Genomic DNA, 189,596 nt, shown 5'->3' with positions numbered 1-189,596 from the left:
CAGCTCGAAACACTTCGACGACCTTTCGTTTGAAGGGAATCGACTTTCTATTTTTCTTATTTCGTTGTAATACGCTAATATACATAAGCTTACTGATTTACTGTACACAGAAATCAGCAGCATACGTCGTGTTGTATAAGTGGCAATATGTTAACCTAGGATATAGACCTTGGATATCCTTCCTTTGAATCTTCAAAACTTTCAAGTGCAATTTTAGCAGATTCTCTAATTCCTGCCTCCTTATCATTCAGTGCTTGTTCAAAGACACTTCTAACTTCGGGTTTGTCTAGGAACATTTCCAGAGTATCTAAAGCCCACATTCGACAGCCTGGCTGTGGAAGAGTGACAGCAATTAGGCAAGGGGCAATTAGCTGTTCTACGTCACCATCTACAGTCTCGATCAGAACATTGCGCAATGTCCTCATTGTTTCGCTTAAATCGCCATAACCAGCTCTTTCTAAAAGTGGAATTATTGCCTCTTTCATATGTCTATCAGCCACTAAAGAGGCATGCGCCATATATAAGTACAAGCGCATACTATCTTGCGGATTAGTACTGTTATCCCATTCTTTTTCACTCATTAAAGGAGCAGTAGAAATTAACTCCGCTATAACATTCTGATCTGACCAGGCCATTCGCTCGTCGATGAACTTATGTATTATCTCATATGGTCTTTTACTATTTACTATCATTTAATTCTCCCACTTTGTTGTTGTATAATCTCTTACATGTTAACCAATGTATTCGAGTGTACTATCCTGTTAACTTAAAGCAGGCTTTTTTATCCCACTACATTATAAATCACAACTGGTGCGGTCTTGTTCTTGAGCGTAACTTCGCCGATGCGTTCGCAGGTGAACGATTCGCCGACTTGCTCGTGGGCCGATTCGGTAATTACAATCTGGCCAGGCCGGGCCACTGACTGCAGCCGTTGCGCCATATTGACGGCATCACCAATGACGGTATAATCTAATCGGCGGAGGGTGGCCGAGCCAATGTTGCCCGATACCATTTCGCCGGTATTGATGCCGATGGCTACTTGTGGGTGATAATTAGGGTGATTAGGTAAACTGTCCTCTAAAACAGCGATGTGGCTGCGGACGGCTAAAGCTGATTCAATAGCGCGGTCAAGGTGATATTCGCCCCGGAAAACGGCCATCACCGCATCGCCCATGAACTTATCAACGTAGCCGCCCTGCGCAATGATCTCCTTGACCATTACGTCGAAGTAGCGGTTCACAAGCTTCACAACCGTATCGGCCGATTCGCGTTCGGAGATGGAAGTAAACCCACAGATGTCGATGAAGAGCACGGTGGCCACTACGGTTTCGCTGGCCGATAAGGCCGTCTCAAACTCGGGCCGGTTCATAAACGTCAGCACCGATTCATCGACGTACATCCGCAGGATGTTGTTTTCTTTGATGGCTTGTAAGGTTTGCCGAAGTTGAGAGACATACTCCATCGTTTTCTGCATGGTCAGCTCCAGGTCCTCGAAATTGACGGGTTTGGTTACGAAGTCGAAAGCCCCCCGGTTCATGGCGGTACGAATGTTGTCCATGTCGCCATAAGCCGATACGATTACGGCCTTGAGCATCGGCTTATTTTCATGTAGTTTAACTAGCAAGGTCAGCCCGTCCATGCCGGGCATGTTGATGTCAGTCAAAACCATGTCAATATCAGGCTCCTGATCTAACACGGCGAGGGCTTCGACGCCATCGTGCGCAAACACAAACTCATACTCTTTCTCCCGAATTTGTCGCCGGAACTTCTGCTTGATGAGTAACTCAAGGTCAGTTTCGTCGTCAACTACCAGCACTTTGGCCTTCATGCGATACTTCGAAGTTTTTGTTTGAGAACCGCAAAGTCGAGCGGCTTGGTTAAGAAGTCGTTTGCGCCTAATTCGACAGCCTGCTGCTGAGAACCGGGATCGCCATAAGCGGTAATCATCATAACAACCGGCGGAGGGGGCGCTGTGAAATCCTGGCGAATGTGACGTAATAACTCAAAGCCGCTCATGCCAGGCATGTTAATATCTGACAAAATCAGAATTACCTCCGAAGAGCGACTGTTCAGATACGTCAACGCTTCTTCGCCCGAGTTGGCAAACTCTAATACAAACTCGCCACTCCGAATTTCACGTCGGAACCGTTGCTCGAAAAGATCTTTTACATCGGTTTCGTCATCAACGACTAAAATTTTCATCATCATACAGGGATTGGTCAAAGATAAGGAATTTGCTAGTGCACACCGGTGGTCTAAGGTGACTACGTTGGTAACCTGATAATAAACTGAGTGCCTGACCCTGCTTCGCTTTCAACGTTTACTGTACCGTTGTGACCTTTGGTAATAATGTCATAACTCAGCGACAGCCCCAGGCCAGTGCCCTGACCGGTAGGCTTAGTAGTAAAGAAAGGCTGAAAAATCTTGTCTTTTACGGAGTCAGACATGCCCGTGCCATTGTCCTGAACGCAGACTTCAACCGTTCCGTTATGCCTTGCCGTACGAACGGTTACCGTAGGACGATAACCACTCGGAGCCGTTTTTTGCCTGTCGCGGACTGCGTAAAAAGCGTTATTGAACAAATTTAGAAGTACTCGTCCAAACTCCTGAGGGGCTACGTTGACTTTGCCCAGACTAGTATCAAAATGCGTAATCAGCTCGGCATTGAAGGTTTTGTCTTTGGCTCTGAGACCATGATAGGCCAGCCGCAGGTACTCATCGGCCAACGCGTTGAGGTCGGTCGGTTCGCGCTGACCACTGCTGGCCCGCGAGTGCTGCAACATGCCCCGCACAATGCTCGATGCCCGCCCACCGTGATGGCTGATCTTCTCCAGGTTCTGTTTGAGGTCGGTCAGCAGCTCGGCTTCCAGGTCAGGATCGCGGGCGGGCTTGGCTTGTTCTTGGGCCAGTTCGTCGAGCAACTCGATGCTGACCTCGGAGAAGTTGTTGACGAAGTTCAGGGGGTTCTGGATCTCGTGGGCGATGCCCGCCGTGAGTTCGCCCAAAGAGGCCATCTTCTCACTTTGAATGAGCTGACTCTGGGCCGCTTTTAGTTCGGCTTGTTGCTGGCGCAGTAAGGCGTTTGCCTGATTTTGCTGGCGATTACTACGCCACAAGGCTACCGCCACCACGCCCAGCAAACCTATACCGATAAGGGCGCTAATCAGCCACTGACGCTGGCGACGGTTCTCTTCGGCTCGCAGGCGAGCCTCTGCCAGCCGTTCTGTTGAACGTGTTTTTTGTTGAAGCACAGCGAGTTGCTGCCTTGTTTGAATGCCTGACAACGTGTCGTTATAAGCCGTATGCGCTAATTGAAATCGGTAGGCCTGTTTGAAATCATTCCCTTCGGCATAGGCCTGTGACAGAATATCACTGGCATCGCGGGAAACTTCTCTATAGCCAATTTGTCGGCTTAGATTCCAGCTGCGCTGGCCATAATAGATGGCGCTATCTGGCCGACCTAGTTTCAGATGAGCCCTGGCAAGAATCGTTTGGGTCCAGGCAATCACTTCGTATTCGCCCCTGGCCAATAGAGTTTTCAAGGCATGGTGGGCCGTAGTAAGCGCTTGTTCATACTCGCCATTTTGCACTTCTACGGCGGCTAAATTGCTTTCGGTTTGAGCTTGTAGCTGAGCGTTGCCAAGCCGCCGGGCGAGCCGTATGGCTTTGTTGTAGTAACGAATAGCCTGACGTCGATTACCGGCGGTTCTATAGATTTCCCCCAACCCATTCAAAACCCGGCAAATACCAGGTTCATCCTGCGTTTTCTCGAATTGCTCCATTGCCAACGAGTAGTAAGAGAAAGCTTCGTCAAAGTCGCCTAATGAAACGTAAAGACTACCCAGGCGGAGTCTTGTTCGTTGGAGTAATTGTTTATTATTAAACTTGTTAGCCTGATTTAATGCCCAGAGACTTAACGAAAGAGCCGGAACATAATCACCGCGTTGCGTATAAACCAAACCCATCTGCCCCGCAACACGGGCACTGCCCAGCGAGTCGGCCAGCACAATGAATCGCTGTCTGGCCTGGATCAGATAGGAAAGCGCTTTGTTGTAGTCATTGCGATCACCATAGGCCGCGCCCAGTGCCAGTAAGGCATTGGCTTCTCCCCGGGGATATCTGAGTTTCTGGGCCAGCGTTAGCGCTTCCTGGCCAAGCTCAAGGGCTTCTGTATAGTCTTCAGACCGGACAGCGTCGGATAACGTGGTAAGTAGATTGACCCTCGTTGTATCAAGCTGCTTATGAGCACTTAGTTGTGTACGAAGGCTGTCAACTACAGAGGTTTGTGCTTGCCCATACAGGTTGGTCGATAGGGTAGCAAGCAGGGTAAAAAATAAAAATCGGATTCCCATGCAGAACAGAGTTATCGAACTATGAGGGCATGATAATGACACTGACCTATTATCCTACCATTAAGCTGGTAGCTGAATGATAAATGTAGTACCCTGACCTTCGGTGCTTTCAACCGCCAGGCTGCCGTTATGCCCTTTTGTAACAATGTCGTAAGCCAACGAAAGACCTAATCCGGTGCCTTGGCCCGTTGGTTTGGTCGTGAAAAAAGGTTGAAATACCTTTTCTTTAACCTCATTGGGAATACCGGTACCATTATCACTGACCACGATACGTACTTGCCCGCTCTCGCAACTGGTCTGCACCGAAACCGTTGGTTGATAGTCGGGCGGACTTTGTTTCTGCCGTTGCTGAACGGCGTAGAAGGCATTGGTGAATAGATTTAACAATACGCGGCCCATGTCTTGTGGCACTAAGCTTACCTGTCCCAACGACACGTCGAAGTCTGTGTTTAGCTTGGCATTAAAGGTTTTGTCTTTGGCTCTGAGACCATGATAGGCCAGCCGCAGGTACTCATCGGCCAACGCGTTGAGGTCGGTCGGTTCGCGCTGACCACTGCTGGCCCGCGAGTGCTGCAACATGCCCCGCACAATGCTCGATGCCCGCCCACCGTGATGGCTGATCTTCTCCAGGTTCTGTTTGAGGTCGGTCAGCAGCTCGGCTTCCAGGTCGGGATCTCGGGCGGGCTTGGCTTGTTCTTGGGCCAGTTCGTCGAGCAACTCGATGCTGACCTCGGAGAAGTTGTTGACGAAGTTCAGGGGGTTCTGGATCTCGTGGGCGATGCCCGCCGTGAGTTCGCCCAAAGAGGCCATCTTCTCACTTTGAATGAGCTGACTCTGAGTGGCTTTTAGTTCAGCAAGGGCTTGCTCAAGTTCTTCTTTCTGATGAGTAATCAGGGCCGTACGTTCGGCGACAAGTTCTTCCAGCTCCGCTTTTCGGGCTTCAATGATGCGTCGCTGCTCGGCTTCATGTTCTCGTTCCTGCTCCCGCTTGACGAGTGCCTTCTTCTGGCGATTTGCGATTACCAGAAATGCAATCAACCACATTGATGCGAAGGCGCTGGCTGATTGAAAATAATCGTCATTACTTTTATGAAACGCCGGTGAAAAGTCTTCAACTAACTCTTCGACAGTGGTAGCAATTAGTATAGGAGCCAGCGCCAGCAAGATCGTCCGTGCCGGAGGGTAGTCTTTTATCTGTAGCAGCAAGTAGGCTACTAATACGCTAACCGCTAGCCAATACCAGCCCGTTGCAAAGGTGTCGATACCTAAAAGTGCTCCAACACCATACAGGACAACTGCAATCAGCCATACCCTTTTCAAATAAGGCTCCCAGGCAGGCAAACGAGTGGGTGTATCTAGAAATCGTCGAAGGAACTGGAATCCCAGGGCAGTGAATGCGAGAACTTCGAAGCCTTCAGGTATTGAGAAGCGCATAAGGTTGTTACGGGTATAGAGGAATGTCTGGCCCGTGCAAGATACAGGTAGCGCATGAATCGAACAATAGTATGAATACAGCTGCTGATTTGCCCCGTATTACCCACTTTTACTCTATCTCGGCCGTCTGGCTGGCTCGGTTTGTGAGCAATTCGTTCTGACGACGAATGCGTGCCGATAAGCTTCTGACAATGCTTCGGAGTACTTCGCTACGTTCTTCCATCAGGTCATAAAAGTCATCCTGGTCGAGTCGCAGCAGTCGTACTTCGGTCACAGCCTCGGCGGTCGCCGAGCGAGCTTCGGTGTCTAATAAAGCCAGCTCCCCGAAGAAGTCGCCCCGGCTAAAGCGAGCCAGCTCTGTATCGCCATCCAAAATGCTGACCTCACCCGTATAGATGACATACATACCCGTGCCGAGATCACCTTTATGGAAAATTGGTTCACCTGCCTGGTGCTGCTCTTCTTTCATGATGGGCGTAATGCTGGCCAGTACGTTCTCGGGCGTTTTGGCAAACAGGCTCGTATTCGCCAGGAGTAGGATGCGGTCGTATTCAGGTATCTGATTCGTTGAGTGGTTCATGAGCAGTGGTGATAAAGTAGGAAAGCGGGATGACAACGATTCGCGTGCTGCAACCGCATCATCAGCCGGTAAGCTTCGGAGAACAACGCTGACGGTCCAGGCGGAAAAAACGGTTTCCCCCGTCCGTAAAATGAACGCCCGGATGGGTTCTGGATCGAGAAAGGGACCAAGCTCCGCATCGAGAATTCGAACTTTCTCGGGGCGGGGTAAATCGTCAATCAGTACCTGCATGGTTTGGTAAATGGCCCGTGGAATCAGATTATCGAGCATTTCGAGGGCATTGGCCCGGCGTTCTCGGGCTGGGTGACTGACGCCTAATCGGGCTCCGGCAATGGTTTCGGAGTCGTAGAGCTGCGTAAGCACATCGAACAGGCGCTGGAGTAGGACCGTTAATTCGTAATCAAGCGTATCAGTTAAATCGGCGTCGGTTAAACTGCCGTGCAAAAGACGCTGTGCCAGCCTCAACTCTTCCTGAAGCAATAATCGGAACTCATTGTCGTCGGCAGGCTCGTTGGGAAACCGACGTAATGCCCGCAAAGCGGCTCCCCGAGTCGTCAGATCAGGCATGGCTGCCAGACGATTCAAAAGTTGTCGGCTTTCGCTGGTTTGAACAGCCCCGCAAATGGCGGCAATTCGTTCGAGCTTTACCCGATCCGAAGGTGATGATAACGCACGGTGCAACACCGGAATGACTTCTGCTCCGCGAGCTTTCAGGGCATGGGTAGCGGCCTGACCGATGAACTTATCCGTGATCCGGTCAACCAGGTAATGAACCAGTTCGCTATCGCTTAACCGGCCTGCTGCCGTTAAAGCAGCTTTTTTCACAGAAGAATGAGCACTTTCTAACTGCTTTTTTACCAGCGGGGCAAAATCATTCAGACGCAGGGTGGCAACCAAGTCCAATGCCATTTGCTGTTGAGCCGGGGACGGGTTGTTAGCCAGTTTGCTGAGCGATTGTCGTGCTGCCGGATTATTGGGGTTTAGTTCTAAAACACCCCGAATGGCCCCTTGCTGAATCGACAAATCTGTGTGATTGATGAGCGGAGCTAACTCAGTAGGTTCAACGTTAATCCGGCGACCGAGTAAATAGGCCGCCTGCTGACGTAATGCCGGTTCAGGGTCTGTCAGAGCAATGTGCGTTAACTGGCGAACGGGCGCAGGCTGGTTCAGCTGAGCAATGACCATTAATACCCGTTGCCGTACGTTTGCGTCGGGATGGGCCAGTAGACCTGGCGTCTGCTGAGCAAATTCTTTTGGGTTATGTGTACCCAGCCAGTTAATCGCCGTTAATACATCTTCAGCTTTCGAGCTTTGTAGTTGATTGATAACGGTCGCCTGAGCCGCTGTTGGCATGGCCAATTGATCTCGCTCCAGAAAACGCCGACCAATGGCGTCGTTTAATTCATGCAAATACAAACGATACGTTTGCCGAAGAAGCCAGACTGCTCCGGCCAGTAAAGCCGCCCACACCAATGGTATCCAGGTTTCAAGGCGAGGGTGGGCGTGAAGGACGTAAATCATGAACCCGGCGAGGCCTAAACCAATGGGTTCGTACAGCCCCTTCGCCAGCGTATGCCCTTTTAAGCGCTGCGGAGGAGATAACGGCTGGAACAACACTAAAAATACCGGATCGAACAACGAACGACGGACCACTTCGAACAAGAGATACAACCCACAGAAGTAGATAACCATGACCGTATCGTTGGTACCAAAACCGTTCAGCACGGCCAGCCCGACTAAGCCCAGCAGTGCCACCCAGGGGAGGATCAACAAGGATCGGTTTATGCCGAAACGATCGAGGGCTTGCCTCGATAACAACAGCTTAGCCAGCATGGCTAGTCCATACGTTAATGTTAACACGTAACTAACGTATCGGATTACGTCCGTCTGGTCGTGAAAACGATGTTTAACATTGATGAAAAAGCTGTATTCAATTTCGGTGGCAACGGCGGCCAGCGCGGCCAGGCTTAGACACATGTAGAACACCAACTCGCTACCACCAAAACGCTGTCCAATCAAACGCGACGTTTCACGACGAACGGCCCTAACCGAACGATGGGGAGCATGCACCTCATGCGACTGAACTGTTAAACGAAGCGTGTAAAGAGCCGCCAGAAACGCCCCAAAGGCAACCAGTAAAAGTCGTAATACGTCGGCGTGGGCGTGAACTAGAGCCGCTAAAACTGCGCCTAGTGCTTTGGCTGGCATATCGCCCGAACTGATCACACCAAACAGCCGCTTACTCTGCCGTGTATCGAATACAACCGCCGACACGCCCCAAAATTCTAAGTTCGTCAGCAGATAAATAATTCGATACCCTGTCATGATGGCTACCGCTGCCCCGACAGAATGGCCAACTATGACAAGGATGCCTACCACGACGGTCATGGCAATGACTGAGAGCAGAACCCGTATGGCCAGACTACGCAGCACCAGGTGGTGTTCATAGTAGGCGTATAATTTACCTACACCAATCATGGCCACCGCCGAAGCTATATAAGCAACAGGAAGGCTAGTTTCCGGATCATTCTCCAGCAGAATTGCATTGGCGGCCACATAGATCAATATGGTACCAATGCCCAGCAGGAAATTATGAATAAAGAAAAGCCCCACCGTTCGGGCCTCATCGGGACGAACGCCTAAGGCGCGTTGCCATCGTTGAGTAGTGGAGGTTTGGGGGGGAGTATGGTCTGCACTGACGTACATAAGAGAAGTCAACGACGCGATTTACCATCAAATATAAGCATCTGACGTTGAGGCTACGATAGTAAGTGCGCAAAAAGCCAGTTGGCGACGCACGGAGCCCTTTGCTGAAGGACTGCCGCCGATGTATTGAACTAGTTCAACTCCTACTGTGTCTTAACTTGGCAAAAATGACTTACGGAGGAAGTTTTGTGGAAGTGAAGAATGCAATTCTTTAATGGAATAAAGAATCGCTCTACCTATTTTCTATATTTTGTTTAAATTTTAATGTGTAATGTTAAACATTATTTGTGCACAGGCAATTATAGCTATCACATTGATTAAATACATTGATAATCATAGTTGTTCAACATCTTTTAATTCAAAAAATGGAAACGTTGCAACTCTCATCAATTCTGCTGGTAGGTGAACTAAAACCGGGCGACGTAGTCGGTTTCACCTTCTTTACGGGCTACATGGCCATGTTTGCCGCTTCTGTGTTTTTCTTCCTGGAACGAGGGCAGGTTCAGGGCCACTGGAAAACATCGCTCACCATCTCGGGGCTTATCACAATGATTGCCTCTGTGCACTATTTCTACATGCGGGATCAGTACCTCGACACAGGTCAATCTCCAACCGAATTTCGGTACATCGACTGGACGTTGACAGTGCCCCTAATGTGTGTTGAGTTCTATCTGCTCATCAAACCGTTTGGTGGTAAGATTGGCACCATGTGGAAACTTATCGTGTTTTCGGTCTGGATGCTAGTTTTCGGATACGTAGGAGAAGCGCTCGATCGACCGAATAGTCCAATCTGGGGCGCTGTTTCAACACTGGGCTACCTCGGGATTTTGTATGAGATCTACCTTGGCGATGTGAAGAAAGTTGCTCAAGACTCTCAAAATCCAGCAACGTTAAGAGCCGTATCGCTACTGCGTTGGTTTGTATTTGTGGGCTGGGCCATCTATCCGATCGGCTACATGTTGATTCCTGGAGGTCTTCTGAGTGGCCTTTCCCTAAATATTGATCTGGTCTACAACATCGGTGACGCTGTCAACAAAATTGGCTTTGGTCTGGTGGTATACTCCGCGGCCGTTGCCAGTTCAAACGCTCATCAGGACATGCCGGTCCAACGGTATGACCGGAGGTTCAGTGGCGAATCCGTAGAGGCATAGCCTACGCTATGTCTGTTCACAAACACACAAAGTCCTGAACTTGACCTTCAGGGCTTTGTGTGTTCGTAAGCGCATTCTGGGGAGGTACGTACTCAACGACGTTCGAATAAGATGGCTAGGTTAATTCACCGACTACGGCGGACGATGCACTCGCCAATAAGCCTGCTCATCGCTTTAGGACTGCTTCTTGTTGGGTGGCAGACCGTGGTAGGCACCATCCCTCTAGTGGGCCAGTGGATCGTATTTGCCACCCTTTTGCTTGGCGCAGGTATTCCGCATGGCGCATTAGATCATTTAATCAGCCGGGAAACGGCCCTACGAAGCGGCAAGCGGTTTTCTTGGACCTGGTTTTTTATTAGGTATCTGGCGCTAATGCTGTTGTATAGTATCGCCTGGTTCATTGTTCCGTCTGCCAGTCTTATTATTTTTTTAGTGGTTTCTGCTTGGCATTTTGGCGAAACAGACATCGAACACGTTCCATCAACTGCATCCTGGATTGTAACACGATTCATGGTGGGTAGCTTTGTGATTGCCTTTATCCTGCTCACACACCCAACGGAGGTGACTCCCATTCTGGAACGTATAACCCACCATCACCCTCAAGTTTTGTCTGTATGGCAACGGGTTACGCAGTACTCGACGTCGGTATGGCAGAGTTGGGCGTTAGTAACAGTATGTCTGTTTGGTGTATCCGTTCAGCTAAAACCAGTTGGTATGAACTGGCCCCGGTTAGGTCGGTTAACCGTTATACTGGCGCTCGGTTACTGGTTACCCTTATTGCTTGCATTTGGTTTATACTTTGGGGGCTGGCACGCCTTAAATTCTTTTCAGTCGATCAGTGCTTATCTCCGGCAGGGCCGACGTATTGCGTCAACCGATCAACAGATTTGGTTGAAGTCTTTACCCTTTACCGGGCTGGCTCTTATTTCGCTGGGAGTATTTGTTTGGTGGTGGCAACGTAGTGCCCATGACTGGGACCCTTTGCCTTTGTTATTTGTCTTTCTCTCGGTTATAACATTACCTCACCTGGATGTTTTCCACGGTATGCATAACCAAATTGACGGTCAGGTGAATGCCACGTAGCAATAATTTAGAGGGCAAGATACGTTTCACTGTCAACTACTTAACGACAATCAGTTGATCAGAGAGCTTTGAAATTGGGCAGAATAATAGTAGTTATTTAGGACCTTTTGATTTTCTACTAAGATCTGGTTTATCTGACTCGTATGAATGCTTAACCAGTAATTCATGGAGTCAACTAAACTGCGATTTCTGCTGTTACAGACTAAGGATGTCGTTATCAGCAATCAGTAGGATAAAAACCCTAAATTTTGCGGCCAAGTGTTTGGCTGATACGCTACCTTTGCGGGTCAAAACAACGACGCGCCCTCGTCATGGATCAGTATTCATATATAGCCAATTCGGATGCGGCTTACGTAGATCAACTCTATCAGTCTTATAAGCAAGACCCTCAATCAGTTGACCAAAGCTGGCAGCAATTTTTTAAAGGATTTGAGTTCTCGCTCACCTATGGCGAGAAAGGTAATGGAACAAACGGCTCCAACGGAGCAGGTAAAGCGAATGGCTCAGCCACAAACGGCCAGCCCGCAACGGCTAATCGCCCAGTTGACGTTAGCCACGCCGAGAAGGAAGTTTCAGTTGCGAGCCTCATCAAGGCATATCGCTCACGGGGGCATTTATTAGCGAAAACCAATCCGCTCAAAGCGCGCAAAGATCGCCAGCCTCGTGTAGACTTGCCCGATTATGCCCTTTCGGAAGCCGATCTCGATACAACGTTTGAGTCAGGTAAACTGCTGGGTATTGGGCCAGCTACGTTGCGGACCATCATGGAATCGCTCCGTAAGATTTACGCGGGCAACATTGGCTTTGAGTATATGTACATTCGTGAGCTGGAAGTTAAAAACTGGCTCCGAAACAAGATAGAGAAAGAAGCGCTCGTATTTACGCCGTCCATCGACGAAAAGAAGCGGATTCTTGAGAAGCTGAACGAAGCCACAGTTTTCGAGAACTTCCTGGCTACAAAATACCTCGGTCAAAAACGTTTCTCGCTCGAAGGCGGGGAGTCTACCATTCCTGCCTTAGATACAATCATTAGCCAGGCCGCCGATATGGGGGTTGAGGAGGTCATGATCGGTATGGCTCACCGAGGGCGCCTGAACGTACTGGCCAATATCTTGGGTAAATCCTACGAATCTATTTTTGATGGCTTTGAAGGAAACGTGCCCGAGCAGGTGCATGGCGATGGCGACGTAAAATATCACCTGGGTTATTCGAGCCTGACAGAAACGAAGTCGGGCAAACAAATTAGTGTAAAACTCGCCCCTAATCCGTCGCACCTCGAAGCCGTTAATCCGGTTGTCGAAGGATTTGTGCGGGCACAGGCCGATGAAGAGTACAACGGTGACTTCACTAAAATTCTGCCCATTCTGATCCATGGCGACGCAGCCGTAGCCGGTCAGGGTATTGTTTATGAAGTAACGCAGATGGCTAAGCTGGCGGGCTACCAAACCGGTGGCACGGTTCACTTCGTTATTAATAACCAGGTTGGTTTTACCACCGATTTTGAAGACGCCCGGTCATCAATCTATTGTTCAGATATTGCTAAGATCATTGATGCACCGATCTTCCACGTTAATGGGGATGATCCGGAAGCCGTAATTTTCTGCGCGAAGTTGGCCGTTGAGTTCCGCGAAAAATTCAAGCGCGACGTGTTTATTGATATGGTCTGCTACCGACGTTATGGACACAATGAGTCCGACGAACCGAAGTTTACGCAGCCAACGATGTATAACATCATCGATAAGCACGCTAACCCGCGTGAACTTTATAACCAGCTGTTGATCCAGCGGGGCGATGTGGATGCTGAGCTGGCAACACGCATGGATACGGAGTTCAAGAAGCAATTGCAGGACCGGCTTGATCGAGTAAAGCAAAAAGCGGAGATCCCGTATAAGCCCTTACGTTTAGACCTTGACTGGGCTGAGCTACGCTTCAGTGAACCACAAGATTTCGAGAAATCTCCTGAAACGGGCGTATCACTCGAAACTTTGCAAACGGTTGGTCAAGCGTTAGTGAAAGTCCCTGAAGGTTTCAAGCCGCTGAAGCAGATTGACAAACTGCTGAAAGATCGGCAGGCGATGCTCAACGATACAAAGATAGTGAACTGGGGTACGGCCGAGTTGCTGGCTTACGGTTCGCTGCTGGTTGAGGGCAAGCCGGTTCGCCTGAGTGGGCAGGACGTACAACGGGGCACATTCTCGCACCGGCACGCGGTTCTGCACGATGCCGAAACCAACCATTCATATTCGTCACTGGATCACATTCGGGAAGGTCAGCAGAAATTTCAGATTTATAACTCGTTATTGTCGGAGTATGGCGTGTTAGGCTTCGAGTATGGTTACGCTATGGCTAACCCTCATGCGCTCGTGATCTGGGAGGCTCAGTTTGGCGACTTCTCAAATGGTGCTCAGCTCATCATTGATCAGTTTATCGCTGCTGCCGAGTCTAAATGGGGTATCCAGAACGGCGTCACTATGCTGCTGCCACACGGGTACGAAGGCCAGGGCCCTGAACACTCCAACGCCCGACCTGAACGCTACCTGCAGCTTTATGCTGAATACAACATGGTAGTCGCCAACATCACAACACCGGCCAATTTCTTTCACCTGATGCGTCGGCAACTGGCGTGGCCGTTCCGTAAGCCGCTCGTTATAATGTCGCCGAAGTCGTTGTTACGTCACCCGAAGTGCGTTTCGCCACTGGAAGAACTGACTAAGGGAACGTTCCGGGAGGTATTGGGTGACACTTATGCCGACCCTAAGAAGGTAAAGCGAGTGCTACTCTGTACGGGTAAGATCTACTATGATCTGCTGGACAAACAGCAGGCCGACCAGCGTACTGATGTGGCTATTGTGCGGTTGGAACAATTAGCTCCGCTGCCGAAAACGCAGTTGGATGCTATACTTGCTCAGTACAAAAAAGCGGACGTATTCTGGGTACAGGAAGAGCCTGAGAATATGGGCTACTGGTCATATTTGCTGCGTGTTGGTTTAAGGCTACCAATTATCTCGCGTGAGGCTGCTGCATCGCCAGCAACCGGATACGCCAAAATACATACTCAGGAACAAGCCGACGTGGTTCGGAGAGCGTTTGAATAAAAGACAGTTTTGGGGTCACGGTTTATAGTTTTCAGTTATCTGACTTTGAGGCTTTAAACCGTGAACCGTAGACTGAACACTGAAAACCATATAAAAAATGGCCGTTGACATGAAAATCCCCGCTGTGGGGGAGAGCATTACCGAGGTAACCGTTGGAACCTGGTACAAAAAAGAAGGTGATCAGGTAAAAATGGATGACGTACTTTGTGGATTAGACTCTGACAAAGCGACGTTTGAACTGACCGCTGAAGCTGATGGCATTTTACACATTCTGGCCCAGGAGGGTGACGTACTGCCCATTGGTGCCAGTATTTGTCTAATTGACGATGGCGGTAGTGCACCGGCCCCAAGTGCGGCACCGGCATCAGAACCAAAAGCGGAAGCTCCTAAAGCCGAAGCGCCAGCTCCTGCCTCCGAGCCAACTCCCGCTGTTCAGCCTGCAGCCGAACCTGCAGCGGCACCAGTAGCCAGTGGTAGCTCAAACGTTATTGAAATGAAGGTTCCGGCCGTTGGTGAATCCGTAACGGAAGTTACTATTGCGTCGTGGAGTAAGAAAGATGGCGATCAGGTTGCTTTGGACGAAGTGCTTTGCGAACTCGAATCGGATAAGGCAACGTTTGAACTGCCTGCTGAAGCTGCCGGAACGTTACGTATTGTAGCGCAGGCTGGTGAGACATTGCCTATTGGCGCGTTGATTGCTAAAATTGAAACGGGTGCATCGGTTGCTCAACCGGCTGCTGCACCCCAGCCTGCGCCAGCCCAACCAGCCCAGACCGCGCCCGTTGCAGAAGGATCTGGCAATGGTCAAAGCAACGGCTATGCGGCTCATTATCCATCGCCAGCAGCGGCCAAAATCCTGGCCGAAAAGGGAGTTGAAGCGCAGCAAGTGCAAGGAACTGGCATTGGTGGTCGTGTAACGAAAGAAGATGCTGTGAAGGCGTCTCCGGCACCCGCACAGCCAGCGACAACGCCACAGGCGGCTCCAGCGCCAACACCGGCTGCCCCAAAACCAGCATCAGCGCCTGCTCCTGCACCAGTTGTAGCTGGCGAGAGAAACCAGCGTCGGGAGAAAATGACCTCGCTACGTCGGACGATTGCCCGCCGATTGGTGGCCGTCAAGAATGAAACGGCCATGTTGACTACCTTCAACGAGGTAGATATGAAACCGATCATGGATCTTCGGAATAAGTACAAAGACAAGTTCAAAGAGAAAAACGGCGTTGGCCTTGGCTTCATGTCGTTCTTCACCAAGGCTGTCTGCATTGCGCTGAAAGATTTCCCGGCAGTCAACGCTCAGATTGATGGCGATACGATGGTGTTCAATGACTTCTGCGACATTTCGATTGCCGTGTCCACGGATCGGGGTTTGGTCGTACCCGTCATTCGGAATGCTGAGCAGATGAGCTTTGCCCAAATCGAGAAAGAGATTGTGCGGCTGGCGGGTCTGGCTCGCGACAATAAGCTGACCATCGAGCAGATGACTGGTGGTACGTTCACGATTACCAATGGCGGAACGTTTGGCTCAATGCTCTCGACGCCAATCATCAACGCCCCTCAATCGGCTATTCTGGGCATGCACAACATTGTTGAGCGGCCGGTTGTCGTTAACGGCGAGATTGTGATTCGGCCTATCATGTACGTGGCGTTATCATACGATCACCGAATCATTGACGGTAAAGAGTCCGTGAGCTTCCTGGTACGTGTGAAGCAAATTCTGGAAGACCCAACCCGGATTTTATTGGATATGTAAGGCATAGAAAATTATAATGTATTAAGAAGCCCCGCCAATGTCTGGCGGGGCTTCTCTTTTTTAGCCAGGTTTGCTTTTATGAAACGGCAAAGCCGGTGTGCTTACGAAGATTCTCAGGATGGAAGGCTAATACGATGTCTTCCTGTCTAACATTCAAATCTATCAGCTCATCGGTTAGTTCACGATCCGTGTTATTAACTTGAAGCCACACTTTGCCATTAATTATATCAAAATGCATCATCAACTACTGTCTGATGGTACAAATCTCGTACTGCCATTATACTGCCCCTTTAATCAAACTCACACCCGTCATTTCCGGTGGCTGAGGAATGCCCATCAACTGTAAAATAGTTGGAGCAATATCGGCGAGTTTGCCATCATTCAGGGGTGGCTGATAGTCATTATCGACCAGGATACAAGGTACTAAATTGGTCGTATGAGCCGTGTTGGGCGAACCATCTTCATTTATCATGTATTCAGCGTTGCCGTGGTCGGCGATAATAATGGTAGCGTAACCATGCTCCAGCGCTGCTTCGGTAACGGCTTGGGCACAGGCATCGGCGGTTTCGGCGGCTTTCATGACGGCCTCAAATACGCCCGTGTGACCGACCATGTCTGTGTTCGCAAAATTGAGACAAATAAAGTCAGCTTCGCCTTTTTCTAACTCCGGAATAATAGCGTCACGAATGTCATAGGCGGCCATTTCGGGCTTCTGATCGTAGGTCTTAACCGGTACGATAGTTGGCACGCCCTGCTCATCATAAATAGTCATCTCTTTAGGCGACGGGCATAGAATCCGCTTCTCGCCGGTAAAGGGTTCCTCGCGACCACCCGAGAAAAAGAACGTAACGTGTGGGTACTTCTCTGTCTCGGCAATTCGGATTTGCTTACGTCCGGCTGCGGCCACTACCTCACCCAGCGTATTCTCCAGATTATCTTTGTCAAAAATGACCTTTACGTTCTCAAACTCGCTGTCGTAATTTGTCATTGTGATATAATTCAACGACAGCTTTTTCATACTTTGCTCGGGAAAGTCTTTCTGCGTCAACGCCTGCGTAATTTCCCGGCCACGATCGGTACGAAAATTAAAGCAAAGCACAACGTCGCCTTCTTCAATGAGACCTACCGGCCGGCTGGAATCGGTATGAGTCAGCACAATTGGTTTTACAAACTCATCGGTTATGCCTTCATCATAAGAGCTCTGAAGAGCGCCAATGGCATCGGTCGTCAAATAACCCGTACCATGTACCATCACATCGTAAGCCACTTTTACGCGTTCCCAGCGGTTGTCGCGGTCCATAGCGTAATAGCGGCCAATAACGCTGGCCAGTTGCCCAGTTGTGGCGTCCATATGCGCCCGCAAGTCGGTCAGATAGCCAATTCCACCTTTAGGGTCAGTATCCCGGCCATCGGTAAACGCATGGACAAATACATCTGATACGTTCTGTGCATGAGCTATCGACAGAAGGCCTTTTAGGTGCTCAATGTGAGCGTGCACCCCGCCATCAGACACTAAGCCGATAAAATGCACTTTTTTACCCTGCGTTTTGGCGTAGTTCAAAGCATCGACCAGTACGGGCTCTGTATCCAGCGTATGCTCTTCAACAGCTTTGTTTACTTTCACCAAATCCTGATACACGACACGACCTGCGCCTAGGTTCATGTGCCCCACTTCTGAATTACCCATTTGTCCGGCTGGTAAACCAACGGCTAATCCGGAAGCTTCCAGTTTGCTGTTGGTGTACTTCGGGTACAGCGAATTCATGAAGGGGGTATTAGCCGCTTCGATGGCCGATACTTCAGGCTTGAGCGGAATGCCCCAGCCGTCGAGGATAATAAGAATGACTTTCTTGTTCATGGATCAAAGAGCGAAAGAGCTAAAGAATGAAAGAGCGAAAGAGCAACTAGCAGTACCCTTTCGCTCTTTCATTCTTTAGCTCTTTCACCAATTTTAAGATTATGTTGTTGAATTAAGTAAGCTAGAAGCTGGCGACAGCAACGTAATACAATTTGGTAAACTTCCTCAAAAACCTCTGGCCCCTCGTAATAAGGATCTGGTACGTTAGGCTCATCACTAACTTTTGGGTCAAATTCGCGCAACAGAAAGATTGTGTCAGAAGTATGCAGGCCAGTGCTGCGGTAGTTGAGCTTCTCAATGGCTTCGAGGTTCATTTCATCCATCGCCACAAAATAGTCGAACTGAGCCAGGTCATCACCGGTCATGCGACGGGCACGGTGGGTTAGGGTAAGGCCATGTTCCAGTGCGTTCTCGCGAGTTCGACGATCGGGCAGCTGACCAAGGTGGTATGAGGCTGTTCCGGCTGAATCGCAGGACAATTTTTTGTCGAGACTTGCTTCAGTAATTAATGTTTTAAAGACTCCTTCCGCTACCGGCGATCGGCATATGTTGCCATAACAAACGAAAAGAACGGAGATCATGGTGTTAAATGATGAATGATAAATGAGGTCTTCTTGCTGATATTAATTCAACACTTTTCATCGCACCGCCGACCCGGTCATAATTCATCATTTTTCTAACGGTTCATTCTGCTCATCGACAATGACAAACACGTCCTCGGTGGGCTTTTTCATCAGGTACTTTTCGCGGGCGAACTTTTCCCGTAACTTATCATTGCCAAGCACCTCACGACGTTCTGTTTGAACCGCCTTGATTTTGGTCTGATAATATTTAACATCGCTCTCTAGCTCCCGCAGCTTCCACCAGTTCTGGGCCTGTGAGGGTAGGTCATTTGCATCAAAGAACGTCATCCACACCAGCAGCACCAAGCCAGTGGCAACGTAGAAATTACGTAAAAAATGGAGAAGTTTCTGGAACATGGGGCATAGGGCATAAAGCGCAGGGCATAGGGCAGTAACTATTCTACGCTATGCCCTGCACTTACTGCTAGAATTTAAGTCCTGGAAAATAAGCGGTTTCGCCTAATTCCTCTTCGATGCGGAGTAACTGATTGTACTTTGCCATCCGGTCAGAACGCGACGCCGAACCTGTTTTGATCTGGCCCGTATTCAACGCCACAGCCAGGTCAGCGATGGTTGAATCTTCGGTCTCGCCCGAGCGGTGCGACATGATGTTTTTGTAAGCGTTACGCTTCGCCAGGTTGACCGTGTCGATCGTTTCGGTTAGCGAACCAATCTGGTTTACTTTCACCAGTACGGCGTTGGCAATACCCTGCTCAATGCCTTGCTGCACCCGCGTTACGTTAGTTACGAACAGGTCATCGCCCACTAGTTGAATACGTTTGCCCAGCAGTTCAGTGTGTAGTTTCCAACCGCTCCAATCGTCTTCTGCCATACCATCTTCAATGGACAGAATTGGGTATTTGTCAACCCATTCTTTCCAATAGGTAGCCATTTCAGATGAGTTTAACTTATCGCCGGTTGACTTCTTAAAGTGATACATGCCTGATTCTGCATCATAGAACTCCGATACGGCAGCATCCATAGCAATCCAAACATCTTCGCCCGGCCGGTAGCCTGCTTTTTCGATGGCTTGCAGAATAGTTTGAATAGCCTCTTCGTTCGATTTGATGTTTGGCGCAAAACCACCTTCATCACCTACGTTTGTGGCTAGGCCCATGCCTTTCAGAACCTTCTTGAGCGTATGGAAAATCTCGGTACCCATCCGTAGCGCTTCGGAGAAGCTTGGCGCATTGGCGGGCATAACCATGAACTCCTGGAAGTCAATTGAGTTGTCGGCGTGAGAACCTCCATTGAGGATGTTCATCATCGGTACGGGCAGGGTGTTGGCATTAACACCGCCTACGTAACGATAGATTGGCATGCCTGCTTCCTGGGCGGCCGCTTTTGCCACGGCCAGGGATACACCCAGAATGGCATTGGCTCCCAAGCGGCCTTTGTTGGGCGTTCCGTCTAATTCAAGCATGATTTTATCGACCAGGCTTTGCTCATAAACCGAAATGCCAACTAACTCAGGAAATATCAATTCGTTGACGTTCGAAACGGCTTTCAAAACTCCTTTGCCAACGTAAACCTTCGGGTCGTCGTCGCGCAGTTCTACGGCTTCGTGAGTGCCGGTTGACGCGCCCGATGGCACGGCTGCTCGTCCCAGGAAACCATTTTCGGTGCGAACATCTACTTCAACAGTTGGGTTACCGCGTGAATCCAGAATCTGACGGGCATGAATGCTTTGGATGGTACTCATTGCAGAGAATTAAGAGGGGTTAACAACGAACTATTTTATCGTTCCGGCGTGCCGGTTTTTCAGACATGACTACCAAGCTATTAACCTGATCGACGTATCGGGGGCAAAGTAACGAAATACGGGGCAAAACTTCAGAAGGCGGATAGGAAAAGACAATCCACTGGTAGGTCACTCTACGAACAATTCAAGTTCAACACTGTTCTAAAACAAGAGTTGTCAGAAATTTTTGTCTATTTGTGCGGTCATATCCGTAATTAAACCAACCAAATCCATGCGAGGGTTACTGTACTTTTTATTATTCCTATTGGTAGTTTTTGGCGTATTGTATGCGTTGACCGGCTGGAGTTACAGCGACGGTGAACGGGCTGGTACCGTTTCTAAGTTCAGCCGTCGAGGGTTTATCTTCAAAACATACGAAGGCGTTCTAAATGTAGGCGGCTTTTCGGGGGAAACCGGCTCGCTGACACCCCAATACTTTGATTTTTCGGTAAAGGACGAGGCCGTTGCCAAACAAATTACAGACGCTGTTAAAACGGGCCAGCGCGTAACACTTCATTACGAGGAGAAGATCCTGAAATTCCCCTGGAATGGCGAGACTAAGTACTACATAACAGGAGTAGAAATAGTTGGGCCACCTGCTCGTCCAAACGGCGATACATCAGCTTACCCGGGTACTCAGCAAGGCCAGAGTCAGCAGCCACAGCCACAGGTTCAGCAACCTGCCCCAACGCAGTCGCAACCGGCCACGGCAGACTCTACGCTATAAGTTTCTAATTCTTAAAAATGATCGCTAATTATCTTATTATCAAGGTGAATAGCGGTCATTTTTCGTTTGGTTATTTTCTGCCAGATATATAGATGAGACGGCCTAACTATTTTCGAAAACCGTTTGGTAATCCGGGCATTTTTGGTTAATTTTATCTGTTTAAAACAACCTCCTAACATGGCAAAATCAGATACGGCGCAAGCCACGGCATCTGCTAATGACAGTAAATTAAAAGCCCTTCAAACCACCATTGAGAAACTTGACAAAGCGTTCGGCAAAGGCACAGTTATGCGCCTGAGCGAAAGCAAAGTCGTAGACGTTCCGGTAATTTCTACTGGCTCGCTCGGGCTGGATTTGGCGTTGGGTATTGGCGGAATGCCTCGTGGTCGTGTGGTCGAAATATATGGCCCGGAATCATCAGGTAAGACTACACTGACAATGCATTGCATTGCCGAAGCGCAAAAGGCGGGTGGTCTGGCTGCCTTCATTGATGCCGAACACGCATTTGACCGCGTTTATGCAGAAAAGCTTGGTATTGATACCAAAAACCTCCTGATTTCGCAACCCGACAACGGTGAGCAGGCCCTTGAAATTGCTGAACACCTGATCAGCTCGGGAGCTATTGACATTTGCGTTATTGACTCCGTAGCAGCCCTTGTGCCGAAGGCCGAGATTGAAGGCGAGATGGGCGAAAGCAAAATGGGTCTGCAGGCCCGTCTGATGTCGCAGGCGTTGCGGAAACTAACCGGTACAATCAACAAGACGGGTTGCTGCTGCATTTTCATCAACCAGTTGCGCGAGAAAATCGGTGTGATGTTCGGTAACCCCGAAACCACGACTGGTGGTAACGCTCTGAAGTTCTATGCATCGGTTCGTCTGGACATTCGGCGTATTGGTCAGATCAAAGAAGGTGCTGACAACGTAGTGGGTAACCGCACGAAAGTGAAGGTCGTTAAGAACAAGCTGGCTGCTCCTTTCAAGGTTGTTGAGTTCGACATTATGTACGGACAAGGCATCTCGAAAGTCGGTGAAGTGCTTGACCTGGCTGTCGAAATGGAAATCGTTAAGAAATCAGGTTCATGGTTCTCGTATGGCACAAGCCGTCTGGCTCAAGGTCGCGATGCGGTGAAGGAACTGCTGCTTGACAACCCTGAATTGATGGCTGAAATAGAAGGTAAGATTCGGGCGAAGATTGCCGAAGATGAAAACGCCTTACTCGACCCTGTTCTGGAAGGAACGGATGCTGACGACGAAGGTGAAATTGAGGACTAAGCCGTAGAAGCATACTTAAATTGAAAAGGTAGGGAGCGATTCCTACCTTTTTTGCGTAAAAAGGGTTGGGCCGTTCCGCCGGTGCGGTAGTCTCAGACTATACTCAACTGGCTAACGCGAAGAGTTTACTGCAAACTCGTATCAACAGTATCTCCGCTAGCTTTTGTAGGTGAAGACGAAGTTAATTCTTTCATCAAGGCACTATTCGCTTCAGCCTGTTGGTCATACTGGGCCAGCGCCAGCATAAATCGCTGTTTCATACTATTTCTGAACCGTTCCGGAGCCAGCACAACCATACCTTCACCAAAGCCCAGAATTTCTTTCTCCAATTCGAAATTGAGTTGCACATTCAGGAGAATGATTATGCCATCATCTCGGCGTTCGAGCACCCGTTGCGATGGATGCAGGGGTTTAGTTTCGACATACGGCGCGTGCAAAGCGCTGACAAACAGCTTTACGTCGGTTGCCCGTAGCCTGTCGCTGACCGTTACGCCGATAACGTGTCGATAGTAGTCTTCAGGATTTAAGTCTTGCCGAGGTATGTACTCAGCATCTGTAACTGGCTCTACGGCCAGAATACGATCCAGCGCCAGATTCATAACCAGCCGACGTTCATCTTTCACGCCTACCGCAAACCAACGATTTTTAAATTCCTTAAGCCACCAGACATGAAACAGAAACGTTTGTGGGTTGCGGGCCCGGAAAGACTGATAACTCAATTCAACGGGTCGCTGCTGCACTACGGCCTGATACAGTACATCCAAATAATGTAATCCTTTCAGGTTGTCATTCTTTTCAAAATCGATGATCGATGCAGTTTTCTGGGCGGTCGAATAAACATGATCTTCGAGCCGCTGCACTACTTCGTTTAGCGTATTGAAATGCGAAAAGCCTCGAAACTGTTTCAATACTTCCACTGCTTCGTTCATGCGCGACAAATCGCTTTCCGACAGGGGCAGGTTGGTGATGCTGTAGGTCGGGTCTTCGTAAGTGTAGTATTTCTTCTCTCGGACCACAATCGGTGCAAAATACCCAAGCTTATCACTCCGCATGAGCTGAATGTCGGCCTGAATCGTCCGTCGGCTGATTCCTTTTGCGATGCCCTCGTATTCGTAAAGCGCATCAGATACTTTCTCGACTAACGCGTCGAGGGTCCATTTTCGCTGTCGGTTACGTAGGCAGGCGTCGATGGTTTTGTAGCGAATCAGGGCATTACGGTTAGCGGGCATAGCGAATAGAGCAATAATTTTTTAGAAAAAACGGAATCTTTTTTTTACTACGCAAAAACACTGCGCAGGTGCTTATCACTTTTGCTTCCGATAAAGGCATCCAACGCCGGACCTGACGTGGGTTTTACATAGCCCCGTAGTGTCGTAGTCCCTGGCCAATGATATGCTGCCGACGCTGTGAAATCTTTATCTCGAAAAGCGGGTTCGACCCCCGCGTCAGCCCACAAAGCTGAACCGTTGGTTGGTGAAGATGACCACTTCTAAAAAGGTCACCAGATTCGTAAAGCCAAGCCGGGTTGTCCTGCTTCTAGTTGCAAAACGCGGCTAGCTGGCAATTCAACCTGTACCAGCAAACGAACGCAACTGTAGCCCAACGCCAGTAATCCGCGCAACGGCATGACGGCGGTAACCGCTCTCGCTTAGGGAGCCAGCACCGACGGAGCCCCGTTGTCACGAGAACCCGGTCGTAGCGTCGGTGCCTTCGTTTCCGTATGGGCTGGATGGGCAACCCCGCCTTGGTTTATTATTGAGTGGCAACACGTAAACCGTTATAATGATGATACAAGTAGTTCGCGTTCAGTCTTTTCAGATCGGATTAGTATTCCGCCACGGTGGTTTCGTTCGGAAGCTGTCCACCGGTACGCACTGGCTCTGGCCGAACGAAACAGTGCACATCTATAACCGGGGTATGCTGTTCGAAAAGCCGCCGGTCGATCTGGCCATACTGCTGGCCGAGCCTGAAGTGGCATTTGAGCTGGACGTAATCGACGTAGCCGATAACGAACTGGTGTTGCAGTACGAAAACGGGCAGTATCAGCGTCTGCTCAACCGCGGTCGGTGGGCATTCTGGAAAGGTGTTCACCAGTTTACGTATGTGCGCGTCGACCTGACTCAACTGGCTGTTCCCGCCGAAGTTGACCTGGCTTCGCTATTGCCACAGCCTTTGTCAGCATATGTCCGCAGTTACACCGTGGAAGCCCACGAAAAAGGCGTGCTGTTCATCGACTGGACGTTTAGCCGAGTACTGGATGCAGGTACCTATCATTGGTGGAAGAATAATATTCCTGTTCACGTGCTGAAAGTAGATATGCGCCAGCAGCAGATGGAAGTATCGGGGCAGGAAATCCTGACCCGTGATAAAGCCAGCTTGCGGGTTAGTTTCTTCGTGCAGTACCGGGTGGTCGACGTGATGAAGGCTCTGGTTGATAACAAAGAGTATGACCGCCAACTGTACGTATTGATGCAGCTGGCCCTGCGCGAATACATTGGTAACCAGACCTTGGATCAGTTGCTGGAGACAAAAAGCGACTTGGCCGAGGTTGTAATTCGTAGCAGTGCGGGTAAAGCCGAGGCTATTGGCGTTGAATTGCGTGGGGGTGGTCTACGAGACATCATCCTGCCAGGCGATATGCGTGATATTCTGAACCAGGTATTGATGGCGGAGAAAAAAGCGCAGGCAAACTCCATCATGCGCCGGGAAGAAACCGCATCGACCCGGAGCTTGCTCAACACCGCCCGGCTCATGGAAGAAAACGAGATGCTTTGGAAACTGAAAGAGATGGAATACGTCGAGAAAATTGCCGAGAAGGTTAGCTCGATTTCGCTGTCGGGTAATGGCCAGCTTCTGGATCAGTTGAAAGGGTTATTTGGTACATCTAAAAATTAATCTCACTCCGCGCCCAGGCTGGGCGCGGAGCCTTAAACAATTATGGAAACGTTATTGACCACTGACGATATTCTGGCGCTGGCCCCTGTTCCGGCTAATTTGCATGCCGCTTTCTTACGTGTAGGCAATGGCTTGATTCAACGGGCCGGTTTGCCTAAAGATAAGGTGTTGAGCCTGATGGCCCAGATGCTTCAGAACCCTAAGAAGTTTGCCTACTCAAAGAATAAGGTGACGAACCTGGCGCAGGCTATTTATGAGCTTAATAAACAGGGAGTCGCCGTTCCGTTAAGTGAAGCAGGAACTACTTACCTGCCCCCTGAGCCACCGCCTTACGTGCTGAACGCTAGCGAGAGCCAGGCGGTGGCCGATTACGAACTACGCGCCAATCCGCTACCGTATGCGATTTTTGGGCGCGAGCATATTGAAGAGGGCGCCCTTCGACAAATGGAAACAGCCGCCAGCTTACCCATATCGGTAGCTGGAGCACTCATGCCTGATGCACACCAGGGGTATGGGCTGCCCATTGGCGGAGTGCTGGCTACCGACATCAACACGATTATTCCCTATGCCGTGGGCGTCGACATTGCCTGTCGGATGTGCTTGTCCGTGTTTGACCTTCCTCCGGCTGTCCTGGAGCGTGATTCGACGTTGCTGACTAAAGCTCTGCTGGACAATACACGCTTTGGCATCGGGGGTGAAACCCGTACAAAGTATGATGAGACAATTATGGACAGGGACGAATGGCGCGCTACGAAGGTCATTCGTGAATTGAAAGACAAGGCGTACCGGCAACTAGGCAGCTCGGGTACGGGAAATCACTTTGTGGAATGGGGTATTTTGTCGGTCAGCGAACGAGACGAGCAGCTTCAGCTTCCAGCTGGATCATATCTGGCCTTGCTGTCGCATTCGGGTTCGCGGGGATTTGGCGCAAACGTCGCGGGCCATTATTCAAAACTGGCCATGCAGAAGACGCGGCTACCTAAGCAGGCGGCTCATCTGGCCTGGCTTGATCTGAATACGGAAGAAGGACAGGAGTACTGGATTGCCATGAATCTGGCAGGTGACTATGCCTCCGCTAACCACCATGAAATTCATAATAAGATTGCTCAGACACTGAATCAGAATCCAATAATCCGGCTCGAAAATCACCACAATTTTGCCTGGAAGGAACAACTGCCCGACGGACAGCCTGTTATGGTGCATCGAAAAGGCGCAACGCCTGCCGGAACTGATGTACTGGGTATTATTCCGGGGTCGATGACCCAGCCTGGCTTTGTTGTGCGGGGACTCGGGCTAGCCGATTCGTTGAACTCCGCTTCTCACGGCGCCGGACGGGTTATGTCGCGCACAAAAGCGTTCGATACCATTACGCGTCCGCAGCTTGACCAAGCCTTGCAGGCCGCCGACGTGCAGTTGATCGGGGGCGACCTCGACGAAGCGCCTATGGTGTACAAAAACATCGAAACGGTGATCGACGCCCAGCGCGATTTGGTAGAGGTATTGGCCCAATTTACGCCCCGTATCGTCCGTATGGCGGATGCGAATCGGAAAGAAGCGAGAGAGGACTAACAGCCCAAAACAGAATTACAAAAGTCAATTAATGCAGAAACCGATAACTGATTTAGAGTTACCGGTTTCTGCATTATGTCATTAAGCTATTCGCGAATCTTACCGTTGCTCGATTGATTTGAACTCACGTAATGTTGCACCGGTGTAAATCTGGCGGGGGCGGCCAATGGGTTCTTTCTGCTCGCGCATTTCTTTCCACTGAGCAATCCAGCCCGGCAGACGGCCAATCGCAAACATCACCGTAAACATATTTGTCGGGATACCCAGTGCCCGGTAGATGATACCCGAATAGAAATCGACATTCGGGTAGAGTTTGCGCTGTACGAAGTATTCATCGTTCAAGGCAGCTTCTTCAAGGCCTTTCGCTATCTCCAGCACAGGGTCGTTAACGCCCAGTTTGGCTAAGACGTCATCAGCCGCTTTCTTAATGATTTTGGCGCGTGGGTCGAAATTTTTATAAACGCGGTGACCAAAGCCAAACAGCCGGAAGCCAGTTGTCTTAGCGTTCTTCGCCATGTCAACATACTTGGCTACGTCGCCACCGTTGGCTTTAATTTCTTCCAGCATCTCAATTACTTCCTGGTTGGCTCCGCCATGCAGAGGACCCCAAAGCGCACTAACACCCGCCGAAATCGACGAGTAGATATTGGCCTGCGACGAACCCACCAACCGAACCGTTGAGGTCGAACAATTTTGTTCATGGTCGGCATGAAGAATCAGCAGCACGTTTAATGCTTCGGCTACAACCGGATCAACTTTATAGTCTTCGACGGGCAGCGCAAACATCATATTCAAGAAGTTTGGGATGTAGTCGAGGTTGTTTTTGGGGTAATTAATGGGGTGACCCATTGCCCGCTTATACGACCAGGTGGCCAGCGTTGGTAATTTGGCTAACAACCGAGTAATGTGTAGGTCGATGTTATTTAATCCAGCGCCTTCATAGGAATCAGGGTAAAAGGCACTCATAGCACTGACAAGCGACGCCAGTACACCCATTGGGTGCGCATTGACCGGAAAACCGTCGAAGATTTTCCGCATGTCTTCGTTCACTAGTGTATGACGACGAATAGAGTTCTCAAACTGAGCATATTGCTCTTGGGTGGGTAGCTCGCCGTAGATGAGTAAATAAGCAACTTCCAGGAATGATGCCTTTGCCGCCAGATCTTCGATGGCATAACCGCGATACTGTAAAATGCCCTGCTCACCGTCGAGGAATGTAACAGCACTTTGGGTTGCACCAGTGTTTTTATAGCCCCGGTCTAAGGTAACGTAGCCGGTTTGGTCACGGAGGTTGGAAATGTCGAAAGCTTTTTCGTGTTCTGTTCCCTCTAGCGTTGGAAACGAATAGGATTTGCCATCGACGGTTAATTCAGCAGTGTTTGCCATACAGAAAATCAGGGTAGAGTATTCACAAATAATGGATTAGCAGCTTGTCGAGCATCGGGGCACGTCCATGCCGGGCGAAATTAGCCCAAAAACATAAACGACGGATGAAAATACATTAAAAAAGCCGTCTAACAGTTGTATTAAGGTGTAACCCCGAGAACATCTAATAAGTTTTATGCTATTGTTTGTAAAGCTGTCCCCCTTTCATAACCAGTTTAATCCGGCGTAGACTGGCTACCGTTTTTACTGGATCACCTTCCACAGCTACCAGATCGGCTAACAATCCGGCCTTAACACGCCCCCGGTCGGTAAGGTGAAACACATCGGCGTTGACCGATGTCGTAGAGCGCAGGACATCCAGCGGTTTCATGCCATAATCTACCATCATCTCCTGCTCACGGGCGTTATCACCGTGACTGAATACGCCCACGTCGCCCCCGGCGCAGATGGTTACGCCCGCGTCTAGTGCCTGTTTGAATGTCACCCGCTTCTCACGAATCCGTGCTGGCTCGGGATCTTGCCCTTTCTTCCAGCCCCGGTACTGGCTTACGGCATCACCCGCGGCCAACGTCGGGCAAAGGGCTGTGCCATGTTCTTTCATGAGCCTGAAGATTTCAGGCGTTCCTGCGTCGCCGTGTTCAACGGTTTCGCAGCCGCCTACAATGGCCCGGCGCATACCCTCGGCTGTACTGGCGTGGGCTACTACGCTACGACCGCTGCTTTTAGCCACCTCCACGATTAGCTTAATTTCGTCAACAGTGTAGGTCGGTCGCGCTTCGGCCATGAGTCCCCATCGGTAGTCAGCATAGATTTTAATGGCATCGGCCCCCTTGCCAATCTGCCGCCGAACGGCTTGAATCAATGCGTCGTGCCCGTCGGCTTCTTCGGCTCCCTGAGGTACGTCAATGTCAGCGCTAAATCCTTTGGGCGCATAGCTACCCGTAGCAATGAGTGCCCGCGTAACAATCATCATCCGTGGACCAGGAATAATACCCTGATTAATGGCTTGTTTTAGACCGACATCATCGTAATCAGCGCCTTCGGTTCCCAAATCCCGAACGGTCGTAAAGCCCGCCAGCAGGGTCTTTTGCGCATGAACCGTTGCCCGGGCTACCCGCAGCGAACGCGCTTCTTTCAGCACCTGATCATCCCAGGGGGTTTCGTTGTAGGGGTGAAGGAACAAATGCGAATGGCCTTCAATCATACCCGGCATGAGTGTAGTGCCTTTTAGGTCAATTACCTCCGCGCCGTTGGCCGACACAGAACTCGCTGGCCCGGCGGTTTCAATCTTATCCCCTTTCACGCGGACGACCCAACCGTCGTGGCTGTTTTCGCCATCGAAGACGCGGTCGGGGCGGAGGAGGTAGGTGGTTTGGGCGGTGGTAAAGGTGACGGACAGAATAGCCCAGATAGTTAACAGGTGTCTCATCAGCGACGTGGCTTTCTTTGTAATGAATCAATTAAGCCCGCTCCAAATACTAGCACTACCAACCCAGGTAGTAAAACCGCTCCTGCCCGAAAGCCTGCGCCCGTCAGTTTGTAAATACCTCCGTTATAATGCGTGAAGCTTTGAAATAAATAGTAACCCGATGCAGCCAGTAGCACAATTAAAAGTATGGTTGACACTGGGCGCCCTAATTGCCACACAACCCACGTAATCAGTAAGGCTGCTATGACTACCCCTGAAACCGTGGCCAGCGCTTTGGGAACCGTTTCGAGAAAGGTGTAATCAAAAAAGAACACCCCAGCCTGACCGATCAGATTGGGGTGCGATAAAAGCCAGCCGTCTAAAACGATTAGCACAAGTAGCAAAATGTAAAAGAAGGGATTACGCATAAACCGATTTTCGCAGGTTGTTTTGAGTCCACGAAGATAGCGTATTTCCCTGCTTCTAGCTTTGTAGCTCCATCTTCAAAAACTTCCCTGTATAGCTCCCCTTTACCTCTGCTACCTTTTCGGGGGGGCCTTCGGCGATGATCTGACCGCCTTTGTTGCCGCCTTCGGGACCTAAGTCAATGAGGTGGTCGGAGACTTTGATGACATCAAGGTTGTGCTCGATAATTAGGACGGTATTTCCCTTGTCAGCGAGTTTGTTCAGCACGTCCAGGAGGTGCGAGATGTCCTGAAAGTGTAGACCGGTGGTTGGCTCGTCGAGAATATACAGCGTCTTGCCGGTGTCTTTTTTAGAAAGTTCTTCTGCCAATTTCACCCGCTGTGCCTCACCACCCGACAAAGTTGTTGCGTGCTGACCAAGCGTGATGTAACCTAAGCCAACGTCGTTCAACGTTGTCACCTTCCGCAGGATCTTTGGCTGGCTGGCGAAGAAGTCCAATGCCTGCTCAACGGTCATATCGAGCACGTCGGCAATGGATTTGCCTTTGAAACGAACCTCCAGGGTTTCGCGGTTGAAGCGCTTACCTTTGCAGGTTTCGCACATGACATGAACGTCGGGCAGAAACTCCATCTCGATCTTCTTCATGCCCGCCCCTTCGCAGTCTTCGCAGCGGCCACCCTTCACGTTAAATGAGAATCGGCCGGGTTTGTACCCCCGGATTTTAGCTTCGGGCAGTTCGGCAAACAGGGTCCGAATCTCCGAAAACATGCCCGTGTACGTCGCTGGGTTTGAACGAGGGGTTCTTCCGATGGGCGACTGATCTACTTCAATAACCTTATCCAGGTGTTCTAAACCGTCCACCGACTTAAATGGCAGTGGCTCACGCTTCGACTTGTAAAAGTGCCGGTTCAACACTGGGAACAGCGTTTCGTGAATTAGTGATGATTTACCACTACCCGACACGCCGGTGATCGTGACCATCTTGCCAAGTGGCAATCTCAGTGTTACGTTCTTTAAGTTATGACCGGTTGCGTTCTTAATAATGAGAAACTTACCGTTGCCTTTGCGCCGTTCGGTCGGGACGTCGATGTTACGTCGGCCACTCAGGTAATCAGCCGTTGTGCTACCGTTTCGTAAGAACTCCTCGGGCGTGCCAATGCCGACAACCTGTCCGCCATGACGTCCGGCACCGGGACCAATATCCAGAATGAAGTCGGATTCGAGCATCATGTCCTTGTCGTGTTCAACGACGAGCACAGTATTGCCTAAATCGCGCAGGTTCTTTAACGAATCTATCAATTTGACGTTGTCGCGCTGGTGTAGACCAATGCTCGGCTCGTCCATAATATACAATACGCCAACCAGTTGGGTGCCAATCTGCGTCGCCAGCCGGATGCGCTGTGCTTCCCCACCCGATAAGGTACGAAGTGGGCGATCTAGCGTAAGGTAGTCCAAACCAATGTCCAGTAGGAATCCAATACGTTTGCGAATCTCTTTTAAGATCTCTTTCGCAATAGTATTCTGCCGATCACTCAGGCGGTCTTCTAAGCCGTCGAACCAAGTAGTTAATTCCGAAATGTCCATCCGGGCTAATTCGGAAATGTTCTTATCGTCAATCTTGAAATAAAGCGACTCTTTCTTCAATCGGGCGCCAGCGCACTCAGGACAGGTCTTGACCACCATGAAGTCCTTGAGCCATTCCTGAATTTTGTCGGTGCTGTTCTCCTGCTGACGTTTCAGAAAGTTGACAATGCCCTCAAACTTAAAACTGTAGTAATCCTCGCCAGGGTATTTCTTCGACGGAACTGTAGCTTCGTCTTCAGTACCGTACATCAGCGCGTGCACCAGGTCATCAGGATACTTGGCAACAGGTGTGCTGAGGTTCAGCTTATACTTCTTAAGAATCGCTTCAATTTCTTTAAATATCCACAACTCACGATACTCGCCCAGAGGTGCAATAGCACCACGGCTGATACTTAATGACTTATCAGGAATAACCGATTCTTCGGTGATTTCTTCAACGACTCCCAAACCGTTACAAACGGGGCAGGCGCCATAAGGTGAGTTAAACGAAAACGAGTTAGGCGACGGCTCATCGTAGCTGATGCCCGACTCGGGGTCCATCAGGTTTTGCGAAAAATACACCAACGTCCCGGCACCGTCGAGCATCTGCATGGCACCTTTACCTTGCTTTAACGCCGTTTGTACGGACTGACTGAGTCGATAGCGGTCATCTGGCTTAGGCACGAGCCGGTCGATCACGATTTCAATGTCGTGTATTTTGTACCGGTCGAGCTGCATCTTCGGGACAATGTCCTGCACAGTGCCGTCGACCCGTACTTTGGTGTAGCCGGTCTTGGCAATTTGCACGAACAGTTCGCGGTAATGCCCCTTTCGTCCTTTAATGACCGGGGCCAATAATGTCAGCTTTTGTCCTTCATATTGACCAAGAATCGTATCAATGATCTGGTCTTGGGATTGACGTTCCATCTTGCGCCCCGTTACGTACGAGAACGCTTCGCCAGCCCGAGCATACAGGAGTCGCAGAAAGTCATAAATCTCCGTGGTGGTGCCGACAGTGGAACGAGGGTTTTTTGAGGTCGTTTTCTGCTCAATGGAGATCACCGGGCTGAGGCCGTTGATCTTGTCAACATCGGGCCGCTCCATATCGCCGATAAACGAGCGCGCATAAGCCGAAAAGCTTTCCATGTAGCGCCGTTGGCCTTCGGCGTAAATGGTATCGAACGCCAGCGACGATTTGCCACTACCGCTGATACCTGTCACGACCACCAGCTTATTGCGGGGGATCGTAACGTCAATATTTTTCAGATTATGTTCGCGGGCACCGAGGACCTCGATCTGGTCGTAACCCGTCAGGTCAATGTCAGTGAGTCCGGCCTGCTGACCGGTGGCTTTTTCTTCCGTCGTCACGTTATATTTGTTGTGGTCGGATCGCCGAAGCGATGGCTTATTCTAAATAGCAACGTAAAACCAGCGGTGTGAGTTTCCGGGGAGACGACCGTTTTGTCCTATTGACCGTCCCCGCAAATTGCCTATATTTGGCTATACTGATCTGTAATTTTTATGGCTATTGCTTATGATGCCCCCCGCCGACCGGCTCCCAAACCCCGGCGTAAAATACCCGATTCCCTGATCTACGAAATTATGGATGGTAAGCCTGTCTATCGAAAAGGCTACCGGGACGTATTGTCAGGCATAAAAACAGTTGAAGAAATTATGGGAGCCAGTACTCTCCAGTCGATTATTATTTCACATTTAATGAAAGTAATCTTTGGGTTTCTTGATGAAGATAAGTATTTCGTGCTCACCGGCGAGTCAGGCGTTCATCTCGACCATCGTAACAATTTGGCGAACGATATTGCCATCTACGATCAGACCGTGCTGACACCCGCCAAAATCTCGAAGAAGTATTCCGACGTGCCGCCCCTGCTTGCCATTGAGATCGACATTGAGGCAGACAGCGAAGGAATGACCGAAAACGGCTATATCTACAAAAAGACCCGTAAGCTGTTCTACTTTGGCGTGCATAAAATTATTTGGGTCCTCACCGACGCACAAGTAGTCCTGATTGCCACGCCCGACCGAACAGAAACCGTCGACTGGAACAAGGATGTAGAAATCATGGACGGACACACGTTTAATATTGGTGCTTATTTAGTTCGAAAAGGGATAACGATTACCGAATTATAGTGAATAGGGTCACACTACGCTGGATGTAACGGAATTGATATAACCTATGAGGTTCTTCTTTCCTGAACTATTTCAAGAACTTACTCAAACTACTCAGGGGCAATTCGCTGATTGTGTACATGTTACTAAAAATCATCATTTGTCTAATACGGTTGGAGTGCTTTTGGTGACTTGCAGAAGCGATGGGAACTCTTAATTTTGTTAGAGCAACTTTGCTCATTGTTGGTCCACTTAGCCAGATTAAATAGCTGGCCGATTCTTATAAAACTCCTTCCGTTATGGTACAAAACGAAGTAATTGAACCGATTCTGCAAGAAGACAAAAACCGCTTTGTGCTGTTCCCAATCAAGCATTGGGACATTTGGGAGTATTATAAAACGCACGAAGCATCGTTCTGGACCGCCGAAGAAATTGACCTAGGCCAGGACATGAAAGACTGGAACAGCCTTAACGACGGCGAACGGCACTTCATTTCGCACGTACTGGCGTTCTTTGCCGCTTCGGACGGAATCGTGAATGAAAATCTCGCCGTAAATTTCCTGTCAGAGGTACAGTACGCTGAAGCCAAGTGCTTTTATGGGTTTCAGGTAATGATGGAGAACATTCACTCTGAAACCTATTCGCTGCTGATCGATACATACATTAAAGATCCCACCGAAAAAGATCGGTTGCTGAACGCCATTGATACCATTCCATGCGTGCAGAAGAAGGCTGAGTGGGCGCTACGCTGGATCGACAATGGTACGTTTGCCGAGCGGCTTATCGCGTTTGCGGCTGTGGAAGGTATTTTCTTCTCGGGCTCGTTTTGTTCCATCTATTGGCTCAAGAAACGTGGTCTGATGCCGGGCCTGACATTCTCGAATGAGCTTATCTCGCGCGATGAAGGTCTGCACCGCGACTTCGCCTGCATGCTGTACACCGACCACATTGTGAACAAGATGCCGGAATCGCAGATTTATGACATCATTCGGAATGCAGTCGAGATTGAGCAGGAGTTTGTGGCAGATGCCCTGCCCGTTTCGCTGATCGGTATGAACGCTGAGCTGATGAAGCAGTACATCGCCTTCGTAGCTGACCACTTGCTCGTAACGCTTGGCCTGCGCAAACTATATGATGTATCGAACCCCTTCGACTTCATGGACATGATTTCGTTGCAGGGTAAGACAAACTTCTTTGAGAAGCGGGTTGGAGAGTATCAGCGGGGTGAAGTGATGGCAAAATTCAAAGCCATGAAAGCCGCTGCGACTCAATCACAGGATGCCGACAACGCTGCGCCTGCACCGGTTGTTGAAGAACCAAAAGGCTTCGTAATGGACGCTGATTTTTAGCCATAAATAGAGTTGATTCGAAAAGAAGAAGCCTCACCGTGACTTTCACGGTGAGGCTTCTTCTTTTTGACTGATTGGACCTACGAGTTAGCCAGAGAGTACTGGCTATCCGGTGATTGTGTCAGCGATAGATAGCTTTACTTTAATTTGTAATTTTCGGCAAAACTCAAGACATGGCAGTACAAGGCATCAGCCGATATTTCAGATTATGGCGGCATATAGCCAACCCGGGCGAATACATGTTTCGTAAAGGAGAGCGACGCACACGCAACCTTTCATTTACGACTAAGCCACTGCCCGTTCGGTTTCAGGTGTCAGATAGCTTGTACCAAGTGTTCAAGGAAATATTCATGGCTGATGTGTATGAGATCGATGCGTTGGCTCTTCAGCTTCCGGCGCAACCGGTAGTCATTGATGTAGGGGCTAATGCTGGCTTCTTTGATATTCAGCTCTTGTCGAAGATCGAGAAAGCAACGATCTATGCCTACGAGCCGATGCCTGCTAATGTGAAAACGCTCCAGCATACATTAGATCAAAATCCGCGGCTTCAGCAAAATATTAAGCTTTTTCAAATGGCCGTGACTGGCTTACCACTCGACAAGCTGGATTTGTTTGCCGAAGCCGAAGAAAATAGTCAGGTTGTAGCCTCTCGGTTTGCCGAATTCAACGAAAACAATACGCACAAGCTTACTGTCTCCTGCGTAACGCTCACCGACATCATTCAGAAAAACGATCTCCAATCAATCGACTTGTTGAAGCTGGATTGCGAAGGCAGTGAGTATGACATCATCTACAATACGGCTCCCGAACTGATTAAACGTATCCGTAAAATGGTGATTGAGGTGCACGACCTGGATAAAGAACAAAACAATATAAACGTCTTCAATCAATACGTTCAGTCGTTAGGTTACACCACCACGCATGAACCCATTAATTCGTTCTGCCACGCGATGGAAGCCATACGGCAATGAGTAACTGAACCCTTAGTTTGTTTTGGCCAGGCTGGCCCGCTGAGACAAAATCGTTTTTTTACCAGCGAATACATCCTGGTAAAGTTGCCAATAATCACCCGCTACTACGTCCCACTGAAACTGCTGTCTGTATTGCTGTAGTCGATTCGGTAAATCAGGGTCTCGCCGGTAGATTTCCATGCCTTGCCGGAAGGTATTGACAACCGTTTCGGCATCGAACGACGGGAAATAGAACGCGTCGGGGCCACCTACCTCGGGTAAACTTGTTAATGGTGAACAAAACACCGGTTTGCCAAATGCCATCGCTTCGACCACAGGTAAGCCGAAGCCTTCCATCAGAGACGGAAACATAAGCGCTTCGCAGTTGGCATAGAGCCACCACTTCGTAGGCTCATCAACGGGTCCCGGCATCAGGAGCCGATCCGCCACACCCATCTGTTGAGCTTGTTGGTATATCTCCTGAGCGTACGGTTTGTCGTTAGGGCCAGCCAATACTAATTGATAATCAGGATGGGCTTCTAGTATAGGCAACAAAGTATGAACGTTTTTATAGGGTTGCAGCATACCTATAAAAAACAGAAAGGGCCTGTCGGGCTGTACTGTTGGCGACGTGGTTGGCGCGGCAGAAGGGGTTTCTACTCCGCAGTAAATTACTTCGAGAGGGGTGGTATTCGGCACAACTAGCTGCTGACGTACGTCCCGCGCTACGTAGTCAGAAATCGTTGTTATGGCAGCTGCCTGATTAATGCACTGCTGATAGTGCTTTTTCTGACGGGCTTTTCGCTGGGCAGAATAGATCGGCAACGAGAGATAATTCAGGTCGAGGATTGTATAAATAAACTTGGTCTTGCGAGTCGGGATGAACCGGGTGTTCTGATACGGGCTATGCCATACGTCAAACGTCCAGGGATGCCACACCCGTCGCCACCGACTGGCTACTATATAGTCTGCCGAAGGGCCAAATAGACCTACCTGCTGCTGGGGTACTAAAAAAGTCAATTCCCAACCGGGTGGTTTTTGCCGAACCAGCTCGCGCCCTAAATGTAAACAAACTTGCCCCAGGCCACTGGTTAAGTTGGCCATACGTTCGGCATCCAGAAAAAGTTGGGGCATGAAGGATAAGTTGAATGATAAAAGACAAAAATCGGTAAAAAAGCCAATCAGTGAAATGTGCGCTAATCATCATTTCCTAAAACCGCGAATATCAACTCCGATTCATAGCCTTTGCTCATGGCATACCGGACTAGCTTCTGCTTTACGACTAGGGGATTATCGTCGCGAATGCTTTGGCGTTTCTTAGCTAACAATTCAGTCAATGTTTCGCGGTAGTCGTTGGGAGCAATCTCGTTCATGGCCTGATCAAGATTGTAACCTGTGATGCCCCGCTGCTGGAGATGTTGTTTAATCTTACGTTTGCCCCAGCCCTTTACCCGAAATTTGCCGCCTGCGAACGACTTCGCGAAGCGTTCTTCGTTCAAGTAGTTCTGCTGAATAAGCTCAGCAATAACTTCTTCGGCATCGTCGCCCCAAACGCCCCACTCTTTCAATCGGTCGCGGACTTCCTGCTGGGTTCGTTCCTGATAAGCGCAGAACATGGCGGCTTTACGAAGGGCATCTTTTAAGTAATCGGTCATGTATAAAAAACACGTTCCACCGGTTAGAGGTTCGGCGAGACGCGGACTTAACCGGTACGTAGTTACACTAGCAGAGTGAGCTGAACGCTTGATAGACAGTAAAGAATCAGAACCTACCACGTTCGCTTGCTCATCATTTTATCTAGCTCAGGTCGGGTCATGGTGCCTAACTCGGGGTGTTGACTAAGCCATTTGAGAAAATCAGCCTTGATTTCGTCGGTCCACTGGCTGTCAATCTGCCCTGTAGTGTAGCGACCCGATTTAACGGTTTCAAAGCCAAACTGATCTTTGCGAGTGACAAATTCGCAGGTACCGACTACCTGTTCGGCCATGTGAGCGGGCACAAACAAAACCCCTTCCCGCTGCGCAATGACCAAATCGCCGGGTAGCACCATGGCGCTGCCGATTCGAATGGGGGTGTTCAATCCCATAAGCACCATTTCTTCCAGAAACGACGGGTGAAAATCGCGGACAAAAGCATTAAACCCTTTGATGTTCTGTAACTCCTGCAAGTCTCGGGCGGCTCCGTTAAAAACGACCCCGTTACCTGTTTTGCTGAAAATGGCATTGCCCAACGTAGCGCCCATTAAGGTACCCCCGCCAATTTTGCCGTAAGCGTCGGCTACATACACATCGCCTTTGGTGAGTACTTCAATTGGCCAGGCGTTGGTGTTTCCTTTTCGCCCTTGTTTGGTTGTTCCCCGCTCCTTAATGTTTTTCTCTACGTCCGGGCGGCTGGGCATGAACATCGCCGTAACGGCACGCCCGATTACTGGTACGTCGTTCTGAATCAACTTCCAATTGCCCTCAAACTGGTTGGTGTAGCCTTCATTTTTCAGGACGGTCCAGGCATCGTCGATTCCTATTTTTTTGGCTCTTTCTAATAGATTATCCGGAATTTTAGGCCGACCATCAGCGAAGCGTTCACCTTTCCACTCGGAAGTTAGAAAGAGCAACTCATCTTTGGGTATTGTTTGGGCAAAGAGAGCGCCCGAAATGCAAAGGCTGAATAGTAGTGAAAAAATAGCGATGTTACCTTTCATTGTACTGATTTTTGAGATTTTTTAAACACGGAGCGAACAGAGATAAACACAGAGAGCACAAGGATTATTAACTCGGTTACCTCTGTGTTCAACTCTGTGCCCTCTGTGTTTAAAAACAAACTTAATGGCCTTCTTTGGCCAGATAGGTGTCAATGTCTTTCTGAGTGATGGCTAGCTTCTTAGGGTATTTGCCAACCCAGGCCCGGAATTCATCTTTGATTTTGGCCGACCAATCGCCGTGGATTTCGCCAGATGGATATTTGCCCTGCTGAAGCAGTACCCGTTCAAACTCGTCGCGCAGGGCAGTCATTTCAGACGCCGACACAAGACCTTCAACCAAGTGAGCCGGAATGAATACCACACCATATTCATTCGCAAACACCACGTCGCCCGGCATTACCGTCACCTCGCCTACACGAATCGGGGCATTAATCGAGGTCGGCGTCATGTCTTTAATGTATGATGGGTCGTGGCCTTTGACCCAGGCATTAAAGCCTTTGGTGTCTTTCAGTTCCTGCATGTCCCGCACGGAGCCGTAAAAAATAACGCCCTTACCGGTTTTTCCGTAGATGGCATTCCCTAGGCTGGAACCAATTAATGTCCCGTCCTTAATCTTACCATAGCCATCAGCTACGTAAATGTCACCCTTCGTTAGAATGTCAATCGGCCAGATGTTGATGCCGCCCTTCTGCGAGCGTCCTTCTGCTTTTCCTTGGGCTCTCACCAAGCTATCGAGGTCTGGACGAGTAGGCATAAACTGGGCCGTAACGACCCGGCCGGTCATGGTTTCGCCGGGTTTAAGAATGATCCAGTTTTTCTCGACCTGGTTCCGATAACCTTTGTTGCCCAGATATCCCCAAACCTGTTCCAGCGTGCAGTTCTGTAACCGTTCAAGAACCAAATCAGGTACGTTAGGACGACCGTCGGGCAGCCGGTCCCCTTTCCAGTTGGCCGTTAACGCTTTAACGTATTCGGGCGATGAACCTATCCGCTGGGCTTGTACTGACAAGCTTGCCGACAAGATGGCCAGTAAGATTAGTTTTTTCATTAGAGACGAAGGGTTTGACGTAACTACGGCTAAAAAGGCAGCTGGATGAGTAAAATACTGCCATTTTATCATTTTATACAGGAATAGCCTTAAACCATGATTAACCTGTTTGCCATGAAGAATTTTTTCACTCGTGCCAACGCTCCCAAGCCCTCGGCGCATACTCCGTCCGATCGTCGAAATTTTTTGCGTAACGCTGGTTTGGGCGGTCTCTCGTTAGGGATGACGTTCGAAAAATTATCCGGACGATTTACGACTGAGCAGGAGCTGGAATTCATAACCCAGAAAGTCCCCCGCGATTCTAAACCAGCTGATCTGAAAATCACCGATATGCGGGTGGCCGTTCTGGCTGGTGTGCCGTTTTCCAGCCCGATCATCCGCATCGACACCAATCAGGGGTTGGTCGGTTGGGGCGAAGTACGCGACGGCGCCAGCGCAAATTACGCATTGATGCTAAAGAGCCGGATACTGGGCAAGAATCCTTGCAACGTAGAGCAGATCTTTAAGCAAATCAAGCAGTTTGGTAATCACAGTCGGGCCGCGGGTGGCGTTTGTGGGGTCGAAATGGCCCTGTGGGACCTGGCTGGCAAGGCCTATAACGTGCCCTGTTATCAAATGTTGGGTGGCAAATACCGCGATTTCATCCGGCTTTATGCGGACACGCCCGAAGGCAAGGATTACGATGACTTTGCCAAGAATATGAAGGTTCGGAAAGATCAGGGCTACACATTTCTGAAGATGGACTTTGGCATTGGTATGCTGGCCGACAAGCCGGGTATGCTGGTTAATGCCAACAACTGGAGTGTGAAAAGACAGTGGGACGAAAAAGAGATGGGCAAATTGGGCAACTATGCTAGCACAAAGCACCCGTTCACCCGGATTCAAATCACCAAGAAAGGCCTTGATGCACTTGTAGATCACGTAGGTAAAGTACGGGATATTGTCGGCTATGACACGCCCTTAGCAGCCGACCACTTCGGCCACTTCGACGTAAATACCGCCATTCAGATTGGCAGGGCGATGGAACCCTTCCGGCTGGCCTGGCTCGAAGACCTTGTGCCCTGGTTCTACACTGATCAGTGGAAGCAAATTACCGACGCCATTGACACGCCAACGCTGACCGGCGAGGACATTTACCTGAAAGAAGATTTCATTAAGCTGATTGACGCCAAAGCGATTGACATGATTCATCCCGATCTGGCTTCATCGGGCGGCCTCCTGGAAACAAAGAAAATCGGCGATTACGCCGAAGAAAAGGGTATCCCAATGGCGATGCACTTTGCCGGGTCGCCTATTTGCATGATGGCCAACGTCCATTGCGCAGCGGCAACCGAAAACTTTGTCGCTCTTGAGCACCATGGCGTTGACGTAACGGGTTGGGAAGACCTGGTGACGGGCATGAAACCGATAACCGATAAAGGATTTGTTAAAGTCCCTGACAAGCCAGGCCTTGGCGTTGAACTTAACGAAGAAGTCGCTAAACGGTTCCTAAAGAAAGGCGGTACGTGGTTCGCGCCCACCGACACGTGGAATACCAAAGACTCCGCCGACCGCGAATGGAGCTAGAAAAGTAGCCTGGCCGGGCTGGCGTCCCAGCGGCTACGTCCGGCCAGGCTACTTTAGCAAATCCTCCAGTGCATTCGTCAGATCGGCGTATTGATATTTAAAGCTTGTTTCGTCGGCGATGCGTTTGTTGAGGACATAGTTGCCCCCCGTCACGGTGATGGCCAGTTCGCCGTACATCAGCTTAATAACGAAGTTTGGTACGTTAGGTAAAATGAGCGGCCGGTTCAAGACTTGAGCAATGGCCCTCGTCAGCGTTTCGTTGGTTACGGGCGTTGGGGCGACGGCATTGTACACCCCCTGCCACGATTCATCGGTTAACGCTTGGATGTACATCCGGCAGAGGTCGTCGAGGTGAATCCACGAAATGTACTGCTGCCCAGTGCCGATCGCGACCCCGGCACCAAGCCGAACGGGTTGAGCTAATTTAGGCAACGCTCCCCCTTCCATGGTCAGCACGACGCCCGTGCGGAGCTTCACCGTCCGGATGCCGAGCGCAGCTACTTTATCCTCCGAACGTTCCCAGGCCCGCACGACCTGCGCCAGGAAATCGCTACCTCCCTCGCTGGTTTCGGTCAGTGGCCGGTCACTGGTGTCGCCCCCGTAATAACCGATGGCCGACGAGCCAACGAATGACTTCACCTTGTGTGTGTTCTTCGCCAATGCCTGCGCTAGTAGTTCGGTGGATTGCGTACGGCTGTTCAGTATCTCCTCTTTTCGGGCATCGGTCCAGCGTTCGTCGGCAATACCCGCACCGGCGAGGTGGATGATGTGATCGGCGTTTATAATCGCCTGCGGGTCAATGTGCCCTTTTTTTACATCCCATTGGTATGTTTTTATGTTCGGTATGGCTTGCGCAGACCGACTTAGCAAGGATACCTGATAACCTTCTTGTTGGAGTAACTGCGTCAGACGGCGGCCGATGGTTCCGGTGCCGCCGGTGACTAATACTGTTTGGGTCATGGCGGGTTAAAAAAGGTTTTAAGGAGTATAACCCGCCAGACGCCTATGAGTTTTAATATTAGAGTTTCTATCGAGCTATCAAACTTAAAAGCTCAGGTAGTAATCAACGTAAACCTGCGCACCAACCAAATTATTAGTTGATTGAATGTCAATGAACTTTAATAGGAATGTTTTGCCGATAAGGCAGTTAATTAGATAATGTGTAAGTGCTGAAGATTTAAGCGCCAGTATTATCATTCCTTTAAATCATTCTAAGTCCGTTTGCCAATTGATGTGTAGGGAGAACTTTGTAGGATTAATCAAAAGATCCTACTATGACTGGTCTCTATTCTTCTCTCTTTCCACGTCTTTTTTATAGACAGTGGCGAATAGTCATTTGTCTTTTGCTGGCTGTCGGGATACTACCTATTCAAAAAGGTAGCGCTGCTTCGGTCGCAAAACCAACTGCCTTCCGCTCCAACGTAACACTACCTGCTGACATCACCATCACCGGACAGGTAAAAGACGCCACTACGAACGAGGCTCTGGCCGGCTGTACGGTTGTGTTGAAAGGTACGCAACGGGGGACAACGACCGATGCCCAGGGTAACTTCCGGATCGGGGTGCCTAACGAAGATGCAGTACTTGTTATTGGCTTCATCGGTTTTGTGTCGCAGGAGGTTCGCGTGGGCAACCGCACGAGCTTAAACGTTACCCTGACTCCATCCGCATCTGAGCTGGCGCAGGTTGTCGTGATCGGGTACGGAACTACGACAAAGAAAGACGCAACGGGTGCCCTAACCACTGTTAAAAGCACTGAATTCAACCGGGGAATTATCAACTCGCCCGAGCAACTGCTGCAGGGTAAAGTGGCTGGGGTCAACGTAACCTCGGCGAGTGGTGAGCCCGGTGGTCGCCAAAATATCACCATTCGCGGACCCGGTGGCGTTCGTACGGGTAGCACCCCGCTGTTTGTACTGGACGGTATTCCACTCGATAATTCCAGTACGAGTGGTACCAACAGTCCGCTAAATCCACTCAACTTTTTGAATCCGCAGGATATCGAATCCATCGACGTTCTGAAAGATGCGTCGGCCACGGCCATTTACGGAGCCCGGGGTGCCAACGGGGTTGTCTTAGTCACCACTAAAAAAGGAAAGGCTGGAGCCTCGAACCTGACTCTTTCATCGAGTGTCGGCATCTCGAATATAGCGCGACCGTTGCCTGTGTTTTCGGCCGATGAGTACCGCAGGCAGGTAGTGGCCGTGGGAGGGACACTGGACGACCAGCGGGCTTCAACCGACTGGCAGCGCCAAATCACCCGGACCGCCATCACTCAGGATTACAACGTAGGCTTAAGCGGTGGAACCGACCGGCTGACGTATTACGGTTCATTGAGTGCGCAAAATCAGGAGGGAATATTAAAAAATAGCCAATTCAAACGATATACCGGCCGCTTTAATGCTTCTCAAAAGTTTCTCGAAGACCGGCTCACCCTGGATGTGAACCTGACGGCTTCGCAGACGATAAACGAACGGCCACCTGTGTCCAGCTCATCCGGCGGTCCTCAGCCCGGAGGCTCTGGGGCCAATATTATCGGCGACGCTATTGCGGCTAACCCAACTTATCCGGCTTATGATTCCACTGGTGCGCCCGCTAAATACCAGGGCGTTTCCAACCCGTTGGTGACGCTGAGTCTGCTGAAAGACATAACGACGATCAACCGGGTGGTAGTTAACGTATCTCCCTCGCTCAAGATTACCAAAGACCTGGTTTACAAATTAAATCTGGGCGTTGACAACGCCAGTTCGACCCGCGATTTGCAGGCATTGGCGAGCACAGTTCCGCAGCAGGACGGACGGCTCGAAAGCATCTACGGTAACAACCGGAACGTACTCGTTGAGAACTACTTTACCTATACTCGTGGCTGGGGTAACCACAGCATAACGGCTCTGTTGGGTCACTCGTACCAGAAGTTTAAGATTCAGGAACGTAGCTGGAGCATTAATAAATTTCCGATTTCTCCCATTGAGCCAATCAATAACGTTGGCCTGGGGCAGGACCTGACGTTGGCTAACAACCGGCCCAGTGGATCGGCGATTGAAAATGAGCTACAGTCTTTTTTCTCGCGGGTGAACTACCAGTATAAAGATAAGTATCTGCTCACGGCAACGGTGCGGGCTGATGGATCGAGTAAGTTCGGGGCGAACAACAAATACGGGGTGTTCCCTTCGTTCTCGGCGGGCTGGCGCTTGTCGGAAGAACCGTTTCTGCAGTCGGGGCTGTTCTCTGATTTGAAGCTGCGGGCCGGTTGGGGACGGACGGGTAACCAGGAGATTCCGTCGAAGATTACCCAGGCGCTGTTTACCTCGACGGTTGGGCCTACCACCAGCTATCCGCTCGATGCGTCGACGAACTATCCGGCCGGTACGACCTATACCCGACTCGCGAACCCCGACATTCAGTGGGAAGTATCGACGCAGACCGACGTTGGCCTGGACTTTGGCCTGTTCAAAGGAGCATTGACCGGTACGGTTGATTATTTCCGCAAAGTGTCGGGTAAAATCCTGCTCGAAGTCATCCCCGCCGACCCGATTCAGCCAGCCGCTACCTACTGGACCAACGTACCGAACATGACCATTACGAACCAGGGCGTCGAACTGGGCCTGAACTACCGGTATGTGAGCAAAGGTGGTTTCCGGCTCGATCTAGGCGGTAACATCACATTTATCAAGAATGTGGTCAATAACTCGCCTTACTCGGTCATTACGTCCGGCTCGGCAACGGGAGCTGGTTTAACATCGGCTACCATCAACGGCTACGTGAACGGGCAACCAATCGGCACGTTCTTCCTGCGTGAGTACATTGGTATTGACGAAAAAGGCGTGAGTATCTACCGAGATATTGACGGCGACGGCGTAGGCGGAACGGACAAAGACCGGATCGCTGCCGGAAGTGCCCTGCCCACGAAGCAGTTCAACGTGAACGGCAGCGTAGCCTACAAGGGTTTCGACCTCACGGCCAACTTCAACGGGGTGGCGGGTAACAAGATCTACGACAACACGGCCAATGCTTTTTTCTACAAGGCTCGGTTGGTGAAAGGCTTGAATACGACGCCCGAGGGCATTGGTGAGCCGAACGAGTCGATCAATAACGCGGCTCCGGTATCGACCCGCTTCCTGAAAGATGGTTCGTTTTTCCGGCTCAATAACCTGACGCTGGGTTACAACCTTAATCCTCAACTAATTGGTATGAAACGCTGGATTTCGAACATCCGGCTCTCGGCAACCGGCCAGAATCTGTTTGTGATTACGAAGTACAACGGCTACGATCCTGAAGTCAACACTGACCGGACGGTCAACGGCATTTCGTCGTATGGGATTGATTATCTGAGCTATCCGAAAGCTCGTTCGTTCGTGTTTGGCCTAAATGTGACATTTTAATATAAACAGAACGCTGATTTTATGATCGTTACGATTAATCATAAGAATCATAAACGTCAGCGTTCCATCCGCCGATAATCATGAAAAAGATATTCATCTCAACTATAGCCTTACTCAGCCTTCTTTCATTGAACGGCTGTACGGACTTATCCGAGAACGTCCTCGACGAAGCGTCGGCCACCGGCCTAACTGATAAACAGGCGGCCGATGGGAACATTGCGCCCGTATACGCCCGTTTGCCGGATTTGTTCTCGCATACGACGTATTTTGCGATTCAGGAGATTTCCACTGATGAGGCCATCTTGCCGTATCGGGGTGGTACGGACTGGGGTGACAATGGCATTTATATCGCCCTGCACCAGCACGTACCCGCCAGCACCGATCCCAACCTTTTGAATACCTGGCGGGTGTTGTCGCAGGCAATTTCGCGTTCAGTTACAGCCCTGAACGCGTTGCCCACCATCAAAGACTCGAACGTGAAAACGTACATCGCCGAAGCGCGAGGTATGCGGGCCTATTACAACATGCTTATGCTCGACCTATTTGGGGTGGTTTTCGTAAAAGATGACCCTGCTATAGCTGCTAGTTCGAAAATCCTGCGGGGCGAAGAAGCATTGGAGTATGTTAAAACCGAATTGCTGGCGGCTGAGCCGGACTTGCTGACAACCGTTGGCCCCGGTCGATTAACGAAGGGAGGAGCCTGGGGCTTGCTGGCCCGGTTGTATCTGAACGCGGCTGTTTATCGTGACCGCTATGCGACTCAGTTTACGTTCAAGCCCGAAGACATGGACAAGGTAGTTGAATACAGCGATAAGATCATTAACTCAGGTCAGTATCAGCTGTCGCCGGATTATTTCTCAACGTTTAACGCAGACAATCATACCAACAAAGAGCTGATTTTTGCCGTTGACCAACGGTCTGAGTTGAACGGACACAACCGCCTGGCTTATTTCTCACTATCGGGCGACCAGTTTCCGTTGCCTGCCTTCCCATTGGCGAACGGTACCGATGGCCCGGCTATTACGCCAGATTTTTATCGCACCTGGGTGAACGCCTACGCACCTGCAGACCCCGCCGGTGTTGACCCGCGCTTCTATAAGAAGAATATGACCATTCCTGCCGACTCATGCGTTGCGGCTGCTAACGTGGTTATGGACCGGGGTATTCTGCGTGGCCAGCAGTACGGTTTACTTCGGGTGAACGGTGCATTCGTGCGGTGTGGCGCTAATTATCGCCTTGGTAAGCTGTTCAACGTAGTCCGTAACCGGCCAACCTTACCAGTCAATTTCACCGAGCAGGTTGATTTTTCAGTGGCGGGTAGTAACTACAGCACTGGCTATCGGGTGTTGAAATATGAATTTAGCCCGAAATCGCAATCAGGCCGTAACCTGGGTGATGTCGATATTCCAATCGTGCGCCTGGCTGACGTGTACCTGATGCGGGCCGAAGCTAAACTCCGGAAGAGCAACGACGCGGCTAGCGCCCTTGCCGATGTAAACACCGTACGGGCCGCCCGGACAGCTATAAAACCCGCACCAGCATTATCGAGCATGAATCTGGACTTGCTACTGCGCGAACGCGGTTTTGAACTGTATTGGGAAATGGTACGCCGGCCTGATCTTATCCGCTTTGGTAAATACGAAAGTACGTGGACCGAAAAAACCAACAACGATCCAAAGAAACGGCTCTTCCCGATTCCGCAGACGGCCATTGATGGAGCCTCAAATACACCAGGCTATCTAACTCAGAACGAGGGGTATTAAACAGTTTCGTTAGTGGCGTAACAGAAATAGCGATGATCTGGATCACAATCAGGTCGTCGCTATTTTTATTGGTACGGTATAGGTAGCCTCTACACAATCCACTCCCTGGGCAATCCTAACTGCCGGGCGTAATGGGCCGGGGCAGCATAGTTTACCCAACTCAGTAGCTTATTGATCTCGTCGGCAAATTCAATATGATAATCGGGGTCGAGCTTAGCCGCTTTCTTCAGCACCTGTTCCGTACGCTTGGCAATGTATTGAGCGGCTTTGTCCGTTCGGCTGTTGTATTTTTGAAGTAAGTGGGCGTTATGGTCGTAAAACGTGTTGAGCATAAACAACATCAGCTCCACTTCACCATAAGCGTCTCTTGTTACCTTAACATGACGATTGATGTAGCCACTAACGGTCCGCATATCCATCATGACCCAACCGGCAGAATCCTGGCCGAGGTTGGCTGTTCGGCTAATGAATTGTTGAATAAGCTCCCGCCGTTCGTTGATGGTTGCTTTCTGTTCGACCAGCTCAAACTGAAGTCGCTCGGTCAGAATGGCGTCTTTCGCAACCAGCCGCAGCAGTAACTTATCTTTTTCGGTGCCCGCTAGTCGGACAATGGCTCTCTTGAGATCGGGATCGAGGGCAGGCATTGGGGAAATGAATGATGAATTATAAATTATGAATGTAAAAATACTTTTCTACTACTCATCATTCATCTACACGCCCACCATATCGCCTTCGTCGGCGCGAATTTTGTCTTCGATGTACGCAATGATCTCAATCGCTACGTCTACGCCGGTTGCATTTTCGATGCCTTCCAGCCCCGGCGACGAGTTGACTTCCAGCACCAGCGGTCCGCGATCGGAGGGAAGCATATCTACACCTGCCACTTTGAGGCCCAGGGCCCGAGCGGCTTCAATCGCTGTTTCCTCTTCCTCGGGGGTTAGCTGTACGGCAACGGCATTACCACCCCGGTGAATGTTGGAGCGAAATTCACCTTCAAGCCCTTGACGTTTCATAGCCCCAACGACCTTACCGCCCACCACAAACGCCCGTAAATCAGATCCTTTGGCTTCGGCTACGAATTCCTGCACCAGTACGTGCTTTTTCAACCCGTAGAAAGCCTCGATGGTTGATTTAGCTGCTTTGGTCGTTTCAGCCAGCACGACGCCAATACCTTGCGTTCCTTCCAGAAGTTTGATAACTACCGGTGGCCCACCAACGAGCTTAATAAGCTCAGTTACGTTACCATTCTTAGGATGGTTCGCGAACACCGTTTTAGGCAGGCCAACGCCAGCTTTAGATAACACCTGAAGGCTCCGGAGTTTGTTGCGCGAACGCGTAATAGCCTGCGATTTAGCAGTGGTAAAGACTTTCATCATCTCGAACTGCCGGACGATGGCACAGCCGTAGTCGGTGACCGACGCACCAATGCGTGGCACAATGGCATCAATGGGGTCGAGTTCGCGTCCTTCATAAAGAATCGATGGACGGCCGCCTTCAATCATGACCTGGCAGTTAAGGTGGTTGACCACAACGCCCTCATGGCCGCGCAATTTGGCGGCTTCAAGGAGTCGTTGCGTCGAATATAGATTCGGATTGGCCGATAAAATGGCAATACGCATTAGTTCTGTGCGAAGAAAGTAGATAATTGTCGTCAGTAAGCAGAATACAATTATTGGACTACGTAATCACTGATTCGGATCGTGAGCGTTGTGCTTGACGGACGAGTTTGGCGTTGTAGGACAAATCTTTTTGTGCAACGTCTACGACGAAGCGGTTACGAAGCAGTTTGCGGCCTAAGAGTACTGGGTTTTTGAGCCGCTCGCGGTCGGCAAGGGTAAATTCGGCCCGAATAGTACGGTTGAATAAGACGATACGGGTTTTAATAACGTACCGCTTCTCAGCGACACCAAACGAGTTACGGATCATCCGCTGGCTGAACTCGTCGCTATAAAACTGTCGGGCAGGCTGTCCGGTTTTGTCAATTAACCAAAAACTTAATTGAGGGCGTCCATTTGCCTTTTTTAGCGCTATATTTTTACAATGCAGGGCGGACGTGTAAGCCCCGGTATCAATCTTGGCATGAACATCGAAAAGCTCAAGATCCGGAAAATCGACAATATCAGTCATGCCGATTACCTGTTTCTGTTTAGACGTTCGTGTATTCTTAGGGCGGGGTTTCATAACGACGCGATCAGCAGTTAGCGACAAGCAACTGGGTTGATAAATTGTTACTTATCACTAGCTAGCAGCATTTATGTTCGGATTAACCGGCTAAAAGTGAGCGACATATCCAGCAGCACGATCTTCGCCCGGGCGTTTCGTTCTAAATGATAAGCAGCTTCGTTGAGGTCGGCTACGATGCGTTCAATATGGTGAATGGTGAGTACCTTAGCAAAGTTTTTAACAAAAGCCATTTCATCGTTGGGCAGACGTAGCAGCGCCCCAGCCCCTTGTTGCCACAAAAACAAGTCGCGGTAGAGCCGAATACTGTACTCAAGCAGCCCTTTCTGCTTTTCCTTACTGAAACCATCAAATTGGTCGGCCTGTTTAACCAGCGCAATTAAATCCTGGCGGTAGCAGGTGCGCATCCACTCGGCAAACCAAGTGTGCTGATCAGAGCCCGATGCGCCTTCGGTTTCCTGACGACTTAGCCGAAGGGCTTCCGACAAATCGCCATCGGCGAGGTAAGCGATGCGCCGTGCGGTGGTTTCGTCAAAGTTAAGCTGCTGGCGCAAATGCGTCGCTACTTCTTCATCCGTAAACGACCGCACTGCCACGCGCTGTGTCCGCGATAAAATCGTGATCAGCAGCTTATCAGACTGATTCGTAACCAGCAAAAACAGGGTCTGCGCTGGCGGCTCTTCCAATACTTTCAAGAGCGCATTGGCCGAGGTCACGTTCATCAGTTCGGGCAGCCAGATCAGCATAATCTTGTAGGCACCTTCGTACGATTTGAGCGACAGCTTTTGCAGGATGTTCCGAGCTTCTTCGGCCGAAATGTTTCCCTGCTTGTTATCCGCACCAACCGTTTCCAGCCATTCGGGCAGCGTTCGGTAGGGCTGATCGAGCAGAAACTTACGCCAGTCGACCAAGTACGCTTCCGACGTTTTGCCTTTGGCTATGTTGGCCACCGGAAAAACCATGTGCAAGTCGGGATGGACAAGCTTCTGCATTTTTACGCACGACGCGCACCGCCCACAGGAGTCCGTCTCGTGCTTGTCTTCGCAGTTGACGTATTGGGCCAACGACAACGCCAGGGCCAGGTTTGCACTGCCCGTCGGACCGTCGAACAGCAGGGCGTGCGCCAGGTGGTTCGTCTGTACGGCTCGCAGCAAAAGCTGCTTGGTATCGTCGTGACCAATGATTTCGGAGAATTGCACGGCTGAGTAGCGAATAATGAATTATAAATGATAAGTGATGAATGGCCAAGTTCAACTCATCTATCATTCATCATTGAATAAACGGTTCTTAATATTCCTTCTTCTACCTCGTCAAATGGTTTATCGCGTCGGCTGAAAGCTTCACGGGCTACTTGCAGGGCCTTTTCAATTCGGTACGTTGTGAAACTGCTGTCGGCACCTCCCCACGAAAACGACGGAATGTGTTTAGGCTGGAAACCACTTCCGAATACATTGACACTGACGCCCACAACGGTACCGGTATTGAACATGGTGCTGATGCCCGCTTTGGTGAAATCGCCCATCATCAGGCCGCAGAAGATCCGTCCGGTATCTTCGAGCTGGTTGGTGGCGTAGGAGTGTAGCTTTACGTTGGTGTAGTCGTTCTTTAAGTTCGAATTGTTGACGTTGGCACCCAGATTGCACCACTCACCAATGACTGAGTTACCCAAAAAACCGTCGTGCGCTTTGTTGCTATAGCCTAAAAAAATAGAGTTGCCAACTTCTCCGCCTACTTTGCAGAACGGCCCAATGGTGGTGTTGCTCCGCATTTTGCCGCCCCAGTTAACCGTCGAACCTTCGCAAAGGGCGAATGGGCCAATCATGACTGTGCCTTCGCTGATGGTTGCGTTCTGGCCGATGTAGATCGGGCCACCTTCGGCATTTAGCACCGCTGCCCGAATCGTAGCACCGGGCTCTACAAAAATGTTTTCGGGCGCATAACAGCGGGTATGTGGATCGGTTATGGGGGCCGACGTTCGACCGGCCGTTAATCGGGCAAAGTCAGCGCGAATTTGATCACCGTTGTTCACGAAAATGTCCCACAGGTTGCGCACTATTGTCAGGGCTTCGGCGAAAACCGTAGAATGCTGGGGAAGGTCAGCTAACTGACTCGCCTGAGTTGCACTCTGGTTAGTGCGTAGCGCCAGCAAAGAGCCAGTGGGCGTAATCAGGCTGTTGCCAACAGTTAAGCCGCTCACTTGCTCAATAAAAGCAGGCGTTGGGCATATGGCTCCATTCACGTACAAATTGTCGTGGCCGGGCTGCTGTGAAAACTTAGCCTGCAAATAAGACTCGGTCAGAAATGAGGGCGTTTGCTTGAGCGAATCAGCCCATTTATCGGCCAGCGTCTGAATGCCGATGCGGATGCCAGCCACGGGTCTCGTAAAAGTGAACGGCAACAGCGCCGTCCGGATGGCCGGATCGTCGAATAAAATCAAGTTGGACATTACGTACTAAAATCAGTCGGCAAATATCTGACCTTAATTTGGAAAATGGGAATGAATGAAGGATGGCCTTTTTGTTAATTTCTTTGGAAGAACAAACTGGCTGAAGCTGTACTTTTGCCCAAACCATGAGGAGTGATTTAACAACAGCTCGTATTGTTGAACATATTGCCGAACTACAGGATAAGTCTGGCTTGTTTCCTTCTGTTCGGAGTAACCCAACCGTTTTTTATCGTCGGCTGGATACCAATGTGTTTTTCACGGCCATTACCGTGTTTACGCTTCAGCAACTTCGGGCCTCAGTTTCGGTAGAATCGCAGCAATTGATTGATCAGATCAGCCTCAGGGCAATAGAGGCATATACTTTGTTTCGGAATAAGGATGGCTTGAAGACGTATAATTTCTGGCCGACGCGCCCCTCGCAGCATTTCTCTAATGGCTACATTTTTCGGCACTTCGATCATTTTCGCATTCCCGACGATATCGACGACACGGCAATGGTGTATCTGACGACCGATCCTTCGGTCGATGACCTGCGTTGGTTGAAAGTTAAGCTCAGCCAGCACGCTAATACCGTCCAGCGAACCATTCAGAACACGTATCCGGACTACAAGGGTTTGCAAGCGTACTCCACCTGGTTTGGGAAAAACATGGGTATTGATTTTGATGCCTGTGCGCTCAGTAACATGCTGTATTGCATGTATCAGTATGATCTGCCTCGCAATCAGCACGACATCGATTCACTTACCTACATCCGTTCCATAGTTGAAACCGGCCGATACGTAACCGATCCGTTTCAATGTGCTCCGCACTACGCCCGAACGTCGCTGATCATTTACCATGTGTCGCGGTTAGTGGCCGCGTTTAGTATTCCCGAATTAACGTCGATTCGTACGCGTTTAATTACCGATGCGCAACACGAGCTGACTAAGTCGACAAATCGGGTTGAACAGATCGTGCTGGCGATTGCTTTGCTACGGCTGGGCGAAGTACCACCTACCATTGATGTAAACCTGATTGAGCGAGATTTTGACAGTTTTCACTTCTTCATTGCTGGACTCCTAACGGCGTACGAACAGCCTTGGTTGCGCCAGTTTGCCAGCCGTTCACTCATGCAGATGCGCTGGCAATGCGAAGCGCATAACTGGGCGCTGGTGGCTGAGTATCTAGTATTAATGAAAGCCCCGCCTTATCCGATTTCTGTTTAACGTAGTCTCCAGACTACGTTAAGGTGTTATCCGGTCTTTAACCGGTCTGATTGTAAACTTAATATTTCGGTCAGAGACCGTGTAACGCCGGAGCGTAGTCTGGAGACTATGCTCAACAGGGTAGCGACAACCTCATTTGTTGATTACCAACGTCACTTGCTAGTGGGTGGTTTGTACTCAAACCCAAACCGGCGGGCGTAATCCTCAATGGGCTCTAGTCCCACTTCAGCCCGTCGCTTATTTACATTGATTTCATCTTCGATAGGGTGGAATCCATCAGGCTTACCGTCAGAATGTGTATGTATTTGTGAGCCGTATAATTGCTTTAGACCATTTCGAAGTCTAATTCTGTCAACCAACAAGGCTATATTGCCTTTACTTAAATCGCCTTTGTCAGCAGCTTTTTGCATGAGAGGAAGATATTTTTCCTGAATCGGTAAAGGCGCGTGCTGAATAACAAGCCATGCGGTAACGGATAGCTGGTCGCCGACTAACTGTTTCCCGGGGTAACCATATTGTTGAATAATTTGCTCAATCTTAAGTAGATTGACGGAATCAGCTTGCCGCATCTCTTCCAAAAGCAATGCCACTCGTGGCGATTTGAAGCCCTCTAGTTTACCAACCGTATCCATCTTGAGTCTTGGCCTTTGATCTGTTTCGTAGATTGTTTCAAGCTCTCGTTCAAGAGTTGGATTCCGGCCAGCCGCTATTTTTTGTTTATCAATATCTTTTTGAAAATCTACTGCTAGTAAGCTAACTCGTAAAGGGTCAAATTCGGGATACCCTTTTCTATTTTTCCACATGTCTTCACAGCTCCACCAATCCAATGAAATTGCTTTTTCCAGATAAGCGCGAGCTTGTTGACTTTGTCCGCACTGATAGGCGCAAACAGCTGCCCTTAATGTGCTTAATGCGCTTTTCTGCGAAATGCTGAATGCTTTCTTGTAGACGTCAAGACAAGGTTGGCAGTTACCTTTTTTAAGGTTATCGAGCGCCAGTTCTACAGCATGGACATAAGCCGTATCCTGCACAGCATAGGTTGTTTGCCCAAAGCAAGGCTGGATGATTAAGCTAATAGCTACAACCGCGAGCAGATTTCTCATCAGGCTAAATCAGTGTTGATCACTGTAAATATCCCTGTATCAACCTGTTCCGGCAAGTTAATAATTGTTAACTACGTGCAGTTCTGAGTTGTAACCTCCAGGCTTACAACAGCCAATTCCATTAATACGTCTTGGTCATGTCCGCCGGAATGGCGAGCACAAAGTCAGCCAGGCTCTTGTTTTCGGCTTCGGGCTTATCAGGATTGGCTAGTTCGACCGAAGAGAGTGTAACGATCTTCAAGTCCGGGCGTTGCTTGCGTAGATACCACACAATACCCTCGAAATTTTTGGAGTGATAATCGCCATTAAAATGCAGCATCGTCTGGCCGGCCTTCAGGTTTTGCAAAATGAAGTAAGCCATGGTGGCGTCTTTGATGGCCTGAGCACGGGCAAAGTTAGCAGCCGCATCGGAGCTACCCGCGTGCGGATTGCCCGATGAGGTATTGCCGCCGTGGCCGCTATCACCACCCATCATGTCTAGCATAGCTTTGTACCCAGGTAAGGTTAAATCAACCGTTAAGGGTAAGGGAGCGATCTGCCGTTTTGTCTCTGCCGATAGCGTATCAAGGGCGGTCAGGCCCTTACGCGCCACCAGGCTAGCGTATCGACGGGGTACGTTGGTCGCCACAAACGGAATTTTCTGTTCACGGGCGAAGTCGGCAATCGGTTTGTAGTCAGTGTCAAAGTTGGGCCAGAGCCGGGCTTGAGTGGACAATTCTTTGCCCGTTGTACGCCCTTCTACGTAATCAGTAAGAGCAGTTTGATTGTCGGTCTCAAACATTTCAGCCCCCAGCACCAGATTTCCTTTTTTCTGCGTTTGCAAATCCTTAGCGAGTTGTAATTCGAGCCAGTGGCAAATTGGGTTATTATGGAGTTCCCCAAACAGCACTACGTCAGCGTCGGCGGCCTGGTGGAGCAGTTTAGTATAGGTTGTTGCTTTTAGCTTCGGGTCATACAGCCGATAGGCAGGCTTATCGGGACCATCCAGCCCGGAACTGTCTAGTCGGGAACGAAAGGCGAAGGCCAACAGGCAAAGCAAAAGTAAGATCAGACGCATCAGGAAAAACGTTAAAAGTGTTACGTTATGTCGATAACGGCCATGACCACGAACCGGTCGGAACGGCATTCGCTACAACTCGCTAACAATGTTTACTTTCGTAACCAATCCCGTTTGCAATTAGTTACCTGTTTGTATTCCAGAACCTTCCTGCTATTATGACCTTGTTAGAAACGCTACGCCAATTTCCGGCTTTTGAAGGTGTGCCTGACGACCAACTGAACTGGTTGATTGAGCGCGCGCAAGAGGAAAGTTACCCTCAGGAACACATCATCTACAAACCTAATACGCCCGTCGATTACCTCATATTGTTGCTGGAAGGACGGATTCGCATTGATAATGGATCGACCGTAGGGGATGAGATTGTGATCTACGATGATCATGCGTTGCTGGGTGTGCTACCCTTTTCACGGATGAAAAGCATCCCAAACCGAATGGTTGCCGATAAACCAACGCGCGTGCTTCGACTCCATCGGGACCATCTGCCCGAACTAACAAAGAACTGTTATGAACTAACGGCCGCTCTGGTGCATCAAATGACGACCCGCGTTCGGGACTTCACCCGCCACACGCAACAGGAAGAAAAAATGGCATCGCTTGGGCGGCTTTCGGCAGGACTGGCGCATGAACTGAACAATCCGGTAGCCGCCGTGATACGCTCGGCCGATACGCTCCGGGAACACATGCGGGCTACGCCGGAAGCCTTTAAAACGATCATGCATCTTAGCCTGAACGATGAACAGGTCGATGCTGTCAATGAAGCGTTCTTTAAAAAAGTCGATCAAAAATCGCCAACCATGACGCTGTTGGAACGAAGCAGTATGGAAGATGAACTAACCGACTGGCTCGACGATCATGGCGTAGACGATCTTGTCGACCTGGCAGGACCTCTCGTCGAATATGGCTTCACGGTTGATGATCTGGACTGGATACTGGAAAAAATCGGCGATGAGAACCTGGTCGGTGTCGTCAACTGGCTGGTTAATAATCTGGTAACTGAAAACCTGGTCAGAGATATCAGTGAAGCGTCGAAACGTATCTCAACGCTGGTGGGCGCTATCAAGAACTACACGCACATGGACCGGGGCGCGGGCAAAGAATGGGTTCATCTGCCCGAAGGTATACGTAATACCTTAATGCTTTTCGACCATAAGCTTAAAAATAAACACATCACCGTTCGGACGGAGTTACCTGATGACCTACCCGCCGTGTGTGGTTGGGCAGGTGAGCTAAACCAGGTCTGGACGAATTTGATTGATAACGCGATTGACGCCCTGCCCGACGGTGGACAACTTGATATTACGAGCCAGCTGGATCGTAACTTTGTGTTGACCAAAGTAATCGACAATGGTTTCGGAATTCCCGACGATGTTCAGGATAAAATATTTGAACCGTTCTTTACGACCAAAGAGATAGGAAAAGGCACGGGCCTAGGTCTGGACATTGTGCAGGGTATTATCAAACATCATAACGGGTCTATTAAAGTCAATTCAAAACCCGGTCGAACTGAATTCAGCATCTGCTTACCGATACAATGAGCGAAAGAGTGAATGAGCGAATAGCTGACGGTCATACTGTTATTCGCCTTTCTTCACTCTTTCGCCTTTTTGCTCTTTAATCCATGAAACTACCCATCATCTTTTCCATTGACGACGACCCGCAGGTGCTCCAGGCCATTCAGCATGACCTGCGGCAGCAATACCGTAAGAAGTACCGCATTTTGGCCACCACATCAGCCCGCGAGGCCTTAGAGTCGCTGACTGAGCTGAAGAAAAAAGGGGAGGAGGTCGCTATATTCTTGTCGGATCAGCGCATGCCCGATATGACCGGTGTCGAGTTCCTGATTCAGGCCCGCAAGGTGTTTCCGAATGCGAAACGAGCGTTACTGACGGCTTATTCAGACATCGACGCGGCCGTGCGGGCCATCAATGATGTGCAGTTAGACTATTACATTGCCAAGCCCTGGGACCCTCCCGAAGAAAAGCTTTACCCTGTGTTAGACGATCTGCTGAGCGATTGGTTATCCGATTACCGACCGACTTTCCAGGGATTGAAACTGGTTGGCTATCAGTTTTCGCCCCGGTCGCACGAGTTAAAGGATTTTCTGGCGGGTAATCTGTTTCCATATCAGTGGATAGACGTAGAAAACGATCCTAAAGCGCAGCCACTGCTCGATCTGTACAGCATTGATCACAAAGATTTACCTGCGGTTGTGCTTGAAGACGGTACTGTTCTAGTTCAGCCTACCCTGAGCGACTTAGGTGGGAAATTAGGTTTAAAACCAAAAGCCTCGGAAGGTTTATACGACCTGGCCATTATTGGCGCTGGTCCTGCCGGGCTGGCGGCAGCGGTCTATGGCGGCTCCGAAGGGTTAAGAACAATTTTGATTGATAAACGAGCGCCCGGTGGACAAGCGGGCACTAGCTCGCGCATTGAAAACTACCTGGGCTTTCCGAACGGACTCAGTGGAGCTGATCTGACCCGGCGGGCCATTACGCAGGCGCAACGCTTCGGGGTAGAATTTCTGGCTCCACAGGAGGTGATCTCTATTCAATCGCAGGGGCTGTACAAGCACATCAAAATGGCTGATGGCTCAGAGGTGGTGTCGAGGGCTATTTTGCTCAGTACGGGCGTGTCGTATCACAAACTGGAGAATGAAAGCCTCGATAAGTTCACCGGAGCGGGTGTCTACTATGGGGCGGCTACAACAGAGGCATACGCGTTTAAAGGCCAGCCAGTTTACATTGTGGGTGGAGGGAATTCTGCTGGGCAAGGGGCCATGTACCTATCCCGCACGGCTTCGGAGGTGTTTATCTGCATCCGCCGACCGAGCCTGACCGAAACGATGTCGCAATACCTGATTGACCAGATTGAGGCAACGCCCAACATTACGGTGCTGCCCTGTACGGAAGTCGTGGAAGGTTTGGGGAATGAGCGTCTGGAGTGTCTCGTTCTGCAAGACTTGGATTCAAAAGAGCAGCGGACAGTGAAAGCGGGTGGTCTGTTTATTTTTATCGGTACCAAACCGTTAACCGATTGGATCGAGATGAACATCATCAAAGACCCTAAAGGCTTTATTGCTACCGGACGTGATTTAACTCGGTTTGCTAATTTTAAAGAAGTCTGGAAACATGATCGTGAACCGTACCTGCTCGAAACCTGTAGCGCCGGCATTTTTGCGGCTGGCGACGTACGGGCCGGTGCCATGAACCGCGTAGCCTCAGCCGTCGGCGAAGGAGCTATGGCCGTCAGCTTCGTTCACAAATATTTAGCGGAAAACTAGTAACGCGGGCGGAAGCCCGCGGTATGTTAAGTCGCGGGCTTCCGCCCGCGTTACTACCATGCTCAACCAAAAAATTTGTTCCCATCTGGCTGCTTTAACAGATATACGTTCTGCTGACGAGTACGTCTGCGAAGAATGCATTAAAACCGGCGATTCGTGGGTGCACCTGCGTACTTGCCAAACCTGCGGCACCACGCTTTGCTGTGACTCATCTCCTAATAAACACGCAACCAAACACTTCCGGGCAAGCAATCATCCGGTGGTGGCCTCGGCCGAACCCGGTGAACGGTGGGTGTGGTGTTATGCAGATGAACAAATGGCCCAATATTGAACAAGGCCCTTCATTTGAAGTTATTTATTTGCTGTTGGTACACCAATTAGATGCTGACAACAAATACGTCCATTCTAGCTACTCATGATTGCCGAGCAAACGCTTACTGATCAATACCTACGCGTCCGGGCGCACTCCGAAGTAATTTGCCGGGGGCTGGAAACGGAGGATTACGTTGTTCAGCCTATTGCAGACGTTAGTCCGCCGAAATGGCACCTTGGGCATACGACCTGGTTCTGGGAAACGTTTCTGCTAGCACCGAATGTCCCTGATTACTGTATATTCCACGAGGATTTTAGCTTCGTTTTTAACAGTTATTACGAAACCGTTGGCCGGCGTGTGTTACGTACCGACCGGGGAAACCTGAGCCGTCCGACCGTTGCGGGAGTATACGAGTACCGTGCTTACGTTGATGAGCAGATGAGCCGGTTTCTGGATACGGCTCCTATCTCCGCAGATTTGTTAGCGCTTATCCAACTTGGGTTGAATCACGAGCAGCAGCACCAGGAACTGCTCATCACCGACATCAAGTATATTCTGGGGCATAATCCGCTGTTTCCCGCTGTCGACATGCCCGTTGTTGAGCATCAGGCTGAATCATCGAACTCTCCTGTAGAAATTAGCGAGGGAATTTATACCATCGGCTACCAGGGCGATCCGGCGGGTTTTTGTTTTGATAATGAGTTGGCTCCTCATAAGGTATATTTGAATAACACTGTTCTGTCGGGCAATCTGGTTACGAATGGTGAGTATATAGATTTTATTAAAGCGGGCGGCTACCAAAACTTCCGCTTCTGGCTGTCAGATGGCTGGGCCTGGGTGAAAGCCAATGGCATTCAGGCGCCGTTATATTGGTACTCCATCGAAGGGGTTTGGCACAACTATACCTTTGACGGTTTAACGCCGGTCGATCCCGATGGGTTGGTCTGCCATGTTAGTCAATACGAAGCGGATGCGTATGCCCGTTGGAAAAACCAGCGTCTCCCCACCGAATTTGAGTGGGAAGCCGCAGCCGATCAATTAAACTGGGGCTCGCGTTGGGAATGGACTAACTCCGCCTATCTGCCTTATCCGGGCTTCTCAACAGCGGAAGGAGCCGTGGGCGAATACAATGGTAAATTCATGAGTGGGCAGATTGTGTTGCGTGGCGGCTCGGTCGCTACGCCCGATGGGCACTCGCGCCCAACCTACCGCAATTTTTTTCAACCTGACAAACGATGGCAGTACACAGGAATACGTTTGGTGAAGGGCTAACGGCAGAGGGCGAAGGGCAAACCGTTTCAGATACTGTCGAGGCTATCGATGCTTTACCCCCGGCCCCAACCCCTTCGCCCCTGGTGGAAGAAGTGCGGACGGGTTTGCAAAAAATGCCCAAGCGCCTGTCGTCGCAGTTTTTTTATGACGCCGAGGGAAGCCGCATTTTTCAGGAAATCATGCATGCTCCCGAGTATTACCTGACTCGGTCGGAGTATGAGATTTTGGATACGTATAAGGCTGATTTGCTGAGCCTTTTTTCGCCGGACTCTGACCCGTTTGAATTGGTGGAACTGGGCGCGGGCGATGGCCTGAAAACAAAAGTACTCCTGTCATATTTCAATGAACGAAAAGTTGACTTTACGTATGCGCCGGTAGATATTTCGGCCGATGCCCTCGATGGCTTGGTTGATGATGTACATCAGCAATGGCCGGGGCTAAAGCTTACTCCTCAACACAACGATTATTTCGATGCGCTCGAACAGCTCTCTAGAGCATCGGATGTTCGGCGTGTTGTTTTATTCCTGGGGTCTAACATTGGCAACTTTACGCCTAATGAAGCGGTCGATTTTTACCAGCAGCTTCACGACCGGCTCCAGCCCGGGGATCTGGTTTTGACCGGTTTTGATTTGCAGAAACATCCGGCTATTATTCATGCGGCCTATAACGACCGACAAGGGCTGACCAAAGCCTTTAACCTGAACCTGCTGCGACGAATCAACTCGGAGTTGGACGCTAATTTTGATTTAGCTGCTTTTGATCATTACGAAGTTTACAATCCCGAAACCGGTGAAGCCCGCAGTTATTTGGTTAGTCAGAAAGCGCAGACTGTGCAGATCGCTGCTTTGAATATGACCGTTCCGTTTGAGTACGGTGAGATAATTCACACTGAAATCTCCCGGAAGTTTACTCAAGCTCAGATCAACCAATTAGCGTATGCCACCGGGTTCACGGTCGTAGGGTCGTTTACCGATAGTAAAGGCTATTTCGCCGACGTCGTGTTCGCTAAACGCTAGGTTCGCTGCTGGGTTCTTAAACCCTGGATCACTATAAAACCCCTTTATTAGCCGCTTATACTTCGTTTAACTCCATTTATCCGGTTCGTTAGTGGATTCGGCACCTTCTATAAAATATTTTCATTCTGATTGCGACTACCTTACTGAAAGTTATTGGTAAGCTACCAATCAGCACGTGAATACAACCGCAATAAATGGCCCGGCAACTACTAACGCAACTGAACGCGACGCGTCTCAGCAGGTTGGTGAAACCGTCCGTAAGGAACGGAGTCGGCTGCTGGCGTTTATTCGTCGACGGTTGCCTGACCCCGACGAAGCCGAGGATATTTTGCAGGACGTATTCATGGAGTTAACCGAAGCGTATCAATTAGCGAAGCCTATCGAGCGCGTTGCGTCCTGGCTATTTGCCGTGGCTCGTAATAAAATCAGCGACTGGTACCGTAAAGCACGGCCGAACGGCGAACGTACGGTATCGCTGGATACGTCAGACTATAGGGACGATGGCGAAACGCCGGTTCTGGGTGAATGGTTGTCGGTGGCAGATGGTTCGGGACCTGAAAGCGAATTTTTCCGTGAGACGCTTATGGATGCCTTAACGGATGCGCTGGCCGAACTGCCTGCCGAACAGCGCGACGTATTCGTGCAGCATGAGTTGGAAGGCCGAAGTTTTAAGGACATGGCGGCTGAGTGGGACGTATCGGTTAATACGTTACTATCTCGCAAACGGTACGCTGTGCTGCATCTCCGCGAGCGATTACGGGACTTATATGATGATTTTTTTAATGAATGATCCTCCGAAACAACATCCTGCTGTTTCGGACATAAACACTAGAAGTCATGATGATCTTAAAAGGAATTGGGGTTGTCCTACTCGGTATCGGCGTATTTTTGTTGGCGACTTACGTTGTCATGCGGCTCTGGAACTGGCTTGTTCCTTCGTTGTTTAATGGGCCGCGTCTCCGGTTCGTTCAAGCATTAGGATTGTTTTTTCTGACCCGATTGTTGTTTGGTTTTGGTGGACCGTGGCGGGGTGGTTTCGGACACGGTAATTATTCCGGCCGACATAATCACTGGCACGAACACCGTCAACCCGATCGGAAACCTGAAAAAAATAACACGAGTCAGGAGCACGCGACAAGCTTTAAACTAAAAACAGTAAACGAATGAGACGTTTCTGGATTCGCCGGGGTTTACGTTTCCTTGCCTTCGCAATACTCTTCGTGGGGTTGATTGGGTATGTCGTTATGACGCTCTGGAATGCGCTGCTGCCCGCTATCGTAGGCGTATCGACTATTACGTTTTGGCAGGCGATAGGGCTGTTGGTCTTAAGCCGGATTCTGTTTGGTGGCTTCGGCTGGCGGGGTGGATACGGCTATGGCCGTCGTGGATTTGGGCCAGGCCGGGCCGAATGGAAACAGAAAATGGCCGAACGCTGGCAAAAAATGACACCCGAACAGCGCGAGCAAATGAAAGCCCAATGGCGTAACCGCTGTGGTGGCTGGGGGCGCGGGCGGTGGAACGAGCCTCAACCCAAACAATCCGATCAGCAAGGACCAACGACAACAGCGGTTTAGCTTGTATCCTGGCCAGGCTTGCGCTCAAGCGGCCAGGCTACGGCTTGCGCATATTTATTTTTTCCACGCCAACTGATTGATGTTGTTCCCAATTTTTCGGCCTTCGCTCAGGCCCGTTTCGTTGTCCTGCTGCGTATGAATGCCGCCCAGGATGCGCGACCAGCCCAATTCTTCGGCGGCTTCCCAGAACGAATTGAACGAACGGGCTTTGAACTCCACATTGCGAATGGCGTCTTTCGGGCGACCCACGTGCGAATCGTCCGTGAAGTGCACATTTGGTCCGAACAGATCCGTCAACACGGCGGCCGTGGCGGCTCCCTGCGTTGAATGCCCCGAAGAAAAACCTGGAAAGGGTGGCTCTGGCCAGAAAGGAAACCAGGTTCTGTCAATATTCGCCCGGATAAACGAAGAAGGTCGCTCGTTATGGTAGGTGTATTTCGTTTTGAAACAACAAATGAACGCGTCGGCTATAGCCATGCCGGTGCGGGCGTAGGCTTCTACCGCCTGAGCCAGGTTAGCCCTAGTCGTTTTAATCGCAATGCTGGCCAGCTTGTACGAATGCCCCGGTGGGGTAAACGTCTGGCTCGGGTCGTCGGCCCACCAAAGGGCCGCTTCTTTCTCGGCCTGCGTCAGTCGCTTATTTGTATCGTAAACAGCTTTATAGAGCTTGAAGTACTCCGAGTTAGGATCTTTTGAATACGATGCCGGTTTAGGAACGGCCATCTGGCTATTTCTTAATGCGAACGTTCGATTGTTTCCCCAGCGCGGATGCAGGGCCCGGGCAATGGCTACCTGACCGTCGGTTGGGGCAAACCACGAACCGGGTTTCGTAGGCAGCTTATAATCCAACGGAAACGGGTTCTTGTAACCCTCGTGTCCTCCATCTGTCTTCGACCATTCGTAAATAGCGGCTGCCACCGATTGGCCAAACGCTACCGACCGAATTACTACGTTACGGCTTGTCGTGTCACCATAGATAGATTGAACGGCTGTTTCCAGCGAATCGATAGCTGATTTGTTATTGGCTGCCGTATGCTCGTACAACCTCTTCAGTAGATAAGCCTGTCCGGCGTTTAAGGCCAGTGGCCAGTTGTAGGCACTGTCTGTCTTGGGAAGCGGAAGCCTGGTCAATCCGGTCAGTTGCCTAGCCAGCGACTTGTGATCTGCAATACCATGCACGGTTGTCTCGTACATGGCCAGTCCCAAATAGCCAAACTCCCGGGATGCATACGTGGGCGTATTGCCTGGTGTTCCAGCGGTGATCCGCAGGGCCATATCGCCCCAGGCAATGGCTACGTCAGCCTTGTACAAAGCTACGGGAGTTCCGGTGGGAAAAACTGGATCGGGTTCCGGCTCTTCCTTAACAAAGGGTGATGAACAACTATGCAGGGCGTAGAAGCCAAAAAGTAGCCACAGCTTTAGGAGTACTTGCCTGGATGTCATTACTTAGTTAAGTAGCTGGTTTCTCATAGAGTATGATGCGGTAAGAACGAAGTTAGAATCGTCTTTGCCTGATACTAAGAAGATTCCTTTATTCGGTTAATCGTTGGAATCTACTCTGTGAATCAGACAAAAAAATCAGCCCGGCATGCCGGGCTGATCAGGTAACAGAGTTAAAATAGCTGTAGTGTACTTATTGTTTATCCCACCATACACGGGTATCCAGGTTATCAGCGCCTTGCCGAGTAATTGCTTCCTGCCGGTTAATTGAGTTGACCGAATTCTCTGAATCCGGATAGCTCAATCGATTTATAAAGTTTCCGGTAATTTCCTTGCCAGGGTATGGATTTGGTTTCAGGGCTGGAAATTTACTACGCCGGAAGTTAGCAAATGCTTCGGGGCCGTTTAAAAACGAAGCGATCCAATACTGCGTATTAATGAGTTCGAGCGCATTAGCTGCCACATAAGGATTCTTCTGCAAATAAGCGGCAATGTTCGCATCTGACACTAGCGAGGTAGCATCGTAGTCGCCCAATTGCTTCATGTGCGCCGTAACGCCTGCATTGTAAAAGTCGGCAGGATTACCCGTCGTCCAGTTGCGCTGGGCCGCTTCAGCCAGCAATAGTTGAGTCTGAGCATACGTTACCAGGTAGCAGGGAGCATCAAACTTGCCCATCCGTGTACGGTCTAACTGCGTATAGTCGTAAAAACTAGCTAGTCCATCGGCTATGGCTTTGGGTTGAATCGTACCGTTATCGTAGCCCAGAGGCATACCAATCTGAACGGCCGGGTCGCGGTTGGCTCTGGCGGCTGTTTGCTCCGGACCACTTTTGGCCCCTACGTATCGTACTGCAATTGATGATAGCCGGGGATCAGCAGTGGATTTAAGGTAATCGACAAATGTACCGGTCAGGTAGTAGTTTGCGGCTTCCGTCGAGTTAAGCGTAGTGCCGACGGGGTTTTGGTAGTTGGCGTTGTTACGGATAACTGCGTTGTCGGCGTTAGACTGCATTAAACCACCCGCTACTGCTTTTTGAACGGTCGATTGGGCTAACGTTGGATTAACTCTCGACAGGCGCATACCAACCCGTAGCAGGAGTGAGTTACCAAACTTTTTCCACTTGGCAATATCACCCCCGTATGTAATTTCGCCAGCTTCAGTAGGTTTGGCTGCGTCTAAAGCTGCCGTTGCTTCAGTAAGCTCCTTGATGAGGTCGTTGTAAATGCTTTCCTGCGGATCGTACTTAGGGGTTACGTTACCCGCCAAATAGCCAAGGCCCGCCTGGCTGTATGGAATATCGCCGTGGGTGTCAGTAAGAACCATAAACACATATGCCTTCCAGATACGAGCCATGTTGTACAAGTTAGTCCGGCTGGCGTCGTTCTGGGTCTTGGCCACTACGTCGACCAGATACCGAATCACGTTCTGGTAATACTGCCGCCAGGTTCCGCCATTGGCGCCCGTTGGTCCTCGGTTATCGATGTTGTAATTACCCCCGGCTAATATGCCAGAATTTGGAGTAAAAATTTGCTGCACGATAGGGCCTTCAAAAATGAGCGTCGAGCCCTGGAAGGACGTGCCGACCATGGCATTGTTGAAGGTAAAAACTGGGTTCAGCGATGTGGCGGCCGTTGGGTTTGTGTTAAGCTGGTCGAACCCGTTTTCGCAACTGCTTGCGCAAACTAGTAGGGTCAGCAGGCCGAGGATATATCTTGTCTTTTTCATTGTCAATGTGGGACGCTAAGGTTAAAATCGAACGTTTAGGTTAAAGCCAATGCTGCGGGTGATGGGTAAGCCGGTTGACTCTAAACCGACCAAGTTATCGGAGCTAAAGCCAAACTGCTCTGGGTCGATGTTAGGCACCCATTTCTTTAGAACCGCTACGTTGTTTGTCACAGCGTTTAAGCGTATGCCTTTGATAAACAATGTTTTGGGTAAGAATTGAGTGAAGTCATAGCCAAGGCTGATTTGCCGGAGCTTCCAGAAACCAGCGTCGTAAACAACTTGCTCACCAAGGCTCTTCGAGCGTCCTACAGAATAATAATCTTGTAATGCTGCTGGAACGGCATTAACTTCTCCCTTATCGTTAACCCCCGATCCCACAATGAGTTCTCTACCTCTAGAACCATCGGCATTGGTTGCGTATAAAACTCCGCGACCTACTAACGTTTCTTTCTGCAGACCATGTCGGAACGCGTTCAGGTTGGTTCCGGAGATCATCTTACCGCCTAGCTTGAAGTCAATCAGAAATGACAAGTTGATGCCTTTATAATTGAACGAATTGGTAATGCCACCGACATATTTGGGCAGCGCTGAACCAAACGAGATAGGAGCAGAGGTACGGTTAGGAATACCATCACTGCCATGAATTATACGTCCCTGGGCGTCGCGCAGATAGCCATAGGTGTACAGCTGACCTAATTCCTGACCTACAACCTGGCGGAGTTCGCCCACGTAAATTCCATTACCAACAACGATTTGCTCAGCCCGCTCGTCCTTATTATAGTCTTTAGCAGGTGTGCCATCGTCGTCGGTGAGGAGTCGGAGCAGCTTCGTTTTATTATACGATCCGTTGAGGGTTACATCCCAAGAGAAATTTTTGGTGCGAATAGGGGCAAGATTGAGCAGCACTTCAATGCCCTGATTACGGCTCTGGCCACTGTTGATCAGGGTGCTTGTGTACCCTGATGCATCGGATGACTGCGCGGCTACAATCTGATCGCTCGTGACTTTGCTATACACCGCCAGGTCTAACCCAACGCGACTGTTAAATAGCTTCAACTCCAACCCTAATTCGGTTTCTGCTACCCGGCTGGGCTTTAACGTTGCGCTTGGAATGGTGTTGGACGTGATGTATCCTAGCGGTTGCCCTAATCCCGCTGGGTTCGGGAACAGGTTAGCGTTGACAGCGTAGAAGAGGTTATTGGAATACGGAGCCACATCGCCGTCGCTACCTACTTCGGCATAGGCTGCCCGAAGTTTACCGAAATTTACCCAACTCGGTAGGCTGTTAAACGCTTGTGAAAAAACGAAGCTACCGGTAATGGATGGGTACAGAATGCTGCGATTCGCGGGGGCCAGGGTCGAAAACCAGTCGTTACGCGTTGTTGCGTTGAGGAACAGAAAGTCCTTGTATGACAATTCTAAGGCACCATATAGCGAATTGACTTTGCGTTCGCTAAGGCCGTAGAGGGGGTCTTTAACGCGGCCATTCTGTGGTACGTAGAGCCCACGGACAATAAAATCCGTAGCCAGAACGCTGTTCAGATCACTTCGCCGGTAGAGCTGGTTACCTCCTGCCGTGAAATCGATTCCGAAATCACCAAACTTATGGTTTGCTCCCAAGAGGAAGTCAGCGTTAATCTCGCGGAACCGGCGGGCCTCCTGCACGTAGTTTCCGTTGACAAAACCTGCTGGCGCTGGGGCTAATGACGCCTGTCCCGTTGGAAAATTATAATCCTGATCCCGAGACCAGTAGTCCTGACCAACGCGACCCTGGATGTACAACCAATCGGTTAGGTTGTAACGAGCTGAAATATTGCCGAACAGACGGTCGCGACGGATGTTCTCAAACTTGTAATTCAACGTGAAATAGGGGTTGGTTCGGTTCATGAACCGCGACCAGACAAATTCATTACCAGTAGCCGGATTAATCTGATTCGCTTCCAACACATCTAAAGGCATTGAATTAGACATGGTATAGATTACCGTTGGTGTACTATTATCCTGCTGAGCGATTTGGGGAGGGTTTTTGTTGTACTCGTTCGAGTAATTGATAGTACCCGTGACGGTCAATCTAGGGGAAAGATTGTAGCTAAAACCGAGGTTGATGGTTTTTCGGTTGTAGCTGTTGTTGCGAGTGATGCCCTTGTTGTCCAGATTCGATAACGACAGATTAAACCCGCCCTTTTCTGTGCCAGACGAAACCGCAATCGAGTTTGTCCAGGTTGAACCGTCACGGTAGAATGTGTTGATCCGGTTACGTACTGGCTGATAAGGCACTGTAAGGCCACCAAAGAGTACCTGCGTCATTCCAGGCTGAAACTTTTCGCCAAAGCTCCATACACCTGATGTTGGGTTAGGAGCCGTCGGTCGTACACCGTATTCTCCCTGGCCGTACTCGTATTGGAAGTCGGTGAAGTCTAAAGGATGGTCTGTGGTGAAGTTAGTATTATACACCACGCCGATACCCTGACCAGTGCCTTTGGTCTTGGTTGTGATGAGAATAGCTCCGTCTTTAGCGCGCGAGCCGTAAAGTGCCGCAGCCGTGCCTCCTTTCAATACTGTCATGCCTTCAATATCGTCGGGGTTGATAGACGAGAGCCCGTCACCACCATCGGAGTAGTTGGCACCCCGGTTAGCGATTGAGTTGTCGCCCCCCGTGTTGCCATTATTTTGCCCGAAGTTTGTATTGTCAACCGGAACGCCATTAATGACAATGAGTGGGCTGTTCTGTCCCGAAAAGGACGACTGACCGCGAATACGAATTTTGCTCGAACCAGCGGCTCCGGTGCCAAGACTGGAAATATTTACCCCGGCAATTTTACCCTGAAGCGCGTTAATGAAGTTAACAGTTCGGTTCGTTGTAACTTGTTCGGGGTTAACAATGGCTGTTGCATAGCCCAAACGTTTTGCTTCCTTCTTGATACCTAATGCCGTAACAACTACCTCATTGAGGTTTTGCTCTGTCTCGCGTAAGGTAACATTCAGCTGCGACTGGTTACCTATCATTACTTCCTGCCCTTCAAACCCAATAGCACTAAAAACTAAGGTAGCATTAGGCAATACGTTTACCGAAAAGTTACCATTGGCATCTGATGTCGTTCCTTGTTGAGTACCCTTAACCAGAATATTCACGCCCGGAATGGCCTGCTGGTCTTTACCAGAAATAACCTTACCCGTCACCCGGCGGTCTTGCGCCTGAGCGATATTGGAAATCAGGAAAACTGCCCAGAGCAGAATCTTCACCACACGCATGTGGTCTTGTATACTTTGTTTCATTAGGCTGTAACGGTTTATTGATAGGATCGTATTTAAATAAGACAAATTAATCTTAACTCAGTAATAATACTTAAAAGATATGTTATCCTAGTATTTACCCTAGTACTGATTGTCTGGTGTTAAAAAATTTGGAAATTATAAAAACGCTATTCACCTTTGCCCATCAACCTGAACGAGTACTCCATTCTACCTCGTCATATCATGAAATCTGTATCGCTTCTAGTGGCTTCGTCCCACGTAAATGTTTCTTCTCTGCATAGCGTCAAGCCCTCAATGACGATGATGTGCTGTTGTTAATTGCCTTAAGCTTTCTCAAACGGCCCGTTGGTTTTTGTTAAAACACGCTTACCGCGTCGCCCAACTTCGGGTCTCGTTTCTACTGACGAAGACCAAATCAAATCCTGCTATTTTTTGAGGCACGCAAAAAAATCTTCTTTTTACTTAATTACTATACTTAATCCGTATAGTAGATATATTATGAGGAAAATAACTACCATCTTGTTAATAATCAGCCACGTATGCGTGAGTATACTTAGCTTTTCGCAAGGTTCTGTAATAACGGGTGCTGTAAATGAAGCTGAGACAGGTAATGGACTGCCCGGCGTAACGGTTGCCCTGAAAGGTACGAATCAGGGCACATCAACTGATGCGAATGGCCGTTTCTCACTTGCCATACCTTCAACAGGCGGTGTACTCGTCGTTAGCGCCATTGGCTACGTTACGCAGGAGGTAAAGGCGACTCAGCCAAACCTCAGCATTGTGTTACAGCCTGATGTAAAACAACTGTCCGAAGTGGTTGTGACGGGCTATACCGAGCAGAGCCGCAAGACACTGACCAGCGCGATCTCGTCGGTGAGAGGCACTGACATTAAAGATCTGCCGGTGGCTAGTCCTGATCAATTGTTGCAGGGGCGTACCACCGGCGTTCAGGTACAGGCTAATTCGGGCGTGCCGGGCGGAGGAATTTTTATCCGGGTACGTGGTACCAATTCGGTCAACGCCAGCAACGACCCGCTCTACGTGGTCGACGGTGTATTTATTAACAATACAAACCTGGTGGCTACGGGATTGGGTAATCAGGTACCCTCTAATCCGCTGGCTGACTTAAATCCGGCTGACATTGACCGTATTGAGATCCTGAAAGATGCCAATGCGACGGCCATTTATGGCTCTCGCGGAGCAAACGGGGTGGTGATCATTACCACCAAACGGGGCAAAGCCGGTAGCAAAACCCGCATTACGTTTGATACGTATCAGGGCTTGTCGAAAGCGGCCAAAACCTATAAAGTAGCTACCGGGCCGGAACTGGCTCTGTTAGAAAATGAGCGCTTCATCAACGATGGGGGTAACCCGGCCAATGTTCCCTACCGATCCATAGCGAGCGGAGGTCTGGGCCTGCCCGCCGAACAACCGACCTACGACCGCATTAGCGATCTGTTTCGGACCGCCCGCACGACGAACTACGAGCTTTCGGCCACCGGGGGAAGCGACAAAACGCAGTTCTATATCGGAGGGGGGTATTTTAAACAGGAATCCATTGTCCGGCCAACCAACTTCGACCGGTTTAGCCTGCGTATCAATCTGGATAACGCGGTTAATGACAAGTTGAAAATTGGGACGAGTACGGCTCTGGCCCGAACGCATCGGAACGTCAGCAGTAACGACAACAACCCCGGTGGCGTGATCAATTCTGCGCTGTACCCACGCTCAAACCTGCCCGTTTTCAACGCGGATGGGTCGTATGCCAAATACGGCAACTTTGATAACCACTTGGCGCTAATTGACAACCTCAATAACGACGCAGTTGGGACGCGAATCATCAGCAACGTGTTCGGCGAGTACAATTTTTCGCCCTCGCTAACCCTGCGCAGCAGTTGGAGCATTGACTTCAACGACATGTATGAGAACAATTACAATAATACGCTGTTGCTGGCTGGTCAGCCACGGGGCACTGCAACGTCGTTTCTGTCCCGCGATATTACGTTGCTCAACGAGCAAACGCTGACTTTCCGCCGGACGTTTGCCGATGTCCATTCGGTACAGGTGCTGGTGGGCAATACCATTCAGCAGAATACCTTCCAGCGGACGAGTTTGAGCGGGCAGCAGTTTCCCAGCAACGACCTCCAAACCATAGCTTCATCGGCCACGCAGACTGGTTCATCGAGTAAATCGCAGGCCGGGCTGGTGTCTTTCTTTGGGAAAGCAACCTACAACCTCCGTGATCGGTACTCGCTCGATGCGAGTCTACGGGCCGATGCTTCGTCACGTTTTGGCGTATCAAAACGGTGGGGCTATTTTCCATCGGTAGGCGCGGGATGGCGGCTTTCCGAAGAGTCGTTTGTACGAGCATTAAACGTGTTCGACGAGTTAAAACTTCGGGCCAGTATTGGGCTGACTGGCAATCAGGCCGGTATCAGCGATTTTGCGTCGCTGGGCCTGTGGCAGGGGGGAGCCAACTACCTCGACTTACCCGGTACGGCCCCGCTGCAGCTGGCTAACCCCGATCTGAGCTGGGAAACGACCCGGCAGTGGAACATCGGGGTAGATATAGCCCTGCTGAAAAAACGACTTTTTCTGGATCTCAACTATTACGACAAGTACACGTCGGGTCTGCTGTTAAATGTGCCTGTACCGCGCAAGCTGGGGTATTCGTCGGTCGTGCAGAATTTTGGGGCTGTCAGCAACCGGGGTTTTGAAGTGCTCATTACCGCCGACTGGTTTAACCGGCCTGATTTTAAATGGTCGAGTAGTTTTAACATCTCCCGCAACATCAACCGGATCGAGAAACTAGCCGCTCCCATCACGACTGGCTCCCGCGATATTTTTCGGCTTGAAGAAGGGGCTCCGCTTTATTCGTTCTGGCTGTATCACCAGACGCGCGTAAACCCCGAAACTGGTGACGCCGAATACCAGGACGTCAATAAAGACGGCGCCATCACCGTAGCCGACCGGCAGTTGGTGGGCAATGCCTGGCCGAAATTCTTCGGCGGGTTCAGCAACACCGTTTCCTACAGAGGTTTCGACCTGGGGCTGAACCTATACTTCGAGAAGGGCGCAAAGATCATGAATATGAACCGCTTTTTTATGGTACATGGCGGCACGCAACGGAACATCGGCTATTTTCCCGAGCAGCTCGACCGCTGGCAGAAAACAGGCGACCAAACCAGCGTGCCCCGCTTAACGACCAATCCGAACAGCAACAACTACGGCGGGGTTGTGCAGAACCTGAGCGATCGCTACCTCGAAGATGGCTCGTTCCTGCGTGTGCGTTCGCTGTCACTGGGCTACACCCTGCCACGCCAGTTGTTGTCGCGGGTTCGGCTGAACTCACTTCGGGTATATGTGCAGGCCACCAACTTACTGACCATTACGCCTTATTCCGGACTTGATCCGGAGGTTAATTCACAGAGCAACGTAGCTAATACTAAAAACTTCGATTGGGCAACCGTTCCGCAGCCGCGCACCTTTCAGGCGGGTTTGACTTTGGGCCTTTAAAACTGATCTTCATGAAAGCAATTCGATATATACTGATACTTCTAGTGGCGGCTTCCTGCAACACGCTGGAGGTGAAACCTTTTCAGCAGTTACCCGACAACGGAGCCATCACCGACGCGGGTAGCGCGCGGGCGGCTTTGCTGGGAGCTTACAGTAATGTTCAGAACTATTATCAGCTGAACTACCCGGTTTTGGGTTACCTACCCGGTGACAATGTTCGTTTCAACGGTACGTTAAACCAGTTCTTACAGGTAGATCAGAATGCCCTCAGCGCTGATAACGTGATTATTACGGAGACATGGACGCAGATTTATCAGGCCATTAATTCGGTCAACAACGTTATTGCCGCCTTGCCGGATATAACCGATCCATTACTGACGACGGCTGAAAAAAATCAGCTTCTGGGTGAGGCTTACTTTATCAGGGCGCTGAACTACTTTGACCTCGGCCGGGCCTGGGGTGGTGTGCCACTCGTGCTGAAACCAACCCGGTCGGTGGCCGATGGCAAAGGGGTGAAGCGGAGTACACAAGCCCAGACCTACGATCAGGTATTGGCTGATTTAACCCAGGCTGAATCGCTGCTGCCCGACGGCACGACGCGAAACCGGGCGGTTAAGAGTACGGCTCGGGCGTTGCGGGCGCGGCTGCATCTGTACCGCCAGCAGTGGGCCGATGCCGAAAGCTTTGCCACGCAGGTATTGACGAATAAAAACTATAGCCTCGTTACGCCCTATCGTACCTTTTTCACAGCTCCGTTTTTGAGTAGCGAATCAATATTTGAACTGACGTACAGCATTGCCGATGCCAATAGCCACTGGAATAACTGGTACCCGAGTGCGTTGGGCGGGCAGTACACGCTTCAGCCAACGCCTGATTTCATAACGCTCGTCAACCGGGCCGATGTGGGCGGGAGTCGAAACGCCCTGATCGCTACCGTAAAATCGGGTGGTACGGATTTTGTGTACGGAAACCTGTATAACCGGGCGGCTCAGCGCGATGATCCATATTATGTCATTCGGGTAGCTGAACTGTATCTGATCCGGGCGGAAGCGCGGGCGCAGCAGGGTAAGCTTGCCGATGCTCTGGCTGATCTTAATGCCGTGCGGACCCGGGCTGGTGTAGCGGCATCAACGGCCGCAACGCCTACCGAGCTGTTGCGCGCTGTTGAAAACGAACGGCGTGTCGAATTCGCGTTTGAAGCCGACCGTTGGTTCGACCTGGTCCGAACGGGCCGGGTGGGAGAAGTACTGGGCGTGACTGATCAGCGAAAATGGCTATTCCCAATCCCATTTAACGACATTGCCGCCGATTCAGACCTTGAACAAAATCCAGGGTATTGAATCTAAGCTTATTTTTGTCATGCTGACCGGTACGCCGGAGCGTAAGGAAGCATCTCCGTCAGCTGCAAGAAATGTTTCACTAGAAGATGCTTCCTTACGCTCCGGCGTACCGGTCAGCATGACAAAAGAGAATAACTAGGTATGTTTGATACACAAAAGCCAATTGGCATTTATTACGAGCACCCGGACTGGTTTAAGCCGCTATTCGCCGAGCTGGACCGCCGTGGGCTGCCTTACGAAAAAATCGACGCGGCTCATCACCAGTATGATCCGTCAGAAACAGAGAGTCCGTATGCGCTGGTCGTGAACCGAATGAGTTCGTCGGCCTATCTACGCGGCCATGTGCAGGGTATTTTCCATACCGCCGGTTATTTGACCCATTTAGAGCGTATCGGTGTGCAGGTCATCAATGGAACTGTGGCGACCAGTATCGAAACCAACAAGGCCCGCCAGCTGGCGCTGCTGTCGTCGCTTGGATTGAGCTATCCTAAATCGCGGGTGGTCAACCACGTGTCAGAAATTCAGTCGGCAGCGGCTCAATTGCAATTCCCGTTGGTAGTTAAGGTGAACATCGGCGGGGCCGGTGCTGGTATTATTCGGTTCGATACGCCCGAAGGGTTGCAATTGGCCATCGAGACCGATCAGATTGACTTAGGAATCGACTATACCGCACTCGTTCAGGAGTACGTGAAACCCAGTGGGGGCCATATCGTGCGCGTTGAAACGCTGGGTGGTAAGTTTCTGTACGCCATGAAAGTGTTTACCACCGGTGAAAGCTTCAACCTGTGCCCAGCCGAAATCTGCGCCATTCCTGAACAGCCAGAAGCTGACTTTTGCCTGACCGAAGCGCCAAAGAAAGGCATCCAGGTTGAAGCGTATACACCCCCGGCTGCGATCATCGCCGATGTAGAGCGGATTGTAAAGGCCGCCCAGATCGACGTGGGCGGTATTGAATACTTAATCGATGAGCGCAACGGCGACGTATTGTACTATGACATCAATGCCCTGTCGAACTTCGTGGCCGATGCCGTAAACGTAGTGGGTTTCGATCCCTACGCCCGTTTCGTGGATTATCTGGAAACACAGTTGGAACAGAATCAAACCTATAATCCGGAACGCCGGCCGGTTTTGGAAACCTTATAGGTTTAACCCATACACTATGAAATTTGGCTATTGGCTGCCCGTATTTGGGGGCTGGCTCCGTAACGTCGAGGACGAGAATATGCGGGCCGATTGGAATTACGTTAAAAAACTAGCGCAGCGTAGTGAAGACCTGGGCTACGACCTGACGCTGATTGCGGAGTTGAATCTGAACGACATTAAAGGGGAAGACGCGCCGTCGCTCGATGCCTGGTCAACGGCGGCTGCACTAGCGGCTGTTACTGAGCGGATTGAGCTGATGGTAGCTGTTCGTCCTACGTTTCATTCTCCGGCCCTGCTGGCTAAGCAAGCGGCAAACATCGACCACATCAGTGGGGGGCGTCTGACGCTCAACGTAGTGTCGTCCTGGTGGCAGGATGAAGCCCGCAAATACGGTGTTCATTTCGAACAGCATGACGACCGCTACGCCCGCACGGCTGAGTGGCTGCATGTGGTGGATAATCTCTGGAAGCGGGACCATTTCTCGTTCGAGGGCAAATACTACCGGGTCGATGATACGATTCTGCAGCCTAAGCCGATTTCGCAACCCCGTCCGTTTATCTACGCCGGGGGCGAATCGGATGCCGCCAAAAACCTGATCGCTGAAAAATGCGATGGTTATGTGATGCACGGTGATGACCCGGAAGCCATCGGTCGGCGCATCAACGACCTGCGCGAACGGCGTGAGCGGTTCGGTTTGCCCCCCATGAAGTTCGGGGTAGCTGCCTACTCTATTGTTCGCAACACGGAGCAGGAGGTAAAGAAAGAAATTGCCCGGATTACGGATGTGAACAACTCCGCGGCTGGCTACAAAAATTATCAGCAGTGGCTGGCCGGCACGCAGTTGGAGAAGCAGGTGTCGCTGGAAGATTATTCGGTGTCAAATCGTGGACTACGTTCTGGCTTAGCGGGTACACCCGACCAGGTAGCTGAGCGGGTAGCGGCTTTTGAAGCGGTGGGCGTCGATTTCCTGCTGTTGCAGTGTAGCCCGCAACTTGAAGAAATGGAGCGCTTCTCCGAAGCGGTGATTCGCGTTATCGCTTAATTTCTGACATCTAATCCTTACTGCTGAAGCCCAATGTGTAGCTTCAGCAGTAAGGTAAAATGACTATAAAACGGTAATTACCATTAACTTTTTACTATCATGTCCATTAAATATCTACAAATTCTATCGACTATATTACTTATAGCTTTTGGATACCCAATACAGGCCCAGAACAGCTATTACTTCTCGGGGTACAAGAGCACATTTGACACCAGTATTCCAACGCCAGAGCAATTTCTGGGCTATCCGGTTGGGTCGCATTACACCCGCTACGACCAGATTGTGGCTTATCTAAAGGAGCTTGATCGTGTATCGGACAAAGTGAGCCTGATTACTATCGGAAAAACCTACGAAGAACGGCCACAGGTGATCGCTTTCTTTACGTCTGCCGCGAACCAGAAGAATCTGGAGCAGATTCGCAAGGAGCATTTGCAGTTGGCAGACCCTAAATCGTCGGCACCGAACTACGGCAAACTGCCAGTGATTGTGCATCTAGGCTACACCGTTCATGGTAATGAGAGCTCAAGCAGCGAAGCCGCTATGCTAACGGCCTATTACCTGACGGCATCAACCGACGCCGAAACCAGTCGGTGGCTAAACGAAGCTGTGGTTTCACTCGATCCTGCCGAAAATCCCGATGGTCGCGATCGGGCTACGCAGTGGTTCAATCAGCACAAATCGTTTCCGCCCGTGGCCGACCCGCTCGATCGGGAACACAATGAACTCTGGCCCGGTGGACGGTTCAATCACTACCTCAATGACCTCAACCGCGACTGGCTTCCGCTGGCTCATGTGGAGAGCCGCAACCGGATGAAATTCCACCATGACTGGCTGCCGAACGTGATGATTGACTTTCACGAGATGGGTACCAACAGTACGTACTACTTCGAGCCGTCGAAACCCTACAGCACCGAAAACGACCTGATTCCCCGCGCCACGTATGAGGTGCTGAACGTGAAGCTGGCCAAGTATTTCGCCAAAGCGCTGGATAACCTGGGCACATTTTACTGGACCAAGGAGCAGTTCGATAACCTCTCACCCATTTACGGCTCTACGTACCCTGACTTCACGGGGGGCGTTGGCGTTACGTTTGAAGTAGGCAGTTCACGGGGGCTGGCGCAGGAGGGTACCAACGGCGTTGTTACGTTCCCGTTCACCATTCGCAACCACGTCTCTACTGGGCTGGCGGCTGTGAAGGGAGCTGTGGAAGAAAAGGAAGTGTATCTGAAGCACCAGCGCGATTTCTTTGCCTCGGCCCTGACCGACGCTCAGAAGTTTCCTACAAAGGGGTATGTATTTGGTAGCGCAACCGACGAAAACCTAACCAACCGCTTTCTGGAAACGCTGCTGCAACACCAGATTCAGGTGTATGAATTGCCCCAGCGGGTAACGCTCGACGCTAAGAACTTTAGTCCTGGTAAGGCCTATGTGGTACCAACGTCTCAGCCGCACTACCGCCTTGTTCATTCCATTTTTGAAGAAGTAACGGCGTTCCACGACAGCGTTTTCTACGACGTAACGGGCTGGTCGCTGGTGCATGGGTATGGACTGCCCTATGCTAAGCTGAAAGATGCTAACCTCATAAAAGGTACCCCAATCACGACAGTTAAACCGCTGGCGGGCAATGTTATTAATGGACAGTCGAACTACGCCTATGTCTTAAACTGGGCTGATTATCATGCGTCGAAGGCGCTGGGAGCTTTGCAACAGGCGGGTGTACAGACAAAAGTTGCTCTGAAGCCTTTCCGGGTAGATGGCACCAGCCGTACAGGGTCCGGACCGCAGAGTCTGGGTCCATCGCGGGAGGAAATCAACCGCGATTTTGGCTACGGTTCCATTGTTATACCGGTTGCTAATCAGACCCTTAGCGCCGATTCACTGTATAAGCTCGTCAGTAGCGTTAGTCGGCAGGCGGGTGTAACCTTCACGGGCGTATCAACGGGTTTTAGTGCCAGCGGTATCGACCTTGGTAGCAACAACATTCGGTCATTAAAAAAGCCCGAAGCGGCTATTCTCGTCGGCCAGGGCATTAACCCCTCGGAAGTGGGTGAGGTGTGGTTTCTGCTGAGCGAACACCTAAAACTACCACTTACCAAAATTGAGATCAGTAACGCTGGTCGCGCCAACTGGAACCGCTACAACACGGTAGTCCTGGTAGGTGGCCAATACGCATCGTTGGACAAGGGAGTAGTCGGCAAGCTGAAAAGCTGGATTGAGGATGGGGGTACGTTGATCACCACCAAAAACGCATCCGAGTGGGCCGTCAAACAAGGGTTGGTGAAGGAAAACCTGATTATTCCCGCCAATATGGCGAAAGCAGACACGGGTAAAGCAGCCGTAACAAACCGTCCAACTGACCGCGTTGATTTCGTCAATATCTCATCGAAAGAAGGCCCTCGTGCAGTAGCGGGTTCTATCTACACCGCCGATCTGGACATCACGAATCCGATAGGCTTTGGCTTTACTGACCGGAAAATCTTCGTGTTCCGCAACGGCACAACCTTCCTGAAGCCCAGTAGCAGCCCTTATGGAACGGTCGTTAAGTATGCTGCCAACCCTCACGTCAGTGGCTTTGTCTCGAAAGAAAACCTGAAAAAGATTGGTAATTCAGCTGCGGTAGTCGTCAGTCCGGAAGGGGCCGGGCGCGTGGTGCTGTTTGCCGACGATCCAAACTTCCGAAGCTATTGGCACGGTACATCTAAACTTTTCCTGAATGCGCTTCTTTTTGGTCAACATCTGTCGGTTCCGGCAAGCCAGTTGACGAATGAAGAGAATTAATCGTACGCTTATGACACCAAGTAGAGATCAGATAATTGCTCCGCTAATTCAACGGCTGACGGCCGAACAAACGGCTTTCTTTAACAAAAACGGATTTATTCACCTCAAACGCTTCGTTGATTCCAATACGGTTCAGCTGTTTCTGCAGGAGCTACAGCGGATTGAAACCGCGTGGATTGCCGAAAAGGTTGACAAAATCAACGGGACACCGATTAAATACGGACGCGACGAAAATGGTCAGTTGATTGTGCAGCGGTTCGCATTTACCTCGCTATTTAGTCCTGTGCTGAATGAGTTTTTACAAGACAATCGTCTCCAAGCGCTTACGAGTCTGCTCCAACCGTTCGACGGACGCATTGGCGAAGAAGAAAAGGACGGACTGGTCGTGAACCACTACGTTCGGACGCCAGAGAGCAATTTCTCCCGTATGGGCTGGCATACCGACAGCCCGCGCGACCTGTTTCTGGGTCACCGCATCCGGCCGATGCTTAACGTTGGGCTGCACCTGGACGACTGCCCAATGACCAACGGGGGGCTGCGGGTGCTGCCGGGTACGCACAAGCAGTCAACTCTGCTGACTCTGTTCCGGAAGAGGCAATTTATCGACCATCGCCCCGACCCCCGCGAAGTTGGCTTCGACATTGAAGCGGGCGATCTGACCATCCACAACGGAAGTCTCTGGCACCGGGTGGAGCAGTCGCCTTTTTTTGGCGCACAAAGCCGTCGGCGGGTAATGTATATACCGATTGTTACGGGTGATTACCAGCCCAAGAACGCGTCTAGTAAGACGCCGTTTTATCATCACCTGGCTCATAAAATCATCCGATAAACCCGCTACGGTATGCACCTCAACTGGCTGGCTTTTGCGATTCCGCTGTTTCTGTTCTTTATGGGGCTGGAATACCTCGTGGCGCACTGGCAAAAGAAAAAGTATTTTCGGTTCAACAATTCAATTGCCAACCTGAACGTCGGTATTGCCGAGCGATTGCTGGACACGTTTACGGTGGGGGCCTTCTATTTCGTCTATGATTACTTGCATCGGCACTATGCCTTGTTGGACATCAAAGCGAATGCCTGGGGTTGGCTTGGCTTGTTCATCACCACGGATTTCATCTGGTACTGGTACCATCGGCTGGCGCACGAAATCAACCTGTTTTGGGCGGTGCATATAGTGCATCATCAAAGCGAAGATTTCAACTATACGGTTTCGGCCCGCATTACGGTGTTTCAGGCTTTTGTCAGAACAGGATTCTGGTCGATTCTGCCAGTAATTGGCTTTCCGGCCGAGATGATTACGACCGTTTTGCTGATTCATGGTTTGTACCCGTTTTTTATCCATACGCGGACCGTTGGTAAGTTGGGCTGGCTGGAATACGTCCTGGTGACGCCCTCGCATCATCGGGTGCACCACGCCAGCAATCCGCAGTATCTCGATAAAAACTATGGCGATGTGCTCATCATCTGGGACAAACTGTTCGGTACGTTTGCCGAAGAGCAGGAGGAGCCAGCCTACGGGCTCACTAAGCCCCTGGATAGCTACAGTTTTTTATGGCAGCATTTTCATTATGTGCTCGAACTGTTTGTAGCCGTCCGTCGGACTACTGGTTTGAGAAACAAATTGGCGGTGCTGTTTGGCCGTCCGGACGCCGTTGACCCAACCATTCGGGAAGGGCTGGAAAAACAGTTTCTGTTACGTTCGGCAGTTCATGCCACGAGTCGGCAATTTCGCGGATACGTGGTTGGGCAGATAATCGGTGTCCTGCTGATTCTGTTTGGTTTCCTGTTGTTTGAACAATATGTGTCCGGTTCGCTGCAGGCTCTGACGGCGCTGTTCATTCTGTTGACGCTGGTGAACTGTGGGGCTTTGCTGGAGCAACGGCAGTGGGTTTTGTATCTGGAGATCGGCCGGGTAAGTGTGCTTTGGCTTGGTCTGTACGTTGCCCTGGGCGACCCCATGCTGATCATACTGGCCTATATAGGTGGCCTGTCGCTTTGGGCGTACTTTTCGCTCATCCGGAAACGCTATTTTCGGTTGGTGTACGGAGCCTGATAAAACAGACGCCTTTTAATCTGTGCATATTATGTTTAAATCTTCACGAACACATACCATCATGAATACTCTATCTCAAACATCATGTCTATTTGAAAAAAAAGCAGGTTGGGTAAAGCAGTCCACAGTTTATATATCTGGTTTTGGCCTATTGATGCTAACCGTACTTGTAAGCTTCCGACCGGTTCCCGATGAACCTAATTACAAAGCGCAACTGGAAGCCTGGCATCAGAACCGGGTTACCTCACTGAAAAGTGAAAACGGATGGCTGAATCTAGCCGGTTTGTTTTGGCTTAAAGAAGGGAAAAACTCACTCGGACGCGGATCTGATTTCGACATTGCATTTCCTGTTGCCAATGCTCCGGCTGATCTGGGCTTACTGTACCTGCAAAACGGCGACGTGCGCTTTGCACCTAAAGGGGGGGCTACCGTCACGATCGACGGCAAACCGGTTAGTGACCCGGTTGTCATCTTCTCGGCCAATAGCAAACCGACGGTACTGTCGCACGGCTCGTTACGTTGGTTCGTCATCAAACGGGGTGAAAAGTATGGCATTCGGCTACGTGACCTGGACAGCCCGTTTTTGAAAGAGTTTCATGGCATCGAACGATACCCAGTGAATGAAACCTGGCGGGTAAAAGCTCATTTGGAAAAACCGACTCAACCCAAAACAATTCCAATTCTGGACGTGCTCGGACAAACCAGCCAGCAGCCATTGGCCGGTACGCTTGTATTTGATCTACAGGGCAAAACATATCGGCTAGACGCCGTGGGCGAAGGCAGTAAGCTGTTTATCTTGTTCGGCGACGCAACGAATGCGCATGATACGTATGGGTCGGGCCGATTCCTATACGCCGACAAACCCGCTGATTCGCTGGATGGTAGTGGCACAACAGTTCTTGATTTTAACCAGGCCATCAACCCACCCTGTGCCTTTACGCCCTACGCTACATGCCCCTTGCCGCCGAAGCAAAACAAGTTGGCAGTGGCCATAACGGCCGGAGAAAAACGCTACGGTGATCACTAATGTATACTGTTTATGCAAGGAGAATGGGAAGCCAGAAGTCTGGCTCATTTTATCGCTTTGCCTTACCAAGACCAGTTGACGACGGTTTGGCAACGGGGAAAGCTGCTTGAAGCCCGGCGATTGCCCGGTTTCTGGCTGCATCTGTATGCGGTAAATTCATTTTTCGTAGAGATGTGGGTTTGCCAGCGTCGGTATGAAGTCACGCTCGTTCGGGCGCTGGCGAACACCGATGAGCTAGAGCCGTACCTGGACAAGGTATCGTTGGGCGAACTGTTTCCGAACTAAGTTGATTACCTATTTTTGCGAAAATCAGCTCACTAATGAACACGACTTTAGGAACCAGCCTCGTATCTAAACTGCCCAATGTTGGCACAACCATCTTCACCGTAATGTCGAAGCTGGCGGCCGACACCGGCGCTATCAATCTGTCGCAGGGATTTCCTGGTTTCGACTGCTCACCCGAGTTAGTGTCGCTGGTTGATCGTTATATGCGAAAAGGGGCTAACCAGTACGCACCCATGGCGGGCGTTCCGGCCCTGCGCGAAGCACTGGCCCAGAAGACGCTGGCTCACTACAATGTAGGCTATGATTCCGAAACAGAAATAACTATTACCTCGGGCGCGACGGAGGCTATTTTTGCCGCCGTGACGGCCGTCGTGCGCCCCGGCGATGAAGTGCTGGTGTTTGAACCGGCTTATGACAGTTACGTACCAGCCATTGAACTGAACGGCGGTATTCCCGTTTATGTCACGCTGACGCCCCCAGATTATAGTGTCGATTGGCAAGCTGTAAGTGAGAAGATTACGGATAAGACACGATTGATTCTGGTCAATACGCCCCACAACCCTACAGGCCGTGTCTGGACTACCGACGATTTATCCCAACTGGCTGGTTTAGTGCGGGACAAAGACATCTGGATCGTGAGCGATGAGGTCTACGAATACATTCTGTTCGATGGCCGGACGCACCATTCGCTGATGACGCATCCCGAACTGCGTGAACGGACGTTTGTAGTTGGGTCGTTTGGCAAGACGTATCACATCACCGGTTGGAAAGTTGGTTATTGCCTGGCCCCCGCCGATCTTACTGTTGAGTTTCGGAAAATCCACCAATACCTGACGTTTAGTACCGTCACACCGATTCAGTATGCGCTGGCTGATTATTTACAACAGCCTGATCATTACACTCAGTTGCCTGATTTTTACCAACGCAAGCGCGATTTGTTTTTAGCCGGGTTAGCACAGTCTCGTTTTCAGTTCAAACCGGCGGAGGGAAGCTTCTTTCAAACGGTATCCTATGCCACCATCACCGACGAGCCGGATTATGATCTGGCGGTGCGATTAACGCGCGAGATCGGCGTAGCGTCTATTCCTGTTTCGGTGTTTTATAATCAAAAGAACGATTACAAAATCTTACGGTTCTGCTTTGCCAAAGAGGATGCCGTGTTGGAGGAGGCCGCCGAGCGGTTGAGTCAGCTTTGAGCTAACTGAATTAACGCTACCTGTTGGTTAACTCACCTGGAGGCTGAGTACTCAACAGTCTTGTACAATGACCCCGGGGCCTGTAATGATCGGCGAATTACTAATAAGTTTTCAGATAACGTAACTACTTGGTAACTCCCTGCTATCTGGTCAATAACACGTTGATAAGTTGAGTCATTTGTCCTTTGAGCTGGCGTAAAGTACAGGGATTCTCCTTTGTTAGGCGCCTGATAAGAAAAGGCAAATGGCCGGTCGTTATCGTCGATAAAGCTTAACGTGCAATTGGTAGGGCTGCCGCCGTTGGCTGATGACGAACAGCGGTCGAAGACAAAAGCAGCGGTCTTAAATGATGCAATTGAATCGGCGGTTGTTCCGCCTGAGTAAGTAGCAGTTTTAATCTGCCAGCGACCATCGATAGTTTTGAGTAATTTTTTTGTGTTAGTGTCTTCACAGGCACTCAGGGCAGTAACAGCAGTAACAAATAGGGCAGTAGCGAGTAATTTTCTCATGGAACGTAGATGGTAGATGAAACATTTTTCACCAAAGAGATGAGCGGCTGCCGGATGGTTGGAAAAATAAATCAATAAATCTTGAGGTAGGGAGGGCGCTATTTTACACTCTATTTATCATAGTAAAAAAGCTCACTGGAATACTAAGTCGTTGAGTAGACAGAAGCTGTGTTATACGTAGTGAACCGCTCGATCTCTCCATCGGCGTGTCGGATGCTTAATACGTCGGCTTTCGGGACGACATAATCAGGGCTATCTTTCCAGTGGCATTTTTTATACCGAATCTCGTTTATGCCTATTTCGAGAACTTTGGCGTCAATTAAGTCGCCATTACGCATTACGAGCTGGTCGTAGGGCGCTTGAGTCAGTGCCTCGGCTGGTTTAGGTCTTTGGCTGGCTGATGCCGGTTGCTTTGGCACTTGTTTGGTGGAAGTTGGCCGCTTTTCCATTACTGGCTTCTTAGCCAGAGCCGCTAATTTGTTCGTGTCCTGTACAACTTCAACAATGGACGTATCGGGTGCGACGGTCGGCTTAGGCACCGACGAAAGGGGAGCCACTGACGGGCTGTTCGGTTTGTTCATCCATAAGCCGATGGCCAGTAGCAGCAAGGCTACAACGAGAATAAAAGCAATTCGTTTGGGTGTAAACAATGGTGTGCGCATCAGATCAAGCGATGTATGGCTAGCGAATGCAACTTACTAAAAGCTTCCTGTAAATAGTTGTTCTGACCGTCAGTAGTTAGCTACACGAATTAATCACGAAGGCCCAACGTTGTGCTGGGCCTTCGTAAAAACTGAGAATATGCTCTATTACGGCTTTGGCGCTCCGGATGATTCGCTGCCGCTGGCCGGAGCCAGCGAGTTGATCCAGGCAGCAATCTTAAGCGCGTCGGCCTTAGGAACCTGCGGCATGGGTGGCATTTCGGTAGCGTAATCTGGCCAGTTTTGTGGTTTTGGGTTATAGATTAACTCCACAATCTGGTCGTTGGTGTACTTGCGCTTGGCCACATCAGAATAAGCCGGTCCAACCTGGCGTTTGTTTGCCTGATGGCAGGCCAGACAGGTATGCCGAGACAATAAGCCCTTTACCTCGTCATAAGTTGGCGCTTTTGCCATTGTTACGGCCTGTCCTTCTACCAGCTTTGGTTTACCACCCGGCGTGGATTCGCCCGTTACGGGTTTCTTTGCGGGAGCCGCTTTTTTGGTAGTGGTTGGTGCCACAGTGGGTGCGGTTGCTGGAGCCGTTGCCGAATTTTTGGTGCTTGCTTCGCTTACCGCTAGTTTCTGGCCGTCTGGAATGTTGTTCAGCGTATAATACGCAATGGGATGAACGAGTGAATACGAACCCTCAACACCCCGAACACCGTCGAGGGTAAGCTGGTGAATGTAGTACTTCCGTAGGTTATCGACAATCAGACGAGCCTTCAGACCATCTTCTGATACTTTAACCCCTTTGATCGGAAGCGCTTCCTTGTTGATGGTTGGACTACCGTACACGGAATGATATTTGTACAGGAAACTTTCAACACGGTACGACGCCAGATCCTCCGCTGATTTGCGATCAACAGGCTTAGTGAATTCTACCTCGAAGCCATCGGGCATGGCTTTAACGGTACGCATTTCAAAGGGTACAGCGCCGTTCCAGACTAACCGTTGCAGACCTTCATTAGCCTCCCCGGCCGATCCCCAACCGCGGTTAGTTTCACCAACAAACAGCGAACCATCTTTAGCCCAGGCCATGCGGAGCACGCCCGACCGGAAGCCGTTCCGAAACTCAATAGCTCCCCCCTGGTACTCGCCATTTACTTTTTCCATAAACACCCGTGAGATTTTACTCATGCCCTGATCGCCCACGAGTAATTGTCCGGCAAACGGACCAAAGGCCCCTTGTGGGATTTCCAGAATTTCGGAGTTCGAAATGCCTAGAATACCATGTGGTAACCAAACAGCGGGTGTTTGAAAGTCAGCGTTGGGAAACTGATCTTTCATCGTGTATAAGAGCGTAGGGCTCTCGTTCGCGATATTTTCGGGTTTAATGGCCCGACCGTTTTCATCCCGGCGCCGACGTTCATCAATCTTGGCATTGAATTGTTCGGCTGTGAGCTTAACCGGCGAGTTCGCCATCCCCGTCCAGCGAAGACCGGCTGGGTGTCCAACGAAAGCTCCTTTCTTCACATGAACGACTCCGCCCGAACCCATCCAGTCGCCCTGGTTGTCGGCGTAGAACAGTTCCCCATCGAAGATGCCCAGTCCGCAGGGCGAGCGCATACCCGTAGCCCAGGGTTGCATAGTACCGTTCTCGCTGATCTTCATCGTCCAACCCCGCCAGGGGACACGGCTTTCACCCCGCCACCACTCTTCATCACCGAAGGCTACGTTACCCGTTACGAAAAACGAGCCGTCTGGCGCAATTTTAGGACCAAAGCTGTACTCATGGTAGTGGCCGGATAGGGGCCAGGCATACACCGTTTCAAAAACGTCGGCCTTTCCATTCTTATCTGAATCGATCATTTTGGTGAGTTCACCGCGCTGGGCGCAGTAGAAGGCACCATCTTTGTAAGTCAGGCCAAGAATCTCGTGCAGGCCCGTAGCGAACTTACGGAAGAACGGCTTGCGGCTGGTTGGGTTTTCAACGATCCAAACGTCGCCCCGGCGTGTGGCTACCCCCAAATCCCCATTGGGCAATACGGTCAATCCGCCCACTTCAAGCAGGGTGCCTTCTGGTGCGGTTACCTTTAAAATTTTAAAGAAGTCTTCCTCCTTGGGCGATTCCTGCGCCAGTGCGTTTATGGAAACGGCGGCAGCCAGTAATCCACCGGTCAGTAGTTTATGAATGTTTTTCATGAGTTTAGAATAGGATTGAGTACATCAGTTTACCGCTTTTGACCGGCACAATTAACTCTTGTCGGCCGTTGGCGTCGCGGATGGTGGCTTTGGCTCCGGCGGTATCGTCTAACCGGATATACTCCTGACCATCTACCAGATACATGCCGTTATCCATAGCACTGATGCTTGTGCCACTGGCTAACCGAGCGTATAAATCACCCGCCGGGTTGGTGACGACCACTTCGCGCTGAACGCCTTTTCCTTCGTCCAGCACCCGAATCTTATCATCTACACTAGCGCCGTAACTTTGATAGCGGAAAGTAGGGCGGTCACTTTCGTCCAGTACGTAACCTTTAGGCCGGTAACCCGATCCCGTGGTGTCGGCTATCCAGTTCGCCTGCGCTGACGGAAGCTTAGCCAGAAAGAGCATCGGGGCTCCCATGCGCTGAACCATGCCCATCGGACGCGAAGAGCCGTCGCCCCGGTCGTGCCACATGGGAGTGGCATCCAGGAACGAGCCCCGCCAAACCTGAACCAGCGCGCCTTTGTCGAGGTCGTAGGTGTAGTGAATTTGCTGAGGACTTCCTACCGATACGGCATGAACGACCCGGACTCCTTTCCCTTCGGTGCCTTTATCACCTGGTAAATCCATGAAGCTGCGCAGGATGGTGTTCGTTGGCGCATCGACAATAATTGGATCAACTTCTTCGCCGTTATCACCAACGGCGTTGGTAATAGCGTATTCGCGAATGCCCGGTCCAGCTACGGCCAGGCCCAGGGCAGGCTTAGTCCAGTCAACAAACTTAGAGTAAAATAGCTCAAAAGGAACATCGCCTTTGGGCAGGGTTACTTTGCCCGTACCATTCCAGCCACCGGGTGTGACTACGGATTGGTTGTTAATTTTAAGCATGCCGCCACCACCGGGAACGCCGAGGCTAAAGCGGTATTCGCCGGGTTCGACTACGCGTAACGTGCCGGTGTATCGAATCAAAAACTCATTGGGGGTGCGGCTAACGTCGGCTGATAAAACAGTAGTAGGACCTTCGGATTCAGGAGCCGTTTTGGTGTAGTCGGGCTCTTTTTCGTACTTCCCTTTATACACAGCGTACTTCAAATTCACCAGTTCGGGGCGGGGCTTATCGTAGATAACATAGCGGATGTTTCGGAACGCAACGGCACCGTGATCGCCCTGAAGCATGAGTGGTCCAAGTGCTTTCTCATCGTCGAACGCAGCCGAGCGGGTCGGGCCGGTCAGTTCAATGTCTTCGTGGATGACAACGCCGTTCAGCTCAACGCGGATCATGCGGGCATTTTCGGTCTTCTGCCCCTGTGCATTGAACCGAGGAGCCTGAAACGAAACTTTCAGATGTTGCCATAAACCCGGCGCGCGGCTGGCATTCTGGCGGGCAGGGTGAGCATCGTAGCCGTTCTGGCCTTCGGGGCGCTTGGGGTCCCAACGTTCATAGATGGAACCGTTGTCGGCGGAACGAGGAGCGCGAACATCCCAGCTATCGGCCAGCTGAACTTCGTAACGGCCTTGCAGATATACCCCCGAGTTCGATTTAGCGGCCATCATATAATCGAGCTCCAGATCCAGGTCGCCGTGTTGCAGGTTGGTCAAGAGGTTATACTTCCGTCCACTTTGTTCATTGGGTGGGCTGCTGGGAGGAGTATTTACCAGGACACCCGTGCCTTTATCCGTCGTAAGGGTGTTGGCCTTGTTGAGGTCGGCTCGGACAGCATTCACAATGCGCCAGTTCGAGGGCGGTGAAGCAAAAGCACTCAGGTCATTGAGCGGTAGTGGAGTGCCCGGTGTTGGGGCTGGTTGGGCGAGGGCCAGGCTAGTACTTAGGGTATACCCTAAACTTATCAGCCACCCAAGTCGGGATGTAATTGTTTGTTTTATCATGTAGGCAAGTAATTTTAAGGCTCGAAATTTACCATTTTTTCTTCCCAAACGGAGGTAGTTCATCATTTGCTCTATCTTTGAGCGTTTTACTGACGAATTAATTAACCCGCAAATTTTAGTATGAAAAACGTACTGTTCCCGCGTACATTTTCCCTTAGCCTCCTTGGTATGGCCCTGGTGCAGGTAGCCATTGCTCAAACCGAACCCGCCAAACAAACCCCTCAGTCCACCGAAATCTGGCAGCCTGTGCCTCCCGTCGTCACGCCAGGGACTACCGGCGCCAATGCGACCGGTATAACTCCTCCTTCGGATGCCGTCGTGCTGTTCGACGGTAAGAACACCGACGAATGGGTGGCCATTAAAGGCTATTCGCCTTCGGATTGGGAAAATAAAAACGAAGGACCGCTGAAGTGGCCTGTTCAGGAGGGCGTTATGTATTCAACGAAAGGTTTCTCGGCTCGCTCGAAGAAGGAGTTTAACGACTTTCAGCTGCACCTTGAGTTCAAAACGCCGGAGAAGGTAGAAGGCAGCAGTCAGGCGCGGGGCAACAGTGGTGTCTTTTTGCAAGGTCGTTATGAGTTGCAGGTGCTCGATAATTACAACAACCCAACCTACGTAAACGGAATGGTGGGCTCGATCTATAAGCAGGCGATTCCACTGGCGAATCCAAGCCGGAAGCCCGGCGAGTGGCAGACCTACGACGTAATCTATCAGGCCCCACGTTTCAACAAAGCGGGCTTAATGACCGAATACGCGTATGTGACGGTATTGCTCAACGGAGTATTAGTTCAAAATCACGTCGCCATCCGGGGCACAACCGAGTATATCGGCTACCCTAAAGTGCAGGCCCACGGAGCTGGTCCCATTCTGCTTCAGGACCACGGTAACCCGGTTGGTTTCCGGAATATCTGGGTTCGGGAGTTATAAGCTAGTTTAGGCAATTACTGATATTTATTGTTATACGTACTGAAGTACAAATAGAGCGCTGCCTGACCTGGACCACCCTGCCGGTATTACAGCGGCCGAAGTTAGTACGTTGTCGGTGTTGAACCTGTCCGGTACGCCAGTGTTTAGTCAGCCGATACAGGCACAGCCTGGTCTCAACGCGTATACCTCGAATTGGGTCATTTGCCATCGGGTACGTATCTAGTGCAGTGGAAATCGCAAGTCGCCAGTTGACTGGTTGGCTTGTAGTAGTGCGGTAGTCTTAGGAACAGCAATCGGCGTGATTAACCTTCCCAAAGGTTAATCACGCCGATTGCTGTGTATAGAGGTAGGTAATTTACCACTTAATGCTCTGCTTGTAACCCTAACGACGGCCTAGACCGTATTAAAAGTAAGAGGAAGGAGGAGAAATTTGGAACACAACCTTTTAGGTAATCTGTTTGAGTATAAACGACAAGGCATTCTAACCCAATGTAGGTAGCCTTTAGCAGGGATATCAGGGCATTCCCCCTTCACAAACGACTATTCAGCTTCTTTAACTTGATTAGTCAGCCTCCAGGCTCGAAGTTAGGAGCCTGATGGATAAACAAATAGACAAGATGGTATACAGTCGAGAAGTTTATTTTGATGGGGCTATACCTTCCATCCCTGACATCATTGAACGGGTGCGTCAACGTACTGGCATTGAGGCTAATTACTTAGCCAGCAAATGGCTATTAACCAATCCACTTGATTCAAACGATGTTTTTAGTTTGTACCAAGAGGGAGAAAGTAGCCTTTTACTGCTTAATGAGGGAACAGAAACGGCTCTTCTGCGAGCAACCTTATATACTCTGCTTGAACTGGGAGGCTACTATCATGATTGGTATGAGTAAGGCATTATATAAGGGTTAGGCCAAAAGAAGTTGATTACTGGCAGCTCTGTTACATGAATAACTAAAACAACCTGTTAAGCTTTTCGACGCCTATTATCTGTTCGTCAACCTGGTAGCTTTAGGAAAGAGGCTCCCAATCTTCTCAGGCCGAACGAATTTTCAACTGGTCGAAGCCAAAGCGTTTGCTTGTGGCATTGTCGTTCGGCATTTTCAGTCAACAAAATAGCTGTGTCTGATAGCCCCGGCAGGCATGCTTCATGAGGTATCAATCGCTTCACTGACCCGAACAGACGCGACAAAGGTAGACAACCTCCATCGACCAGCCTTTGTCGACGTTACCCACCGACAGACTGATCTGCGTTCGTGGCGTTAACCAGACGGTATTTCGAACGTCGCCCACCAATGCTGATTTGCCGGGGCCGTATTGCTTCTTTAACATCGCTTCAACGTCGGCCGAGGCTGCAAGGACATCCGCTTTGGTAATGGAGACGGTCGTGTAATAGAAATAGGAGGCCGACAGCAGCGAGTCGCCGTTGAAGTCGTATTCTAGGCCAACCATGCGGTCGACCAGAGGAATTCGGCTGTAGATTAATTTTTCCTTTTTGACAGAAGTCGGTTTCCCGGTTTCGGATTCTCTAACCTGTTTTGGCGTAAAACCCCAACGCACATTTCGAACGTCAGGCGTTGATTGGGCTACGATGTTGCCGACGCCCAAAGAAAACGTTACAAGTACCAGAAGAAGGCTTCTACGAACAAGCTGCATAGGGTTTTATTGAAAGAAAGTTTCTCGAATTGGTGAGGTGAATGCATGGGTAGGGGTATAGGCTGGTCGGGGTTCGCTACCTGGGCCAGCCTAGATTTTATACCTTGCTTTCGGGGTACATCTTCTTGTGGTTAGCGACTAAAATGTCGTACTGCTCTTTGGTCAGAATGGCTTTGTAATCGTGTACTTTATCGGTTTCCACGGCTATGGCCAGCACACGTAACTTTTTCTGATTCATGCCCGACGCTTTTAGCTTCTTGACGCCCTCATTATACTTTACCGTAGCGTTCGTAATAATTTCTTTGGCTTTGGGTAGTTGCTGGTCGGTCAGTTTAAGCCGTTGTTTGTCTGCCTTCAACACAGATTTAACAATCATGCCGATGGTCACGCCATTATTCAGGAAAACAAATTTTTCATTTTCTACTGATTTAGTCTGGGCGACGGTGAGGTTAGAGAATCCGATCAGAAAAGCTACGAGTAGACTAAGGGTTTTCATGCGGGTTGATTTAAATAATAAATAGGGTGATGGTCTGTGCTAATATACGACGATTTCGTACTGGCTGCAGGCTCAACTAGCCAGTCCGGTCATTGACCTATTACCGTAACGCGGTGATGAAGCCTTTTTTGTATCATTGCGCCAGTTATTCTTCTCTGGTATGCGCTCACTTTACTTCTATAGCTTTCTACTAGCCTTGTTGGCAACGGGCTGTTCGACAACCACCGTCTACATTGTTCGCCATGCCGAAAAAGTAGATGAGACCGATTCCACGGACCTCAGTACGGCGGGTCGGCAACGAGCCATTGCCCTGGCCGATGCGTTGGCGAACCGGGGCACTGATTCCATCTTCACAACCCCTTTCCGACGCACCCGTCAAACGGCCGAACCGTTGGCTAAACGGCTTGCTCTCCGGACCGCCGATTATCCGTCGCAACCCACTAAGGCAATCACAGAGCGAATCGGGCGAATTCAGAACAAAACGGTGCTGATTGTTGGGCACAGCAACACCATTCTAGAGATTGCCAAAGGGCTGGGTGCCCGGCCAACACTGCCAAAAATTGAAGCGGGCGATTATGATAATCTGCTGGAAGTTCGCATCAAACGGGGGCTATTAGTAAAATCGGTACGTCTATCGCAAACGACTTACGGGCAGCTAACACCGCCGTAAGGTCAAAACTTTTGTGTGCCTCATTGGCGCCGTTTTTATTCAACTGATAGCCACAATGCTATGGCTTACGGTTGAAACCAACTATCAGCCGCTTGAGTAGGCTGTTTGATCAAATCATACAAATAGAGTATTGACGACGTTAGCAATGGACCCTACATTTGCCAGCGTCGTCATTTCGTATACACATATGCAACGGCTATTCCTATCCTTCCTTATTACAATGGTAGCGCTCGGTTTGACGTCCATCGGACAAGCGCAAACGGCAAACCCAGCTGCTGAATCCAGACCAATAACGGTTCGTAAGTCGGCTAGCGGTAGTACGCCGGCGACTTACAAGGGACGCCAGATTCTGGTCGGAAGCGGTGGTGGCTTCACGGGGGCCTACACTACGTATTATCTGTTGGATAACGGACAACTGTTTGGTCGACGTGGTCGCGATACTACGTTTACGTTTATCGGGGAGCAAACGTCTGTCAATACAAAACGTGTCTTCACGGCCCTTGAACAGGCCTGTAAGATCAAAACAACCCGGTTCGATAAACCTGGTAACCTCTATAAGTTTGTTGAATGGCGCAAAGGTAAGCAAAGCTACAAAGTAACCTGGAGCGCTTCTCAAGCGGAAGCTTCTGGAGTGACTGTGCCCGTCAATTATCCCGCGTTTTATAACTCCTTTATGAAAATGATTCCGGCGGCTGTGCGGCTCAACTAATCAGCACACAAACGCGCTGACTCACCACGAAGACTATCTACCCTTATGAAAACATCTCTCCTCGTTTTATCCGTACTGCTAACGTCAGCCGCGCTGGCGCAACAGCCCGGCGTCGGTTTTAGTCGTAAGCTCAAAACCACAGCACCCACAACCGGTCTGGCGGAACGATTAGGCGCAACCATTATTGATAGGCCTAAAGGGCGGTCCGGCCAGCAGGGACTGATCTCAACCGGCCAGCCGAAGCTGACGATGGAGCCGTTACGATTGCGGGTCGTGCGCGATTCGTCGACGAGCCTGCCCATTTACATTGAACGGAAGCTGACCAAGCGGGCAACTGCGGGGGCACTAGCCAAGCGAGGGGCGCGACTGTCGGCGGCTGGCGCTGCGACTGCTGCGTATCAGTTCATGGGGCAGGTGCGCGGCTTACTCAAACTTAATAATCCGGAAACTAGCTTCGCCGTTTCACGCACCCAAACCGATGAGCTTGGCCAGACGCACATTCGGCTGATGCAAACCCACCGGGGGATACCAGTATTGGGTTCTGAATTAGTGGCTCACCTGACGGATGGCGACGTGACGCTGCTGAACGGCCGATACAAGCCCGTGCCCGAAGCTTTATCGACAACGCCTACACTCACCCTCGATCAGGCGGCTGCGCTGGCGCTTAAGGACGTTGGCCAAACATCGACGGTGGTGCGCTCTTTTGGCGATAATATCTTAAAATTGAAACAGTCGGTAGGAGAGTTGTGCATTTTGCCGACTGTCGACCAGGATGCAAAGCTCGCTTACCAGGTTACGGTTCGACCTAACATGGTCGAACGTTGGGAATACGTTATTGATGCGCAAACGGGTGATATTCTTGACAAATACAACCATACCTGCACGTTTGCCGGTCCGATGAAAGCGTCGGGCCGTGACCTCAACGGTGAAATGCGTTCCTTTCAGACGTATCAGCATAGCAACAATAAGTATTACATGATCGATGCGTCGCGGCCTATGTTCAACGCGGCTAAGTCGACTATGCCTGATAAACCCGTTGGAGCCATCATGACGCTGGATGCCAAAAATGCCAGGGGGAACACGGTTATAAAACCGCAACAGATTGCATCGAATACAAATAATGACTGGAATGCTACGGCCGTATCGGCGCATTACAACGCCACTGTTGCCTATGAGTACTACAAGAATACGTTCAACCGGAATGGGTTGGATGGAGCTGGAGGAACGATCATTTCGGTCATTAACATAACCGATGAGGACGGCAAAGGGCTGGATAACGCTTTCTGGAACGGTGAGATCATGGGTTACGGTAATGGTAAACTCCTGAAACCGCTGGCCGGAGCACTCGATGCGGCTGGCCACGAAATGACCCACGGGGTTATTCAAAGCACGGCTGGTTTGCAATACAAAGGCCAGTCGGGAGCCATAAATGAATCCTTCGCCGACGTATTTGGGGCCATGATTGACCGCGACGACTGGACAATTGGCGAAACTATAGCAACTCCGGCGGTATTACCGTCTGGTGCGCTGCGCGATCTGTCGAACCCAAACCAGGGCGGAAAAGCCAAAGATCCGAATGGCTATCAGCCCGCCACCATGGCGCAGTACGACAACACGACCCGCGACAACGGGGGCGTTCATATCAACAGCGGTATCGCCAATTTTGCCTTTTACAAATTCGCGACGGCAATCGGCAAAGACAAAGCCGAAAAAGTGTATTACCGCGCTCTGACAACGTATTTAGTACGTACCTCTCAGTTTCTAGATCTACGTTTAGCGATTATCAAATCGGCGGGGGATCTCTTCGGTGCAACGGGTTCCGAGGTGACGGCCGCAAAAAATGCTTTCGATGCCGTGGGCATTACCGAAGACACGCAGTCGAATCCGGGTAAGCAGCCTGATCTGCCGGTGGCTTCGGGGAAAGACCTGATTCTGTTAACCGATACCGAAGAGTCGAAGCTCTTTTCGACCGATATGAGCGTAACTCCGGCGAAGTTTGATCAGAAAACAACCACAAGCCTTTTGCACCGGCCAAGCGTTACCGACGACGGGCAAACGGCATATTACGTATCGTCCGACAAGCGGATCCGTTCGGTCAATCTGACGGGCACACCATCTGAGTTTGTTGTGTCGAACGAAACCGTCTGGGACAACGTCGCTATCTCGAAGGATGGCTCCAAACTGGCCGCTCTCACGGCCGACCGTGATGGCTCCATTTACGTCTATAGTTTTACTAAGAAAAAGTGGGCGCATTTTAAGCTGCACAATCCAACCTACACGGAAGGCGTTGAAACCAGCAATGTTTTGTATGCCGATTCCTTCGAGTGGGATTTCTCGGGCGAAAACATTGTTTATGACGCCTACAACGCCATTGACGATAACAGTGGTTACTGGGACGTAAGCTTCATTAACGTGTGGAACAAAAAAGCAGATGACTTTGCCGATGGCAACATTGAGCGACTGTTTGCTGATTTGGAAGATGGTGAAAGCATTGGAAATCCTTCGTTCTCCAAAAACTCGCCCGACATCATTGCCTTCGATTATGTGAATGATATTGATCAAACGTACAGCATTGTAGCGGCTGATTTAAGTGTGGGTAAGGCTAAAGTTGTATATGAGAACAATACCCTGGGCTTTCCGAGTTATTCCCGGCTCGATGATAAGCTGGTCTTTAGCCGCGAAGCCGATGGTAGTGAAAACGTTTCAGGTATTGTCCTGGGGGCTGATAAGTTATCGTCTACGGGGGAGGCCACAGTGTTCTATACGGGAGCGAAATGGCCGGTATGGTACACGCAGGCCACGCGAAATGCACCCGCTAAAACCGCCCAGACCATTACGTTTAACACCATTGCCGATCGTTACGCTAATCAGGGCGATATGACGCTGAGGGCTAGTTCATCAGCTAATTTGCCGGTTAGTTTCCAGGTGCGTAGTGGTCCGGCTACGTTGACGGGCTCAACGCTGAAGTTTACGGGACCGGGCACGGTAACGGTGCGGGCGTATCAGGATGGTAACAATCAGTTTGCCGCAGCGACGCCCGTCGACCGGACGTTTCAGGTGTTGGTCGTAACCAGCACCGAACCAACCTGGGCCGATGCCCTGGCAGTGTACCCAAACCCGGCTAACACGTCGTTGACGGTTGAGCTACCCGAACGTGAATTTATTGAGCAGTTGTCGATAAAAACGCTGACCGGTGCTACGGTGCTGCAACCTGCAATTGGCGCTCGTCAGCGCAGCACGACGCTGGATATACGTCAGTTGCCGAAGGGTATGTATTTCCTGCAAATTCAAACGCCTAACGGTGTTACCAATCGGAAATTAGTGAAGGAGTAAAAATTCCCGGCTCGGTGAACGACAACTAATGCCCACCGAGCCGGGAATAAATTATAGGAGATTACTTTGTTGTGACGGCCACTCGGCTTTCGCCTGCTTCTTTAAATACCTCAACCTTAGCTATTTTGGAAGGTGCCAGGGCCTCTGCTTCTTTTTGGGTTGCTTCTTTACCGTTGATGATAAAACGTTTTACCTCGCTAAGGGCATTTGAACTGTTTGCCTTTGTTGAGATATAGATGGTTTGGCTAGCCGGGTCTGCCTTAATTACATTCCAATTCTCTTCTGATTTGGAGCGTTCAATGAACTTGCTTTCGCTTATCTCGTTGCCATCAACAATGAAATGCTTGGGATGAGTTAACTGGCTGACGTCGACCGGCTCACTAATTTCTTCCTCCAATGTGAAATTAATGGGTACATTATAGCGCACATTCACGGCTTTACCATTCTGTCGGCCGGGTTGCCAACGGGGCATTGCCTTCAACACCCGAATCGCTTCTTCATCGGCACCGAAGCCAATTCCCTTCAGGAGCTTAACGTCAGCTATGTCCCCTTCTTTTGTTACGATGAAACTAAGAAACACCCGGCCCTGAACGTTCGCTTTTTGAGCAGCCGCTGGGTAGCGCAGATTCTCTTGAAGATAATTGCCTAGTTTCTTTATGCCACCTGGAAACTCAGGTTGGTGTTCAACTACAGTAAATATTTCGCCGTCGATACCAGCCTGACGAGCAGGTTGATTAAAGGCGGCTGGGCGTTCGATGCTAGTGACGGGTTGATCAGGTTGCGTGCACATGGTCAACAGGGCGGCCAATGGTAAAACAAGGGTGTAGGCAAGCAATGCCCTGCGGTTCGATGCGGGTTTCTGGAGCATAATGATACGTTGTTTTAGGGTTGAAACAGAAACAAAAGGGGTGGTTAGGGTTGTGGGGGATACGTTGAGTGCGTAAGCGACGAGTTGCTGAGCATAGTCAGGCTGCGCTGTCTGGCAGACGGCCTGATCAGCGAGGAATTCGTGAACCTCCTGCAACGACCGTTTATACAGCCACAGCACCGGATTGAACCAGAAGGCAACTCGGGCTACTTCCACAAACAAAACGTCGAGGGTATGACGCTGACGAATGTGCGCTTCTTCGTGGCGGATTAATGCTGCGGGCTTTGTCAATGAATCTACTTTGTTCAGAACCAGGTAGCTTCCAAACGAGAACGAGGGGCTGGAATCGTCAGGTAACTGCACGAGTGTGTAGCCCGGCTGAGGCTCGTGCTCGCCCTGACGAATCAGGCGATAGACCGCCCGCAGATTCAGCCCTAAACGAGCCAGCATGACCACAACCCCAATGCTGTAGAGCAGCCAACCCCACTGAGCCGTTGTTAGCTCGTGCGACGACGTTGTATTGGTACCAACCACAAAGGCGGGTAAGTTGATGGTGTTGATGGTCGTGGGAGCCGTGTCCGCCCACCGCGTTGGTAATTTCAGAGCAGGTAAGGTAACGGACAGGATAATCGACCCCAACAGATACGTTCGATTCAAACCGAAAAATGTGTTCCGGCGGAGGAACAGCCAGTAACACCCGTAGAACAGCAACAGGTACAGGCTGGCGATGAAGAGATAAGGAAGGGTATTCATGACGTAATGAGTTTAGGTTGTTCCTTTTCCTGAGCGGGCGGTTTAAACCTTCCCGCTCAGGAAAGGCGTCTGTAACGTAGTACTTTGGAGAAGTCTAGGGTTTATTTCCTCTTGAAGAGTCGGCTTCGGCAGCTTTAGCTTTTCTGGTTGTAATCAGGATCACCCCATTTCTGCCCTTTTCGCCATAGGTCATAGCCGATGCATCTTTCAGGACTGTAATACTTTCAATGTCATTTGGATTAAGACTACTGAGCGATCCTGAGGCAGAATTTTTGTCTGCCCATTGTACACCATCGATAATGTAAAGTGGTTCTTCCCCTAATTGGCCGAGTGGCCCATTACCCCGTACGTGTATGTTTACATTTGGCTTTATTAGCGTATCGGGTGGGGAGGATCGATCTTCGCGTTTTAGGCCATTATCTATATCAATCTGTCCGGTTCGCTTGTCTTGTTTGGGTTCGATTATAAACTCAACCGGTAGAACGTACTGCACATCTATCGCTCGACCGTTCTGACGACCGGGTCTCCACCGAGGCATTTGGCTAATGAGTCGGGTCGCTTCTTCATTGCAACCGCCACCGATGCCTTTCTCAACAAATACGTCGTCGATGGCTCCATCGGCTGTAACCGTAAAGCGAATCAGCACACTGCCCTCGATTTTATTTTGCCGCGCTTTGCCCGGATAGCGCAGGTTTCTTTGCATATATTGCCCCAATGCCTGCATACCACCTGGATACTCCGGCTGCTGCTCCACTACCGTAAAAACTTCACCCCTCGTCTTGTGCACATCCGTAGATGTAGTTGAGGGGACTGTTGAAGAGGTGGGCTTATTATCGTCGGCATAACCGACGACAACGATTTCACTCAGCCGATTACCCGTTCGGGTCATACTGACGTTGACGGCTTTGCGGCTGTTCACCTCCACGTCCAGTGTCGTAAATCCGACAAAACTGAATACCAACGAAGCATTCTTAGAAACGTTATGGAGAGTATATCCTCCGTTTATGTCGGTAGTCGTTCTAGTACGGCTATTCTTAATAACAATAGTGGCACCCGGCAGCGGTTTGCCATCGGCAGCGCTTGTCACCCGACCTGATACTGTAATCGTTTCTTCAGTGGTTTGCGTAACGGCAGCTTTGATGTCGTCACGCGCCGTTGTCATTGCCAGCAGACCGAGCACAAGCGGCAAAACCAACACGTATTTGCCTAATGCCCAACGCGTGGTTGCGCTTTGGTGGAGCATAGCGATGCGTTGTTTTAGTAAGGATGGACTGAAAAAGCCGTTGGCCAGCGTATCGGGCTGAAGACCAAACGTGTACTCAATTAGAAACCGGGCGTAGTCAGTGGGCTGATCAGTTTCCCGGTCGGCCAGAAATTCGTGAACCTGCCGTAACGCCCGTTCGATTAGCCACAGCACCAGGCAAGGCCAGAATAAAGCCCGCAGCAGGGCCAATACCATCACATCAATACTGTGGCGTTGACGAATGTGAACTAACTCGTGCCGGATAATGAGGTCGTTGCTGGCATCGTTTGGGTTAAGAACCAGGAAGTGAAAAAATGAAAACGTGGGGACGTTTGGCGTGTTCGGGTACACCCATATGCCTTCCTGGCTCTCCCGACGTACGGACTGGCGAATGAGCCGCAAGAGACTACCCGTCCGAACGAGTAGCTTCCCTAACAATGCTACCGAAATTAACCCATAAACCCATAAACCGATTCGTTCCCAATCTGGTGGCTGCGAAGTTTTCGTTTCAGTGGGTGTGGTAGTAATAGTAGCCGTTGGTAATACAACTACGTCGGTTGGGGCCGGAATAAACACCGGAACGGCAATATCTACCTTTGGCAGCGTTTGAACCGCTTTAGTCGGTAGCGTCGCTACTGGTAAAGTGAGCGAGAATACGACCGAGGCCAATAAATACGCTCGATTTAAGCTAAAAAACGTGTGTCGACGTAACAGGAACCAATAACAACCCACGAACAGCAGGCCGTACAGGTTTGCTTTCAGAAAGTAGTCCAGAGGGTTCATTGGTCTTTCTTTTTGTTGAGAAGGTTGATGATCTCGTCGGCCTCAGACAGGCTGATGTTTTTGTCCTGCACGAAAAATGACACCAGTTTTTTAAGCGAGCCGTCGAAGTAGTTGGTCATGAGCTGCTCGGTCTGAAAACGGCGGTACTGCTCTTCGGTAATGAGCGGATAGTATTCATGCGTTTTTCCGTACGCCGTGTAGCCAACCAGCTCTTTCTTTTCTAGAATCCGGATGATAGTCGAAACGGTGTTGTATGCTGGCTTAGGCTCGGGTAGCTCAGCCAATACGTCCTTGACAAAGCCTTTCTGGAGCTGCCATAGTACCCGCATTATCTCTTCTTCGGCCTTAGTGAGTTCACGCAATTGCATAAATGGTAAAGAGTACAACTAATGGTCAATGAAAGTTATGACTAATCATTTAGTTTTACAACTAATTCATTAGTTATTTATCAGAAAATATTTTTTCGAACTCTAATTCACCGGTGTAGTTCGTATGTATCGGAACCACTACACTTATTACTACATGACGCCTACGCAACCGATTAAAGCTCTATTTCTAGATATTGGCGGAGTCCTGCTAACAAACGGCTGGGATCGGCACGCCCGCCGACGAGCCGCTGAATTGTTCAACCTGGATTACGCCCAACTCGATGAACGGCATCATTTGACGTTTGATACGTACGAATCTGGCAAGCTCAGCTTAGATGATTACCTGAAGCGAATCGTTTTCTACGAGAAACGCCCGTTTACACCCGCAGAATTTAGTCAGTTCATCATGGAACAATCACAACCGTATCCCGATATGATCGAGTTGATGCGTCAACTCAAGCAAATATATGGGTTGAGATTAGTGGCGGTGAATAACGAGGGAAGCGAAATTAATCGGTATCGCATTCGGCAGTTCGGCCTCGATACCGTATTCGACGCGTTTGTATCGTCGTGCTACGTGCATCTACGAAAGCCGGACGTTGACCTGTTTCGAATGGCGTTAGACATAGCCCAGGTTGAACCCGAGCACGTTGTTTATGTCGATGACCGGCTGATGTTTGTGCAGGTCGCGCAAACGTTAGGTATGCATTGCCTGCATCATACGGGGTATGAGTCGACCAAGAAAAGGATGGCGGATTTAGGGTTATCGCTGAACAATGAGTGATTTGGTCAAGAAATAGTCAGGTGTAGTAAAATGTTGTCAGGTGTGGTCAGAAAGTAGTCATAAATTGTAAGACGCTTGACTCTACCTGACTACTTCTTGACCATTTCTGACGCCAATGACCACTCCTTCAATGCATCTCTTTTAAGTTGACCCAATATAACCCGGCGAACAGCAGGCTGAAGAATACACCAAATGATGTATTGAGGGCGCCAAAACCCGCCAGAATAATCGGCAGTATGATGCCGACAGCAACGCCCACCAAGTAAATCCAGAAGCCAACTCGGCGCAGTCGGAACATCAGCACGGCCCCAATGAGGGTCAGGAGTGAATACAGAAACTGAGCTACCGATAGCCTTCTAATTTCGTCGGGATCGCCAGGCATAGGCTCGTCGCCCGATGCGCGGTCCTCAAAATATTGCTTTGGCAGGCTCTTACGTTGCTCGGCCGTATACGTACGTTTGATGTAAGGCGTGTTCGAGACGGCATCCGTTTGAATAAAAGACACAACCGCGTCAGATAGCCCCCAGGCGCAACTAAGAAAGGTAAGAATGCAGAGTAAGGTTAAGAATTGAGATCGCATAGGTAAGGCGAGGAGATTCCCGCTTTTCAACTTTTAAACATAACGGAATTCCAACGATACGTCCGATCGTTGCCATAAGGCGTGGTCCGCGCTACTTAAAACCTTATTTTCGCGGCAGAGTTTCCTAACTAATCAACGAAACCCAAACACTATGACCCTGCAAGAATTAACCGAGCAGATCAGAACGAAAGCAACTCACGCTGACAGTCTGAATGCCACGGCCAAGATTGTCACTGATCAAGGCGTTGTATTTATTGATGCTACTCAATCGCCCGTAGTCGTATCCAACGATGATAAACCCGCTGACTGCGATTTGCACGTGAGTGTTAACGACCTGGTGCGAATGGGGACCGGCGATCTGAACCCGATGATGGCCTTTATGTCGGGCAAGCTGAAAGTAAAAGGCGATATGGGCATTGCCATGAAGATGGGCCAGGTGATGGCCTGAGATAGCACCCAAAGCGCCAGTAGTTGCCGCTAAGCTTATAAACAAAAACGCCCTGAAATTCGGGGCGTTTTTAGTGAATTACCAATATGAATGCTTGTGAAGAGCGGTTCGCAATTGTTGCTTACGCGCTTAGAACGAGTAGCGTAAGCCCAGCTGCATCTGCCAGCGGGAAGCCAACTGGTCGATGGAATAGGCCGCGGCCGGTTGCGAGAATGAGAACGTTGGATCGCTGCCCGGAATATTAGCTGGATTGTATGCCGGATTACCATTGCTCAATCTCGACAAGCCAATCGACGCCGTTGAGTTAAACGTATTCGGCGAGAAATAGAAGTAGCCAAGCTTGTTGTCAACCAGGTTCAGGAAGTTGAATATGTCGTAGCTGATCTGCAGCGAATGACGGCCAACAAAGCGGATTTCGTGAATGATACGAAGGTCAACATTATTGTTCCAGGGCGTGCGGGCTGCGTTGCGCTCGGTGAAGTTCCCTTTGCGGCTGCTCAGATACTCATTAGTGTTAACGTAGTTCCAGAAATTCTGCGCCTGGGTAGCATCCGGAATGAGCCGTTGCGCTTCGGCGAGGTCACGCGGAATGTAAGCCAGGCCTACCGACTGCGCTGTTCCCTGAATGTTAGCGTTCACGAATCCGTAGGTGAATGGGCTACCCGACTGGAACGAATAGAACATGGTCGCCGTGGTCGAATTCTTTGGATTCCAGTTCAGGCGGTAGTTCAGGTTACCCACAATCCGGTGACGAGTGTCGAAGTTTGAGTAAGCCAGCGCCGGGTCATTGGGGTTGAGCGCTGGGTTCAGCTGCCAGTTCGATTCCATCGAGTTCCGAATCCCGTTCGAGATGTCGTACGCTTTACCATAGGTGTAAGCGGCTGAAAAGCCAAAACCGCTTTGCACGTTGTGCTGCACCTGGAACGTGAGGCTATACTGGTAGCCTTTGTTCGTGTTCTGTAGCTCGTAGGCATTGGCAAAGGTTGAGTTGATGCGCTGCGCACCCGCCGAACCGTTTCTAGCCACATAAATCGGGAACTGCTGATTGGTGTCGAAGCTGTAGTAACGAACTGTATCCCTAGTATTCACCTGCTGGAATTTGACGTCCTGCACAACTTTCGTGTACAAACCTTCGACGGTGAATTTGTAGGTACCAACCGTGTAATCAACGGCCAGGTTATTACGCCAGCGGGTTGGTTGCTTGAAGTTGTTGGCAATCAGGTCAACCTGCGTAGTACGTGTCGCGCCCGAGTTGGCTGCATTGAAACCAGCCGCACCCCCAGTCGTCGGATTCAGCGGATCACCCTTCGGACGGCTGGCCGCTGCTGTCGACTGTATGTTGTTGTAGTCGTAGAAACCGTAGCCTACACCGTCATTGTAATAAGCATAGCCAAGCCACGCAAACGGAATCCGGCCGACGAACGTACCCGATCCACCACGAATAATGAGGCTACGGTCCCCCTTGACGTCGTAATTAAAGCCTAACCGGAACGAAGGCTGCACAATATTGAGGAAGGTATTGTTGACCTGGTTAATCGGCGTCTGCGACGTATAGGTCGTGCCATAATTCTGGTTGAGCACGGTTGCTGGCACCTGCGGGTTCAGACCGGGGTGCTTGGGTAAGCCCGTGTAATCGATCCGTACGCCCGGCGAAATCCGGAACCGGTTGGTCAACTGAATGTCATCCTGAAAGTACAGACTCAGCAGGTTGACATTGAATTTAGCATACGGATTGTTGAACTGGTAGTCGCGGTTGTTTTGACCGTCGTTAAAGGCGTAAGAACCCCGCACCCGCGTGGGTAACTGAGCCAAAAAGGCATCGACACCACTCGTATTCGCGCCCAGCGAGTTTAGAGCATTATAGGCAACCCGGCCGTTGAGCGAGTTCACAAACCCGTAGGTAATGCCATACAGCTCATTGTGCGTGCCAAGCGTGAACGAGTGCTTACCTTTGAAGAACGACAGGTTGTCGGTAATCTCGGTTGTGTTCTGACGCAGGTTGAACACGGTAGCCTCGCGGTCGTTACCCAGGAAGATTGTACCACCGTTGTAAGCGATTTCTACCTGTGGGAACGACGGGTTGTTCGACAACGGCGTGCGATAGTCGTGAATAGACGAATAGCCGACAATCAGACTGTTTGAGACATTGAGCTTACCACCGAAGCGGCTTTTTAACTCGGCAACGGTGCTGCTTTGGTTATTATTCTGACGGTAGTCGATACTGCTGAAGCGGAAGTTCAGGGCGTCGCGTTCGAGGTTAGTTGCCTCTGAGATAACCGTGTTGTTCCGGATCGTTAGCTGGTGCTTATCCGAAATATTCCAGTCCAGGCGGTTGAAGAACTTAGTACTCTTCGAATAAATGCTGTAGTCACCCGCATACGAACCAACGTCAAAACCATACTGCTGCTGGGCAAAATTAGCGATGTTCTGGGCAACCGTTACGTCTTTGATCAGCGAAGAAGACGTACCCGCCTGGAAGAGTACAGGATCGCGACGGTTGGTAATCTCTTCGTTAGTGAAGAAAAACAGCTTGTTCTTAATAATTGGAAAACCAACCCGAACGCCCGTCTGGTAATCGTGAAACGAGCTGGGCAGCTTGTTCCTGGCGTTGTCAGCACCGCTGTACTGACCCACGACGGTTGCGTTCCGGCCATAAGCATACACCGATCCGGTCACGTCGTTGGTACCGCTACGGGTAACCGCGTTAATGGAGCCGCCAAGGAAGTTTCCGACTTTAACATCAAAAGGAGCCAAGTACACCTGTACGTCCTGAATAGCGTCCAGTGAAACGGGATTCGTGCGGGTACTCGACCCCGGCTGCCCTGACGAACCGGTAATACCACCCGTCGACGGGCTGAAACCGATGGCGTCGTTATTGATCGTACCATCGATCGTGACGTTATTATAACGGAAGTTGGTACCGGCAAACGAATTCTGGTTGCTGGCCTGGGGAGTCAGGCGGGTAACGTCCTGAAAACTCCGCGACAGCGTTGGCAATTGCCGAATTGCTGCTTCGCCGATGTTGATACCGGCACCTGTACGATCGCCCCCACGCGTTGCCTTCACCACGACTTCCGAGAGGTTTTTACTTTCGTCCTGAAGAACAATATTCGGGCTGGTATTCGAGCCCAGACTCAGGTTGATGTCCTCTCGTGTTTGGGTAACAAACCCTACATACGTCGCCTGAAGTTGATAAGGGCCGCCGGGGTTCATGTTATAGATCCGATACCGGCCGTCTACATCTGTAACGGCCCCGTATTTTGTACCGGTGGGCACATGAGTAAGCTGCACGGTTGCCCCAATTAAGCCATCACCTTTTACATCCACAATGCGACCGTCAATTGAACTAGTCGTTACCTGCGCCCAGAGGCACGTAGTGGCAATGATTGATAATAGAGTAGTAAGTAAAAGTTTCATAGAGTGGCGTTTATTACCGCGGCAAATGTCAGGCGGCAGTGTTAAAGCCGCGTTAAAACGGAGTTAAACACCGTTGGTAGTTACATTATGATTGTGTTAAGTTAAAGGGGTCGATTTTCACATAGGCGAAACACTAAATTCTGGGCAGACGCACGACCCATGATCAACAGAATTGTTTGAAAACGGCCTGCGTCCGGCTAAGAAATCAGGTCATGCGTTACCCCCGAACGACCCGGATCAGTACGTTGCTGGTAACATAAGGCAGAGCTTTGTGGCCTTACCAGCTCCTCGATTGTCTGACCAAATGCGTTGCTTCAGAGCGAATTAGTATCTACCTTAGTTATGATGTAATCAGTGATGAGATCATTTTCGCAGGTAGTATTGTTAGTTTGGATTGGGTGTTTGGGGGCATTACGCCTGCCAGCGCAGTCGTTGCATGACCCATTGCCGGCTGTGTTAGAGGGCCATGAACAGACTGTTTCGCTCGAGGGAAAATTAGCTTATTTCATTGACTCTACGCGCTTCAGAGCCTTAGGGGATATTAGCCGCCCAGCTAATGATGCCGCTTTCCGGCTGGTTACCACGCCCGTTCCTAACTTTGGCTACGTCAGAGGCATAAAAGCGGCCAGGCCCGTCTGGCTGCGTTTTCGATTGCAAAACGTTACTAACCAATACCAAACATGGTTGGCCGAAATTGACTTCTGGTGTTTCGATGAGCTTCAGCTTTATGTAGTCGATAGCCAAAACCGGGTGCTATCTGTATCGCCAGTAATTGGCTGGAAAACGCCCGTTTCTCAACGGTTGAGGCATCACCGGCATTACTGGTTTCCATTCACGTTGCCCCCGCAGCAGGGAGCCACGGCTTATCTGCGGATGCTTAAGCACCGGGGTACCCAGATCGTGCCCCTTGAGCTGGTCCATGAATCAGCCTACGAGTCGGCGGTTCAGAAAGGCTATCTGTTCTGGGGAGGCATTCTGTTCACGCTGGCGTTTGTGGGCATCATGAGCCTGTTTTTCTTTCTCACTACCCTCGACCACATTTACTCAAAATACATTTTTTGCTTACTGGGCCTGGTTGGGTTCTTCTTCATAAATGATGGTTTCATGAACCAGTTTGCTTTCGATGAGCAATTTTGGTTGCCCCGGCAGAATGTGTATTTTCTGTTTCCACTGATTCTGTTCTATTCACAACTGACATTTGTCCGCACGTTTTTATCCGTACGTCACACGCCCTCACATCGCTGGCATACTATCGGGACCGTAGTGCTCTGGTGCGGAGCTTTCTGCCTGCTGGCACTCACTGCCGAGCGGTTTGCTCCTTTGTCACCCGCTACCGAGCTGGTATTGATGCGTATTTTTTCGGTTTTATACTGGTTTCCGATGCCTGTTATTGTGGCCTATATCATCATAAGTATTGTTCGGCGGTATCATGTTCAGGAAGCCTGGTTGTACCTGATTGCCGTAACGCCATTTTACACGCTTAACTTGGGGCAGGTTTTTGCCAACTTTGGCCTACTACCAACCTACGAACCCGTGGCTAATTTCACCTATTATGCCCTGGCCGCTTTGTTTGAGGTACTGGTGCTGACTTTTGGGCTGGCCTACCGCTACAAAGTAGACCGCGACAAAACCGAACAATTGATGAAGGAACGTACCCTTCAACAGCAACGTGCCTACCAGGTTGAAGTACAGACGCTTGCCCTCAAGAACAGTTTGCTTGTTGAAAAAACGCGCATCGCCCGCGACCTTCATGATAACGTAGGGGCGCATCTGGCCTTTGTCGTCACGAACCTAACGCACATTAGCGATCAGGCCGAAAATCAGCCTATCACCGATGGTAAGCGATGGGCAGGGCAACTCCGCTCCATCGTCGCCCACACCCGCGATGCTGTTAAGCTCTTACGCGAAACCATCTGGGCGATTCATCAGGAAAGCTTTACGGTAGAGGAGTTCAGCGAGCGTCTGACGCAATACATCAACCGCTACTTTCAGGAGATCGATGGGTTGCATGTCGATGTGCTGGTGACAGGTTCACAAACGCAGCAACTTACGTCCACGCAGGTGCTAAACCTCTTTCGTATTGTGCAGGAAGCGCTCAGTAATGTGATCAAACATGCCAGTGCCACTCAGGCAACGGTCCGGCTGCATGTTTACCAGGAAGGGCGTATCAACTTACAGATTCACGATAACGGGTGTGGCTTTACCTGGGCAAATGGAGCCGTGTCGGAGCAGCACTACGGCCTACAAAACATGCAAACCCGCGCGCAGGAACTCGGCGGAACATTCCGCGTCTTCGCCGATGAGGGCACAACCGTAGAGGTTGAGGTAAGGTAATAGGGGATTACATCAAAACTTCAGACGAAGTTGACTGGAGCAACCAATACCCACCGCCTGTCAATTGGTCATAATTTAACGCGAATAATGGATGCCTTCTGCTGGGGTAGACGCCTAAACTAATCTTTGAATAATCAACATTTTATTGATGACACTACCCAGTTTTCGCGTTCCTTAAGGCAGGAAGCTTCCCAGTGCTTTAAAGTATTGGTCTGGTACCTGAATGTGCGGTATATGACCGACACCCGGCAATTCAACCAGTTTACTAGATTTGATCTCTCGGGCTGTTTGCCGTCCTAATGCCGGGTATTGGCCGTATCGGCTCTGTTGCTCTTTTGACAGTAATGCTTTACCCACTATAGTCCGGTCAGCCTGCCCGATGATTAGTAGGGTTGGAACCGTAACGCGGCTAAATTCATAACTAACCGGTTGCTCGTAAATCATCTGATACGTAACGGCGTTCGTCCAGGCAATGTCTTTAAAGTCCGGCTTTTGTAAGTCGCTGGCCTGTACCTTCACCAGGGCTTCGTACTCCGGCTTCCAGACAGGATAGTAGCTATGCTGGTATTGTTTATATGAGGCATATGTTGCCTTTAATTCTTTTTGGTACTGCTGCTCGATGGTCTGATAAGGAACGAACGTTTTATAATCTTCCAGGCCAATTGGGTTTTCCAGGACTAGTTTAATAACCCGTTCGGGATACATCAGCGTCAGTCGAGTGGCTAACATGCCACCCATTGAGTGCGCCAGGACAAACGTCTGCTTGATACCTAGTGTATCAAGCAGATGAATCGTGTTGGTGGCCAGCTGATGAAAGCTATAGTGCAGATTCGGGTGCGACGATTTACCCCAGCCAATTTGGTCGGGCACGATAACGCGGTACCCCCGATTGCTTAACCAGGAAATTACGTCTTTCCAGTAGTAACCATTGAAATTTTTGCCGTGCAGTAACAGAGCCGTTTGTCCGTTGGGCTTAGCTGGTTTTACATCCATATAGGCCATCCGAACCGGTTTGGCTTCAACGGTAAGTGAGAGGTAATGAACCGGATGCGGATACTGAATAGAGTCGGCGGGTTGGGCTGTTACCTGAGCAGGAAGCGCACACCAGCTTAGTAGCACAAAGCAAATTAGGAAATACAAACGCATGAGCAGATAACGATAGCCTCGTTACGACAACCCGGAACAACAGCTAATTGTTGATTGCGTTTGATACGCCTTGTCTAGAAAAGAAGGCGTGTAAAATAAGGGCAGTTCGCTCTCTAAATAGGTAACTGCCCTTAGGTTTAAACTTCCCGAATTAGCCCTTTCAGTTGTATGGCCAGTTCTGGTGTCACGGTCACTCCGTGCACAGTTTGAGCATGTTCAGCGGCCTGGGTCAATACTTCATCATCGGTAGACGCTTGAATGACGCCTTCGCAGTCGAAGCCAGCGTCGCGGCAGTGCAGAGTTTTCATAGGTAAAGATTGGGGTTTAGCTTGTTAGACTTCGTATACGATCATACGAGGCTAACAAGATAAAAGTTATTTATTTATAATTGTAAATGAATGAGTTAACAGTAGTGATGCCTTAGGAAGTTTATTCATTAATAGGCTGCTCATGGGTTGGTCATAGCTGGTAATTATTTAATTTAACAGACAATGAGCCTGCTCAGGTTTAAGAAGGTATTAGCCACATTTATTATGGTGATTATCTGGGGCATTACATGTACCCTGGCCTTTGGTACAACTAATCCCAAAGGGTTACTTTCAATAGTGGGGACAGGCCTATTGATTAACGTAGCAATAGCAATCTACTACAGTTGCCTGGAGCGACGACCCGGTAGTTTGCGGGAGTGGTTTAGTGGCTAAACTCAAGAATATGAACTGCTTAAAACAGAAGCGGGCCTAATAGAAACCTCCATCAAGCCCGCTTCAGCATTGCTTGTCCTATTAAAGCAGTTTATTAAGCTGTATTGGCATGTCGCGCACTCGCTTACCAGTCGCGTGGAAAATAGCGTTCGCAATGGCTGCGGGCATACCCACAATGCCAATTTCGCCCACGCCTTTAATACCCAGCGGATTCACAATATCATCGTATTCTTCTACGAACACGACGTCCAGATCGTGAACGTCGGCGCAGACCGGTACGTGGTATTCGGCCAGGTTATGGTTCATGATACGTCCATACCGATGGTCCATAACGCTTTCTTCTTGCAGTGCCTTACTGATTCCCCAAACCATACCGCCAATAATTTGGCTGCGCGCCGTTTTAGGGTTTAAAATGCGCCCGGCCGCCACCGCCGTTACCGCTCGGGTTACTTTTACGGTGCCCAGGTCTTCGTCAACCTGAACTTCTACGAACACCGCCGAGTGGGCGTAGCGCGTATATTTTGCTTGCTTCAACGTATTCGTGAATGAAGTAGCAGTTTCGGTAAGGGCCCGGCCGCCGTTTTGATCAACAAGCTGTTGGACCGGGATCGACACTGCCGGATTCTGCTTCAGCCGGATCTGCTTATCGATAAAAAAAACATTCTCAAACGTAGCGTTGGCAAACGGAGAATCGGGCATTTGTTGAGCCAGCTTCAGCAGGGTTTTACCCAGTTCTTCACAAACGATTTTCACGGCTGAGCCAACGGTACCCGCCGTGAGCGATCCACCCTGAAACGGCGCGAGCGGCATTTCCGTATCACCAAGCCTGAACACTACGTCTTCGAGGGGAAAGCCGAGCGTCTGGGCGGCTATCTGGGTCATGATGGTGTACGTGCCCGTGCCAATGTCAGCGGTAGCGCTGCTTACCCGTAACTTACCATTAACGGTGAGCACAGCTTCAGCTCGGGCCGGTAGCTGATTGGCATCCCAGGCGCCGGTGGCCATGCCCCATCCGATCAGGTTATGGCCTTTACGCATCGAACGAGGTTCGGGATTGCGGCCCGACCAGCCAAAGCGTTCGGCGGCCTGTCGGTAGCATTCCTGAAGTTGCTTGCTCGAAAAGGGCCGTTTTTCGTTAGGGTCGGTCTCCGTGTAGTTCTTCAGACGAAGCTCGAGCGGATCGATATCAAGTTTATACGCCAGTTCATCCATGGCGGTTTCAATGGCCGTAACACCCGTAACGCCCCCCGGTGCCCGCATGTCGAGCGGGGTATAGGTATCTAAGGAGACCAGTTTATAGCCAAACGTGGCATTCTCCGCATTATATAAGGCACCCGACCAGTTGACAACCGTTTCGATATAATCTTCAAATTGTGAGGTTTGAGAAATAGCTTCGTGGCGCAGGGCATCGAGTGTGCCGTCTGGCTCTGCTCCTAGGTCAACGTATTGAATCGTAGCCGGTCGATGCCCGAACGTAAACATCTGCTGGCGCGTGAGCGAGACGCGCACCGAGCGTTTAAGCTCACGAGCGGCCAGCACCGCCATAAACAACTGGTACTGCGGTCGTAGTCCCGAGCCAAACCCACCGCCCACATAAGGCGAAATAACCCGAACCTCTTGGAACGGTATGCCAAACACCTGCGATACGTACAACTGGCTATTGGGCGCGCCCTGCGTTTTGTCGTAGATGGTCAATTTTCCGTCTTTCTCGTAGACAACGGTTGAGGCAAACAACTCCATCGGATTATGATGTTCGAATCCGTGGATGTATTCTGCAGAGAATTGCACCGGAGCCTTAGTGAAGGCTTTTTCAAAGTGGCCCCGCGACGTGGGTGGTGGTGGCTTCAACAAAGTAGCCAGACCAACTGCCGGCTTATGCGCTTTGTCCTGGTGCTTCTGCAAATCCGTCTCGTGTTCGTCTTCCTCATACTCCACCCGAACCAGCGACGATGCGTACCGGGCCAGTTCAAACGTTTCGGCGACAACTAAGGCAACGGGTTGACCATTGTACTTGATTTTATTGTCGTGCAGCGGCCGAAAGGGTGACCCCGGCGGAGCGTCTAAATCTTTATAGTTCATGTCGAACCACGCCAGATTTGGTCGGTTTTCATGGGTAAACACCTGCAAAACGCCGTCGAGAGCAAGGGCATCGCTCGCGTCAATGCTGGTAATCTTACCTTTGGTGATGGTGCCGGAGACAACAACACCATACGCCAGGTTAGATACGTTGAATTCAGCTGCATACTTAGCCTCTCCCGTTACTTTCTCCCGACCATCAACGCGGTTAATGGGTTTTCCTACTACGTGACTCATACGAATGTCAATTATTCGGTTGGTTCGAGTTTAGCCGCCTGGCCCAACGCTCGCACAATGGCACGCTTGGCGAGCTCTATTTTAAACGTATTGTGTCCGTACCCTTGAGCACTTTCCAAAAGAGCCTCTGCTGCAAGTGCAAATGTTTCCTTCGTAGCTGGTTTGCCAATCAGCAGATCCTCGGCTTCGGGCTTGCGCCAGGGCATATGCGCCACGCCACCGAGGGCTATTCGGGCATCAGTAATTGTATCGCCATCAAGCTCCAGGGCTGCGGCTACGGATACGATGGCAAAGGCGTATGAAGCCCGGTCGCGCAGTTTGAGGTAAATATGGTAGTCCGGAAAACCTTTTGGTGGTAGATCAATAGCCGTTACGATTTCGCCATGCTGTAATGTGTTGTCCTGCTGCGGTCGATCGCCGGGCAAGCGGTGAAAATCAGCAATGGGTATCGTGCGGTCGCCGTTTGGGCCCGTTACACGGATGGTCGCATCCAGAGCCGCCAATGCTACGGCCATATCAGAAGGGTGCGTAGCAATGCAGTGCACATTACCGTCCGAGGCTTCGGTGCCTAAAATAGCGTGAATACGGTTATAGCCTCCCAGGGCTCCACAACCCGATGGCCCTTCGCTGGGGCCGGTGTTGCGTTTGTTGCAGGGCATCGAGGTGTCGTAAAAATAATAGCAGCGGGTGCGCTGAAAGAGGTTTCCACCGTTGGTCGCCATGTTCCGCAGTTGCGCAGAAGCCCCTGCCAGTATCGTTTCCGATAAGAGCGGATAGCGCTGCTCAACCAAGGGGTGGTAAGCTGTGTCGGCGTTGGTTGCCAATGCTCCGAGCCGAAGGCCACCGTCTTCGAGTTCTTCGATAGTAGTTAACGGCAGTCGATTGATGTCAACGAGCTTGACAGGCCGTTCTACGTTCTCCTTCATCAAATCGATGAGGTTGGTGCCGCCCGCAATGAACTTGGCGGGAGCTGGATTGCCGTTAGGTTCAATGGCTAATAGCTCATCTACGGCAGTACTGACATCGTGAGGCCGAGTATATGAAAATGGGTTCATGAAAGCTCAGGATTAGGGGTCAACTGCATGACTTCAGTAATGGCGTCTACGATGTGCGGATAGGCTCCGCACCGGCAAATGTTTCCGCTCATTAGTTCTCGAATGTCGGCTACCGTTTTGACCTTGCCTTCACTCATCATACCCACGGCGGAGCATATTTGGCCCGGTGTGCAGTAACCGCATTGGAAAGCGTCGTGGTCAATGAACGCCTGTTGCATGGGGTGCAGTTGCCCGTTTGCGGCCAGCCCTTCAATGGTCGTAATCTCGTGGTCGTCGTGCATGACGGCCAGGGTCAGGCAGGAATTAATGCGCTTGCCATTCACCAATACGGTGCAGGAACCGCATTGGCCGTGATCACAGCCTTTTTTGGTGCCAGTTAGGTTGCAATATTCGCGCAGAGCGTCCAGTAAGGTGGTCCAGGGAGCAACATTCAGCTGTTTGCGTTGGCCATTAACGGTTAGCGCAACAGGGCCGGTCGGCAAGGGAGTAACGGCCGAATGGGTGTGGGTAGGAGCTTCGGTCAGCATAAGGTTAGCTTTCGGGTTAATATATCCTCATGCGTAAACCAATGCCGTTTGGTTTGTCTGTTAAAAACAGTAGTATATTATTCTACGGGACTACTGGTATTTAAGCGGAACGAGTAATGTAACTAGGCTGCTTCCCACAAGGCCTTTAACTTGCGCAAATCCCGTTTCATAGCCTCAAAGACCACCTTCTTATCGATCGATAGACTTGTAGCACCATTTTCGGCTCCTCCCAGCGGATACTCAAGATGCACCGAGACAGGAACGTTCAGGTCGTATTGTTTCAACAACTTGAAATAACTCGTGAAATCAACCATGCCTTCACCAATGGGGGTGTTCTCGACGGCCCACCGGCCATTGAGCTTAGCCCACCGGAAGTCCTTCAGGACGATTGTTTTAATGTGAGGCCGCAACAAACGCAAGCCGTTTTTCCAGGATAATCCCCCTTCTACAGTTGCGTGCCGGATGTCGTATTGCACACCTGTGTGTTGCAAATCGGCGTTCTTGAGCATTTGCCATAGCTCCCAAACTGAAGCGCCTACCAGCTCTCCCGCATGATTTTGGTAGCAGCCAATCAGGTTAAGCTCTTTGTTCAGCTTACCCAGGCCGATCATTTTTTCTTCATACATGCGTAGCGCTTCCGGCATTGATTGGTTGGGGAGATACCGGTACCAGTTCATGCGATAATAGCGAAACCCCAACGCTGCCGTCGTTTTCAATAGACGTTGGTCGGTGGCATCGGTGCTGTCGCCAACGGCAGTTGTCATTAATAGGGGCGATAGGCCAGCACGTTTCAGGGCCTCTACGGCTTTGGGCAAGTCAGTCTCGACACGTTCGGGCAAAACGTGACCGTTCGGACGTACCGACCAGTCAACACCATCGAAGCCCAGTTCGGCGGCTACAGATGCAGCATCGGCATAGTTCAGAAACTGTAAGTGCTTCGAGAAAATATGAAACTTCGGTAGCTGGCTTGGTTGAGCAGTCGCTGCAAAAGGGGCCGACACGAGCGGTAAGGCACCCGCGGCCAGCAGTGATTGTTTGAGGAAGCGCCGACGGGAGTTGTTTTCGCTCATAAATGACACCGCCATTGGACTACACCAGCGACGAAGAATTAATGAAGTTCAGGAAAGCATGTTGCTGCTCGCGGTATTTTTCTTTATCGAGTGAATACAGCAGTCCTTTTTTGGTGACCGATTTGTCGTCTTTTTCGCCAGTTCGAATTAACAGGTTTGTTGACAAGATCTTGCGACTAAAATTACGGCGGTCCATGGGCGCATCGTAAATGGCTTCATACAGTTTTTGGAGCTGAGGAAGCGTAAACTTCTCGGGAAGTAGTTCGAAGCCAATAGGGTGCAGGGCTGCTTTGTAGCGTAGCCGTTGCAGGGCGACGGTAACCATTTCGTCGTGGTCGAAGATAAGCTTCGGGTGCTGACCTAAGGGTAGCCAGTAGGCATTGTTCCGTCGTGCCAATTCTGAGTTATGCTGCTCGATATTGATCAGCGCAAAATACCCTACCGATATGGTTCGTTCGGCGGGGTCGCGGTCAACCCGGCCAAACGTCTGAAGTTGCTCCATGTACACGTTCTCCAGCCCCGTCAGTTCGTAGAGGATACGCCAGGCGGCTTCTTCGAGTCCTTCTTCCCGGTCCAGGAAGCCGCCCATCAGCGACCAATTGCCGCGCTCCGGCTCAAAATTACGCTTTACAAGAAGCAGATTCAGGGTCTCGCCATCAAAACCAAAAATAATACAGTCTAAAGCAACCGGGATGCGTAAGGAGCCAGAGTAGGGCATAATTGCGGATAAATGAACTGGCTAAATGTAGCAGATTTTCGGGAATGAACGAAAATGCATTCCTGAAGCTAACTGCATACCGGCCCATCCTCACCGCTTGCCACTGAAGAACTGGTACGTTCCCAGCAGAAAATCTGTGATGCCATCGCCGTGGTCTTTACCCTCCAGCGTGAACAGCTCTACGTTGGTAGCTCCTCGTTTTTGCATAGCGTTGTAAGCGTCTACCGAGTTAAAGTAAAAAACCTGCTGGTCGGCATTGCCGTGGTATAAGTGCGTGGGCGTGCGCGGTTTCCAGTCGTAGATGTCGTTATCCTTAACAGCGTTGATGAACTGCGTATCGGTACCGTCATTCACACCTTTGCGAAATGCGTCGGTAATGGCTTCGTTGAAACTGATGGGAATGTTACTGCCAAACGGGTCGCGTTGCACGGCTGATGCGTAGGGCTCTTTAAAATAATACGTCAATGGGCGGTTAATGCCGTATACCCGGTTGAACGTAGATAAAACCATAGTATACAGGCCGTTATACGACGCGTTGCCGTGTGTTTTCTGGTTAAGCAGGTAGTTCATAAAGGCGCTTGTGTGATAAGCCCCAGCCCCACAACTCGACGCTACCAGATTGAACTCGTTACCCGTTTCTTCCTCAATCTTTTTTTGCAGAGCCATGGTCGCATAGCCGCCCAGGGAATAACCGGCGATGAAGAGTTTGCCGTCCCAATTTACCTGCTCCTGTTTCAGAAACTCCCGCGATGCCCGAATCATATCCAGCGACGAGGATGCCAGCGTGGCTCTATGCTGATAGGGGTGTGGTAAATTATTCGATTCGCCATACCCAATAAAATCGGGTAGCACCATAATGAAGCCGTTGGATGCGAGCAACGAACCAATAAAATAGGTCTCGCTGCCTTCCCCGTTGTAGGAAGGAGCCGCGGCATCAGTACGTATGGTGCCGTGCTGCTCGCTAACCATGGGGAAGCTTAGGCTTTTATCGGTTGCATTTGGCACAACAATCGCCCCCGACGCCCGAACCTCAGAACCGTCTGTATTCTTCGTCTTATAAACGAGCTTATAAACTTTTATTGGGTTACTGAGCAGTAGCGACAAAAAAGCGCCGGTTTGTCCGGTCTGGCCGGTACTGTAGCGAGTTGTGAGGTCGCTCTTTGAGTACTCTGCAAGTAACGTGCTGCTAACGAGATATTGATTGGTAGAAACAGGTTCAGGATCAGTCTGGCAACCTATGAACCAAACTGACCATACCATGAGTAACGTAAAGCGGAAGGAGGAGCGGAGCAAATACATGAAGAAAGATTGGCTAAACAGTTCAAAGTAAGTCAATTACTTACTTCACTAACGAATGTAGCTATTATTTAATTTTCTCGTTACACCCCGCATCCTGTTGCTTTCTATGACGCGCTATCACTTTACACCGAACATCTCTTCACTTGTCAACCCATACCGTTTTGATGTTGACAAATTCTTTGATGCCCGCTTCGGAGAGTTCGCGGCCAAAGCCCGACGTTTTAATACCACCGAAAGGTACTCGGGCATCGGAGCGCATCAGGCCGTTGATAAAGACCGAGCCGGCTTCAATTTGTCGGGCAAGTCGGTCGGCCTTGTCCAGATCGGTCGTCCAGAGAGCCGAGCCCAGTCCGTAGATAGACTGGTTGGCCAGTCTGATGGCGTCAGATTCGTCTTTCGCTTCAACTAACACCGCCAATGGGCCAAACGTCTCTTCATCAAAAGCGACCATGCCTGGCTTGACTTTATCCAACAGTATGGGTTGAACATTGCAGCCCAATCGGTTGCCGCCGGTCAAGAGCTTCGCCCCTTTGGCGATGGATGCGCGATACTGCCGCTCGATGTTATCAGCCAGATCCATGCGGGCCATTGGACCCATGGTTGTGGCCTCGTCCAGCGGGTTGCCCTGACGCATTTGCTTGATTCGTTGGAGCACCAAGTCCGTAAACGCTTTCTTGACCGACTTGTCAACAATGAACCGCTTGGCCGCAATGCAGCTTTGTCCAGCGTTCTGCATCCTGGATTTTACAGCCACCTCGGCGGCTTTTTCAAGATCGGCGTCGGCCAGCACAATCAGGGCATCAGAACCGCCCAGCTCCAGTACCGATTTCTTGATTTGACCACCCGCAATACCGGCTACCGATGCGCCGGCCCGACCACTGCCCGTTAACGTAACGGCCTTCACACGTCGATCTTTCAATAAATCCTCAACGACCGGAACATCGACGATCAATGATTGAAAAACGCCCGATGGTAGTCCAGCTTCGCGAAACGCTTCTTCGATGGCCAAGGCACAACCCATCACGTTGGGGGCATGCTTGAGTAAGCCCACATTACCCGCAATCAAGCCGGGAATAGCGAAGCGCATGGCTTGCCAAAATGGAAAATTCCAGGGCATAATGGCCAACACAGCACCAAGCGGCTGGTACGTAACAAAACTGTTGGCAGCATCTGATTGAATAATCTGGTCGGCCAGAAATTCGGCGGCATGATCAGCATAGAATGTGCAGGTGGTAGCACACTTTTCTACTTCTGCCATAGCTTCTTTGAGCGTCTTACCCATCTCGGCCGTAATCAATTCGCCGTAACGCTGCTTGTTGGCCGTAAGATACGCCCCCGCCTTACGCAGGTGCTCAGTTCGGTCAGATAACGACAAAGCCGACCAGTCGGCAAAGGCCCGGTCGGCTTGTTTTAATTTGCGCTCGATAACACCACGCCCTTCAGCCCGGTAGATTTTGATTGTCTTCTGATTGTAGGGATTTATAGACTGGAAGCTCATAGGAGAATGCACGGCGTGTGATATAAGGTGTTTAACAAAAACACGGCACCGTACATTTTATATCATACATCCTACTTACATTATTGTTCTTCTTTTTCCAGCTCGGTAACCAATTCAACCATGGTGTCAATTACCTGCTCCATGCGGTCGTGCCCCACAATAGAGTCTAATCTGTCGCGACTCTGTTGCATACAATCACGAAGGGCAACGAACAACTCTTTACCCCGTTCGTTTAAGAATATGACGCTGGAACGAGAATCATTCGGGTTTTTCTCAGTATGTATGTACCCATCTTTCTCAAGCAGACTCACAATTTTACTCATCATCTGCTTCGTTACACCGGCTCGTTTCGCGAGTTCGTTGTTTGTTGTGCCACCTTCTTCAATGTTACTTAAGAACATTAAGTAGCTCATCTTAAAGTCGGTGTAACCCAACTCATGTAAACGAGGTTCAATAAAATTATCAATATAGCGCTTTAAGCGCCACATAAGCTTACCTATTGACCTGCTCCGTAAAGCCCGAAACTGGTTAAAATCAAAGGAATCTTTGTCCGTTTCCACGATCATACACGCAAAATAAAAATTTATAAAACAATTCGTGGCAGAATAGAGTACAAATATAGTCAATAAGGTTGACTTTATAGTCAACTAGGTTTACTTTTGCGGCATGTTTACCAAACGAGCTGGTAAAATGAATTGTTTTTCATCAACTGAATTAATTATTACAAAATTTATATAAACAATGGCAACCACAACCGTATCGGGAGTAGCAGATACAGAAGAAAAAAGTGCAATTCGTACGTATCTACCCCGGATCATCATAGCGCTTGTGCTATTAGTTGGGGGGTATTTTGGTTATCAGGCGTTTCGGCATAGTCAGCAGTATGAGTCTACTGATAACGCACAAATCGAAGGAAATTCAGCTCCTGTATTAGCCCGTGTTGCTGGTTATGTGCAGTCGGTCAGCGTAGAAGATTATGCTACTGTAAAGAAAGGGCAACTTCTGGTAACCATTGATCCACAGGAATATGACGTAGCCCTGGCGCAGGCCGAAGCCGATTATCAGCAGTCGCAGGCCGACCTCGAAAACGCTCGTGCCGACTTGCAGAATGCACAGGCTAACGCCCGTAATGTGGCTCAGAATGCCCGTGTGGCTCAATCGAATGCCTCCGTACAAGCCGTTCGGCGCGATAAAGCGCAGCAGGATTTACAGCGTGATCAGAATTTGTACAAAGAGCAGTCGTTGACCAAAAAGCAACTCGAAGATTCGCAGAACAACGTAGAGGTGCAGTCACGTCAGTATCAGGCCAACGTCGAGCAAATCAACCTGGCCAAAACATCGCAGGGTGTAGCGCAGGCTGGTATCGCCAAGGCGCAGGCTAACATCCAGAAAATTCAGGCGGTGTTAAAAGTAAAGCAGGCCGCCATCGATAACGCGAAGCTGCGGGTTGGCTATGCCCGCTTGACGGCCCCCATCGCTGGTAAGATTGGCCGCAAAAACGTAGTCGTCGGCCAGTACGTCCAGCCCGGACAAAATCTGTTCACAATCGTAGCCGATTCAACCTTCTGGGTGGTGGCCAACTTCAAGGAGACACAGCTTGAAAAAATGAAGCTTGGCCAGGAAGTAGAGATCAGTGTGGATGCCTATCCTGATCTGAACATCCGGGGGCGAGTGGCCTCGCTTTCAGAAGCTACCGGCGCTCGTTTTGCCTTACTACCGCCGGATAACGCATCGGGTAACTTCGTAAAAATCACCCAGCGCGTACCGGTCAAGATTGAGATCATCAATCCTGAAAAATACAAGAATGCGTTACGGGCAGGTCTGAGTGTTGACGCCGAAGTACGGGTAGCCGATTAATAGTTGTAGCGTTTTAAAGTCATGCAGTTATAAAGTTGGTTACAGCGAGAATCAGCTCTACAGCTCTAGTACTTTACAACCCTACTCCTTTACAACTTCTTTCATGCAACCAACAGGTTTCCGCCGGTGGATCGTGGTGATCACGGCCATTTCGGCAGCTATCATTGAACTGATCGATACGTCTATCGTAAACGTCGGGCTGACTGACATTGCGGGTAACCTCGGGGTTACCATCGAAGACGTATCCTGGGTCGTGACGTCCTACGCCATTGCGAACGTGATTGTCATTCCGATGACGAGCTTTTTGCAACGGTATTTTGGGCGTAAAAATTATTACATCGGCTCCATCATCCTCTTTACGCTGGCATCTTACGGCTGCGGCTTTGCCGATAACCTCTGGGTATTGGTAGCCTTTCGATTCTTACAGGGCGTGGGTGGCGGTGCCCTGCTGTCGACTTCGCAGGGGTTAATGTACGACGCCTTTCCGCCGTCACAGCGCCCGGTCGCGTCGGCTTTGTTCGGTATGGGCATTGTGCTTGGCCCCACGCTGGGACCAACGCTGGGTGGTTACATTATCGACAACTACCACTGGAGCTGGATGTTCTACATCAACGTACCGATCGGTATCATTGCCGTGTTGCTGAGTTCGGCTTTCATTGACAAGAAAGAGGACGAGCTAAACATAGACCGCCGAACCATACCGATTGACCGACTTGGGATTCTGTTGCTGGCGGTTGGGGTTGGTAGTTTGCAGTACGTGCTGGAACGGGGCGAAGCCGACGACTGGTTCGATGATCAGGCCATTCGTTACCTGACGGTGGTTGCCATCATCGCTATTCCATTCTTCATCTGGTGGGAACTTCGCGGCTCGAAAGAACCGGTGGTGGATCTCCGAACGCTCAAAAATCGAAATTTAGCCGTTGGCTGCGTTCTGATGGTGGTAGTGGGATATGGTCTGTTTACGTCGGTACTGCTCTACCCACTGTTTGCCCAACGAATTGTCGGGATGACGGCCACCCAGACGGGTAAGCTGTTGATACCGGGTGGTATAGTCACCTTGCCGATGTTTGCCCTAACCGGGCGACTCCTGGCTAAAGGGGTTTCGCCGAGACTAATTGTGCTCGGTGGCTACGTGGCCTTTGCTACGTTCTGCTTCACGATGTCGACTTACAACATGGATGCGTCGAATGGCGATTTCATTACGGCGCTGATTATTCGGGGCATTGGGCTGGCGTTGGTCAACGTACCGCTCATCAACCAATCCGTGGCGACGCTGGAGCCACGGCAGTTGCCCACCGGTATTGCCATCGTGAACATGATGCGGCAAATTGGCGGAGCGTTTGGGGTAGCTATTACCAACACCTACGTTACGCAGCGGACAGCCTTACACCGTAATGATCTGGTCTCTAACCTACAGCCCGAAAATCCATTGCTAACCGAACGGATCAGTGCACTAACGCAAGGGCTGGCCGCTCGGGGCGTCAACGCACTGGATGCGGTCAGTGGGGCCTATAAAAGCCTGGATGGAATCATTACCCGACAGGCCCTGATGATTTCGTACCTGGATACGTTCCGGCTAGCGGGCCTGTTCTTCGTGCTTTCGTCGCCGTTATTACTCTTACTCAAAAGTAAAAAAATGGATGCTGCTACAGCGAAAGCGGTTGCCGATGCAGCTCACTAAAATAGGGTCGTGGGTCTTGATTTAGGGCTGCTACAACAATATGGAATTGACTTAGCCCAAACCGTGAACCGAAACTTAATTGACTATGAAATCAAAACGTCTAATCGTCATTGCTATGCTAGTGGCTGGGGTTGCCCAGGCGCAGACTCAGTCGGCACTGATACCAGATGATCTGCGGGCGCTGGTGCAACAGGCAAACGCCAACTATCCAGTATTAAAGCAACAACAGGAGCAGATCAAAGCGGGAGAGCTGCGGGTGGATATTGCCCGCACAGCGATGCGTCCGAACGTAAGTCTTAATGGTAGTTACAGCTACATAACGCCAGTTCCGCAAGTTACTTTCCCTATCAACGGACAGGAAGCTAATCTTAAGTTAGCGCCTAATAATAACATTAACGCTAACGTCTCGGTTGGGCAGACCATCTATGATTTTGGTCGGACAAATGCCGCTGTTCGGCAAGCTACCGATAACGTACAGGTGCTACGCCGGAGCTTAGAGATAACTCAGCAGACACTGGATTTCCAGGTAGCAGCCGCCTATTTTGGTATTGGCTATCTGCAACGGAGCCTGATCGTACAGGATTCAGTGATCAACACTGCTGGAGCCAATGTGCGGTTACTGACAACGCGTCTGCAGAATGGCGATGCTCTTGAATACGACGTATTGACACAAGCCGTGCGGGTTAAAGTCGCTCAGAACCGAAAGATAGAGATACAGAATCAGCTGGATCGTCAAATTGCTTTGTTGGCCTATCTAACCGGAAACACCAACCCAGACGTCAGCCGGGCTGTTAACCAGTTCAATTTGGGCGTAACTGGTAACGCAACAGCGCAGCCATTTAACCTGGACGGTAATATTCAGCCCGCCCTGGCTGGAAACAAAGACGTTTTGTTAGCGCAGGATCGGTTGAGGGCCGCTGAAACCGAGATTTTGGTGAACAACCGGGCTGGTCAACCCAGCATTGGCTTCAGTGGACAAGGGGGTTACAAAAATGGTTACCCACTGAACGTAGAACAGCCCAGGGCGAATATGGCCGCTGGGGTAAGCGTTGTGGCACCACTCTATGCTGGTAAGCGGTATCGCTTGCAAAACCAGGTGGCGCAACTAAACTTGAACGCCAGCCGATATGCGGTCGAGAACGCCAACGCTCAGTTACGGCAGAGCATCGCACAGCTAAACGCCGACATTCGCAGCAACCAGACTCGCCTTGCTAATCTGGAAACGCAGGTGTTGCAGGCACGGAAAGCACTCGACATTGCCAACGCCCGCTTACGTAATGGCGTGATCACAAACGTTGAGCTGCAAAGTGCCGAAACAGGCGTAGAAGAAGCCGAGCTAGGCCGACTGACGTTCCAGTACCAGCTTTTGCTGAATCAATTAGAGCTCAAGCGGCTTCTGGGCGAGAACTTATAACCTCAAGAAACAAAGCAGGCCGCTAGTCATAAAAGTACCAAACTGGTATTGTACGACTAGCGGCCTGCTTTACTTCTGGTGGCTATCCTTCCATACCGACCAGGGCATTCCCGCGCAGTACGGGTATTACGTCGTACAAATCGTGTTGTAAGCAATAGGTAATGTCTTTTTGAATACCCAGGCGTTGTAGGCGTCGGATGTGGGATGCATTCGACATATAACCAATCAAGTTATCTTTTCCCTGGCCATAAAGCCGCCAGGCCATAATGGCGCTATCTTCGGCCATGGCATAATTATCTTTCAGACGATCAACCAGGGCACCGGCAAAGAGGGTATCCTCCAGGTTAACGCGGCCTTTCCAGCCGGCACACAGCACCATGACGTCGTAAGGCTCGGTTTTTAAGAAATTAGCAATCGCATCCAGGTTAAGGAACGAGCCAACGAGCACCTTGACGGCTCCCCGCGACCGGGTGATGGCCAATGTCCCGTTGGTGGTTGTCATGGCTATATCAGCCCCTCGGATCTGCTCGTTCATGTAGGTGAATGGCGAATTGTCAAGCTCGAAGCCCTCAACTTTGCGGGCGTTGCGCTCCGCTGCGGCCATGTAACCGCGTTCCTGTAGCAATCGGCATTCGTCGATGGTTGCTACGGGCGTAATACTCTTAACGCCGTAGGCAAAGGCCGTTACCATGCACGAAGTCGCCCTGAACACATCTGCGACAACGACAATGGTGTTTTCGATGGTGTGGAGGTGCAGTAAATCAGGTGTAAAGCAAACGTCAATTTGTTTCATAGAACGGTGTCTGAACCGGGATTGAGAGGATTTGAAGGATTAAAATGATTTTGTTGGTCGCTACTCGCTTTGTCAAAAAGCAAAATCCTGTCAATCGTTTAAATCCTCCCAATCCCGGTCCGGATTATTTTTTTACGAAAGGAAGCTTCACTATTTGCGCTTTGAGGAGCCGATCGCGCACTTTTACAAAGAGTTCGGAGCCGGGTTTGCTACTAGCCGTTGGCACGTAGCCCAGGCCAATACCCTTGCCCAGAGTGGGTGACTGCGTACCAGAGGTTACTTCACCAATTTTGTTGCCATCGGCGTCGGTGATTTCGTAATGACCACGCGGAATTCCCCGGTCAATCAGTTCAAAACCGACCAACTTCTTCGAAACGCCCTGCTCTTTCTGCTGCTTCAAGACGTCTGCATCGATGAAGTTGTGGGTGAACTTAGTGACCCAGCCCAAGCCTGCTTCAATAGGCGAAGTTTCGTCGGTGATGTCGTTGCCGTAGAGGTTATAACCCATCTCTAGCCGTAACGTATCGCGTGCCCCCAGACCAATGGGTTTAATGCCGTATGGTTTTCCGGCTTCCATGATGGCGTTCCAGACGCCTTCTGCCTGATGGTTAGAGACGTAAATCTCGAATCCACCGGCGCCGGTATAGCCCGTAGCCGACACGATTACGTTAGCGTAACCGGCAAAGTCGGTTTTCTCGAAGGTATAGTAATCCATCGAATCGAGCTGGGCAGGTGTCAGGGATTCAAGCGCTTTGACGGCCAATGGTCCCTGTACAGCAAACAGGCACATACCGTCGGAAATGTTAACCATCTCTACATTGTAATCTGCTGCGTACTGGCTGATCCAGTCCCAATCCTTTTGTGTATTCGACGCATTGACCACCAGCATGTATTCGACCTCGCTGATGCGGTAGACGAGCAAGTCATCAACAATGCCACCGCGTCCGTTAGGCAGATAGCTGTACTGCACTTTGCCGTCGAAGAGTATGCTGGCGTCATTGGCCGATACCCGTTGAATCAGGTCGAGGGCGCCTTCTCCTTTGAGGATGAATTCGCCCATGTGCGACACGTCGAAGATGCCGACACCATTGCGAACGGTATTATGTTCATCCAGGTCCGAGGTGTAGCGAACGGGCATCTCGAAGCCCGCAAACGGCACGATTTTCGCGCCCAGCTGTTGATGAATGTGATGGAGGGGAACTTGCTTAAGCGACATTTGCGCGGAGGTTATCCCGCAAATTTACAAACGTATCCACGGGTTTCAACCCTCATCTTATAGAATAGTAAGAACAAACGGGTTACAAGGCTTCATCTGGGCTGGTGTAACCTTGTCAGATTGGTTACGCCGGATATAACGGCAAGCAGATGTAAACAGCATTGGCATGAGTTCTATTTTATACCAAATCGGTAACCGAGGCCTACGCCCGCCATGCTGCTGATTTTGCCAGCCAGATTGGCCCAGCCGATACGTCCGTTCAGAGAGACTTGAGGTGTTATCAGGTACTCATACTCGCCGGTAAGGTGGTAACCGATGGTAACAGCAGCTACTTCTTCCCGCTCGACGGTAGCTGCGGCCAGGGTGCCGTCTGGGAGTCTTGTGGTGCTGAAGCTTCTTAACAGATCGTCCCGCCTATACCAGGCAGATGGTCCACCCCCAATTCGCAGGGCCTGATGACTCGCTTTTACCAAATCAAACAAAAGAGTTAGATCCGCTGTCAAGCGTTTACGCTGATCGGTTCCGAGGGGAAACGTGGTTTGAGCTTGTCGATTCTGCGAGGCTTGCAGATACCCGGCGCTCCCGGCCACCACAAGCCGGTCGTTGAAAAAATGACGCCCTAAGCGTAAACTATACCGAAGCCCCGTATCGTCGGGGGCATCCAGCGTCATGTAATCAATCGTTACCAGCACTGAATTTCGGTACGTAGGCCCCTGGGCATAGGTGATGGATGCAAGACCCGTCAACACAATAAGTAATAGGTATTTCATAACGTGATCAATTGACGCCCCATTTGATAGAAAGATTACCGGTGGCTTTCTTGGGAGAAGTGACTACCAACTCTAACCTATCGGAGCCGTAGTAGTCATTACTGTAGACTTTGTTGATGTAAGTGCCAGCTTGTAGATTGATCGGTTCGGGCGATCCTACCACTACCCACTGGTTGTTCTTATCTAAACGACGTATCGTTAGTACGACTTCATCGCTGATTGTACCACTTACTTCAATTCTGTATGAGCTAACGAATCTATCTTTAGTGGCGTCGAAGGTGAAAATTCTGTCTTCTGAAAAATCGTAGACATAGGCCTGCTGATAGGCAGATCGAATAAGGTCATTCTCATGACAGCCGGTCGTGGCCAGAATGGCGATTAGGAAAAGAAATACATTGAAGAGCTTTTTCATAACGAGTTTAAAAAACTGTACGCAGGTAAATGCCAAACTTAATTTTTCTCGATGCACTCAAAACTAACTGTCTTGATACAGCTATTGCAGGGTAAAATTGATGGGCATATTATACTTCACCCGGACCTTCTGCCCGCGTTGCATACCGGGTTTCCATTTTCCGCTCATGGCCTTCACCACACGTAGTGCTTCCTGATTGATGGAAGAGTCAAGGCCTTTGAGTACTTCATAATCACACAGTGTGCCATCTGTACAAACCACGAAGCTGATAAATACCTGTCCCTGGATCCCACCGCGCTGGGCTTCGGCCGGATAACGTAAATTCTGCGCTAAAAACTGCCCCAGGCCTTGCATACCTCCCGGAAATTCAGGTTGCTGCTCTACAGCTATATAGCGTAGTGTATCACCCCCGTTTTTTTGGGCCTTACCGTTCTGGCAAACACCTTTTTCGTACTGCTCCTCATAGAAATAGGAACCGTCCGTATAACGGCCTGTCCAGGTGCCTTGCTTAAGACCGTTTTCATAAACGCCCTGTTCTATATACGTTGTTTTCTGGGTAGTGTCCGCATACGATTTTACACTGGTCGAGGAGGTTAATCGTCCACTTCCTTCTACAACTAACTGATGGCCAGTACTATCCCAGAATGCCAGAACGCGTTCCGGAGAGGCTGGCATTAAGGGCTTAGCGGGATAACTCGCCCAGATTTTCCTGATTTGCCCATTTGGATACCAGGAGGTTACGCTATTCATCCCCTCATTTTCTTCTTTCCGATCAGCGACTGCTCCGTTAGCATGATAGGTTATTCCGGAGCCGGTGGGGCGGCCGTTGTCATAATAGGTCCTGCGAAAAATGGTTCCTGCTTCATCTACGGTCAACACTTCGTTTTGCCATAGCTTAATGGCATTTTGAAAGCCGACCAGGTACAGTTGTTTTCCCGATGAACTACGTTGCCAATCTTTTTGCCGGGCAAAGGGAAGTCGGTTGTATTCTTTCCAGTTAGAGTGCTTTCGTTGATAAACGATTAGGTCGCCGTTAGGTATACCATTCGTATCTAATGGCATCAGCTGCTTATAAAGGGCTTGTTCACTGCTGTCTGCCAAGGGTTTACTATCCGCGTCGAAATAGCTCACCCGAGCGCCATTAACGTATGAGAAAGGTGGGTTGGGTCTAAACATCACGGGTATTACGATCAACTGTCTAACGGGGTGGCCACCCTTCTGAGCGGGTTGCCAGGCATTGAAAAGTTTAAAGACTCGTAGAGCTTCCCGGTCGCAGTCGGGGCGTAAGCTTTGCATGATGGTGGCGTCGGTTACGTGGCCATCTGGTTCAACTACGCCACTCACAATCACTCGCCCACTCACACCTTTGGCTTCGGCCAGCAGTGGTTTGCGTAGATTGGCCTGCAAAAAAGTATTGAGGTAGCTCATGCCACCGCGCGGCTGGGCAGCACTATCAACGTCAAATTCTTTGTAAATAGGCTCTTGGGCGAAGGCTGAGGTGCAGACAAGGAGCGTTAGTAAAAAGAGAAAGGGGTTCATAGATGAAGGCTGATATAAGTGCTTCTAAAATATAGATTAGGTCACTTATTGCCAAATTAACTTTACCTATCTATTTAATCGGCTGCGCCAAGGCCAGTCGCTCGACGCCCGCCGACACCAACTGCTCCATGTCGGCTTCTGTGGCACCGTCAGCCACGATTTTTACCCCTACTGATTTGGGTACATCCTGCCGGAACAGCAGGGCGTCTTTCAACGAAAAGTCCGCTTGACGGCTTCCCGTAACATGCTTGATGAAGTCGGTCCCCGCATCCGTCGCGAGTTTTATCATCTTCAACTGCTGTTCGCGATCCAGCAGCGACGATTCCAGTATAACTGTAAAAAGCTTTTCCTGGGCGTGTGCCAGGGCAATCAGTTTAGCAAACTCAATCTTAAGCCAAACAGAGGTAGGGGAGAAGAGCGCCGACGTATTGAGCACAACTTCTACCTCATTGGCTCCATCTTTTAATGCCCATTCGATTTCGGCTTGCTTAGCTTCCGTGCGCTGATACCCGTACGGATAACCTACTACGCTCGATAGAACGGCTGGATGCGTATCGCCCAGTTCCCGCCGAAACTTCTTAACCCAAAATGGCGCGACCGTCAGCCCGGCTAGTCCGAGCTGGGTTACTTCATCAAGCGCTTCGTATTGCTCGTTGATCGTTACGCCTGGATGCAACAGCGTCCGTTCGATGTAGGGAAAAAGATGGTTCATAGCAAAAGAGTGAAAGACAAAAAGAGCGAAAGAGCGAAGAACCATACGGTAAACGCTCTTTCACTCTTTCTGTCTTTCACTCTTTAAGAATTAAAATATTTCAGCTTCACGACTTCTTTGGGGTCCAGGAACCGCCACTTGCCGCGGGGCAGGTCTTTTTTGGTCAGACCCGCGTAGGTAGTACGGTCCAGCTTGGTTACTTCATACCCGAAGTTCTCGAAGATGCGACGGACAATCCGGTTCCGCCCCGAGTGAATCTCAATCCCAATCACGTGGGCGTCCGGCGTAACTATGCTTAGGGCATCGGGCTTAATGGGGCCATCTTCCAGCTCAATACCTTTCTGAATGGCTTCAAAATGCTCGTCGGTAATTGGCTTATCCAGTTCAACCTGGTAAATTTTACGAATATTATGCGATGGGTGAGTCAGCTTGTCAGCCAATTCGCCATCGTTGGTCAGGAGCAGGAGACCGGTTGTGTTACGGTCGAGTCGACCAACCGGATACATCCGGAAATTACCCGCGTCGGCAACCAGTTCCATAACGGTCCGGCGTTCGTTCGGGTCGTCCGTTGTGGTGATATAATCTTTCGGCTTGTTCAGGAGCACGTACACAAAACGCTCCGGGTTCAGCACTTTGGTGCCGTATTTAACCGTGTCGCCTTCTTTCACTTTGTAACCCATCTCGGTTACAATTTTGCCATTGACCGAAATATCACCCCGAGCAATGAGTTCATCGGCTTCTCGACGCGAGCATACGCCCGAGTTCGCGATGTAACGATTCAGGCGCGTTAAGCCATCATCGGCGGCTGTGCGCTTCGGCTTTTCGGATTCGTAGCGATCCCGCTTTTTGTAGGGTAACGTTTCGCGCATTTGCTCCAGATTGTAGTTTGGAGCCTTGTCATAACGGCCTGTACGCCGATCGCCCGATTCTTTACGTTGTTCACCCGAGAACCGCGACGACGCGTCGCGGGGACTTGAATTCCGTTTATCGTCGCCAAATCGATTGCGCTCGTCGGCATCCCGATTGAAACCGCCTACCCGTTTGAAGGAAGGCTTATCCGACCGGTCATTTCTATCATTGCGATCCCGCGAAAAGCCAGAATCTCTGCGTCCAGTGTCCTGACCACCCGTGTTTCGGCGATCATCACCCCGGCGCTCGTCGTTCGAGCGATCAAACCGGCGCGGACCGTCATTGCGGTTATCATCTGAAGTTCGGTTGAAGCGGGGCTTATCATCGCGCGGGCCGCTGTTGCGGTCAAACGAAGGGCGACGGTCGTTGCGGTCCGAAAAGTTGGTGCCCTGCTGACGCGGCTTGTCGCCAAACCGATCATTGGAACGGGGCTCACCCGGGCGGCTCCGACGGTCGTCTGGGCGGTCGTTGAATTTACGGTCGCTGCCGAAGCGGTCGTTGCTCCGCTCGAAGCGCGGTTTATCGTCGGTACGGTCACGATCAAAACGGGGTCTGCGCGGTGCTGAATCGTCCGAGCGATCGGTTCGTGGACGGCCAGCGGCATCTCCGGTACTGCGGTTAAAGCGTGGTCTGTCCGAATCTCCGTTTCTATCAGACGAAGGGCGACGATCGCTGAACCGGTCTGGGCGGTTGTCATCACGATTACGTGGTCCTTCCGATCGAGAAGGGGCACCGCTGTTACGGTCGCGATCAAAACGAGGCCGTCGATCATCAAAATCTCTGGAGCGGCTGTCGTTATTCCGATTGGTTGGCCGCTCAAAGCGAGGCCGGTCATTGTCTCGGTTGAACCGAGGGGGCGCGTCATTTCGACGATCATTATCCCGCGCGTTGTTATCCCGATTAAAGCGGGGCGGGGCGGAATTCCGGCGATCTCCGCGGTTACGGTCGTCATCCCGACGACCAGATGAACGACCATTACCGTCTCGGCTGTCGTTCGAGTCAAAATCCTGATTCATGGAATAATCCAGTAAGTTGTACTGCTATGCTTTTTTGAAGTGCTGATTGTCAGCATGTATGCTGATACGTAGGCGAAAAGGGATGCAAAGTTAAGGCTTTTGCCAACAACCTTGCTATAGCTACCGTGACCACAACGCTTTTTATTGGAAAAACAATCCGTAGCCAGAAGAAATCGTTACTAGTTGGTCAGTTAGTGCTTTAGCCGGTTGATACGCTGGTAAAAACCGTTGTTGACTGTCATTACCGAACAGGCAACCGACTGACGCCTGAACAGGTTGATTGACCCTCTGACTTATGCCCCGCCCTACATTAACACCCTTGTATACGCCCGACCGCCGAACCACCGAGCAGTCGTTGATGAAGCAGTACATTAACTGGTTGTTCGTTAAGAAAGGTTTGTACTTCCGGGACTACGACGACCTCTGGGATTGGTCGGTAACGGATTTGGAAGACTTTTGGGAAAGTATCTGGCAGTTCTTCGGCGTCCACAGCCACACGCCTTACCACCAGATCGTTTTTCGTCCAAGTCAGCGCGATATGATTGGTACCGAATGGTTTACCGAATCAACGTTGAACTACGCAGAGCATATTTTTCGGCATAAAAACGCACAGCGCGGACCGCGTAACGACGGCTCTCCTGCCATTATGTACGCCAGCGAGCGGCACCGCCTGACGAGCATTTCGTGGGATGAACTGGAGCATCAGGTCGCGGCCGTATCAACGTATTTAAAACTACAGGGCGTAGGCGTGGGCGACCGGGTCGTATCTGTACTGCCTAATAGTCCCGAAGCGGTTGTTGCCTTTTTGGCGACGAATGCCATTGGGGCTGTCTGGTCGAGTTGTTCGCCCGATTTTGGTACGGCTAGCATTGTCGATCGATTCAGACAAATTGAACCAAAGGTGTTGATTGTGGCGGATGGCTACACCTACAACGGCAAGGCGATTGATAAAACAGATGCAGTTCGCGAACTGCGCATCAGCCTGCCAACGCTCCAGCATGTGGTGTGGGTGCCGTATCTGAACGCCGATAGCCGGCTCGAACGGTCAACGCTCTGGCAGGAGGTTCTCGATACGCCTGCGCCCGAAGGGCTGGTGTTTGAAGCAGTTCCGTTCAATCATCCAATCTGGGTGTTGTATTCATCGGGTACCACCGGAAAACCCAAGGCGATTACCCACAGCGTTGGCGGCTGTTTACTCGAACACCTCAAAGTGCTGGCTCTTCATCAGGATGTGCGCGTTGGCGACCGTTATTTTTGGTACTCTACCACGGGCTGGATGATGTGGAATTTCGCCGTTGGTGCTATGTTGGTTGGTGCCACATTGGTGCTTTATGACGGATCGGCTGGCCACCCAGACCTCAACAGGCTGTGGCAATTAGCTGATGAAGCCCGGATCAATCATTTTGGAGGTGGGGCCGCTTACTTTATGGCTTGCCAGCGGGCGGGTTTAGAGCCTGTGAATACTACTAAGCTAAGCTCATTGCGAACCATTGGCTCCACGGGCTCGCCATTACCGCCGGAAGGATTTCGCTGGATATACGAGTCCGTAAAATCGAACGTCTGGCTGATTTCGTTCAGTGGTGGTACGGATGTGTGCAGCGGCTTTGTAGGTGGGAATCCGCTGATGCCGGTTTATGAAGGTGAAATTCAATGTCGGTTATTAGGCGCTAAGGTGGAAGCTTTTGACGCTACTGCCAAACCCGTACGTGGCGAACTGGGCGAAATGGTTATTCTGGAGCCAATGCCCTCCATGCCAATCTATTTCTGGAACGACCCCGGAAATGAACGCTATCAGAAGAGCTATTTTGACGAATACCCCGGCATTTGGCGACACGGCGATTACATACGAATTACCGAACGTAACGGCGTTATCATTCATGGCCGTTCCGACGCTACGCTTAATCGCGATGGAGTACGCATTGGCACGAGTGAGATTTACAGTGCCGTGGAAAGTCTTCCCGAAATCGCCGACAGCCTGATTGTAGGACTGGAAAAACCCGGTGGGCGTTACTTTATGCCTTTGTTTGTGGTGCTGCGGGATGGATTTACGCTGAGCGATGACCTGGTGTCACGCATCAAGCAGAATCTGCGGAGCCAGTTTAGTCCGCGGCATGTTCCCGATGCCATTTATCCGGTCGCTGAAATACCGTATACCATCAGCGGTAAAAAGTTGGAAACGCCCATCAAAAAAATTCTGTCGGGCGTTGATGCCTCGCTGGCTACCAGCCGAGATACGCTCCGTAACCCGAGCGCCCTGGATCAATTCACCAACTTTGTGATTGATAATTGAGGAAGCGGTTTGTGGGTAGCCATGTTGAGCGAAGTTTGAGACTACCGCATCGGCGGACCGACTCAACTGGGGGCAGTTTTGTGCCCAGGAAATGCCCTTCAGCATTACTCAAAAAAGCTGACGGAAGCATCGTTAATGACTAATTAATTTCACCAAATACCCTTCAATTCCGTTGTTTTCGAACATTCCCTTTTTTTTTATCCCATACACTCCTTTCCGGCAAACATTTCGCTATCTTCCAAACGTTTAGGGGTATATACGAGATGAGCTAAGGAGGAGATAAAAACGAATGGAGGCAGGACAACACTTCAATGACGAATCGGCCCGTCGTGGATTCGACGAGCAAAAAGGCACCGGGCGTACTACCGCCAATAACCGGATTCAGAACGACAAAGCAACTGTGCGGCTACCCATGCTGTTGGGTGTCACACTGGCGGGAGGAATGCTCGTTGGAGCGACATTCTTTGGAGGCACCAAGAGCTTGAACAATATCGGGCGCGGCTATACCAAATACCGGGAAATCCTGCAACTGATTGAAAACAACTACGTTGATACAGTCAACACAGACGAGCTAGTAGACTTTTCGATTGAGAAAATGCTTCAGAAGCTCGATCCGCACACGGCGTACATGAATCCGCAGGATGCCATTGCCGCCCGGTCGCAACTGGAAGGCGGTTTTGATGGTATTGGGGTGGAGTTTAATATTTACAAAGATACCGTTTACGTAGTAACACCGCTGGCCGGTGGTCCATCAGAAGCGGCTGGTATCCAGAGTGGCGATAAGATTATTAAGGTTGACGATACGCCCCTGGCTGGCGGAAAGATTGAAAATAGTGCCGTTTTTAAAGCACTACGTGGTAAACGAGGTACCGAAGTGAAAATGACGATTCTGCGCAAAGGCGAAAAAGAACCCAGGTTGTTTACCGTCACCCGCGATCGGATTCCTACGTACTCTATAGATGCCGCATACATGGTTGATGGCAAGACGGGATACATTAAAGTAAACCGCTTCTCCGAAACGACGTATGATGAGTTTAAAACGGCGCTGGCATCCTTGAAATCTCAAGGCATGACGCAGTTGATGATGGACCTGCGCAACAACCCGGGTGGCTACATGGACCGGGCCACGAGCATTGCCGACGAGTTTATCTCGGGTAATAAAATGCTGGTGTACACCGATGGTAAAGACAATCGGTACGACCGGCAAACGTATGCCCGTATCGCCGGTCAGTTTGAAGAAGGAGCCCTGGTTGTGCTGATGGACGAGGGGAGCGCGTCGGCGTCTGAGATTGTAGCTGGTGCTCTGCAGGATCACGACCGGGCGCTGATTGCAGGCCGACGATCGTTCGGTAAGGGCTTGGTGCAGATGCCTGTACAGCTCTCCGACGGTTCGGAATTACGCCTGACGATCTCGCGGTATTATACGCCCAGCGGCCGGAGCATTCAAAAACCTTACGTACCCGGTCAGGAAGGCGACTATGAAAAAGACCTCGAACAGCGGTCGAAACGAGGTGAGTATTACATTGCTGACTCGATCAAAAACGATCCCAAGCTGAAGTTCAAAACTGATGGTGGCCGGGTGGTGTACGGAGGTGGCGGTATTACGCCTGACTACTTCATTCCCCGCGATTCGAGCTGGCAGACGCCCTATCTGGTGCAACTGTACGGTAAAAACATCATTCGCGAGTTTGCCATGGAATACGCGAACGACAACCGGAAAAAGCTGGAGAAAATGCCGTTCGATGAGTTTAACCGAACGGTAACGATCAACGATGAGCTAATGGCTCGCCTGGTAAAAGATGCTACTTCGGAGGGAATCAAGTTCAACGAGAAGGAGTATAGCCGCTCGAAGAATTATATCCGCACCCAAGTTAAGGCACTGGTAGCCCGCTACGTATATCAGAAAAATAACAAAGCGGGGCAGAACAACGAATACTTCAGGGTTGCTGGCGAAGCAGACGACACGTATCAGAAAGCATTGAAGCTTTTTGATCGCGCTAATAAGCTCGAACATGGCATGTTTACGTATAACCAGCCCGAGCGAAAGTAAAGCTGGTTATACGTAAAAAGCGGAGTAGGCGGAGCGAGTGCAGTAAGGTAGTCGATACTACGTATTGTATTCACTCCACCTACTCCGCTTCTCTTTTTGGAAGCTGTTTGCCAGCAATTTGGAGCGAAGTTTTAAACTTCGCTCTAGCGTTATCCGCCGGGTAGCCGGTGCTATTTGTGACCGGTCATAAACAGCACCGGTCACAGACCGGCGTAGGCTTCAGGCTACACCGGATTAGTTAAATAATAGCAAGCTACTCTTCTTGCTTTACTCTTTTGGCTTTTTGCTAAACTGGTACACTAAACCCAAAAACGACTGTAGGTTGCCTGTTTTGAAGTCCTTTCGAGAATAGGGGGCAAGCTCAAACGCGACTCGCAGGTTTGGTACAAACGGAATGGGCTTTATCCGGACGCCAACGTGCAGCGAGTATCCTTCCAGCGCGCTACGGTCGTCTAAACCGTTTAGAAAATTGAATCGAATGCCTAAGCTGGTGTAATAATTCACCTGCGATTTCCGGGCGACGTTCACCATCGGGCAAAACGTACTGCTCAGCGACCCAAATACGGTATTGGTCTGAACCCGGGCGTCGAGCCAGAAGGCACGGTCGGCGTTCGTGCTGACGGAAACGACATTGTTGAACGGATAGTAAGCTACTGACGCCTGCCCAAAGGCAGAGACGGCAAAGAAGAAAAGGAAAGCGGTTAATATGTGTTTCATGGCCGCAAAGCAACAACTTTCCCGATACAAACAAAGCCGGAGAGGTCGAAAATGACCGTCCGGCTTTGTTTTTTGTGAATAAAACCAATTCACAGTGAGACCAGCTAAATTCACATTAAGCTGAATTGTCATTTAGAAGAAGCCTTTTTTTGCGTAACGATATAGACGACATGAAAAAGGCTATTTTATTCCTAATCATTCATTTACTCACATTAGCAACTGGTTATGCGCAAATAATTTGGGATGATTATTCGCAAAGCTATACCGAAGGAGCTATGAGTAACTCACCAACTGTTGGGTTGATCGTAGCTCTGCGTAAAGGCAATGATTTTATGTGGTCGATACGGGAAAAAAGTAAGCATTTTGATACGCTAGATAAAGATGCCAATTTTAAGCGGGTGCGCCCTAAGGACATCATAGCCCGCACGACCTTCGATACGGCTCGGGCTCAATTCTTTTTGTCCGGAGTTGGTCCGCAAAACGCGCACCTGTTCCAGTTTCGGGTTATTGAATACCCCAGTAATCGGGTCTTAGTACCTTGGCGTACGATCAACCAGTTTACTGATTCGGCTCTGATCAAAAGTATTAAAATGCCCAAGATGGCTTATCTGGGTGGTTATAAAACCAGCTTCGGTAATATGTTGATTCTGGATGTGAGGAAAACAGAAAGTAATCGTATTATAGCTACCTCACTTGTTGCCTGGGAGGTAATAACCCCTTCGATAACTAGCATCTACACTTCCGAAAATATTGACCAGTTTTTTAAGAAACTGCAATACCCTTGGGCGAAGGAGAAACAGCCGACCGACCAGCAATCACCAGTTCTTACAGTTCCCTCCACAAATACCAACCTTGTATTTGTCCTCAGGGGAACTATCTTTTACAAAGAGCAAATACAATACGAACTGATCCGAAACGGTAACGTTTATACGCCCTGGCGCTATAATGATTACGACAACAGTTTCGTCTGGATTCAGGATTGCCCACCGGGCAGCTACGTAATAAAAATACGCTTCTCGTCGCAGCCTTCGACTAATGTGACCGAATACCGCTTTGACGTAGAGCCCGCCTGGTACCAAACTAACTTGTTCCGCATTGTTGTGGGAATTTTTGTGGCGGCTTTACTGGGTGCCTGCGTATTTGGGCTATTGTTTATTCGGCAACGACGAAAGACTCAGCAGCAGGAATCTGATAGAACCAAGTTACAGCTTGAATTGAAGGCCATTCATGCTCAGCTCAATCCTCACTTTGTTTTTAATGCGCTCAGTTCAATTCAAGGTTTGATTAATAGACAGGATATTAAAGGAGCCAACAGTTATCTGTCTGACTTTGCCCGGCTTATGCGCGAGTCATTAAATTATACCCATAAAGATGAAATAGCCCTTCAGGAAGAAATCAAGACGTTAGACACCTATTTGAAGTTAGAGCAACTGCGGTTTGGCTTTCAGTACGCCATCAATGTGGATGCTGCCATTAATGTATATGAAACAAATATACCCGTGTTGCTTTTACAGCCTTTGGTAGAAAACGCTGTGAAGCACGGAGTCGCCACCTTACAGGAAAAGGGGGCTATAATTATTAACTTCAACCGGGCGGACCACAACATGATCGTTACTATAACTGATAACGGCAAAGGGTTTACCAACGATATAGCAACGACTGGTTTAGGCTTACGGCTAACCCGTGATCGCATTAACCTATTGAATAAGCTTCATCCCGAGTGGCAGCTAAGTTTAGATATTAATAACACCGTACCATCTGGAACGCAAGTTACCCTTAGCTACAAGAACTGGTTTTAATGAAAGCGAAGGCTCTTTTGATTGACGACGAGCAACCTAACCTGGATAACCTGCAAGCGCTGCTTCAAACGTATTGTCCACAGATAGATGTATGCGGTACGGCCCTAAACGTTGAGGCTGCTAAACGTTTGTTGTATGTTCACCAACCTGATTTGCTATTTTTGGACATACAGATGCCGGGGCAAAACGGGTTTGACTTACTGCGCAGCCTATCTACTTATAATTTCGATGTAATCTTTGTGACGGCCTATGATCAATATGCCATACAAGCTCTGCGGTTTGCTGCGGTTGATTACCTGCTAAAACCGGTTGCTATTGATGAGTTGCAGGCGGCAGTGGAGAGAGCCCATAAACAGCGCCAGTTGAAGGAGCAAAATCAACTCCTTCAAAACTTGATGCACGTATTGAAGGCTGGCCATCAGCAGGCAGAACAGCGAGTTGCTCTGGCAACGGCTAAGGAGACGCGTTTTGTAAAAATCGGCGAAATCATTCGATGCGAATCGTCTAATAATTACACAACCTTCTACCTGACCGACGGCGAAACCCTGCTAGTCTGCAAACCCATTTATGCATACGATGACTTGCTGAAGGAGTACGGGTTTATACGCTGCCACCAGTCGCACCTGGTCAACAAACAATTCGTTAAAAGCTGGAAAAAGGACTATGGTGATTTTTTGTTATTAGCTGATGGTTCAGAGGTGCCTATATCCAGAGCTAAAAAGGACGATCTGAAAAAAGCGCTACGCTTATAAAAATAGAAAAGAATTCAACGCCCAGTTCATAGCGGAACCCGATCAGTAACTCTGCTTAGTTGAAGACCCCAAACGCATTACGTCCACCACCTACTGGAAATAAGACTTCGAGTAGGTGGTGGACGCAATACAGAATGTGAATGGTTGGTGGGTTACTTATCGATCATGATGTTAGCGGCACCGTTGGCTTCGAACGTGTTGGCAGTGGCGGCATCGGCGTTCAAAATGCAGTTGTAAGCTACGTAAATACCGTGCCCTGCACTACCGCTGATTTTGGTGTTTTTGATGGACATCGCTGCTTTAGCACCATGAACGGCAATGTTTGTTTTCTTCCCTGATACAAGCGCGTTGCTGCCGGCATAACTAACTTCAGCGTTTTCAATAACGTTCTGCGTACTGGTAGAGTAGCAGATCAGTCCCCGCCAATAGCCGGCTGTGCGGGCGGCACCCGTAATGGTGATCTTTTCTGTTGGGGTACCTTTCGCCGATAGATACCCCGCGCCGTTGATTCGGATGGCGGCATCCCGGCTTACTTCAACTGTAACCCCTGGGTTTAGTTTCCAGCCAGTATCAACTGACAGGTCGCCGTTGAGCCGATACGGAGTTTTGTCGGCAAAGCCGGGCCAAATAATCTCGTCTTCTTTGCCTTCTTTAAGTGCTGATGAACTTACTTCAACCACGTTACGGCCGTTGCCTCCGGTGAAGGCTGAGGTCGCATCCAATTTCACTACGTTCACGGCATCAAGCAGAATGCCCGCATCGGTATTATTCTTAAAGCTATTAGTAGCGAACTCCCTCAGAATAGCACCATCCTGCACAAATAAGCCATAGCCGTCGTTTTCGGAGAACTGACTGTTTCGGATCGCTAGTTGGGCTTTGCCGCCCCCAAACATGCCCATGCCAGCTTTCACGCCACTTAGCAGTACCCGGCTACCGGCATGAAGAAGCTCGATGTTTTCAAATACGTTAGCGTTGCTGCCCGAATAAACCATAATGCCCACCCAGTAGCCTTTCGTTTTCTGAACGCCAACAAAGCGAATTTTTTTGTCGGCTTCTCCTTTGGCAACAATAACAGCATCGCTGTTGATGTCAAAACGAGTATCCCGCTCGAAAGCGATCACAACACCTGGATTAATGGTCAGCTCCGAGGTAAGGGCAATACTCTTTGTGACGATATAGTCAGGCAGATTGGGGTTGGTAACGCGGTCATTCAGCACCGTTTTGACGGTAATGTTCTGCGTGATGGCTAAGGGTTCGGCGACCGAAGCGGTTATCAGTACTTTGTCGGTGCTGCGACCGTTGGCGTTAGAAACGGTTAATTCAAACTCGTATTCACCAACTTCGTCGGGGGTGAAAGCTGGTTTAGCCGCTGTAGCGTTGGTCAATGCTACCGTGCTTTTAGCGGGTTTGCGGGTCATCACCCACTGAAACGTGAACGGTTTGCTTTGGCTATCGGTCGAAGCGCTGCCATCCAGCGTAACAACTTGTCCGACCTGAACCGCTTGGTCGGCGCCAGCCGCGGCTGTTAACGTATTGTTGGGTGTGACTTCGGTTTCTTTTTTACAACTGGTCGTTAAAAACGCAAGCGAAAAAAGGAGCACAACGAGCCGGTTGGTTACGGTAGCTACCCGTTTAGCCGTGCGAGGAGTAGTAGGGTCCGGGAGGAAGGAAAAAATAGAGTTCATGAGTTTTGTTATGAGCAATGTTTTTTGGTTTAACTGGCTCAAAGTTGAGGCAGAGTGCCGCCAAGCCCCAGTTGAAAAGCGGTGAACTGGTTAAAACACTATACTAACCGTCATATTAAGTTGACAAAGCGATAGATATTGGTCTGTTTCTTTTAACTCGTCCACCTAATTTTCTTCGTACCTTTACTGCCCGTTTGCATCAACAAATGTGGCACCGCAAACGAAAGGCCTGCCTGACGGTAGGTAGGTCAACACTTGTACAGGAAGACTATGTCTTGGTTTGTCAGAAAAGATAAGGGCATTCAGACCCCAACCGAAATGAAACGGGAAGCCCCCGACGGTCTGTGGTATCAATGTCAGAACTGCAAAAAAGTGATGCACACCCGCGAGCATAAGCTCAATGCGTATACCTGCGTTCACTGTAATTATCATGAAAAAATAGGGTCTGATGCTTACTTCGCCATTCTGTTCGACGACAACGAGTTCACCGAACTCGACGCTGAGATGGCATCGGCCGATCCGCTGGGGTTTACCGACACCAAGCCATACCCTAGTCGGGTAAAAGCCACCATCGCAAAAACGGGTCTGAAAGATGCTGTTCGGACGGCTTATGGCACCATGAACGGTATTCCGGTCACTATGGCGGTCATGGATTTTAATTTTATTGGTGGCTCAATGGGCTCGGTCGTAGGGGAGAAGATTGCCCGCGCCATCGACCACGCAATGCAGGCAAAAACGCCTTTCCTGATGATTTCTCGCTCGGGCGGAGCGCGCATGATGGAAGCGGGCTTCTCGCTGATGCAGATGGCTAAAACGTCGGCTAAACTGGCGTTGTTGTCGCAGGCCAAACTGCCGTATGTGTCTTTACTGACCGACCCAACTACGGGTGGTGTTACGGCGTCTTATGCCATGCTGGGCGACTTTAACATTGCCGAGCCCGAAGCTCTGATCGGTTTTGCAGGACCGCGCGTGATCCGCGAAACCATTGGTAAAGATCTGCCAAAAGGTTTCCAAAGCGCGGAGTTCGTGCTTGAACACGGTTTCCTTGATTTCATTGTCGACCGTAAAGATTTGAAAGACAAATTGGCCAGTTTGTTCAAAATGCTTCAGTAATATGAAACACTACCAATTCACTATCATTGTTCAACGTGATGAGGAAGGTAATTATGTTGCTATTTGTCCAGCCCTGCAAGGTTGTTATTCGGAAGGAGAGACGCCAGAAGAAGCAGTCGCTTATTTGAAAGACGCTATTCAACTGCATATTGAAGACCGGCAAGCGCGTAACGAACCAATCTACGAAGAACTGTTTTCTCAACGACTGGATGTTGCCGCATGAGCCGAAAACATCTAAAGCTCAATGCTAACAGCTGATCAAAATTTTAGAGCAGAAAGGGTTTAAGCTTTCGCGGCAAAGTGGTAGCCATGCCATCTATATAAATAGCGACGGGTTACGAACAACTGTGCCTATTCATGGTAAAAAGGAACTAGGTATCGGCCTGCTTAGACAGATCATGAAAGATACAGGTCTATCGAGCGAAGATTTAGAAAATGCTTAGCCTATGCGCCTTGTCTCCCATCCTGTTCTGTGCAACTACTACGTTACGTACCGCTGCAACGCGACCTGTAGCTTTTGCGACATCTGGGAGCGCCCCTCGCCCTATGTCACGCTCGATAACGCTCGTCAGAATCTGCGAGACCTCAAAAAGTTAGGTGTTCGGGTGGTGGATTTTACGGGTGGTGAGCCCTTATTGCATCGGCAACTGCCCGAGCTGCTTGAGGAAGCTAAACAGCTGGGGCTCATCACCACCATCACCACCAATGCCCTGCTATACCCAAAGTACGCCGAGCGGTTGCAGGGGCTAGTCGACATGCTTCACTTCTCGCTCGATTCGCCGATAGCCGACGAGCACGACCAGTCGCGGGGGGGTCGTTGTTTCGATAAGGTAATGGAGTCGATCCAGATTGCCCGGAAGCTGGGCGAACGACCTGACATTCTATTTACAATATTTGAGCACAATGTGCATCAGATCAGGCAGATGCACGAGAATATCTGTCTCCCTAACGATCTGGTACTAATTCTTAACCCTGTTTTTGAGTATAATACGGTGGAAACGGGCGACCGTTTTTCGGAGGATGCCCTGCGCCAAATGTCATGGTGGGGTGGCCAGAAAAACGTGTATTTGAATGATGCCTTTGTTCAGCTTCGGCGCGACGGCGGTAACCATGTTGAGGATCCGGTTTGCCGGGCGGGCAGCACAACAATCGTTATTTCGCCCGAGAACAAAATTGTGCTACCCTGCTATCACCTTGGTCTCAAAGAATTCGCTATCAGCGATAAGCTATACGATCTCTACCGGTCCGACGAAGTACAAAAACTGGTGGCGCTCGAAGGTCGTTTGCCGGCCTGCGAGGGGTGTGCCATCAACTGCTACATGCAGCCGTCCTTCGCCGTCGAGGTAAACAAATACTGGTGGAAAGCGCTACCCAGTACAATTAAATACAACTGGATAAAAGGCACCTGGAAGCAGTTGTTGTAAGTTATTTTTTCACCACTTTGCGCACCAGCGATCGGCCGTTCACCTCGGCACGTAGCATGTATGTACCTGCCGACAAGCTTTCCATGCTGATCACCTGCTCATGCTGGCGGGCCATCCGTTTGAACGTTAGCTCGTGCAAGCGTCGGCCCGTTGCATCCAACAACTGAATCGACGCCACGGTCTGGCTTGCTGTCTGAATCACAACCTGCAAGCGATCTTCTACCGGATTTGGAAAAACAGTGAGTGTTACGGCCTGGTCATTATATTCTGGCAGAGCCGTAATGACTTGCCCGTCGGAGGCTGGTTCGTAGGGCGGAACAACCCCTGGTGTGCCGGGCTGATCGACCGCAAATACTACAATTTCTTCAATCGTCCGGCTAATAAGAGCCCCGTTCCGGTATTCGTTGACTGTCACAGCAATGCTGTAGCCCCCTTCTTCGACGGGGGTATTCCAGACTATTTCCCCGGTGCGGCTATTGAGTTTGAAGGTACCACGACGCGTTAAATCGTTGGGAAAAGAAAAGGAACTGGCCGGTTGAGGACTACATTGATTTGTAGTGCTACTGGTGAGTGATCTTGCTAAGGTGTAAACCAGACTGTCGCCATCGGCATCCGTTGCCGTAAACGGTATAATGGCCTGTTGTCCAACACCAACGAGAAAGCTATTCGGAGTAGCGTTAAACGTTGGTGTGTGGTTAAGAATGGATGAATTGACAGAAATTGTAGTCGTTAGGGCGAAAGCAAACTGGTCCGCATTGACTAGATTCCGGACAGCAGTTCGGTTCGCTATTGAAGTAGCTATTACATACGTGCCCGGACCAGGGTACGTATGAGCGATTCGGTATGTGTTAATGGTGAATCGTCTGTCTGTGCTTGCCACAGCAGCTGTTCGGGTCGCCGAGGCAGAAGTCCCGTCGCCAAAACAAATTGATATTGATTCTATGTTACTGGCAGCAGCCGCGCCAGCTACTCCGTCAGTGTAAAGCGTTATTGTAATTTCTTGTGTTGTTGACGATGTAGAGGTAGACCGTGCCTGAATGTAGCCGCCCCGCAGGTGGGAGCCATACGTTACCTGAATGCTCAGCAGAGCCAGACAAAGCAGTAGAAGCGTTTTCATAACGAATTGACATATAAAGGTCTAGGTTCGTCTGAATAACTGCAAATGCCTATGTTACCGTATGGGGGTGATAAAACATTTCGTAAATGGTCAGATACAGTCGACAGATGACTGTATTGAATGGCAAAAGACCGTGTTTGCAACCTACCACTTGCCTTAGTAAGCTAGTTGACCGTCAATTCTAAGCTTTAGGCTGAATGAGGTCTAGCCTAATCCGCTAACCCCTGCACGACCTTGTTTAAGAGTTTATTCTGCTTTACGTCGTACATATACTCCCAGAACATTACCCCGGCCAATTTCTTTGATTTGATATAGTCCATTTTGTAGCCAAACGATTCTTCATCGGCGTAGGAGATAAAAGTACGTGAGGTTGGATTCCATAGATAAGGCGCTTTAGCCTCCGCATCCCAATACCGGGTAAAGCCGTTTTTATTGATGTATTTATCAACCAGTTCGTCGTGGCTGATAAACGAATGCTTACCGGCGGCTGGCTGATACAGGCCCTTATCTTTGGGATTGGCATCGGCCCAGCCACGCCCGTAGAATGGAATACCCAACACAATTTTGCTGGCTGGTACGCCCGCCCGAATGTGGCCATCGACGGCATCGGCCGAGCTGTTTCTCGAATGGTCGCCTTTGGCCGACTGGTATAAAGGACTATGATGCCCCGTTACTTTATCGTTGCCGTGGTAGAGGTCATACGTCATGATGTTAACGTAGTCCAGGTAGCGTTGGGCCTTACCCAGCTCCGTATGATTGACGAAGGCGGTATCTCCTCCGGTAGCGGCCGTCAGTAAGTAATGATTTGCTCCGGTGCGCTTGTCTTGCCTGCCTTCTTCATCGAGCCGGTCTCGTATAGCTTTCAGAAACAAAGTAAAGTTTTGTTTGTCGGCGGGACGGTAAATGTTGCCTGCTCCAACCTGGGCAGGATACTCCCAGTCAATATCTACGCCATCGAGCTGATGTTTTTTCAGTAAATCCACGGCACTGTTGGCAAATTTCTGACGGGATGCATCCGTCAGGGCTGCATCGGAAAAATACTTGCAACCACCCCAGCCGCCAACAGAGATTAATACTTTGAGATTTTTATTGACCTTCCTAAAAGCGGTCAGCGTGGCCAGATTGACGGAATCTTTGCGACTCAGAGGAGCGAGTTCGCCGTTTTCGGCCGGAACGGCAAAGGCGTAATTGATGTGGGTGAGTTTATTGGGGTCAATCTGCTCTTTAGTCCAGCCGTGGTCAGTTACGTAGCCGATGATTACGTAAGGGTGGGGTTTAGCTGTAAGCTGAGCCAAGACGGGATGTGCATGTCCGATCAGAAGCAGTAAAGTAATAATTGTAATAAGGCAACCAAATTGATATTTCATGGAGTGAGGTGTAAGTGGCTGATCGCCGACCATTGGCAGCACGTGATTTAGTCAACGATGTATGATGCTGAAAGAATCGCAAATATAAGGGCCCATGCCAGATACGTCAGCGTGAACTGTTAACTGTTCAACCAGACGTCAACGCTAATTAATGGTGGTGCTATTACTCAGTTTGTTCAGACGAGGAACCGTATTTATCATTCCGGATTTTTATCCATTCTTTAACTGTTCCTCCGTTCATAAAGTGATCATCTTCATCCTGGATCTCCTGATCCCAAGTAAATTCGGCACTAGAACGTCCTTGTGCCGAGATTGTGAACGCTAACGAATTGGCGCGCGGTTTTCCTTCGCTATCCCGAATGGTAAACAACTGCTGAACAGCTTCTACAATTTCAATTGAAAATTCGGTCGGCAACTGCCGGGCTTCACCAGTCGAATCCAGATAGGTCCCTTCAAACTCAACTTCATGGCCCGAAGCGAGGTAGTAAACGTTGAGTTGGGCGATTGTCCAGGGCTCAGCGATAACTTCTTCGATGGCGGTCGCTAGTAAGGTATAAATTGTGTCAGCATTCATTTGGTACCAGTCCTTTTAGATAAATGATAATCAGGTAATCTATCTGATTACGTAACAATGGCTGTCATTTTGCCTGCTTTGAGTTGAACTATTTCAAGTATATACGTTCTAAACTAAGTTTATGATGACGTATCCACTAAGGCTTCCGATATTACATCATTGGCCGGACAGTAATTAGCGGGTCTTCACACATTCTGCTCTGGACATTATACCCCAAAACACCCGTACTTATTGTTCTTTATACTATGAACGTCAAAAATTACACCTCAATACCGCCCACCACTGACAACACGTACTGGGAAGTCAAATCGTCGGACGGGAAAACAAGCATTTTCGTACCACGGGACAGAGAGCTTGATCGAAAATTGAAGATTAAGTTTCAGGCGGAGGTTGCCGCCAGAATGTCGCCTAAACGGAAACGATAGTGATTAGCTGATAGATGATTAGCCATCTGCACACAAAAAGCTCGGTCCGAACGTCCGGGCTTTTTGTGTGTTTTAGCCTTTGCTAAACACGCTTATTTATGTTTTCAACTAGTACTACCTAGTATGCATCTAAAGGTGGCTCTGGTATGCGGTAGCCAATAGTAGTGTAAAACTAAACATAGGTACTTCGTTTAAGGAATACGTAGAACGAGTTAGCCGTGGAGAGAAGACTCATCGATCTACGTTAAATTGCTTTTTTAACAGCAATAGCACTTTGCCCCTTAGGCGTCATTTCGATTTCGAACGTTACTTTATCGTGTTCTTTAATTGGGTCAATAAGACCGCTCATGTGCACGAAAATACTGTCCTGGTTATCCTGATCTTTAATGAAGCCATACCCTTTTGATTCGTTAAAGAAGGTAACCACTCCTTTTCTGGTAGCATCCTGTGGGGTAGTTGCTTCCTGGCGGGACACACCAATCCGAATGTCTTCTGTGTTTATCGATTTCTTTTTGTTCGGATCTGGCGGAGCGGACGTTATGTTGCCGTTCTCGTCGACGTAAGCGAGCATCTGATCAAGGCTTTGCCCTTTGCTGGCACTAGCTTTTCGCTCTTCTTTTTTTTCTTCTTTATCCTTTCTCTTTTTCTGCTTGACCTTTTCTTTCTCCTTTTTACTAAACGTTTCTGTCGATCTACCCATATACCTATCAGTGTTTTAGTGGCGTACCCTATCTATATATGTTATACAGCGCACGTGTTGAAAAAAAGTGGCGGGATTATCTGAACTGCTGATTACCAGTGTACAGATACCCCGCCACACTTTTATTCAACCATAAGCGGTTGAAATAAGTTGTCTGGGTTATTCTTTTTATCAGGTAAAGTCAAGTAACGTTTAATTTCTTTAGTTAGACCTCGCCCAACTCAGATATTCTGTTGATCGTTAGGGCTAGCATATCTATATATCTTAGAGGTTTTGGTAAGAGTATTTATTACTAAGTCGGCGATGATGAGTGGAGTTAATTGAATTTTAATTTATATTATGGGGTACATTTATAAAATTTTTTTAAAATTAATAATATATTTGCCCGAAACACGAGTTGGCAAAATAATGTAAGAAGGTAACTAACGTTTTCAAACTAAAATACTGATTTAACACAAATGCCACTTTTAGTTAATTATCTACGTTTTGCATTATCCTGTGAATATTTTTAACAAAATACCCGCTCTTTTTGGTGACAAATGAGGGGAGCATCCGTCAGTAGCTAGTAATTACTGCATGATGCCTCTCCAACGGATATAAGCAGTTAAGCGTCAATCTTGATTCACTATTTTGTAAGTGCTGTTGTTTTTATATAACCTACCAATTTAAACCTATGAACGAAAAATTACGAAAAGCTTCCAGAAGGGTTGCGCTATTGCTTGGAGCCTGGATGCTAATCGCTCTGTCGCCGTTGTTCGCTATCGACAAAGAGATTACCGGTAAGGTGACCGACGAAAAAGGCAATGATGTTGCCGGGGCAACCGTGACTATTAAAGGGACCACCCGAGGTACCAACACCGACGGAAGTGGCCGATTCCGGCTGACAGTAGCTGATGATAATGCGGTACTAGTGTTCTCCTACATAGGTTACGCCAAACAAGAGATTGCAGTAGGTAACCGGTCGGTTATTGACGTGAAGCTGGTTCCGGGCGAAGCGGTGCTGGATGAGGTGGTTGTAACGGCCCTCGGTGTATCTAAAGATGCTCGCAAGGTTGGCTATGCAGTAACCACGGTTGATGGAACCGCCTTCACGAAAGCGCGCGAAACCAACATCGGTAATTCTTTAGCTGGCCGGGTAGCGGGTCTGAACGTGAAAGGTACGAGCAGTGGTCCTGGTGGAACAGCTAAGATTCTGATGCGGGGCATGCCCAGTATGAACTCAGCTGGTTCGCCATTGATCGTTATCAACGGCGTTCCTATGGACAACACCCAGCGGGGTAGCGCCGGCGAGTGGGGGGGAGCCGATGGCGGTGACGGGTTAGGTAACCTCAACCCGGACGATATCGAAACGATGACGGTCTTGAAAGGACAGTCAGCGTCGGCGTTGTACGGCGCACGGGCTTCTAACGGGGTTATTCTGGTAACGACCAAGCGAGGCAAAAAAGGTGATTTTGCTGTAGAGTATAACATGAATCTCACCGCTGATCAGCCCGTTAATTTTACAGATTTTCAGTATGAGTACGGCCAGGGAGTAGGCGGTGTTAAACCAGCGACGATTGCTGCTGCTCAACAAACAGGTCGCATGAGCTGGGGGGCTAAGCTGGATGGTTCGATGATCACCCAGTTCGATGGTAAGCAGTATCCTTACGTTGCTCAGAAAGACAATATCAAAAACTTCTACCGGACGGGTTCTAACTTCACCAATACGGTTTCGGTCACCCGGGGAGGTGATAACGGAGCCTTCCGTCTCTCGCTGTCGAATCTGGATAACAAGTCTATCATAGAAAACAGTGGCTTGGGCCGGAAAACCATCAACCTGACCGTTGATCAGAACATTACGTCTAAGCTGAGCTTTAGCGTTTTAGCCAACTACATCGATGAGCGGGTCAAGAACAAGCCCATCCTGAGCGACGGTCCAATGAACGCGAACAATGGGGTGTTACTAGCCACCAGCATTGACCAGCGTATACTGGCACCAGGCTACAACACAACCACAGGGAGGGAGATCATTTTCAGCGATGACGAGTACGTAACGAACCCTTACTTTGTGGTTAACCAGTTCGTTAATAATGTGGATCGTAAGCGCCTGATCTCAATGGTGTCTACCAAGTATCAGTTTGCTGACTGGATTTACGCACAAGGACGCATTGGGTATGACAACGCTAACGATCGAATCCTAAAAGTAACTCCCTGGGGAACGGCTTATTCCAATGGAACCAAAGGTGGTCTGGATGAACTGTCGAATGCCCAACGTACTGAGCTTAATGTGGATGCTTTAGTTGGCGTTAACAAGTCGATTACGCCAGATTTCACCGTTGACGCTTTGGTTGGTGCTAACATTCGTAAAAATAACTATGAACGACTTTCGCTCAACGGTGGTCCGTTTGTGTTGCCTTACTTATATAGCTGGAACAACGTAGTTAACTACAACCGGGATTATAACGTAGAGAACCGAGAAGTTCAGTCCGCTTATTACAGTGTTGACCTTGGGTACAAAGGCGTATTGACCTTGAGTACGACAGGTCGGTATGATACGTACTCTGCGTTGCCCAGTGCAAACCGCAGCATCTTTACACCCTCTGTGACGGGAGCGTTCGTGTTCTCTGATCTGGCTCGCATACCTAATTTGAGCTTCGGTAAGCTTCGGGCCTCCTATGCCATGACGAGTGGTGAACCGGCTACTGCCTATGGAACTAGTGTTTATTATGGGGTAGGCAACGCTATCAACGGGGTAGCTACAGGGAACTTCAGTGAAGAACTACCTAACTTATTTCTGAAGCCTTTTACCAAAAGTGAAGTTGAAGTTGGGTTAGAACTTCGATTTTTTGGTAACCGACTCGGTTTTGACCTGGCGTATTACACGCAAAAGACTAGGAATGAAATCATGCCAGCCAACTACAGCTGGGCAACGGGTTACGCCAGGGGCGTGGTTGGTACCGGTTCTACCCAGAATACGGGGGTAGAGGTCCAGATAAATGGTACACCGCTGAAAACGTCTAAACTGGCGTGGAACGTGTCGCTCAACCTGACTTCTGTTAAGAATAGGATTCTGCAAACTGACGCTAGCAACAACCCTATTTCGTTAGGGCAGAACCGGGCTACGTTAGGCAATGCCATCACTGCCTTTGTGGTGGGCGAAGCAGGTCCTCAGATTCGGGCGTACGATTATAAGTATGCACCAAACGGCCAGATCGTAGTCGATGCTTCGGGTCTGCCGGTGCGGGGTGAGCTGATCAACTTGGGTACGGTACTGCCAACGTTATACGGTGGTCTGAACAACGACTTCTCGTTCGGTAACTTCAATCTATCATTCCTGATTGATTACAATTACGGCAATAGCATTCTGTCGGCAACGGAAAACTATTCATACCGGAGAGGGCTGAACAAAGCTACGTTGGTTGGTCGTGAAACGGGTATTACCACGGGCGTTGTCCAAACAGGAACCGATAACAATGTGACATACACGCCCAATACGGTAAAAGCTACGGCTCAGGATTATTACACAGCGCTGGCGAATAACGTAACGAAAATCAGCGTCCTGGATGGTGATTTCATTAAGATGCGTCAGCTAACGTTTGGCTACAACATTCCAGCTCGTGTACTCGAAAAATTGCCATTGATTCGCGGAGTAAACGTCTCACTGGTGGCCCGTAATCTCTTTTACCTCATGAAGAAAACGGACAATATTGATCCGGAAGCTTCATTCGGTGCCAACCTTAAATACTCGGGAATAGAAGGGGCTAACCTGCCATCGGCCCGGAATTACGGCGTTAACGTGAACATTAAGTTTAAATGAAACCAATTATGAAAAAGAAGCTAATCGCGTTAACTCTTTTAATAGGCGCTTTACAGGTTTCGTGTACCGATAATCTTGATCAGTTAAATACCGATCCTACCAAGGCATCGGCGGCTACTTTCGACGCTAATCTACTGTTGCCAACCGCTCAATGGAACTACGTAAATTCCAGTTCAGGGTACAATGGTCCCATCCTGTTCCAGAGTATGTGGGCGCAGATTTTTGCCTCAACATCGTCGGGTGGGGCCAACTATTATTCAAATGGTGATAAGTATGTTATCTCGAGCAATACAAACACATATCTGGCAAGTACGTGGAATGAAGGGTACAAAGCCGCCAGTTTTGCCTACGAGATGGAGCAGCTAACCAAAGGCAATGCCGCTCAAGTCAATTTAAACAGTATTGCTATCATCATGCAGGTTCAGAGTCTGGCGACCATTAGTGATACCTACGGTGACTTGCCATATACCCAGGCATTGCAGGCTAAAGCAGGTACAACCCTACCGGTCTATGATACGCAGGAAAGCACGTACAAATCGCTGTTAAGCCGACTGGAAACGGCTGTGGCAGCGCTCAACGCATCGGCAGCGTTGCCGACGAACGATGCGTTTCCCTACAAAGGAGATGTGGCCAAGTGGAAGAAATTTGGGTATTCGCTCATGTTAAAGCTGGCCATGCGGTTGGTAAAAGCTGATCCGTCGACCGCTAAAACCTACGCAGAAAAAGCGGCAGCAGGTGGAGTTTTCAGCAGTGTAGACGATGATGCTTATGTCATAGCAGACAACGCTAATGGTTATGGCAATGGTAATGGAGCGGCTCTGAGCACGGCGGCTGATGTTTATCAGGTACGTTGGAGCAAAACCATGATCGATTATTTAAAGTCGACCAACGATCCTCGGTTGAGCAAGATTGCTGAAGTGCCAGCCGATGGTCTAACTGCTAATCAGGATATGGCCAGCGGTGGTAACACAACGGCAAGTGTTCAGCTAGGATTGCCAAACGGGTATGACCTGAACGGTGGAGCTACGGACGTCAGCAAGGCACCGGGGTACCCTGGTGGAACGGGTGCAGGAGCGGACGTAACCGCCATTGGCAAATATTCGCGTCCGACGCTGATCTACCGGAACCGGAGTGCTCCCTTATTTGTGCTGACGTATGCTCAAACGGAATTGCTCCTGGCAGAAGCCGCTACCCGTGGCTATACCGTGACAGGTACCGCTGCTCAACACTACAGAAACGGATTGATCGCCGGTATTCTGGCACTCTCGAGATATGGAGCTGCAGCTACGATAGACGCAGCTACGGCTACGGCCTATGCAGATGCAAATCCGTTGGTAGCAGCGAACGCGTTGAAGCAAATCAACGAGCAATACTGGGCGACAACCGGTTTGATGATGAACTACTCGGAAGCCTGGAACAACTGGAAGCGGTCGGGTTTCCCGGCGCTTACACCGGTCAATTACGTAGGTAACTTCTCAGGAGGTGCCATTCCGCGTCGGCAACCCTATCCGACTACCGAAGCCACCCTGAACACCGCCAATTACCAGACGGCGGCTGGTCGGCTAGCAGGAGGAGACAACTGGGTTGCCCGCGTTTGGTGGGATAAGTAAGTAAGACAAACAGGGTAAAGTAGGGGGCTTAATGGCCCCTTACTCTTTTTCTGTTAATTTTATAAACTGTTAGCAACCAGCAGTTTTTCGTATTACGTTACGCATGAACGTTCTGTCTCTTTTTAACCATTTTGTCTTCCTACTCTCTCGAAAAAGCTACAACTACCGGCTGGTTTTTGCTGCGCTGTGCGTTTCTATTGCATCAGTTAATGCGCAGTCTCCTCTCTTTAAACTACTGCCTGCCGCGCAAACGAATATTACGTTCAGTAACGATATTGACGAAACTGAAAGCCTGAACGTACTGGCGTATGAATACTTCTTTAATGGGGGCGGGGTGGCCGTGGGCGATCTGAATAATGATGGCTTGCAGGACGTGTTCTTTACCGCCAACATGAAACCGAATAAGCTCTACCTGAATTTGGGCGGGTTAAAATTTAAAGACGTTACTGCCGAAGCCGGAGAGGGGCTGGGCGGTCGCGAAGGTGCCTGGAAAACGGGCGTGAGTATGGCCGATGTGAACGGCGACGGCTTGTTGGATATTTACGTTTGCTACTCGGGGAAAGTCGATGGGGGTAAGCGTCGAAATCAGCTGTTTATCAATCAGAGCAGCGCGAAAGGAACCTCGTTACACTTTGTTGAACAAGCGAAACAATACGGCTTAGACGATGCTGGTTATAACACGCAGGCTACGTTTTTTGACTACGACAAAGATGGGGACCTCGATGTATTTCTGCTCCACCATAATGTAAAGAAATACGACAACATGGAGCTGGCTAAGCTACACGGCGAAACCGACGAGCTGGCCGGGAATAAATTACTCGAAAATCAGAAAGGGCGCTTTATCAACGTAACCCAAAAAGCAGGCATCTACCAGTTTCCACTGACATTTGGGCTGGGTATGGCCGTGGCGGACATTAACCTGGATGGCTGGCCGGACATCTACGTAACCAACGACTACAACGAACCTGATTACCTCTACATCAACCAGCGGAACGGTACGTTCCGTGACGAAACGCAACAGTGTTTTCGGCACCTGGCGCAGTTTTCGATGGGGGTCGACATTGCCGATGTCAACAACGACGGGTTCCCCGATGTAATGTCGTTAGATATGCTACCGGAGGATAACCGTCGGCAAAAACTCTTACAGCTTCAGGAAAATTACGAGTCGTTCGAGCTGATGGTGCAGCAAAACTTGCAGAAGCAATACATGCGGAACATGCTGCAACTGAACAACGGTGACGGCCGCAACCGTAGCGACGGACCGGGCGTACCAACATTTAGTGAAGTTGCGCAAGCCGCAGGCGTTTCTAACACCGACTGGAGCTGGGCACCGTTACTGGCCGATTTTGATAACGATGGCTATAAGGACTTGTTTATCACGAACGGCTATTTACGTGACTACACGAACAAAGATTTTCTACGATACTGGGGCGATTACAAAATCAAGAAAGCCATCAACCGCGAGTCGGTGCAGCTTATGGATCTAGTGAAGGCCATGCCGTCGACTAAGCTGCCGAACTATATTTTTAGCAATAATAAAGACATCACCTTTAAAAACCGGCAGCGAGAATGGGGTATCGAAACACCGTCGATCTCAAACGGGGCGGCCTATGCTGACCTGGATAATGACGGTGACCTGGAGTTGATCGTTAACAACATTAACGAACCTGCCTTCGTCTACCAGAACATGGCCCGTGAACAGGCCCAAAACGCGTACATTCAGCTTAAATTAATACCCACTGCTGGCAACAAACAGGCGCTAGGTGCGAAAGTAACGGTTTATACCAACGGAAATTTACAATACCAGGAGTTGAGTCCGGTGAGAGGCTATCTGTCAAGCCAGCCGCTCACATTACACTTTGGGGTTGGAGCGGCCAGGGTTATTGACTCGATCAATGTTATCTGGCCTGACCAGTCCATTCAAAAGTTGACTCAGGTAGCCATTAATCAACTTTTGGTTGTGCAGCAGGCTACGTCCAAAATGAAGGCGTCGGTTGCTCAGAAAACAATAACCACCGTTTTTTCGAAAGCAGAAACTGTTCTTGCGCTTAAGCATGAGGGGTATACCGAAAACGACTTTAAACGCCAGCCACTCATGTTGTGGATGTACTCGCACACGGGGCCGGTGCTCGCCAAGGGCGATGTCAATAAGGACGGCCTGGAGGACGTGTTCATCAGTGGTGACCAACAGAAAAAGGGGAGCATCTGGACTCAGCAGAAAGACGGTTCTTTTAAGCCGATAGATGGATTGGTCATCGGCGACGAATCAGTGTCAGCCATTGTGGCGGCTGCGTTCTTTGACGCCAATGGGGATGGTTACGACGATTTATACGTAGCGAAGGGCGGCTACTCATTGTTTGAGCCCAATACTGCCTCGTTGCAGGATGAGCTATATATCAACGACGGTCGGGGTAACTTCCGTTTGTCGGCAACGCCTTTGCCCAACCTCAGCGCGAGCAGCAAATCCTGCGTACGGCCGGCTGACTTCGATGGCGATGGCGACATAGATCTGTTCGTTGGCGGCCGGATTATTCCGGGCCGTTATCCCGAAACGCCACCGTCTTACCTGCTCGAAAATACTGGGAAAGGGCAGTTTAACCTCATTAGCGCCCCGTTCTCCAGCGTTGGTATGGTTACCGATGCGCAGTGGGCTGACATGGACGGCGATAACCGGCCTGATCTGGTGGTATGTGGCGAGTTCATGCCGATTAAGGTATATCAGAATGTAAAGACCGGCTTTGTCGACAAAACAGAGCAGTTTTTCGCGGAGTCATTACACGGATTCTGGCATTCGCTACGCGTGGCCGACGTCAATGGCGATGGCAAAAAAGACATCATTGCTGGTAATTTAGGTACGAATTCACAGATCAAATTTTCTCAGCAGGAGCCTGCTGACTTGTACTACGCCGATTTCGACAACAACGGTTCTATCGATCCTTTTTTCTGTTTCTACGTTCAGGGAAAGCCTTACCCGTTTGTCAGTCGCGATGAGTTGAATGATCAGATTTACGCCATGCGTAAGCGGTTTGGCTACTACAAAGATTACGCAAACGCTACGCTGACCAACATTTTCACGGCCGAAGAACTAGCCTCGGCCAGGAAGCTGACCGTTACCGAATGCCATACAATTTGCTTTTTGAACAAGGCGGGGCAGTTCGAAAAACACGTATTGCCGCTGCAAGCGCAGTTCGCTCCCGTAACGAACATCCTGATCGACGATTTCGACCAGGACGGCCATCAGGATTTGCTACTGCTGGGCAATAAGTCAGACAACCGGTTAAAGCTGGGTGCTATGGACGCTAATTACGGCTGCCTATTGACTGGCGACGGCAAAGGGGAGTTTCGGTACGTCACCCAATCTCGCGCTGGTTTATCCGTTATCGGCGACGTTAAGTCCGCTATTGAGCTACGCGTTAAGCAGACACCGTACGTGATTATCGGGGCTTTTAATCAACCACTTCAAGCGTATAGAAAAGTAAAGCCATGAAGCGGTTCCTGATCATCTGCGTGTTGCTGAGCGGTCTTGCACACGGTGGAGCACCTAAACAAGACCTTAGTACCCGGCTTCAGCCGACGGTGTTTGCGGTCACGATGGTGATGATTCATGACGTAGTTAACCCACCCGCGGCTAGTCGGTTCTATGCATATTGCTTGCTGGGTGCTCATGAAATTGTGGCTCAACAGCAGAAAACGGTGGTATCGCCCACTCGGTTGGCGCGTGATTTCGGCAAAATAGAACTCGATGCAACCAAGCCCTACGATTATCAAATTGCGGCTTTGTATTGCATACTCGAAACCGGACGACTGATTCTTCCTTCGGGTTCAATGCTGGAAGAGGAAGAGACCAAGTTTCTTGAGGAAGTGAGAACTAAGAACTACAGCGAGCCGATCATTCAGCAATCGGTACTCATGGCGCAGGCGGTAGCCAAGAAAATCATGGCGTATGCTGCGGCTGATAACTACTCGAAACTGAGCGCCAGACTCCGATACCGACCTACGAAAGCCGATGGGTACTGGTACCCGACACCACCGGGCTACATTGAAGCGATTGAACCGCATTGGAAAACCATCCGACCTATGCTGCTGGATTCTTGTGGGCAGTTCAAGCCTAAACCTCCCGTTGCATTCAGCAAGGATACAACCAGTACGTTTTACAAATTGGCCTATAACGTATATCAGGTAGGGCGTACCTTAACGCCTGAACAACGATTTATTGCCTCGTATTGGGACTGCAATCCGTTTGCGATCAACACGTCGGGCCACATGTCAATCGGCTTTAAAAAGATAAGCCCCGGTGGTCATTGGATGAACATCACAAGCATTGCGGTAAGCAAAGCAAAACTCTCTTTTGATAAAGCCGTGATGGTTCACTCGTTGGTCGCTATGACGTTGATGGACGCCTTTATCAGCTGCTGGGACGAGAAGTATCGAAGCAACCGAATCCGTCCCGAAACAGCGATTAACCGCTACATCAATCCTCGTTGGCAACCGTTGTTACAGACGCCCCCGTTTCCGGAGTACACGAGCGGCCATAGTGTTATTTCGACGGCTGCCGCCGAATTATTGACCTATCTGATTGGTACTGATTTTTCATTTACTGATACTACGGAGACCATATTTGAACTGCCTGAACGAAAATTTGCTTCCTTCAGGCAAGCAGCTGAAGAAGCTGCCATTTCCCGTTTGTACGGTGGCATTCATTACCGGGATGCCATTGAGAATGGGCAATTGCAGGGAAAAGCAATTGGTACTTTTATCGTTGATAAATTAAAGAAAGCAGGGGTTGCGTCCGCTTTTTAGGCCGTAGCGTTGGGTGTCAATCACTTTGTATAAAAACAAAATGCGGCTAATGTCCGCACAAGTAAGACATAATAAGCGTAGCCTGCAACACCCATTATAGTGTGGCGCAGGCGGCCCTTTACCCTGAACCGACAATCAAGCCGGCTGAAGACCGGTGGAACTGAATTAGTATGCCATGATGCAGGATAATGTAATTTTCTCTGTCATTGACACGAAGAAAAATAAGCTTAAACGCCGAATTATTAGTGAACTGTACCAATCTAAATCGCACACCATTGCGCAGTTGGCCAGGTTGTTACATACCAGTATTCCGTCGACTACCGCGCTGATCGATGAGTTAAGCAGCGGGCAATGGGTGCAGGGAATCGGTACCGGAACGGCGCAGTTTGGCCGGAAACCATCTCTGTTTGCGCTCGATGTCAATCGGTACGTAACGGTCGTGGTCGACATCAACGTGCATGATACCAAGCTACTAGTCTTTAACCTGGCCAATGAAGTCGTTCACCGGCTGGATATTAACCTGCGGTTAGAGAATTCGGCGTCTTTACTACATGTCCTTTCTGAACCGCTGGAGCAACTGGCACAGGAGCTTAATCAAAAGAATCTTCAGGTAATTGGAATTGGTGCCGCCTTACCCGGTCTGGTAAATCCTCAACAAGGCATCAACTATACGTATCCCAGTATTAACAAGCCGGAGCTGTCTTTAAATCATCAGTTACAAACGGCGTTCAACGACGCGCCGGTCTACTTTATCAATGACACCCAGGCTACCATTCTGGGAGAGCATCACTTTGGGCTGGCCAGAGGAAAAAAACACGTCTTGTCCATTAACATTGACTGGGGAATTGGCCTGGGCGTGATTACCAACGGGGATATTTTGCAGGGCTCGGCCGGCTTTGCGGGCGAGCTAGGCCATATTCAGGTGCGGTCCGAAGGCGATTTATGTACCTGCGGTAAAGTTGGCTGTCTGGATACGGTAGCCTCGGCATCGGCGCTGATTCGACGGGCGAAAACATTTCTGGAAAACGGGCAGGTGTCACTACTGGCCGAAGTCGATCCAGACTCTATCGACATCGAAACGATCATCAATAAAGCCAATGCCGGTGACGCGTTCTGCATTGACTTACTGAGCGATGTAGGTAACGAACTCGGGCGAGGTTTGTCAACGGCCGTTCATTTGTTCAATCCCGAACTGATTATTGTCAATGGCATACTAGCCACGGCCCGAAAGGCCATTACGCGGCCCATTGAGCAGGCTATTGCTAAATACTGCCTGCTCAACTACCGCGATAACTTAAGCATCGAGCTGTCAAAGCTTGGCGAAATGGCAAAGCTGTACGGCACTCAGGCTTACGTCATACAAAATTTGCTGGAAAAAGAGCTAATACCTTAGCTAGTAGTTGTTTCTACAGGGAAAGGTTGTCGTTTTTTATAGTTGGCATGATCTGCGTGTGTATCAGATCATAGCCCTTCGTGTTGCCCAAATTGTATCTAATAAGTTCACGCTACCATGAAAATTAGTCATTATTCGCTGCTTCTACCTTTGTTAGTAGTAGGCATTACTGCGTTAGCGCAGCAGCATTCGGAGCAAAATCACAGCAAATACGTCTGGCCCAAAGATGTTCAGGTGAAGCAAAAACTGGATCTGTGGCAGGAGGTAAAATTTGGCTTACTGATGCACTGGGGAACGTACAGCGAATGGGGTATTGTGGAGTCGTGGTCGCTCTGCCCCGAAGACGAAGGCTGGTGCGAACGGAAGGGACCCGCGTCGGCGAACTGGTACGAGTACAAAAAAGCTTACGAAAACCTGCAGACGACGTTTAACCCGATTAAATTCAATCCTGACCGTTGGGCGCAGGCGGCTAAAACGGCGGGTATGAAATACATGATCTTTACGACCAAGCACCACGACGGCTTTTGCATGTTCGATACGAAGCAGACGGATTATAAGATCACCAGCTCGAAAACACCGTTCTCCTCAAATCCGAAAAGCAATGCGACGAAAGAGGTGCTCGATGCATTCCGGAAGCAAAATTTCATGGTGGGCACGTATTTCTCAAAACCCGACTGGCACAACGAACACTACTGGAAACCCTATTGGCCGCCCAAAGACCGTAACGTCAACTACGACCCGAAAAAGTACCCCGACGAATGGAAGCAATTCGCCGATTTTACCTACAACCAGATTCAGGAGCTGATGACGGGTTATGGTAAAGTTGATATTCTTTGGCTCGACGGGGGCTGGGTGCGTCCGTTCAACACCATTGATTCGACAATCAGCTGGCAGCGTACCATTCCGTATAATCAGGATATCGACATGGCGCGCATTGCCGGTATGGCCCGTCAGCACCAACCGGGTTTGTTGGTTGTTGACCGCACCGTAACGGGCGAATTTGAAAACTACGTAACCCCCGAGCAACAAATTCCGGATCACTACATGCCTATTCCCTGGGAGAGCTGCATGACTATGGGTGATAGCTGGTCGTATATTCCGAAAGAGAATTTTAAATCAGCGCGTAAACTTATTCAGACCCTGGTCGATGTGGTGGCGAAAAATGGGAACCTACTGCTAAATATTGCCCCTGGTCCTGACGGCGAGTGGCACGAGGAAGCTTATCAACGGCTCAACGAAATTGGCAGCTGGATGCAGATCAACAGCGAGTCGGTGTACGGCACCAAGCCCGTGGCTCCCTATCGGCAAGGGCAGTGGGCGTTCACGAAGAATAGCAACGCTACCTATGCCTCCTACTTGCCTGCCGAGTCTGAAACAACGCTGCCCGCGACGGTTACGTTGCCTATCATACCGAGCAAAACGTTGACTGTACTCGGTGCCAAACAGTCTCTAAAATGGAAGAAAGCGGCCGACGGTGTGACGGTAACCGTTCCCGAGTCAATTCGTAAACAACTGGCTGGCCAACCGGTCTGGGTATTTAAAGTCAGCTGACAATGAGCAGCCGACTAATTACTTTGTTGATCGGGTTAATCGTATCGATCAGCAGCCGTGGGCAGACAGGAAGCCGTCACGAGCCGGTGCGGTATGTAGGTGGCGAAACGGTTGATCCAACCGTGCACGAAGGCCGGCTCCGGTACGCGATCGGCGTTGAAAACCGGCAGACCGTTCGCGCCAATCGGACGCATCCTGAACAGGCCGATGGGCACGGATGGACGTATAACCACGCCCCCAACCTCTGCTATTGGAATGGCTTGTTTTACCAGCAATACCTGAGCAATCCGGTAGACGAGCACGTAGCGCCCGGTCAAACATTAATCACCACGTCGAGCGATGGTCGTCAGTGGAGTAAGCCTCAGGTTGTGTTTCCTCCTTATGTTCCACCACCGGGCGTAACCATTCCACCGGGCTACAAAGGATACATGATGCACCAGCGCATGGGTTTCTACGTAGCACCAAACGGTCGGTTACTCGTGCTGGCCTTCTACGGACATACCGAAGATCCGTTCGGGCCGGGTGGCATTGGGCGGGTCGTACGTGAGGCTTACAAAGACGGTACGTATGGGCCGATTTATTTCATCCGGTACAGTAGCTACAACACCTGGAACGAGACCAATACGAGCTATCCATTCTACAAGAAATCGACTGATACTGGCTTCATAGCCGCCTGCGATGCACTCCTGGCCAATAAACTTATGACATTTCAATGGTGGGATGAGGACAATGGGAAAGATGGCTTCTACGGATCAAAAAAAGCCGGTCAGGCCTTGTCGTATTACCATCGCAAGGACGGGCAGGTAGTCGCCTTGTGGAAAAAATCGCTGACGGCCCTTTCGACCGACGAAGGCCAAACGTTTTCGGAGCCGGTTAAAGTACCGACACTGCTGATGTCGGGCGGTAAAGTCTGGGGACAGAAAACCGAAGATGGTCGTTACGCCATTTCCTATAATCCCATTGAGACGACGCAATATCGTTATCCACTAGCCATCGTTACGGGTGACGATGGAATCACCTTTGATAACCTACTGCTGGTGCAGGGCGAAGTGCCGCCCCGGCGGTTTACCGGCCGCTGGAAAGATTTCGGGCCTTGCTACATGCGCGGCATTGAAGAAGGTAATGGAAATCCGCCCGGTACGGACATGTGGATGTCATATAGTATGAACAAGGAGGATATGTGGATCGCCCGCATTCCAACACCGGTTCGGTATCAGGTGAAAGGCCCCGTCCAGGAGAACTTCGACAAGCTCCCGCTGGCTGGAGCCGTTCCCGAATGGAATATTTATGCACCGAAATGGGGGCCCGTAACGGTCGTGAAAGCACCCGGTTCCGAGGGCAACTGCCTGGAACTACGTGATACCGATCCGTATGATTATGCGCGCGCCATTCGGGTGTTTCAGGAGGGGAGCCGGGTCCAGTGCGCCCTGCGTGTGTATGCGGCTCCGGAAAACACGGGTCGGCTGGAAATAGACCTGACCGATCGGTATGGCAATCGCCCGGTACGGCTAAGCTTTACCGAAACAGGAAACATTGTGGTACTCGACGGCGCTACGGAGCGCATCATTCAACCTTATCAGCGTGGTCAGTGGTACGAACTGAAATGCACTGTTGAAGCAGGACCCAAAGGCCGGTTCGATTTATCAATCGACAGTAAATCCGTGCTGACCGACATAACGCTGGCTGAGGCTGTGAAATCAGTGGAGCGCTTATCACTACGTACCGGGCCATACCGAAACCTGCCGAATCGGCAAACGCCCAACGAAACGCAGGAGCCGCCCTTGTCTGGTGCCGACGAACCTGCTCCTTTGACTTTGTTCTACGTGGATTCGGTACGCCTGATGGGAAAAAACTAACACCCGATTGGTTAATGCATCCAAACGTCAGCTATCTTCTGAAATGACTAAGTCTGTGCGCTTGTCCTGCGCTAATTTTCCCTATTCCAACTACACACGAATGAACCGTTTTTCTAGCTGGTTACCTTCCGTATTACTATTGATTCCCCTGGCCGTCTATTCGCAAACCGAGTATGAGTTGAATGCTGGGTGGCAATGCCGATCCATCAGTAATGTTAAAGATAACGGTAGTACCATATCAAGTCCACGGTACTCCCTGAATGGCTGGCAACCCGCCGTGGTGCCCGGCACGGTGCTGACCACCCTGCTCGCCAACAAGCAAGTGCCCGATCCATTCTACGGCATGAACAACAAGCGTATTCCGGACATTTACCACGCTGGTCGTGATTCCTACACGTATTGGTTTGTCAGGGATTTTCGCGAAATGCCTAAAGCTGGAGAGCAGGTATGGCTAAACTTCCGGGGCGTTAACTACAGTTGTGACGTGTTTCTGAACGGGAACAAGCTTAACCAGAAACTGCACCAGGGCATGTTTCTCCGGCAGACGTACAATATCACGTCGTTGTTACGGCCCGACGGTCAGAACCGATTAGCCGTTGTTGTCTATCCGCCTGATCCAGTCGGTAATCCCAATGGCGGCCAAGGTGGCGACGGAACCATTGCCCGTAACGTGGCTCATCAATACGTTGCTGGGTGGGATTGGATTCAGCCCATCCGGGACCGCAATACAGGGATTTGGGATAAGGTAACAATTCAGAAAACGGGCGTGGTTCGCATTAATAATCCGCATGTGATTACGTTGGTGCCTGGTAAGCGCCAACCCGACGGTAACCAGCAGCCCGCTATTGTTCGTGTATCGGCTGAGCTGGAAAATTCGACCGCTAGTCCCCAACAGGGCGTGCTGCAATATGTGTTGGACGGCCATACGGTAACCCAGAAAGTGAGCCTTGCCCCGCGTAGCACGGTGACGGTCGAACTACCTGCGTTGACGCTGGCTAACCCGAAATTATGGTGGCCTAATGGTTATGGCCCGCAGCATCTTTACCCGCTCCGAATGCAGTTTTTGACCGCAGCTAAAGCGATATCAGATGAAGAAACATTGCAAGTGGGCGTTCGTGAGATTCAGACCGAATGGAACACGACTACACGTAGTAAGCAGGTGTCGGTCAACGGGCAGAAGGTGTTCGTGAAGGGAGGCAACTGGATTATTTCGGATGCCATGCTACGTTTCTCGGCCGACCGATACGATGCCGAGATCCGGTTTCACCGCGACATGAACCTGAACTTAATCCGGATCTGGGGTGGTGCTTTGGTAGAGCGCCCCGAGTTTTATCAGGCCTGCGACAAGTATGGTTTGTTGGTGATGCAGGACTTCTGGGGATCGGGCGACTGCAATGGCCGCTGGGTTGATCCCATGAAAAAAGACGACCAGTGGACCCGTCGAAAATACCCCGACGATCATAAACTCTTCCTGAGATCGGCGGCCGATCAGATCAAAATGATCCGCAATCACCCTTCGCTGGCGATCTGGTGCGGAGGTAACGAAATTACGTTACCCGGCGACATCATGACGCCCCTGCGCGATTCAATCCTGCCTGCGCTCGATGGTACGCGCTGGTTTATCGATTACTCCAACTCCGACGACATGTCGTATAACTTTCTGGGCGGGAATGGCGATGGACCCTATGGTATTCAGCCCATTGAGCGGTTCTGGTCGTACCGTACCTGGCCGTTCAATTCGGAGGTTGGTTCAGTGGGCGTCGGGGACTACGAGTCGCTGGAGCGGTTTCTTCCCAAGGAAAATATGGTTGCTCCGGAGTATGTAAAGGATAAAGGAGCTAAAGTTGATTCGGTTTGGGATTACCACAAATACATTGGTTATGACGCGGCCATTGAACCCTACGGTCGTGCCACCAGCGTACGCGACTTCGCCAAAAAAGCACAGCTGGTCAACTACGATCAATACCGGGCCTTGATGGAAGGGTTTAGCGCCCACATGTGGGACTGGTACACGGGCGTTATCATCTGGAAGACCCAAAACCCCTGGACAGCTCTGCGGGGCCAGATGTACGATTATTACCTCGACCCGAATGCTTGTCTGTATGGTCTGCACAACGGCAGTGAGCCGCTGCATATCATGTACAACCCGGTTGACAGCATGGTGATGGTGGCCAACAACACGTTCAAATTTCACCGCGATATGATGATGGTTGTTAAGGTGTATGACATGGCGGGTAAAGACAGTACGCTGACCCAGGTCTTTTCAGAAATTGGTCCTACGCTTATTCGACCGTATATTCCGATTGGTAAAGCGCTCAAGCCGCTGGCTAAAGACAAAGGGCTGTTTTTGTCGCTCCGGCTGCTCGACCTGAACAAGCAGATCGTCAGCGAAAATCTATACTGGCTTACCGATGCCAACGGTACTCACTCGGGTTTGCAGAAGCTTACTCCGACTACTGTTCAGGTAAATGCTCGCTCGAGCAGTAAGAGTAAGATTGAGGTGACCATTAAGAATCCGGCGGGTAATCCGGTTGCTTTCTTTAACCGCCTATCGCTGGTAAACTCTCAGACGAAAAAACGCATACTACCCGTGTTCTACAACGATAACTACGTGTCGGTACTACCTGGCGAGGAGAAAGTGATCACTATGGAATACACGCCAACCGCTGATATGCCGATGGTTTCGTTGGAAGGCTGGAACGTAGCCGAGCAGTTTTTTTCGGTCAAATGAGCTTCCAGTAAATCGAAGTAGTGCCTTACCTCATAAAGCCGAAGCTAAATCGTACTAGCTTCGGCTTTTGCTATTCGTATGCAGTTTTCAGTATTCCCTATGCTTTATACCGCCAATCAAACCACTCAGTTACCGTCCAGTGGCTTTCGATACATACTCACGTCGCTGGAAGACCATGTGCTGACGATTACGCTGAATCGACCCGAAAAGAAGAACGCGCTTAATCCGCCGATGCTTAACGAACTGGCTTTCGCCCTGGCGTATGCCCATTACACGCCGGAGGTTTGGCTGGTTATCTTAGCGGCCGCGGGCGACACATTTTGCGCGGGTATGGACTTGAAAGCGTTGTCGGCGGGCGATACTGAGACAGCTACCGTTCCTGAACCATCAGGACCAGTTCGCCTGGGCGAGTTACTAGCCAACCTGCACAAGCCCTGCATCGCACGCGTGCAAGGGCCGGTGTATGCCGGTGGCTTTTTGCTAATAGGCGGTAGTACGTATGTCGTGGCGACTGATTCGGCTACCTTCAGCTTACCCGAGGTAAAGCGCGGTCTATTCCCGTTTCAGGTGCTGGCCGTATTGCTCGATATCATGCCCGCTCGAACAGCTCTCGACCTGTGCCTGCGTGCCCGGACACTTTCTGCTGCCGAAGCGCTTACGCTTGGACTGGTGACGGAGGTTGTTTCCGCAAATGAGTTGGACGCCACAATTAACCGCTTAACGGATGAGTTGAAACAATTCTCACCAACAGCCATGCAGTTCGGTTTGCGGGCATATCAGCAATTAAAAAGCCTGCCGTCGAATGAGCAGCAGGCTTACTTGTATGAGCAGTTTGTCAAGCTTCAGCAAACACCCGACGCGAAAGAAGGTATGGCCGCTTTTGTCGAGAAACGAAAGCCTAGGTGGTAGGGAACGTAGTTAAGGCTTGGGCAGGTCCGGGCAGGTGTCTTTCCGGCGGGTGTCAATGATGTTCTGGATGTGCCAATTACCGTTTGTTTTCACAAGCGTAAAGGCATTAACGCCACAGTGACTTTTTTTATCCTGAAAATAAAAGACGTACGGTGTCCAGGCGGTTGCCAGTTCAGCGTCAACTTTTACCTCCATACCAGATAGCCGCTCGTCAAGTGTCATGGGCGGGTACTTGACAGCCGAAGCCGCAAACTTTCGAATGTCATCGTTGCGGACCGAGACATCACCTTCCTTGGTTTTAACGATTGTCTGCAACGTAGCGTTGGAGGTAAATGCGTTTTTGATCTGCGTTGAATCGCCCTTACGCATGCCATCAAACAGAAGGTTAATAGTTACTTTTATGGCGGCTTCGTCATTAGACTGAGCCACGACAGGAATAGTTAAAAGTAGCCCGATGATTGTAAAAAGGTGTTTCATGCAATGCGCTGGTTACGGCCGATGATCAGATAAAGTAAGGCACCGATTAAATTCAAAAAAAGGATGACAAGCACCCAGATCAGCTTGTCGTTTGAGCCACGAAAATCACTTCGAATTACATCCACGAGGGCTATGATAGGTAATAAAGTGAATACCCCTAAAGCAATAAATATAATCAGCAGTTCCTGACCGCCTAAACCCATGAATGTATACATTGTAATTAATTTATATAAAGACCTATAAGATTATAAAAACCTTATAGGTCTGGTTCGGCAACCTAAATATACTGATTAACGATCATTTCGTATAACTCCTGCTTGCCGCTGATCTGCTTCGGCTCACCGTTGTCGAGCGCAAACTGGCGCAGGTCTTCGAGTGTCAGCTCACCTTTTTCAAAACGAGCGCCTTCGCCCGAATCGTAGCTGGCGTAGCGTTCTGCCCGCATCTTCTTGTAAGGTGACTTCTCCAGGATGGCTTCGGCGGCAATAGCAGCTCGGGCAAATGTGTCCATACCGCCGATGTGGGCAATGAAGATGTCCTCCAGGTCGGTTGAATTTCGGCGGGTTTTCGCGTCGAAGTTTACGCCACCTGACTTGAAACCACCCGCTTCCAGAATAATTAGCATGGCTTCGGTTAGCTCGTATACGTCTACCGGAAACTGGTCGGTATCCCAACCGTTTTGGTAGTCGCCCCGGTTTGCGTCAATGCTGCCCAGCATGTTGTTATCAATCGCTACCTGCAGTTCATGGGCGAACGTATGGTTGGCCAGCGTCGCGTGGTTGGTTTCGAGGTTCAGCTCAAAATCATCCTGCAAGCCGTAGCGGTTCAGGAAGCCAACTACCGTAGCCGCATCAAAATCGTACTGGTGCTTCGTCGGTTCCATTGGCTTCGGTTCAATGTAGAACGAACCGGTGAAACCTTGCTTCCGGGCGTAGTCCCGCGCGATCTGGAGGAACTTGCCCAGGTGCTCTGTTTCACGCTTCATGTTCGTGTTCAGCAGCGACATATAGCCTTCGCGACCACCCCAGAACGTGTAACCCCGTCCACCCAACTCAATAGTCGCGTCGATGGCATTCTTCACCTGCCAGCCACCGTGCGCCAATACGTGAAAATCAGGGTTGGTTGAAGCACCGTTCATATAGCGCTCGTGCGAAAACAGGTTGGCCGTTCCCCAGAGTAGTTTCACGCCACTGGCAGCCTGCTTTTGCTTGGCGTAGTCAACAATCTTACGGAAGTTCGCTTCAAATTCGGCGTTAGATTTTCCTTCGGGCGCTACGTCTACATCGTGGAAACAGTAGTACTCCATGCCGATTTTAGTAATAAACTCGAAAGCAGCATCCATCTTGTCGTGGGCAGCGGCTAACGGGTCGGGGTTCCCATCCCAGGGGAAATGTTTCACACCTGGCCCAAAGGGGTCGCCACCTGTACCGACGAAGGTATGCCAGTAAGCGACCGCAAACCGGAACAGATCTTTCATGGGCGTACCCAGGATGGTCCGGTTGGTATCGTAAAACTTAAATGCTAAGGGATTGTCGGAGTCGCGGCCTTCGTAGGCAATAGGTGTTGAGACAAACGGGAAATACGCTTTATCGCCGAGCGTGAGGTTAAGTTGAGACATGCGTATTGGGTTTAAGACAAATAAGGTCCCAAAGGTCAGATACCTTTGGGACCTTGTCAACTATATTGAGATGTTTAAGGTCTCCTTTTTGCTATTCGATTGGTAGAGGAATGTAAAATCCGTCGGGTTTATTAAATGGTTTGGCAACCGTGTACGTACCACCTTCGTAGGGCTGTACCATAACACCAGTGATTTGCCCCATAGGTAATACCCGCACATCCGAGGCCCAGAACTTGGTATCAATGACAAACTCGTTCTTGAAATCTTTGTCTGTTGAAAGCGTCAGGTAGTTCCGAAACTGAAACGGAGATTGATCCACTGAGTAGTTGAAAACGCTAATGGCTATTGGCTTTTTGCGACTTGGGTTTACAACCGATTTTTCCTCCACGACTTCTGGCTTCCCAGGTAGTCGCAGCGTTCCATTCGGAAACACGACAAACTGTTGCTTGTCGATCTTCGTTTGAGGTGGAATGAACGTAACGGGATCGTCCTTCGTAATCGTGCCGGTAATCGATCCGATTCTGTACCGACCATACCAGGGCGAGAACGATGACGTCGCCAGATTGACATCCGCTACGTCGTACCAATAATCCAGCTTGTCCTGCCCGATAATAAAGGCTGAGCGCTTCCAGTCAACGTACAAAGGCTTGTTGAGTTTATTGACCAGCGAGATGTGCATTTGCCCGCGTTCGCTCGAAAAGTTGTAGCGGAGTGTCAGCGTATCATTATCCAGCACCAATCCTTCTGGCGCTGGTTGAACGTTATTGCCACGCAGTGTTACCAGCTGCGCTTTCGGTGTGCAGGCCGTCAGGGTGACTATGCACACAATAAATAGATTTAGCGTTTTCATAACCGTTTTTTGAGCTAAAATAAACGTATGAAGAAATATGTTTACTTGATTCAATATTAAATTTTGCTTAGATATTTCAGCCTGGCTCAACTTATTTTTCACGGTATGGTCATGGCCCAATTCTTTTGACGAGTCATCTTCTCGACATATTTAACCATATATGAAAACTTAGCCAGTGGACTAATGACATTGATCTCGGTCTGGGTTTTGTAGCTAAGTTTATCATAGACAGAGGTCATTGGCTTATCTATTTTTTATGGGTAGCATTCCGAATGCGAAACTTATCCTCTTCAAAAATTATTAACGCTCCTTCCTCCAAAGGGTAGCTGATGAGCGATCAATTAACAATCAATAAATTGAAGAACAAAAGGGCATTGATCTTGTCGATCCGAAATATAACGACTGACGGTTCCTTGGTACCGAGAAATGAAAGTAAGGTGCCAAAATCGGTGTCATGGGTTAGAATTACTTCTCCGGTGGAAATTGCTTCTTGGATAATATCTGTGTCGCTTGTTGTTGGGGACATACAGATAGGTACCCAGCGATAGGAATGACCATGCGTCTTTAGGCTTTCTCTCAGGGAGGGGGGTATGTTTACGTCAAGCAAAAACTTCATCCATCAAGCTGCTTTATGAAGCGGGAAAAACGTGTCGTGCAGCATTTCTGATGAGAATGATAATGCGTCAAACATATCATCACGTTCCAGGAAAGGAAATTCGCTCAGTAACCCGTCGTAAGTCATTCCGCTGCTTAAATAAGCAAGCAGGGACGATACCGGAAATCGAATACCGCGTATGCACGGTTTACCTGTACATATATCAGGGTCGATGGTAATACATGAGTATCTGGGATGTACGTATTTCGTAATGAATCATTTGTACAAAGTTATAAACACTGATCTTAGGAAAGGGTGTTCAAAATACTCAACCACCGTCCATAGGCATCTTGGTAGCGTTGCTGATCGCGGATGTTTGGGTCAATCGTTTTGGTGACTTGCAAGCCTACAAAAGCTTCCTGCGGACTTTTGTAATAGCCTAGTCCTAGGCCAGCACCTCTAGCCGCTCCCTGGGCGCCATCGGTATTATAAAGTTCAATAACAGCCCCCGTCAGGTTAGCCAACGTGTCGCGGAAGAGTGGGCTGAGAAACATATTAGCCTCACCCGCCCGAATCGTTTGCAAACCTACCCCAACGCTTTCCATGGCCTGAATACCGTAATAAAGTGCAAAGACGATACCTTCCTGAGCCGCCCGAATAACATGAGTCAAACCATGACGAATTAGTTGCAATCCGTGAAACGAAGCCCCTAAATCTTTATTTTCGAGTACGCGCTCGGCTCCATTTCCGAACGGAAGACACACCAGCCCATCAGCACCAACGGGTGCTTCGTGAGCCAGTACGTTCATGTCGTTGTAGCTAATTGACCGACTTAATACCTGATTGCGTAACCAACTGTTCAGAATGCCCGTACCGTTGACGCATAAGAGCACTCCATAGCGGGGAGCTTCCGGCGTATGACTAACGTGCAGGAACGTATTGACGCGCTGCTTGGCGTCGTACGACGCCTGTTCACTGACGCCATAGACAACACCCGAGGTTCCAGCAGTGGCGGCAATCTGTCCGGGCTCCAGCACATTCAGCGAAAAAGCGTTGTTAGGCTGATCCCCAGCACGGTACGTAACGGGCGTTCCGGGAGCTAATCCTAATTCGGCAGCAGCTGCGCTGGTCAACTCGCCCTGTGGAGCAAACGTCGGCTTGATCGTTGGAATTAAAGATGAATCAAATCCGTAGTAGTTCAGTAGAAAATCAGCAGGTTGATCGGCCTGAAAATCCCAGAATATACCTTCTGATAAGCCGGAGGCCGTCGTCACGATCTCGCCCGTCATGCGAGCTGCCAGATAGTCGCCCGGCAGCATAAACTTGGCGGCCTGTGCATAGACATCGGGTTCGTTGGCTTTCACCCAGGCGAGTTTTGCGGCCGTGAAGTTGCCGGGCGAATTCAGTAGATGGGTCAGCACTTTATCATGCCCAAGGTCGTCAAAGGCTCGGTTGCCATACGCAACGGCCCGGCTGTCGCACCAGATGATCGACGGACGCAATACGTTCATGTCTTTATCGACCACCACCAGGCCGTGCATCTGATACGAAATGCCGATGGCTTTTATCTGCTCTGGTCGGATGTTGGCTTGCTGCAGCACAGCTTTACTAGCCAGGCAGGCATTCTTCCACCAATTTTCGGGCTGTTGTTCAGCGAAGCCTGGCTGAGGGGCCTCGATAGCCATTTCGGTTTCCGGAAAAAATGCCGAAGCAACGGCTTTGCCGCTTTCGGCTGCTACTACGCAAGCTTTGACAGATGAACTGCCGAGGTCAAATCCAAGAAAATACATGTAGTTGTTGGCGTTAAGGAACCTAGGAGCGAAAGTACGACGGGATAAGGATAATCAATAAATGTAGCCTTACTCATGCCTGACGAACAGGAGCCATACCTAAGTTTTAGATACCCCATATCCATACCTCAATTATATACCGGCTAGGCGGCCAATAACGCATTATCTTATCGTATGTACAATAAAATCATATTTATACTACATAATGTATAATTAATATTACTGCTTGACAATTCTATCACACGTACTTTGACTTGAGGATAGCAGCCGCTTCGGTGGCTTACCGCTTTCGCTCAATTCTATCTTATTCTACTATTCTAAACCTTATTAATCTATGAAACGAGTCAGTTTACTTTGCTTCGCCTGGATGGCGTTCTTTTGCGCTTCCTATGCCCAGACCTTTCGGGTTTCAGGCTCATCGCTCCGGGATGCCAACAACAACAACTTTGTTATTCGGGGTATCAATGTGCCGTTACAGTGGTTCTACAACGATGTTCACAGTAACATCGCCAATATCCGCTCAAAAACCAACGCTAATTTGCTCCGGCTGGTCTGGTCAAGCAATGCCAGCTACGCCGACAGCTACTGGCAAAGCAGCGTTCAGCGGTGCATCGACAACAAGATGATTCCGATGATGGAACTGCACGACGCCACGGGCAGCAACGATCCGCAGCGGCTGCGGGACATGGCCAACTGGTATGCCGCCCGAGCGTCGTATTTCCGGCAAACTAACATCGCCAAACACGTATTGATTAATATCGCCAACGAATGGAGTGACTGGTATATGGCGAGCCCAACAAACGCTCCGGACATCACGGTATGGCGGGATGCGTATAAGAGTGCCATTACCATCATCCGCAATGCTGGCATCACATCGACGCTGGTCATCGACGGTGCCGGCTACGGACAGGACATAGCCGCCAGCCTACGGACCTACGGTCAGGAGCTGCTTAACTACGACCCGCAGCACAACCTGTTGTTCAGTGTGCACATGTACTGCGAATGGACCAGTGTCGCCAAGATGGAGTCGGAGTTGCAATCTATGAAGAATGCGAACCTGCCCATCATCGTTGGGGAGTTCGGCAACAATCACCCACCTTGTGGGAACCTACCCTACACGGACCTGATGCGGATCTGCCAGCAGAAAGGCATTGGCTACATTCCCTGGTCCTGGAAAGGCAATACCACCGGCACCCTCGATCAGCTGGATATGAGCAGCGACTGGGCCGGCAACAGCCTCACACCCTGGGGCAACGGCGTGGTGAACGGCGCCAACGGCATCAAAAGCACCTCATCTGTCGCGTCTGTGTTTGGGTCAACCCCTCCGCCGACCAGCGGCCCGGCGAATGGCGTATACCAGATTACCGCCCGCCACAGCGGCAAAGCGTTGGATGTAGCGTCTAACTCGCTGGCAGACGGAGCCAATGTGCAGCAGTACACTTATTCGGGGGGGAGCAACCAGAAGTGGACCGTGACGTCGCTGGGCAGTGGGCAGTATTCTATCCGGGCGCTCCATAGCGGAAAGGCCCTGGATGTCACCAGTTCGTCCTTATCGGATGGGGCCGATATCAATCAGTGGGCCTATTCGGGCGGTAACAACCAAAAGTGGCGCATTGAGAGCGTAGGGTCGGGCTACTACCGGATTGTTTCGGTCAATAGCGGCAAATGTGTAGATGTTGTCGGGGCATCTACGGCGAACGGAGCCGCCATCAATCAATATACCTGCAATGGTGGCAATAACCAGAGTTTTCAGTTAACGTACCTGAGCGGGGGGCGTTTAGCGGCTGAACATAATCCAGAAGATACCCCAGCGACCGTATACCCAAATCCAGCCCAGTCAACCTTTACGCTGGAAAAAGCCGGAACCTTCGACTACTCCATCTATAACGTTCTGGGCACGTCGTTAGAGAGCGGCCAAACGATCAATAAAGTGACGACCGGTCAGTCCCTGAAACCGGGCCTCTATCTCATACGGGTAAAGTCTTTGCAGGGAAATCAGACGCTTAAACTGGTTAAAGAGTAACGTCTGGATCAGATCCGGTTTGATTATAACGACAAACACGAGCCATCCCAAACTTCGGGATGGCTCGTGTTTGTTTTCTGGTAAATAAGTTTACTTCGATGGCATCAATACGGTATCGATTGAGTGCACAATACCATTGGTTGCCTGAATGTCTGGCGTCGTTACCGTGGCAGAGCCTCCTTTAGCGTCTTTAATCATAACTGAGCCCCCTTGCTTGCTTACCGTCAGCGTTTCTCCGCTGACCGTTTTAACCGTTTGTCCGTCTTTCAGATCAGCGGCTTTGAGACTACCCTGTACAACGTGAGTGGTCAGGATACTGGTCAATTTCTGCTTCGACTCAGGCTTGAGCAGGTTATCGAGCGTACCGGACGGCAGTTTGCTAAATGCGTCGTTGGTTGGCGCGAAGATTGTGTACGGACCAGCCCCTTTTGCCCGTTCGGCCAAACCCGCTGCCTGGAGAGCCTGAAGCAGGGTTGTATGATCCGGCGACAAACCGGCACTGGCGGCTAAATCTTTGCCAGTAGAGGCTCCCATCGAAGAACCCGATGCGCTTGACATGCCTGAGCTGCTTTGCGAAGTGGGCGAGGATGTAGACGTACCACTCTGGGTCGGCATGGTGTTAGTAGTTTGTCCTACGGCCGTGAAGGCGGCACCCGTTAACAGGACGAAGGAGAGCGCAAGGCTGCACGCAGATTGCTTAAACATAACGTGAATGAATATAGGGAAGATGAACGTAAGCTTCGGGTTCCAGTTTCTCTGGATCGACTTACAGGGGGGCAACAGGCTGATTAAGAGGAATGTTTGTAAGGTAATAGACTTAGTAGTAAAAAATAGTAATTTGATAACATACCTAAACTTCGAGTTGATCGGATTACTAAAGATTCAGAGAGCAATCCAATGATTGGATGGACGGGTCTTCTACATTACTGATTGTATGGCAGACAGTTACGGTCGCAGCCGTGCCAGGTAGGCTGAATTACCACAAAGTCCGGTTCGAATGCGCTTATATTTGTCTCAGCGTTACAAGATTTCTAAGTCCGTTTCTCATGAAACATGTTTTTGCCCTGGTCGTCGGGCTGCTTCTGGCGACTTCTTTATCTGCCCAAACCCCTTCCTCCACGCTCACCGACTGGACCAACACGTACTGGACTGCCAAGTGGATTGTGCATCCGACGGCCCCGGCCCGGCAGTACGGCATTTATCATTTCCGCAAAACCATTGACTTACCTCAAAAGCAAACCCGCTTTGTGGTGCACGTATCGGCCGATAACCGGTATCGGTTATTTATCAACGGGCGGGCGGTGGCCATGGGACCGGCCAAGAGCGATACGCAGCATTGGAATTACGAAACCATCGACTTAGCCCCCTACCTACAAGCGGGCCGTAATGTGCTGGCTGCCCAGGTGTGGTACATGGGCGAAGGAACTCCATTTTCGCAGATGAGTTACCAGGTCGGTTTTATTGTTCAGGGCGACGGTGAAGTGGAAAAAGCGGCCAATACAGACGCTACCTGGAAAGTATGGCAGAATAAGGCGTACACACCTATCAAGAATGACAATGCCAAACTACGCACCTACATCGTCATTGGTGATGGCGATCGGGTCGATGCCGCACAGTATCCCTGGGGTTGGGAGCAAACCAGCTTTGACGACAAGAATTGGGTCGCTGCCAGGCCGTTCGGTTATCCGGCCAAACCACGCGGTCTTGGAACAGATGGAAACTGGGGATTAGTGCCCCGAACGATCCCTCCGATGGAAGAACGTTCCGAGCGGTTGGCTTCTGTTCGGCGAGTTGAGAATGGCAAGATGGAGGCTGCCTTCCTACAAGGCAAAGCACCTGTGACGGTTCCGGCGAACACCAAAGCGGTGTTTTTGCTTGACAATAGCGTACTGACAAATGCCTATCCAGAGCTGACCACTAGTAAGGGCAAAGGCGCAACCGTTACGCTGTCGTATGCCGAAGCGCTGGTCGATGCCAAAGGCCAGAAAGGAAATCGCAACGAGGTTGAAGGACGGACGCTACATGGATTTGAAGATCAGTTTGTGGCGGACGGTAGTGACAAGCGCACGTTCCGGCCATTGTGGTTCCGGACGTATCGTTATTTACAACTTAACGTCGAAACAAAAGACGAGCCGCTAGTATTGGATGATCTGGTTGGGCAGTTTTCTGGTTATCCGTTTGAGCAAAAAGCCCAGTTTGCCGCCAGTGATACGACCCTGAAAAACATCTGGACTGTTGGCTGGCGGACCGCCCGGCTCTGCGCTGGTGAAACCTATTTCGATTGCCCTTATTATGAACAACTGCAATACACCGGCGATACGCGCATACAGTCGCTGATCTCGCTTTACGTAACGGGCGACGACCGGCTCATGCGAAAGGCGATCATGGATTATGACCATAGCCGCTTCAACGACGGCCTGACCCAAAGCCGTTACCCTTCGGCCGATTTTCAGGTGATTCCTACGTTTTCGCTATTCTGGGTGTGCATGGTGCACGATTACTGGATGCACCGCCAGGACGATGCGTTCGTGAAGTCGATGCTGCCGGGTGTGCTGAGTGTGTTAAACTGGCACGAGCAGCGCATTGCTAAAACGGGCCTGAATGGACCACTGGAGTGGTGGAATTTCGTAGACTGGTCTAAGTGGCAGAACGCGAAAGATGAAATCGCCGGGGGCGTTCCGGCGGGTGCTCGGAAAGGTGGTTCAAGCATTTTGTCGTTACAGCAGGCGTACACCTACTTCCGGGCGGGTGACTTACTGGCCCATTTCGGCCAGAACGAACGCGCTGAATATTATCGTGAGCTGGCTCGGCGGCTGAACAAGGCTGTTTTTGCGCAGTGCTGGGACGCCGGGCGTAGCGAAATGGCCGATACTCCAGCAAAGAATACATTCAGTCAACACGCCAGCATTTTGGCTGTATTAACTGACGCTGTTCCAGCTGCCCAGCAACCTGCCTTGTTGCAAAAAGTTATGTCTGACACGTCGCTGACACAAGCTACGTTCTACTTTAAGTTTTATCTGTTCGAAGCTCTTAAGAAAACCGGCTTAGGCGATCAGCTGGTGACTCAACTAAAACCTTGGCGCGATATGCTGGCCACGGGCTTAACCACGTTCGCGGAAAATCCGGAACCAACCCGCTCCGATTGCCACGCCTGGAGTGCGTCGCCGTTATACGAGTTTCTTTCGACGACTTGTGGCATTCTTCCTGCCGAGCCGGGTTTTAAGTCGGTACGTATTGAACCGTTTCTGGGTGACTTGACGACCATAGACGGTCGGATGCCGCATCCCGCTGGTGAGATTGCCGTACAGTTTCAGAAAACCTCAACCGGTGGCCTCACGGGCAATGTAACGTTACCCGCCAACCTGAGCGGAACCCTTCGCTGGAAAGGTAAAACGTTGCCTTTGAAAGCAGGAAAGCAGATGGTGAGTTTGTAATGCCTGGCTCCACTAGCCGACGAATTAATTCATCTGCCAGTAGAAATTAGAGTTTCTTGGCCCCGACTACCTGACCTGTATCGCTTCGCTGAACGTAAACCAGCACCGATGTTTGGTCGGCTTTCAACCCATTGGGTAGGAGTAAGGTGACGCTGCCTGAGGGGGCGGTTTGCTCGATAGTTTTGAATTGGCGCACAACATTCGTGTTCACTAACGTACGACCGCCATTTTCGCCGTTTCCTACAACTGTGCGAGCCTCTTTCTGCACTAAGGCAACATTAACCCGATACGGCCCAGCTGCCGATAATGCATAGTTAACAATTACTTGCTTAGCCTCGTGACTGACGCTGCCATCCACGCCAATAAACCCTGATGCTGGCTGCTTCTGAATCGTCTGGATGGCTTGTTCAATACGTCCGCGCTGGCCGCCAATAACGTCTTGTCGCCCATTAATAACGAGCTGGGGCGTGTAGGTTTGCGTTTTCAGCACACGATCGTATTGACGCTGCCGATCGGTGAAGAGTTTGCCGCTAAACGGGTCCTGCCAGCCCAGTCGATTCCAGTAGTCAACGTGAAACGACAACCCGTAAACCGCCTGTCCGGAACGAACCGCCTGTTGCGTCAACTCCTGCAAGACTTTGTCGGCGGGTGGGCAGCTAGAGCACCCCTGCGAGGTGAATAATTCCAGAACCACAACCGGCTCAGGGGCTGGTTTTACTGGCCGCTTGGCTGAGAATAGAGTAGTCATGCTGACTGCTGCCGACAGCGTGAGACTTATGAGATAGTTCATGGGTATTTGGTGCTAATGTCCTTCACCGTGGTTTGTGGGGACACAAACCACTCACGCGTCAGCAAAACCATCCGGACGTGGGGTCGGTGAGGGCACCGACCAAGGAGGTAGCTGTTTAAGACGGTTCATTTACAAGCCTAGATAATAATCATAACCGCGTTCGGCCCAGAAGTCGCGGGGGCGGGTGTCGCTGAAGAAGATTCGGCCGATGCGCTTGAGGTTCTTAACACCATATTTGTGAGGGATAATCAGCCGAACAGGAGCGCCGTGCTGGGTGTTAATCGGCTGGCCGTTCAGTTCATACGCCAGCAACGTCTGCGGATGCAGAGCGCTTTCCATGTCAATGCCAACGTAATAACCTTTGTCGGGTGTTTCCATGCCAACGTGTTTAAACAGATCGTCAGCGTTGTAGGAATCAGGCGAATCCACGCCGGGCGCGTTACCGCTTTTCGTACCAAGCTTATACTTGGCCATAAAGTCAGATAAACGCACTCCGCCCCAGTGCTGAATCTGGCTCCAGCCTTCAACGCATTTGAAATCATAAACCAACTGCTGTTTTGGTAAGGCCTTAATATCGTCCATGGTCAGAAGCAAGGGCTCGCGTCCATCGCGATCTACCTGAAGCTTCCAGTCTTCTGGTAAAGGGGTACGTAGACCATCGAAACCATTGACGCGCGGAACTCGGGCGGCTGCTTCAATAGGGTATGTTTTTACCAGATTCGTATTGCTAAAATACGTTCGGGCGATTTGCTCATTAGTGTTCAGAACCCGGCGTAGCGGCTCTTTTATGCCCTGCGCTTTGGGGCTCTTCGTGATCCACTGGTAAACGCCAAGGGGAACAGCAGCCGCTAAGGTGAACCAGCCAAAGGACTTAAGCATTCGCCGACGAACGACGGATTCGGGTACTTCCTCCTGCGGCAGTTGAGGTTCTGACAATTCGTTCATGACAGCGCGGGTTGAGTTGGGTTAGGTTCCGTGGGTTCGACAGGCTTGTCGTTGGTTGACTGAGTAACCGTTGGTCGGTCGTCGGCGTTGGGTTTAATCACCTCGAAACCCGTGACCATTGATTGAAAATTATGCCAGCCTGCTCGAATAACCTGGCCAAGGTGCACAAAGAAAAACAGGACGTAGCCAATTGTTAACGCAAAATGAATAAGCCGGGCCATTTCGTAGCCGCCCATCAGGGTCGTTAGCCAGTAAAACTGCGTTGGTTTATAAATCGCGTAGCCCGTCAGCACCGAACCGACGCCCATGATCATAATGGAAAAATAAGCAATCTTCTGAGCGCCGTTGTACTTAACAAACGGCGGCTGTGTTTTACGTAGGCCAAGGTCGTACAGCGTTACCTGAATGGCTTCCCGAAATGAGTGGCGATTAGGCACCAGATGTCGCCATTCACCCGAGATAAACGTGTAGCCAACGTAAAGAAGTCCGTTCAACAAAAAGAGCCACATGAACACAAAGTGCCAGGCCATCCCCTCGGCTAACCGACGCGACAACCCCAGGAATTTGTAAAATCCGTCGGGAAAAAATGAGACTAATGTCCAGTTGCCGATTGTAATTTTGTACGGATCGTAGGCCCAGTAAATGAGCATTCCGCTCCAGATCATAACGAACAGCACCGGAAAGTTAATCCAGTGAAACCATCGGATGGCTAACGGATGTTTATGGACGATACGTTTCATAAGAAGACGGTGAATGGTGTATGAACAATACGATTACAACGGTTTATAAGTTTGGTAGTGAGCCAATTGTTATGAAGGATAACGCAGCTTTAATCGATGCAATTCGTCAAGTTGTGCCACTGGCCGACCATGAAGAAGTTTTTGTGAATACATTGTTCGAATCGTATACCCTTCGGGCCGGTGAGTTCTTTTTGCAAGTCGGCGAGGTTTGCCGATACGTTGGCTTTGTCAATCAGGGCCTTCTGCGGTATTACGTACTCGACGACGGAGAAGAGCATACGTATGATTTCTCACCTGAAAATACCTTCACCTGCAATTACGAAAGCTTCCTGAACTCGTCGCCCTCAACCCGATTCATACAGGCCATGGAAGATACTACGCTGTTACGAATCAGTTACGGCCATCTTCAACGGCTATATGAGGGGTTAGAACATGGGCAGCAATTTGGCCGGTTGGTAGCTGAGCAGCTTTTTGTGTCACATCTTCAAAAACTAACCTCATTCTACCGCGATACCGCCGACCAGCGCTATGACCACTTTCTTCGGTTGTTCCCCGGCCTCATTGACCGCGTGCCGCAATACGTAGTGGCTTCTTATGTCGGCATTAAGCCGCAGTCGTTGAGCCGCATTCGCGCGCAGCGAGCTGGGAAGCACTACTAGCCGATCTTCACCCAGGTGAATGTGTACCCGCCGTCTGATAAGGACCTTTGCATTGTCAAACCAAAACAGCACGACAATGCAAACGAACAACATGCCCCTGTGGGCCAAAGTTACAGGTTATTTTTTCGGTATCGGCCTGATTTTCATCGGTGGGCGCTTCCTGCTGGCTCCCGAGATTGGCGAGCGCGGCTTTGGGCTCATCTACGACCAGCCCAATGAGGCCTTTCATTACATCAAAGGCGTCCGTGATGTGTTTTCGGGCTTGCTCTTTGTAGCCTTTACAGCCGCTAATTGGCGAAAACCGCTGGCTGTGGCTACGTTGGCTGGATCATTGATTCCGGTGGTTGATATGCTGGTTGTCCTTACAATGCCTAATACAGTGCCGGGCGCGGCCTGGATTCATGGCACTACCGTAGTAGCACTGTGGATGTTTGGTTATTCTCTGCTTCGTCCTCAAACCGCACCACGCCATGCTCTTCCTGCTTAACTCCCTGCTGTACGTACATTTCGCGGCTTTCCTGACGTATCTGACCACGTTGCTTCGGCAGTGGGACCACCCCGTTAAGCGTACCACCAACTGGATGCTTTATTGCGGTATCACCTTGTTACTGACCGGCATCGGGCTGGTGGCGGTTCGATATCCGGTAGTTAACTACGTAAAAGTAGTACCCAAAAGCGCCCTCCTTGTGGTTATTGCGGCTATCACAGCGGCTCATCGGGGGAAAATACTTTCCAGACAAACATGGCAGCTTTTGATTGGGCTGACGGCGCTGACTGTCTTCATCGCTCTCTGGCGCATGGCCTAAGTTATAGGGCGGGATAGTACCTTTGCCCTATAACTGAATTTGTGTGTATGACTCTCCAAACCCTTGATACTGGGCTCTTCAAACTCGACGGTGGTGCCATGTTCGGCGTTGTTCCTAAACCTCTCTGGAACAAATTAAACCCGGCCGATGAACAGAATCGCTGCACTTGGGCCATGCGTTGCCTGCTTCTTGAAAATGATGGTCGACTGTTGCTCGTCGATACGGGCATTGGCGATAAACAGGACGCTAAATTCTTTGGTCATTACGACCTTCACGGTGACGCTACGTTGCTAGGTTCCATTCGGGCGGCTGGTTACGATGCTGCTGACGTGACCGACGTTTTACTGACGCACCTTCATTTCGATCATGTAGGCGGAGCTGTTAAACGTACTAATGATCAACTCGTGCCCGTTTTCCCAAATGCAACGTACTGGACTCATTCTGCGCATTGGCAATGGGCTGTTCAGCCGAACCCGCGGGAAAAAGCGTCTTTCCTGAAAGAAAACATTCTGCCTTTGCAGGAAAGTGGTCAGTTAATGTTTCTGAACAAAAGCCCGCTGCCGTATGCTGGTCTGGACTTTCTGTATGTCGATGGCCATACTGAGAAAATGGCGTTGCCAGTCTTTCAGCTAAACGGCCGGACAATAGCCTATATGGCTGACCTGATTCCGTCGTCGGCGCATGTGCCGTTGCCTTACGTAATGAGTTACGACGTTAGGCCGCTGCTGACGATGGATGAGAAAACGCGTGTCCTTCAACAGGCTGCTGACGAAAATTGGATTCTGGTTTTCGAGCATGACCCGGTCATAGAGGCCGCTACCGTTGAGCTAACCGAGAAAGGCGTTCGCATTAAGGACAGGGGACGATTGACCGATCTGTGGTAAAAAGTAAGATAGGACAGGTATCGCCAAACTTTCAGGCTCCCTATGGAGATTACTAATTGTAGCGGTGTCAGAGCTACATTAAACTGATTCAACTAAATCCTAAATTAGGTTTCGATGAACGAGCCGAAATTATTATTTGAGTGCCTATCCTATCAACTATATAATTTTCCGCTGGACGACATGCTGTGTGCCAGAGAGAATGGTCAGTGGCGAAAATACAGTACGAAAGAAGTTAGTAATCTCGTCAACCGGATCAGTGCCGGCTTGCTCAATCTGGGCATAAAAGACGGCGACCGAACACCCGAAGGCAGAGATAAAGTAGCCATCCTCAGCAAGAATCGCCCGGAATGGATGCTCGTTGATGTAGCCATCCAGCAGATTGGGGCTGTTTCGGTACCTATTTATCCGACCATTAACCCTGCTGAACTGCAATTCATTTTGCAGGATGCCGCTGTTAAACTGGTGTTTGTCGGCGACGAGGAGTTATACCAGAAAGTGTCCAGCGTTGCCCAAACGCTGCCTGATCTGCCAGCCATTTTTACGTTTGAGCCTGTATCTAATGCGCATTTCTGGCAGGAGCTTCTGGAAGAACTCACACCCGAAATTGACGCCCACCTTGAGAACCGGCGTCAGACTATCGACGAGGACGATTTGGCTACGATTCTCTATACATCAGGTACGACCGGGACGCCAAAGGGTGTTATGCTGTCGCACTTTAACGTCCTCAGCAACGTATTTAGTAGTTCAATTCTGCTCAATGAGATTGGCATTCGTGGTGAGAAAGCCCTGAGTTTCCTACCGCTGAATCACGCTTTCGAGCGGATGGCTACCTACTGCTATTTCTATTGCGGGGCCTCTATCTACTACGCTGAAAGTACCGAAACGATTGCCAGAGATTTGCGGGAAGTACAGCCGACACTCTTTACTACGGTTCCACGATTGCTCGAAAAGGTGTATGAAAGTATCCTGGCTAAAGGGTCAGAACTGACAGGCATTAAACGACGGCTGTTTTTCTGGGCTCTCAAGTTGGGCGAACAGTTTGAGCTCAATGCGCCACAAAGTATGAGCTACCGTCTGCAACTGGCGTTGGCGAACCGACTCATTTTCAATAAGTGGCGCGAAGCGCTGGGTGGACAAGTGCGCGCCATCATTACGGGGGCAGCCGCCTGTCAGGTGAAGCTGCTGAAAATTTTTGGTGCCGCCCGAATTGTGATCATGGAAGGCTACGGCTTAACCGAAACATCGCCCATCATTAGCGGCAATCGCTATGGCGATAGCAATCGAATGTTCGGAACCGTCGGACCACTCCTGAAAGACGTTGAGGTGTCGTTTGCCGACGATGGCGAGATTTTGTGCAAAGGCCCTAACGTCATGATGGGTTATTACAAACGCCCGGATCTGACGGCCGAAACCATCAGGAACGGATGGTTGCACACGGGCGATATCGGAACCATGATTGACAACAAATTTCTGAAGATTACCGACCGCAAGAAAGAGCTGTTCAAAACCAGCGGAGGTAAATACGTGGCTCCGCAGCCGATCGAAAACAAGATGGTCGAAAGCCCCTTCATTGAACAGATTATGATTGTGGGCGAAAGCCAGAAGTTCGTTGGTGCTCTGATCGTCCCCTCATTTAAAGCCCTGAAAGAATGGTACGTCCTGCAAGGGAAACCATATCCGGGCGATGATGCCGCAACTATCGACCAATCGGTTCAGGGCTTAGTATCGAAGGAAGTGAACGAATACAACAACTTCTTTAATCATGTCGAACAAGTGAAGAGGTTTGAATTGCTGCCCAGCGAATGGACCATCGAAAAAGGGGAACTGACCCCAACGCTGAAGTTGAAGCGTAAAGTGATTCTGGAAAAATACAAGGATCGCATCAGTCGCATTTATTCGTATTGATCAGACCGGCGTCGGCATATTTAATAAGACCTTTTCGATTTTCTATCAATGATGCTGGCCCTTTGATTGGAAGAGATAGCTACTCGTTCTTGTCTAAGCTATGTAAACCAATATCGCGCACAGGTCGTTATTGAACCAACCACATATTTATGCACTCATCAAACAATGAAGATCGGTTTGGTTTTATCGGGTGGCGGAGCCCGCGGAATTGCACATCTGGGTGTTATTAAAGCACTACAAGAGATGGGCATTGGGTTCGATCAGATTGCCGGAACCAGTGCTGGGGCTATAACGGGGGCACTGCTGGCACAGGGCTATACGCCTGACGAAAGCTTAAAAATCATCGAATCGTCGGCGTTTGTGCGGCATATTCGGCCCGCCTGGAACCGCATGGGCCTGCTTCGGCTCGATAACGTCGTTGACCTATACCGGAAGTTCATTCCTCACGATACCTTCGAAGGTTTACAGATTCCGTTGCATGTTGTTGCCGTGGATCTTAACGATGGCGAACAGGTGGTCTTTGATCAAGGGGCCTTAATTCGCCCCGTTTTGGCTTCATGCTGCCTGCCGGGTATTTTCGAGCCGATGCTTATCAATAAGCGTCAGTACGTGGACGGCGGGGTATTAAACAACTTGCCCGTTGATGTCATTGAAAATAAGGTAGACTTTTTGATTGGTTCTCACTGTAACGTATTAGGCCCGCGCAAGCCAATCACATCCATGCGGGGCGTAATTGAGCGAAGCTTAGTATTGGCTGTGCAGAGCAAAACGAGAGACCGGTTTGCCAAGTGCCAGGTGTTGATTGAACCGCCCCAACTAGCGCAATATACAACCACGGATATTAGTAAAGCGCGTGAGTTATTTCGGATTGGCTACCAGCATACAAACACGATGGCTGCCCAGATTGATAAGGCACTTAAAGACCCTATTGAACAGACAGTGTAAAAACGCAAAAGCGAAAAAAGGCCCCAGCCGATGAAAAGCTGGGGCCTTTTTTTATGTACAAACGTCAAACTGTTTTCGCGTAATAGTATAAATCAATGGTGTAATATAAATAAAAAATTTAGAGTATTTATTACTAAGTATGCTTAAGGTACTGCACAATATAATATTTTACTTGTGATGCTGTAGATAAAATTAAAGTTGGAAAAAATATTTTTATGCTTAAATTTTGCACTGCTATTTTTGTATTATTAATATTGTGGCAGTATTCATAGTTTCTTGACCTAACTTAAAAACGTAAATGAGTAGAATTCTATTCGCGAGCTTATTGTTCGTATGTTCACTCTGGGCACCAGCATGGGCACAGGAACGCAAGGTTACGGGTAAGGTAACGTCTGCCGAGGACGGAGCCGCTATGCCTGGAGTATCGGTTGTGTTGAAGGGCACAACGAAGGGAACTAACACGGACGCAGACGGTAATTACGCAATTTCGGTACCCGAAAAAGGGGGTAAACTGATCTATAGCTTCGTCGGAACGATTCAGCAGGAAGTTGAAATCGGTAGTCAGTCGTCAATCAACGTAAAACTGGTAGCCGATGCCCGCCAGCTTTCCGAAGTAGTTGTAACGGGTACGGGCGTGGCAACCACTAAAGCCAAGCTTGGTATTGCCGTCGAAAGCGTTTCGGCCAAAGATTTGCCTCAGGCGCCGACCGCATCCATCGACCAGGCCTTACAAGGTAAAATTGCTGGAGCGCAAATCTCTAGCCCTAACGGTACGCCAGGAGCGCGGGCTAACATCCTGTTGCGGGGTATCAACACTGTTAACCGGGGTACAGCGCCCATCGTTCTGATGGATGGGGTGCAGGTAGGAGCCACTGATCTAAATACGATTGACCTGAGTAATATTGAACGGGTTGAAGTCGTACAGGGTGCGGCTGCTGCAACCATTTATGGTGCTCAGGGTGCTAACGGCGTTATTCAGTTGTTTACCAAGCGCGGCAAAGACGGTCCGCTTCGGGTTAGCATTTCGAACAGCTACGCCGAAAACACGTACCTCAACATTGGCAATGTACGTAAGGCTGATAAGCACGCCTTCGTAACCGACGCCAATAACGTGGTTATTGCCTCGAACGGTAAGCCCATCACGTTCAACGAAGCCAACGGCACATTCAGCGATAACGTCCAGTACAACGCCCTGGATGTGAACAGTAACGCGAATAAACCGTATGACCAGAACCTGAAGTATTACGATCACTTCAAAATGTTCTTCATTCCGTCGCACACGATCAACAACTCGGTGAACATCTCAGGGGCCAACAACAAGACGGATTACAGCTTCTCGGCGTCGAATAACCACCAGACCAGTACGTTGAAAAACAACGGCGCATTCAACCGATCTAACCTGGTTGCCAATATTGGTTTGGGGTTGGCCAAAAACCTGACCTTCCGTACGGTTACTCAGCTGGCGTATACACGTAACAGTTTGAAAAATGACGATCGTACCGCGCTCTACTCGTTAAATAACACGCGACCATTTGCCGATTACGATTTCAAAGATGCCGATGGTAACTACGCTGCTTACTATGGTAGTGCCCCCGGCGTAAACGCTTTCAACCCTAATTACCGTAGCCAGTATCGTAACAATCTGATCAATAAGGTCGATATTATTCAAAGCTTTGATCTCGACTTTAAGCCATTCAAGTTTCTGGATTTAAACGCAAAATACGGCTTAAACTACCAACGTTCGACCGAACGGCGTACGTACCCAAACCAGACGCTGAACCGGAATATTGCAGTCAACCCGAACTACTACGTGTCAACGTACGCCACGAACGCTTCGGGCGAAATTGACAACTTCGATAATACCACCTTGTTCCAGAATTTCCTGGGCCAGGCGATTATCAAGACAGATTTTCAGAACGATTTCAAGCTGAATGTGCCGATTGTGACATCGACGCAAGTAGCCTTCGACTATCGTAGTAACAATTACAAAGAGTACTGGACCTACGCAACTGGCCTGCCGACCTATACGCCTTTCACAGCCGCCCAGGGATCTAACTACCGGGTGCAACGTGATTACACGGAGCCATTTATTACGTATGGTTATTTGATAAACCAGAACATTGATTATGGCGATCTGGCTGGCGTATCGGGTGGTTTCCGTAGCGATTACTCATCTGCGTTTGGCCAGGGTTCGACACCCTTCACCTTCCCGCGTGGATCGGCTTATGTCCGGCCTTCGTCGCTGGGATTCTGGCAGAACAGTACGTTGGGCAGCGTAGTGCCCGAGTTCAAAATCAGAGCTGCGTATGGTGAGGCTGGTATTCAACCCAAGCCCTTCGACCGCTATGTGACATTGAGCACTCGGACATTAGGGAGCAGCAACATTGTTTACTACGACCCTGCACAACGTAATCCAGATTTGGATGTGGAAGTATCCCGCGAGTTAGAAATTGGTACTGATTTCACCATCAACGGTGGGGGAGGAGATTGGCTGCGTCGCTTAAATTTCTCGTTCAACTACTGGAAGCGCAACACCGACAACGCTATCTACGACGTAGACGTAGCACCATCGAGCGGACAGGGTACCTTGAAAGACAACGCCTTCTCGCTAGCCTCGCGTGGCTTACAGTTTTCGTTAAACACAACCGTTTATAAAGGCCGGGACATTACCTGGAACTTTACAACCAATTTTGGTCGGCAGACTTCCGAAATCTCGGCAGTAAAAGGGAATGGCCAGATCGTGGTCACATCAGCCGCGGGTAGCACAAACTACGTGCTGAAAGCGGGCGAAAAAATTGGTCAGTTGTTTGGCTTTGTGGCCATTCGTTCGCTCGACCAGATCCTGCCCGATGGCACTCCTGCCCTAACGGAAGCGCAAAAAAGTGCTTATGAGGTAGCCAGCAACGGATACGTTGTCAACAAAACGACCAAACAGCCTCTGTTTAGCTCTGCCCAGTACAGCTTAGGTGATCCAAACCCCCTGTTCAATGCGTCGTTCATGAACGATATTAGCTACCGGGGCATCGTAACCTTAGGTTTCCAGTTCGATTGGGTGTATGGTAATCACATATACAACCAAACCAAGTCGTGGTTATACCGCGATGGTATTTCCAGCGATTACACCCAGCCAATCACCATCAATGGCCAAACTGGTGCGTGGACTGCGTTTTATCGGGGTGTGTACCAGGCCGGTGCCAACAACGGCACAAAAGATTACTTCTACGAAGATGCATCGTTCGTGCGGTTGCGTAATGTCTCGCTGGGCGTGGATTTCTCTAAGTTCTTACGGATTCCTGTGCTGAAGCAAACGCAATTGGTATTCTCTGGCCGTAACCTGTTGACATTTACGAAGTACACGGGTATGGATCCCGAGGTTAGTTCTGGTAGCACAACTGGTAATGAAAACTCGGCCTGGGATCGTGGCACTGACCACAACACGATGCCTAACCTGCGTTCATACCAGGCTTCGCTTAATATTTCTTTCTAAAAGACGATCGTATGGGGGGCAATCAGGTAATGCCTGTCACCCTTACCTTCTTTATCGATATTATCATAATGAACAAGACGAAACTATTTTTATTCGGTGCCCTGCTGGCTGTTGGTATGGGCGCTTGTAAGGAACAGTTGGATGTTAAAAATCCAAACCAGCCCACGCCAGCCAGTGCAGCAACGGAGCCCGGTGTGATTGCACTGGCACAGGGTGGTGTTTATGTGAGTGGCTTTAAGGAACTGAAGTACTATGACGGAGTACCGGGGCGATTCTGGACGGGGGCTATGGGCTTTCACGAACTCATGGGCGACATCATCGGGGAAGAAGCCGCTAACCAGTACGGCAACCAGATTGGTATGCCTGACTACGTGATTCTTGACGACGGTACCCGGGTAAACAATCCCAGCTCAATCCCTACTCAGATTGCGTTGCTGCGCACGGTTAACGTCAATGCTAACGCCGGAGCTAATCCTATCTATTACGAGTGGGCATACATGTACAATATCATCAATACGATGAATAGCGTACTCGAAATTTCCGAGAAAACTACGTTTGCTGGCGATGGCACCGTACCCACAACAAAGAAAAACACCGTTCAAGCGTGGGCCTATTTCTGGAAGGGGTATGCTTACTCACGCATTGGGTCGATCTACTACGCTGGCGTTATTAACAATTCGGTTAGCGTAGCGGGTAGCACGAGCAATACGTACGTAGCCAAAGAAAAAATCATCGACGAAGCAACTAAGAACCTCGATCAGGCTGCGACGTTGTTGAGTGGTCTAACCCAGGATGCTACCTATAATACCGTAATGAATGGCTTGATTGCCGACTACAATCGGGTAGGCAAAGGAGCCATTATGAGCCCAGACATGTGGAAGCGCACGATTAACACACTGAAGGCACGTAACATTCTGGTTAACACAACAGTCAAAGCCATGACAGCCGCCCAGTGGGGGCAAATTTTGACACTCACCAACAGCGGAGTGCAGGAGGCAGACAACGTACTAACCGGCCGCTCGAACGCTAACGGTGACTTCTTTAGCAACGTAGATGGTAATATCGCGGCCAAATCGACAGGCCCGGTTGGTTCGATTACCTACAAAGTGAGCGAGCGTCTGATTCAGGATTTTCCGGCCGGTGATAAGCGGTTGGCGAACAACTTTAACCAACTGGCAGCACCTGGCCTTTTCAACTCAGACCGTGGCAACTCGTTCAATACGCGGTGGCAGTTGGTCAACAAAGGAAAAGGAATGGCGGGCGTTGTCGTCTTGAGTAACCAGGATGTTGGTGGCTATGAGTTATATCTGTCGAGCACCTTCGAAGAAAACGAACTGATGAAAGCCGAGGCCAAAATCTACACCGGTGATGTAGCCGGGGGGCTAGCCTCGATCGACGCCGTTCGGAAGTATCAGGGCGCTGGTTTGACAGCTCTATCGGGACTAACAGCCGATGCCGCGAAAGAGGAATTACGCAAAGAGCGCCGGGTTGCCTTAGCTTTCCGGGCGTTATCGTTCTATGATGCCCGCCGGTGGGAAGTCATTACCCAGGGTCGCAAAGGAGCTGTCATCGTAGATAAAGCAGGTAAAGTAAGCACCAACGCTACGATTATGTACAACTTCTTAGATTACTGGGACGTGCCCGATAACGAGCTGGCTTATAATGCAGCCGCAGCCGGTAGCGCACCAACAAAAAATCCGAAATAATACGTCAATCTGTTAAAAATAGCGCTTAGCGAATAAGGCAATCCTAGTTTTCTCTAGGATTGCCTTATTCGCTAAGCGCTATTTCTGTTTACATCTTCTAAAGAATTTATTAGCACTAAATGTAGCACCAAGTGTCTACCACATCTATTGCACTTTGAAGCTGTTTAGGATTTATAAAATCTGGGTGTTTTTGTCATCCCGACCGGTCCGCCGGTGCGGCAGGAGGGATCTTCGGTAAAATCGAAAAGACAGCATCTCGAAGATCCCTCCTGCCG

149 protein-coding genes are annotated in these 189,596 nt (G+C 50.1%); 72 read left to right on the top strand and 77 right to left on the bottom strand.

Annotated elements, in window-relative coordinates:
* Positions 1-155: 155 nt before the first annotated feature.
* The 6 genes from ACFSUS_RS19975 to ACFSUS_RS19950 all read right to left on the bottom strand — a co-directional run bounded on the left by ACFSUS_RS19975 (position 156) and on the right by ACFSUS_RS19950 (position 9,072).
* Positions 156-635 (bottom strand): hypothetical protein, encoded by a 480-nt coding sequence (locus ACFSUS_RS19975; protein WP_381525507.1) that lies wholly within the window; start codon positions 633-635, stop codon positions 156-158.
* A 146-nt stretch (positions 636-781) separates the two neighbouring features.
* The gene (locus ACFSUS_RS19970) at positions 782-1,828 is read right to left on the bottom strand and encodes an adenylate/guanylate cyclase domain-containing protein (RefSeq protein ID WP_381525506.1); all 1,047 of its coding nucleotides are present in this window, start codon (positions 1,826-1,828) and stop codon (positions 782-784) included.
* Positions 1,825-2,205, bottom strand: a complete 381-nt coding sequence (locus ACFSUS_RS19965; protein WP_381525505.1) for a response regulator — start codon at positions 2,203-2,205, stop codon at positions 1,825-1,827. Before ACFSUS_RS19965 ends, ACFSUS_RS19970 begins: the two co-directional genes overlap by 4 nt.
* Before the next feature lie 59 nt (positions 2,206-2,264).
* Complete coding sequence (locus tag ACFSUS_RS19960; RefSeq protein ID WP_381525504.1) at positions 2,265-4,352, bottom strand: tetratricopeptide repeat protein; 2,088 nt, start codon at positions 4,350-4,352, stop codon at positions 2,265-2,267.
* A 60-nt stretch (positions 4,353-4,412) separates the two neighbouring features.
* Positions 4,413-5,786: an ATP-binding protein gene (locus ACFSUS_RS19955; RefSeq protein ID WP_381525503.1), complete on the bottom strand. Its 1,374-nt coding sequence runs from the start codon at positions 5,784-5,786 to the stop codon at positions 4,413-4,415.
* A gap of 109 nt (positions 5,787-5,895) precedes the next feature.
* On the bottom strand, positions 5,896-9,072 hold the full coding sequence (locus ACFSUS_RS19950) for a cyclic nucleotide-binding domain-containing protein (RefSeq protein ID WP_381525502.1): 3,177 nt from the start codon (positions 9,070-9,072) through the stop codon (positions 5,896-5,898).
* A gap of 365 nt (positions 9,073-9,437) precedes the next feature.
* Here ACFSUS_RS19950 and ACFSUS_RS19945 point away from each other — a divergent pair, with 365 nt between their 5' ends.
* The 4 genes from ACFSUS_RS19945 to odhB all read left to right on the top strand — a co-directional run bounded on the left by ACFSUS_RS19945 (position 9,438) and on the right by odhB (position 16,151).
* On the top strand, positions 9,438-10,223 hold the full coding sequence (locus ACFSUS_RS19945) for a bacteriorhodopsin-like (protein WP_381525501.1): 786 nt from the start codon (positions 9,438-9,440) through the stop codon (positions 10,221-10,223).
* 111 nt (positions 10,224-10,334) lie between these two features.
* Positions 10,335-11,306, top strand: a complete 972-nt coding sequence (locus ACFSUS_RS19940) for a Brp/Blh family beta-carotene 15,15'-dioxygenase (protein ID WP_381525500.1) — start codon at positions 10,335-10,337, stop codon at positions 11,304-11,306.
* A gap of 311 nt (positions 11,307-11,617) precedes the next feature.
* Positions 11,618-14,401 carry a 2-oxoglutarate dehydrogenase E1 component gene (locus ACFSUS_RS19935; protein ID WP_381525499.1) on the top strand — a complete coding sequence of 928 codons (2,784 nt, stop codon included), beginning with the start codon at positions 11,618-11,620 and terminating at the stop codon, positions 14,399-14,401.
* A 97-nt stretch (positions 14,402-14,498) separates the two neighbouring features.
* On the top strand, positions 14,499-16,151 hold the full coding sequence (odhB, locus tag ACFSUS_RS19930; protein ID WP_381525498.1) for a 2-oxoglutarate dehydrogenase complex dihydrolipoyllysine-residue succinyltransferase: 1,653 nt from the start codon (positions 14,499-14,501) through the stop codon (positions 16,149-16,151).
* Positions 16,152-16,227: 76 nt separating this feature from the next.
* Here odhB and ACFSUS_RS19925 read toward each other — a convergent pair whose 3' ends face one another.
* From ACFSUS_RS19925 to eno, 5 genes are all read right to left on the bottom strand, one after another.
* Positions 16,228-16,389: an element excision factor XisI family protein gene (locus tag ACFSUS_RS19925; protein WP_381525497.1), complete on the bottom strand. Its 162-nt coding sequence runs from the start codon at positions 16,387-16,389 to the stop codon at positions 16,228-16,230.
* 39 nt (positions 16,390-16,428) lie between these two features.
* On the bottom strand, positions 16,429-18,009 hold the full coding sequence (gpmI, locus tag ACFSUS_RS19920) for a 2,3-bisphosphoglycerate-independent phosphoglycerate mutase (RefSeq protein ID WP_381525496.1): 1,581 nt from the start codon (positions 18,007-18,009) through the stop codon (positions 16,429-16,431).
* Positions 18,010-18,077: 68 nt separating this feature from the next.
* A complete protein-coding gene (locus tag ACFSUS_RS19915) occupies positions 18,078-18,590 on the bottom strand; it encodes a low molecular weight protein-tyrosine-phosphatase (protein ID WP_381525495.1) in 513 nt (170 codons plus the stop codon).
* A gap of 87 nt (positions 18,591-18,677) precedes the next feature.
* Entirely contained in the window at positions 18,678-18,989 is a 312-nt protein-coding gene (locus ACFSUS_RS19910; protein WP_381525494.1) for an FtsB family cell division protein, read from the bottom strand.
* Between the two features lie 67 nt (positions 18,990-19,056).
* Entirely contained in the window at positions 19,057-20,334 is a 1,278-nt protein-coding gene (gene eno, locus ACFSUS_RS19905; RefSeq protein ID WP_381525493.1) for a phosphopyruvate hydratase, read from the bottom strand.
* 271 nt (positions 20,335-20,605) lie between these two features.
* Between eno and ACFSUS_RS19900 the strand changes: the two genes are divergently transcribed.
* The gene (locus ACFSUS_RS19900; protein ID WP_381525492.1) at positions 20,606-21,100 is read left to right on the top strand and encodes a hypothetical protein; all 495 of its coding nucleotides are present in this window, start codon (positions 20,606-20,608) and stop codon (positions 21,098-21,100) included.
* A gap of 177 nt (positions 21,101-21,277) precedes the next feature.
* Positions 21,278-22,372, top strand: a complete 1,095-nt coding sequence (gene recA, locus ACFSUS_RS19895) for a recombinase RecA (protein ID WP_381525491.1) — start codon at positions 21,278-21,280, stop codon at positions 22,370-22,372.
* A gap of 125 nt (positions 22,373-22,497) precedes the next feature.
* On the opposite strand, the gene ACFSUS_RS19890 is transcribed toward recA, so the two are convergent.
* Positions 22,498-23,601, bottom strand: coding sequence for a helix-turn-helix transcriptional regulator (locus ACFSUS_RS19890; RefSeq protein WP_381525490.1), 1,104 nt, complete (start codon positions 23,599-23,601; stop codon positions 22,498-22,500).
* 556 nt (positions 23,602-24,157) lie between these two features.
* Between ACFSUS_RS19890 and ACFSUS_RS19885 the strand changes: the two genes are divergently transcribed.
* Positions 24,158-25,267, top strand: coding sequence for a slipin family protein (locus ACFSUS_RS19885; protein ID WP_381525489.1), 1,110 nt, complete (start codon positions 24,158-24,160; stop codon positions 25,265-25,267).
* Positions 25,268-25,309: 42 nt separating this feature from the next.
* On the top strand, positions 25,310-26,836 hold the full coding sequence (locus ACFSUS_RS19880; protein ID WP_381525488.1) for an RtcB family protein: 1,527 nt from the start codon (positions 25,310-25,312) through the stop codon (positions 26,834-26,836).
* Between the two features lie 99 nt (positions 26,837-26,935).
* On the opposite strand, the gene ACFSUS_RS19875 is transcribed toward ACFSUS_RS19880, so the two are convergent.
* The 4 genes from ACFSUS_RS19875 to uvrA form a co-directional block, all read right to left on the bottom strand.
* On the bottom strand, positions 26,936-28,222 hold the full coding sequence (locus ACFSUS_RS19875) for a citrate synthase (protein ID WP_381525487.1): 1,287 nt from the start codon (positions 28,220-28,222) through the stop codon (positions 26,936-26,938).
* A 178-nt stretch (positions 28,223-28,400) separates the two neighbouring features.
* The gene (locus tag ACFSUS_RS19870) at positions 28,401-29,651 is read right to left on the bottom strand and encodes a metal-dependent hydrolase family protein (protein ID WP_381525486.1); all 1,251 of its coding nucleotides are present in this window, start codon (positions 29,649-29,651) and stop codon (positions 28,401-28,403) included.
* The gene (locus tag ACFSUS_RS19865; RefSeq protein ID WP_381525485.1) at positions 29,651-30,058 is read right to left on the bottom strand and encodes a hypothetical protein; all 408 of its coding nucleotides are present in this window, start codon (positions 30,056-30,058) and stop codon (positions 29,651-29,653) included. Before ACFSUS_RS19865 ends, ACFSUS_RS19870 begins: the two co-directional genes overlap by 1 nt.
* A 55-nt stretch (positions 30,059-30,113) precedes the next feature.
* Positions 30,114-32,987, bottom strand: coding sequence for an excinuclease ABC subunit UvrA (gene uvrA, locus ACFSUS_RS19860; RefSeq protein WP_381525484.1), 2,874 nt, complete (start codon positions 32,985-32,987; stop codon positions 30,114-30,116).
* Between the two features lie 153 nt (positions 32,988-33,140).
* Here uvrA and ACFSUS_RS19855 point away from each other — a divergent pair, with 153 nt between their 5' ends.
* From ACFSUS_RS19855 to ACFSUS_RS19845, 3 genes are all read left to right on the top strand, one after another.
* Complete coding sequence (locus ACFSUS_RS19855) at positions 33,141-33,767, top strand: Uma2 family endonuclease (protein WP_381525483.1); 627 nt, start codon at positions 33,141-33,143, stop codon at positions 33,765-33,767.
* A gap of 278 nt (positions 33,768-34,045) precedes the next feature.
* On the top strand, positions 34,046-35,095 hold the full coding sequence (locus ACFSUS_RS19850; RefSeq protein WP_381525482.1) for a ribonucleotide-diphosphate reductase subunit beta: 1,050 nt from the start codon (positions 34,046-34,048) through the stop codon (positions 35,093-35,095).
* 239 nt (positions 35,096-35,334) lie between these two features.
* Positions 35,335-36,066, top strand: a complete 732-nt coding sequence (locus tag ACFSUS_RS19845; protein WP_381525481.1) for an FkbM family methyltransferase — start codon at positions 35,335-35,337, stop codon at positions 36,064-36,066.
* Between the two features lie 12 nt (positions 36,067-36,078).
* Here ACFSUS_RS19845 and ACFSUS_RS19840 read toward each other — a convergent pair whose 3' ends face one another.
* The 4 genes from ACFSUS_RS19840 to ACFSUS_RS19825 all read right to left on the bottom strand — a co-directional run bounded on the left by ACFSUS_RS19840 (position 36,079) and on the right by ACFSUS_RS19825 (position 39,791).
* On the bottom strand, positions 36,079-37,179 hold the full coding sequence (locus ACFSUS_RS19840) for a glycosyltransferase family 4 protein (protein ID WP_381525480.1): 1,101 nt from the start codon (positions 37,177-37,179) through the stop codon (positions 36,079-36,081).
* A gap of 62 nt (positions 37,180-37,241) precedes the next feature.
* A complete protein-coding gene (locus ACFSUS_RS19835; RefSeq protein WP_381525479.1) occupies positions 37,242-37,700 on the bottom strand; it encodes a regulatory protein RecX in 459 nt (152 codons plus the stop codon).
* A 113-nt stretch (positions 37,701-37,813) separates the two neighbouring features.
* On the bottom strand, positions 37,814-38,743 hold the full coding sequence (locus tag ACFSUS_RS19830) for an RraA family protein (protein ID WP_381525478.1): 930 nt from the start codon (positions 38,741-38,743) through the stop codon (positions 37,814-37,816).
* Between the two features lie 121 nt (positions 38,744-38,864).
* Positions 38,865-39,791, bottom strand: coding sequence for an RraA family protein (locus tag ACFSUS_RS19825; RefSeq protein WP_381525477.1), 927 nt, complete (start codon positions 39,789-39,791; stop codon positions 38,865-38,867).
* 114 nt (positions 39,792-39,905) lie between these two features.
* Between ACFSUS_RS19825 and ACFSUS_RS19820 the strand changes: the two genes are divergently transcribed.
* Positions 39,906-41,357 (top strand): mandelate racemase/muconate lactonizing enzyme family protein, encoded by a 1,452-nt coding sequence (locus ACFSUS_RS19820; protein ID WP_381525513.1) that lies wholly within the window; start codon positions 39,906-39,908, stop codon positions 41,355-41,357.
* A 48-nt stretch (positions 41,358-41,405) separates the two neighbouring features.
* Here ACFSUS_RS19820 and ACFSUS_RS19815 read toward each other — a convergent pair whose 3' ends face one another.
* On the bottom strand, positions 41,406-42,317 hold the full coding sequence (locus ACFSUS_RS19815) for a TIGR01777 family oxidoreductase (protein ID WP_381525476.1): 912 nt from the start codon (positions 42,315-42,317) through the stop codon (positions 41,406-41,408).
* 314 nt (positions 42,318-42,631) lie between these two features.
* On the opposite strand from ACFSUS_RS19815, the gene ACFSUS_RS19810 reads away from it, so the two are divergent.
* Positions 42,632-45,739 (top strand): SusC/RagA family TonB-linked outer membrane protein, encoded by a 3,108-nt coding sequence (locus ACFSUS_RS19810; protein WP_381525475.1) that lies wholly within the window; start codon positions 42,632-42,634, stop codon positions 45,737-45,739.
* 80 nt (positions 45,740-45,819) lie between these two features.
* Positions 45,820-47,502, top strand: a complete 1,683-nt coding sequence (locus ACFSUS_RS19805) for a RagB/SusD family nutrient uptake outer membrane protein (protein WP_381525474.1) — start codon at positions 45,820-45,822, stop codon at positions 47,500-47,502.
* 89 nt (positions 47,503-47,591) lie between these two features.
* Here the strand turns inward: ACFSUS_RS19805 and ACFSUS_RS19800 are convergent, their stop codons facing one another.
* The 5 genes from ACFSUS_RS19800 to ACFSUS_RS19780 all read right to left on the bottom strand — a co-directional run bounded on the left by ACFSUS_RS19800 (position 47,592) and on the right by ACFSUS_RS19780 (position 52,129).
* On the bottom strand, positions 47,592-48,146 hold the full coding sequence (locus tag ACFSUS_RS19800) for a hypothetical protein (protein WP_381525473.1): 555 nt from the start codon (positions 48,144-48,146) through the stop codon (positions 47,592-47,594).
* A 66-nt stretch (positions 48,147-48,212) separates the two neighbouring features.
* The gene (gene rimK / locus ACFSUS_RS19795; protein ID WP_381525472.1) at positions 48,213-49,121 is read right to left on the bottom strand and encodes a 30S ribosomal protein S6--L-glutamate ligase; all 909 of its coding nucleotides are present in this window, start codon (positions 49,119-49,121) and stop codon (positions 48,213-48,215) included.
* A gap of 58 nt (positions 49,122-49,179) precedes the next feature.
* Entirely contained in the window at positions 49,180-49,683 is a 504-nt protein-coding gene (locus ACFSUS_RS19790; protein WP_381525471.1) for an ATP-dependent zinc protease family protein, read from the bottom strand.
* A 71-nt stretch (positions 49,684-49,754) separates the two neighbouring features.
* On the bottom strand, positions 49,755-50,882 hold the full coding sequence (locus tag ACFSUS_RS19785) for a DNA polymerase III subunit (protein ID WP_381525470.1): 1,128 nt from the start codon (positions 50,880-50,882) through the stop codon (positions 49,755-49,757).
* A gap of 56 nt (positions 50,883-50,938) precedes the next feature.
* The gene (locus ACFSUS_RS19780) at positions 50,939-52,129 is read right to left on the bottom strand and encodes a GlmU family protein (protein WP_381525469.1); all 1,191 of its coding nucleotides are present in this window, start codon (positions 52,127-52,129) and stop codon (positions 50,939-50,941) included.
* A 125-nt stretch (positions 52,130-52,254) separates the two neighbouring features.
* On the opposite strand from ACFSUS_RS19780, the gene ACFSUS_RS19775 reads away from it, so the two are divergent.
* Complete coding sequence (locus ACFSUS_RS19775) at positions 52,255-53,334, top strand: hypothetical protein (protein ID WP_381525468.1); 1,080 nt, start codon at positions 52,255-52,257, stop codon at positions 53,332-53,334.
* A gap of 152 nt (positions 53,335-53,486) precedes the next feature.
* Here the strand turns inward: ACFSUS_RS19775 and ACFSUS_RS19770 are convergent, their stop codons facing one another.
* Positions 53,487-54,437, bottom strand: coding sequence for a DUF6624 domain-containing protein (locus ACFSUS_RS19770; protein WP_381525467.1), 951 nt, complete (start codon positions 54,435-54,437; stop codon positions 53,487-53,489).
* 121 nt (positions 54,438-54,558) lie between these two features.
* On the bottom strand, positions 54,559-55,494 hold the full coding sequence (locus ACFSUS_RS19765) for a ChaN family lipoprotein (RefSeq protein ID WP_381525466.1): 936 nt from the start codon (positions 55,492-55,494) through the stop codon (positions 54,559-54,561).
* Between the two features lie 158 nt (positions 55,495-55,652).
* On the opposite strand from ACFSUS_RS19765, the gene ACFSUS_RS19760 reads away from it, so the two are divergent.
* The 8 genes from ACFSUS_RS19760 (at position 55,653) to ACFSUS_RS19725 (ending at position 62,952) form a co-directional block, all read left to right on the top strand.
* Positions 55,653-57,032 carry a sensor histidine kinase gene (locus tag ACFSUS_RS19760; RefSeq protein WP_381525465.1) on the top strand — a complete coding sequence of 460 codons (1,380 nt, stop codon included), beginning with the start codon at positions 55,653-55,655 and terminating at the stop codon, positions 57,030-57,032.
* An 83-nt stretch (positions 57,033-57,115) separates the two neighbouring features.
* Positions 57,116-58,777 (top strand): FAD-dependent oxidoreductase, encoded by a 1,662-nt coding sequence (locus ACFSUS_RS19755; RefSeq protein ID WP_381525464.1) that lies wholly within the window; start codon positions 57,116-57,118, stop codon positions 58,775-58,777.
* 58 nt (positions 58,778-58,835) lie between these two features.
* Positions 58,836-59,108: a UBP-type zinc finger domain-containing protein gene (locus ACFSUS_RS19750; protein WP_381525463.1), complete on the top strand. Its 273-nt coding sequence runs from the start codon at positions 58,836-58,838 to the stop codon at positions 59,106-59,108.
* 84 nt (positions 59,109-59,192) lie between these two features.
* On the top strand, positions 59,193-60,362 hold the full coding sequence (egtB, locus tag ACFSUS_RS19745; RefSeq protein WP_381525462.1) for an ergothioneine biosynthesis protein EgtB: 1,170 nt from the start codon (positions 59,193-59,195) through the stop codon (positions 60,360-60,362).
* Positions 60,326-61,378 carry an L-histidine N(alpha)-methyltransferase gene (egtD, locus tag ACFSUS_RS19740; RefSeq protein ID WP_381525461.1) on the top strand — a complete coding sequence of 351 codons (1,053 nt, stop codon included), beginning with the start codon at positions 60,326-60,328 and terminating at the stop codon, positions 61,376-61,378. The genes egtB and egtD overlap by 37 nt, the downstream gene beginning before the upstream one ends.
* 175 nt (positions 61,379-61,553) lie before the next feature.
* Positions 61,554-62,168, top strand: a complete 615-nt coding sequence (locus ACFSUS_RS19735; RefSeq protein ID WP_381525460.1) for an RNA polymerase sigma factor — start codon at positions 61,554-61,556, stop codon at positions 62,166-62,168.
* Between the two features lie 47 nt (positions 62,169-62,215).
* Positions 62,216-62,545 carry a hypothetical protein gene (locus tag ACFSUS_RS19730; RefSeq protein WP_381525459.1) on the top strand — a complete coding sequence of 110 codons (330 nt, stop codon included), beginning with the start codon at positions 62,216-62,218 and terminating at the stop codon, positions 62,543-62,545.
* Entirely contained in the window at positions 62,542-62,952 is a 411-nt protein-coding gene (locus ACFSUS_RS19725; protein ID WP_381525458.1) for a hypothetical protein, read from the top strand. Before ACFSUS_RS19730 ends, ACFSUS_RS19725 begins: the two co-directional genes overlap by 4 nt.
* A 54-nt stretch (positions 62,953-63,006) precedes the next feature.
* Here ACFSUS_RS19725 and ACFSUS_RS19720 read toward each other — a convergent pair whose 3' ends face one another.
* From ACFSUS_RS19720 to ACFSUS_RS19710, 3 genes are all read right to left on the bottom strand, one after another.
* A complete protein-coding gene (locus ACFSUS_RS19720) occupies positions 63,007-64,395 on the bottom strand; it encodes a vanadium-dependent haloperoxidase (RefSeq protein WP_381525457.1) in 1,389 nt (462 codons plus the stop codon).
* A 190-nt stretch (positions 64,396-64,585) separates the two neighbouring features.
* Positions 64,586-66,118: a SusD/RagB family nutrient-binding outer membrane lipoprotein gene (locus ACFSUS_RS19715; protein ID WP_381525456.1), complete on the bottom strand. Its 1,533-nt coding sequence runs from the start codon at positions 66,116-66,118 to the stop codon at positions 64,586-64,588.
* A gap of 21 nt (positions 66,119-66,139) precedes the next feature.
* Positions 66,140-69,370, bottom strand: a complete 3,231-nt coding sequence (locus tag ACFSUS_RS19710; RefSeq protein ID WP_381525512.1) for a SusC/RagA family TonB-linked outer membrane protein — start codon at positions 69,368-69,370, stop codon at positions 66,140-66,142.
* Between the two features lie 501 nt (positions 69,371-69,871).
* Here ACFSUS_RS19710 and ACFSUS_RS19705 point away from each other — a divergent pair.
* The 10 genes from ACFSUS_RS19705 to ACFSUS_RS19660 all read left to right on the top strand — a co-directional run bounded on the left by ACFSUS_RS19705 (position 69,872) and on the right by ACFSUS_RS19660 (position 83,750).
* A complete protein-coding gene (locus tag ACFSUS_RS19705; protein WP_381525455.1) occupies positions 69,872-72,889 on the top strand; it encodes a SusC/RagA family TonB-linked outer membrane protein in 3,018 nt (1,005 codons plus the stop codon).
* An 11-nt stretch (positions 72,890-72,900) separates the two neighbouring features.
* On the top strand, positions 72,901-74,229 hold the full coding sequence (locus ACFSUS_RS19700) for a RagB/SusD family nutrient uptake outer membrane protein (RefSeq protein WP_381525454.1): 1,329 nt from the start codon (positions 72,901-72,903) through the stop codon (positions 74,227-74,229).
* 141 nt (positions 74,230-74,370) lie between these two features.
* Entirely contained in the window at positions 74,371-75,372 is a 1,002-nt protein-coding gene (locus ACFSUS_RS19695) for an ATP-grasp domain-containing protein (RefSeq protein WP_381525453.1), read from the top strand.
* A gap of 16 nt (positions 75,373-75,388) precedes the next feature.
* Positions 75,389-76,414: an LLM class flavin-dependent oxidoreductase gene (locus tag ACFSUS_RS19690; RefSeq protein WP_381525452.1), complete on the top strand. Its 1,026-nt coding sequence runs from the start codon at positions 75,389-75,391 to the stop codon at positions 76,412-76,414.
* Between the two features lie 99 nt (positions 76,415-76,513).
* Positions 76,514-79,192, top strand: coding sequence for a M14 family zinc carboxypeptidase (locus ACFSUS_RS19685; RefSeq protein WP_381525451.1), 2,679 nt, complete (start codon positions 76,514-76,516; stop codon positions 79,190-79,192).
* A 10-nt stretch (positions 79,193-79,202) separates the two neighbouring features.
* A complete protein-coding gene (locus ACFSUS_RS19680; RefSeq protein ID WP_381525450.1) occupies positions 79,203-80,021 on the top strand; it encodes a phytanoyl-CoA dioxygenase family protein in 819 nt (272 codons plus the stop codon).
* 12 nt (positions 80,022-80,033) lie between these two features.
* Positions 80,034-81,242 (top strand): sterol desaturase family protein, encoded by a 1,209-nt coding sequence (locus tag ACFSUS_RS19675; protein WP_381525449.1) that lies wholly within the window; start codon positions 80,034-80,036, stop codon positions 81,240-81,242.
* Positions 81,243-81,303: 61 nt separating this feature from the next.
* The gene (locus ACFSUS_RS19670; protein WP_381525448.1) at positions 81,304-82,269 is read left to right on the top strand and encodes a DUF1684 domain-containing protein; all 966 of its coding nucleotides are present in this window, start codon (positions 81,304-81,306) and stop codon (positions 82,267-82,269) included.
* Between the two features lie 12 nt (positions 82,270-82,281).
* A complete protein-coding gene (locus ACFSUS_RS19665) occupies positions 82,282-82,554 on the top strand; it encodes a hypothetical protein (RefSeq protein ID WP_381525447.1) in 273 nt (90 codons plus the stop codon).
* A gap of 35 nt (positions 82,555-82,589) precedes the next feature.
* Positions 82,590-83,750 carry a methionine aminotransferase gene (locus tag ACFSUS_RS19660; RefSeq protein ID WP_381525446.1) on the top strand — a complete coding sequence of 387 codons (1,161 nt, stop codon included), beginning with the start codon at positions 82,590-82,592 and terminating at the stop codon, positions 83,748-83,750.
* Between the two features lie 32 nt (positions 83,751-83,782).
* On the opposite strand, the gene ACFSUS_RS19655 is transcribed toward ACFSUS_RS19660, so the two are convergent.
* The 4 genes from ACFSUS_RS19655 to ACFSUS_RS19640 all read right to left on the bottom strand — a co-directional run bounded on the left by ACFSUS_RS19655 (position 83,783) and on the right by ACFSUS_RS19640 (position 88,993).
* A complete protein-coding gene (locus ACFSUS_RS19655; RefSeq protein ID WP_381525445.1) occupies positions 83,783-84,334 on the bottom strand; it encodes a hypothetical protein in 552 nt (183 codons plus the stop codon).
* A 68-nt stretch (positions 84,335-84,402) separates the two neighbouring features.
* The gene (locus tag ACFSUS_RS19650; protein ID WP_381525444.1) at positions 84,403-84,921 is read right to left on the bottom strand and encodes a hypothetical protein; all 519 of its coding nucleotides are present in this window, start codon (positions 84,919-84,921) and stop codon (positions 84,403-84,405) included.
* Between the two features lie 147 nt (positions 84,922-85,068).
* Complete coding sequence (locus tag ACFSUS_RS19645) at positions 85,069-87,102, bottom strand: c-type cytochrome (protein ID WP_381525443.1); 2,034 nt, start codon at positions 87,100-87,102, stop codon at positions 85,069-85,071.
* A gap of 4 nt (positions 87,103-87,106) precedes the next feature.
* Complete coding sequence (locus ACFSUS_RS19640) at positions 87,107-88,993, bottom strand: family 16 glycoside hydrolase (protein ID WP_381525442.1); 1,887 nt, start codon at positions 88,991-88,993, stop codon at positions 87,107-87,109.
* Positions 88,994-89,161: 168 nt separating this feature from the next.
* Between ACFSUS_RS19640 and ACFSUS_RS19635 the strand changes: the two genes are divergently transcribed.
* Entirely contained in the window at positions 89,162-89,920 is a 759-nt protein-coding gene (locus ACFSUS_RS19635; RefSeq protein ID WP_381525511.1) for a 3-keto-disaccharide hydrolase, read from the top strand.
* A 596-nt stretch (positions 89,921-90,516) separates the two neighbouring features.
* Positions 90,517-90,813 carry a hypothetical protein gene (locus tag ACFSUS_RS19630; RefSeq protein WP_381525441.1) on the top strand — a complete coding sequence of 99 codons (297 nt, stop codon included), beginning with the start codon at positions 90,517-90,519 and terminating at the stop codon, positions 90,811-90,813.
* Positions 90,814-91,087: 274 nt separating this feature from the next.
* Here ACFSUS_RS19630 and ACFSUS_RS19625 read toward each other — a convergent pair whose 3' ends face one another.
* Together ACFSUS_RS19625 and ACFSUS_RS19620 are read right to left on the bottom strand one after the other, a co-directional pair.
* Positions 91,088-91,576, bottom strand: coding sequence for a hypothetical protein (locus ACFSUS_RS19625; protein ID WP_381525440.1), 489 nt, complete (start codon positions 91,574-91,576; stop codon positions 91,088-91,090).
* Between the two features lie 97 nt (positions 91,577-91,673).
* Positions 91,674-92,072, bottom strand: a complete 399-nt coding sequence (locus ACFSUS_RS19620) for a hypothetical protein (protein WP_381525439.1) — start codon at positions 92,070-92,072, stop codon at positions 91,674-91,676.
* 160 nt (positions 92,073-92,232) lie between these two features.
* On the opposite strand from ACFSUS_RS19620, the gene ACFSUS_RS19615 reads away from it, so the two are divergent.
* From ACFSUS_RS19615 to ACFSUS_RS19605, 3 genes are all read left to right on the top strand, one after another.
* A complete protein-coding gene (locus ACFSUS_RS19615; protein ID WP_381525438.1) occupies positions 92,233-92,742 on the top strand; it encodes a SixA phosphatase family protein in 510 nt (169 codons plus the stop codon).
* 145 nt (positions 92,743-92,887) lie between these two features.
* Complete coding sequence (locus ACFSUS_RS19610; protein WP_381525437.1) at positions 92,888-93,451, top strand: FAD-binding oxidoreductase; 564 nt, start codon at positions 92,888-92,890, stop codon at positions 93,449-93,451.
* A gap of 45 nt (positions 93,452-93,496) precedes the next feature.
* Positions 93,497-96,784, top strand: a complete 3,288-nt coding sequence (locus ACFSUS_RS19605; RefSeq protein ID WP_381525436.1) for a M4 family metallopeptidase — start codon at positions 93,497-93,499, stop codon at positions 96,782-96,784.
* A 61-nt stretch (positions 96,785-96,845) separates the two neighbouring features.
* Here the strand turns inward: ACFSUS_RS19605 and ACFSUS_RS19600 are convergent, their stop codons facing one another.
* The 3 genes from ACFSUS_RS19600 to ACFSUS_RS19590 form a co-directional block, all read right to left on the bottom strand.
* On the bottom strand, positions 96,846-98,405 hold the full coding sequence (locus ACFSUS_RS19600) for a M56 family metallopeptidase (RefSeq protein ID WP_381525435.1): 1,560 nt from the start codon (positions 98,403-98,405) through the stop codon (positions 96,846-96,848).
* Positions 98,406-98,499: 94 nt separating this feature from the next.
* Positions 98,500-100,431, bottom strand: a complete 1,932-nt coding sequence (locus ACFSUS_RS19595; protein WP_381525434.1) for a TonB family protein — start codon at positions 100,429-100,431, stop codon at positions 98,500-98,502.
* Positions 100,428-100,799, bottom strand: a complete 372-nt coding sequence (locus ACFSUS_RS19590) for a BlaI/MecI/CopY family transcriptional regulator (protein WP_381525433.1) — start codon at positions 100,797-100,799, stop codon at positions 100,428-100,430. The genes ACFSUS_RS19595 and ACFSUS_RS19590 overlap by 4 nt, the downstream gene beginning before the upstream one ends.
* A 154-nt stretch (positions 100,800-100,953) precedes the next feature.
* On the opposite strand from ACFSUS_RS19590, the gene ACFSUS_RS19585 reads away from it, so the two are divergent.
* Positions 100,954-101,583 carry an HAD family hydrolase gene (locus ACFSUS_RS19585; protein ID WP_381525432.1) on the top strand — a complete coding sequence of 210 codons (630 nt, stop codon included), beginning with the start codon at positions 100,954-100,956 and terminating at the stop codon, positions 101,581-101,583.
* 127 nt (positions 101,584-101,710) lie between these two features.
* Here the strand turns inward: ACFSUS_RS19585 and ACFSUS_RS19580 are convergent, their stop codons facing one another.
* Positions 101,711-102,163: a hypothetical protein gene (locus ACFSUS_RS19580; protein ID WP_381525431.1), complete on the bottom strand. Its 453-nt coding sequence runs from the start codon at positions 102,161-102,163 to the stop codon at positions 101,711-101,713.
* Between the two features lie 151 nt (positions 102,164-102,314).
* Here ACFSUS_RS19580 and ACFSUS_RS19575 point away from each other — a divergent pair, with 151 nt between their 5' ends.
* Positions 102,315-102,611, top strand: a complete 297-nt coding sequence (locus tag ACFSUS_RS19575; RefSeq protein ID WP_381525430.1) for an SCP2 sterol-binding domain-containing protein — start codon at positions 102,315-102,317, stop codon at positions 102,609-102,611.
* 129 nt (positions 102,612-102,740) lie between these two features.
* Here the strand turns inward: ACFSUS_RS19575 and ACFSUS_RS19570 are convergent, their stop codons facing one another.
* Positions 102,741-106,028, bottom strand: a complete 3,288-nt coding sequence (locus ACFSUS_RS19570) for a TonB-dependent receptor (protein WP_381525429.1) — start codon at positions 106,026-106,028, stop codon at positions 102,741-102,743.
* Positions 106,029-106,385: 357 nt separating this feature from the next.
* Here ACFSUS_RS19570 and ACFSUS_RS19565 point away from each other — a divergent pair, with 357 nt between their 5' ends.
* Complete coding sequence (locus ACFSUS_RS19565) at positions 106,386-108,362, top strand: sensor histidine kinase (RefSeq protein ID WP_381525428.1); 1,977 nt, start codon at positions 106,386-106,388, stop codon at positions 108,360-108,362.
* Positions 108,363-108,536: 174 nt separating this feature from the next.
* On the opposite strand, the gene ACFSUS_RS19560 is transcribed toward ACFSUS_RS19565, so the two are convergent.
* From ACFSUS_RS19560 to ACFSUS_RS19515, 10 genes are all read right to left on the bottom strand, one after another.
* Positions 108,537-109,508, bottom strand: a complete 972-nt coding sequence (locus ACFSUS_RS19560) for an alpha/beta fold hydrolase (RefSeq protein WP_381525427.1) — start codon at positions 109,506-109,508, stop codon at positions 108,537-108,539.
* 137 nt (positions 109,509-109,645) lie between these two features.
* Positions 109,646-109,816, bottom strand: coding sequence for a DUF1059 domain-containing protein (locus tag ACFSUS_RS19555; protein WP_381525426.1), 171 nt, complete (start codon positions 109,814-109,816; stop codon positions 109,646-109,648).
* Positions 109,817-110,290: 474 nt separating this feature from the next.
* On the bottom strand, positions 110,291-112,522 hold the full coding sequence (locus ACFSUS_RS19550; protein WP_381525425.1) for a xanthine dehydrogenase family protein molybdopterin-binding subunit: 2,232 nt from the start codon (positions 112,520-112,522) through the stop codon (positions 110,291-110,293).
* Positions 112,523-112,533: 11 nt separating this feature from the next.
* Positions 112,534-113,577, bottom strand: a complete 1,044-nt coding sequence (locus tag ACFSUS_RS19545) for an FAD binding domain-containing protein (protein ID WP_381525424.1) — start codon at positions 113,575-113,577, stop codon at positions 112,534-112,536.
* Positions 113,574-114,104, bottom strand: a complete 531-nt coding sequence (locus tag ACFSUS_RS19540) for a (2Fe-2S)-binding protein (RefSeq protein WP_381525423.1) — start codon at positions 114,102-114,104, stop codon at positions 113,574-113,576. The genes ACFSUS_RS19545 and ACFSUS_RS19540 overlap by 4 nt, the downstream gene beginning before the upstream one ends.
* Positions 114,105-114,226: 122 nt before the next feature.
* Positions 114,227-115,189 (bottom strand): sugar phosphate isomerase/epimerase family protein, encoded by a 963-nt coding sequence (locus tag ACFSUS_RS19535; RefSeq protein ID WP_381525422.1) that lies wholly within the window; start codon positions 115,187-115,189, stop codon positions 114,227-114,229.
* 4 nt (positions 115,190-115,193) lie between these two features.
* Positions 115,194-115,892, bottom strand: coding sequence for an NUDIX hydrolase (locus ACFSUS_RS19530; protein WP_381525421.1), 699 nt, complete (start codon positions 115,890-115,892; stop codon positions 115,194-115,196).
* A gap of 90 nt (positions 115,893-115,982) precedes the next feature.
* The gene (locus tag ACFSUS_RS19525; protein WP_381525420.1) at positions 115,983-117,191 is read right to left on the bottom strand and encodes an alpha/beta hydrolase family protein; all 1,209 of its coding nucleotides are present in this window, start codon (positions 117,189-117,191) and stop codon (positions 115,983-115,985) included.
* 139 nt (positions 117,192-117,330) lie between these two features.
* Positions 117,331-118,689 (bottom strand): NAD-dependent succinate-semialdehyde dehydrogenase, encoded by a 1,359-nt coding sequence (locus ACFSUS_RS19520; protein WP_381525419.1) that lies wholly within the window; start codon positions 118,687-118,689, stop codon positions 117,331-117,333.
* 80 nt (positions 118,690-118,769) lie between these two features.
* Positions 118,770-119,255 carry a MarR family winged helix-turn-helix transcriptional regulator gene (locus tag ACFSUS_RS19515; RefSeq protein WP_381525418.1) on the bottom strand — a complete coding sequence of 162 codons (486 nt, stop codon included), beginning with the start codon at positions 119,253-119,255 and terminating at the stop codon, positions 118,770-118,772.
* Between the two features lie 175 nt (positions 119,256-119,430).
* Between ACFSUS_RS19515 and ACFSUS_RS19510 the strand changes: the two genes are divergently transcribed.
* The 3 genes from ACFSUS_RS19510 (at position 119,431) to ACFSUS_RS19500 (ending at position 123,641) form a co-directional block, all read left to right on the top strand.
* Entirely contained in the window at positions 119,431-120,546 is a 1,116-nt protein-coding gene (locus ACFSUS_RS19510; protein ID WP_381525417.1) for an HlyD family secretion protein, read from the top strand.
* Positions 120,547-120,649: 103 nt separating this feature from the next.
* Entirely contained in the window at positions 120,650-122,227 is a 1,578-nt protein-coding gene (locus ACFSUS_RS19505; RefSeq protein ID WP_381525416.1) for a DHA2 family efflux MFS transporter permease subunit, read from the top strand.
* Between the two features lie 85 nt (positions 122,228-122,312).
* Complete coding sequence (locus ACFSUS_RS19500; protein ID WP_381525415.1) at positions 122,313-123,641, top strand: TolC family protein; 1,329 nt, start codon at positions 122,313-122,315, stop codon at positions 123,639-123,641.
* An 82-nt stretch (positions 123,642-123,723) separates the two neighbouring features.
* On the opposite strand, the gene ACFSUS_RS19495 is transcribed toward ACFSUS_RS19500, so the two are convergent.
* The 7 genes from ACFSUS_RS19495 to ACFSUS_RS19465 all read right to left on the bottom strand — a co-directional run bounded on the left by ACFSUS_RS19495 (position 123,724) and on the right by ACFSUS_RS19465 (position 131,008).
* On the bottom strand, positions 123,724-124,434 hold the full coding sequence (locus ACFSUS_RS19495; protein WP_381525414.1) for a 2-phosphosulfolactate phosphatase: 711 nt from the start codon (positions 124,432-124,434) through the stop codon (positions 123,724-123,726).
* 124 nt (positions 124,435-124,558) lie between these two features.
* Positions 124,559-125,650, bottom strand: coding sequence for a glycine cleavage system aminomethyltransferase GcvT (gene gcvT / locus ACFSUS_RS19490; protein ID WP_381525413.1), 1,092 nt, complete (start codon positions 125,648-125,650; stop codon positions 124,559-124,561).
* A 173-nt stretch (positions 125,651-125,823) separates the two neighbouring features.
* A complete protein-coding gene (locus ACFSUS_RS19485; RefSeq protein WP_381525412.1) occupies positions 125,824-126,420 on the bottom strand; it encodes a hypothetical protein in 597 nt (198 codons plus the stop codon).
* A gap of 7 nt (positions 126,421-126,427) precedes the next feature.
* Entirely contained in the window at positions 126,428-126,832 is a 405-nt protein-coding gene (locus tag ACFSUS_RS19480) for a hypothetical protein (RefSeq protein WP_381525411.1), read from the bottom strand.
* 81 nt (positions 126,833-126,913) lie between these two features.
* On the bottom strand, positions 126,914-128,371 hold the full coding sequence (locus ACFSUS_RS19475) for a TonB family protein (RefSeq protein ID WP_381525410.1): 1,458 nt from the start codon (positions 128,369-128,371) through the stop codon (positions 126,914-126,916).
* A 70-nt stretch (positions 128,372-128,441) separates the two neighbouring features.
* Positions 128,442-129,083: a deoxyribose-phosphate aldolase gene (locus ACFSUS_RS19470; protein ID WP_381525409.1), complete on the bottom strand. Its 642-nt coding sequence runs from the start codon at positions 129,081-129,083 to the stop codon at positions 128,442-128,444.
* 83 nt (positions 129,084-129,166) lie between these two features.
* A complete protein-coding gene (locus ACFSUS_RS19465) occupies positions 129,167-131,008 on the bottom strand; it encodes a pseudouridine synthase (protein ID WP_381525408.1) in 1,842 nt (613 codons plus the stop codon).
* A gap of 295 nt (positions 131,009-131,303) precedes the next feature.
* Between ACFSUS_RS19465 and ACFSUS_RS19460 the strand changes: the two genes are divergently transcribed.
* Both ACFSUS_RS19460 and ACFSUS_RS19455 read left to right on the top strand, forming a co-directional pair.
* On the top strand, positions 131,304-133,298 hold the full coding sequence (locus tag ACFSUS_RS19460) for an acetoacetate--CoA ligase (RefSeq protein WP_381525407.1): 1,995 nt from the start codon (positions 131,304-131,306) through the stop codon (positions 133,296-133,298).
* Positions 133,299-133,710: 412 nt separating this feature from the next.
* Positions 133,711-135,348 carry a S41 family peptidase gene (locus ACFSUS_RS19455; protein WP_381525510.1) on the top strand — a complete coding sequence of 546 codons (1,638 nt, stop codon included), beginning with the start codon at positions 133,711-133,713 and terminating at the stop codon, positions 135,346-135,348.
* A 267-nt stretch (positions 135,349-135,615) separates the two neighbouring features.
* On the opposite strand, the gene ACFSUS_RS19450 is transcribed toward ACFSUS_RS19455, so the two are convergent.
* The gene (locus tag ACFSUS_RS19450; RefSeq protein WP_381525406.1) at positions 135,616-136,065 is read right to left on the bottom strand and encodes a hypothetical protein; all 450 of its coding nucleotides are present in this window, start codon (positions 136,063-136,065) and stop codon (positions 135,616-135,618) included.
* Positions 136,066-136,235: 170 nt separating this feature from the next.
* On the opposite strand from ACFSUS_RS19450, the gene ACFSUS_RS19445 reads away from it, so the two are divergent.
* Together ACFSUS_RS19445 and ACFSUS_RS19440 are read left to right on the top strand one after the other, a co-directional pair.
* Positions 136,236-137,864, top strand: a complete 1,629-nt coding sequence (locus ACFSUS_RS19445; RefSeq protein ID WP_381525405.1) for a sensor histidine kinase — start codon at positions 136,236-136,238, stop codon at positions 137,862-137,864.
* On the top strand, positions 137,864-138,616 hold the full coding sequence (locus ACFSUS_RS19440) for a LytR/AlgR family response regulator transcription factor (protein ID WP_381525404.1): 753 nt from the start codon (positions 137,864-137,866) through the stop codon (positions 138,614-138,616). Before ACFSUS_RS19445 ends, ACFSUS_RS19440 begins: the two co-directional genes overlap by 1 nt.
* A 152-nt stretch (positions 138,617-138,768) precedes the next feature.
* Here the strand turns inward: ACFSUS_RS19440 and ACFSUS_RS19435 are convergent, their stop codons facing one another.
* Complete coding sequence (locus ACFSUS_RS19435; protein ID WP_381525403.1) at positions 138,769-140,301, bottom strand: PKD domain-containing protein; 1,533 nt, start codon at positions 140,299-140,301, stop codon at positions 138,769-138,771.
* A 270-nt stretch (positions 140,302-140,571) separates the two neighbouring features.
* Here ACFSUS_RS19435 and accD point away from each other — a divergent pair, with 270 nt between their 5' ends.
* From accD to ACFSUS_RS19415, 4 genes are read left to right on the top strand one after another with little or no spacing between them, the layout of a single operon-like run.
* Positions 140,572-141,414 (top strand): acetyl-CoA carboxylase, carboxyltransferase subunit beta, encoded by an 843-nt coding sequence (gene accD / locus ACFSUS_RS19430; RefSeq protein WP_381525402.1) that lies wholly within the window; start codon positions 140,572-140,574, stop codon positions 141,412-141,414.
* Between the two features lies 1 nt (position 141,415).
* Positions 141,416-141,637, top strand: a complete 222-nt coding sequence (locus ACFSUS_RS19425; RefSeq protein WP_381525401.1) for a type II toxin-antitoxin system HicB family antitoxin — start codon at positions 141,416-141,418, stop codon at positions 141,635-141,637.
* A 31-nt stretch (positions 141,638-141,668) separates the two neighbouring features.
* On the top strand, positions 141,669-141,857 hold the full coding sequence (locus ACFSUS_RS19420; RefSeq protein WP_381525509.1) for a type II toxin-antitoxin system HicA family toxin: 189 nt from the start codon (positions 141,669-141,671) through the stop codon (positions 141,855-141,857).
* Between the two features lie 3 nt (positions 141,858-141,860).
* Positions 141,861-142,838, top strand: a complete 978-nt coding sequence (locus tag ACFSUS_RS19415) for a radical SAM protein (RefSeq protein ID WP_381525400.1) — start codon at positions 141,861-141,863, stop codon at positions 142,836-142,838.
* A 1-nt stretch (position 142,839) separates the two neighbouring features.
* On the opposite strand, the gene ACFSUS_RS19410 is transcribed toward ACFSUS_RS19415, so the two are convergent.
* The 3 genes from ACFSUS_RS19410 to ACFSUS_RS19400 form a co-directional block, all read right to left on the bottom strand.
* Positions 142,840-143,955, bottom strand: coding sequence for a T9SS type A sorting domain-containing protein (locus ACFSUS_RS19410; protein WP_381525399.1), 1,116 nt, complete (start codon positions 143,953-143,955; stop codon positions 142,840-142,842).
* Between the two features lie 209 nt (positions 143,956-144,164).
* Complete coding sequence (locus ACFSUS_RS19405; RefSeq protein WP_381525398.1) at positions 144,165-145,322, bottom strand: glycoside hydrolase family 18 protein; 1,158 nt, start codon at positions 145,320-145,322, stop codon at positions 144,165-144,167.
* A gap of 163 nt (positions 145,323-145,485) precedes the next feature.
* Complete coding sequence (locus ACFSUS_RS19400; RefSeq protein WP_381525397.1) at positions 145,486-145,896, bottom strand: hypothetical protein; 411 nt, start codon at positions 145,894-145,896, stop codon at positions 145,486-145,488.
* 245 nt (positions 145,897-146,141) lie between these two features.
* Here ACFSUS_RS19400 and ACFSUS_RS19395 point away from each other — a divergent pair, with 245 nt between their 5' ends.
* Positions 146,142-146,321 (top strand): hypothetical protein, encoded by a 180-nt coding sequence (locus tag ACFSUS_RS19395; protein ID WP_381525396.1) that lies wholly within the window; start codon positions 146,142-146,144, stop codon positions 146,319-146,321.
* Between the two features lie 244 nt (positions 146,322-146,565).
* Here ACFSUS_RS19395 and ACFSUS_RS19390 read toward each other — a convergent pair whose 3' ends face one another.
* The gene (locus ACFSUS_RS19390) at positions 146,566-147,021 is read right to left on the bottom strand and encodes a cold-shock protein (RefSeq protein ID WP_381525395.1); all 456 of its coding nucleotides are present in this window, start codon (positions 147,019-147,021) and stop codon (positions 146,566-146,568) included.
* Positions 147,022-147,694: 673 nt separating this feature from the next.
* On the opposite strand from ACFSUS_RS19390, the gene ACFSUS_RS19385 reads away from it, so the two are divergent.
* The 9 genes from ACFSUS_RS19385 (at position 147,695) to ACFSUS_RS19345 (ending at position 165,667) form a co-directional block, all read left to right on the top strand.
* On the top strand, positions 147,695-150,817 hold the full coding sequence (locus ACFSUS_RS19385; protein ID WP_381525394.1) for a SusC/RagA family TonB-linked outer membrane protein: 3,123 nt from the start codon (positions 147,695-147,697) through the stop codon (positions 150,815-150,817).
* Between the two features lie 8 nt (positions 150,818-150,825).
* Positions 150,826-152,427 (top strand): SusD/RagB family nutrient-binding outer membrane lipoprotein, encoded by a 1,602-nt coding sequence (locus ACFSUS_RS19380; protein WP_381525393.1) that lies wholly within the window; start codon positions 150,826-150,828, stop codon positions 152,425-152,427.
* A gap of 103 nt (positions 152,428-152,530) precedes the next feature.
* A complete protein-coding gene (locus ACFSUS_RS19375) occupies positions 152,531-155,914 on the top strand; it encodes a VCBS repeat-containing protein (RefSeq protein WP_381525392.1) in 3,384 nt (1,127 codons plus the stop codon).
* Positions 155,911-157,227, top strand: a complete 1,317-nt coding sequence (locus tag ACFSUS_RS19370; RefSeq protein ID WP_381525391.1) for a vanadium-dependent haloperoxidase — start codon at positions 155,911-155,913, stop codon at positions 157,225-157,227. The genes ACFSUS_RS19375 and ACFSUS_RS19370 overlap by 4 nt, the downstream gene beginning before the upstream one ends.
* A gap of 175 nt (positions 157,228-157,402) precedes the next feature.
* A complete protein-coding gene (locus ACFSUS_RS19365) occupies positions 157,403-158,620 on the top strand; it encodes an ROK family transcriptional regulator (RefSeq protein ID WP_381525390.1) in 1,218 nt (405 codons plus the stop codon).
* 117 nt (positions 158,621-158,737) lie between these two features.
* Positions 158,738-160,171 (top strand): alpha-L-fucosidase, encoded by a 1,434-nt coding sequence (locus ACFSUS_RS19360; RefSeq protein WP_381525389.1) that lies wholly within the window; start codon positions 158,738-158,740, stop codon positions 160,169-160,171.
* Between the two features lie 2 nt (positions 160,172-160,173).
* On the top strand, positions 160,174-162,027 hold the full coding sequence (locus ACFSUS_RS19355) for a hypothetical protein (protein ID WP_381525388.1): 1,854 nt from the start codon (positions 160,174-160,176) through the stop codon (positions 162,025-162,027).
* A gap of 100 nt (positions 162,028-162,127) precedes the next feature.
* Positions 162,128-164,758: a glycoside hydrolase family 2 protein gene (locus tag ACFSUS_RS19350; RefSeq protein ID WP_381525387.1), complete on the top strand. Its 2,631-nt coding sequence runs from the start codon at positions 162,128-162,130 to the stop codon at positions 164,756-164,758.
* A 99-nt stretch (positions 164,759-164,857) separates the two neighbouring features.
* Positions 164,858-165,667, top strand: coding sequence for an enoyl-CoA hydratase/isomerase family protein (locus ACFSUS_RS19345; protein ID WP_381525386.1), 810 nt, complete (start codon positions 164,858-164,860; stop codon positions 165,665-165,667).
* 9 nt (positions 165,668-165,676) lie between these two features.
* Here the strand turns inward: ACFSUS_RS19345 and ACFSUS_RS19340 are convergent, their stop codons facing one another.
* From ACFSUS_RS19340 to ACFSUS_RS19305, 8 genes are all read right to left on the bottom strand, one after another.
* Positions 165,677-166,144, bottom strand: coding sequence for a nuclear transport factor 2 family protein (locus ACFSUS_RS19340; RefSeq protein ID WP_381525385.1), 468 nt, complete (start codon positions 166,142-166,144; stop codon positions 165,677-165,679).
* Positions 166,141-166,359 (bottom strand): PLDc N-terminal domain-containing protein, encoded by a 219-nt coding sequence (locus ACFSUS_RS19335; protein WP_381525384.1) that lies wholly within the window; start codon positions 166,357-166,359, stop codon positions 166,141-166,143. The genes ACFSUS_RS19340 and ACFSUS_RS19335 overlap by 4 nt, the downstream gene beginning before the upstream one ends.
* A gap of 62 nt (positions 166,360-166,421) precedes the next feature.
* Complete coding sequence (xylA, locus tag ACFSUS_RS19330; protein WP_381525383.1) at positions 166,422-167,762, bottom strand: xylose isomerase; 1,341 nt, start codon at positions 167,760-167,762, stop codon at positions 166,422-166,424.
* 91 nt (positions 167,763-167,853) lie between these two features.
* On the bottom strand, positions 167,854-168,612 hold the full coding sequence (locus ACFSUS_RS19325) for a hypothetical protein (protein ID WP_381525382.1): 759 nt from the start codon (positions 168,610-168,612) through the stop codon (positions 167,854-167,856).
* Positions 168,613-168,710: 98 nt separating this feature from the next.
* Positions 168,711-168,851 carry a hypothetical protein gene (locus tag ACFSUS_RS19320; protein WP_381525381.1) on the bottom strand — a complete coding sequence of 47 codons (141 nt, stop codon included), beginning with the start codon at positions 168,849-168,851 and terminating at the stop codon, positions 168,711-168,713.
* A gap of 98 nt (positions 168,852-168,949) precedes the next feature.
* Positions 168,950-169,228, bottom strand: a complete 279-nt coding sequence (locus ACFSUS_RS19315; protein ID WP_381525380.1) for a DUF5615 family PIN-like protein — start codon at positions 169,226-169,228, stop codon at positions 168,950-168,952.
* 3 nt (positions 169,229-169,231) lie between these two features.
* Positions 169,232-169,441, bottom strand: coding sequence for a DUF433 domain-containing protein (locus ACFSUS_RS19310; protein ID WP_381525508.1), 210 nt, complete (start codon positions 169,439-169,441; stop codon positions 169,232-169,234).
* Positions 169,442-169,512: 71 nt separating this feature from the next.
* On the bottom strand, positions 169,513-170,997 hold the full coding sequence (locus ACFSUS_RS19305; protein WP_381525379.1) for a xylulokinase: 1,485 nt from the start codon (positions 170,995-170,997) through the stop codon (positions 169,513-169,515).
* A gap of 334 nt (positions 170,998-171,331) precedes the next feature.
* Between ACFSUS_RS19305 and ACFSUS_RS19300 the strand changes: the two genes are divergently transcribed.
* On the top strand, positions 171,332-173,020 hold the full coding sequence (locus ACFSUS_RS19300) for an RICIN domain-containing protein (RefSeq protein ID WP_381525378.1): 1,689 nt from the start codon (positions 171,332-171,334) through the stop codon (positions 173,018-173,020).
* 90 nt (positions 173,021-173,110) lie between these two features.
* On the opposite strand, the gene ACFSUS_RS19295 is transcribed toward ACFSUS_RS19300, so the two are convergent.
* On the bottom strand, positions 173,111-173,725 hold the full coding sequence (locus ACFSUS_RS19295; RefSeq protein ID WP_381525377.1) for a fasciclin domain-containing protein: 615 nt from the start codon (positions 173,723-173,725) through the stop codon (positions 173,111-173,113).
* A gap of 341 nt (positions 173,726-174,066) precedes the next feature.
* Between ACFSUS_RS19295 and ACFSUS_RS19290 the strand changes: the two genes are divergently transcribed.
* Positions 174,067-176,454 (top strand): alpha-L-rhamnosidase-related protein, encoded by a 2,388-nt coding sequence (locus tag ACFSUS_RS19290; protein ID WP_381525376.1) that lies wholly within the window; start codon positions 174,067-174,069, stop codon positions 176,452-176,454.
* A gap of 46 nt (positions 176,455-176,500) precedes the next feature.
* On the opposite strand, the gene ACFSUS_RS19285 is transcribed toward ACFSUS_RS19290, so the two are convergent.
* The 3 genes from ACFSUS_RS19285 to ACFSUS_RS19275 form a co-directional block, all read right to left on the bottom strand.
* Positions 176,501-177,244: a DUF1223 domain-containing protein gene (locus ACFSUS_RS19285; RefSeq protein WP_381525375.1), complete on the bottom strand. Its 744-nt coding sequence runs from the start codon at positions 177,242-177,244 to the stop codon at positions 176,501-176,503.
* 129 nt (positions 177,245-177,373) lie between these two features.
* Complete coding sequence (locus ACFSUS_RS19280) at positions 177,374-178,189, bottom strand: molybdopterin-dependent oxidoreductase (RefSeq protein WP_381525374.1); 816 nt, start codon at positions 178,187-178,189, stop codon at positions 177,374-177,376.
* Positions 178,186-178,929 carry a cytochrome b/b6 domain-containing protein gene (locus ACFSUS_RS19275; RefSeq protein ID WP_381525373.1) on the bottom strand — a complete coding sequence of 248 codons (744 nt, stop codon included), beginning with the start codon at positions 178,927-178,929 and terminating at the stop codon, positions 178,186-178,188. The genes ACFSUS_RS19280 and ACFSUS_RS19275 overlap by 4 nt, the downstream gene beginning before the upstream one ends.
* A 20-nt stretch (positions 178,930-178,949) precedes the next feature.
* Between ACFSUS_RS19275 and ACFSUS_RS19270 the strand changes: the two genes are divergently transcribed.
* The 8 genes from ACFSUS_RS19270 to ACFSUS_RS19235 all read left to right on the top strand — a co-directional run bounded on the left by ACFSUS_RS19270 (position 178,950) and on the right by ACFSUS_RS19235 (position 189,321).
* Positions 178,950-179,588, top strand: a complete 639-nt coding sequence (locus ACFSUS_RS19270) for a Crp/Fnr family transcriptional regulator (protein ID WP_381525372.1) — start codon at positions 178,950-178,952, stop codon at positions 179,586-179,588.
* Between the two features lie 76 nt (positions 179,589-179,664).
* Complete coding sequence (locus ACFSUS_RS19265) at positions 179,665-180,075, top strand: DUF4267 domain-containing protein (protein WP_381525371.1); 411 nt, start codon at positions 179,665-179,667, stop codon at positions 180,073-180,075.
* Positions 180,059-180,394, top strand: a complete 336-nt coding sequence (locus ACFSUS_RS19260) for a hypothetical protein (protein ID WP_381525370.1) — start codon at positions 180,059-180,061, stop codon at positions 180,392-180,394. The genes ACFSUS_RS19265 and ACFSUS_RS19260 overlap by 17 nt, the downstream gene beginning before the upstream one ends.
* A 47-nt stretch (positions 180,395-180,441) precedes the next feature.
* Entirely contained in the window at positions 180,442-181,278 is an 837-nt protein-coding gene (locus tag ACFSUS_RS19255) for an MBL fold metallo-hydrolase (RefSeq protein WP_381525369.1), read from the top strand.
* A gap of 114 nt (positions 181,279-181,392) precedes the next feature.
* On the top strand, positions 181,393-183,183 hold the full coding sequence (locus ACFSUS_RS19250; RefSeq protein ID WP_381525368.1) for an AMP-dependent synthetase/ligase: 1,791 nt from the start codon (positions 181,393-181,395) through the stop codon (positions 183,181-183,183).
* 165 nt (positions 183,184-183,348) lie between these two features.
* Entirely contained in the window at positions 183,349-184,128 is a 780-nt protein-coding gene (locus ACFSUS_RS19245) for a patatin-like phospholipase family protein (protein ID WP_381525367.1), read from the top strand.
* A 298-nt stretch (positions 184,129-184,426) separates the two neighbouring features.
* Positions 184,427-187,615: a SusC/RagA family TonB-linked outer membrane protein gene (locus tag ACFSUS_RS19240; protein ID WP_381525366.1), complete on the top strand. Its 3,189-nt coding sequence runs from the start codon at positions 184,427-184,429 to the stop codon at positions 187,613-187,615.
* Positions 187,616-187,683: 68 nt separating this feature from the next.
* The gene (locus ACFSUS_RS19235) at positions 187,684-189,321 is read left to right on the top strand and encodes a RagB/SusD family nutrient uptake outer membrane protein (protein WP_381525365.1); all 1,638 of its coding nucleotides are present in this window, start codon (positions 187,684-187,686) and stop codon (positions 189,319-189,321) included.
* The last annotated feature ends 275 nt before the right edge of the window (positions 189,322-189,596 follow it).

Origin of the sequence: Spirosoma soli (assembly GCF_042684525.1) — a bacterium.
GTDB lineage: Bacteria > Bacteroidota > Bacteroidia > Cytophagales > Spirosomataceae > Spirosoma > Spirosoma soli.
Note: the sequence above shows the minus strand (reverse complement) of the source record. Positions and strands in the feature narration are given on the sequence as shown.

What these genes read in the sequence shown, in the direction of transcription:
- ACFSUS_RS19640 (WP_381525442.1), bottom strand. Translation starts at nt 88,993, where the DNA reads ATGATAAAACAAACAATTACATCCCGACTTGGGTGGCTGATAAGTTTA.
- ACFSUS_RS19285 (WP_381525375.1), bottom strand. Translation starts at nt 177,244, where the DNA reads ATGAACTATCTCATAAGTCTCACGCTGTCGGCAGCAGTCAGCATGACT.
- ACFSUS_RS19970 (WP_381525506.1), bottom strand. Translation starts at nt 1,828, where the DNA reads ATGAAGGCCAAAGTGCTGGTAGTTGACGACGAAACTGACCTTGAGTTA.
- ACFSUS_RS19385 (WP_381525394.1), top strand. Translation starts at nt 147,695, where the DNA reads ATGAACGAAAAATTACGAAAAGCTTCCAGAAGGGTTGCGCTATTGCTT.
- ACFSUS_RS19380 (WP_381525393.1), top strand. Translation starts at nt 150,826, where the DNA reads ATGAAAAAGAAGCTAATCGCGTTAACTCTTTTAATAGGCGCTTTACAG.
- ACFSUS_RS19395 (WP_381525396.1), top strand. Translation starts at nt 146,142, where the DNA reads ATGAACGTCAAAAATTACACCTCAATACCGCCCACCACTGACAACACG.
- ACFSUS_RS19425 (WP_381525401.1), top strand. Translation starts at nt 141,416, where the DNA reads ATGAAACACTACCAATTCACTATCATTGTTCAACGTGATGAGGAAGGT.
- ACFSUS_RS19260 (WP_381525370.1), top strand. Translation starts at nt 180,059, where the DNA reads ATGCTCTTCCTGCTTAACTCCCTGCTGTACGTACATTTCGCGGCTTTC.
- ACFSUS_RS19645 (WP_381525443.1), bottom strand. Translation starts at nt 87,102, where the DNA reads ATGAAAAACATTCATAAACTACTGACCGGTGGATTACTGGCTGCCGCC.
- ACFSUS_RS19715 (WP_381525456.1), bottom strand. Translation starts at nt 66,118, where the DNA reads ATGAAAAAGACAAGATATATCCTCGGCCTGCTGACCCTACTAGTTTGC.
- ACFSUS_RS19880 (WP_381525488.1), top strand. Translation starts at nt 25,310, where the DNA reads ATGGAAACGTTATTGACCACTGACGATATTCTGGCGCTGGCCCCTGTT.
- ACFSUS_RS19940 (WP_381525500.1), top strand. Translation starts at nt 10,335, where the DNA reads ATGGCTAGGTTAATTCACCGACTACGGCGGACGATGCACTCGCCAATA.
- ACFSUS_RS19545 (WP_381525424.1), bottom strand. Translation starts at nt 113,577, where the DNA reads ATGAACCCATTTTCATATACTCGGCCTCACGATGTCAGTACTGCCGTA.
- ACFSUS_RS19465 (WP_381525408.1), bottom strand. Translation starts at nt 131,008, where the DNA reads ATGAATCAGGATTTTGACTCGAACGACAGCCGAGACGGTAATGGTCGT.
- ACFSUS_RS19910 (WP_381525494.1), bottom strand. Translation starts at nt 18,989, where the DNA reads ATGTTCCAGAAACTTCTCCATTTTTTACGTAATTTCTACGTTGCCACT.
- ACFSUS_RS19670 (WP_381525448.1), top strand. Translation starts at nt 81,304, where the DNA reads ATGAATACTCTATCTCAAACATCATGTCTATTTGAAAAAAAAGCAGGT.
- ACFSUS_RS19390 (WP_381525395.1), bottom strand. Translation starts at nt 147,021, where the DNA reads ATGGGTAGATCGACAGAAACGTTTAGTAAAAAGGAGAAAGAAAAGGTC.
- ACFSUS_RS19790 (WP_381525471.1), bottom strand. Translation starts at nt 49,683, where the DNA reads ATGAAACCCCGCCCTAAGAATACACGAACGTCTAAACAGAAACAGGTA.
- ACFSUS_RS19565 (WP_381525428.1), top strand. Translation starts at nt 106,386, where the DNA reads ATGAGATCATTTTCGCAGGTAGTATTGTTAGTTTGGATTGGGTGTTTG.
- ACFSUS_RS19680 (WP_381525450.1), top strand. Translation starts at nt 79,203, where the DNA reads ATGACACCAAGTAGAGATCAGATAATTGCTCCGCTAATTCAACGGCTG.
- ACFSUS_RS19525 (WP_381525420.1), bottom strand. Translation starts at nt 117,191, where the DNA reads ATGTATTTGCTCCGCTCCTCCTTCCGCTTTACGTTACTCATGGTATGG.
- ACFSUS_RS19415 (WP_381525400.1), top strand. Translation starts at nt 141,861, where the DNA reads ATGCGCCTTGTCTCCCATCCTGTTCTGTGCAACTACTACGTTACGTAC.
- ACFSUS_RS19875 (WP_381525487.1), bottom strand. Translation starts at nt 28,222, where the DNA reads ATGGCAAACACTGCTGAATTAACCGTCGATGGCAAATCCTATTCGTTT.
- ACFSUS_RS19325 (WP_381525382.1), bottom strand. Translation starts at nt 168,612, where the DNA reads ATGAAAACGCTAAATCTATTTATTGTGTGCATAGTCACCCTGACGGCC.
- ACFSUS_RS19290 (WP_381525376.1), top strand. Translation starts at nt 174,067, where the DNA reads ATGAAACATGTTTTTGCCCTGGTCGTCGGGCTGCTTCTGGCGACTTCT.
- ACFSUS_RS19810 (WP_381525475.1), top strand. Translation starts at nt 42,632, where the DNA reads ATGACTGGTCTCTATTCTTCTCTCTTTCCACGTCTTTTTTATAGACAG.
- ACFSUS_RS19235 (WP_381525365.1), top strand. Translation starts at nt 187,684, where the DNA reads ATGAACAAGACGAAACTATTTTTATTCGGTGCCCTGCTGGCTGTTGGT.
- ACFSUS_RS19300 (WP_381525378.1), top strand. Translation starts at nt 171,332, where the DNA reads ATGAAACGAGTCAGTTTACTTTGCTTCGCCTGGATGGCGTTCTTTTGC.
- ACFSUS_RS19730 (WP_381525459.1), top strand. Translation starts at nt 62,216, where the DNA reads ATGATGATCTTAAAAGGAATTGGGGTTGTCCTACTCGGTATCGGCGTA.
- ACFSUS_RS19690 (WP_381525452.1), top strand. Translation starts at nt 75,389, where the DNA reads ATGAAATTTGGCTATTGGCTGCCCGTATTTGGGGGCTGGCTCCGTAAC.
- ACFSUS_RS19295 (WP_381525377.1), bottom strand. Translation starts at nt 173,725, where the DNA reads ATGTTTAAGCAATCTGCGTGCAGCCTTGCGCTCTCCTTCGTCCTGTTA.
- ACFSUS_RS19605 (WP_381525436.1), top strand. Translation starts at nt 93,497, where the DNA reads ATGAAAACATCTCTCCTCGTTTTATCCGTACTGCTAACGTCAGCCGCG.
- ACFSUS_RS19650 (WP_381525444.1), bottom strand. Translation starts at nt 84,921, where the DNA reads ATGCGCACACCATTGTTTACACCCAAACGAATTGCTTTTATTCTCGTT.
- ACFSUS_RS19410 (WP_381525399.1), bottom strand. Translation starts at nt 143,955, where the DNA reads ATGAAAACGCTTCTACTGCTTTGTCTGGCTCTGCTGAGCATTCAGGTA.
- ACFSUS_RS19695 (WP_381525453.1), top strand. Translation starts at nt 74,371, where the DNA reads ATGTTTGATACACAAAAGCCAATTGGCATTTATTACGAGCACCCGGAC.
- ACFSUS_RS19945 (WP_381525501.1), top strand. Translation starts at nt 9,438, where the DNA reads ATGGAAACGTTGCAACTCTCATCAATTCTGCTGGTAGGTGAACTAAAA.
- ACFSUS_RS19780 (WP_381525469.1), bottom strand. Translation starts at nt 52,129, where the DNA reads ATGTCCAACTTGATTTTATTCGACGATCCGGCCATCCGGACGGCGCTG.
- ACFSUS_RS19485 (WP_381525412.1), bottom strand. Translation starts at nt 126,420, where the DNA reads ATGAAATACCTATTACTTATTGTGTTGACGGGTCTTGCATCCATCACC.
- gcvT (WP_381525413.1), bottom strand. Translation starts at nt 125,650, where the DNA reads ATGTCGCTTAAGCAAGTTCCCCTCCATCACATTCATCAACAGCTGGGC.
- ACFSUS_RS19830 (WP_381525478.1), bottom strand. Translation starts at nt 38,743, where the DNA reads ATGAAAGGTAACATCGCTATTTTTTCACTACTATTCAGCCTTTGCATT.
- ACFSUS_RS19925 (WP_381525497.1), bottom strand. Translation starts at nt 16,389, where the DNA reads ATGCATTTTGATATAATTAATGGCAAAGTGTGGCTTCAAGTTAATAAC.
- ACFSUS_RS19405 (WP_381525398.1), bottom strand. Translation starts at nt 145,322, where the DNA reads ATGAAATATCAATTTGGTTGCCTTATTACAATTATTACTTTACTGCTT.
- ACFSUS_RS19835 (WP_381525479.1), bottom strand. Translation starts at nt 37,700, where the DNA reads ATGACCGATTACTTAAAAGATGCCCTTCGTAAAGCCGCCATGTTCTGC.
- ACFSUS_RS19885 (WP_381525489.1), top strand. Translation starts at nt 24,158, where the DNA reads ATGATACAAGTAGTTCGCGTTCAGTCTTTTCAGATCGGATTAGTATTC.
- ACFSUS_RS19275 (WP_381525373.1), bottom strand. Translation starts at nt 178,929, where the DNA reads ATGAAACGTATCGTCCATAAACATCCGTTAGCCATCCGATGGTTTCAC.
- ACFSUS_RS19270 (WP_381525372.1), top strand. Translation starts at nt 178,950, where the DNA reads ATGAACAATACGATTACAACGGTTTATAAGTTTGGTAGTGAGCCAATT.
- ACFSUS_RS19360 (WP_381525389.1), top strand. Translation starts at nt 158,738, where the DNA reads ATGAAAATTAGTCATTATTCGCTGCTTCTACCTTTGTTAGTAGTAGGC.
- ACFSUS_RS19955 (WP_381525503.1), bottom strand. Translation starts at nt 5,786, where the DNA reads ATGCGCTTCTCAATACCTGAAGGCTTCGAAGTTCTCGCATTCACTGCC.
- ACFSUS_RS19450 (WP_381525406.1), bottom strand. Translation starts at nt 136,065, where the DNA reads ATGAAACACATATTAACCGCTTTCCTTTTCTTCTTTGCCGTCTCTGCC.
- ACFSUS_RS19610 (WP_381525437.1), top strand. Translation starts at nt 92,888, where the DNA reads ATGGACCCTACATTTGCCAGCGTCGTCATTTCGTATACACATATGCAA.
- ACFSUS_RS19510 (WP_381525417.1), top strand. Translation starts at nt 119,431, where the DNA reads ATGGCAACCACAACCGTATCGGGAGTAGCAGATACAGAAGAAAAAAGT.
- ACFSUS_RS19580 (WP_381525431.1), bottom strand. Translation starts at nt 102,163, where the DNA reads ATGCGATCTCAATTCTTAACCTTACTCTGCATTCTTACCTTTCTTAGT.
- ACFSUS_RS19250 (WP_381525368.1), top strand. Translation starts at nt 181,393, where the DNA reads ATGAACGAGCCGAAATTATTATTTGAGTGCCTATCCTATCAACTATAT.
- recA (WP_381525491.1), top strand. Translation starts at nt 21,278, where the DNA reads ATGGCAAAATCAGATACGGCGCAAGCCACGGCATCTGCTAATGACAGT.
- ACFSUS_RS19590 (WP_381525433.1), bottom strand. Translation starts at nt 100,799, where the DNA reads ATGCAATTGCGTGAACTCACTAAGGCCGAAGAAGAGATAATGCGGGTA.
- ACFSUS_RS19685 (WP_381525451.1), top strand. Translation starts at nt 76,514, where the DNA reads ATGTCCATTAAATATCTACAAATTCTATCGACTATATTACTTATAGCT.
- ACFSUS_RS19755 (WP_381525464.1), top strand. Translation starts at nt 57,116, where the DNA reads ATGAAACTACCCATCATCTTTTCCATTGACGACGACCCGCAGGTGCTC.
- ACFSUS_RS19335 (WP_381525384.1), bottom strand. Translation starts at nt 166,359, where the DNA reads ATGTATACATTCATGGGTTTAGGCGGTCAGGAACTGCTGATTATATTT.
- ACFSUS_RS19540 (WP_381525423.1), bottom strand. Translation starts at nt 114,104, where the DNA reads ATGCTGACCGAAGCTCCTACCCACACCCATTCGGCCGTTACTCCCTTG.
- ACFSUS_RS19255 (WP_381525369.1), top strand. Translation starts at nt 180,442, where the DNA reads ATGACTCTCCAAACCCTTGATACTGGGCTCTTCAAACTCGACGGTGGT.
- ACFSUS_RS19480 (WP_381525411.1), bottom strand. Translation starts at nt 126,832, where the DNA reads ATGAAAAAGCTCTTCAATGTATTTCTTTTCCTAATCGCCATTCTGGCC.
- ACFSUS_RS19435 (WP_381525403.1), bottom strand. Translation starts at nt 140,301, where the DNA reads ATGAACTCTATTTTTTCCTTCCTCCCGGACCCTACTACTCCTCGCACG.
- ACFSUS_RS19355 (WP_381525388.1), top strand. Translation starts at nt 160,174, where the DNA reads ATGAGCAGCCGACTAATTACTTTGTTGATCGGGTTAATCGTATCGATC.
- ACFSUS_RS19900 (WP_381525492.1), top strand. Translation starts at nt 20,606, where the DNA reads ATGCGAGGGTTACTGTACTTTTTATTATTCCTATTGGTAGTTTTTGGC.
- ACFSUS_RS19305 (WP_381525379.1), bottom strand. Translation starts at nt 170,997, where the DNA reads ATGTATTTTCTTGGATTTGACCTCGGCAGTTCATCTGTCAAAGCTTGC.
- ACFSUS_RS19720 (WP_381525457.1), bottom strand. Translation starts at nt 64,395, where the DNA reads ATGACATCCAGGCAAGTACTCCTAAAGCTGTGGCTACTTTTTGGCTTC.
- ACFSUS_RS19400 (WP_381525397.1), bottom strand. Translation starts at nt 145,896, where the DNA reads ATGAATGCTGACACAATTTATACCTTACTAGCGACCGCCATCGAAGAA.
- ACFSUS_RS19555 (WP_381525426.1), bottom strand. Translation starts at nt 109,816, where the DNA reads ATGAAAACTCTGCACTGCCGCGACGCTGGCTTCGACTGCGAAGGCGTC.
- ACFSUS_RS19825 (WP_381525477.1), bottom strand. Translation starts at nt 39,791, where the DNA reads ATGAAAAAACTAATCTTACTGGCCATCTTGTCGGCAAGCTTGTCAGTA.
- ACFSUS_RS19365 (WP_381525390.1), top strand. Translation starts at nt 157,403, where the DNA reads ATGATGCAGGATAATGTAATTTTCTCTGTCATTGACACGAAGAAAAAT.
- ACFSUS_RS19520 (WP_381525419.1), bottom strand. Translation starts at nt 118,689, where the DNA reads ATGAGCTTCCAGTCTATAAATCCCTACAATCAGAAGACAATCAAAATC.
- ACFSUS_RS19350 (WP_381525387.1), top strand. Translation starts at nt 162,128, where the DNA reads ATGAACCGTTTTTCTAGCTGGTTACCTTCCGTATTACTATTGATTCCC.
- ACFSUS_RS19615 (WP_381525438.1), top strand. Translation starts at nt 92,233, where the DNA reads ATGCGCTCACTTTACTTCTATAGCTTTCTACTAGCCTTGTTGGCAACG.
- egtD (WP_381525461.1), top strand. Translation starts at nt 60,326, where the DNA reads ATGGCAGTACACAGGAATACGTTTGGTGAAGGGCTAACGGCAGAGGGC.
- ACFSUS_RS19975 (WP_381525507.1), bottom strand. Translation starts at nt 635, where the DNA reads ATGGCCTGGTCAGATCAGAATGTTATAGCGGAGTTAATTTCTACTGCT.
- ACFSUS_RS19560 (WP_381525427.1), bottom strand. Translation starts at nt 109,508, where the DNA reads ATGCGTTTGTATTTCCTAATTTGCTTTGTGCTACTAAGCTGGTGTGCG.
- ACFSUS_RS19455 (WP_381525510.1), top strand. Translation starts at nt 133,711, where the DNA reads ATGCTGTTGGGTGTCACACTGGCGGGAGGAATGCTCGTTGGAGCGACA.
- ACFSUS_RS19440 (WP_381525404.1), top strand. Translation starts at nt 137,864, where the DNA reads ATGAAAGCGAAGGCTCTTTTGATTGACGACGAGCAACCTAACCTGGAT.
- ACFSUS_RS19585 (WP_381525432.1), top strand. Translation starts at nt 100,954, where the DNA reads ATGACGCCTACGCAACCGATTAAAGCTCTATTTCTAGATATTGGCGGA.
- ACFSUS_RS19870 (WP_381525486.1), bottom strand. Translation starts at nt 29,651, where the DNA reads ATGAGACACCTGTTAACTATCTGGGCTATTCTGTCCGTCACCTTTACC.
- ACFSUS_RS19820 (WP_381525513.1), top strand. Translation starts at nt 39,906, where the DNA reads ATGAAGAATTTTTTCACTCGTGCCAACGCTCCCAAGCCCTCGGCGCAT.
- ACFSUS_RS19475 (WP_381525410.1), bottom strand. Translation starts at nt 128,371, where the DNA reads ATGAACCCCTTTCTCTTTTTACTAACGCTCCTTGTCTGCACCTCAGCC.
- ACFSUS_RS19460 (WP_381525407.1), top strand. Translation starts at nt 131,304, where the DNA reads ATGCCCCGCCCTACATTAACACCCTTGTATACGCCCGACCGCCGAACC.
- ACFSUS_RS19530 (WP_381525421.1), bottom strand. Translation starts at nt 115,892, where the DNA reads ATGCCCTACTCTGGCTCCTTACGCATCCCGGTTGCTTTAGACTGTATT.
- accD (WP_381525402.1), top strand. Translation starts at nt 140,572, where the DNA reads ATGTCTTGGTTTGTCAGAAAAGATAAGGGCATTCAGACCCCAACCGAA.
- ACFSUS_RS19635 (WP_381525511.1), top strand. Translation starts at nt 89,162, where the DNA reads ATGGCCCTGGTGCAGGTAGCCATTGCTCAAACCGAACCCGCCAAACAA.
- rimK (WP_381525472.1), bottom strand. Translation starts at nt 49,121, where the DNA reads ATGCGTATTGCCATTTTATCGGCCAATCCGAATCTATATTCGACGCAA.
- ACFSUS_RS19805 (WP_381525474.1), top strand. Translation starts at nt 45,820, where the DNA reads ATGAAAAAGATATTCATCTCAACTATAGCCTTACTCAGCCTTCTTTCA.
- ACFSUS_RS19505 (WP_381525416.1), top strand. Translation starts at nt 120,650, where the DNA reads ATGCAACCAACAGGTTTCCGCCGGTGGATCGTGGTGATCACGGCCATT.
- ACFSUS_RS19890 (WP_381525490.1), bottom strand. Translation starts at nt 23,601, where the DNA reads ATGCCCGCTAACCGTAATGCCCTGATTCGCTACAAAACCATCGACGCC.
- ACFSUS_RS19245 (WP_381525367.1), top strand. Translation starts at nt 183,349, where the DNA reads ATGAAGATCGGTTTGGTTTTATCGGGTGGCGGAGCCCGCGGAATTGCA.
- ACFSUS_RS19265 (WP_381525371.1), top strand. Translation starts at nt 179,665, where the DNA reads ATGCAAACGAACAACATGCCCCTGTGGGCCAAAGTTACAGGTTATTTT.
- ACFSUS_RS19965 (WP_381525505.1), bottom strand. Translation starts at nt 2,205, where the DNA reads ATGATGAAAATTTTAGTCGTTGATGACGAAACCGATGTAAAAGATCTT.
- ACFSUS_RS19240 (WP_381525366.1), top strand. Translation starts at nt 184,427, where the DNA reads ATGAGTAGAATTCTATTCGCGAGCTTATTGTTCGTATGTTCACTCTGG.
- ACFSUS_RS19625 (WP_381525440.1), bottom strand. Translation starts at nt 91,576, where the DNA reads ATGCAGCTTGTTCGTAGAAGCCTTCTTCTGGTACTTGTAACGTTTTCT.
- ACFSUS_RS19515 (WP_381525418.1), bottom strand. Translation starts at nt 119,255, where the DNA reads ATGATCGTGGAAACGGACAAAGATTCCTTTGATTTTAACCAGTTTCGG.
- ACFSUS_RS19800 (WP_381525473.1), bottom strand. Translation starts at nt 48,146, where the DNA reads ATGCCTGCCCTCGATCCCGATCTCAAGAGAGCCATTGTCCGACTAGCG.
- ACFSUS_RS19705 (WP_381525455.1), top strand. Translation starts at nt 69,872, where the DNA reads ATGAGGAAAATAACTACCATCTTGTTAATAATCAGCCACGTATGCGTG.
- gpmI (WP_381525496.1), bottom strand. Translation starts at nt 18,009, where the DNA reads ATGAACAAGAAAGTCATTCTTATTATCCTCGACGGCTGGGGCATTCCG.
- ACFSUS_RS19775 (WP_381525468.1), top strand. Translation starts at nt 52,255, where the DNA reads ATGAGGAGTGATTTAACAACAGCTCGTATTGTTGAACATATTGCCGAA.
- odhB (WP_381525498.1), top strand. Translation starts at nt 14,499, where the DNA reads ATGGCCGTTGACATGAAAATCCCCGCTGTGGGGGAGAGCATTACCGAG.
- ACFSUS_RS19855 (WP_381525483.1), top strand. Translation starts at nt 33,141, where the DNA reads ATGGCTATTGCTTATGATGCCCCCCGCCGACCGGCTCCCAAACCCCGG.
- ACFSUS_RS19630 (WP_381525441.1), top strand. Translation starts at nt 90,517, where the DNA reads ATGGATAAACAAATAGACAAGATGGTATACAGTCGAGAAGTTTATTTT.
- ACFSUS_RS19935 (WP_381525499.1), top strand. Translation starts at nt 11,618, where the DNA reads ATGGATCAGTATTCATATATAGCCAATTCGGATGCGGCTTACGTAGAT.
- ACFSUS_RS19950 (WP_381525502.1), bottom strand. Translation starts at nt 9,072, where the DNA reads ATGTACGTCAGTGCAGACCATACTCCCCCCCAAACCTCCACTACTCAA.
- ACFSUS_RS19495 (WP_381525414.1), bottom strand. Translation starts at nt 124,434, where the DNA reads ATGAAACAAATTGACGTTTGCTTTACACCTGATTTACTGCACCTCCAC.
- ACFSUS_RS19675 (WP_381525449.1), top strand. Translation starts at nt 80,034, where the DNA reads ATGCACCTCAACTGGCTGGCTTTTGCGATTCCGCTGTTTCTGTTCTTT.
- ACFSUS_RS19595 (WP_381525434.1), bottom strand. Translation starts at nt 100,431, where the DNA reads ATGAACCCTCTGGACTACTTTCTGAAAGCAAACCTGTACGGCCTGCTG.
- ACFSUS_RS19850 (WP_381525482.1), top strand. Translation starts at nt 34,046, where the DNA reads ATGGTACAAAACGAAGTAATTGAACCGATTCTGCAAGAAGACAAAAAC.
- ACFSUS_RS19960 (WP_381525504.1), bottom strand. Translation starts at nt 4,352, where the DNA reads ATGGGAATCCGATTTTTATTTTTTACCCTGCTTGCTACCCTATCGACC.
- ACFSUS_RS19600 (WP_381525435.1), bottom strand. Translation starts at nt 98,405, where the DNA reads ATGAATACCCTTCCTTATCTCTTCATCGCCAGCCTGTACCTGTTGCTG.
- ACFSUS_RS19840 (WP_381525480.1), bottom strand. Translation starts at nt 37,179, where the DNA reads ATGCCCCAACTTTTTCTGGATGCCGAACGTATGGCCAACTTAACCAGT.
- ACFSUS_RS19660 (WP_381525446.1), top strand. Translation starts at nt 82,590, where the DNA reads ATGAACACGACTTTAGGAACCAGCCTCGTATCTAAACTGCCCAATGTT.
- ACFSUS_RS19700 (WP_381525454.1), top strand. Translation starts at nt 72,901, where the DNA reads ATGAAAGCAATTCGATATATACTGATACTTCTAGTGGCGGCTTCCTGC.
- ACFSUS_RS19445 (WP_381525405.1), top strand. Translation starts at nt 136,236, where the DNA reads ATGAAAAAGGCTATTTTATTCCTAATCATTCATTTACTCACATTAGCA.
- eno (WP_381525493.1), bottom strand. Translation starts at nt 20,334, where the DNA reads ATGAGTACCATCCAAAGCATTCATGCCCGTCAGATTCTGGATTCACGC.
- ACFSUS_RS19665 (WP_381525447.1), top strand. Translation starts at nt 82,282, where the DNA reads ATGCAAGGAGAATGGGAAGCCAGAAGTCTGGCTCATTTTATCGCTTTG.
- ACFSUS_RS19320 (WP_381525381.1), bottom strand. Translation starts at nt 168,851, where the DNA reads ATGACCTCTGTCTATGATAAACTTAGCTACAAAACCCAGACCGAGATC.
- ACFSUS_RS19710 (WP_381525512.1), bottom strand. Translation starts at nt 69,370, where the DNA reads ATGCGTGTGGTGAAGATTCTGCTCTGGGCAGTTTTCCTGATTTCCAAT.
- ACFSUS_RS19280 (WP_381525374.1), bottom strand. Translation starts at nt 178,189, where the DNA reads ATGAACGAATTGTCAGAACCTCAACTGCCGCAGGAGGAAGTACCCGAA.
- ACFSUS_RS19725 (WP_381525458.1), top strand. Translation starts at nt 62,542, where the DNA reads ATGAGACGTTTCTGGATTCGCCGGGGTTTACGTTTCCTTGCCTTCGCA.
- ACFSUS_RS19750 (WP_381525463.1), top strand. Translation starts at nt 58,836, where the DNA reads ATGCTCAACCAAAAAATTTGTTCCCATCTGGCTGCTTTAACAGATATA.
- ACFSUS_RS19470 (WP_381525409.1), bottom strand. Translation starts at nt 129,083, where the DNA reads ATGAACCATCTTTTTCCCTACATCGAACGGACGCTGTTGCATCCAGGC.
- ACFSUS_RS19815 (WP_381525476.1), bottom strand. Translation starts at nt 42,317, where the DNA reads ATGACCCAAACAGTATTAGTCACCGGCGGCACCGGAACCATCGGCCGC.
- ACFSUS_RS19765 (WP_381525466.1), bottom strand. Translation starts at nt 55,494, where the DNA reads ATGCGTCTGATCTTACTTTTGCTTTGCCTGTTGGCCTTCGCCTTTCGT.
- ACFSUS_RS19770 (WP_381525467.1), bottom strand. Translation starts at nt 54,437, where the DNA reads ATGAGAAATCTGCTCGCGGTTGTAGCTATTAGCTTAATCATCCAGCCT.
- ACFSUS_RS19575 (WP_381525430.1), top strand. Translation starts at nt 102,315, where the DNA reads ATGACCCTGCAAGAATTAACCGAGCAGATCAGAACGAAAGCAACTCAC.
- ACFSUS_RS19620 (WP_381525439.1), bottom strand. Translation starts at nt 92,072, where the DNA reads ATGAAAACCCTTAGTCTACTCGTAGCTTTTCTGATCGGATTCTCTAAC.
- ACFSUS_RS19845 (WP_381525481.1), top strand. Translation starts at nt 35,335, where the DNA reads ATGTTTCGTAAAGGAGAGCGACGCACACGCAACCTTTCATTTACGACT.
- ACFSUS_RS19315 (WP_381525380.1), bottom strand. Translation starts at nt 169,228, where the DNA reads ATGAAGTTTTTGCTTGACGTAAACATACCCCCCTCCCTGAGAGAAAGC.
- ACFSUS_RS19500 (WP_381525415.1), top strand. Translation starts at nt 122,313, where the DNA reads ATGAAATCAAAACGTCTAATCGTCATTGCTATGCTAGTGGCTGGGGTT.
- egtB (WP_381525462.1), top strand. Translation starts at nt 59,193, where the DNA reads ATGATTGCCGAGCAAACGCTTACTGATCAATACCTACGCGTCCGGGCG.
- ACFSUS_RS19345 (WP_381525386.1), top strand. Translation starts at nt 164,858, where the DNA reads ATGCTTTATACCGCCAATCAAACCACTCAGTTACCGTCCAGTGGCTTT.
- ACFSUS_RS19570 (WP_381525429.1), bottom strand. Translation starts at nt 106,028, where the DNA reads ATGAAACTTTTACTTACTACTCTATTATCAATCATTGCCACTACGTGC.
- ACFSUS_RS19865 (WP_381525485.1), bottom strand. Translation starts at nt 30,058, where the DNA reads ATGCGTAATCCCTTCTTTTACATTTTGCTACTTGTGCTAATCGTTTTA.
- ACFSUS_RS19375 (WP_381525392.1), top strand. Translation starts at nt 152,531, where the DNA reads ATGAACGTTCTGTCTCTTTTTAACCATTTTGTCTTCCTACTCTCTCGA.
- ACFSUS_RS19550 (WP_381525425.1), bottom strand. Translation starts at nt 112,522, where the DNA reads ATGAGTCACGTAGTAGGAAAACCCATTAACCGCGTTGATGGTCGGGAG.
- ACFSUS_RS19535 (WP_381525422.1), bottom strand. Translation starts at nt 115,189, where the DNA reads ATGGCGGTGTCATTTATGAGCGAAAACAACTCCCGTCGGCGCTTCCTC.
- ACFSUS_RS19915 (WP_381525495.1), bottom strand. Translation starts at nt 18,590, where the DNA reads ATGATCTCCGTTCTTTTCGTTTGTTATGGCAACATATGCCGATCGCCG.
- ACFSUS_RS19760 (WP_381525465.1), top strand. Translation starts at nt 55,653, where the DNA reads ATGACCTTGTTAGAAACGCTACGCCAATTTCCGGCTTTTGAAGGTGTG.
- ACFSUS_RS19370 (WP_381525391.1), top strand. Translation starts at nt 155,911, where the DNA reads ATGAAGCGGTTCCTGATCATCTGCGTGTTGCTGAGCGGTCTTGCACAC.
- xylA (WP_381525383.1), bottom strand. Translation starts at nt 167,762, where the DNA reads ATGTCTCAACTTAACCTCACGCTCGGCGATAAAGCGTATTTCCCGTTT.
- ACFSUS_RS19340 (WP_381525385.1), bottom strand. Translation starts at nt 166,144, where the DNA reads ATGAAACACCTTTTTACAATCATCGGGCTACTTTTAACTATTCCTGTC.